At 43.7% G+C, this 213,042-nt stretch carries 205 protein-coding genes, 4 tRNA genes, 1 other RNA gene and 2 pseudogenes; 123 read left to right on the top strand and 89 right to left on the bottom strand.

Features of this window, described 5'->3' with window-relative positions; translation table 11 throughout:
- Together BUA79_RS12635 and BUA79_RS01060 are read right to left on the bottom strand one after the other, a co-directional pair.
- Positions 1 to 180, bottom strand: a pseudogene (locus BUA79_RS12635) (IS4 family transposase); the annotation flags it as partial.
- A gap of 178 nt (positions 181 to 358) precedes the next feature.
- Positions 359 to 442: transfer RNA gene (locus BUA79_RS01060), tRNA-Leu, on the bottom strand.
- Between the two features lie 133 nt (positions 443 to 575).
- Here BUA79_RS01060 and BUA79_RS01055 point away from each other — a divergent pair.
- From BUA79_RS01055 to rnpB, 13 genes are all read left to right on the top strand, one after another.
- Positions 576 to 659: transfer RNA gene (locus tag BUA79_RS01055), tRNA-Leu, on the top strand.
- A 140-nt stretch (positions 660 to 799) separates the two neighbouring features.
- Positions 800 to 2,113 carry a methyl-accepting chemotaxis protein gene (locus BUA79_RS01050; protein ID WP_073992500.1) on the top strand — a complete coding sequence of 438 codons (1,314 nt, stop codon included), beginning with the start codon at positions 800 to 802 and terminating at the stop codon, positions 2,111 to 2,113.
- 113 nt (positions 2,114 to 2,226) lie between these two features.
- Complete coding sequence (locus tag BUA79_RS01045; protein ID WP_073992499.1) at positions 2,227 to 3,096, top strand: Rossmann-like and DUF2520 domain-containing protein; 870 nt, start codon at positions 2,227 to 2,229, stop codon at positions 3,094 to 3,096.
- Positions 3,071 to 3,913 (top strand): 3-methyl-2-oxobutanoate hydroxymethyltransferase, encoded by an 843-nt coding sequence (panB, locus tag BUA79_RS01040; protein WP_073992498.1) that lies wholly within the window; start codon positions 3,071 to 3,073, stop codon positions 3,911 to 3,913. The genes BUA79_RS01045 and panB overlap by 26 nt, the downstream gene beginning before the upstream one ends.
- Positions 3,913 to 4,755, top strand: a complete 843-nt coding sequence (panC, locus tag BUA79_RS01035) for a pantoate--beta-alanine ligase (RefSeq protein WP_073992497.1) — start codon at positions 3,913 to 3,915, stop codon at positions 4,753 to 4,755. Before panB ends, panC begins: the two co-directional genes overlap by 1 nt.
- 15 nt (positions 4,756 to 4,770) lie before the next feature.
- Positions 4,771 to 5,169 (top strand): aspartate 1-decarboxylase, encoded by a 399-nt coding sequence (panD, locus tag BUA79_RS01030; protein WP_073992496.1) that lies wholly within the window; start codon positions 4,771 to 4,773, stop codon positions 5,167 to 5,169.
- Positions 5,163 to 6,371, top strand: coding sequence for a bifunctional phosphopantothenoylcysteine decarboxylase/phosphopantothenate--cysteine ligase CoaBC (gene coaBC / locus BUA79_RS01025; RefSeq protein ID WP_073992495.1), 1,209 nt, complete (start codon positions 5,163 to 5,165; stop codon positions 6,369 to 6,371). Before panD ends, coaBC begins: the two co-directional genes overlap by 7 nt.
- 163 nt (positions 6,372 to 6,534) lie before the next feature.
- Positions 6,535 to 7,536, top strand: a complete 1,002-nt coding sequence (locus BUA79_RS01020) for a deoxyguanosinetriphosphate triphosphohydrolase (RefSeq protein WP_073992494.1) — start codon at positions 6,535 to 6,537, stop codon at positions 7,534 to 7,536.
- A gap of 9 nt (positions 7,537 to 7,545) precedes the next feature.
- Positions 7,546 to 9,303, top strand: a complete 1,758-nt coding sequence (gene dnaG, locus BUA79_RS01015; RefSeq protein WP_073992493.1) for a DNA primase — start codon at positions 7,546 to 7,548, stop codon at positions 9,301 to 9,303.
- A 16-nt stretch (positions 9,304 to 9,319) separates the two neighbouring features.
- The gene (rpoD, locus tag BUA79_RS01010; protein WP_073992492.1) at positions 9,320 to 10,432 is read left to right on the top strand and encodes an RNA polymerase sigma factor RpoD; all 1,113 of its coding nucleotides are present in this window, start codon (positions 9,320 to 9,322) and stop codon (positions 10,430 to 10,432) included.
- Between the two features lie 8 nt (positions 10,433 to 10,440).
- Positions 10,441 to 11,133, top strand: coding sequence for a tRNA (adenine(22)-N(1))-methyltransferase (locus tag BUA79_RS01005; protein WP_073992491.1), 693 nt, complete (start codon positions 10,441 to 10,443; stop codon positions 11,131 to 11,133).
- Between the two features lie 21 nt (positions 11,134 to 11,154).
- Positions 11,155 to 12,804, top strand: coding sequence for a nucleoside kinase (locus BUA79_RS01000; RefSeq protein WP_073992516.1), 1,650 nt, complete (start codon positions 11,155 to 11,157; stop codon positions 12,802 to 12,804).
- A 32-nt stretch (positions 12,805 to 12,836) separates the two neighbouring features.
- Positions 12,837 to 13,190, top strand: an RNA gene (rnpB, locus tag BUA79_RS00995) — RNase P RNA component class A.
- 9 nt (positions 13,191 to 13,199) lie between these two features.
- On the opposite strand, the gene BUA79_RS00990 is transcribed toward rnpB, so the two are convergent.
- Both BUA79_RS00990 and pyrB read right to left on the bottom strand, forming a co-directional pair.
- Positions 13,200 to 13,622, bottom strand: a complete 423-nt coding sequence (locus BUA79_RS00990) for an aspartate carbamoyltransferase regulatory subunit (RefSeq protein ID WP_073992490.1) — start codon at positions 13,620 to 13,622, stop codon at positions 13,200 to 13,202.
- Complete coding sequence (gene pyrB, locus BUA79_RS00985) at positions 13,616 to 14,536, bottom strand: aspartate carbamoyltransferase (protein ID WP_073992489.1); 921 nt, start codon at positions 14,534 to 14,536, stop codon at positions 13,616 to 13,618. The genes BUA79_RS00990 and pyrB overlap by 7 nt, the downstream gene beginning before the upstream one ends.
- A gap of 137 nt (positions 14,537 to 14,673) precedes the next feature.
- Between pyrB and scfA the strand changes: the two genes are divergently transcribed.
- From scfA to recJ, 4 genes are all read left to right on the top strand, one after another.
- Positions 14,674 to 14,820, top strand: coding sequence for a six-cysteine ranthipeptide SCIFF (scfA, locus tag BUA79_RS00980; protein WP_073992488.1), 147 nt, complete (start codon positions 14,674 to 14,676; stop codon positions 14,818 to 14,820).
- Between the two features lie 84 nt (positions 14,821 to 14,904).
- The gene (gene scfB / locus BUA79_RS00975) at positions 14,905 to 16,263 is read left to right on the top strand and encodes a thioether cross-link-forming SCIFF peptide maturase (RefSeq protein WP_073992487.1); all 1,359 of its coding nucleotides are present in this window, start codon (positions 14,905 to 14,907) and stop codon (positions 16,261 to 16,263) included.
- 24 nt (positions 16,264 to 16,287) lie between these two features.
- Entirely contained in the window at positions 16,288 to 18,480 is a 2,193-nt protein-coding gene (gene secD / locus BUA79_RS00970) for a protein translocase subunit SecD (RefSeq protein WP_330389142.1), read from the top strand.
- A 12-nt stretch (positions 18,481 to 18,492) separates the two neighbouring features.
- Positions 18,493 to 20,253, top strand: a complete 1,761-nt coding sequence (gene recJ / locus BUA79_RS00965; protein ID WP_073992486.1) for a single-stranded-DNA-specific exonuclease RecJ — start codon at positions 18,493 to 18,495, stop codon at positions 20,251 to 20,253.
- Here the strand turns inward: recJ and BUA79_RS00960 are convergent, their stop codons facing one another.
- The 3 genes from BUA79_RS00960 to BUA79_RS00950 are packed head-to-tail and all read right to left on the bottom strand — an operon-like array spanning position 20,254 to position 23,638.
- A complete protein-coding gene (locus BUA79_RS00960; RefSeq protein ID WP_073992485.1) occupies positions 20,254 to 21,141 on the bottom strand; it encodes an alpha/beta fold hydrolase in 888 nt (295 codons plus the stop codon).
- Positions 21,142 to 21,150: 9 nt separating this feature from the next.
- Positions 21,151 to 21,984 (bottom strand): PHP domain-containing protein, encoded by an 834-nt coding sequence (locus BUA79_RS00955; RefSeq protein ID WP_178138504.1) that lies wholly within the window; start codon positions 21,982 to 21,984, stop codon positions 21,151 to 21,153.
- Positions 21,985 to 22,003: 19 nt separating this feature from the next.
- Complete coding sequence (locus BUA79_RS00950) at positions 22,004 to 23,638, bottom strand: ABC-F family ATP-binding cassette domain-containing protein (RefSeq protein WP_073992483.1); 1,635 nt, start codon at positions 23,636 to 23,638, stop codon at positions 22,004 to 22,006.
- 99 nt (positions 23,639 to 23,737) lie between these two features.
- Between BUA79_RS00950 and BUA79_RS00945 the strand changes: the two genes are divergently transcribed.
- From BUA79_RS00945 to BUA79_RS00900, 10 genes are all read left to right on the top strand, one after another.
- Positions 23,738 to 24,412: a TraX family protein gene (locus BUA79_RS00945; RefSeq protein ID WP_073992482.1), complete on the top strand. Its 675-nt coding sequence runs from the start codon at positions 23,738 to 23,740 to the stop codon at positions 24,410 to 24,412.
- Between the two features lie 47 nt (positions 24,413 to 24,459).
- Positions 24,460 to 24,999, top strand: coding sequence for an ECF transporter S component (locus tag BUA79_RS00940; RefSeq protein WP_094757237.1), 540 nt, complete (start codon positions 24,460 to 24,462; stop codon positions 24,997 to 24,999).
- 9 nt (positions 25,000 to 25,008) lie between these two features.
- A complete protein-coding gene (locus BUA79_RS00935) occupies positions 25,009 to 25,839 on the top strand; it encodes a pyridoxamine kinase (RefSeq protein WP_073992481.1) in 831 nt (276 codons plus the stop codon).
- 17 nt (positions 25,840 to 25,856) lie between these two features.
- Positions 25,857 to 26,462: a TIGR04100 family radical SAM protein gene (locus tag BUA79_RS00930; RefSeq protein WP_242941618.1), complete on the top strand. Its 606-nt coding sequence runs from the start codon at positions 25,857 to 25,859 to the stop codon at positions 26,460 to 26,462.
- Positions 26,463 to 26,469: 7 nt separating this feature from the next.
- Positions 26,470 to 27,045, top strand: a complete 576-nt coding sequence (locus BUA79_RS00925) for a Maf family protein (protein ID WP_073992480.1) — start codon at positions 26,470 to 26,472, stop codon at positions 27,043 to 27,045.
- A gap of 115 nt (positions 27,046 to 27,160) precedes the next feature.
- The gene (locus BUA79_RS00920) at positions 27,161 to 27,952 is read left to right on the top strand and encodes a transporter substrate-binding domain-containing protein (protein ID WP_073992479.1); all 792 of its coding nucleotides are present in this window, start codon (positions 27,161 to 27,163) and stop codon (positions 27,950 to 27,952) included.
- A 65-nt stretch (positions 27,953 to 28,017) separates the two neighbouring features.
- Positions 28,018 to 28,707: an amino acid ABC transporter permease gene (locus tag BUA79_RS00915; RefSeq protein WP_073992478.1), complete on the top strand. Its 690-nt coding sequence runs from the start codon at positions 28,018 to 28,020 to the stop codon at positions 28,705 to 28,707.
- Positions 28,691 to 29,440 (top strand): amino acid ABC transporter ATP-binding protein, encoded by a 750-nt coding sequence (locus BUA79_RS00910; protein WP_073992477.1) that lies wholly within the window; start codon positions 28,691 to 28,693, stop codon positions 29,438 to 29,440. The genes BUA79_RS00915 and BUA79_RS00910 overlap by 17 nt, the downstream gene beginning before the upstream one ends.
- Positions 29,441 to 29,461: 21 nt before the next feature.
- Positions 29,462 to 30,379, top strand: a complete 918-nt coding sequence (locus BUA79_RS00905; protein ID WP_073992476.1) for a DMT family transporter — start codon at positions 29,462 to 29,464, stop codon at positions 30,377 to 30,379.
- Positions 30,380 to 30,502: 123 nt separating this feature from the next.
- On the top strand, positions 30,503 to 31,522 hold the full coding sequence (locus BUA79_RS00900; RefSeq protein WP_073992475.1) for a peptidylprolyl isomerase: 1,020 nt from the start codon (positions 30,503 to 30,505) through the stop codon (positions 31,520 to 31,522).
- Here BUA79_RS00900 and BUA79_RS00895 read toward each other — a convergent pair.
- Together BUA79_RS00895 and BUA79_RS00890 are read right to left on the bottom strand one after the other, a co-directional pair.
- Entirely contained in the window at positions 31,482 to 33,974 is a 2,493-nt protein-coding gene (locus BUA79_RS00895) for a YfhO family protein (protein ID WP_073992474.1), read from the bottom strand. The two genes, BUA79_RS00900 and BUA79_RS00895, sit on opposite strands and share 41 nt — an antisense overlap.
- Positions 33,967 to 34,920, bottom strand: coding sequence for a glycosyltransferase family 2 protein (locus tag BUA79_RS00890; protein ID WP_073992473.1), 954 nt, complete (start codon positions 34,918 to 34,920; stop codon positions 33,967 to 33,969). The genes BUA79_RS00895 and BUA79_RS00890 overlap by 8 nt, the downstream gene beginning before the upstream one ends.
- Before the next feature lie 221 nt (positions 34,921 to 35,141).
- Between BUA79_RS00890 and rpsB the strand changes: the two genes are divergently transcribed.
- From rpsB to dtd, 3 genes are all read left to right on the top strand, one after another.
- The gene (rpsB, locus tag BUA79_RS00885; RefSeq protein ID WP_073992472.1) at positions 35,142 to 35,897 is read left to right on the top strand and encodes a 30S ribosomal protein S2; all 756 of its coding nucleotides are present in this window, start codon (positions 35,142 to 35,144) and stop codon (positions 35,895 to 35,897) included.
- 12 nt (positions 35,898 to 35,909) lie between these two features.
- On the top strand, positions 35,910 to 36,833 hold the full coding sequence (gene tsf, locus BUA79_RS00880) for a translation elongation factor Ts (protein WP_073992471.1): 924 nt from the start codon (positions 35,910 to 35,912) through the stop codon (positions 36,831 to 36,833).
- 73 nt (positions 36,834 to 36,906) lie between these two features.
- Entirely contained in the window at positions 36,907 to 37,353 is a 447-nt protein-coding gene (gene dtd / locus BUA79_RS00875) for a D-aminoacyl-tRNA deacylase (protein WP_073992470.1), read from the top strand.
- Here the strand turns inward: dtd and nspC are convergent.
- From nspC to speD, 6 genes are read right to left on the bottom strand one after another with little or no spacing between them, the layout of a single operon-like run.
- The gene (gene nspC / locus BUA79_RS00870; RefSeq protein ID WP_073992469.1) at positions 37,348 to 38,481 is read right to left on the bottom strand and encodes a carboxynorspermidine decarboxylase; all 1,134 of its coding nucleotides are present in this window, start codon (positions 38,479 to 38,481) and stop codon (positions 37,348 to 37,350) included. The two genes, dtd and nspC, sit on opposite strands and share 6 nt — an antisense overlap.
- 2 nt (positions 38,482 to 38,483) lie before the next feature.
- Positions 38,484 to 39,683 (bottom strand): saccharopine dehydrogenase family protein, encoded by a 1,200-nt coding sequence (locus BUA79_RS00865; RefSeq protein WP_073992468.1) that lies wholly within the window; start codon positions 39,681 to 39,683, stop codon positions 38,484 to 38,486.
- Between the two features lie 19 nt (positions 39,684 to 39,702).
- Entirely contained in the window at positions 39,703 to 40,569 is an 867-nt protein-coding gene (speB, locus tag BUA79_RS00860; RefSeq protein ID WP_073992467.1) for an agmatinase, read from the bottom strand.
- Positions 40,550 to 41,410 carry a polyamine aminopropyltransferase gene (speE, locus tag BUA79_RS00855; protein WP_073992466.1) on the bottom strand — a complete coding sequence of 287 codons (861 nt, stop codon included), beginning with the start codon at positions 41,408 to 41,410 and terminating at the stop codon, positions 40,550 to 40,552. Before speE ends, speB begins: the two co-directional genes overlap by 20 nt.
- 1 nt (position 41,411) lies before the next feature.
- A complete protein-coding gene (locus BUA79_RS00850; protein WP_073992465.1) occupies positions 41,412 to 42,863 on the bottom strand; it encodes an aminotransferase class I/II-fold pyridoxal phosphate-dependent enzyme in 1,452 nt (483 codons plus the stop codon).
- A 16-nt stretch (positions 42,864 to 42,879) separates the two neighbouring features.
- Entirely contained in the window at positions 42,880 to 43,644 is a 765-nt protein-coding gene (gene speD / locus BUA79_RS00845) for an adenosylmethionine decarboxylase (RefSeq protein WP_073992464.1), read from the bottom strand.
- Positions 43,645 to 44,231: 587 nt separating this feature from the next.
- On the opposite strand from speD, the gene pyrH reads away from it, so the two are divergent.
- The 13 genes from pyrH to ung all read left to right on the top strand — a co-directional run bounded on the left by pyrH (position 44,232) and on the right by ung (position 58,695).
- Positions 44,232 to 44,936 (top strand): UMP kinase, encoded by a 705-nt coding sequence (pyrH, locus tag BUA79_RS00840; protein WP_073992512.1) that lies wholly within the window; start codon positions 44,232 to 44,234, stop codon positions 44,934 to 44,936.
- Between the two features lie 32 nt (positions 44,937 to 44,968).
- The gene (frr, locus tag BUA79_RS00835; RefSeq protein ID WP_073992463.1) at positions 44,969 to 45,523 is read left to right on the top strand and encodes a ribosome recycling factor; all 555 of its coding nucleotides are present in this window, start codon (positions 44,969 to 44,971) and stop codon (positions 45,521 to 45,523) included.
- Positions 45,524 to 45,562: 39 nt separating this feature from the next.
- Positions 45,563 to 46,318, top strand: coding sequence for an isoprenyl transferase (locus tag BUA79_RS00830; RefSeq protein ID WP_334292706.1), 756 nt, complete (start codon positions 45,563 to 45,565; stop codon positions 46,316 to 46,318).
- Positions 46,305 to 47,120 carry a phosphatidate cytidylyltransferase gene (locus tag BUA79_RS00825; RefSeq protein ID WP_073992461.1) on the top strand — a complete coding sequence of 272 codons (816 nt, stop codon included), beginning with the start codon at positions 46,305 to 46,307 and terminating at the stop codon, positions 47,118 to 47,120. The genes BUA79_RS00830 and BUA79_RS00825 overlap by 14 nt, the downstream gene beginning before the upstream one ends.
- Positions 47,121 to 47,145: 25 nt before the next feature.
- Positions 47,146 to 48,285 (top strand): 1-deoxy-D-xylulose-5-phosphate reductoisomerase, encoded by a 1,140-nt coding sequence (locus BUA79_RS00820; RefSeq protein WP_073992460.1) that lies wholly within the window; start codon positions 47,146 to 47,148, stop codon positions 48,283 to 48,285.
- A gap of 4 nt (positions 48,286 to 48,289) precedes the next feature.
- Positions 48,290 to 49,576, top strand: a complete 1,287-nt coding sequence (rseP, locus tag BUA79_RS00815) for an RIP metalloprotease RseP (protein WP_073992459.1) — start codon at positions 48,290 to 48,292, stop codon at positions 49,574 to 49,576.
- An 11-nt stretch (positions 49,577 to 49,587) separates the two neighbouring features.
- Complete coding sequence (gene ispG / locus BUA79_RS00810; RefSeq protein WP_073992458.1) at positions 49,588 to 50,649, top strand: flavodoxin-dependent (E)-4-hydroxy-3-methylbut-2-enyl-diphosphate synthase; 1,062 nt, start codon at positions 49,588 to 49,590, stop codon at positions 50,647 to 50,649.
- A gap of 5 nt (positions 50,650 to 50,654) precedes the next feature.
- Complete coding sequence (locus BUA79_RS00805; RefSeq protein ID WP_073992457.1) at positions 50,655 to 55,040, top strand: PolC-type DNA polymerase III; 4,386 nt, start codon at positions 50,655 to 50,657, stop codon at positions 55,038 to 55,040.
- Positions 55,041 to 55,112: 72 nt separating this feature from the next.
- Positions 55,113 to 55,184, top strand: a tRNA-Glu gene (locus BUA79_RS00800).
- 157 nt (positions 55,185 to 55,341) lie between these two features.
- Positions 55,342 to 56,640: an FAD-dependent oxidoreductase gene (locus BUA79_RS00795; RefSeq protein WP_073992456.1), complete on the top strand. Its 1,299-nt coding sequence runs from the start codon at positions 55,342 to 55,344 to the stop codon at positions 56,638 to 56,640.
- On the top strand, positions 56,637 to 57,260 hold the full coding sequence (hisH, locus tag BUA79_RS00790; RefSeq protein ID WP_073992455.1) for an imidazole glycerol phosphate synthase subunit HisH: 624 nt from the start codon (positions 56,637 to 56,639) through the stop codon (positions 57,258 to 57,260). Before BUA79_RS00795 ends, hisH begins: the two co-directional genes overlap by 4 nt.
- Positions 57,260 to 58,030 (top strand): imidazole glycerol phosphate synthase subunit HisF, encoded by a 771-nt coding sequence (gene hisF, locus BUA79_RS00785; protein ID WP_073992454.1) that lies wholly within the window; start codon positions 57,260 to 57,262, stop codon positions 58,028 to 58,030. Before hisH ends, hisF begins: the two co-directional genes overlap by 1 nt.
- A complete protein-coding gene (gene ung / locus BUA79_RS00780; RefSeq protein WP_073992453.1) occupies positions 58,018 to 58,695 on the top strand; it encodes a uracil-DNA glycosylase in 678 nt (225 codons plus the stop codon). Before hisF ends, ung begins: the two co-directional genes overlap by 13 nt.
- A gap of 37 nt (positions 58,696 to 58,732) precedes the next feature.
- Here ung and BUA79_RS00775 read toward each other — a convergent pair whose 3' ends face one another.
- Complete coding sequence (locus tag BUA79_RS00775; protein ID WP_073992452.1) at positions 58,733 to 63,004, bottom strand: 2-hydroxyacyl-CoA dehydratase; 4,272 nt, start codon at positions 63,002 to 63,004, stop codon at positions 58,733 to 58,735.
- Positions 63,005 to 63,206: 202 nt separating this feature from the next.
- Between BUA79_RS00775 and BUA79_RS00770 the strand changes: the two genes are divergently transcribed.
- The 7 genes from BUA79_RS00770 (at position 63,207) to BUA79_RS00740 (ending at position 69,100) form a co-directional block, all read left to right on the top strand.
- Positions 63,207 to 64,091 (top strand): rhomboid family protein, encoded by an 885-nt coding sequence (locus BUA79_RS00770; protein WP_073992451.1) that lies wholly within the window; start codon positions 63,207 to 63,209, stop codon positions 64,089 to 64,091.
- A 103-nt stretch (positions 64,092 to 64,194) separates the two neighbouring features.
- Positions 64,195 to 64,890, top strand: a complete 696-nt coding sequence (locus BUA79_RS00765; RefSeq protein WP_073992450.1) for a TrmB family transcriptional regulator — start codon at positions 64,195 to 64,197, stop codon at positions 64,888 to 64,890.
- A 1-nt stretch (position 64,891) separates the two neighbouring features.
- Entirely contained in the window at positions 64,892 to 66,148 is a 1,257-nt protein-coding gene (locus BUA79_RS00760; RefSeq protein ID WP_073992449.1) for a diaminopimelate decarboxylase, read from the top strand.
- A gap of 82 nt (positions 66,149 to 66,230) precedes the next feature.
- Positions 66,231 to 66,554 (top strand): hypothetical protein, encoded by a 324-nt coding sequence (locus BUA79_RS00755; protein WP_143147860.1) that lies wholly within the window; start codon positions 66,231 to 66,233, stop codon positions 66,552 to 66,554.
- A gap of 19 nt (positions 66,555 to 66,573) precedes the next feature.
- Positions 66,574 to 67,398: a DUF2953 domain-containing protein gene (locus BUA79_RS00750; RefSeq protein ID WP_073992447.1), complete on the top strand. Its 825-nt coding sequence runs from the start codon at positions 66,574 to 66,576 to the stop codon at positions 67,396 to 67,398.
- An 18-nt stretch (positions 67,399 to 67,416) separates the two neighbouring features.
- On the top strand, positions 67,417 to 67,785 hold the full coding sequence (locus BUA79_RS00745) for a GerW family sporulation protein (protein WP_073992446.1): 369 nt from the start codon (positions 67,417 to 67,419) through the stop codon (positions 67,783 to 67,785).
- Position 67,786: 1 nt separating this feature from the next.
- The gene (locus BUA79_RS00740; RefSeq protein WP_073992445.1) at positions 67,787 to 69,100 is read left to right on the top strand and encodes a homocysteine S-methyltransferase family protein; all 1,314 of its coding nucleotides are present in this window, start codon (positions 67,787 to 67,789) and stop codon (positions 69,098 to 69,100) included.
- A 70-nt stretch (positions 69,101 to 69,170) separates the two neighbouring features.
- On the opposite strand, the gene rpmB is transcribed toward BUA79_RS00740, so the two are convergent.
- Positions 69,171 to 69,356 (bottom strand): 50S ribosomal protein L28, encoded by a 186-nt coding sequence (gene rpmB / locus BUA79_RS00735; protein ID WP_073992444.1) that lies wholly within the window; start codon positions 69,354 to 69,356, stop codon positions 69,171 to 69,173.
- Between the two features lie 204 nt (positions 69,357 to 69,560).
- On the opposite strand from rpmB, the gene BUA79_RS00730 reads away from it, so the two are divergent.
- The 5 genes from BUA79_RS00730 to BUA79_RS00710 all read left to right on the top strand — a co-directional run bounded on the left by BUA79_RS00730 (position 69,561) and on the right by BUA79_RS00710 (position 76,139).
- A complete protein-coding gene (locus tag BUA79_RS00730; protein WP_408633819.1) occupies positions 69,561 to 69,908 on the top strand; it encodes an Asp23/Gls24 family envelope stress response protein in 348 nt (115 codons plus the stop codon).
- A 65-nt stretch (positions 69,909 to 69,973) separates the two neighbouring features.
- On the top strand, positions 69,974 to 71,602 hold the full coding sequence (locus BUA79_RS00725; protein ID WP_073992511.1) for a DAK2 domain-containing protein: 1,629 nt from the start codon (positions 69,974 to 69,976) through the stop codon (positions 71,600 to 71,602).
- Positions 71,603 to 71,664: 62 nt separating this feature from the next.
- Positions 71,665 to 73,701: an ATP-dependent DNA helicase RecG gene (recG, locus tag BUA79_RS00720; RefSeq protein ID WP_408633818.1), complete on the top strand. Its 2,037-nt coding sequence runs from the start codon at positions 71,665 to 71,667 to the stop codon at positions 73,699 to 73,701.
- A gap of 30 nt (positions 73,702 to 73,731) precedes the next feature.
- A complete protein-coding gene (locus BUA79_RS00715; protein ID WP_073992441.1) occupies positions 73,732 to 74,769 on the top strand; it encodes a D-alanine--D-alanine ligase in 1,038 nt (345 codons plus the stop codon).
- The gene (locus tag BUA79_RS00710) at positions 74,769 to 76,139 is read left to right on the top strand and encodes a UDP-N-acetylmuramoyl-tripeptide--D-alanyl-D-alanine ligase (RefSeq protein WP_073992440.1); all 1,371 of its coding nucleotides are present in this window, start codon (positions 74,769 to 74,771) and stop codon (positions 76,137 to 76,139) included. Before BUA79_RS00715 ends, BUA79_RS00710 begins: the two co-directional genes overlap by 1 nt.
- Here BUA79_RS00710 and BUA79_RS00705 read toward each other — a convergent pair whose 3' ends face one another.
- The gene (locus BUA79_RS00705) at positions 76,140 to 77,210 is read right to left on the bottom strand and encodes a ribonuclease H-like domain-containing protein (protein WP_094757235.1); all 1,071 of its coding nucleotides are present in this window, start codon (positions 77,208 to 77,210) and stop codon (positions 76,140 to 76,142) included.
- 193 nt (positions 77,211 to 77,403) lie between these two features.
- On the opposite strand from BUA79_RS00705, the gene rsxC reads away from it, so the two are divergent.
- The 7 genes from rsxC (at position 77,404) to BUA79_RS00670 (ending at position 82,870) form a co-directional block, all read left to right on the top strand.
- A complete protein-coding gene (gene rsxC / locus BUA79_RS00700; protein WP_073992439.1) occupies positions 77,404 to 78,720 on the top strand; it encodes an electron transport complex subunit RsxC in 1,317 nt (438 codons plus the stop codon).
- A 14-nt stretch (positions 78,721 to 78,734) separates the two neighbouring features.
- Positions 78,735 to 79,676, top strand: coding sequence for an RnfABCDGE type electron transport complex subunit D (locus tag BUA79_RS00695; RefSeq protein WP_073992438.1), 942 nt, complete (start codon positions 78,735 to 78,737; stop codon positions 79,674 to 79,676).
- Positions 79,673 to 80,299: an RnfABCDGE type electron transport complex subunit G gene (locus BUA79_RS00690; RefSeq protein WP_073992437.1), complete on the top strand. Its 627-nt coding sequence runs from the start codon at positions 79,673 to 79,675 to the stop codon at positions 80,297 to 80,299. Before BUA79_RS00695 ends, BUA79_RS00690 begins: the two co-directional genes overlap by 4 nt.
- Positions 80,292 to 80,969, top strand: coding sequence for an electron transport complex subunit RsxE (rsxE, locus tag BUA79_RS00685; protein WP_073992436.1), 678 nt, complete (start codon positions 80,292 to 80,294; stop codon positions 80,967 to 80,969). Before BUA79_RS00690 ends, rsxE begins: the two co-directional genes overlap by 8 nt.
- A 1-nt stretch (position 80,970) precedes the next feature.
- Positions 80,971 to 81,549 (top strand): electron transport complex protein RnfA, encoded by a 579-nt coding sequence (locus BUA79_RS00680; protein ID WP_073992435.1) that lies wholly within the window; start codon positions 80,971 to 80,973, stop codon positions 81,547 to 81,549.
- A gap of 11 nt (positions 81,550 to 81,560) precedes the next feature.
- Entirely contained in the window at positions 81,561 to 82,358 is a 798-nt protein-coding gene (locus BUA79_RS00675) for an RnfABCDGE type electron transport complex subunit B (protein WP_073992434.1), read from the top strand.
- A gap of 89 nt (positions 82,359 to 82,447) precedes the next feature.
- Positions 82,448 to 82,870 (top strand): CBS domain-containing protein, encoded by a 423-nt coding sequence (locus BUA79_RS00670; protein WP_073992433.1) that lies wholly within the window; start codon positions 82,448 to 82,450, stop codon positions 82,868 to 82,870.
- On the opposite strand, the gene BUA79_RS00665 is transcribed toward BUA79_RS00670, so the two are convergent.
- Positions 82,867 to 83,874, bottom strand: coding sequence for an FAD:protein FMN transferase (locus tag BUA79_RS00665; protein ID WP_073992432.1), 1,008 nt, complete (start codon positions 83,872 to 83,874; stop codon positions 82,867 to 82,869). The genes BUA79_RS00670 and BUA79_RS00665 overlap by 4 nt on opposite strands.
- Before the next feature lie 113 nt (positions 83,875 to 83,987).
- Between BUA79_RS00665 and BUA79_RS00660 the strand changes: the two genes are divergently transcribed.
- From BUA79_RS00660 to mobB, 15 genes are all read left to right on the top strand, one after another.
- Complete coding sequence (locus BUA79_RS00660; protein WP_073992431.1) at positions 83,988 to 84,356, top strand: NusG domain II-containing protein; 369 nt, start codon at positions 83,988 to 83,990, stop codon at positions 84,354 to 84,356.
- Positions 84,357 to 84,369: 13 nt separating this feature from the next.
- Positions 84,370 to 84,867, top strand: coding sequence for a Gx transporter family protein (locus BUA79_RS00655; protein WP_073992430.1), 498 nt, complete (start codon positions 84,370 to 84,372; stop codon positions 84,865 to 84,867).
- Position 84,868: 1 nt separating this feature from the next.
- Positions 84,869 to 85,465 (top strand): Holliday junction branch migration protein RuvA, encoded by a 597-nt coding sequence (gene ruvA / locus BUA79_RS00650; RefSeq protein WP_073992429.1) that lies wholly within the window; start codon positions 84,869 to 84,871, stop codon positions 85,463 to 85,465.
- Positions 85,466 to 85,483: 18 nt separating this feature from the next.
- Positions 85,484 to 86,482: a Holliday junction branch migration DNA helicase RuvB gene (ruvB, locus tag BUA79_RS00645; protein WP_073992428.1), complete on the top strand. Its 999-nt coding sequence runs from the start codon at positions 85,484 to 85,486 to the stop codon at positions 86,480 to 86,482.
- A 65-nt stretch (positions 86,483 to 86,547) separates the two neighbouring features.
- A complete protein-coding gene (locus BUA79_RS00640; RefSeq protein ID WP_073992427.1) occupies positions 86,548 to 86,961 on the top strand; it encodes a cell division protein ZapA in 414 nt (137 codons plus the stop codon).
- Between the two features lie 69 nt (positions 86,962 to 87,030).
- A complete protein-coding gene (locus BUA79_RS00635) occupies positions 87,031 to 89,190 on the top strand; it encodes a peptidase U32 family protein (protein WP_073992426.1) in 2,160 nt (719 codons plus the stop codon).
- A 9-nt stretch (positions 89,191 to 89,199) separates the two neighbouring features.
- Complete coding sequence (locus BUA79_RS00630; RefSeq protein ID WP_073992425.1) at positions 89,200 to 90,558, top strand: FtsW/RodA/SpoVE family cell cycle protein; 1,359 nt, start codon at positions 89,200 to 89,202, stop codon at positions 90,556 to 90,558.
- The gene (locus tag BUA79_RS00625) at positions 90,527 to 91,942 is read left to right on the top strand and encodes a peptidoglycan D,D-transpeptidase FtsI family protein (RefSeq protein ID WP_073992424.1); all 1,416 of its coding nucleotides are present in this window, start codon (positions 90,527 to 90,529) and stop codon (positions 91,940 to 91,942) included. Before BUA79_RS00630 ends, BUA79_RS00625 begins: the two co-directional genes overlap by 32 nt.
- Before the next feature lie 86 nt (positions 91,943 to 92,028).
- The gene (locus BUA79_RS00620) at positions 92,029 to 92,484 is read left to right on the top strand and encodes an NUDIX hydrolase (RefSeq protein WP_073992423.1); all 456 of its coding nucleotides are present in this window, start codon (positions 92,029 to 92,031) and stop codon (positions 92,482 to 92,484) included.
- A 6-nt stretch (positions 92,485 to 92,490) separates the two neighbouring features.
- Entirely contained in the window at positions 92,491 to 93,102 is a 612-nt protein-coding gene (locus BUA79_RS00615; protein WP_278308894.1) for an epoxyqueuosine reductase QueH, read from the top strand.
- A 263-nt stretch (positions 93,103 to 93,365) separates the two neighbouring features.
- On the top strand, positions 93,366 to 94,202 hold the full coding sequence (locus BUA79_RS00610; RefSeq protein WP_073992421.1) for a 3-hydroxyacyl-CoA dehydrogenase family protein: 837 nt from the start codon (positions 93,366 to 93,368) through the stop codon (positions 94,200 to 94,202).
- Positions 94,203 to 94,221: 19 nt separating this feature from the next.
- The gene (locus tag BUA79_RS00605; RefSeq protein ID WP_073992420.1) at positions 94,222 to 95,358 is read left to right on the top strand and encodes an acyl-CoA dehydrogenase; all 1,137 of its coding nucleotides are present in this window, start codon (positions 94,222 to 94,224) and stop codon (positions 95,356 to 95,358) included.
- 23 nt (positions 95,359 to 95,381) lie between these two features.
- On the top strand, positions 95,382 to 96,164 hold the full coding sequence (locus tag BUA79_RS00600; protein WP_073992419.1) for an electron transfer flavoprotein subunit beta/FixA family protein: 783 nt from the start codon (positions 95,382 to 95,384) through the stop codon (positions 96,162 to 96,164).
- A gap of 27 nt (positions 96,165 to 96,191) precedes the next feature.
- The gene (locus tag BUA79_RS00595) at positions 96,192 to 97,205 is read left to right on the top strand and encodes an electron transfer flavoprotein subunit alpha/FixB family protein (RefSeq protein WP_073992418.1); all 1,014 of its coding nucleotides are present in this window, start codon (positions 96,192 to 96,194) and stop codon (positions 97,203 to 97,205) included.
- A gap of 124 nt (positions 97,206 to 97,329) precedes the next feature.
- A complete protein-coding gene (gene mobB / locus BUA79_RS00585) occupies positions 97,330 to 99,051 on the top strand; it encodes a molybdopterin-guanine dinucleotide biosynthesis protein B (RefSeq protein ID WP_094757234.1) in 1,722 nt (573 codons plus the stop codon).
- 44 nt (positions 99,052 to 99,095) lie between these two features.
- Here mobB and BUA79_RS00580 read toward each other — a convergent pair whose 3' ends face one another.
- Genes BUA79_RS00580 through BUA79_RS00570 form a run of 3 tightly spaced genes read right to left on the bottom strand, consistent with a single transcriptional unit; the run spans position 99,096 to position 102,710 of the window.
- Complete coding sequence (locus tag BUA79_RS00580; protein WP_073992417.1) at positions 99,096 to 99,959, bottom strand: NAD(P)/FAD-dependent oxidoreductase; 864 nt, start codon at positions 99,957 to 99,959, stop codon at positions 99,096 to 99,098.
- Positions 99,960 to 100,003: 44 nt separating this feature from the next.
- Positions 100,004 to 101,323 (bottom strand): AmmeMemoRadiSam system protein A, encoded by a 1,320-nt coding sequence (gene amrA / locus BUA79_RS00575; RefSeq protein WP_073992416.1) that lies wholly within the window; start codon positions 101,321 to 101,323, stop codon positions 100,004 to 100,006.
- 31 nt (positions 101,324 to 101,354) lie between these two features.
- On the bottom strand, positions 101,355 to 102,710 hold the full coding sequence (locus BUA79_RS00570; RefSeq protein WP_242941617.1) for an NCS2 family permease: 1,356 nt from the start codon (positions 102,708 to 102,710) through the stop codon (positions 101,355 to 101,357).
- Positions 102,711 to 102,833: 123 nt separating this feature from the next.
- Here BUA79_RS00570 and BUA79_RS00565 point away from each other — a divergent pair, with 123 nt between their 5' ends.
- Both BUA79_RS00565 and BUA79_RS00560 read left to right on the top strand, forming a co-directional pair.
- On the top strand, positions 102,834 to 103,871 hold the full coding sequence (locus BUA79_RS00565; RefSeq protein ID WP_330389135.1) for a threonine aldolase family protein: 1,038 nt from the start codon (positions 102,834 to 102,836) through the stop codon (positions 103,869 to 103,871).
- A gap of 26 nt (positions 103,872 to 103,897) precedes the next feature.
- Positions 103,898 to 104,809, top strand: coding sequence for a DMT family transporter (locus BUA79_RS00560; protein WP_073992415.1), 912 nt, complete (start codon positions 103,898 to 103,900; stop codon positions 104,807 to 104,809).
- On the opposite strand, the gene BUA79_RS00555 is transcribed toward BUA79_RS00560, so the two are convergent.
- Entirely contained in the window at positions 104,810 to 105,532 is a 723-nt protein-coding gene (locus tag BUA79_RS00555) for an NYN domain-containing protein (protein ID WP_094757233.1), read from the bottom strand.
- Between the two features lie 123 nt (positions 105,533 to 105,655).
- Between BUA79_RS00555 and BUA79_RS00550 the strand changes: the two genes are divergently transcribed.
- Positions 105,656 to 106,753, top strand: a complete 1,098-nt coding sequence (locus BUA79_RS00550) for a DUF2974 domain-containing protein (protein WP_073992413.1) — start codon at positions 105,656 to 105,658, stop codon at positions 106,751 to 106,753.
- 101 nt (positions 106,754 to 106,854) lie between these two features.
- Here BUA79_RS00550 and BUA79_RS00545 read toward each other — a convergent pair whose 3' ends face one another.
- Positions 106,855 to 107,046, bottom strand: a complete 192-nt coding sequence (locus BUA79_RS00545) for a CooT family nickel-binding protein (protein WP_073992412.1) — start codon at positions 107,044 to 107,046, stop codon at positions 106,855 to 106,857.
- Positions 107,047 to 107,055: 9 nt separating this feature from the next.
- Positions 107,056 to 107,436, bottom strand: a complete 381-nt coding sequence (locus BUA79_RS00540; RefSeq protein WP_073992411.1) for a DUF8180 domain-containing protein — start codon at positions 107,434 to 107,436, stop codon at positions 107,056 to 107,058.
- Between the two features lie 380 nt (positions 107,437 to 107,816).
- On the opposite strand from BUA79_RS00540, the gene BUA79_RS00535 reads away from it, so the two are divergent.
- From BUA79_RS00535 to BUA79_RS12945, 8 genes and pseudogenes are all read left to right on the top strand, one after another.
- Positions 107,817 to 108,587: an ATP-binding protein gene (locus tag BUA79_RS00535; RefSeq protein WP_073992410.1), complete on the top strand. Its 771-nt coding sequence runs from the start codon at positions 107,817 to 107,819 to the stop codon at positions 108,585 to 108,587.
- 11 nt (positions 108,588 to 108,598) lie between these two features.
- A complete protein-coding gene (gene acsD, locus BUA79_RS00530) occupies positions 108,599 to 109,540 on the top strand; it encodes an acetyl-CoA decarbonylase/synthase complex subunit delta (protein ID WP_073992409.1) in 942 nt (313 codons plus the stop codon).
- Between the two features lie 18 nt (positions 109,541 to 109,558).
- A complete protein-coding gene (acsC, locus tag BUA79_RS00525; protein WP_073992408.1) occupies positions 109,559 to 110,902 on the top strand; it encodes an acetyl-CoA decarbonylase/synthase complex subunit gamma in 1,344 nt (447 codons plus the stop codon).
- A 14-nt stretch (positions 110,903 to 110,916) separates the two neighbouring features.
- On the top strand, positions 110,917 to 111,702 hold the full coding sequence (acsE, locus tag BUA79_RS00520) for a carbon monoxide dehydrogenase/acetyl-CoA synthase methytransferase subunit (protein WP_073992407.1): 786 nt from the start codon (positions 110,917 to 110,919) through the stop codon (positions 111,700 to 111,702).
- Positions 111,703 to 111,724: 22 nt separating this feature from the next.
- Complete coding sequence (acsB, locus tag BUA79_RS00515) at positions 111,725 to 113,860, top strand: acetyl-CoA decarbonylase/synthase complex subunit alpha/beta (protein WP_073992406.1); 2,136 nt, start codon at positions 111,725 to 111,727, stop codon at positions 113,858 to 113,860.
- Positions 113,861 to 113,873: 13 nt separating this feature from the next.
- Positions 113,874 to 115,799 carry a corrinoid activation/regeneration protein AcsV gene (gene acsV / locus BUA79_RS00510; RefSeq protein ID WP_073992405.1) on the top strand — a complete coding sequence of 642 codons (1,926 nt, stop codon included), beginning with the start codon at positions 113,874 to 113,876 and terminating at the stop codon, positions 115,797 to 115,799.
- Position 115,800: 1 nt separating this feature from the next.
- Positions 115,801 to 116,400: pseudogene (locus tag BUA79_RS12865) on the top strand (DUF3786 domain-containing protein); the annotation flags it as partial.
- Positions 116,392 to 116,811: a metal-sensing transcriptional repressor gene (locus BUA79_RS12945; RefSeq protein WP_094757241.1), complete on the top strand. Its 420-nt coding sequence runs from the start codon at positions 116,392 to 116,394 to the stop codon at positions 116,809 to 116,811. The pseudogene BUA79_RS12865 and the gene BUA79_RS12945, both read left to right, overlap by 9 nt.
- 43 nt (positions 116,812 to 116,854) lie before the next feature.
- Here BUA79_RS12945 and BUA79_RS00500 read toward each other — a convergent pair whose 3' ends face one another.
- Positions 116,855 to 117,256: a hypothetical protein gene (locus BUA79_RS00500; RefSeq protein ID WP_073992403.1), complete on the bottom strand. Its 402-nt coding sequence runs from the start codon at positions 117,254 to 117,256 to the stop codon at positions 116,855 to 116,857.
- A gap of 266 nt (positions 117,257 to 117,522) precedes the next feature.
- Here BUA79_RS00500 and cooS point away from each other — a divergent pair, with 266 nt between their 5' ends.
- The 9 genes from cooS to BUA79_RS00455 all read left to right on the top strand — a co-directional run bounded on the left by cooS (position 117,523) and on the right by BUA79_RS00455 (position 127,337).
- Entirely contained in the window at positions 117,523 to 119,415 is a 1,893-nt protein-coding gene (gene cooS / locus BUA79_RS00495) for an anaerobic carbon-monoxide dehydrogenase catalytic subunit (RefSeq protein ID WP_073992402.1), read from the top strand.
- Between the two features lie 8 nt (positions 119,416 to 119,423).
- On the top strand, positions 119,424 to 120,242 hold the full coding sequence (locus BUA79_RS00490; RefSeq protein WP_073992506.1) for an ATP-binding protein: 819 nt from the start codon (positions 119,424 to 119,426) through the stop codon (positions 120,240 to 120,242).
- On the top strand, positions 120,229 to 122,355 hold the full coding sequence (acsB, locus tag BUA79_RS00485; protein WP_073992401.1) for an acetyl-CoA decarbonylase/synthase complex subunit alpha/beta: 2,127 nt from the start codon (positions 120,229 to 120,231) through the stop codon (positions 122,353 to 122,355). The genes BUA79_RS00490 and acsB (BUA79_RS00485) overlap by 14 nt, the downstream gene beginning before the upstream one ends.
- 173 nt (positions 122,356 to 122,528) lie before the next feature.
- Positions 122,529 to 123,536, top strand: a complete 1,008-nt coding sequence (locus BUA79_RS00480) for an energy-coupling factor ABC transporter permease (RefSeq protein ID WP_073992400.1) — start codon at positions 122,529 to 122,531, stop codon at positions 123,534 to 123,536.
- A gap of 95 nt (positions 123,537 to 123,631) precedes the next feature.
- Positions 123,632 to 124,429, top strand: a complete 798-nt coding sequence (gene cbiQ, locus BUA79_RS00475; protein ID WP_073992399.1) for a cobalt ECF transporter T component CbiQ — start codon at positions 123,632 to 123,634, stop codon at positions 124,427 to 124,429.
- Between the two features lie 35 nt (positions 124,430 to 124,464).
- Positions 124,465 to 125,202 (top strand): energy-coupling factor ABC transporter ATP-binding protein, encoded by a 738-nt coding sequence (locus BUA79_RS00470; protein ID WP_073992398.1) that lies wholly within the window; start codon positions 124,465 to 124,467, stop codon positions 125,200 to 125,202.
- 143 nt (positions 125,203 to 125,345) lie between these two features.
- Positions 125,346 to 125,750: a PaaI family thioesterase gene (locus BUA79_RS00465; protein WP_073992397.1), complete on the top strand. Its 405-nt coding sequence runs from the start codon at positions 125,346 to 125,348 to the stop codon at positions 125,748 to 125,750.
- Between the two features lie 14 nt (positions 125,751 to 125,764).
- The gene (locus BUA79_RS00460; protein ID WP_073992396.1) at positions 125,765 to 125,986 is read left to right on the top strand and encodes a hypothetical protein; all 222 of its coding nucleotides are present in this window, start codon (positions 125,765 to 125,767) and stop codon (positions 125,984 to 125,986) included.
- Between the two features lie 22 nt (positions 125,987 to 126,008).
- Entirely contained in the window at positions 126,009 to 127,337 is a 1,329-nt protein-coding gene (locus tag BUA79_RS00455) for a hemolysin family protein (protein ID WP_073992395.1), read from the top strand.
- A 70-nt stretch (positions 127,338 to 127,407) separates the two neighbouring features.
- On the opposite strand, the gene BUA79_RS00450 is transcribed toward BUA79_RS00455, so the two are convergent.
- The 3 genes from BUA79_RS00450 to BUA79_RS00440 are packed head-to-tail and all read right to left on the bottom strand — an operon-like array spanning position 127,408 to position 130,852.
- Positions 127,408 to 128,436 carry a 3-deoxy-7-phosphoheptulonate synthase gene (locus BUA79_RS00450; RefSeq protein WP_073992394.1) on the bottom strand — a complete coding sequence of 343 codons (1,029 nt, stop codon included), beginning with the start codon at positions 128,434 to 128,436 and terminating at the stop codon, positions 127,408 to 127,410.
- Positions 128,437 to 128,446: 10 nt separating this feature from the next.
- A complete protein-coding gene (locus BUA79_RS00445; RefSeq protein WP_073992393.1) occupies positions 128,447 to 129,475 on the bottom strand; it encodes a U32 family peptidase in 1,029 nt (342 codons plus the stop codon).
- A 27-nt stretch (positions 129,476 to 129,502) separates the two neighbouring features.
- Entirely contained in the window at positions 129,503 to 130,852 is a 1,350-nt protein-coding gene (locus BUA79_RS00440) for a hypothetical protein (protein ID WP_073992392.1), read from the bottom strand.
- Between the two features lie 273 nt (positions 130,853 to 131,125).
- Between BUA79_RS00440 and BUA79_RS00435 the strand changes: the two genes are divergently transcribed.
- Entirely contained in the window at positions 131,126 to 131,350 is a 225-nt protein-coding gene (locus BUA79_RS00435) for a hypothetical protein (protein ID WP_073992391.1), read from the top strand.
- Between the two features lie 135 nt (positions 131,351 to 131,485).
- On the opposite strand, the gene BUA79_RS00430 is transcribed toward BUA79_RS00435, so the two are convergent.
- Positions 131,486 to 131,568 (bottom strand) — tRNA-Leu (locus tag BUA79_RS00430).
- A 131-nt stretch (positions 131,569 to 131,699) separates the two neighbouring features.
- On the opposite strand from BUA79_RS00430, the gene BUA79_RS00425 reads away from it, so the two are divergent.
- The 24 genes from BUA79_RS00425 to BUA79_RS00310 all read left to right on the top strand — a co-directional run bounded on the left by BUA79_RS00425 (position 131,700) and on the right by BUA79_RS00310 (position 152,406).
- The gene (locus tag BUA79_RS00425; protein WP_073992390.1) at positions 131,700 to 132,047 is read left to right on the top strand and encodes an anti-sigma factor family protein; all 348 of its coding nucleotides are present in this window, start codon (positions 131,700 to 131,702) and stop codon (positions 132,045 to 132,047) included.
- A gap of 15 nt (positions 132,048 to 132,062) precedes the next feature.
- Positions 132,063 to 134,699 (top strand): DNA polymerase I, encoded by a 2,637-nt coding sequence (gene polA, locus BUA79_RS00420; RefSeq protein WP_073992389.1) that lies wholly within the window; start codon positions 132,063 to 132,065, stop codon positions 134,697 to 134,699.
- Between the two features lie 16 nt (positions 134,700 to 134,715).
- Positions 134,716 to 135,306 carry a dephospho-CoA kinase gene (gene coaE, locus BUA79_RS00415; RefSeq protein ID WP_073992388.1) on the top strand — a complete coding sequence of 197 codons (591 nt, stop codon included), beginning with the start codon at positions 134,716 to 134,718 and terminating at the stop codon, positions 135,304 to 135,306.
- A 13-nt stretch (positions 135,307 to 135,319) separates the two neighbouring features.
- Positions 135,320 to 136,120 carry a GTP pyrophosphokinase gene (locus BUA79_RS00410; RefSeq protein WP_073992387.1) on the top strand — a complete coding sequence of 267 codons (801 nt, stop codon included), beginning with the start codon at positions 135,320 to 135,322 and terminating at the stop codon, positions 136,118 to 136,120.
- A gap of 16 nt (positions 136,121 to 136,136) precedes the next feature.
- Positions 136,137 to 137,117, top strand: a complete 981-nt coding sequence (locus BUA79_RS00405; RefSeq protein ID WP_073992386.1) for an RluA family pseudouridine synthase — start codon at positions 136,137 to 136,139, stop codon at positions 137,115 to 137,117.
- Positions 137,117 to 137,650 carry a Holliday junction resolvase RecU gene (locus tag BUA79_RS00400; protein WP_073992385.1) on the top strand — a complete coding sequence of 178 codons (534 nt, stop codon included), beginning with the start codon at positions 137,117 to 137,119 and terminating at the stop codon, positions 137,648 to 137,650. The genes BUA79_RS00405 and BUA79_RS00400 overlap by 1 nt, the downstream gene beginning before the upstream one ends.
- Positions 137,651 to 137,739: 89 nt before the next feature.
- A complete protein-coding gene (hisZ, locus tag BUA79_RS00395) occupies positions 137,740 to 139,017 on the top strand; it encodes an ATP phosphoribosyltransferase regulatory subunit (RefSeq protein WP_073992384.1) in 1,278 nt (425 codons plus the stop codon).
- On the top strand, positions 139,014 to 139,652 hold the full coding sequence (gene hisG, locus BUA79_RS00390; protein ID WP_073992383.1) for an ATP phosphoribosyltransferase: 639 nt from the start codon (positions 139,014 to 139,016) through the stop codon (positions 139,650 to 139,652). Before hisZ ends, hisG begins: the two co-directional genes overlap by 4 nt.
- A 19-nt stretch (positions 139,653 to 139,671) precedes the next feature.
- Positions 139,672 to 140,964: a histidinol dehydrogenase gene (hisD, locus tag BUA79_RS00385; protein WP_073992382.1), complete on the top strand. Its 1,293-nt coding sequence runs from the start codon at positions 139,672 to 139,674 to the stop codon at positions 140,962 to 140,964.
- An 11-nt stretch (positions 140,965 to 140,975) separates the two neighbouring features.
- Positions 140,976 to 141,566: an imidazoleglycerol-phosphate dehydratase HisB gene (hisB, locus tag BUA79_RS00380; RefSeq protein WP_073992381.1), complete on the top strand. Its 591-nt coding sequence runs from the start codon at positions 140,976 to 140,978 to the stop codon at positions 141,564 to 141,566.
- A gap of 22 nt (positions 141,567 to 141,588) precedes the next feature.
- Positions 141,589 to 142,812 carry a bifunctional phosphoribosyl-AMP cyclohydrolase/phosphoribosyl-ATP diphosphatase HisIE gene (hisIE, locus tag BUA79_RS00375; protein WP_073992380.1) on the top strand — a complete coding sequence of 408 codons (1,224 nt, stop codon included), beginning with the start codon at positions 141,589 to 141,591 and terminating at the stop codon, positions 142,810 to 142,812.
- Between the two features lie 14 nt (positions 142,813 to 142,826).
- The gene (locus tag BUA79_RS00370) at positions 142,827 to 144,692 is read left to right on the top strand and encodes a TIGR03960 family B12-binding radical SAM protein (RefSeq protein ID WP_073992379.1); all 1,866 of its coding nucleotides are present in this window, start codon (positions 142,827 to 142,829) and stop codon (positions 144,690 to 144,692) included.
- Positions 144,676 to 145,356 carry a TIGR03936 family radical SAM-associated protein gene (locus BUA79_RS00365; RefSeq protein WP_073992378.1) on the top strand — a complete coding sequence of 227 codons (681 nt, stop codon included), beginning with the start codon at positions 144,676 to 144,678 and terminating at the stop codon, positions 145,354 to 145,356. The genes BUA79_RS00370 and BUA79_RS00365 overlap by 17 nt, the downstream gene beginning before the upstream one ends.
- An 11-nt stretch (positions 145,357 to 145,367) precedes the next feature.
- A complete protein-coding gene (locus tag BUA79_RS00360) occupies positions 145,368 to 146,564 on the top strand; it encodes a ribonuclease E/G (RefSeq protein ID WP_073992377.1) in 1,197 nt (398 codons plus the stop codon).
- Positions 146,565 to 146,568: 4 nt separating this feature from the next.
- Entirely contained in the window at positions 146,569 to 147,528 is a 960-nt protein-coding gene (locus BUA79_RS00355; RefSeq protein WP_073992376.1) for a L,D-transpeptidase, read from the top strand.
- A gap of 163 nt (positions 147,529 to 147,691) precedes the next feature.
- Positions 147,692 to 148,000, top strand: coding sequence for a 50S ribosomal protein L21 (gene rplU / locus BUA79_RS00350; RefSeq protein WP_073992375.1), 309 nt, complete (start codon positions 147,692 to 147,694; stop codon positions 147,998 to 148,000).
- Between the two features lie 15 nt (positions 148,001 to 148,015).
- On the top strand, positions 148,016 to 148,342 hold the full coding sequence (locus BUA79_RS00345; protein WP_073992374.1) for a ribosomal-processing cysteine protease Prp: 327 nt from the start codon (positions 148,016 to 148,018) through the stop codon (positions 148,340 to 148,342).
- A 6-nt stretch (positions 148,343 to 148,348) separates the two neighbouring features.
- Positions 148,349 to 148,636, top strand: a complete 288-nt coding sequence (gene rpmA, locus BUA79_RS00340; RefSeq protein WP_073992505.1) for a 50S ribosomal protein L27 — start codon at positions 148,349 to 148,351, stop codon at positions 148,634 to 148,636.
- Between the two features lie 77 nt (positions 148,637 to 148,713).
- On the top strand, positions 148,714 to 150,000 hold the full coding sequence (obgE, locus tag BUA79_RS00335; RefSeq protein ID WP_073992373.1) for a GTPase ObgE: 1,287 nt from the start codon (positions 148,714 to 148,716) through the stop codon (positions 149,998 to 150,000).
- Positions 150,001 to 150,012: 12 nt separating this feature from the next.
- Positions 150,013 to 150,351: a YhbY family RNA-binding protein gene (locus BUA79_RS00330; protein ID WP_073992372.1), complete on the top strand. Its 339-nt coding sequence runs from the start codon at positions 150,013 to 150,015 to the stop codon at positions 150,349 to 150,351.
- Positions 150,344 to 150,949: a nicotinate-nucleotide adenylyltransferase gene (nadD, locus tag BUA79_RS00325; protein WP_073992371.1), complete on the top strand. Its 606-nt coding sequence runs from the start codon at positions 150,344 to 150,346 to the stop codon at positions 150,947 to 150,949. The genes BUA79_RS00330 and nadD overlap by 8 nt, the downstream gene beginning before the upstream one ends.
- 15 nt (positions 150,950 to 150,964) lie before the next feature.
- Positions 150,965 to 151,591, top strand: a complete 627-nt coding sequence (yqeK, locus tag BUA79_RS00320) for a bis(5'-nucleosyl)-tetraphosphatase (symmetrical) YqeK (RefSeq protein WP_073992370.1) — start codon at positions 150,965 to 150,967, stop codon at positions 151,589 to 151,591.
- Positions 151,581 to 151,928, top strand: coding sequence for a ribosome silencing factor (gene rsfS, locus BUA79_RS00315; protein WP_073992369.1), 348 nt, complete (start codon positions 151,581 to 151,583; stop codon positions 151,926 to 151,928). Before yqeK ends, rsfS begins: the two co-directional genes overlap by 11 nt.
- A 4-nt stretch (positions 151,929 to 151,932) precedes the next feature.
- Positions 151,933 to 152,406, top strand: coding sequence for a methylated-DNA--[protein]-cysteine S-methyltransferase (locus tag BUA79_RS00310; protein ID WP_073992368.1), 474 nt, complete (start codon positions 151,933 to 151,935; stop codon positions 152,404 to 152,406).
- Positions 152,407 to 152,432: 26 nt separating this feature from the next.
- On the opposite strand, the gene lexA is transcribed toward BUA79_RS00310, so the two are convergent.
- Positions 152,433 to 153,050, bottom strand: a complete 618-nt coding sequence (lexA, locus tag BUA79_RS00305) for a transcriptional repressor LexA (protein WP_073992367.1) — start codon at positions 153,048 to 153,050, stop codon at positions 152,433 to 152,435.
- Positions 153,051 to 153,213: 163 nt separating this feature from the next.
- On the opposite strand from lexA, the gene BUA79_RS00300 reads away from it, so the two are divergent.
- Entirely contained in the window at positions 153,214 to 153,525 is a 312-nt protein-coding gene (locus BUA79_RS00300; RefSeq protein WP_073992366.1) for a LysM peptidoglycan-binding domain-containing protein, read from the top strand.
- A 29-nt stretch (positions 153,526 to 153,554) separates the two neighbouring features.
- On the opposite strand, the gene BUA79_RS00295 is transcribed toward BUA79_RS00300, so the two are convergent.
- The 58 genes from BUA79_RS00295 to BUA79_RS00010 all read right to left on the bottom strand — a co-directional run.
- Positions 153,555 to 154,649, bottom strand: a complete 1,095-nt coding sequence (locus BUA79_RS00295; RefSeq protein ID WP_073992365.1) for a tyrosine-type recombinase/integrase — start codon at positions 154,647 to 154,649, stop codon at positions 153,555 to 153,557.
- A gap of 89 nt (positions 154,650 to 154,738) precedes the next feature.
- Positions 154,739 to 155,602 (bottom strand): phosphatidylserine decarboxylase, encoded by an 864-nt coding sequence (locus BUA79_RS00290; RefSeq protein ID WP_073992364.1) that lies wholly within the window; start codon positions 155,600 to 155,602, stop codon positions 154,739 to 154,741.
- 35 nt (positions 155,603 to 155,637) lie between these two features.
- Positions 155,638 to 156,270, bottom strand: coding sequence for a cytidylate kinase-like family protein (locus tag BUA79_RS00285; RefSeq protein WP_073992363.1), 633 nt, complete (start codon positions 156,268 to 156,270; stop codon positions 155,638 to 155,640).
- A 101-nt stretch (positions 156,271 to 156,371) separates the two neighbouring features.
- Complete coding sequence (locus BUA79_RS00280; RefSeq protein ID WP_073992362.1) at positions 156,372 to 157,277, bottom strand: RluA family pseudouridine synthase; 906 nt, start codon at positions 157,275 to 157,277, stop codon at positions 156,372 to 156,374.
- Positions 157,274 to 157,834: a signal peptidase II gene (lspA, locus tag BUA79_RS00275; protein ID WP_073992361.1), complete on the bottom strand. Its 561-nt coding sequence runs from the start codon at positions 157,832 to 157,834 to the stop codon at positions 157,274 to 157,276. The genes BUA79_RS00280 and lspA overlap by 4 nt, the downstream gene beginning before the upstream one ends.
- 80 nt (positions 157,835 to 157,914) lie before the next feature.
- The gene (locus BUA79_RS00270; protein ID WP_073992360.1) at positions 157,915 to 158,367 is read right to left on the bottom strand and encodes a DivIVA domain-containing protein; all 453 of its coding nucleotides are present in this window, start codon (positions 158,365 to 158,367) and stop codon (positions 157,915 to 157,917) included.
- 21 nt (positions 158,368 to 158,388) lie between these two features.
- Positions 158,389 to 158,928: a cell division protein SepF gene (locus tag BUA79_RS00265; RefSeq protein ID WP_073992359.1), complete on the bottom strand. Its 540-nt coding sequence runs from the start codon at positions 158,926 to 158,928 to the stop codon at positions 158,389 to 158,391.
- A gap of 14 nt (positions 158,929 to 158,942) precedes the next feature.
- Positions 158,943 to 159,632, bottom strand: coding sequence for a YggS family pyridoxal phosphate-dependent enzyme (locus BUA79_RS00260; RefSeq protein ID WP_073992358.1), 690 nt, complete (start codon positions 159,630 to 159,632; stop codon positions 158,943 to 158,945).
- A gap of 14 nt (positions 159,633 to 159,646) precedes the next feature.
- The gene (locus tag BUA79_RS00255) at positions 159,647 to 161,023 is read right to left on the bottom strand and encodes a biotin/lipoyl attachment domain-containing protein (protein WP_073992357.1); all 1,377 of its coding nucleotides are present in this window, start codon (positions 161,021 to 161,023) and stop codon (positions 159,647 to 159,649) included.
- Positions 161,024 to 161,125: 102 nt separating this feature from the next.
- A complete protein-coding gene (locus BUA79_RS00250) occupies positions 161,126 to 161,548 on the bottom strand; it encodes a twitching motility protein PilT (protein ID WP_073992356.1) in 423 nt (140 codons plus the stop codon).
- A gap of 39 nt (positions 161,549 to 161,587) precedes the next feature.
- Entirely contained in the window at positions 161,588 to 161,983 is a 396-nt protein-coding gene (locus tag BUA79_RS00245; protein ID WP_073992355.1) for a methylglyoxal synthase, read from the bottom strand.
- A 10-nt stretch (positions 161,984 to 161,993) separates the two neighbouring features.
- Complete coding sequence (locus tag BUA79_RS00240) at positions 161,994 to 163,142, bottom strand: FtsW/RodA/SpoVE family cell cycle protein (protein ID WP_242941616.1); 1,149 nt, start codon at positions 163,140 to 163,142, stop codon at positions 161,994 to 161,996.
- A 27-nt stretch (positions 163,143 to 163,169) separates the two neighbouring features.
- On the bottom strand, positions 163,170 to 163,439 hold the full coding sequence (gene minE / locus BUA79_RS00235) for a cell division topological specificity factor MinE (RefSeq protein ID WP_073992354.1): 270 nt from the start codon (positions 163,437 to 163,439) through the stop codon (positions 163,170 to 163,172).
- Positions 163,440 to 163,457: 18 nt separating this feature from the next.
- Positions 163,458 to 164,249, bottom strand: a complete 792-nt coding sequence (minD, locus tag BUA79_RS00230; protein WP_073992353.1) for a septum site-determining protein MinD — start codon at positions 164,247 to 164,249, stop codon at positions 163,458 to 163,460.
- A 39-nt stretch (positions 164,250 to 164,288) separates the two neighbouring features.
- A complete protein-coding gene (locus BUA79_RS00225) occupies positions 164,289 to 164,960 on the bottom strand; it encodes a septum site-determining protein MinC (protein ID WP_073992352.1) in 672 nt (223 codons plus the stop codon).
- A 26-nt stretch (positions 164,961 to 164,986) separates the two neighbouring features.
- Positions 164,987 to 167,815, bottom strand: coding sequence for a penicillin-binding transpeptidase domain-containing protein (locus BUA79_RS00220; RefSeq protein WP_073992351.1), 2,829 nt, complete (start codon positions 167,813 to 167,815; stop codon positions 164,987 to 164,989).
- Positions 167,812 to 168,321 carry a rod shape-determining protein MreD gene (gene mreD / locus BUA79_RS00215; protein ID WP_073992503.1) on the bottom strand — a complete coding sequence of 170 codons (510 nt, stop codon included), beginning with the start codon at positions 168,319 to 168,321 and terminating at the stop codon, positions 167,812 to 167,814. The genes BUA79_RS00220 and mreD overlap by 4 nt, the downstream gene beginning before the upstream one ends.
- An 11-nt stretch (positions 168,322 to 168,332) precedes the next feature.
- Positions 168,333 to 169,214, bottom strand: coding sequence for a rod shape-determining protein MreC (mreC, locus tag BUA79_RS00210; protein WP_073992350.1), 882 nt, complete (start codon positions 169,212 to 169,214; stop codon positions 168,333 to 168,335).
- 29 nt (positions 169,215 to 169,243) lie between these two features.
- Positions 169,244 to 170,263, bottom strand: a complete 1,020-nt coding sequence (mreB, locus tag BUA79_RS00205; protein ID WP_073992349.1) for a rod shape-determining protein — start codon at positions 170,261 to 170,263, stop codon at positions 169,244 to 169,246.
- Positions 170,263 to 170,958, bottom strand: coding sequence for a RadC family protein (radC, locus tag BUA79_RS00200; protein ID WP_073992502.1), 696 nt, complete (start codon positions 170,956 to 170,958; stop codon positions 170,263 to 170,265). Before radC ends, mreB begins: the two co-directional genes overlap by 1 nt.
- Before the next feature lie 87 nt (positions 170,959 to 171,045).
- A complete protein-coding gene (locus BUA79_RS00195) occupies positions 171,046 to 172,311 on the bottom strand; it encodes a methionine gamma-lyase family protein (RefSeq protein ID WP_073992348.1) in 1,266 nt (421 codons plus the stop codon).
- A 3-nt stretch (positions 172,312 to 172,314) separates the two neighbouring features.
- Positions 172,315 to 173,259 carry a tRNA (adenosine(37)-N6)-dimethylallyltransferase MiaA gene (gene miaA / locus BUA79_RS00190; RefSeq protein ID WP_073992347.1) on the bottom strand — a complete coding sequence of 315 codons (945 nt, stop codon included), beginning with the start codon at positions 173,257 to 173,259 and terminating at the stop codon, positions 172,315 to 172,317.
- Between the two features lie 15 nt (positions 173,260 to 173,274).
- A complete protein-coding gene (mutL, locus tag BUA79_RS00185) occupies positions 173,275 to 175,080 on the bottom strand; it encodes a DNA mismatch repair endonuclease MutL (protein ID WP_073992346.1) in 1,806 nt (601 codons plus the stop codon).
- Positions 175,081 to 175,092: 12 nt separating this feature from the next.
- Positions 175,093 to 177,720 (bottom strand): DNA mismatch repair protein MutS, encoded by a 2,628-nt coding sequence (mutS, locus tag BUA79_RS00180; protein WP_073992345.1) that lies wholly within the window; start codon positions 177,718 to 177,720, stop codon positions 175,093 to 175,095.
- Positions 177,721 to 177,737: 17 nt separating this feature from the next.
- Positions 177,738 to 179,180: a tRNA (N6-isopentenyl adenosine(37)-C2)-methylthiotransferase MiaB gene (miaB, locus tag BUA79_RS00175; RefSeq protein ID WP_073992344.1), complete on the bottom strand. Its 1,443-nt coding sequence runs from the start codon at positions 179,178 to 179,180 to the stop codon at positions 177,738 to 177,740.
- A gap of 71 nt (positions 179,181 to 179,251) precedes the next feature.
- Positions 179,252 to 180,514: a glutamate-5-semialdehyde dehydrogenase gene (locus BUA79_RS00170; RefSeq protein ID WP_073992343.1), complete on the bottom strand. Its 1,263-nt coding sequence runs from the start codon at positions 180,512 to 180,514 to the stop codon at positions 179,252 to 179,254.
- Between the two features lie 18 nt (positions 180,515 to 180,532).
- Positions 180,533 to 181,726, bottom strand: a complete 1,194-nt coding sequence (locus BUA79_RS00165; protein WP_073992342.1) for a hypothetical protein — start codon at positions 181,724 to 181,726, stop codon at positions 180,533 to 180,535.
- A gap of 21 nt (positions 181,727 to 181,747) precedes the next feature.
- Positions 181,748 to 182,587 (bottom strand): glutamate 5-kinase, encoded by an 840-nt coding sequence (gene proB, locus BUA79_RS00160; RefSeq protein WP_073992341.1) that lies wholly within the window; start codon positions 182,585 to 182,587, stop codon positions 181,748 to 181,750.
- Between the two features lie 59 nt (positions 182,588 to 182,646).
- Complete coding sequence (locus BUA79_RS00155) at positions 182,647 to 184,245, bottom strand: NAD(P)/FAD-dependent oxidoreductase (protein WP_073992340.1); 1,599 nt, start codon at positions 184,243 to 184,245, stop codon at positions 182,647 to 182,649.
- Complete coding sequence (locus BUA79_RS00150; RefSeq protein ID WP_073992339.1) at positions 184,238 to 185,491, bottom strand: BaiN/RdsA family NAD(P)/FAD-dependent oxidoreductase; 1,254 nt, start codon at positions 185,489 to 185,491, stop codon at positions 184,238 to 184,240. Before BUA79_RS00150 ends, BUA79_RS00155 begins: the two co-directional genes overlap by 8 nt.
- Before the next feature lie 31 nt (positions 185,492 to 185,522).
- Complete coding sequence (locus BUA79_RS00145) at positions 185,523 to 187,205, bottom strand: putative polysaccharide biosynthesis protein (RefSeq protein WP_073992338.1); 1,683 nt, start codon at positions 187,203 to 187,205, stop codon at positions 185,523 to 185,525.
- A gap of 25 nt (positions 187,206 to 187,230) precedes the next feature.
- Positions 187,231 to 188,328 carry a DUF3048 domain-containing protein gene (locus BUA79_RS00140; RefSeq protein ID WP_094757228.1) on the bottom strand — a complete coding sequence of 366 codons (1,098 nt, stop codon included), beginning with the start codon at positions 188,326 to 188,328 and terminating at the stop codon, positions 187,231 to 187,233.
- Between the two features lie 20 nt (positions 188,329 to 188,348).
- Positions 188,349 to 188,843 (bottom strand): rRNA maturation RNase YbeY, encoded by a 495-nt coding sequence (gene ybeY / locus BUA79_RS00135; protein WP_073992336.1) that lies wholly within the window; start codon positions 188,841 to 188,843, stop codon positions 188,349 to 188,351.
- A 150-nt stretch (positions 188,844 to 188,993) separates the two neighbouring features.
- Entirely contained in the window at positions 188,994 to 189,170 is a 177-nt protein-coding gene (gene rpsU / locus BUA79_RS00130; protein ID WP_073992335.1) for a 30S ribosomal protein S21, read from the bottom strand.
- Positions 189,171 to 189,284: 114 nt separating this feature from the next.
- Positions 189,285 to 191,930, bottom strand: a complete 2,646-nt coding sequence (gene alaS / locus BUA79_RS00125; RefSeq protein WP_073992334.1) for an alanine--tRNA ligase — start codon at positions 191,928 to 191,930, stop codon at positions 189,285 to 189,287.
- A gap of 25 nt (positions 191,931 to 191,955) precedes the next feature.
- Positions 191,956 to 193,191: a tyrosine--tRNA ligase gene (tyrS, locus tag BUA79_RS00120; protein ID WP_073992333.1), complete on the bottom strand. Its 1,236-nt coding sequence runs from the start codon at positions 193,189 to 193,191 to the stop codon at positions 191,956 to 191,958.
- Between the two features lie 44 nt (positions 193,192 to 193,235).
- Complete coding sequence (locus BUA79_RS00115) at positions 193,236 to 194,924, bottom strand: MutS-related protein (RefSeq protein ID WP_073992332.1); 1,689 nt, start codon at positions 194,922 to 194,924, stop codon at positions 193,236 to 193,238.
- A 50-nt stretch (positions 194,925 to 194,974) separates the two neighbouring features.
- Complete coding sequence (fdhF, locus tag BUA79_RS00110; protein ID WP_073992331.1) at positions 194,975 to 197,656, bottom strand: formate dehydrogenase subunit alpha; 2,682 nt, start codon at positions 197,654 to 197,656, stop codon at positions 194,975 to 194,977.
- Positions 197,657 to 197,660: 4 nt separating this feature from the next.
- Positions 197,661 to 199,478: an NADH-ubiquinone oxidoreductase-F iron-sulfur binding region domain-containing protein gene (locus tag BUA79_RS00105; RefSeq protein ID WP_073992501.1), complete on the bottom strand. Its 1,818-nt coding sequence runs from the start codon at positions 199,476 to 199,478 to the stop codon at positions 197,661 to 197,663.
- 104 nt (positions 199,479 to 199,582) lie between these two features.
- On the bottom strand, positions 199,583 to 200,077 hold the full coding sequence (locus tag BUA79_RS00100) for an NADH-quinone oxidoreductase subunit NuoE family protein (RefSeq protein WP_073992330.1): 495 nt from the start codon (positions 200,075 to 200,077) through the stop codon (positions 199,583 to 199,585).
- A 271-nt stretch (positions 200,078 to 200,348) separates the two neighbouring features.
- A complete protein-coding gene (locus BUA79_RS00095; protein ID WP_073992329.1) occupies positions 200,349 to 200,588 on the bottom strand; it encodes a prepilin peptidase in 240 nt (79 codons plus the stop codon).
- A 38-nt stretch (positions 200,589 to 200,626) separates the two neighbouring features.
- Positions 200,627 to 201,637 carry an NAD(P)H-dependent glycerol-3-phosphate dehydrogenase gene (locus BUA79_RS00090; RefSeq protein WP_073992328.1) on the bottom strand — a complete coding sequence of 337 codons (1,011 nt, stop codon included), beginning with the start codon at positions 201,635 to 201,637 and terminating at the stop codon, positions 200,627 to 200,629.
- A gap of 1 nt (position 201,638) precedes the next feature.
- Complete coding sequence (gene plsY, locus BUA79_RS00085; protein ID WP_073992327.1) at positions 201,639 to 202,283, bottom strand: glycerol-3-phosphate 1-O-acyltransferase PlsY; 645 nt, start codon at positions 202,281 to 202,283, stop codon at positions 201,639 to 201,641.
- Between the two features lie 4 nt (positions 202,284 to 202,287).
- A complete protein-coding gene (gene der, locus BUA79_RS00080) occupies positions 202,288 to 203,610 on the bottom strand; it encodes a ribosome biogenesis GTPase Der (protein WP_073992326.1) in 1,323 nt (440 codons plus the stop codon).
- Positions 203,603 to 204,997, bottom strand: coding sequence for a DUF512 domain-containing protein (locus BUA79_RS00075; RefSeq protein ID WP_073992325.1), 1,395 nt, complete (start codon positions 204,995 to 204,997; stop codon positions 203,603 to 203,605). Before BUA79_RS00075 ends, der begins: the two co-directional genes overlap by 8 nt.
- A gap of 70 nt (positions 204,998 to 205,067) precedes the next feature.
- Positions 205,068 to 205,925, bottom strand: coding sequence for a peptidoglycan editing factor PgeF (pgeF, locus tag BUA79_RS00070; RefSeq protein WP_073992324.1), 858 nt, complete (start codon positions 205,923 to 205,925; stop codon positions 205,068 to 205,070).
- Entirely contained in the window at positions 205,922 to 206,278 is a 357-nt protein-coding gene (locus BUA79_RS00065) for a YraN family protein (protein WP_073992323.1), read from the bottom strand. The genes pgeF and BUA79_RS00065 overlap by 4 nt, the downstream gene beginning before the upstream one ends.
- A gap of 28 nt (positions 206,279 to 206,306) precedes the next feature.
- The gene (locus tag BUA79_RS00060; protein ID WP_073992322.1) at positions 206,307 to 206,948 is read right to left on the bottom strand and encodes a ribonuclease HII; all 642 of its coding nucleotides are present in this window, start codon (positions 206,946 to 206,948) and stop codon (positions 206,307 to 206,309) included.
- Positions 206,949 to 206,958: 10 nt separating this feature from the next.
- A complete protein-coding gene (ylqF, locus tag BUA79_RS00055; protein WP_073992321.1) occupies positions 206,959 to 207,801 on the bottom strand; it encodes a ribosome biogenesis GTPase YlqF in 843 nt (280 codons plus the stop codon).
- Positions 207,802 to 207,815: 14 nt separating this feature from the next.
- Positions 207,816 to 208,364, bottom strand: coding sequence for a signal peptidase I (gene lepB, locus BUA79_RS00050; protein WP_073992320.1), 549 nt, complete (start codon positions 208,362 to 208,364; stop codon positions 207,816 to 207,818).
- An 83-nt stretch (positions 208,365 to 208,447) separates the two neighbouring features.
- Positions 208,448 to 208,795: a 50S ribosomal protein L19 gene (gene rplS, locus BUA79_RS00045; RefSeq protein WP_073992319.1), complete on the bottom strand. Its 348-nt coding sequence runs from the start codon at positions 208,793 to 208,795 to the stop codon at positions 208,448 to 208,450.
- A gap of 129 nt (positions 208,796 to 208,924) precedes the next feature.
- Positions 208,925 to 209,614 carry a tRNA (guanosine(37)-N1)-methyltransferase TrmD gene (gene trmD, locus BUA79_RS00040; protein ID WP_073992318.1) on the bottom strand — a complete coding sequence of 230 codons (690 nt, stop codon included), beginning with the start codon at positions 209,612 to 209,614 and terminating at the stop codon, positions 208,925 to 208,927.
- The gene (gene rimM, locus BUA79_RS00035) at positions 209,614 to 210,123 is read right to left on the bottom strand and encodes a ribosome maturation factor RimM (RefSeq protein WP_073992317.1); all 510 of its coding nucleotides are present in this window, start codon (positions 210,121 to 210,123) and stop codon (positions 209,614 to 209,616) included. The genes trmD and rimM overlap by 1 nt, the downstream gene beginning before the upstream one ends.
- A gap of 78 nt (positions 210,124 to 210,201) precedes the next feature.
- Positions 210,202 to 210,432, bottom strand: coding sequence for a KH domain-containing protein (locus tag BUA79_RS00030; RefSeq protein ID WP_073992316.1), 231 nt, complete (start codon positions 210,430 to 210,432; stop codon positions 210,202 to 210,204).
- A gap of 20 nt (positions 210,433 to 210,452) precedes the next feature.
- The gene (gene rpsP, locus BUA79_RS00025; protein ID WP_073992315.1) at positions 210,453 to 210,698 is read right to left on the bottom strand and encodes a 30S ribosomal protein S16; all 246 of its coding nucleotides are present in this window, start codon (positions 210,696 to 210,698) and stop codon (positions 210,453 to 210,455) included.
- A gap of 66 nt (positions 210,699 to 210,764) precedes the next feature.
- Complete coding sequence (gene ffh / locus BUA79_RS00020) at positions 210,765 to 212,120, bottom strand: signal recognition particle protein (protein WP_073992314.1); 1,356 nt, start codon at positions 212,118 to 212,120, stop codon at positions 210,765 to 210,767.
- Positions 212,121 to 212,130: 10 nt separating this feature from the next.
- Positions 212,131 to 212,475: a YlxM family DNA-binding protein gene (ylxM, locus tag BUA79_RS00015; protein WP_073992313.1), complete on the bottom strand. Its 345-nt coding sequence runs from the start codon at positions 212,473 to 212,475 to the stop codon at positions 212,131 to 212,133.
- 72 nt (positions 212,476 to 212,547) lie between these two features.
- Positions 212,548 to 213,042: branched-chain amino acid ABC transporter permease (locus BUA79_RS00010; RefSeq protein ID WP_143147858.1), on the bottom strand; the 495-nt coding region annotated here is incomplete at its 5' end.

Here is a 213,042-nt window from a genome sequence, read left to right as displayed (position 1 = left end):
TTCCGTTCCTAGTGAGCGTCCCTCCATAGAAATAAAAAAATGAAAAAATGTATCAAAATCCAATTTCCTTTTCCTTGAGAAATCACTTTCTGGATTCTTTACAAAAAGCCAAGGAACTGTACTCATTTCTTTAATTGATTCAGAAAGTGTTTGTTTTACAAATGAAATATGGTCTCGCATGTGGTTTTCCTCCTTGAAATATATAATCAAAGGGCTTCGCCACATTTTTCTCATTATTTGTCAAGAGTTTTTTGGTTTTTATTACATAAAAAAAGAGCAGGGTATGTATTTCTACATACTCTACTCATGCGTCATTCTTAACTTAATGACATTGGCTGAAAACGGTTCTTTTTTTTAATGCGGGAAAAGGGACTTGAACCCTCACGTCGTTGCCAACACTAGATCCTTAGTCTAGCCTGTCTGCCAATTCCAGCATTCCCGCAAGTCGACTTGTATTCTCGACGAAAAAAAGTATATCATAAATGAATCGGTATGACAACCGTTTTTTTGCGTCTTTATAAATAAAATTTCCGCTTTACAATATCTAAAATATCTGATACAATATCCTTCGTCAAGCGGATGTGGCGGAATTGGCAGACGCGTTAGATTCAGGTTCTAATGGCCACTAGGCTGTGCAGGTTCAAGTCCTGTCATCCGCATTTTTGATGAAGTTGCGAATCCCTTTTATGCAGGGATTCGCTTTTTTTTGTTGTAAAAATCATTATTGCCAAAATTGAATTAATCCGGATGGAGATTTGTGACGATAACCTTATATAGCAATAATAAGGAGGATTTACAAATGAGAAATTTATCCATAACACTGAGATTGATAATCGGATTTGGGTTGACCGCCCTGATGATAGTGGCGGTAGGCCTGGTCTCCATGGTGGCAGCAGGCGGAGGTTCTCCTGTTGACAGAAGTATAATGGCCATGCTGTTGGCGGCAGCCGTCATCATCGACTTGATAATATGCATTGTGATCCTAAGGAGTATTGTTGTCCCATTGAATGCAATGATTGCGAACGGGGAGAAACTTGCATTGGGAGAGGTGGATATGGAGCCTGCCATGATTGCCAGAGACGATTTGGGCAGATTTGAAAAGGTTTTACAGAAAATGATGCTGAGCATGTGTGACCAGGCAAAAGCAGCCGAACAAATTGCAACTGGAGACATGACGGTTAAGATCAACGTCAGATCAGAAAAGGACATTCTTGGAATGGCCCTGGCCAGACTGGTAGAAAATAATAATCTGGCTCTGGTCAACATAGCATCTGCTGCGGACCATGTGGCTTCAGCCTCAAAACAACTCTCTGATACAAGCGTTGTACTTTCGGACGGGGCAACACAGCAGGCAAGCGCAATTGAAGAGCTGACGGCCTCGATGGAAGAAATCTCGGCACAGACAGAATTAAATGCCCGGAATGCGGATGAGGTGAATAAATTAGCTGAAGATACCCAGACCATAGCGGAACAGGGCAATTCCAAAATGAAGGAAATGCTGACCGCAATGGAGGACATCAATGAGTCATCCAAGAATATTTCGAAAGTAATTAAAGTAATCGATGATATCGCTTTTCAGACGAATATTCTTGCCTTGAATGCTGCCGTTGAGGCTGCGAGAGCCGGCCAGTACGGAAAAGGCTTTGCGGTAGTAGCGGAAGAAGTCCGCAATCTGGCAGCCCGTTCCGCAAAAGCGGCAGAAGAAACGACGGATATGATAGAAAGTTCAATCAAAAAAACGCAGGCTGGCACGAAGATTGCAGAACATACATCGGAGGCTCTGGATAATATTACTCAGGGTATAAAAAAGGTGACAACCTTAGTGAGTGATATAGCTATAGCGTCAAATGAACAGGCCTCTGGAATTGAGCAGGTTAATCAGGGCATAATGCAGGTATCGCAGGTTGTTCAGGCAAACTCTGCCACATCCGAAGAAAGCGCTGCTGCAAGCGAGGAGCTTTCGAGCCAGGCTGTACGTCTGAAGGAAACGGTCGACAGATTTAAGCTTAAAAATGATGCCTGCCAATCGTATACACTGGATTCCGAGGTGGAAGAAATGCTGGGTTCCATGACCGAAAGAGGCAGAAGTATATCATATGGCTTTGCCCAATAAAAAGATTGTAAATATATACCTGTTATGCTATTATTTTTTCTGAGCGGTATTCGTACAGAAACTGCATCAGATGAATAATGTTGTCACTTCAAGAGATAAATGGAGGTGATAACATGAATATAGGCATAATTGGAGCGGGCAGAGTCGGATGTTCAATAGGTAAATACCTCACGGAACATGCGGACGACTGCACGGTTGTCGGTTACTTTAGCAGGACTCATGATAAGATAACTGACGCAGCAGATTTTACTTGTTCAAAGGCATTTTCGGATTTGGACGAGTTAATTAAGTCAAGCGATACCCTTTTGATTACGACACCTGATGATTCAATTAAGGACGTATGGGATTGCATTGATAAGCAAACAATTAATGGAAAGATAATATGTCATTTTAGTGGCTCATTATCATCTGATGTTTTCGAGGACATTTTGGAATTTGGGGCTTTCCCTGGTTCCGTCCATCCTATGTACGCGTTCAGCGACAGATTTCAATCCTATAAAAATTTGAATGAAGTTGTTTTTACCCTGGAAGGACATTCTTTTTTTCTAAAAAGAATGGATCTTCTTTTTTCCAGTTGTGGAAATACCGTCTGCCTCATAGAGAAAGACAATAAAGTCAAGTACCACGCGGCAGCGAGTATGGTGAGCAATCATATGCTGGCTTTACTGGATACAGGCATTTCCCTGTTGCAGGAAATTGGATTTTCAAGGGAAGATGGCTACAAAGTATTTTCACCGCTTGTGAAAAACAACATATGCAATGCCGTTGATTCTTCGATAGAGGCTTCTTTGACCGGGCCGATAGAGAGGGGTGATTTTAATACGGTAGTAAAGCATTTGAATGGTTTGCAAGGATACCCAAAAGAAGTATATGGATTGCTTGGGAAAAACGTATTGGAAATCGCAAAGAGAAAGAACGCTGACAAAGATTATCTGAGAATAGAAAGGATATTAAATAATGAAAACCACAGTAACGACATTTAGAGATGCAAAACAAAATAAAGAGAAGATTTCAATGCTGACAGCATACGATTATTCAACGGCTAAACTGATTGATGCGGCAGGCGTCAATTCCATCCTGGTGGGAGATTCCCTCGGCATGGTCTGTCTCGGTTATCCCGATACCCTCAGCGTTACGATGGAGGACATGATTCACCATACAAAGGCTGTTTCACGCGGAGCGGAAAATGCCCTGGTTATTGCCGACATGCCATTCATGTCCTATCAGACAAGCGTTTATGATGCGGTAGTAAATGCTGGAAGACTTGTTAAAGAGGGCGGAGCACAAGCGGTAAAACTGGAAGGCGGACTGGAAGTTTGCGACCAGATCAGGGCGATTGTAAACGCATCTATTCCCGTCTGTGCCCATCTGGGCCTGACTCCCCAATCCGTAAATGCATTCGGTGGATATAAGGTGCAGGGAAAAGAAGAGGGACCCGCTAAAAAATTATTAGAAGAAGCAAAAGGAGTTGAAGCTGCCGGAGCGTTTGCCGTAGTATTTGAATGCGTTCCGGAAGCACTTGCTGCATACATTTCGGAAGAAATCTCCATTCCAGTCATCGGCATTGGGGCCGGAAGAGGGTGCGACGGCCAGGTACTGGTATATCAGGACATGCTGGGACTGTTTTCGGATTTTACTCCTAAATTTGCAAAAGTGTATAAAGAATTAGGGAAAGAAATGAAGGAAGCATTTGCAAGTTATGCTGACGAAGTCAAGAACGCTAAATTCCCGGAAGAAAAACACACATTTAAAATGGACGAGGGAATAATAGAAAAAATCAAAAAACAGGAGCTCAGCTAATGGAGATTATCACTACGATATCCGGAATCAGAGGCATAGTGAAGGAGTGGAAGCGGGAGGGGCTGTCAATCGGGCTTGTTCCCACAATGGGATACCTCCATGAAGGACATGAAAGCCTCATTGAAAGGGCAGCCAGGGAAAACGACAGGGTCATAGTGAGTGACTTTGTCAATCCCATCCAATTTGGAGAAAACGAGGATTTTTCGAGTTATCCGCGGGATATCGAAATGGATTCCATAATTTCCGGGAGAGCGGGGGCAGATATTCTATTCTGCCCTGAGGGTTCGGAGATGTATAAGGGCAGCTTCAGCACGTTCGTAGACCTGACTGGCCCTTCAGACAGGCTCTGTGCGAAAAGCCGGCCTTCACACTTTCGAGGTGTATGCACAGTGGTTTCAAAGCTGTTTTTAATCACAGAACCTGGCAGGGCTTATTTTGGACAAAAGGATGCCCAGCAGCTGGCTGTGATAAAAAAGATGGTGCGCGACCTGAACTTCGATATTGAGATTATCGGATGTCCGATTATCAGGGAAGAAGATGGTCTTGCAAAAAGCTCAAGGAATTCATATCTAAGCGAAAGTGAAAGAAGAGCTGCGGCAATTTTGAATAAAGCTTTGGATGAAGGGAAAAGCCTTGTTGAATCCGGTGAAAGGGATTGCGTCAAAATTATTGAAACTATAAAACAAAAGATTGCACAGGAGCCGCTTATGAGAATCGATTATGTTGAAATAGTAAGCTTTCCCGAAATAGAACCAATGGCAGTCATGGATGGACCGATACTGGCAGCAGCAGCTGTTTACATAGGAAAAACAAGACTTATAGATAATTTCATCATGGAATAGATACAGGTGGGAATAATGCTGATAAACATGTTAAAAGGAAAGATACACAGGGCAACAGTGGTTCAGGCGGATGTAAACTATGTAGGAAGCATAACTATCGACACGGAACTGATGGAGGCAGCTGGAATCCTGGAATATGAAAAAGTGCAGGTTGTAGATGTTGAAAATGGAAGCCGGTTCGAAACATATACAATTGCAGGCGATGCCGGATCCGGAATGATCTGTCTGAATGGTTCCGCTGCCAGGATGGTTGTCCCGGGAGATCATATAATAATCATGGCATATTGTCTGATGGAGGCGGGAGAGTCAAAGAACCATAAACCCTATGTAGTCATTGTGGACGAGGAAAATCGGATTAAAAAAATCGCCAGATATGAAAAACACGGCGCTCTCAGTGAGGAAGAATTATGTTAAAGGGGAAGACTGTGATTTTGGGGGTGACCGGAAGCATCGCGGCATATAAAATAGCAAATCTTGCCAGTATGCTGGTGAAATTAAATTGCAGTGTGCATGTAATTATGTCGAAAAATGCAACGAATTTTATCAATCCAATCACATTTGAAACTTTAACAGGGAATAAATGCCTGGTGGATACTTTTGACCGCGGCTTTGATTTTGAAGTAGAGCATATTTCTCTGGCAAAAAAAGCGGATTTGTTCCTTGTGGCTCCGGCGGGAGCGAATGCTGTCGGCAAAATTGCAAACGGTATCGCAGATGACATGCTTACAACTACGTTTATGGCATGCAGATGCAAAAAACTCATCGCACCTGTAATGAATTCCAGCATGCTCGAAAATCCCATCCTGCAGGAAAATTTGAAAAAACTGCGAGGTTATGAATATGGGATCATCTGCCCGGAAGTAGGGCGGCTTGCCTGTGGGGATACAGGCGCTGGCAAGCTCCCCGCTGAGGGAGTGCTGTTGGATCATATCTTAAGGGAAATCCATTATCAGGAAAAAGACATGTCCGGAATTAAAATGCTTATTTCGGCCGGTGCAACGGTAGAATCAATCGATCCTGTGCGGTTTGTATCAAACCGTTCAACGGGAAAGATGGGTTATGCGCTGGCAAGATGTGCAATGGAAAGAGGCGCGGATGTCACAGTGGTTGCTGGACACACTTCGGTGGAAGCACCATCTTTTGTGACAGTTATTAAAGTAGAAAGCGCTGAAGATATGTTTGAAATCATATCGGAAATGGTTCCGTCCATGGATGTGGTCATTAAGGCAGCGGCGGTAGCTGACTATATGCCTGAGAATTATCAGACGGAAAAGTTGAAGAAAAGCGAGATGGATTTGACAATCCGGTTTGTCAGAACCCGGGATATTCTAGGCTATCTGGGAGAGCAAAAGAAGCCAGGACAATTTTTATGTGGATTTTCAATGGAAACTGAAAATTTGATTGAAAATTCCAAGGCAAAATTAATCAAAAAAAATTTAGATATGATAGTCGCCAATAATCTAAAAGAAAAAGGTGCCGGATTTGGAGTGGATACTAATGTTGTAACGATAATCACAAAAAATGGGCAGAAGCATCTTCCAATCATGTCAAAAGATGAAGTTGCCTGTAACGTACTGGATGAAATACTTCGTATCAGGACAATAACAGACTGTTGAAAACCAGTGGGTAAGCCGGGATATTCCGGGCTTACCCACTGGTTTTCGCTTCAGTGTTTTCAGAAAAATATTGCGCTGGAATGATGACCTTAAAAAAGGAAAACAACGAAAAGCGCAGAATAATTATTGTGTAAGATAAAATGTTCGGACGGGGGTGGGTTTTTTGAGTATCAGGGATAAATTGGAAGAAAACGAAAAAATCTATTTAAGTCCTTTTGCGTCCCGCAGCAGGGAGACCCGGGGAAGGGACCGTCAGGAAGAACCGTGTGATATTCGTACTGAATTTCAAAGAGACAGAGACAGAATTCTCCATTCCAAAGCGTTCAGAAGGCTCAAACACAAAACCCAGGTCTTTCTGGCTCCGGCTGGAGACCATTACCGTACCCGACTTACCCATACTTTGGAGGTGGCCCAGATTGCCAGAACGATTGCAAGGGCGATTTCCCTAAATGAAGACCTCACGGAGGCCATTGCTTTGGGGCATGACCTGGGACATACACCCTTCGGTCACGCAGGCGAAAAAGCCCTCAACAGCGTTTGCGACTTCAAACATAACGAACAGAGCATCCGCGTAGTCGAATTGCTCGAAAGAGACGGGGCAGGTTTGAATCTTACATGGGAAGTCAAAGATGGTATTTTGAACCACAAAACCGGATGCAGTCCATCCACACTGGAAGGAAAGGTTGTCCGTCTGTCTGATAAGGTTGCCTATCTTCACCACGACATAGATGATGCAATACGGGGCAGGATACTGACAGATGGGGACATACCCGGGGAAATTGTCAGAACCCTTGGAGAGACAACCAAAATCCGTCTGAATACTTTGATTCACGACATAGTTTATTCCAGTCTTGGGAAAAACGACATCCATATGTCCCCCGAAATCTACGAATCCATGTTAAGTCTCAGAAAATTCATGTTTGAACATGTATATACAAATCCCCTTGCGAAAGGGGAGGAACCGAAGGTTACTAATATGCTGGTGGAACTGTTTGATCACTATTCCAGGCATTTGGAAGAGCTGCCCGACGAATATATTTATCTGATGGAAGAAAAGGGGCAGGACCAGATGCGGGTTGTCTGTGATTATATTTCGGGTATGAGCGACCAGTATTCAGTAACGAAATTCAAAGAACTGTTTGTACCCAAATTTTGGATATATTAGGAGGGGAAAATGTATTATCCGGAAAACCTGATTGAAGAAATCAGGCAGCGAAGTGATATTGCAGATGTCATTGCGGAATATGTAAAGCTCGAAAAAAGAGGAGGCACCTATTTCGGGTTGTGTCCGTTCCATAATGAAAAGACTCCTTCCTTCAGCGTTACGCCAAGAAAACAGATGTATTACTGTTTTGGCTGCGGAGAAGGAGGAAATGTAATCTCCTTTATCATGAAGTATGAAAATTTTTCCTTCGTGGAAGCAGTAAAGCTTCTGGCCGAAAGGTCAGGGATTGCGCTCCCGGAGGTGGAGTATTCCAGAGAGGCTAAGGAAGCTGCCGACCTAAGAAGCATTCTTCTGGAAATAAACAAAGAAGCAGCCAAATATTATCATTATCAGTTAAAAACTCCTAAAGGGTCAGATGCATACAAGTATTTTCTTGACAGAAGCCTGACCGATGAAATAATTACAAAATTTGGTCTTGGATTTTCTAACAGAACCAGTGATGACTTATATAAATACCTCAAGAGTCGGGAATTTTCGGATTCCCTTTTGAAGGAATCAGGTCTTGTCAGCTTTGATAATAAGGGCGGCTATGACAGATTCCACAACAGGGCCATGTTTCCAATTATGGACGTGAGAAACAGAGTCATTGGTTTCGGAGGCAGGGTAATGGGTGAAGGAATGCCGAAATACCTGAATTCCCCGGAAACAAAAATCTTTGACAAGAGCAGGAATCTATATGGGCTTAATTTCGCCCGGGCATCCAGGAAGCCGGATGTTATAATCTGTGAGGGGTACATGGATGTTATAACTCTTCATCAGGCTGGATTCACAAATGCAGTTGCATCCTTGGGGACATCGCTTACAAGCGGGCATGCCATGCTGCTGAGAAGATATACGAAACAGGTTCTTCTGGCCTATGACAGTGACACAGCCGGAATAAAGGCTGCAGTCCGGGCAATTCCGATTTTGAAAGGGGCTTCCCTGTCTGTAAAGGTAATTGATATGACGCCATATAAAGATCCGGATGAATTTATTAGAAATCTGGGAAAAGAAGAGTTTGCGGAAAGGATCAATAAAGCCTCCAACAGTTTCCTTTTTGAGGTAAGGGTTCTCAAATCGAAATTCGACCTGGCCGATCCAGAAGAAAAAACATCCTTTTATAATGAACTGGCAAAAAAACTTCTGGAATTTGAAGATGAACTGGAAAGGAACAATTACACGGAGGCGGTTGCCCATGAAATCTCCATTTCTTATGAAAGTCTGAAAAAGCTGGTCAATAAGACAGCCCTTACGTATGATCCGGTAAAATTCAAGGAATCTCCGGTTTCGGAAACGGTGTCCTTCAAGAAAGAAAAAGACGACGGAATTAAAAAGTCCCAGAGAATTCTCCTTACGTGGCTGACTGAGGATGAGTTTCTGTTTGAAAAAATTTCGGATATCATTGACGAAGATGATTTTATAGAGCCTGTCTACCATAAGGTGGCGGCAGTTTTATTTGAACAGCTGAGATCTGGAAGCCTGAATCCGGCCAAGATATTAAATAATTTTGAGAACGAGGAGGAGAATAATGAAGCAGCATCTTTATTTAATGAAGTAATACCTGGTTTTGAAAAGACCGAGAAAGAAAAATTAATTAATGATGCCGTTATAAAAATCAAGAGAAACAGTCTGGATTATCATGCAGGAAAGGTTCAAAGCATCGAGGATTTACAGAAAATCACCAGACAGCGGGCTAAACTGCAGAAACTGCATATAACAGTGGAGTAAGGGGAGGAAAATGATAATGGATGAAGCAAATACAAGATTCGAAGACAGACTTAAGGATTTGGTGGATTTGGCCAGGAATAAGAAAAATGTCATTGAATATGAAGACATTCCTGGGTTTTTTACGGAAATTGAGCTGGATGCGGAAAAGTATGACAGGATTTTAGAGACACTTGAATCCAATAATATCGATGTTCTGAGAATTACTGAAGACGATGAAGATGTTCTGCTGATTGCCGATGAAGAAAAGGCGGAAGTTGAACCTGAGCTGGAGATCGTGGATATCACCTCCATAGATGGTGTGAACATAGAAGATCATGTTCGTATGTACTTAAAAGAAATCGGAAAAGTCTCCCTGCTGTCAGGCGAAGAAGAAATAGAATTGGCAAAACGCATGGAACTGGGCGATGACGCTGCAAAAAAACGTCTGGTAGAGGCGAATTTAAGGCTTGTGGTCAGTATTGCAAAAAGATATGTGGGACGAGGCATGCTGTTTCTGGATCTTATCCAGGAGGGGAACCTTGGGCTTATAAAGGCAGTTGAAAAATTTGACTACAGAAAAGGCTATAAATTCAGCACATATGCCACTTGGTGGATCCGACAGGCCATCACCAGGGCAATTGCCGACCAGGCAAGAACAATCCGGATACCCGTCCATATGGTTGAGACAATAAATAAGCTGGTCAGGATATCCAGACAGCTTTTACAGGAGTTGGGAAGAGAGCCTGTACCGGAAGAATTGGCGGAACAAATGGATTTGCCAGTCGAAAGAATCCGTGAAATCATCAAAATATCCCAGGAACCCGTCTCCCTTGAAACCCCGATCGGGGAAGAAGAGGACAGCCACCTGGGTGACTTCATTCAGGATGAAAATGTGCCGGTCCCTTCGGATGCCGCTTCTTTCACCCTTCTGAAGGAGCAGCTTGTTGAAGTGCTGGATACATTGACGGACAGGGAACAAAAGGTCTTGAAGCTGCGTTTTGGTCTGGAGGACGGAAGGGCAAGAACATTGGAAGAGGTAGGTAAGGAATTCAATGTCACCCGGGAGAGAATCCGACAGATTGAAGCAAAAGCTTTAAGAAAGCTTCGTCATCCCAGCAGAAGCAGAAAACTTAAGGATTATTTGGATTAGGAGTATCCATGAATTTATCAAAAAGACTGAATACAGTGGCATCCTTCGTCACACCGGGAAGGATTCTGGCAGATATTGGGACGGACCACGGGTATATCCCGATACTTCTGGTCTCAAAAAACATCATTCCCCAGGCGTTGGCAATGGACGTTAATGAAGGGCCCCTGCAGAGAGCTTCTGCCAATATTATTGAGGCCGGTCTGCAGGACAGGATAATTGTCCGGCTATCAGACGGACTGAAAGAGCTCAAGCCGGGAGAGGCCGAAGCTATTTTAATTGCCGGAATGGGTGGAATGCTTATAAAAAGAATCCTCCAGAACGGTATGGAACTGGTCCGTTCGGCAAAGGAACTCGTTCTTTCTCCTCACCGGGAAGAAGATGAGATCAGAAGATTTCTGCATAAAGAAGGCTTTCTGATTGCTCGTGAGGAAATGATTAAAGAAGATGGAAAATTTTATGTAATCATCAAAGCCTTATCGGGTGAAGAAGAATATGAAAAAGAGATTTTTTATAAATTCGGATATTTGCTTCTGAAGCAGAAGAATCCTGTGCTTCAGGAATATCTTATTGCACAAAAAAAGAAAGCTGAAAAGATCATTTATGATATCCGTGAAAGCGGTTCGAATAAAAATCCGGAGAAAATCAAAGAGCTTGAAGAGGAGATCGTATATCTTGAAGAAGCGCTTAATTACTATTCTTAAGAGGGAAGAATTATGAATAAAATGATAAAAGTGAAAATAGAGAACGAACAGAAAGAATACCCCGCAAATACCCTTCTGAAGGAAGTTGCATCCGAATACCAGAATACGCAGAAGTATGACATCGTTCTGGCTCTTGTGGATGGACAGCTTGTGGAGCTTCATAAAAAAATCAGGGAAGGTTCAGAAATCAAATTTGTAACGGTAGGTCATCCTCATGGCATGTTTACATACAGGATGAGCGTTCCGCTGCTTATGCTGAAAGCTTTTGCTGATGTGGCAGGACGGGAATTCGCCAATAAGATCAGTATGGAATTTTCTGTAAGTTATGGAGAATACTGCAAATACTCCGGAACAGAGAAAGTGGACGAAAAGCTTCTCTCCAGAGTACATAACAGAATGCGTGAACTTGTGCAGGGGAATATCCGGATTGTCAAGCATTCGGTGAGTACCGACGAAGCAATCCGCATGTTTAAGAGCCAGGGAATGAAAGATAAAGAAAAAATGCTGAAATTCCGCAGGGTTTCCAAGGTTAATCTTTATGAACTGGATGGATACTATGATTATTATTTCAGTTATCTTGTTCCAAGCACAGGATATCTGAAATATTTTGACCTTTTCCCATACGAGGATGGATTTATACTGAATATGCCCATGGTAGATAATCCCACAGAGCTGCCGGAATTCAGGCCACGTCCTAAGCTGGTCAGTGTCCTCATGGAAACGGAACGATGGGGGGAAATGATGGAGGTAGATACTGTCGGCGCCCTGAATGAAAGAATTACGAAAGGCGATTTCAATGAGATTGCTCTGGTCCAGGAGGCTCTCCAGGAAAAAAGAATAGGGGATATCGCAACCCGTATTTCGGGAATGAGCAATAAGAGAATCGTGCTGATTGCCGGACCATCTTCTTCCGGCAAGACCACATTTTCTCGCAGGCTCTCTGTACAGCTGAAATCAATAGGGTTAAAGCCCCATCTGATCAGCGTGGACGATTACTTTTTGAACCGGGAAATGACGCCAAAGGATGAATTTGGGGAGTACAACTATGAGGTCCTGGAAGCCTTGGATCTGGAGCAGTTCAATCACGATATGAATGCCCTGCAGGAAGGAGAATGTGTTCAGATACCTTCCTATAATTTCATCCTGGGGAAGCGCGAGTATAAAGGAAAATATCTGCAATTGAAAAAAGATGATATTCTTGTAGTAGAGGGAATCCACTGTCTGAATGACCAGCTGACTCATTCTATTAAAAAAGAAGACAAATTCAAGATATTCATCAATGCCTTGACGCAGCTGAATATTGACGAGCATAACCGGATATCAACTTCGGATGGCCGGCTTATAAGAAGGATGGTAAGAGATTCCCTCACGCGGGGAACGGACGCCCTTGGCACAATTGCCCGCTGGAAATCCGTCAGACATGGGGAGGAAAACTTCATTTTTCCATATCAGGAGGATGCAGATGTGATGTTCAATTCGGCACTGGTCTACGAGCTGTCCATCTTGAAGCAGTATGCAGAGCCTCTGCTGTTCAATGTTCCAAAAGAAAGCGGAGAGTATGTGGAGGCCAAGAGACTCCTGAAATTTCTGGATTTCTTTTTGGGCGTAAGCAGCGAAGCTGTACCCCAAAACTCCCTTCTGAGGGAATTTATCGGAGGCAGTTGCTTTTGAGAGAAAAAGAAGATATAATGTCATATGGTCACCGAGTAGAATAAATGATCGCGGCTGCTATGTCCGAAAGGATGCAGCCGAGGAAAGTCCGGGCTTCGCAGGGCAGAATGCCGGATAACATCCGGTGGAGGCGACTCTAAGGATAGTGCAACAGAAATATACCGCCTGCAGATTGCCTGCAGGTAAGGGTGGAAGGGCAGTTTAAGAGACTACCGCCCTCCCGGTAACGGGAGGGGCATATGTAAACCCCATTCGAAGCAAGGCCGAATAGAAAGCGAAGGGCTGCCCGTCCAGCTTTCGGGTAGGTCGCTCGAGTCTGCTGGCGACAGCAGACCCAGATAGATGATCATTCACGACATAACCCGGCTTATCGTTCTGCTCGGTGACCCTTTCGTTTATGAATATTGTTCTTCGCAGTACATACAGCTGTACGTCTCGTTTTCTTCACTTGTTAATAGAAAAACTTGTGGCAATTCCTGCTCTATCGATGTGATACAGCGGGGATTTTTACATTTAAGGATATTTCGGACTTCTTTTGGCAGTGTCAGCTTTTTCTTTTCAATAATTTCCCCATTTTCAATGATGTTAATGGTAATATTGTGATCGATGTATCCCAGAATATTCAGGTCGAGCAATTCCAGAGGCCCTTCGATTTTAATGATGTCCTTTTTCTGCATGACATTGCTCCTGGCGTTTTTAATGATTGCCACCTGGCAATCAAGCTTGTCCAGTCTCAGGAACTGATATATGGACATGGCCTTTCCGGATTGTATATGGTCTAAAACCAGTCCATGTTCAAGTTTGCCGACGTTTAACATGTTTCCACCTCCAATAATGTCAGAATCAGTGCCATTCTTACGTAAACCCCATACTGCACCTGTTTGAAATAAACGGCTCTGGGATCATCATCCACCTCGACCGAAATTTCATTTACTCTTGGAAGGGGATGAAGCACCATCATGTTTTCCGAAGCCAGGGACATTTTTGCTTTGTCAAGAATGTAAGAGTCTTTTAGGCGAATATACTCCTCCTCGTTAAAAAACCGTTCTTTTTGAACACGGGTCATGTACAGCAGATCCAGATCGCCAATTACGTCTTCCAGCTTTTCCACTTCCAGGAACGGGATATTTTTTTTCTCAAGAACCTCCCTGCGGATATAATCCGGTATGCGAAGTTCCTTTGGGGATATTAAAACAAAAGAAATACCGGAGTACCTAACCAGAGCATTGATAAGGGAGTGGACAGTTCTGCCGAATTTCAAATCCCCGCATAAGCCGATGACCAGGTTGTCCAGCCGGCCTTTCAGGCATCGAATAGTGAGCATGTCTGTCAGTGTCTGGGTAGGGTGCTGATGTCCCCCGTCTCCCGCATTTATGACGGGAATGGAGGATTTTTGGGAAGCGACCAGTGCGGCGCCCTCCTTGGGATGGCGGATAGCACAGATATCCGCATAGCAGGAGATGATTCGCATAGTATCCGATACGCTTTCCCCCTTAGAGGCAGAACTGGAATCGGCCGAAGAAAAACCGAGAACCCCACCACCTAAATTCAACATTGCCGATTCAAACGACAGTCGGGTGCGGGTACTCGGTTCATAAAATAAAGTTGCAAGTTTTTTTCCATTACAAATATCTTTGTATTTAGCAGGATAATTTTCGATATCAACAGCCAGATCTAAAAGCTTGTCCAATTCGTCGACCGAAAAATCCAAAGGACTGATTACGTGTCTCATGCGCACCTCCATTTATTGTACTTGAATTCCTTATCCTTAATTATACATATTTCCCGGACTATATCAACCAAAAAATACTTTAAAAAGCAGATATACTATGTTATAATAGGCGAAGTCGAGAGATAGGAGGTTTTAACATGAAGCATATTAAAACATTAAACGAGAGAACACTTCAGAGCACAACCAAGAAGGGCGGATGCGGCGAATGCCAGACTTCCTGCCAGTCCGCATGCAAGACTTCCTGCACAGTAGGAAACCAGGTCTGCGAGAATAAAAACAGATAAGATTTCAGCAATCCTTTAACAGAGTCAATGCTTTGCGTTGACTCTGTTATCATGCATGCTAAAACTCTCAGTGAGGAGAATAAGGTGATACATCAATATAAGAGCAACGGATATAACATTGTACTGGATGTCAATAGTGGTTCGGTCCATGTGGTGGATGACGTCGTATACGATATGATCCCAGAATTGGAAAACGAAAACAGCATGAATGTGATCGTTGAGAAAATGGAAGACAAATATACCGTGGATGAGATTTTGGAAGCCGCGGAAGAAATAGATTATTTGAAAAAAGAAGGCCGGTTATTCGCGGAAGACAGCTATGAGCAGTATGCGGGGGGGATAAAGCAGCACGAAACAGTGGTAAAAGCGCTTTGCCTTCATATAGCCCACGACTGCAACCTGGCCTGCAAATATTGTTTTGCAGAAGAAGGGGAATATCACGGCAGGAGAGCCCTGATGAATCTGGAAGTTGGGAAAAAGGCTATTGATTTTCTGATAAAGAATTCCGGAAACCGTCACAATCTGGAGGTTGATTTTTTTGGCGGTGAACCGCTCATGAACTTTGACGTAGTGAAGGAAATAGTCAGGTATGGAAGAAGCCTGGAGAAGGAACATAATAAAAAATTCCGATTTACCCTGACGACAAACGGCGTGCTTTTAAATGAAGAAATAGGAGAATTTCTGAATGCAGAAATGTCTAACGTGGTTCTCAGCCTGGATGGACGCAAGGCTGTGCATGATCGGATGAGACCTTTCAGAAACGGGAAAGGCAGCTACGACCTCATAGTCCCGAAATTTAAAAAGTTCGTTGAAGCAAGAAGGGATAAAGACTATTTTATAAGAGGTACCTTTACCCGCAATAATCTTGATTTTGCAGAGGATGTGCTGCATTTCGCCGATGCAGGATTTGACCAGCTGTCCATGGAACCGGTGGTGGCTGAGCCTGGAGAGGATTATGCCATTCGTACGGAAGATATTGAAGCAATCAAGATGGAATATGACAGGCTTGCGCTGGAATATATTAAAAGGCATCAGGAAGGACAAAAATTCAACTTTTTTCATTTTATGATTGACCTTAACCAGGGACCATGTGTATATAAAAGGCTTACAGGCTGCGGAGCAGGAACGGAATATCTTGCTGTTACCCCTTGGGGAGACCTTTATCCCTGTCACCAGTTTGTGGGAAAAGATGATTTTAAAATGGGCGATGTTTTCGAGGGGCATCTGGATCCTGCCGTCCAGGCCAGGTTCATGGGTCTGAATGTATATTCCAAACCATCTTGTAGTGAATGCTTTGCCAGATTTTATTGCAGCGGGGGATGTGCGGCAAATTCATTTAATGAAACCGGTACACTGAATCAGGTGTATGAGACGGGGTGTGAGCTGCAAAGGAAAAGGGTGGAATGTGCAATTATGATAAAAGCCGCCCTGGCGAACGAATAAATCAGGAGAAGAGGTAATGAGATTATGAAAATGACTAAAAAGAAAAGTACCATTCTGTTTATTATCAGCCTGGCCTGTATCATTATTCTGGGATTAATTTCCGGAATCGGCATTGGAAAAACGAAGACTGGGAGCGCAGAAAGGATTAAGCTCGGGCTTGATTTGCAAGGAGGCGTAAGCATTACATATCAGGTTGCTGATAAAGAATTTACGGCAGAAGAACTGGCGGATACTGTATACAAGCTGCAGAAGAGGGTTGCAAACTACAGTACAGAAGCCAATGTATATACAGAAGGAACCAACCGCATTACGGTAGATATTCCTGGGGAAACAGATATATCTTCAGTTTTACAGGATCTTGGAAACCCTGGTACGTTACAGTTCATAACCTATACGGGCGTAGAAGATAATCCGGATACAGCAGAAAACGAAGCAGTTAAAGTTTGGCTGAGTGGTTCGGATATTAAAAATGCACAGGCTGGCACAAGAAAGAATTCTACTTCCGGAGCGGCGGAATACGTTGTACAGCTTACCATGACCGACGAGGGATCTGCAAAGTTTGAGGAAGCCACCACTCAAAATGTTGGTCAGATAATCTACATTTTATATGACAATTCCATCGTCAGTGCACCAAGGGTTAACAGCGCCATTTCGGGTGGTGAGGCTGTTATCGAGGGTATGGCAAATTATGATGAAGCAGATCATCTTGCCTCCACTATCCGTATTGGATCGTTAAAGCTTTCGCTGGAAGAACTGAGCTCTAAAGTGGTCAGTGCCAAGCTGGGGGAAGATGCCGTAAGCACCAGTCTTTTGGGTGGTATAATTGGACTTCTTGTTGTTATGGCATTCATGATTTCTGTTTATAGAATCCCGGGAGTTGCGGCATCCATAGCTTTGGCACTTTATACGATTATGATGCTGCTGGTAATGAATGCTTTTGACCTGACGCTGTCTCTATCGGGCATTGCAGGAATTATTCTGTCAATCGGAATGGCGGTCGATGCAAATGTTATTGTATATGCCCGAATCCGTGAGGAAATTGCCGCAGGAAGAAGCCTTCATGAGGCGATTAAAATCGGATTCAAGAAGGCTTCTTCGGCCATTATTGATGGCAACGTGACGACGTTTGCCATTGCCATCATACTGATTTTGAGAGGCTCCGGAAGCGTACAGGGATTCGGACAGACTCTGGCGATAGGTATTGTATTGTCAATGTTCACCGCAATGGCTGCATCCAGATTCTTAATGTACATGTTCTATCACATGGGATTCAGGAAAGAAAGCTATTATGGTAAGTATAAAGAAAGAAAAGCCTTCGATTTCATAAAAATAAAGAAGATTACATTCCCTATAGCTGCCATTTGTGCCGCCGCTGGATTGGTTATTATGATTGTCTTCAGCGCAACAGGTAAAAGTGAATTGAATTACAGCGTTGAGTTCAAAGGCGGTACTTCTACAACGGTCGAATTTGCACAGGATTATTCAATCAATGAATTCAATAATACGATAAAGCCCGTAATTGCAGAAATTATCAATGACAACGATATTCAGGGCCAAAAGGTAAATCAATCGAACAAATACGAAATTAAGACAAAGGCAGTGTCGCCTGCTTTGAGAGACGAAATAAAGTCTGTGTTGGTTGATAAATTCGGTGCACTTCCGGATAGTTTTGAGACTGTATTTATCAGTTCAAGTATCAGTACTGAAATGACCAGGGACGCAATCGTTGCGGTAGTTTTAGCTCTTATATTTATGCTTTTCTATATCTGGTTCAGATTCAGGGATATCCGATTTGCTGCCAGCGGCATTATTGCCCTTGTGCACGATATACTTGTGGTTGTTACTTTTTATGCATTGTTCAGGGCGTCGGTCGGAAATAATTTCATTGCATGCCTGCTCACGATTCTTGGGTATTCAATCAATGCTTCCATTGTTATATTTGACAGGATACGTGAAAATGTCAAAAAACCGGAATATAAGAACAATCTTTATGAATGTGTGAATGCCAGCATAACACAGACTCTTACAAGGAGTATCTATACAACCTTTACAACCTTCATTGTACTGTTTGTTCTTTATATATTTGGAGTTGTGGCTATTCGTGAATTTGCTTTGCCATTGATAGTTGGAATTCTGGCTGGAGTGTACTCTGATGTATTTATATCCGGTCCATTATACTACCTGTTTGCAAAGAATAAAAAAGAGAATAAGAAATAATTTGGTGATGATATGCAGAAATGGATGATATATGCAAAAAAAGCTGATTTTGCGGAGCAGTCACGCAGGTATCATATCAGCCCGATTCTGGCCAGAATAATAAGAAACAGGGAAATAACCGGCGATATAGAAATCGCCGGTTATTTGAATGGGAAAATCGGAGATCTGGCTTCGCCATGGATAATGAAGGATATGGAAAAAGCTGTAAATATCATAAAGGAAAAGATTGAACGAGGCAACAGAATCCGCGTTATCGGGGATTATGATATCGACGGAATCTGCTCCACTCATATCTTAAGAGACGCTATGATATCCCTGGGTGCCCTGGCAGATTACAAAATTCCGGAACGGATAAGGGACGGGTATGGCATTAATGAAAAGCTTATCCATGACGCATATCAGGACGGTGTGGATACAATCATTACCTGTGATAACGGAATCGCTGCGGTGGAAGCCATAAAATATGCCAGGGAGCTGGGAATGACGGTAATCGTAACAGACCACCACAATGTTCCCTATTCTCTGCATGACGGAGTAAGGACGGAAGTTCTTGTTGAGGCTGATGCCGTCATAAACCCCAAACAGAATGGATGCAAATATCCATTCAAGGAACTTTGTGGAGCCGGTGTAGCCTTCCGTCTTGTCCAGGCCTTATGGGAATCAATGGGAATGGATCCGGAAGAGGCATTAAAATATTTGGAATTTGCCGCGATTGCAACTATAGGGGATGTTGTCTCCCTGACGGGGGAGAACCGGATAATTGCCAAGGAGGGTCTTAAAAGGCTGAACAATACGCAAAATAAAGGCATCATGGAACTGATCCGGGCAAACGAGCTGACAGACAAGGAAATAAAGGCATACCATATCGGATTCATATTGGGCCCCTGTCTGAACGCAGGCGGAAGGCTGTCTGATGCCGGGCTGGCCTGCGACCTTCTGGGGCAGCCGGATGAATATCTGGCCCAGCAAGGGGCCAGGGAACTGCGAAAATTAAATGACACACGGAAAATTATGACAGAAGAAGCCTCTCAGGAAGCGGTGCGTCTCATGGAAGGATATGGACCGTACAGGGACATGGTTCTGGTCGTCCATCTGCCCGAATGCCATGAAAGTATTGCCGGCATTGTCGCGGGCCGTTTGAAAGAGAAGTACAACAGACCTGCCTTTGTCCTGACAGGAAGTGGAGAATACGTAAAGGGTTCCGGTCGTTCCGTTGAGGCATATGACATGCATGTCGGATTAACGGAGTGCAGAGATCTCCTTATGAAATTCGGAGGTCATCCAATGGCTGCCGGGCTGAGCCTGAAAAGGGAAAATGTTCAGCTATTCAGGGAAAGATTGAATCACAGGTGCAATTTAACAGAGATGGATCTAAAAAAGAAACTATGGCTGGATATGGTCTTACCCTTTGAATATGTGGATGAGAGGCTGATTGAAGAGCTGGAGCTGTTGGAACCTTTTGGCATGGGAAATGAAAAACCTGTTTTTGTGGAAAAGGATGTCGGTATAGAAAGGATCCGGGTGATGGGCGAGTCCGGGAATGTGCTGAAATTTGAAATGAAAAACGGCAGCAATCATGGGATTACTGCCGTAGCTTTTGATAGAAACAGGGAATGGTTAAACTTCCTGCTGGAAAAATTCGGAAGCGATGAAATTGAAAAAGCGAAGCGGGGAGTTCCCAACGATATGCAGCTGTCCATCGCCTATTATCCGAAAGTCAATGAATACAGAAACAAAAGAGAAGTTCAGCTGGTCATTATGAATATGATCTGATCATACGGTAAGGTATTCCAGGATGTCCTCGAATACCTTTTCTTTTTCATAATCGTTGAGGATTTCATGGCGGCGGTTTTTATAGATCCTGTAAGTCACATTGATATATCCTGCATCTTTCATAGTCTGAACTGCTTTTAAAAAACCGGCCATGTCCGTCATGCAGGGGTCGTCTTCACCGGAGAGGAAGACGACCGGAAGGGCGGGATTATTTAATTTCCATCCATCCGGGGAATAAACAGCAGCCAGAAGATTCATAAGGACCTCATAGCCGTTGAGGGTGAAAAGGAAGCCGCATTTCTCATCTGAATCATATTTCCTCCACACTTGTGGATCGGCGGTAATCCAGGAATTGCAGCTGCCATCCTCCGGAAATTTCCTGGAAAAAGGCCCCGTAACCAGATTGCCCATAAACGGACTTTTGTAGCGGGCGCCTTTAAACAGACTCAACCCTTTAATGAGTATCCTTGCAGCGCCCTTTACGGGGGAGTCGGAAGGACTGCCAGTGAGGATGAGGCCGGTCAGAAAGGAATCATAAGTTTTGGCATACACCCTTGCAATCAACGAGCCCAGGCTGTGCCCGATCAGGAAGAAGGGAAGATCAGGAAAACTGCCCTTCAGGTACAAAGTAATATCATGGATATCTTTTACCAGGAGATTCAGCCCATCTTCGCCAAAGTATCCAAGATCATCCATACGAGTGATGTTATCGCCATGACCCCTCAAATCCGATATGGCACAGACATATCCATTCAGGGTGAAGAAATTCATGACTTCTATGTACCTCTGTCTGTGTTCAGCCATACCGTGCACGAACTGTATCGTGCCGACAATATCTGTACCTGGGGGCGGGGTCAGGATCGTAACATGATTTGGAAGGTTTTTCATGGCGTCCTCCTATATAAGGTTTTTTAATAAATCGGCGGGTACTTTTAAATTGCCATATCCACTGCCCATGTCGAGCCCTTTCTTGAGTCCGCCGTGGTAGTCAGACCCCCCGGTTATAAACAGGCCGAAATGGGCTGCGAGCCGGCGCATATCGCCTTCGGCCCTGCCTTTATGGGAAGGATAGATCGCTTCAATGCCCTTAAGCCCCATGGATTTAAGACTTCGGGTCATCCGGTACAGTTTGTCCGAATTTTTATCGTAATAAAGAAGAGGGTGGGCAAGTACAGGTATGCCACCGGATTGAAGAATCAGTCGGATGGCAAATTCTGCCGGTATGTTATCTCTGGGCACAAAGAAGGGAGTGGTTTTTCCTAGAAACTTGGAAAAGGCCTCCTGGGTATCTTCGACATAGCCTCGCGAGACCAGGTAATCGGCGATGTGCCCCCTGGTTATTATGGCATCGGGGTAACGTATCTGCATCAGAACCGGCGTAATAACTATGCCTGCTTTGTTCAGCTGGGCATACATTTTTTCGTTGCGTTCTTTTTTTTCCAGGTTTATGGATACAAGTGATTCCAAAAGGTTCCGGTCCGTATGATCGATATTATAACCCAGGATATGGATTTCTTCTCCCTCATAGTCTGCCGTCAGCTCAATTCCGGGAATCAGGTTGAAATTAAATTTTTCTGCTTCTTTAAGGGCACCGGGCAGCCCCTGGACAGTGTCGTGATCGGTAATTGCGATGGCGGAAAGTCCCTTATCCATCGCATACCGAACAGTTTCTTCCGGGGTTTTTGTGCCATCGGAGGCAGCTGTGTGGACATGAAGATCAATATATTGCAAGCAGGTATCCTCTCCGAAATTAATTATCCTGATCCGTCTCATCCATGGAATATATCTGGCGTTTACGTGCATCTACATCGCTTTCGAGGTATTCATCATAGGAAGAGATTTTGTCGATAAGGCTTCCGTTGAAGATCTCCATGATACGATTTGCGGTTGTCTGAACGAACTGGTGGTCATGGGAGGTGAAAAGTATCACTCCGGGGAATTTAACCAGTCCGTTGTTCAGGGAAGTGATGGATTCCATATCCAGGTGGTTGGTCGGTTCGTCGAGAATCAGGACGTTTGAACCGGAAATCATCATTTTGGAAAGCATGCAGCGGACCTTTTCGCCTCCGGAGAGGATTTTGACCTTTTTCATGCCGTCATCTCCTGAGAAGAGCATTCTTCCAAGGAAACCTCGGACATAGGTTACGTCCTTTTCTTCGGAGTACTGGGTGAGCCAGTCGACAATTGTAAGGTTGTTGTCAAATTCAGCAGTATTGTCCTTTGGGAAGAATGATCGTGTTGTGGTTATTCCCCATCTCACGGAACCCCCGTCCGGCTCCATCTCACCTGCGAGGATTTTAAAAAGCGTTGAGGTTGCCAGTTCGTTGGAACCAACAAAGGCAATTTTATCTTCATGGTTGACAATGAAGGAAATATTATCAAGAACTTTTACACCGTCGATGATTTTTGTAAGACCTTCCACTGTAAGGACTTCATTGCCGATTTCACGGCTTGGCCTGAAGTCGATATAAGGATATTTCCTGCTGGATGGCTTGATGTCGTCCAGCTCGATTCTGTCCAGAGCTTTTTTTCTGGATGTGGCCTGCTTGGATTTCGAGGCATTGGCACTGAAACGCTGGATGAATTCTTGCAATTCCTTGATTTTGTCTTCTTTTTTCTTGTTGGCATCTTTCATCTGACGCATGAGAAGCTGGCTTGATTCGTACCAGAAGTCGTAGTTGCCTGCGTAGAGGGTAATCTTTGCGTAGTCTATGTCAGCCGTGTGTGTACATACTTTATTGAGGAAGTAGCGGTCATGGGAAACAACGATAACAGTATTGTCAAAATTGATCAGAAACTCCTCTAACCAGGAAATGGCATCTAAATCCAGATGGTTTGTCGGCTCATCCAGAAGCAGGATATCGGGATTGCCAAACAGCGCCTGGGCAAGAAGCACCTTTACCTTCTGACTTCCGTTCAGATCTTTCATGAGCATGTAGTGGAATTCTGTGTCAATGCCAAGACCATTAAGAAGGATAGCGGCCTCTGATTCAGCTTCCCAGCCGTTCATGGAAGCAAATTCACCCTCCAGTTCACTTGCCTTGATGCCATCTTCCTCTGTAAAATCCTCTTTGGCATAAATGGCATCCTTTTCCTTCATTATTTCATACAGTCTTGCATTCCCCATCATAACGGTATCCATGACCGTATGTTCATCAAATTTGAAGTGTTCCTGCTTCAGGAAGGATAGTCTCTGTCCCGGAGTAATGGAAATGGTGCCTTTGCTGGGGTCGATTTCTCCAGATAAAATCTTCAAAAAAGTGGATTTACCGGCGCCGTTGGCGCCGATAAGACCATAGCAGTTCCCTTCAGTGAATTTGATGTTTACGTCTTCAAAGAGAGCCTTTTTGCCTATTCTGAGTGTTACATTATTTGCACTTATCATATAAAATTTACCTTTCATTTTAATTCGCTATTTCTTATTGTACAATATTTGGTATAATTTGCAAGAGGCTAATCATTGATTTGAGATACAGGAGGAACAATGGAACAGTTTAAGAAGATTCATACAACGACCTTTCTGCTTAAAATAATTGCCGTTGCAAGTATGCTGACAGATCACGTGGGGGCCGTATTGTTTCCCGAGTTCATCCTGCTGCGTATTATCGGACGTCTTGCGTTTCCCATTTATTGTTTTTTGATAGTGGAGGGGTTCTTCCATACGAGAAATATAAAAAAATATGGAGCCAGACTGTTCGTGTTTGCCTTGGCGTCGGAGCTGCCTTTTGACATGGCCTTCCATCATTCGCTTATGGATTTTTCCGGGCAAAATGTATTCTGGACCCTGTTCATCGGGCTTTCCACTATTGTTTTCTGTGCAAGGGCAAAAAATTATATAACAGAAATAATCCCACTGGTTCTAGGGATGGCGGCAGCCATGATTCTGAGGACAGATTATTCCGCAGCTGGTATACTGTTGATATACGTATTTTACCGGTTCCGACATGAAAAGAAAGTGATTGTGGCAGCCATGCTGCTGATCAATGGACTGATGTTCGGAGGAATCCAGATTTTTGCTCTGATATCTCTCGTGCCGATTTTTCTTTATAATGGAAAAAAAGGGTTCGATGGGGGAAAATATGCTTTCTATTTATTCTATCCAGTGCACCTGGTCATACTGGCCTTGTTAAAAATCGCAAATCTGGCATTTTACTTATAACCAGTTTATAGTATTATGAAGAAAATAATTTATGCGAGGTGCAAGTCATGACTATGAACGTTGAAAACAAAGAAGGAATATCTGTTAAAAAATTAGTGTATGCCGCTCTGGCGACAGCCTTGATCTGTATCTCCACCATGTTCATTCAGGTTACCATACCGCTGGGCTATGCCCATTTTGGAAATACGTTTATACTTCTTTCCTCGTATCTGTTTGGTAAGCGGGTGGGCGCAGCGTCAGCAGCAGTTGGTTCTGCGTTGGCCGATTTTCTTACGGGATATGCCATCTGGATTATTCCAACCCTTATCATCAAAAGCATAATGGGGTTTGTTATCGGCAGCCTTTCGAACAAAAACAATCATCCTAAAAAAGTGGCCTCAGCAGGTCTTCTGGCAGGGGCGGTGATATCAAACGCGTGGATGGTTGTCGGCTATACATTCAGCGGGGCCATTTTGTACGGAAGTCTTGCAGCAGGGCTGGCTTCCACTCCAGGGCTTATCCTGGAGGGTGTAGTGAACATAGTGGCATTTTACATACTGGCCTTCATACTGGAAAAATCTTCATTTATTAAAACTATGACAAGGTAGGCGAAAAACATGTCCCATAATAATCAGAAAAAAATTGCAGTAATCAACGATCTTTCCGGGTTTGGGAGATGCTCCCTAATGGCTGCCATACCGGTCATATCCCATTTGAAAGTACAATGCTGCGCAGTTCCGACCGCAATACTCTCCAACCACACTGGATTTGATGAATATTTCTTTGACGACTATACAGAGAAAATGCAGCCGTATGTGGACCACTGGAAAAAACTTAACCTGGAATTTGAAGGGATTACCTCGGGATTTCTAGGCAGCGTGCACCAGGTGCAGATCGTCAAGAAGTTTATCCGTGATTTCAAGACGGAAAGAACACAGGTCATTATTGATCCGGTCATGGGAGATTACGGTCACAGATACCCTACCTGCACCAATGATATCTGCTCCACGATGTCTGAACTGGTTGAATATGCCGATATTATGACGCCAAACCTTACCGAGGCCTGTATTCTGACGGACACTGGATACCACGAGGGAGTATGGAGGATCAAAGAGCTGGAAAAAATTGCTGAAACTCTGTGTGAAAGAGGTCCGGACAGAATTGTTATAACGGGAATTCTGCAGGGACAGTTCATTTCTAATATGATATACTGCAGAGGTGAAGAAGTACGCATGGTCAAGTCCCACAGAGTGGGGACGGAAAGATCCGGTACGGGAGATATCTTTACGGCTGTCATAGCTGCAGATGCGGTTAATGGAGTGGAACTGTATCATTCTGTACGGAAGGCATCCACATTTGTAAAAAAATGCATCCTCCGTTCCATCGAGCTGGACATACCCAAAACGGACGGAGTCTGTTTTGAAGAAATGCTGCAACACTTAAAATAAACCGGAGGTAGATGATTATGATGACAATTCTATATGAGGTGCATGGAAGCCTTTATATCAACCTGACAAACAGGTGCCCGGCAGACTGTGTGTTCTGTCTGCGCAATTCCATGGACAGCGTCTACGGGTCGGACAATCTCTGGCTGGAACATGAACCATCTGTCGATGAGGTGATCCGGGAGCTGCAGTCAGCCGGAATAGAGAAATACAAGGAGATAGTTTTCTGTGGTTTCGGTGAACCTACGGAGAGGCTGGATGATCTTCTGGCTATTGCAAAGTTCATTAAAGAGAAATATAATAAACCCATACGGGTAAACACCAATGGGCTGACAGATCTGATTCATGGAAAAGATACTACCCCGATGTTTGAGGGATTGGTTGATACTGTATCCATCAGTCTGAATACTCCTGATAAGGATAAGTACTTCGAACTGACCCGGAATATTTTTGGAAGAGATTCATTTGACGCAGTGCTGAAATTTGCCGGAAACGTAAGAAAATATGTGAACAGAGTCGTCATGACTACCGTGGATTCCACAATAACAAAGGAAGAGGAAGGACAGTGTCAGGAAATCTGTGACAGGCTCGGAATCGAATACAGGGTAAGGGCCTGGGAAAGTTAGGTATAAAATGTATAAATTCGTTCTCGCTTCACAGTCACCAAGAAGAAAAGAGCTGCTGGCAAGCCTTGATATCGGGTTTATTTGTCAGGTCAGCACGGTGGAGGAGGTGACCCTCCAGACTAATCCAAAGGAGATAGCCAGAGAACTTGCCGTAATGAAAGCGGAGGATGTGGCAGGGGATTATGGTAATGGGACGGTAATCATTGGTGCGGATACCATCGTGGTTTCCGGCATGGATATCCTGGGAAAGCCGAAAGACCGCGAGGACGCCCTGCGCATGCTCAGACAGCTGCAGGGAGATCGTCATGCTGTATTTACAGGAGTGTGCCTAATCATAAAGGAGAATGACAAGGAAAAAGTGATTTCCTTCGTTGAAAAGACGGATGTCTCCATGTACGAGATGACAGATGAGGACATCAACAGGTATATTGACACGGAGGAACCCTATGATAAAGCCGGCGGGTATGCCATCCAGGGAAAAGCTGCAAAATTTATTCAGAAAATCGATGGCGAGTATGCAAACGTGGTAGGGCTTCCAATCGCAAGACTTTACCATACCCTGAAGGCCCACAAAATCATCTGAACAAGGCATTGACAAATAATCGGATAAGTGTTAAATTATACGCATAAATATACATAAAAATGTAAATTTATGCGTAAATTATGAATTAATATACATAAATAGGAGGAGAAACTTAATGAAAAAAGTTCTAGTTTTTGCGGCAGCGGCGGTGTTGGCCATGTCTCTAGCCGGATGCGGAGGCAGTAATATTCCAGAGAACACGGTGTTTTCCGTGGACGATCTCCCGGGCAAGACAATAGGGGTCCAGCTGGGAACCACAGGTGATATTTATGCATCGGACTACGAAGAGGACGGGTCCAAACTTGACAGATATTCCAAGGGAACAGATGCTGTCCAGGCTTTAAAACAGGGAAAGGTAGACTGTGTGATTATCGACCAGGAGCCAGCAAAAGCCTTTGTTGCAAAAAATGATGATCTGACCATACTGGATGAAAAATTTGCTGAAGAGCAATACGCAATTTGTATTTCCAAAGAGAACAGCGAGTTGAAAGATAAGATCAACGGAGCTCTTACGACCTTAAAAGAAAATGGTACACTGGATTCCATCATCAGCAACTACATCGGCGACGATACAAAAGGGAAGACGCCATACACCTCACCGGAAAATGTCGACCGTTCCAACGGAACGCTTACAATGGCAACTAACGCAGCCTTCGAGCCATATGAATATTATGACGGGGAAACCATTGTAGGAATCGATGCAGATATGGCACAGGCAGTATGCGATATCCTGGGTATGGAATTGAAGATAGAAGATATGGAGTTTGATTCCATCATAAATGCCGTTCAGTCAGGCAGGGCTGATATAGGTGTTGCTGGGATGACGGTGACGGAAGACAGGCTTCTCAGCATCGATTTTACAGTGCCTTACACAACCGCAACGCAGGTAATCATCGTTAGAAAATAACCGTAAATAAAACATCACGGGGTTGCAGCATTCGTGCCGCAGCCCTGTCTGTCTGAGGTGATAGAATGGAAAATTTTTCCGAAAAATTTATTAACAACTTCATAACGGACGACCGCTGGGTCTATCTGTTCGAGGGACTGAAAACAACGTTTGTCATTACGTTTTTTGCGTTAATCATTGGCGTTGTTCTTGGTTTTGTGGTGGCAGTAATCCGTACCAGTGCGGATAAAACCGGAAAGCTGAAAATTCCCAATGCCATCTGCAAGCTGTATCTGACGATTGTACGAGGCACACCAGTAATGATACAGCTATTGATTATTTATTATGTTATATTTACCAGCCCCAATGTTTCCAAGGTTTTCGTTGCTGTGATTGCCTTCGGCATCAATTCAGGTGCTTACGTGGCAGAAATTGTCCGCTCTGGTATCAATTCCATCGACAGCGGACAGTTTGAAGCTGGAAGGAGCCTCGGATTAAGCTACCTGGAGACGTTCCGGTTTATTATTATTCCCCAGGCTTTTAAAAATGTATTGCCAGCCTTGGGCAACGAATCCATCTCTCTCCTTAAGGAGACCTCCATTTCCGGGTATATCGGGCTGATGGATTTAACAAAAGGGGGGGATATTATCAGAAGCCGGACCTATGAGGCCTTCATGCCACTGATAGCGGTAGCCCTCATCTACCTGGTTATCGTGATGTTGTTATCAGCGGGGATAAGCCGCCTGGAAAGGAGACTGCATGCCGGTGAACGTTAATTCGGATATAGTATTTAAAGTCGAAAATATCGAGAAGTTTTTCGGAAAGAACAAGGTTCTTGACCGTGTGTCCATGGACATACACAAAGGGGAAGTCATGGTCATCATTGGCCCATCTGGATCCGGAAAATCCACGTTTCTCCGATGCCTGAACCGGCTGGAGGAAACCAGTGCGGGGACCATTCTTTTTGAAGGTGTGGATATAACGGACTCCCGGAATGATATTAATAAACTGAGATGTAAGATTGGAATGGTGTTCCAGCAATTCAATCTGTTTCCCCATATGACGGTTCTTAAGAATATTACTCTGGCGCCCATGCGTCTGCTGAAATTATCCGCGTCGGAAGCGGAGGAAAGAGCCATGAAGCTTCTGCGGAAAATCGGACTGGAAGATAAAGCGGACTCGTATCCCAATAAACTTTCGGGAGGGCAGAAACAGCGTATTGCAATCGTGAGAGCACTCGCTATGGAACCGGAAGTGATGCTCTTTGATGAACCCACTTCTGCTCTGGATCCAGAAATGGTTGGGGAGGTTCTGGAGGTAATGAAGGATCTGGCCCGAGAAGGAATGACCATGGTTGTTGTCACCCATGAAATGGGATTTGCCAGAGAAGTAGCAGACAACGTATCATTCATGGACAACGGATTGATATTGGAGACCGGAAGCCCGGCAGAAATATTCAGCAATCCACAAAATGATAAAACGAGGAAATTTTTAAACAGTGTCCTTTAGTATAGAATGCACGGAGAAATTATGAAAAGCGAAAAAAATATAAAAATAGGAGCAAGACTTTCCCTGTTTGCAGCGGCGCTGATATGGGGGAGCTCCTTTTTTATTATGAAAAACACAACAGAAGTCCTGCCGTCTAATTATCTTCTTTCCATCCGCTTTACGGTAGCCTGCATCTTTTTGTGCATAGTATTCCGTAAGAAGCTGCCTGGAATAAATGCAGAGTATATCCGGGGGACGCTCGTTATAGGCGCATTTCTGTTTGTTGCGTACTTTACGCAGACTATAGGAATTACCGGGACCACACCGGGAAAGAATGCATTCCTCACCTCGATTTACTGTGTTATGGTCCCTTTCCTGTTTTGGTTTGTGCGGAAAAAAAGACCGGAGATGTCGAATTTTATTGCGGCGGTGTTATGCCTTGGGGGAATTGGATTGGTTTCCCTTACTGAAGGACTGAGAATAGGCTTTGGCGATGCTTTTACAATTATCGGCGGATTTTTTTATGCAGCTCATATGGTTGCCGTTGCGGTTTTTGGGAAAAACAGGGATCCGGTATTGATTACAATTCTGCAGTTTGCTTATTGTTCGGTGTTTTCCTGGATCACCACCTTTATATTCGAAGACATTCCGCCTGTTTCCGTATGGTCGGGAGGTCTGGTCCTTGATATGGTCTATCTTGCTTTTTTTGCCACGGCAATAGCACTGCTATTACAGAACATCGGACAAAAATACACAAACCCTTCTGCGGCATCCATTATTCTAAGTCTGGAATCGGTTTTTGGAGTTTTATTCTCCGTAATGCTATATGGAGAAAGTGTCACACCCAAACTGCTCGGAGGATTTCTATTGATATTCATTTCAATTGTGATTTCAGAAACGAAGATTTCCTTCCCTGTTCTGAAATATGTCCGCAGCAAGGCAGAAGAAGCAGATGGCTGACATTGATGCTTTCAGGGGTGATTGACCCTGTTTTGCGTGTCTTATTCAGACTGAGCATTAGGAGTCAAATCAAACGTTAATGTTCTGGCAGTAAAAAACAAATTCAGGGAGCAGAATTATAAAATGAAAAAAATGGTCTTGGCAGCAATGCTATGCATTCTGCTGCTCAGCGGGTGCGGCAGGATTAATTTCACTACAATACTCAGCAGCAAAGAGGTTTATACGATATCGGATGAAACCTGCAGTGTCAGTACTGCCAGGCTTTTTCTCGGAATTAAGAAAAGTGCGTACGAAAAACGATTTGGTGAAGATGTGTGGAACCAGGAATTTGCTGGAGACGGATTTGAGCAATATATTAAGGCGGATGTACTTGATGAAATGTCCGATATAACGCTTCGCTATCTGTTCGCAAAGAAAAATGGAACCGTACTGACGGATGGGGAAAAGGAAAAGGTGAAACAGGTCAGCAATGTATTTTATGGTGCCTTGACTTCGGATCAGGTTGAAAAGACCGGGGTCAACCAGGAATCCATCTATGAAATCGTTGAGAAATATGCGCTGGCTGAAAAGGTCTTCGATGAGATGACCGGGGATATTGCATCGAAAATCAGTGACGTGGATGCCAAGGTAATCCGGGTCCAGAGCATCTTCATCAAGACATTCTCTCTGGATGATGAGGGAAACCGAGTTGCATTTGGAGAGCAAGAAATCCAAAGTGCAAAGTCGAAAGCGGCAGATATCCTGGACAAGGCGACGAACGGAGAAGACTTTGCGGCACTGGCGCAGGAATACTCGGATGATTCGACCGTGGAATATACCTTCTGTAAAAGCGAAATGGAGGAGGTGTTTTCAGAGGCGGCCTTTTCTCTTAAGGATGGAGAAATAAGCGGAGTCATTGAGACGGATAAAGGATTTTACGTTATCAGATGCCTCAACAGTTATCTTCCGGATGAGAGCGCACATAAAAAGACAGAGCTTATCCAAAAGGAGAAAGACGAAGTATTTGAAAAATCCTATCAGCCATTTGTTGAAGGTTTGAACCATACAGTAAATAAAAGGCTATGGAAAAATCTTTCCATAGCCGGTATTGCAAGCATTGATATCAATCTTTATGACGCTTTCGATACAGCTTCCACCCAATAACCAGTAAGAGTGCAACAAGTGAGGCAGCCGAGATGATGAAGCCCAAAGCAAGACCTTTGGGTGAGTATACCAATACAATCGTATGGCTGCCTTTTTCGACCGGAAAACTGATGAAGGCGTTTTTGAAAGCTTTTGTGTCTGTTTTCTTTCCGTCCACATAAACGGAGAAGCCTTCATCATATGGAATGGACGTAAGCAAAAGACCGTCTTCACCGGCATCGACAGTGCCGCGGATATACGTATCGGAATATTTTTCGATTACAAGAGATCCGGCATCCAGTTCCTTGAAAACATCCGTATAAACTTTTTCGTTGAACGCAGCGAAATAGGAGAAGATGGCATTCTCTGAGCTGTCTGGAGATATAGTGACTTTGTTACCAGCAGATACGGTGCCAATATCTATAATTCGGTCATGCTGGGTACTATCATACGTTTTTGTTTCAATGGTTATTCCGGAGGCACTTGTGATTTCAACTGTAACGGATTTTGCATCCGTATTTACATAGGCGAAAATATGACCATCTTCCTCTATGTCTGCATACGCGGAAGAACCGGTGCTGCCGGAGGAAAGTATCGTGAAAATATTTTCCAAGCCAGTGGTGGCGGACACAAAATTATTCTGTACCACAAAAGGATCATTATCCAAGGTGGAAAATATTTCTTCCAGGTTCCCATTCACCATGAAGCCTAGTGGTAAAGTATATTTATTTTCATACAGGGAAATGCTTCCGGACTGGGCGTACAGACTGTATAAATCGCTTTCTTCAAGTACTGTGTTTGACAGCATGTATTTCACATTAAGCAGTGAAGCGGTCAAAGGCGTATATCCATAAAAGGAATAAGCGTTCATAGATTCCTCAAAGCCAAGGGAACCAAGGTAGTCGGTGACGCCGGCATTTGTAGTGGAGGAAAAGATGGAAACTCCTTTGTAATCGTGCCAGGCGGCGTCATTTTTTGTCCGGCGCAAAACCTTTTCAATCCGGTAAAAACCCGTATCCTCTTTCTGGACCTGGGCAAGTACATTTTCCACGTCCGCATTGTCGCTTAAATAGGCAGATCTGGTGGTTGTGCTGAAGGCGGTGGACCCTGTGTTGATTGCGGCTTCTGCTATTGCAACAACAAAAAACAGGTACAACACGGCTGGACGGGAAATGCCGTTTCCCCGGAACAGGCTTATTACGAGCAGGTACAAGGCAACGAATAAAAGACTCAGATAAACTGTATAGTAGGGGAGTTTATCTTCACCTGTCAGGAAATGCTCGATAAACATGAAGAAGACGGCAGTTCCGAAGAAGCTTCCGTAGATCTGGGAGGATGAATACCTTCTTATGTCGATAAAAGCCTGGAAACTCATTACCAGCAGCAGGAAGATAAGAATGAAGGACTGCCGGCAGGGCAGACTGTTTGGAAAATGAAAACCATGCCAGATATAGTTAGGTATATTGAAATTGAAACTCAGGAAAAAAATGGCGACCAGAATCATCTTGCAGGCTTTTTCCCTGCCGCTTATTCTTTTGTTGAACAGAAACAGGGGAATCATCATAAATACGATGACACTGCTGTAAATGTTGGCTTCGTGGGCTGTAAGGACTGCCGGCTCCACATTCATCAGCCCTCTGGCCAGAATTTCAAACATTGTAAAGTATTTGATCCATGTCTGAGGGAAGGTCATATCGGAGGACGCAGTAAGCTGCATTGCGTAAATCACCGGAATGAGTAAGAATGCAGCCAGACCACCGGAAATCATGGAATAAAGGATGAAATTCTGGATTTTCCGTAAGATATTTCCAAGGCTGGAGTCCGGTGTGGAAACCATCATGAAAATGAAATAGAGGACGGAAAAAATGCTTATCATTATGGCAATGTAGTAGTTGGATATGATGCATATGGCAAGGGCAATGCAGTAAAGGAGACATTTATTTCTGAGTACCAGTTCTTCTATTCCCAGTACGACAATAGGCAGCAGTACGATGCAGTCGAGCCACATCAGGTTCCATGTGTAGGCAGCCATGTAGGAGGAAAGGGCATAGAAGATTGAAAATAAGGCGATCAGCATGTTGCGTGTATTGTACTTCCTTCCCAGGTAATAAGCGAAGGTAAACCCGGCGAGACCAGACTTGAGAACAATGAAAACGCTCATGATTTCAATTATGTGGTTCCGGGAAACGAAAACAATAATCCAGTTTAGGGGACTTGCCAGGTAGTAGGCGTAAACAGGAAGGAAATTCACCCCCATACCGATATTCCAGGAATACGCAAGGCTTCCGCCGCTAACAAGTTTGTTGAAAAATTCTTTCATGAAAGGAGCGTATTGGTGATACATATCACTCCGGAGATAACAGTTGTCTCCAAAAGGGTAGATTCCTCTGAATATGTAAATGATGGTTATGATAAGGACAGGAACGAAGAAGGAGATGATATAAGCTGCACAGGGGCGTCTTGTTTTATTCATTGGTGTCGCTTCCTCCCTTTTTCAAACTTGTCCCTTTGATTATGAAAATTGGACGTTTTTTTGCTTCCATATAGATATGTCCTATATATTCTCCGATGATTCCTATCGAAATCTCCACGATTCCACCCAAAAACAGCACGGCTGAAAGAGTCGTGACATATCCGGGTACATCGATGCCGGTGATCAAGGTCTTGATGAGTGTGATGATTATGTAAACAAACGCAATGACGGAAATGAAAAATCCCATTGCCGTCACAAGCCTCAGGGGAAGGACGGAAAAGGACGTTATCCCGTCCATTGCATATTTGAAAAGATTCCTGTAATTCCACTTGGACTTTCCCGTTTCCCGGGTTATGTTATCATAGGGAATCCACTTGGTGTCGAACCCTACCCAGGCAAAAAGACCTTTTGAAAAACGCTGCACCTCTCCCAGGCTTAAGACCGCATCCACTACACTGCGCTTCATGATCCGGTAATCCACCACGCCTTCAGCGAGGCTGACATCTGTCATCTTGTTGCTGATTCTGTAAAAGGCTCTGGACAGGCCGCTCCTGAAAAAGGTTTCTCCGGTACGTGAAATCCTTTTTGCAGCACAACTGTCATAGCCCTCCCGGATTCCTGCAATCATTTCCGGAATAAGGTCAGGCGGGTGCTGCAGATCTGCATCCATAACAATAACGCAGTCGCCGGTGGAAAACTTCAGACCCGCATATATGGCAGCTTCCTTGCCGAAATTCCGCGATAGGGATATATAATCGGAGTCCGAGTTAATCTTAGCAAAACGGGCGAGTATGTCCGGTGTTTTGTCCGAACTGCCGTCATTTATGAAAATGAAATGAAAAATACATCCGTCAATTGTGTCCAGGACTTTTCGGGTCTCGGCATAAAAGGACTCAATTCCGGATGCTTCGTTAAAGCATGGAACAACGATATCAACTGACTGCATGGCAGACCTCCGCTTTCTTGTTCTTATCAGCTATTGTACTATAATGGGGAGAGGGTGTAAATGGATTTATAGGCAATAATCCTTGCCAATTCAGAAAAACCGTGGTACAATTCTATAGCTACAAAAATGCACGTATGCCAATTCTGAAAAGGGTGCCTGAATTCAGGTTTTTTCGGAGCGTGAGACATACGGAGGATATTAACCAAAATGGAGGAAAAAAAATGAGCGTTATTTCAATGAAACAGTTACTTGAAGCCGGTGTACATTTCGGACACCAGACAAGAAGATGGAACCCTAAGATGGCTCCATACATTTACACAGAAAGAAATGGTATCTACATCATCGATTTACAGAAGACCGTAGGTCTGATCGATACCGCATACAAGACTATTTCCGATATCGCAGCTGATGGCGGAAGCATCTTATTCGTAGGAACAAAGAAACAGGCCCAGGAAACCGTTAAGGTTGAAGCAGACCGTTGCGGTATGTTTTACATAAATGAAAGATGGTTAGGCGGTATGCTGACCAACTTCAAGACCATCCAGAGCAGGATTGCAAGACTGAAAGATATCGAAAGAATGTCAGAAGATGGAACTTTTGAAGTTCTTCCTAAAAAAGAAGTTATCGAATTAAGAAAAGAATGGGATAAGCTGGAGAAAAACCTTGGCGGTATCAAGAACATGAAAAAAGTTCCAAGTGCCATCTTTGTTGTAGATCCTAAAAAAGAAAGAATCTGTGTATTAGAAGCTCAGAAACTGGGAATACCTCTTATCGGCATTGCTGATACAAACTGTGATCCAGAAGAACTTGATTTTGTTATTCCTGGAAATGACGATGCCATCAGAGCCGTAAAACTGATTGTTTCCAGAATGGCAGATGCTGTTATCGAAGCAAGACAGGGCGAAGAAATGACTGGCACTGAAGAAGGGTATTCAGAGGAAGCTGTAGCAGAAGAAACAGCACCTGTTGAAGCATAGGAGGTTATTGTAATGGAAATTACCGCAGCAATGGTAAAAGAATTAAGAAATATGACCGGTTCAGGAGTTATGGACTGTAAAAGAGCTCTCGTGGAATCTGAGGGTGATTATGATAAAGCTGTTGAGGTCCTGAGAGAAAAAGGACTGGCTTCAGCAGAGAAAAAAGCCAGCAGAATCGCAGCTGAGGGTATCGTATGGGTTTCTGTTAAAGATGATGTTACCGCAATTATAGTTGAAGTTAACAGCGAAACAGATTTTGTTGCCCAGAATGATACATTCAGGACTTTCGTAGCGGACGTGGCAGAACAGATTCTTACTTCAGATGTTGGAACGGTTGAAGAGCTTGCGGAACAAAAATGGATCAAAGACGCATCCAAAACCGTTCAGGAAGAACTTGTCAGTCAGATTGCTGTTATCGGCGAGAAATTAAGCATCAGAAGATTCGTTAAGATCAATGCAGAAAACGGAGTGGTTGTTCCTTACCTCCATGGCGGCGGAAGAATCGGCGTTCTTGTAGACGCAGAATCCGCTGTTGTAAATGCTGAAGTTAAAGAGGCACTTAAGAATGTAGCGATGCAGGTAGCTGCTTTGTCTCCAAAATATGTTTCCAGGGATGAAATCAGCGATGAGTATATCGAGCATGAAAAAGAAATCCTTAAGGCTCAGGCAAGCAACGAAAATCCAGACAAGCCGGAAAGCATCATTGAGAAAATGATAATCGGACGTCTGAACAAGGAGCTTAAAGAAGTATGTCTTCTTGATCAGATTTATGTAAAGGACGGAGATCTTACTGTAGCCAAATATCTCGAGCAGGTATCAAAGGCAGTTGGAACCGACATCAAAATCAAGTCATTCGTACGATTTGAGACGGGTGAAGGCATCGAGAAAAAAGAAGAAAATTTTGCAGAAGAAGTTGCAAAACAGATGAGCAAATAATCAGGTATATTCATAGCCGCGAACCCTTAAACGGGCTGGCGGCTTTTTTTATCGTTGGGAAGGAGGAAATGGAGTGAAATTTATAGTCCAAAGGGTCAGCCGTGCCTCAGTAATGGTGGAGGGCAGAGTAACAGGCGAAATAGGAAAAGGTTTTCTGGTTCTGATCGGAGTCAGTCGGGAAGATACAAAAAAAGAAGCCGATAAGCTCGTGAGAAAGCTTACCGGCCTGCGGATATTTGAAGATGAAAATGGAAAAACCAATTTATCCTTAAAGGATGTGGATGGCAGCCTGCTGATTGTGTCCCAGTTTACATTATATGCAGATTGCAGAAAAGGCAACCGGCCGTCGTTTACACGTGCAGGCGAACCTGAGCAGGCCGAGTCTCTGTATGAGTACATAATTGAAAAATGCAAAGAGGATATCTCAGGAGTGGAAACGGGCATCTTCGGAGCTGACATGAAAGTCGAACTGATAAATGATGGCCCCTTTACCATAATCCTGGATTCTGAGGAACTATGACAGCCTCTGTTTGAAGTCCTCAAATCCAAATTCCCTGATTATCTTAATCTCTTTATCTGTACTGTAAACAGATATGGAAGGAAGCGCCATGCCATTGAATGTGTTGTTCTTGACCATCGTGTAATGGGCCATATCGCAGAAAACCAGCCTGTCCCCCGGATTTACGGCAGTGTCGAAAGAGTAATCCCCGATGATGTCTCCGGCCAGACATGTCGGCCCGCCAAGACGGTATGAGTAATTTTTTTCTCCCGGCAGACCCGCTCCGATAATCTCGGGGCGGTAAGGCATCTCCAGGACGTCCGGCATGTGGCAGGCAGCGGAGGTGTCCAGGATCAGGATGTCCATGCCGTTATGGATGGTCTCCAGTACCGTAGTGACCAGGAATCCTGTGTTCAGGACTACTGCTTCTCCAGGTTCCAGATAGACTTCAATATCATAGGTTTTCCTGAGCCGCAGAATGGTTTCTATCAGGACCTCCACATCGTAATCATTTCTTGTGATGTGGTGACCTCCGCCCAGATTCAGCCATTTCATATTCTTTAAATACGAGCCGAATTTAGCCTCAAAAACTTCAAGCGTCGCAAGAAGCGGTTCCTGTGTCTGTTCACACAAGGTATGAAGATGGAGACCGTCCAGACCTGCAGCATCATTGCCCTTGAATTCGGTTTCAGTTACTCCGAGGCGGGAATAGGGTGCACATGGGTCGTAGATGGCGTGACCATCCTGGGTAGAGAATTCAGGGTTGATCCGCATGCCGCAGCTTTTGCCCGCGGCCATGGCGGCCGGACTAAATTTCTCCCACTGGGAAAAGCTGTTAAAGATAATATGGTCGCAGATTTTTGTTATGACGGGAAACTCTTTTTCCTGATAGGCCGGACTGAAAATATGGGTCTCGCCATCGAATTCCTCGTGTCCCAGACGTGCTTCAAAGAGACCGCTTGCTGCGGTCCCAATCAAGTACTTTGAAATCAGAGGATACAGATAAAACATGGAAAAGGCCTTCTGGGCCAGGAGTATCTTGCATCCGCTCTTGTCCATTACGTATTGTAGGATTTCCAGGTTTTTTATAAGCAGGTTTTCGTCTATCACATATCCTGGCGTCGGAACCTGACTGAAACACTTTTCCATCATTAATCCACCAGATCCGGATGGAAGCTTTCTTTCCAAGGTAGTCCCCACTTGTTGAGGGCATCCATGAAAGGATCCGGATCAAATTCTTCTATATTGTATACGCCGGGTTTTGCCCAGGTACCATTCATGACGAGCATGGTGCCGATCATGGCCGGGACACCGGTCGTATAACTGATGGCTTGGCTGCCTACTTCCCGGTAACATTCCTGATGGTCGCATACGTTATATAAATAGTATGTCTTTTCTTTTCCGTCTTTTATGCCCCTGAAAATACAGCCGATATTGGTTTTTCCCACGGTCCTTGGGCCCAGGCTGGCAGGATCCGGAAGAACAGCTTTCAGGAACTGCAGGGGAACAATCATCTTTCCGTCAAACTCGATAGGCTCGATGGAAGTCATCCCCACGTTTTCCAGGCATTTCAGGTGTGTCAGATAGCTTTGTCCGAAGGTCATGAAAAAGCGGATTCGCTTGATTCCTTTAATATTAAGAGCCAGGGACTCCAGTTCCTCGTGATGAAGGAGATACATATCCTTTTCACCGATTTCCGGGAAGTTATAGACTCTCTTGATTTCCATAGGCTCTGTCTCCACCCATTTTCCATTTTCCCAATAGCTTCCGTTGGCCGTTACCTCACGGATATTGATTTCCGGATTGAAGTTGGTAGCAAATGGATAACCATGATCGCCCGCATTGGCATCCAGAATGTCGATGTAATGTATTTCATCAAACTCATGCTTCAGCGCATAGGCGGAGAATACACTTGTAACGCCAGGGTCGAATCCGCTTCCCAAAAGGGCGGTGATGCCGGCCTCCCTGAATCTTTCCCTGTAAGCCCACTGCCATTTGTATTCGAATTTTGCTGTGTCCAGCGGCTCATAATTGGCCGTGTCCACATAACTGGTCTTGGTCGCAAGGCAGGCATCCATGATGCTCAGATCCTGATAAGGCAGAGCGAGATTCAGCACTACGTCCGGTTTGAATCCATTGATGAGTTCAATAAGTTCCTCGACATTATCCGCATCTACCTGTGCGGTATGAATGATTGTCTTGCTGTTTTTTAATTTTTCTTTGAGAGCATCACACTTGCTTTTTGTTCTTGAAGCTATCATAATCTCTGTAAAGACTTCGCTGTTCTGGCAGCATTTATGGATGGCAACACTGGCGACTCCGCCACATCCGATTATTAGTGCTTTTCCCATAATTCTACACCTCCGTAATTTATAATTGTTTAGCGCTAAGCGAGAGCAGAATCTCCCTTAACAGTTTACAGGCCGTCATGGTAGATATGCCACTGGAATCATAAGTCGGTGAAAGTTCATTTAAGTCACACGCAACTATGTTCATGGATTCCGTTATTTTCATGATGCCTTCCAGCAGCATATGGAAAGATAGTCCGCCCGGTTCCGGGGTTCCGGTTCCTGGAAACACGGAAGGATCCAGAATGTCCAGATCTATCGTGAGATAGACCGGTTTTCCACGGAGACCTTCCAGGGTGTTTTCCAGCCCTTCCAGATTGAATTTATTCATGTATGTGTGTCTTTTGGCGAATTCAAATTCACTTTTGTCTCCGGAACGGATACCAAACTGGAAGATTCTTCCATCGCCTAAAATTTCATGGCAGCGACGTATGACGCAGGCATGTGACAGCTGCATTCCCAGATAATCATCCCGTAAATCCGCATGAGCATCCAGGTGAAGGATGTGAAGGTCCGGATATCTCGCAGCGGAGGCCCTGACGTTTCCCAGTGTGACCAGATGCTCTCCCCCGAGCAGGAAAGGCAGTTTACCTTCAGCCAATATCTCGGAGGCCATATCTTCTATCTGTTTCAGGGAATAGGAGCAGTCTCCGAAGCAAAGGTCCAGGTCACCTGCGTCATAAATTGTGAAATCGGCAAGATCCAGGTCCTGGTAGGGGCTGTAAGTTTCGATACCAAAGAATTCACTTCGCATGGATTTGGGTCCAAATCTGGTCCCTGGGCGGTAAGAAGTGGTGGAATCGAAGGGAGCTCCAAAGATGACAATGTCCGACTCTTCGAAATTCTGGGGACCTCCCAGGAAGTTGTCATTATTCTTCTGATTCAACATTTCTCAAAATCTCCTCAACGTAGTTTGGCAGAGCAAAGGAACCTGCATGCAGGTTGGTATTATAATAATGCGTTTTCAAATCCAGGGCCTTCCATTTTCTGACCTTCAGGTCTCTGACCGGATGGTATTTTTTTGAGGCAAAGCCAAACAGCCAGTGGCCGGACGGATAAGTCGGAATATGAGCCTGGTAGACCCTGCATATCCCGAAGGATTCCGTAATCCGCTTGTGAGCCCTCTGCATGGCCTCCGCATCTTTTGGATAAAAAGGACTTTCGTGCTGGTTCACCATAATTCCGTCTTCTTTAAGTGCTTTAAAACAATTCCCATAAAATTCTTTTGTGAACAGACCTTCACCCGGACCAAACGGGTCCGTGGAATCCACGATAATGATATCATACTTGTCAATACAGGAACGGACGTATTTGAGGCCGTCCTGATAGAATACGCGAACCCGGCTGTCGTCAAATCCACAGGCAGTCTGGGGCAGCCATTTCTTGCAGACATCAACCACCAGCTTGTCGATTTCAACGATATCCAGAGTTTTCACGCCGGGATATTTTGCCAGTTCCCGCAAGGCGCCACCATCCCCGCCTCCGATTACAAGAATGTTTTCCGGATTGGGATGTACTGCCATAGCGGGATGCACAATCATTTCGTGATAGATAAATTCGTCTTTTTCCGTGAGCATCATATAACCATCCAGTGTCAGAAATGTCCCGAACGCAGGAGATTCAAACACATCAATTCTTTGAAATTCACTGTCAATGGAGGCAAGCTGTTTGTCCACCCGGATTGAAAATTTTACATCATTCGTATGCTTTTCCGTATACCAAAATTCCATATTATTCCTCCTTTAAGACGTTCAGTCTCTCCACTTCCATATCTTCCGGGCCTGTCATGGAACAGCCTTTATCTTTACAGTAGCGGATATATTCGATTATCTGGGAAGTGATCATTTCTCCCGGTGCCAGGATGGGAATCCCCGGGGGATAGCACATGACGAATTCGGTACAGATCCGGCCGCTGCAGTCATCCAGCGGCAATGAAACGCAATCAGAATAAAAGGCATCCCTGGGGGTCATAACGACCTCGGGGTTGATGTATTCTGTCTTGAAGAGAGCTACTTTGTCCTTTTTGAACCGTCTCCTTATTTCTGACAGGGCACCGATCAGGCGTTCAATGTCGCTCCGGCGGTCGCCCACAGAGATGTAGGCAAGCATGTTGGCAACATCTCCAAACTCTGTCTGGATATCATATTCATCCCTCAGAAGGTCATATACCTCGATACCCGCCAGCCCAAGACTCAATGTGTTGATGGAGAGTTTTGTGACATCAAAGTCAAATATTTCCCGGCCGTTAATAAGTTCTCTTGAAAATGCATAATAGTCACCAATCTGGTTTATTTCCTCCCGGGCATATTCGGCATATTCAGATACTTTTGCAAAAATTTCCTGTCCGTGCAATGCAAGATTTTTGCGAGAAATATCCAGACTGGACATGAGCAGGTAAGAAGCACTTGTAGTCTGGGTGAGGTTTATTATCTGCCTTACGTGGTGCGGATTGATATCCGGCCCGCACAACAGGATGGAACTCTGGGTCAGGGATCCGCCGGATTTGTGCATGCTTACGGCTGCCATGTCCGCTCCGGCCGCCATGGCGCTTATGGGCAGGTTTTTTCCGAAATAGAAATGAGTACCGTGTGCCTCGTCCACAAGTACCTTGAGATTGTATTTATGGGCCATTACGGTTATGCTGGTCAGGTCGGAACACACGCCGAAATAGGTAGGATTGTTGACATAAACTGCTTTTGCGTCCGGATTTTTCAGTATGGCATCGTGCACTTCATCTATAGTCATTCCGAGGGATATCCCCAGCTCATCATTGGTTTTCGGGTTTACGTAAATGGGCACCGCTCCGCAGAGAATCAGGGCATTAATGACACTTTTATGCACATTTCTGGGAACAATTATCTTTTCTCCATGCTTACAGACAGACATAATCATTGCCTGCACGCCGGAGGTAGTACCATTTACCATGAAAAAGGCTGATTTTGCTCCAAATGCGTTGGCGGCCATTTCTTCTGCATCTTTTATCACGCTGATTGGGTGACAGAGGTTATCCAGGCTTTTCATAGAGTTGACATCCACGGTCAGGCATTTTTCCCCTAAGAAATCCGTAAGAAGTGGATTTCCTTTTCCTCTTTTGTGACCTGGTACGTCAAAGGGAACCATGCGCATTTTCTTGAATTCCTGCAATGCATCCAGCAGGGGTGTTTTGTTTTGGTCCAGTTTCATTTAGTCTCCTGCTTAGTTAGTATACGTTTGTACCGCTGAATATCTCGATCATTTCCTTTCGGAGATTATCGGATATCAGCAGGCGTTCTTTGGGGGGCAGCTCATAAACATCCGTTTTGAAGAGATAATTCTGCAAATCAAGTTCTTTTATGAGCATCTTTGTATGAAAAATATTGGATTGGTACATATTTATGTCTATTGCATCGTACTTTTGCAGGATCTCATCATCAATATAATCCTGAATGGACGAGATGTGATGGTCGATAAATATTTTCTTTCCTGCGATATCACGGGTGAAACCGCGCACATGATAATCCATTGTTATTATATCAGAATCGAAGCTGTTTATCAAAAAATCCAGGGTGCTGAGGGGCGTGATTTCTCCGCAGGTAGCAACATCGATATCCACCCGGAAAGTAGCTATGGAATTATCCGGGTGATACTCCGGATACGTATGTACGGTGACATGGCTTTTGTCCAGATGGGCAACCACTGTTTCGCCATCCTTAAAAGGAACCATGGATTCCTCTGCAATCAGAAGGGTAACACTGGCTCCCTGCGGGTCATAATCCTGCTTGGAAATATTCAATACATTTGCACCAATCATGTCTGTAACTTTCAAAAGGATGTTCGTAAGGCGTTCTGAGTTATACTGCTCGTCGATATAGGCTATGTAATCCCATTGTTCGCGGTTGCTTTTTGCATAACACACATCATATATATTGAAACTCAGGGATTTGGTCAGGTTGTTGAATCCATATAATTTATACTTATCTTTCATGTTAAAATCCTCCCAGTGATTATTTATTCTTCAGGCCATAAAAATAGCCCGGTCAGAGTGTTAAGCCAACACTGCACCCGGGCGTATCAATCAAACATCACATTAACGGACAAGCGCCAAAACGGTATAAGAAAAAGGCACAAAATTATCCGGATTTGAGGTTTCAGAGTCTATATAGCAAGAATACTTTTACTACTCTTATTGATCGTTTCACAAATGCCATGCACAGGCTGATTTTTTTAGTGAGCTGAAGCTCAATCAATAATGCAACAAAGTTGCCGATTGCGGCTTTTGACCGGGCTGTCCGTATGGCCATAATCCGATGGCAAAAGCAACGGATGGTCAAAATCTTGCTAAAAGGCATTGAGCCTCTTATCAACATTCAAATTATATCTAAGTGAATAATTGATGTCAATACAAAAATTTGTTATATTGACAGTATAGCATATAAATCAGGATATTTTGCTTAAAACATTTAAATGTTGATAGTAAGGATGGGCAGCTGGGAGGAGTAAAATAAATAAATAAGGTATTTTCTATTTATGAAAATATGGTACAATATATATGAATTTGACCTGGAGGATATTATGAGTGAATATAACAGAGTGTTATTGAAGTTAAGCGGAGAAGCGCTGGCAGGCGAAAAATCAGCCGGTTTTGACGAGGATGTGGTGGTTGATATTGCCAGACAGGTAAAACAGCTGGTATCGGAGAATCTTTCAGTAGCAATCGTCATTGGCGGAGGAAATTTCTGGAGAGGAAGGACAAGCAATAAAATTGACCGGACAAAGGCAGATACAATAGGCATGCTGGCAACAGTCATGAATTGCATTTATGTATCCGAGATTTTCAGAACAGAGGGAATGGAGACCTCTGTCTTCACTCCATTTGAATGTGGGAGTTTTACACGTTTGTTTTCGAAGGACAGTGTAAATCAATGTTTTGCCAAGAATGCCGTTGTTTTTTTTGCCGGAGGAACCGGCCACCCGTATTTTTCAACAGATACAGCCATGGCGCTGCGGGCTGTGGAAATCGAAGCAGACTGCATTCTGGCTGCAAAATCCATAGACGGGGTCTATGATTCGGATCCGGATAAAAATCCGGATGCAGTCAAAATTGAAGAAATGAAAATGCAGGATATCATTGACAACAAACTGGGTGTAATTGATACGGCGGCGGCAGTGTTATGTGTGGAAAATAAAATGCCGATGCTGATTTTTGGCCTGAATGGGAAAAACAGTATAATCAATGCGGCAAGCGGGAAATTCAGCGGAACGAAGATATCCGTATAAATTTAACTTAGTGGGAAGGATGAAAGATAATTATGGAAGAGATTTTATTACAGCTTGAATCAAAAATGGAGAAAAGTGTTGAAAACCTTATGGCAGAATTCGGATCTATCCGTGCAGGCAGGGCGAACCCCCATGTACTGGATAAGATTAAGGTGGATTATTATGGAACGCCTACCGCAATCCAGCAGGTGGCCAACGTATCCGTACCAGAACCCAGAATGATTCAGATCCAGCCTTGGGAAGGCAGCATGATAAAAGTCATTGAAAAGGCAATCCTTACTTCCGACTTAGGACTTACTCCGACGAACGACGGAAAAACAATCCGCCTCTCCTTTCCCGAACTGACAGAGGAAAGAAGAAAAGACCTTGTAAAGGACATTAAGAAAAAAGCCGAAGAGGCGAAAGTTGCAATCCGGAATATACGAAGAGATGCAAATGATAAATCCAAGAAGAAAAACAAAGCCGGAGAACTTTCAGATGACAACTTTAAAGAACTGGAAGAAAAGGTTCAGAAAATCACGGATAAATACATCGTATCCGTTGATAAAGCAGCGGAGACGAAATCCAAGGAAATACTTACTGTATAATAATATATATGCAGAGGGCATAAGATTGTTTATGCCCTTATTTTTAATAGTGACCAGAGGAGAATCAAAATGAGTGTTGATATTGAAAATATGAAGATTCCACGACACGTTGCCATCATTCTTGACGGAAATGGACGTTGGGCAAAAAAACGCTTTATGCCAAGAAATTTCGGGCACATAGCCGGGGCCAGAAACGTAGAGACTATTTGCAGGGCAGCATATGATGCTGGGATTGAATATCTGACGGTTTATGCATTCTCTACCGAAAACTGGAATCGTCCGGCTGACGAGGTCGGATCCATCATGGAGCTGATGCGCAGCTATCTGAAAGACAGTATTGAGAAATCCAGAAAAAACAACATGGTTGTACGTGTTATAGGGGACAGAAGCAGACTGGATGAAGATATAAAGAAAATGATTGAAGTGCTGGAAGAGGATTCATCCCGGAATACCGGGTTGAATTTTACCATAGCATTAAACTATGGAGGAAGGGATGAAATAATCCGGGCTATCAACCGGATTCTTTCCGAACCGGAAGGCAGGATAAAGGAAGTGGATGATGAAACCTTTTCCAGGTATCTGGATACGGCTCAAATTCCTGACCCGGATCTGCTTATTCGAACCAGCGGGGAAGAAAGACTGTCCAATTTCCTTATATGGCAGCTGGCTTATGCAGAATTTTATTTTACCGATGTCCTATGGCCGGATTTTGATAAAAAAGAGCTGCTCAAAGCGATTGTCAGCTTCAACAAAAGGGACAGAAGGTTTGGAGGAATAAATGATGTCACTAAATAGCCTGAAAAATAAATCCTTTTATACAAGACTTGTAAGCGGCATTATTTTAGTCTTGATTATTCTGGGAACGATTATAGGCGGGGGTAACCTGCTGCTGGGATTCTGTTTCGTGATTTCCATCATTGGGCTGCACGAGCTGTATAATGTTCTGGGATTTGCCAAGAAGATTCTTGGAATAGCCGGATATGCTGCCGCTGCCGCATATTATCTGCTTGTCAAGTCCGGAAATGAAAACTATATCATCCTTCTCCTTGTAGCCTCCATGGTCGTTATGATGGTGATTTTTGTTTTCCGGTTTTCTGAATACCATGCTGACCAGATTTTCCTGGCCTTTTTCGGAATCCTTTACGTAGCCGTCATGATATCCTTTATCTACAAGCTGAGAATCCAGTCAGAAGGAACGTATCTGGTCTGGCTGATTATTCTGGGTTCCTGGGGATCAGACACTTTTGCTTATCTCGTTGGAATGATATTCGGAAAACACAAGCTTGCACCGGTACTCAGTCCCAAGAAGTCCGTGGAAGGTGCAGTCGGAGGTGTAGTCGCCTCTGGAATTCTGGGAATAGTCTACTGTCTTATCTTTAAGGAGCATATATCGGTTTCGCCTGTTATGACGGGGCTGATTTGTGCCGGTGCAGCCGTCATATCCCAGATCGGGGATCTGGCCGCCTCCGGCATCAAACGTAATTATGAAATCAAGGATTATGGCAGGTTGATCCCCGGGCATGGCGGGATACTGGACCGGTTTGACAGCATAATATTTGCAGCACCCGTCATTTATTACCTGATAATGTACGTCTGAATTATTATCCGGGAGGGAATTCATTATGAAAAGACTATCTGTTTTGGGCTCGACTGGTTCCATTGGCACCCAGACGCTTGAAATTGTTAGGAGAAATCCTGAACTGAAGGTTACCGCCCTGGCAGCAGGTTCCGATATAGCAAGCCTGGAAGCACAGATCCGGGAATTTAGGCCGGCTGTTGTATGCGTGTATAATCGCGAAAAAGCGGATGAACTCAGGATAAAAATCAAAGATACAGATACTGCGGTGTTTTCAGGAATGGATGGACTGATTGAAACGGCCTGCCATAAAGACGCAGATATTGTCCTGACAGCCATGGTGGGCATGATTGGTATCCAGCCTACAATCGAAGCCATAAAAGCGGGGAAGGATATTGCCCTCGCAAACAAGGAAACACTTGTAACGGCCGGCCACCTCATCATGCCTCTTGCAAAGCAATGCGGGGTCAGAATTCTGCCAGTTGACAGTGAGCATAGCGCCATTTTCCAGTCCCTCAACGGAGAAGATTCCGAAAATATAAGCAGGATTATTCTTACTGCTTCAGGGGGACCGTTCAGAGGGCTTACCAGAGAGCAGATGCAGGGCATTCGACCGGAAGATGCCTTGAAACATCCTAACTGGAGCATGGGCAGGAAAATCACTATTGATTCGGCAACCCTTGTCAATAAAGGCCTTGAGGTAATGGAAGCCAAATGGCTTTTTGACGTTCCCCTTGAAAAAGTGGAAGTCATTGTACATCCCCAGAGCATCATTCATTCCATGGTCGAATTCGTGGATGGTGCAATAATTGCCCAATTGGGCTGCCCGGATATGAAGCTGCCCATACAGTACGCTCTCTTTTACCCGGAGCGGAGATACCTGGACGGGGATAGGCTGGATTTTGCTGCGATAAAAAATTTTACCTTTGAGGCACCTGACTTGAAAAATTTCCCCGGTCTTAAACTGGCCTATGACGCATCGGCTGCGGGAGGAACCATGCCGACCGTTTATAATGCCGCAAATGAATATGCAGTAAGGAAATTTCTTGATAACGAGATCCGCTTTTTAGATATAGCTGAAATAATAAGCCTTGCAATGGATGGGCATAAGGTTATCGGAAATCCTTCCGTGGAAGAAATATTACAGACAGAAACAGACACCTATTATAGAATCGAAAGTAGATGATAAAATGAAAATTATTATTGCATTAATCGTATTCAGTATTTTAATCATCATACATGAACTGGGACATTTTCTCCTGGCAAAAAAAAATGACATCCTTGTGGTAGAGTTTTCCCTGGGTATGGGACCGAGGCTTTTCAGTTTCACGAAAGGCGAGACGAAGTACTCTCTGAAACTCCTGCCCTTTGGAGGTTCCTGTGCTATGCTTGGAGAGGATGAGGACCTCGAAAGTGAAAGGTCTTTTAACAAGAAGTCCGTGTGGGCCAGAATATCAGTTATTGTGGCCGGACCGGTTTTTAATTTTCTTCTGGCCTTTGTCCTAGCCCTCATCGTGATTGGTTTGGTAGGGTATGATCCGTCCAGGGTTACGGCGGTCGACCCGGAAGCTCCTGTTTACGAGACGGGCATCAGAGAGGGGGATACAATCACATCCTTCAACGACCGCTCCGTGCACTTTGGCCGTGAAATATTCCTTGAAGAATATATCAATCCTGCTTCGGATAAATCCATAGACATTACATACGAAAGAAACGGGAAAGAAAGCACGGCCTCGTTTCTGCCAAAAGCAGTCAGCAAGTATGCGGTAGGCATCCGGTATTATTCCACGGACGCGCCGGCCCAGATATCCGAGGTTGTTGAGGGCGGTGCAATGAAGGAAGCCGGTGTAAATACCGGGGATATCATTACATCTGTAAATGGAACGGTAATTGAAAATGGAATTCAGTTAGGTGAATATTTGCAGGGACTTGATATGGGTGCCGGAGAAGCTCTGGCGATTACCCTTGAAAGGAACGGAAAATCTTTTCAGGTCAGCGTTATCCCGGAGATGAGCACCTACTATGAACTAGGGTTTGCGTATAACCTTATGCGGGAAAAAACTTCTCCATGGGGCGTTATGAAATACAGCTTTTTTGAACTCACCTACCAGATTGAAACCGTATTCCGAAGCCTGGTGCTTATGGTAAGCGGCCATGTCTCGGCAGATGACATATCAGGACCGGTTGGTATTGTAGGCATCATTGGGGACACTTATTCTGAAAGTTTGCAATATGGTGCCCTGATGACCATAATGAGTATGGCAAATCTAACCATAATGCTTAGTACTAATCTGGGTGTGATAAATCTTATTCCGTTTCCGGCGCTCGATGGTGGAAGGCTGTTTTTCCTTGTTTTAGAGGGAATCAGAAGAAAACCAATACCTAAAGAGAAAGAAGGCCTGGTTCACTTTATCGGAATGATACTGCTGATGGCGTTGATGGTTTTTATTATATTTAATGATCTAAAGAAGCTTTGATGGAGGTTGCGATGCATAGAGAACAGACCAAAAAAGTTCAGATTGGAAATAAAGTAATCGGCGGAGGAAGTCCGGTACTCGTTCAGTCCATGTGCAATACAAAGACGGAAAACGTCCGGGAGACGGTTGAACAGATATTCATCCTGGAAAAGGAAGGATGCGACATCATACGTGTGGCAGTTGCTTCCAAAGAGGCCGCTATTGCTATCCGCGACATTAAAAAAGAAATACACATTCCATTGGTGGCTGACATCCATTTTGATGCCCGTCTTGCTGTTCAAGCTATTGAAAACGGTGTCGATAAAATCAGAATAAATCCGGGAAATATCGGCGGAACGGACAAACTTCTTTCTGTTGTGGCCGCCGCCAGGGAAAGAAATATTCCAATACGAGTGGGCGTCAACAGCGGTTCTCTGGAAAAGGAACTGGTAGAAAAATACAAGGGAGTAACGCCCCAGGGTCTTGTGGAAAGTGCTTTAGCAAAGGCTGGGATTATAGAGGATACGGGATATGATAACATTGTAATAAGTATCAAGTCCTCCAATGTCCTTATGAGTTATGAGGCACATAAGCTTATAGCAAAAAAGACCAAGTATCCATTGCATATTGGCATCACAGAATCGGGCACTGTGCGGACCGGAAGCATTAAATCAGCCGTAGGACTGGGGATAATCCTTAATGAGGGCATAGGAGACACGATCAGGGTATCTTTGACGGGAGATCCGGCGGAGGAAATCCGTGCGGGAAAGATTATCCTGAAAACCCTGGGTCTTCGTAAAGGAGGGATAAATATTATTTCCTGCCCTACCTGTGGAAGGACGCAGATAAATCTTATCGATCTGGCCAACAAGGTAGAAGATCTTGCAGCCAGATACGACCTTGATATCGACCTGGCTGTAATGGGCTGTGTGGTGAATGGACCGGGAGAAGCTAAAGAAGCGGATTTAGGGGTAGCCGGCGGAAAGGGATCCGGAATCCTGATACGTAAAGGGGAAGTCATCCGGACGGTTGCTGAGGACGAATTATTGAATGCCTTAAAGGAAGAATTGGATAACTGGGGTCATCAGGAGTAATCGCTATGAATCGTTTTATGTTTTTTGATGTTTTTCCAACTTTAGAAGTAAATAATGAATTAGGCGGACTCTTCAGGGAGGTTGAGGTTAAGAAGGTGACCACAACCTCGGCGAAGAGTTCCCTTCGTGTGCACATAGAGAATGAAAAACCAATACCTAAGGATAAGGTATTCATAATGGAGGAGACTATCCGTAAGCAGGTATGCGGATATGCAGCTATTAAAGTGGAAATTGTTGAAAAATACAACATGTCCGGCAGATATTCGCTGGGGGATGTCCTGAGCCTGTATAAGGACAGTGTTTTTTTTGAAATCAAAAACACCAATACAATCGGATACAGCATATTAAAGAGTTCGCAAATCATTATTTCTGGTGAAAACAGTATTAAAATTACTGTGGAAGACGGTCTGATTCATAGAGAGAAAACCACAAAGCTTAAGTCTATCCTGGAAGAAATATTGGTCAGCAGGTGCAGTTTGGATATCAGCATAGATGTCGTGTATATTGCGAAGACAAACAAAATTGAAATCATTTCCCAGGAACCTGTGGAGGCTGCATTCGCACCGGAAACTGTTTCAATCCCAGCTGCTGATAAGGATAAGATGGAAAAAACCATCGCAGATCCGGAAAAAAACAAAAAGAAAAAGAAGCAGCCGGACGGACTCCTGTACGGAAGGGATTTTGAGGGGAAGTCCGTTTCGCTTAAGGATGTTGTTTTTGAGATGGAAGAGGTTATTGTTGACGGGAAGATTGTCGAACTGGATAAAAGAGAAACCAAATCCGGGAAGACAATCCTGATTTTCACAATTACAGATTTTACGGACAGCATAAGCGTCAAACTTTTCCTGAAACCTGAGCAGACCGAAGAAATAGGATCAAGTATCCAAAAAGGGATGTTCATCAGACTTAAGGGAACGACCCGCATTGACAAATTCGATAACGAACTGACCATTGGTTCTGTGTACGGCATTCGTAAATCCTATGATTTTACCGAAAAAAGGATGGATACTTCACTGCAAAAACGAGTGGAGCTCCATTGTCATACAAAAATGAGTGATATGGACGGCATGACTGAAATCAGGGAGTTGATTCACACAGCCGTTGAATGGGGACACAAAGCGGTCGCTATAACAGATCACGGTGTAGCACAGGGATTTACGGAGGCTTTTCATGTATACAATGACTTGAAGGCAGATTATAAAAAACAGAAAAAAGAATTTGATTTCAAGCTGATTTATGGAATCGAGGGTTATATTGTCGACGATCTGATTGAAATCGTCCAGAATTCCCGCAATCAGTTTCTGGATGATACTTATGTTGTTTTCGACATAGAGACAACTGGACTGAATGCCCAGAAAAATGAAATCATTGAGATCGGTGCTGTAAAGATGACCAAGGGGGTAGTGACAGATAATTATAGTGCTTTTGTGAACCCGGGAATTCCGATTCCTTACCGGATTGAGGAACTGACGGGCATCACGGATTCTATGGTGGCTGAAGCAAGGAATATCGACATTGTGCTTCCTGAATTTCTCGCATTCTGTGAAGGAGCCGTTCTGGTTGCACACAATTCGGAATTTGATACGGGATTCATCAAAGAAAAGGCGTCCAAAAGAGGGATTGGGTACGACTATACATCCCTGGATACTGTGGCGCTGGCCCGGATGCTCCTTCCTAACCTGAAGCGCTATAAATTGGATAATATTGCCAAGGCACTTGATATACCTCTGGATAATCACCACAGGGCAGTGGATGACGCCCGATGCACAGCCCTGATATTCATTGAATTTATCAACAGGCTTAAAAAGCAGGGGATAGAACGCCTGGATCAGTTGAATACAGCAGGAGAAATTTTTGATTCTACCATCAAAAAGCTGCCTACCCACCACATAATCATCCTTGCGAAGAATGAAGTCGGTCGGGTAAACTTATATACACTCATCAGTAAATCGCATATTAATTATTTCCATATGCGGCCCCGGATCCCAAAAAGCGAGTTGCTGAAACACAGAGAAGGGTTGATTATCGGCAGTGCCTGTGCTTCGGGAGAGCTCTATGATGCCATCCTGATGGGCAAGGATACGGCAACCATAAGCAGGCTTGCACAGTTTTACGATTATTTTGAAATACAGCCGTTAGGAAATAATGGATATCTGGTAAGAGATGAAAAGACTGGCGTACATTCCGTCGAGGATCTGATGGAAATCAACAGAAAGATTGTGAAGCTGGGAGAGGAATTCAACAAACCGGTTGTTGCAACCTGTGACAATCATTTCCTGAACCCGGAGGATGAGATATACAGAAGAATCATCATGTCCGGGAAAAAATTTGCGGATTCGGATGAGCAGCCGCCCCTGTTCTTCAGGACGACGGAGGAAATGTTGGAGGAATTCGCCTATTTAGGGGAAGAAAAAACAAAAGAAGTTGTAATTGATAATACAAATTTAATTGCGGATATGGTTGAATATATTGAACCGGTACGTCCTGACAAATGCCCTCCGGTCATAGCGGATTCGGATAAGACGCTTAAGGAGATATGCTATCGCAAAGCCAACTCAATGTATGGAGAAAATCTTCCAGATATCGTAACGGCCAGGCTGGAGAGGGAACTGGAATCCATTATTTCAAACGGCTTTGCAGTGATGTATATCATTGCCCAAAAGCTGGTATGGAAATCCAATGAGGATGGGTATCTGGTGGGATCCAGAGGATCGGTAGGATCCTCTTTTGTGGCCACAATGGCCGGCATTACGGAAGTTAATCCACTGCCGCCCCATTATTATTGTCCACAATGCCATTTTTCTGACTTCGATTCAGATCTGGTCAGTCAGTACCAGGGAGCGTCCGGCTGTGACATGCCAGATCGTTTGTGCCCTGACTGCGGCCATCCATTGAATAAAGACGGTTTCGATATACCTTTCGAAACTTTCCTGGGCTTCAAGGGAAACAAAGAACCAGATATTGACTTGAACTTTTCCGGTGAATACCAGAGCAAAGCCCATGAGTACACTGAGGTGATTTTTGGGAAGGGACAAACATTCCGTGCAGGTACCATTTCGACCCTTCAGGATAAAACGGCATATGGCTACGTGAAGAACTATTTTGAAGAAAGAGGAATAATCAAGCGAAAATGCGAGATATCCAGGATTCTGAGCGGATGTGTGGGAGTAAGACGTTCTACCGGGCAGCATCCGGGAGGAATTATTGTCATGCCTCATGGTGAGAATATCAATTCATTCACTCCTGTGCAGAGGCCAGCCAATGACATGGAGACGAAGACAATCACAACCCATTTTGATTATCATTCCATTGACCATAATCTTTTGAAACTGGATATCCTTGGACACGACGATCCAACCATGATCCGTAAACTTGAGATTTTTACCGGAATCGATGCGAAAAACATAAGGCTGGACAACAAGGAGGTGCTATCCCTGTTTGAAAACACCTCTGCTTTAGGAATAAGGCCGGAAGATATTGACGGATGCAAGCTGGGAGTTCTGGGAATACCAGAATTCGGTACGGATTTCGTTATCCAGATGCTTCTGGATACGAAACCTAAGAATTTTTCCGACTTAGTCCGTATATCGGGGTTGTCCCATGGGACCAATGTGTGGCTGTCCAATGCCCAGACCGTAATCAAGGAAGGCAAAGCAACCCTTGCAACGGCAATATGTACAAGGGATGATATCATGCTCTATCTGATTACGAAAAATCTGGATCCGGAGCTCGCCTTTACTATCATGGAGGCGGTGAGAAAAGGAAAGGGACTCAAGCCTGAATGGGAAGCGGAGATGCTGGCCCACGATGTTCCGGACTGGTATATATGGTCCTGCAACCGGATTTCCTATATGTTCCCAAAAGCCCACGCGGCGGCGTATGTTATGATGGCTTTCCGCATTGCCTATTTCAAGGTTTTTCACCCGTTGGCATATTATGCGGCTTATTTCAGCATCAGGGCTACTGCATTTAATTACGAAATTATGTGCGGTGGAAGGGAAAAATTCAATCACTATTTTGCGGAATACAAGAAGAAGGCCGAATTGGGAATACTCACCAATAAGGATGAAGATACTTTCAAGGAACTGAGGATCGTTCAGGAAATGTATGCCAGAGGAATAGATTTTGAGCCTTTGGATATTTACAGGGCAAAAGCTAAGGATTTTCAAATTATTGATGGAAAATTAATGCCATCCTTGTCCACAGTAGAAGGTCTGGGAGAAAAAGCGGCGGAGGCAGTGGAAGCCGCGGCAAAACATGCTTCATTCCTCTCCAAAGATGATTTTAAGAATAGGACCAAAGCAAGTAAAACGGTTATAGATTTGATGGATCAGATGGGTATCCTGAACAGTCTTCCAGCAACGAATCAGCTTTCTTTGTTTGATATGTAAAAGTTATAAAAAGCGCTTGCCAAAAAGCAAATTACCGAGTATACTTATACAGTGCTTCAGGAAAGCGCGTATGGCTCGTTGGTCAAGGGGTTAAGACGCCGCCCTCTCACGGCGGAAACAGGGGTTCGATTCCCCTACGAGCTACTGACTATTTAATTGAATAGCCCAACCCAAAAGACGGTCTTTGTTCCTTGTTTAAGGAACGGGGGCTGTTTTTTTTGTTCTCATACAGGTTAAAAACATTGAGATAAGAAATACTTTATGATAGGATATAGTTATAAACTAAAGGGAGGTAATAAGTATGTATAATCAGACCAGAACAAAACTTGTAAAATGTGTGGTGTGCGGAGCTATATTTGATGCGTCTCTTGAAATATGTCCCGTATGTAAAGCGGGGAAAGATAAATTTGTTCCTTATGAAGAAGAAACAGCAGCTTTTCATAAGGATACAGCGGAAACATTCCTCATCCTTGGGAACGGCGTCGCAGGCATCGAGGCTGCAAAAGCGATCCGTGAAAGGAATAAAAGCTGCAAAATAATCATGGTGACCGATGAAGAAAGCCTGAGTTATAACCGTCCGATGCTGACGAAAGCTTTAAGTACCCTTAAAAGTGCAGATGATATCGCCATGTATGATAGGGAGTGGTACGATTCCCACAAGATTCAGAATGTGTTAGGCACGAAAATCGAAAAACTCGTATCTGAAGAGAAGATGGTTTACTTTGCTGATGGCAGAAAACAGGGATATGACAAATGCATCTATGCATTAGGTTCTTACTGCTTCATACCGCCAATAAATGGCAAAGACAAGCCCCAGGTTATTGCCATCCGGAATATTGCGGATGTGGATAAAATAGGAAAACTCATGCCTTCAATTAAAAATACAGTCGTGATTGGAGGGGGCGTCCTCGGCCTGGAGGCGGCCTGGGAAATGAGCAAGAAGACACATGTCACCATCCTGGAAGTAGCGGATAAACTCATGGTACGGCAGCTGGATGACGAAGGCGGGAAATTCCTGGGGGATATAATTACAAAGCAGGGAATCGATTTCAGGCTGAATGCCCAGATTGAAGAGATTACCGGAGAAGACAAGGTGACTGGCGTGAAGCTGAAGTCAGGTGAGTTTTATCCGGCAGATCTGGTTATAGTTTCCAGCGGAGTGAGACCAAACACGGAAGTTGCCCAGGCGGCCGGGATAGCTATTGGGCGTGCGGTCATTGTCAATGAAAAAATGGAGACGAACATAAAGGATGTCTATGCCTGCGGTGACTGCGCGGAATACAAAGGTGTAAACTATGCAATCTGGCCAGAGGCTATGGAAATGGGCCGTATAGCTGGTTCCAACGCAGCCGGAGACAGTCAGGTATATGAAAACGCAATGGCAGCCCTGACCTTCAATGGATTGTCAACTTCCCTCTTTTCAGTAGGAGATAATGGAAAAAATCCGGATCTGGTCTACACAAGTGAAGGAAAAACGGACAGCAGCAACTATGAAAAATTCTACTATGTGGATGGCAGGCTTGTGGGTTCTATTTTGATCGGTGACACATCCAAAATGATAGAGGTAACAAAAAAGCTTGAGGAAGGATCAATGAAATGATAGCAATAATTGACTACGATGCCGGGAATATGTATAACGTGGAAAAGGCCTTTGAGTACATCGGGGGAGAAAAGGTTGTTCCCACCATGGATAGGGACCTGATCCTGTCGGCTGATAAGGTAGTGCTTCCGGGAGTTGGATCTTTTGGAGATGCCATGCAAAAATTAAAGAAGAACGGCCTCGCAGGCACAATACATGAAGTTGTTGAAAAAAAGACTCCTTTTTTGGGGATTTGTCTGGGACTCCAGCTGCTTTTCGAATCCAGTGAAGAATCGGAGGGCGTAATGGGACTGGGAGTATTAAAAGGAAAAATTCTTAAAATACCTCCGGCAGAAGGTTTGAAAATACCGCATATTGGATGGAATTCCCTGGACTTTCGCAAAAATGGAAGACTGTTCGAGGGCATGGAGGCAAATCCGTACGTGTATTTCGTGCATTCATATTACTTGAAAGCGGAGGAGGAAGAAATCATCACTGCAACGACGGATTATGGCGTGTGCATACATTCTTCCGTGGAAAAGGATAATATTTTCGGGTGTCAGTTTCATCCGGAAAAAAGCGGAAATACTGGCATTCAGATTCTGAGGAATTTCGTTAAGCTGGGCAGGGAGGAAAAATAATGTTTACAAAAAGAATTATTCCATGCCTGGATGTAAAGGACAACAGGGTGGTCAAGGGAATAAATTTTGTTGATCTGAGGGATGCGGGAGATCCGGTGGAAGCTGCCATTGCCTACGACAAGGCAGGAGCGGATGAACTGGTTTTCCTTGATATCACTGCATCTAGCGATGCCCGCAAGACTGTCACGGAGATGGTTACGAAGGTGGCTAAAAATGTATTCATTCCCTTTACCGTCGGCGGCGGGATAAGAACTGTTGAGGATTTCCGGGAAATCCTTAGAGCAGGAGCAGATAAGGTTGCCGTGAATTCGGCGGCCATTAACAGACCTTCCCTGATAAGAGAAGCAGCGGATAAATTTGGGAGCCAGTGCGTGGTCGTTGCAATCGATGCCAAACGAAAAGCAGATGGAACAGGCTGGGAAATTTATAAAAATGGCGGAAGGGTGAATACAGGCATTGACGCTGTGGAATGGGCCATCGCTGCAGACCGTCTGGGAGCTGGGGAAATACTTCTGACCAGTATGGATTGTGACGGTACCAAGAATGGATATGACCTGGAGCTTACCCGGGTGATTTCCGAAGGTGTGAGCATACCTGTCATTGCCTCAGGAGGTGCTGGAACAATGGACCATTTCCGGGATGTCCTGACGGACGGAAAGGCGGATGCTGCGCTTGCTGCCTCTCTGTTTCATTATAAAGAAATGGAAATCAAAGACTTGAAAAAGTATCTGAAAGAAAATGGGGTGCCAGTTAGAGAATGTCCGCAATAAATAATGATTGGCTGTGTGCCTTGAGATTGGAATTTTCCAAGCCCTATTATAAGGAATTATATGACCGAGTATTGAAAGAATATTCGGATCATATTGTATACCCGGATGCGGAAGATATTTTCAATGCCTTTAATCTTACTCCTCTGCATAAAGTCAAGGTAGTGATTCTGGGACAGGATCCCTACCATAACGAAGGGCAGGCACACGGACTTTGTTTTTCTGTAAAACCGGATGTGGAAATACCACCTTCCCTGGCAAACATTTATAAAGAACTTCATGATGATCTGGGCTGCTTTATACCTGATAACGGGCACCTGGATAAATGGGCAGAACAGGGGGTATTGCTGCTAAATACGGTTCTAACCGTACGTGCCCACCAGGCCAATTCCCATAAAGAAATAGGGTGGGAACAGTTCACAGATGCGGTCATCCGGATTCTTAATGAGCAGGACAGGCCCATTGCATTCCTGCTGTGGGGAAGACCTGCTCAGAATAAAGGGATGATCCTCAACAATAAGAAGCATATGGTGCTGAAAGCACCTCATCCAAGCCCTTTGTCGGCGTATAGAGGATTTTTTGGGTGCAGGCATTTCAGCAGCACAAACCGGTTTTTAGAGATGAATGGTCTGGAGCCTATTGACTGGCAGATCGAAGATGCCAGATAAAAAATGCTTCAGGGAGTAGAACTCCCTGAAGCATTTTTTATTTGTTTTTTATCTGTTTGTGTGACATCAGGTTTTTGTTTGCTGTTGCCAGCATCAGCTTGATCCTGTTTAACTGGTTGACCTCACTGGCACCTGGATCATAATCTACTGCCACGATATTGGATTCCGGATATACATACCGCAATTCTTTGATGACACCTTTTCCAACGATGTGATTAGGAAGGCAGGCAAACGGTTGGGCACAAACGATATTTGGCACACCGCTGTGAATAAGTTCCAGCATCTCTCCTGTTAAGAACCAACCTTCACCGGTCTGATTTCCAGTGGATACATATTTGCTGGCCATCTGGGCGAGCTTGCTGATGTGAGTAGATGGTGTGAAATGCTTGCTGGCTGAGAAGGCCTTGTTTGCGCTTTTTCGCATATGTTCAATTAGGGCAATTCCCAGATTTGCTTTGATGGCAGAGGATTTTTTCATACCCAGATTCTCCGACTTGAAATTGCTGTTGAATAAAGAATACTGCAGGAAATCTATTAAATCCGGCATCACGGCTTCGGCACCCTCAGCTTCCAGAAGTTCTACAAGGTAGTTATTTGCCAGGGGGAGGAACTTAACCAGGATTTCTCCGACGATACCTACGCGAGGTTTGACCTCATCCGTGATAGGCAGGTTGTCAAAGTCCTGAATGATATCCTTTACGATTCTGCCGAATTCCCGTCCTGTCAGGCGATTCTTCGTGAGGGAATTAATACATACCTTCTTCCATTTTTCGTGGAGTGCATCGGCTGATCCGGGGACTTTTTCGTAAGGTCTCATCCGGTAAAGAACCTTCATGAATACGTCGCCATATAATACCGAGTGGATTGCTTTTATTAAGAGCTTCGGGGTAATCTTGAAACCGGAATTCTTCTCGTAACCACCGGCACTCAGGGAAATGACCGGTATGTGCTCCATTCCAGCCTTTCGTAAAGCTCTTCTTATGAAGCCGATATAGTTGGAAGCCCTGCATCCTCCGCCTGTCTGTGACATGATGACAGCAACTTTGTTAAGGTCGTATTTTCCGGACAGAAGTGCCTCCATAACCTGACCAACAACAATCAGAGAAGGGTAGCATGCGTCGTTGTTTACATACTTCAAGCCCATGTCGGTTGCTTCCCTGTTATCGTTTTCCAGTACCTCAAGCTTCAGCCCGCAGGAATTGAAAGCTGGTTCTAAAAGGTCGAAATGTATAGGTGACATCTGTGGGCAGAGGATTGTATAATCTTTTCTCATCTCTTCGGTAAACTCGGGCTTTTGAATAGAAGAGGGGTGTATTACCCTGTCCATTCCCTTCATGTTACGAACTTTTAATGCAGCAATAAGGGAACGTATACGTATCCTCGCAGCACCCAGATTATTAACCTCATCAATTTTCAAGACCGTATATATTTTTTCGGAGCTGGAAAGTACATCGGACACGCAGTCTGTGGTTACAGCATCCAGACCGCATCCAAAAGAGTTGAGTTGGATCAGATCCAAAAAATCAACGGTCTTAACATAATTTGCGGCTGAATACAGTCTGGAGTGGTACATCCACTGATCCATGACGATCAGTGGGCGTTCGACCTCCTGCAGGTGAGAAACAGCATCCTCCGTAAAGACGGCAAACCCATAGGAAGCAACCAGATCGGGTATACCATGGTTGATTTCGGGATCAACATGATAAGGACGGCCGGCAAGGACAATTCCGCGTCCTCCCGTTTCCTTGAGCTGTGCGATGATCTCTTCGCCTTTCTTCTGGATATCCCTGTGTACAGCATCCATTTCATTCCAGCCGGCAAGGGTCGCCAGTCGAATTTCTTTTTCAGGAATATCGAAGATTTCTTTGATGACTTTTACCAGCTGGTTCTCTAATACTTCTTTGTTGGTCATTGCCATGAAGGGGTTATAAAATTTCACTTTCTGCTTATATATTTCTTCCACATTGTTTTTGATGTTTTCCGGATAAGAGGTTACAATCGGGCAGTTATAGTGATTGTTTGCATCTTGAGTTTCATCCCTTTCATAGGGAATACATGGATAAAATATTCGTTCTATGCCATTGTTTATAAGCCACTGGACATGTCCATGGGCAAGTTTGGCGGGATAACATTCGGATTCGCTGGGGATGGATTCCATGCCGAGCTCATAAAGCTTGTGGGTGGATTCCGGTGATAAAACGACACTGAATCCGAGGCTTTTAAAGAAAACAGCCCAGAATGGGTAGTTTTCAAACATATTCAATACTCTTGGAATGCCGATGACTCCCCTGGGAGCTGACTCTGCTGGAAGCGGATCATAGTCGAAAAGGCGTTGGTTCTTGTATTTAAAAAGATTCGGTACTTCAATATCTGGTTTAGCTTTTCCGACGCCAATCTCACATCTGTTGCCAATGATGAATTTTCGGTTTTCATTAAATTTATTGATTGTGAGCAGACAGCTATTTGTACACCCCTTGCATCTTGCCATAGCACTTTCGTATTTCATGTTATCAATCTCATCGTAGGGAATCATAGTGGAAACGGTACCTTCCACGAATCGTTCCCGAGCAATGAGGGCCGCACCAAAGGCACCCATGATTCCTGCGATGTCTGGCCGGATGACCTGGCGGCCGGATATCTGTTCAAAGCTTCTCAAGACAGCATTATTGTAGAATGTACCGCCCTGAACAACAATTTTGTTGCCCAAATCCTGGGGATCCGTAATCTTGATTACTTTGAAAAGGGCATTTTTAATGACAGAATAGGCAAGCCCTGCAGAAATATCCGCAACGCTGGCTCCTTCCTTTTGGGCCTGTTTTACATTTGAATTCATGAATACCGTACATCTGGAGCCTAAATCTATAGGATTCCTTGATTTCAACGCTTCTTTGGCGAAATCCTTTACGCTGTAGTTCAAAGATTTCGCGAAAGCTTCAATAAATGAACCGCATCCAGAAGAACATGCCTCGTTCAGAAGCACGTTTTCGATGGCGCCATTGCGGATACGTATGTATTTCATATCCTGTCCGCCAATGTCCAGGATACAGTCAACGTCCGGCTCGAAGAAGGAAGCCGCATAATAATGGGCAACAGTCTCGACCTCGCCCTCGTCCAGCATCAAAGCTGATTTTATGAGCGCTTCCCCGTATCCTGTGGAACAGGAATAAGCAATCACTGCTTCCGGAGGAAGTTTTTCGTGGATTTCTCTTAAGGCGGCTATTGTAGTGAGAAGAGGGCTGCCGTTATTGTTGTTGTAAAAGGAGTAAAGCAGATTTCCATCTTCAGAAACCAGGGCAACCTTAGTTGTAGTTGAACCAGCATCGATTCCCAAATAACATTTCCCGATGTACGTTGCAAGCTCCTGCGTAGCCACAGAATGAAGGCTGTGACGTTTTACAAATTCTTCATATTCCTCATCTGAAGCAAAGAGCGGATCCATTCTTTTGACCTCAAACTCCATTTTGAGCTTGGAAGAAAGACGGTCCGTCAAGTCCTGAAAGGAAGTATAAGATTCCTCCTTGTAGCTGAGCGCTGCCCCGATTGCGGCAAACAAATGTGAGTTTTCAGGTGCGATCGTCTGTTCTTCTGTGAGTTTTAATGTACGGACAAAAGCATTTTTGAGTTCGCTTAAAAAATGGAGTGGGCCACCAAGAAAAGCCACATTTCCGCGTATCGGTTTGCCACAGGCAAGACCGCTGATTGTCTGATTTACAACAGCCTGGAAAATAGAGGCGGACAAATCTTCTTTAGTCGCTCCTTCGTTGATTAATGGCTGGATATCCGATTTTGCAAACACGCCGCATCTTGCGGCTATGGGATAAATGGCCTTGTAATTTTTCGCGTAATCATTGAGACCGGCTGCATCTGTCTGAAGAAGGGATGCCATCTGGTCAATAAAGGAACCTGTGCCTCCGGCACAGATTCCGTTCATTCTCTGTTCGACTCCGTTTGTGAAGTAGATGATTTTGGCATCCTCTCCGCCAAGCTCAATGGCAACATCAGTATGTGGAAAATACCTGTCCAGAGAAGTGGAGACGGACACGACTTCCTGGACAAACGGTATTTTCAGGTATTTCGATAACGTGAGTCCGCCCGAACCCGTAATGACCGGATAAATGCGGCCGTCTCCAAGCTGGTCAGCTGCATCCTTGACGAGATTGTGCAGTGTTTCCTGAATATTGGCAAAGTGTCTTTTGTAGTCTGAAAACAAGATGTTATCATCTTTATCAAGTACGGATATTTTAACAGTTGTGGAGCCTATATCGACTCCTAGTTTATAGTAAATTGTATTATTTGTATTTTCTTTCAAAACGCGAACCTCCTTAAACTCATTCAATTATTTATTATAATATAATTTTTTATAAATGACAACATTTAACATTTAACATTTAATATGTAGGAATAAATCATATTTGACAAACAGGGACAGCTTAAACTATAATTAACGAATGTTACCGGGGGTGCCGGATATTTCTGGCATCCCTGTATAAAATCACGAAAGGCCGGTTATCATGAAACTTATCGAGAAGCTTGAAAGAAAGTTTGGAAGATATGCCATTAAGAATCTTACATATTATATTATGGGGGCGTATATCATCGGATGGCTGATTCAGCTGACCGCACCGCAGGTTTACAATGCGTATCTGTCATTGAACGCAGAAGCTGTTTTGCACGGACAGATATGGAGAATCCTGACATTTCTGGTAAATCCTCCCAGCTCAAGTATGATTTTTATGATATTTACTCTTTATCTGTATTATTTTATCGGTACAAGCATCGAAAGGGCATGGGGAGCATTCCGGTTCAATCTGTACTATTTCACAGGGGTGATTTTTCATGTGATTGCCGCAGTGATAATTTTTCTGCTTTTCGGAGTGAATTACGATCTTGGAACATACTATCTCAATATGTCCCTGTTTCTTGCTTTCGCAGCATTGTATCCAGATATGCAGCTTTTGTTGTTCTTTATCATACCTGTTAAAATAAAGTGGCTGGCACTGCTTGACATTATTTTGTTCGCCGCAACGATTGTATCCGGATTTGTCATCAATTTTCTGCCTTCCACAGTCCAGATAAGCCTGTTTTATAATCTCGCCAGGTTTGGAATTATGGCCTCGCTTCCGGCAGCCATTGCTGCGTTGGTTTCCCTCTTGAACTTCATAATATTCTTCTTGTCGTCGAGAAATCTTCAAAGGGTTTCGCCTAAGGAATTTAAACGTAGGAATGATTTCAGGAAGAAGACCAGAATGGATGCAGCTCGTACACGACACAAATGTGCGGTTTGCGGACGGACCGAAAATGACGGGGATGACCTGGTTTTCAGATATTGTTCAAAATGCGGAGGAAACCGCGAGTATTGCCAGGATCATCTGTTTACCCATAAGCATGTGAATTAGGACTGAAAGGAGCTTCCAAGGAAGCTTCTTTTTTCTTGACATTTTTGAAAGGAAATAATATAGTATTCCTAAATAGTAACACTATTTGAAAAGGCGGGATAATATGGATAATATTGAGCTGTTGATGGCATTTGGCCTTACCAGGCAGGAAGCAACCCTCTACCTGACCCTGTATAAACATGGGAGCATGTCCGGGTATGAGGCGGCTAAACAGACCGGAATTTCAAGATCCAATGCATACAGTGCGCTGGCCGGGATGGTGGAAAAGGGAGCAGCCTTCATTATTGAAGGAACCGTTACGAAATATATTCAGGTTCCGGTTAACGAATTTTGCAGCAACAAACTGAAGAACCTGGAAACCTGCAAAGACACTCTGAGTAAAAATATGCCTGCCCAGAGGGACGAAAGCGATGCTTACATCACTATAACCGGAACGAAGCATATTCTTGAGAAGGTCCAGACCCTCCTGACGATGGCGGAGCAGCGTATATATCTTTCCCTGCCGTCTGATATGATTGAACTGCTGCAGAACGAGATAGACATCCTGGTGAAGAAAAGGATTAAGGTGGTTATTATAACGGAGAGAAATCTCAGGCTCCCTGGAGCTAAGGTTTATAAGACTGGCAAGATAGACAATCAGGTCAGGATGATCGTTGACTCGAGACATGTACTGACTGGAGATTTCGACAAGGAGAATTCAAGCTGCCTCTATTCAGGCAATAAAAACCTTGTGGATGTATTTAAAGATGCCCTTAGAAATGAAATGAAATTAATTGAACTGACTAAAGGAGATATGTAGTATGAAAAAAACACCATTTTTAACATTAGAACAGGTCCGTGAAATCGAAAAAACCTACCCAACTCCGTATCACATCTATGATGAGAAGGGAATCAGGGACAATATCAAGCGTTTGCAGGATGCATTCTCCTGGAATAAAGGTTTCAAGGAATATTTTGCTGTCAAGGCGACTCCAAATCCTTTTCTTCTTGAGATTTTCAGGGATATGGGATGCGGCCTCGACTGCTCATCCTATACGGAGCTTATGATGTCAGAGAAGCTCGGCGTAACGGGGAGCGATATTATGTTTTCTTCCAATACTACCCCGGTGGATGAGTTTGTATACGCATCGAAGCTGAATGCTACCATCAACCTGGATGATTTTACCCATATTGATTTTCTGGAAAAATGCGCCGGAATACCAGAAACTATTTCCTGTCGTTTCAATCCCGGAGGAATTTTCACTATAAGCAATACGATTATGGACAATCCGGGTGATGCCAAATACGGATTCACCAGAGAACAGCTCTTTGAAGGATTCCGCGTTCTTAAACAAAAGGGAGCAAAGCATTTTGGAATCCATTCTTTTCTGGCGAGCAATACAACGACCAACGAGTATTATCCGATGCTGGCGAAAATTCTTTTTGAACTTGCCGTGGAGCTCCACGATGAAACAGGGGCGGATATTAAATTTATAAATCTTTCCGGCGGAATAGGAATACCATACAGACCGGAACAGGATCCGGCAGATATTTATGAAATTGCCGAAGGAGTCAGGAAGGCTTACGAAGAGATTCTCATTCCGGCAGGAATGGATGATGTAGCTATATTTACAGAACTGGGAAGGTTCATGACAGGGCCTTACGGACATCTTGTTACAAAGGCTATTCACCAAAAACACATCCATAAAGAATATATCGGAGTAGATGCATGTGCCGTCAATCTCATGAGGCCGGCTATGTATGGCTCCTATCATCATATTACCGTGCTTGGAAAGGAAGACAGACCTTTGGACCATAAATATGATGTAGTGGGATCCCTGTGTGAAAACAATGATAAATTCGCAGTAGACCGTATGCTTCCGGAGATAGAAAACGGTGATTATCTCGTAATACATGATACAGGCGCGCATGGTTTTGCCATGGGGTACAATTACAATGGAAAATTAAAATCCGCTGAGCTTCTTCTGAAAGAGGATGGCAGTGTAAAAATGATCCGCAGGGCGGAAAATCCGAAGGATTATTTTGCCACATTTGATTTTTGTGATATCCTTGCCTAGAAATCCTCTGATTTAAAAGGCATATCAATTGACGCATGTATCCAGTTTTGTTATAATTAGACATCGAAAGGCTGTGGAAATCGTGAATTGGTACAAAGATCTGTATGTTGGCGAAGGTGCCGCGGAAATCAAGAACCTGATAGTGAGAAATATTAAGAAACATAAACCCCAGACCGGGGTTTATGTTTTGACGCTTCCGGAAAACACATCGGAAACACTTGACATTTATCACGCAATCACACTCCTGGGGAAGGAGGACATGAATCCGGATGTATGGATTATCGGGATTGCTTTGGGGAAAAAAGAATCATATGAAGTTATGGAAAAAATTGTCATGGACTGCTACAGCCAGACGGGAAGTTTCAATGTCCATAACTACATCAGATACGGCTTGCGAAAAATTTGATTCTGAATGAGAGGCTATTATGCTGCACGTCTTATGGATAATTTTGATATGTCTGCTGAGCATACTTGGGTTTTTGTTTCTGCTGCTACTGCTGGTTTTGTTCCTGCCCGTTTTCTATAAGCTGGATATCCGTTATAATTCAGAAAGCTATAGTATAGCCATCCGGGGGACATGGATGGCCGGAGTGCTGGGATATCGGGGCATTTTCAGTAAAAAAGGCTTTGAGAATATCCTTTCTGTTTTTTGCAAACCCGTAAAGCAGGGACGCAAAAACAGAAAACAAAAGAAGAAGCAGCCAAAAAAGGGTGCTTCGGAAAAAACAACAGAAAAACTGCACGCAGAGCCCGCTTCCAGTCAGGAGGAAAAAATAACATCCAATGCGGAGCTGCACAAACAAGAGGCGGAGACAAAAACAAGAGAAAAAACGCAGAAAAAGAAAAAAGAAAAAAAGAAGAAAGAGAGAAAACAAAAATCAGGTGCAGGTGAGCGGATCAGGCATACAATCGAGTATGTCCGGAATGAAGAAAATCGAAAATCTTTTCTTTTTGCGAAGGCCCGCCTTTTTGAACTTCTCAATCACATAAAGCCCAGACGGGTTAAAGGATTCGCTGTCATTGGATTTGAAAATCCGGCCACCACCGGACAGGTTTTGGGAGCCATTGGTGTTCTGTTCGGGTTCCTTGGCAAGGGAATACGGATTCAACCTGAATTCGACAGAAGTATATTGGAAGCAGATGTGTATATGAGTGGAAGAATAAGAGTTTTTAATCTTTTGATAATATTTTTACGAAGCCATTTTAACAAACAATTCAGAAAATCAGTAGATGACCTTTCAGGTCTATGAGATTAAGGAGGAGCAGCCATGTCAGTAAACAATTTCGAATCCACGGTAGAAGCCCTGTTAAAGGGGATGGGGAATTATGTTTCAACGAAAACCGTTGTAGGTGAGGCTATCCATATTGATGATGCCATTATACTTCCGCTGGCGGAGGTGTCCTTTGGGGTTGCCGCCGGAGCGTTTTCAGGAGATCATAAAGATAACGGAGGCGGCGGAATGGGCGGCAAAATAACTCCTAGCGCCGTGCTGGTCATTCAGAACGGAACCTCAAAATTAATCAATATTAAAAATCAGGATATGATCACAAAATTGATGGACATGGTCCCCGATTTAATTGACAGATTCAGTGCGGGCAGAGAAAAGAAAGACGACATCAATTTGAAAGAGGTATAGAGTGGACTTTAAAGACTTAATAGCAGGAAATGAATTCGTAATTCTTGATGGGGCTATGGGCACTATGCTGCAACAGAACGGAATGAAGGCAGGAGAACTGCCGGAACTTATTGGGATTTCCAGACCGGAGATCGTAACGGGTATCCACAGGGAGTACATTGAGGCTGGCGCACAGATAATCTATGCAAATACTTTTGGAGCCAACCGGTACAACATGAACAGAACTGAGTATAGCGTGGAAGATGCTGTTAAGGCCGCTATTCAGAACGCAAAGAAAGCAGCGCAGGGAACGGATGTGCTTGTGGCTTTGGATATCGGACCAATCGGACATATGCTTGAACCTTTAGGCAGCCTCCGATTTGAGGATGCTTACGAGTTATACAAAGAAGAGGTTCTTGCGGGTAACGATGCAGACGTAATCGTGATTGAAACAATGACAGATTTATATGATATGAAAGCGGCCCTGCTTGCTGCCAAGGAAAATAGTGATCTTCCGGTCATCTGCTCGATGACCTTTGAACGGAGCCTGCGAACGTTTACAGGATGTCCGATCAGCGCAATGGCGTTGACGGCCCAGGGACTGGGTGCGGATGCCATTGGACTGAACTGTTCCCTTGGACCTAAAGAAATAGTTGCCCTTGCTGAAGAAATCGCGAAATGGACAAGTCTGCCGATTGTGGTTAAACCGAATGCCGGACTTCCGGATCCCGAAACAGGCGCATATGATGTCAGTCCGGAGGAATTTGCCGGATACATGAAGGAAATGGTTGGTCTGGGTGTTAAGATATTTGGTGGATGCTGTGGTACCACCCCTGCCTTTATAAAATCTTTAAGAGAAATGCTCTCTAAGGAGCATTTTCAGAAAAATGTGAACACTGTCCCATCCGGTATATGTTCCGCTTCAAAAACGGTCATTATGGAAGGAATGCTTCGGGAGGAAAAGGGTATAAATCCTGCTGGTGACAAAGACCTTGAAAATGCCCTGATTGAGGGGGATATGGATTATGTTGCCGACCTGGCAATGGAGATGGCAGAAGAAGAGGCTGAAATCATCAGCGTAAACGCTGCGATTGCCGGAGTGGATGAGAAGGAATGTCTTCCAGGAATGATCAGGACCATTCAGTCCATCACGAATATACCTCTTGTTATAGATTCGGTGGTGCCTGAAGCCGTTGAAGCGGCGGCCAGAGTATATAATGGAGTTCCGGGCATCTACCTTGGAACCGGGGATGATAAATCCCTTCAGGCTATACTGCCCATAGCCAAAAAATACGGGGCGCTTGTAATTCCGCGTTCCCTCTCCAATGAGCAGTAAGAAGAAGCAACAAAAAATCCTTCATTTTACCAATTGGTAATAATGAAGGATTTTTTATGGTATAAAAATATTACGCACGTACAACAAGTCCGGATCTTAAACAAGAAGTACAAACATTCATTTTCTTGGAGAGTCCGTTTACATTAACTTTTACTGACTTAATGTTTGACTTCCACATTCTGTTTGATCTTCTATGAGAATGGCTGACGTTATTTCCGAAATGGACACCTTTACTACATATTTCACATTTTGCCATGATAACACCTCCCTGATATTCTAAGTACAAATCACTTAACACGAATTGCATTTTATCAGATATAAGGATATTTTGCAAGTCTTTTTAAAAATCAGAAAGGAATTTTATGCTTTCCATTTTAAATGAAAGAATGTATAATACTATATGCATCACACTAACGAGATTCATTATGTAAATAATGGAGGTATAAAAGTGAATGGAAAAATGAAAACCAAAATGGGTGAAATAATAATTGACGGCCATGTCATTGCAAAATATGCCGGATTGACCGCAGTGGAGTGCTTCGGTATAGTTGGAATGGCTGCGGTAAGCGTAAGGGATGGAATAATCAAGCTCCTGAAAAGGGAAAGCCTGGAAAAAGGTATTAACGTGGTAGTCAGTGATGATAATCAGATAACAATCGATTTTCATGTAATTATTTCGTATGGGGTCAGGATCTCTGTTGTGTCTGACAATCTTATTTCCAACGTGAAATATAAGGTTGAAGAATTCACAGGAATGACCGTGAAAAAAATCAACATTTTCGTAGAGGGTGTCAGGGTAATTGACTGATTGCCGTCAAGCGACTGTTTAATATTGAGGAGGATATTGTCTTGAACAATAGGATAGATGCCAAGATGTTCCGAAAAATGTTTTTAGCCGGGGCAGCTAACTTGGAATCCAGCAAGGAATGGATCAACGAACTGAACGTGTTCCCGGTTCCTGATGGAGATACGGGAACAAATATGACATTAACTATTAAATCAGCCGTTAAGGAGATGGTACAGTTAAGCAATCCGAATTTAGGCGAACTTGCGAAAGCAATCTCCTCAGGATCTTTAAGGGGTGCCCGTGGAAACTCCGGCGTTATCCTTTCCCAGTTGTTCAGAGGGTTTTCCAAGGAAATCGAAGACTTGGAAACCATCGATGCATATAGCATGGCCAATGCCAGCCACAGAGCAGTAGAAACAGCCTATAAGGCAGTTATGAAGCCAAAAGAAGGAACTATCTTGACCGTAGCCAGATGCATGGCTGAAAAAGTCGGAGAGATGGTCAATGAAACACAGGATCTGGAAGTGATTTTGAAAGAAATGGTCCGTCATGGGGAGTATATACTGAGTCAGACGCCCGAAATGCTTCCAGTGCTGAAGCAGGCAGGTGTCGTAGATTCCGGTGGGCAGGGTCTGATTCAGATCGCCAAGGGGGCATTGGATGCCTTTCTGGGCATAGAAGTCGACTATTCGCTGCAGGAAGAGCCCATGACGGAGAGACCGGTACCGGCATCTGCAGCGATGGAGGACATCCAGTTTGGCTATTGCACGGAATTTATCGTCAATAGTGAAAAGAAATTTGAAGAAAAGGATGAAATGGAATTTAAAGTGTTTCTGGAATCTATTGGAGATTCTATAGTGGTTGTCTCCGATGATGAAATCATAAAGGTTCATGTCCATACTAACGATCCTGGTCTTGTAATTCAAAAAGGTCTGTCCTTCGGTTCTCTTTCGCACATGAAGATTGACAATATGAGAGAAGAGCATCGCGAAACGCTGCTCAGGAAAGCAGATGCTGTAGTGGCAGAACCGGCTGAGACAGAGAAAGTACCGCGGAAAGAGCATGGTTTCATAGCCGTTTCTGCCGGTGGTGGTCTGGATGATATTTTTACCAGTTTTGGCGTGGACTACTTAATCAAAGGCGGCCAGACGATGAATCCCAGCACACAGGATATACTCGAGGCAATAGAAAAAGTTAATGCAGACAATATATTTATTCTTCCGAACAATGGAAATATTATACTTGCAGCCCAACAGGCAAAAGACATGACAGAGGATAAAAACGTCATCGTTATACCGACCAAGACGATTCCTCAGGGAATTTCGGCAATGATCAGCTACAGCCCCGGGAAAAATGCCGATGAAGTGATTGCGAAAATAATGGAAGACCTTAAGCATATCAAGAGCGCCGAAATTACATATGCGGTACGTGACACGGTTATCGATGGTATAGAGATTAAAGAAAATGATATAATGGGTATCGGCGAAGAGGGAATCCTGGCAGTAGGTCAGAATATCCAGGGAACTGCCATCAAAACCCTTCAGGCGCTTGTGGATGAAAATTCTGAAATAATCAGCATTTATTACGGGGAAGACGTCACGGAGAAAGAAGCCGGCGAACTTGCGGCAAGATTGGAAGACTTATTCCCGGATGCAGAAGTGGAAGTCAACAAAGGCGGCCAGCCAATATATTATTATATTATTTCCGTAGAATAAAACACCAGGCTAGGATATTCCGTGGAGGACTGTCTTAGCCTTTTTTGAATAGAAATGGAGGCATTCTTTTGAAATTGACACAGCTGCGAGGCATTGGTGAAAAAACGGAAAAACTCTTGAATAAACTGGGCATTTATGACGTGAACAGTTTGGTTTCTTGTTATCCCCGTAATTACGAAACCTTTGAACCTCCTATTCCCGTAGACCAGATCAGGGGAGAGGGGACGGCGGCAGTCAGGGGAACCCTTAAAAATCCTCCTACACAGAAGAGAATGCAGAAGTTCAATATTACGGCAGGAATTGTAACGGATGAGCACGGCTCCGGATTAAAGGTAATTTGGTTCAACATGCCATTTCTAAAGAATACACTAAAAACCGGACATACCTATGTGTTTCGAGGCAGAATCGGATATAAGTCCGGGATAGAGATGGAACAGCCAGCCGTATTTACACCCCAGGAATATGCGGAAATGCAGAATACCATATTTCCCCGATACGGCCTGACAGAAGGACTGAACAATAAAACCATGCAGAAAGCCGTAAAACAGGCTCTTGGAACAATGACACCGGAAGAGTCGCTTCCTGGCGCGTTACGTTCCAGATATGAACTGATTTCTTACGAAGCGGCATTACAGAATATTCATTTTCCTGAAGACTTTACAAGACTTTCCATGGCGCGGAAAAGACTGGCCTTTGAGGAGTTTTTTTTGTTCATATGTACTCTAAGGCATTTCAGGGAACAAAAGGAAATGGTGGAAAATGAGTTCGGGATTCAGACAGGAACATATGCGGACAGGTTAATGCAAAGCCTTCCCTATGACCTGACGAAGGCCCAGAAGAGGGCTCTCCAGGAAATAAGGGATGATCTGAGAAAGAAACAGGTGATGTCCCGACTCGTACAGGGAGACGTTGGTTCGGGGAAAACAATAGTTGCTCTGCTGGCGCTGCTGGATGTGGCAGAGAATGGTTTTCAGGGCGCTCTGATGGCGCCTACGGAGGTTCTGGCGGTGCAGCATTATAAAAGTATCACGGAAATTTTCGAAAATCATAATATCCCATTCAGCGTTGTCCTGCTTACCGGGTCAACAAAGCAGAAGGAGAGAACCGAGGTCTGCAGACAGATTGAAGAAGGGGAGGCAGATATAGTGATTGGGACCCATGCACTCTTTCAAAAAAAAGTCATTTATAATAATCTGGCGCTGGTCATTACTGACGAACAGCATCGTTTCGGAGTGAAGCAGCGGGAAATCTTCTCTAAAAAAGGAAAGGAACCAAATGTGCTGGTTATGAGCGCAACTCCGATTCCAAGAACACTGGCTCTGATCCTGTATGGAGATCTGGATATATCTGTCATTGACGAGCTTCCACAGGGAAGACAGCGGATAAGAAACTGCGTAATTCTGCAGAATGACCGGCCTAAATCATACAAGTTTATTTTTGATCAGGTCAAAGCCGGGAGGCAGGCATACGTCATCTGTCCAATGGTTGAAGAAAACGATGAAATAGAAGCGGAAAATGTGATCGGTTATTCCGAAAGATTGCAGAAAGTTCTTGGAAAAGAAATCCATGTGGAGTATCTGCACGGGCAGATGAAACCCGGGCAAAAAAACAAGATAATGGAGGAATTTGCCGACGGAATGATTGATGTCCTCGTCAGCACGACAGTAATCGAGGTAGGTGTAAACGTGCCAAACGCAACAGTCATGATGATTGAAAATGCAGAGAGGTTCGGCCTTGCCACACTGCACCAGCTGCGCGGAAGGGTCGGAAGAGGAGAGCATCTGTCCTATTGCATTTTCGTGAGCGGAACAAGTGATCCGGAAACACTGGGCAAGCTGGATATATTGAATAAAACCAACGATGGTTTCGTCATCGCAGAAGAAGATCTGAAATCCAGGGGGCCGGGGGATATCTTTGGTAACCGCCAGAGCGGGGAACTTCGCTTTAAAGCGGGAGATATCTATCAGGATGCGGACCTTATCAGGAAGGCATCGGAAGCGGCCGGCTGGTTTTATGGAAACCTGACTCAGTTTACAAGGGAAGAAATAGAATTGGTTGAAAAAAGGTGCCGATTGACAAAAGAATTATTAATGCTATAGTTAGAAAATAAAAAATATCTGGAGGGTATTATGAACATAGTGGTTTTAGCTGGAGGGAGAAGTACAGAGAGGGAAGTATCTATCAATACGGGCTATAAGGTATCGGCTGCTCTTATGGACAAGGGACATAATGTGTTTATGGCAGACCCGTATTTTGATATTGAAAAACCAGAGGACAGCGATTTTTTCAATTATAAGTTTGATCTTGAAAAAGGTCTCGAATATATTAAATTAAATAATAGAAATGTTAGTCGTGCGATGGTGTCAAACAAGCCTTTTTTTGGAAAGAATATCATGGAATTGTGCAGCAGGGCAGACATCGTATTCATGGCACTGCATGGAGAAGACGGTGAAAATGGAAAGGTGCAGGCAGCCTTTGACCTGGCTGGCATCAGGTACACAGGAAGCGGATATCTGGGAAGCGCTTTGGCAATGGACAAGGGGCTTTCAAAGCAGCTTTTTATCCAGAATGCGGTTCCGACTCCTGATGGAACCGTGGTCAGGGCTGGAGTGGATCCGGCAATACCTGAGGGAATGGGGCTTCCAATGGTTGTCAAACCTTGCTGTGGAGGGTCCAGTGTGGGGGTCTCTATCGTCAAGACTGTAGATGAGTATGAAAATGCATTAAAAGCGGCTCTGTGTTATGAAACGGATGTTATTGTGGAAAGCTATATCCAGGGCCGGGAGTTTTCCTGCGGCGTTCTGGGAAATAAGGCTCTCCCAGTGATTGAAATTGCGCCTATCGGTGGGTTCTATGATTATGAGCACAAATATATTGCAGGGATGGCTGAGGAGATATGTCCTGCAGAAATCAAAAATGAAATAGCAGAAAAAATACAGGAAATCACTTTAAATGCCGGAAAAGCATTGAGACTGGAAACCTATTACAGAGCGGACTTTATACTGGATGAGGAAGAAAATCTCTATTGTCTCGAAGTGAATACACTTCCGGGAATGACCGCCACGAGTCTTCTGCCCCAGGAAGCCAACGCAGTGGGAATCGGGTTTGGTGATTTGTGTGAAAAAATCATCGAATTATCCATCCGGAAATATGACGGAGGTCAATAATGGACGGAATGACTTTATCAGATGTGGTACTTGCCACAAACGGGACGTTCTATGGGGATAAGAAAGATCTGCAGAAGGAAATAACGGGAATCACTATTGACAGCAGACAGGTTGAAGAGGGAAATCTGTTTATTGCAATAAAGGGAGAGCGCGTGGACGGACATGACTTCATTCCGGCCATAAGGAATGCGGGAGCTGTGGCCTCTGTATGTGAAAGACAGCCAGACAGCGGGATGGAACCCTATGTGCTTGTGGATTCGACCCTGCAGGCAATCAAGGATATAGCCCGGTATTACCGGTCCAATATGCCAGTCAAGGTGATAGGTGTCAGCGGAAGCGTTGGAAAGACATCAGCAAAAGAAATGATCGCATCTGTTTTGTCTGAAAAACATTACGTATTAAAAACCATAGGTAATTTTAATAATGAAATCGGGATGCCGCTCACATTGTTCAGGCTGACCCGGGAGCATGAGGCGGCTGTTGTTGAGATGGGCATCAGCGATTTCGGAGAAATGCACAGACTCAGCCAGATTGCCCGTCCCGATATCTGCGTCATTACAAATATCGGACAATGCCATTTGGACAAACTGGGTGACCGGGATGGAGTGTATAGGGCAAAATCTGAAATGTTCGAATTTTTGCCCCGGGATGGCATCATCATACTTAACGGCGATGATGATATCCTTTCCCGGGCTGCAATGATAAATGGCATCCGGCCGCTATTTTTTGGACTGGGCCATCAAAATGATATCTATGCAGAAAACATAGTCCCGCAGGGACTGGAAAAGATTTATTTTGAGATAGTAATACCCTCAAAAAATGAGAGGTTTCGTGTAGAATTAAACCAGCCCGGCAGGCATATGATTTATAATGCCCTGGCAGCAGCGGCGGTGGGAATGTCACTTGGACTGAAATCGGAGCAGATCAAAAGAGGCATCGAAAAGAATGAGAAGGTGAAGGGGAGAGTCAATATCATCCAAACGGATAAATGGACGATCATTGATGACTGTTATAATGCAAACCCGGTTTCCATGAAAGCCTCGCTGGATCTGCTGGCAGAGGCTTCCGGAAGAAAGGTGGCTATACTTGGGGATATGCTGGAACTGGGAAAGGATGAAGAAATCCTCCACAAGGAAGTGGGCAGTTATCTGGCAGAAAAAGGAATAGATCTGCTCCTGTGCAGCGGCAGGCTTTCCAGACAGACGTATGAAGGAGCAGGAGATGGTTTGTCAAAATATTATTTTGAGACCAGGGAAGAAATGATGAGAAAAATACCGGTTTTGCTGAAACCCACAGACACCATTCTGATTAAGGCTTCCCACGGAATGCATTTTGAAAAAATCGTACTTATGCTCGAAACGGATTGCTGATTACACAGCCATGTCATTGAGAATCTGCAGAATATAATTTTTCATCTGCGACGGGTTGCTAAAGAAAGCATTCGTCATTTCAAAATAGGAAACTTTGTCCCTGTAATCCGATTTAAAGGACGGGACAATACTCTGGAAAGGCTGGGGAAGAAATACCCCGGCTTTTTTAGTGTAACAGTCGGAAGCTCTGGCCCGTCTGCGGTAATCTGCATCTACGTAGCAGGCGACGGATTTATGGACTGCCATATCTTCTACGGGCAGATAGTAGTAGTCACGATAATCCGTGTGAAAGTATTTGAGTTCTCCTTCAAATGCATGGATTTCCAGACTTGCATTCGTCCCATCGGCCAAGAAGGTATATGGAAAGCGGTTGGAATGAATTGGTTTAGGTATTCCATATTGAAACTTCAGGCGCAGAAGCAATATATTTTCTCGAAAATCCGGAATTTCTTCCAGCGAAAAGTTTCCGATGAAAAATTCATTATAGGCAAGAATGTCAAGAATGGAAGCCATGCCGAAGATATCATCCCGGTTATGGAGAAAAAGCAAATCTTCCAGATTTTTTTCTCTGGTAAGGGTGTACGCACGGTAAATATCAATCAGATCACCGCCGCCCAATGTATCTTCTCTGTGTATGTCCAAAAAGGATTCCAAAGAGCTCTGCTTCAGGCTGTCCAATCCAAGCAGCTTTTTGAACCTGCGGATATTTTTGTATATGTCCGTGGCAAAAAAAGAGTGGAGCTCGCAGGAGAGCCCAAACTGTGCAGCTTTTGCTTCGATGAACGGAATATCAAACCTTGTACCATTGAAATGGATCAGGTGGTCAAAGGCTCTGATATATTGAAAGAAATTGCCCAATAATTGTTTTTCTTCACCCGGGCTTTCCGCCATCCATTGAATGGAGCACAGCTTCCCGTCTTTTTCGTGAACACATCCAATCATATAAATAGCTGCATTATTCGGAGAGAAGCCTGTTGTTTCGATATCCAGGAACAGGCTTTTTTTATCCGGGAAAAATCGGCTTGGGAGCAGGTCAGTCCCTGTGGTGGATTCGGTTTGGCGGATTTTCATAATAACTCCTTCTATAATAATGCAATTATTATAACATATTATAGGAATGTAGTGAATCGGCAAAAAGGTGTGAAACAAAATACAAGCATGTTAAAAGATTGACGGCTTTTTTGCAGAAAATTACATTGAACAATTCATTTTGTTGAGCTATAATACCTACTTATAAAATGAAATATCAGAAAGAAGGTAAAGCATGGCTGTTTTTACATTTAAAGGTGGTGTACACCCTGACGATGGAAAAAGATTTTCAAAAGATAAGCATACTGAAAAGTTTTATCCGACAGGTGAAATGGTTTATCCTGTTTCGCAGCATATTGGTGCACCTGCTGTTCCTGTCGTGAGCGTGGGAGACAGAGTTCTGGCCGGCCAGCTGATTGCCGAGGCAGCCGGATTTGTATCCGCAAACATTTTTGCATCCGTATCTGGGACCGTTAAAGCTATTGAATCCAGGCTGGTCATCAGCGGGGATATGATTAATTCAATCGTGATTGAAAATGACGGTCAATACGAAGAAGCACCCGCATTAGTGGTAAAGCCGCTTGAAGAACTTTCCAAGGAAGAAATCAGGGGGATAATAAAATCTGCCGGCATAGTTGGGCTTGGAGGAGCCGGATTCCCAACTCATGTGAAACTCACCCCGAAAGATGATAATGCCATCGACTACATAATTATCAATGCAGCGGAATGTGAGCCCTACATTACTGCAGATTACAGACGGATGATGGAACAGCCGGAGAAGATTATAGACGGAATTAAAGTCTGCCTCGCTGTTTTCCCAAAGGCCAGATGTATCATAGCCATTGAGGATAACAAACCGGATGCCATTGCACTCTTTAAGAAGCTTTTAAAGGATGAGCAGAAGATCGAAGTGAAGGCGGTCTATACGAAATATCCGCAAGGTTCGGAAAGACATCTTATCAATGCCGTTACAGGCAGATATATCAACTCTAAAATGCTTCCGGCTGATGCGGGCTGTATCGTGGATAACGTGGATACAGTAAATGCAGTAGGCAGAGCTGTTCTGGAAGGAAAGCCTCTGACGAGCAGAATCATGACTGTGTCCGGGGATGCAGTAAAAGAACCGAAAAACTATGAAATCTTTCTGGGCACAAACATCAGTGAGCTCTTAGAGGACGCTGGGTTGAAAGAAGAGCCTGAAAAAATCCTTTCCGGCGGACCAATGATGGGTATTGCAATGTTTAATACAAATGTACCCGCAGTCAAAACCTCTTCGGCAACATTATGCTTCTTAAAAGACATAGTAGCAGCCGTAAAGCCAAGTAACTGCATCAGCTGTGGAAGATGCCTCGAAGTATGTCCCTCTCGGATAATGCCCACAAAACTGGAAGTGTATTCGAAAAACGGGGACAAAGAAATGTTTTTGAAATTTGACGGTATGGAATGCTGCGAATGCGGATGCTGTTCTTTTGCATGTCCGGCAAAACGCAATCTTGCTCAGGCCATCAAGTCCATGCGCAAGCAAATTCTGAATGACAGAAAGAAATGTTAAGGTGAGGTGAAAAAATGAATGCATTGTTAAAAGTATCTTCGAACCCTCATATACGTGATAAAAGCAGTACAACAGGGATTATGCTTGATGTAATCATCGCGCTCATGCCGGCTACCATTTTCGGAATTTATAATTTCGGCTTTAGAGCCCTTATATTGACATTGGTGTGTGTCGTAGTTTGTGCTGCAGTTGAATACGTATATCAGACACTGATGAAGCAGGAAGTGACAACAAAGGATTTAAGTGCTGTCCTTACCGGTCTGCTGATTGCAATGAATCTTCCGCCGGAACTCCCTTTCTGGATGGCGGTATTAGGCTGTATTTTTGCAATCGTGGTTGTTAAGCAGCTGTTTGGAGGAATCGGACAGAACTTTATGAATCCGGCTCTTGCTGCAAGAAACTTCATGGTTATTTCTTTTGCCGGAAGCATGACGAGATTTACCCTGGATGGTATGACTACCGCAACGCCTCTGGCTATATTGAAGACGGGCGGCACAGTGAATGTCATGGACATGTTTATTGGAAATATCGCCGGCACAATTGGTGAAACATCCGCCCTGGCTCTGTTGATCGGAGGTATCTACCTGCTCGCAAAAAGAATAATCGATATCCGTATCCCATTCTTCTATTTGCTTACGGTAGCTGTATTCGTTTCAATTTATTCAATAACTGCCAAAGGCGGATTTGACCCGGCTTTCCTGGCAGCTCATCTTTGCGGTGGCGGACTTATGCTTGGCGCGTTCTTTATGGCCACGGACTATGTCACCTCCCCAATCACCCCGAATGGACGGATAATATACGCTGTGATTATCGGTCTGCTTACCTGTATATTCCGTTTATTCGGCGGAACAGCGGAGGGTGTTTCTTTTGCAATAATTATCAGTAACCTCCTCGTTCCACTCATCGAAAGATGGACGGTGCCAAAATCTTTTGGAAAGGGGGCGGAAAAAGCATGAGTGAAAAGAAGAAAATGATAAAAAATGCATTAATTCTGTTTGCGATTACCCTTGTGGCCGGCCTGTTCCTTGGTTTGGTATATGAGGTTACAAAAATACCGCGTGCGAACCAGATAGCCAAGAAACAGCAGGAGGCATATAAGACAGTATTCCAGGATGCACAGAAATTTTCAGTCGTAGATTTTAACGCAGCGGATGTTGCCGGGTACCTTGCTGAAAAAGGTCTCTCGCAATCAATGGAAGTAATTGACGGGGTCATATTGGCAAATGACGATAGTGGAAATCCGCTGGGGTATGTTATCAATGTAACCACGAAGGAAGGGTATGCAGGCAATATCGTATTCTCCGTAGGAATCAAAAATGACGGAACTGTGAATGCCATTTCCATGCTGTCGATTGCAGAAACGGCAGGCCTTGGAATGAAGGCCAAAGAACCTGCGTTTAAGGATCAGTTTGCAAATAAAAATGTAGATAGCTTTGCTTATACGAAAAGTGGAGCTGTACAGGAAAATGAAATTGATGCAATCAGCGGCTCAACCATTACGACCAATGCCGTTACCAACGGCGTAAATGCAGCCATTTACTGTTTTGACTACCTGACGGGAGGTGGAAGTGTTGAATAAGTGTATTGAGAGATTGTATAACGGTATTATTAAAGAGAATCCTACGTTTGTACTGATTTTAGGTATGTGTCCGACCCTGGCTGTCACCACTTCAGCTATTAACGGAATTGGAATGGGTCTGGCAACAACGGTAGTATTGATTTGTTCAAACCTTATCATATCAATTTTGAGAAATATAATACCTGATTCCGTACGTATGCCGGCATTTATCGTCATCGTTGCAAGTTTTGTTACAATTGTGCAGTTTTTACTTGAAGCATATGTACCTGCATTGAATGACTCCTTGGGGATATACATTCCTCTGATTGTAGTAAACTGCATTATACTGGGCAGGGCGGAAGCGTATGCATCCAAGAATCCTCCTCTGGTTTCAACTTTTGACGGGATAGGTATGGGCCTTGGCTTTACCATTGCCCTAACTCTGCTGGGAGCATTCAGGGAGATACTTGGTTCAGGATCCGTATTTGGATTCAAATTTATTCCTTCTGAATTTAATGTAACAATATTTGTGCTTGCTCCGGGTGCTTTCTTTGTACTGGCATGTCTTGTTGCTTTCAAAAACTGGACGGGCATGAAAAAAGGCAAACCGGCCATCGAAGAATCCTGTTCTGGATGTCCGTCATGCGGTACCTGCCCTTCTAGCCAAATAGACGAAAAGAAGGAGGCATAATATGAAAGAATTAGTACTGATAATTATTGGAGCCGCCTTGGTGAACAATGTAGTTCTGAGCCAGTTCCTTGGGCTTTGTCCTTTTCTTGGAGTATCCAAAAAGCTGAAAACTTCCCTTGGCATGGGAGCTGCTGTAATATTCGTTATAACGGTTTCCTCTTTTCTGGCTGGAATTATTTTTATCGGAATCCTTGTACCGCTTCACATCAGCTATCTGCAGACGATTGTATTCATACTGGTGATTGCAGCGCTGGTCCAGCTGGTGGAAATGATTCTGAAAAAGTACAGCCGGCCCCTTTACTCAGCCTTGGGCGTATACCTTCCGTTGATTACCACAAACTGTGCCGTTCTTGGCGTTACATTGATGAATGTACAGAAAGAATACAATCTCTTGTTTAGCGTGGTTAATGGTTTGGGAGTTTCAGTCGGATTTACAATAGCTTTGCTGATTATGGCCGGTATCCGGGAGAAATCTGAATATAACGAGAACATACCGGTACCCTTCAGGGGAATGCCGATCACAATGGTTTCAGCGGGACTTATGGCAATTGCATTTTTTGGATTTTCAGGATTAATATAGGGGGGATAACGATGAGTGTTACAGGAGTAATTATCGCAGCAGCCGTTGTCGCCGGTGTGGGTATTCTGATAGGTTTTCTTTTAGGAGCGGCGGATCTGGCTTTTAAAGTAGAAGTGAATGAAATTGAGCTGAAAGTCCGTGAGGCGCTGCCAGGAAATAACTGTGGGGGATGCGGATACCCCGGATGTGATGGACTGGCTGCAGCCATTGCAAATGGAGAAGCCCCGGCAGGAGCCTGTCCAGTTGGCGGTAGCGTCACTGCACAAATAATTGCCGAAATCACGGGACAGACAGCTGATATGGTCAAAAATGTTGCTTTCGTTAAATGTCACGGAAGCAACAGTGTATCTAGTCTTAAATATGAGTACCATGGCAATATGAACTGCAAGGAAGCCGCGCTGGTATCCGGAGGCGGACCAAAAGGATGTTCTTTTGGATGTATGGGATATGGATCCTGCGTCTCGGCATGTGAGTTTGACGCTATACATGTTCAGGACGGTCTCGCATTGGTTGATAGAGAAAAATGCGTTGCCTGTGGGAAATGTATTGCAGAGTGTCCAAAAAACCTTATTGAAATGGTTCCTTACCAAGCTGAACATCTGGTACGCTGCAACAGCACAAGCAAGGGAAAAGACGTGAAAGCGGTATGCTCGGTAGGATGTATCGCATGCAAGATGTGTGAAAAAGCATGTGCGTTTGATGCTGTCAAGGTTGTTAACAATCTGGCACATATTGATTATGATAAATGCACCAATTGCGGTGCCTGCGCGCAGAAATGTCCAACAAAAATTATTGTAATTAAAAAATAAGTACCCTTGTTATTGCAGTAAAATTAAAGTATAATTCCTATATGGGAATTATACTTTAATGGCATCTGCAAGGAGGAAAATTACATATTATGAATGTTTTATTTTTTCTAAAACCCAAAAGTGAAGTAGATTACATCTTTAATACCGATACAGTCAAAGAGGCATTAATGGTAATGGCAAAGCGTAATTATACGGCGGTTCCAATCATCAACAGGATGGGCAAACTGGCCGGGACCATAACAGACCGGGATATTGTGCAGTACATGCAGGAGAACAGCAGCCTTTGTCTTAATGACATCCAGGATATGCCGATCAGAATGATTAAAAGAAACAGGGACAACATCCCGGTCAATGCAAATGCCAACATAGAAGACATGATGTCAAAAGCACTTAACCAAAACTTTGTGCCAGTCGTGGATGACGACAATAAATTTATTGGTATCGTTACCAGAAAAGACATAATGGAACAGTGGAACAATAAGTACATACAAAACAGATTCGCAATGGGTTAGCTCTGCGGACTGATGGTAATGATATTACCATCAGTCTTTTTTAATCCGGAAGACAGATACATATTGTCGTCCTTATCAACAAAAACGGCCTCGATACCATCCAGGCTTTCTATCAGCTCCATTCCTTTTTCAAGCCCCAGGGCAAAGCAGGATGTGCTGAGGCAGTCGCCATCCAGAGAGGAAGATGAAAGGATCGTTACGGAAGAAAGATTGTTTTCTACAGGATAGCCGGTTGTTGTGTCCAGTATATGATGGTAAAGTTTACCGTTTTCATAGAAATATCTTTCGTAATTTCCGGATGACACAATGGAGATATCTGATCCCTGGACTATGGCAAGGGATTCATTCCTTTTGGCAAACGGCTTCTGTATCCCTATCCTGTAAGCACTCCCGTCAGGTTTGCTTCCAACCAGCAGAACATTGCCTCCTAAGTCAATCACCGCACTTTTAACGTTTTGGCTCAAAAGATATTCCTTCAGCTTGTCTGCAATATAACCTTTTGCAAGAGCGCCCAGGTCAATGGAGGTGGCCGGGTTTGTGAGGCGCACTGAACCGTCGTTGATAGAAATGTACTTGCTTCCGACGCCCTTTAAGGCTTCCTTTATAGCTTCATTGCCCGGAACAGCAGGGTTATCTGAAGTGAAAGCCCATAATTGGCTTAAACCTGCAACAGTTATATCAAATTTTCCATCAGTCAGTGCTGAGTATTGCAAAGCGGTATTTATTATATCCAAAGTATCGGGGCTTGGACTCGCAAGAATCTTATCCCGGTTGAGGATAGAAATTTCACTCGTTTCAATCGTTCGGCTGAAAAGCTGCTCGTAGCCGGCGCATATGGAGAAGCATTCGTCGATTATGGAAGCATCCGTTTCGCCATAAAGCGTAATGGTTACTACAGTATCAAAGTAAAAATCAGTCTTCGTCACAGTATCTGCGGATGAATCATTGGAGCATCCGGTAAGTGTCAGAAGCAATAAAGCCAAAACAATTATTGTTTTTTTCATATATCCGTACCATTCCTTTTAGTGTGTGCAATATATGATATCATAATGCATTTTACTTTAAAACACTTTTATGCTATCATGATAAAAAACATTAGTTCTGTTAGGAAAACTATATGAAGAAAAACGATATCATTTTACTGGCAACGATACTGGCTGTGTCTTTCGTTGCTTTTATACTGTTTAATATCCTGCTGCCGCAACAGGGGGCCTATGTGGAGATTGTCGTAAAGGGGGAAGTTGTGAAGTCCCTCCCGTTGGATGAGAACACCCAATATATGATTGTGTCGGAAAAAGGCTACAATGTTTTGGATATTAATAATAGAGAGGCGAAAATTACGGATGCATCCTGTCCGGATAAGTTGTGTATGCACCAGAAAAGTATAAAATCTTCCGATGAATCATTGATATGTCTACCAAACGAGGTTGTGGTCAGGGTGGTTGGAGAGACTGATGCATCTGAGCTGGATGGCATAGCTGATTAGAAAGGGGAAGAGAATGGCAAAAAGAATATCCTATCTGTCCATGTTTACAGCATTTGCCATAATACTTAGTTATATTGAAGTGATTCTTCCTTTTAACTTTGGAATACCCGGTGTCAAACTGGGGCTTGCAAATCTTGTTGTGGTCATAGTCCTCTTTAATATTGGACCCAGAGAAGCCATGCTGATCAACATTGTACGGATTTTCATAATTGCGCTTTTATTCGGGAATCCCTTCAGCCTTCTCTTCAGCTTTGCCGGTGCGTTCATTAGTTTCGTTTTCATGTTCCTGGCAATGAAATCCAAGCTGTTCTCCATAATAGCCGTGAGCGTGGTCGGCGGGGTGACCCATAATATTGCCCAGATAGTAATAGCATCCCTGGTTGTAGAAACCTATGGCATTCTCTACTATCTTCCGGTCCTTATAATAGCAGGGTTTGTTACGGGCCTGGTCTTAGGGATTATCGCAAATCTGTTTCAAAATAAAGTTAAAACATTACTTAGGCAGGTATAATATGATTTCATACATTAAAGGTGAATTAAGGGAGATTTCTGAAAAGAAAATCGTGATTGAAAACCAGAACATGGGGTATAATATTATTGTTCCCACATCCCTGATACCGGCGCTTCCGGCAGTGGGGAATGAAGTCAGGGTGTATACTTATCTATACGTACGGGAAGATGCCATCAATTTATATGGATTTCTTTCAAAGGATGACTTGGGAATTTTCAAGATGCTGATTCAGGTCAGCGGCATCGGTCCAAAGGGGGCACTGGGAATATTGTCGACCATTACGCCTGATGAACTGAGGATGTCCGTCCTGGCAAATGATGCCAAAACCATAAGCCGGGCTCCGGGAATCGGAGCGAAGACAGCCCAGAGGCTGATTATCGAACTCCGGGATAAGGTGAATCCGGAAGATATCCTTGGAGATACGGGCGAGGAAGGATTTGCGGCAAACACGGATGATATAAGAAGCGAAGCGGTACAGGCGCTGGCAACACTTGGGTATTCGATTACCGAATCCCACAAAGCTGTTAATTCGGCATACTCTACGAATATTACAGATGTGGAGGCATTGCTGAGGGAAGCATTAAAAAAGCTGATATGATAAACAGGTGGAGAAAAAATGAACAAGCGGATAATTAGCACAGACCTGGAAGTGGAAGAGGAAAGCATAGAAAACCACTTGAGACCCAGGTGTTTAAAAGATTATATCGGTCAGACCAAAGCAAAGGAAAACCTTAAAATATTTATTGAAGCAGCCAAATCACGTGGTGAATCTCTGGATCATACGCTTTTTTACGGACCTCCTGGTCTTGGAAAGACCACACTGGCTGGAATTATCGCAAACGAAATGGGTGTGAATATCAAAATCACCAGCGGACCGGCCATTGAAAAGCAGGGAGAAATGGCTGCGGTTCTGAACAGTCTGTCAGAAGGGGATATTCTATTCATTGATGAAATCCACAGACTGAACCGGCAGGTGGAAGAATTGCTTTATCCGGCCATGGAGGACTTTGCCATTGATATTATGATTGGAAAAGGACCTTCCGCAAGATCCATCCGTCTGAATATACCCAAATTTACCCTGATTGGAGCCACCACAAGGGCTGGACTGCTGACAGCGCCGCTAAGAGACCGATTTGGGCTCATAAGCCGCCTTGAATTCTATACGGAGGAAGATCTCCAGATAATAGTGGAAAGGTCGGCCAGGGTTCTTGGAGTAAGGATTGATTCCAGGGGAGCCATGGAGATAGCCAGGAGATCGAGAGGTACTCCCCGGCTTGCCAATCGGCTTTTAAAGCGGGTAAGGGACTTTGCACAGGTAAAATACGATGGGGATATCACCAGGGAAGTGGCTGATGATGCACTGAACCTTCTGGAAGTGGATAAGGAAGGGCTTGATCTTAACGACAGGACCATTCTTCTTACACTGATTGAAAAATTTGGTGGAGGGCCGGCCGGTCTGGACACTCTGGCAGCCGCAATCGGAGAAGATACAGGAACTCTTGAAGAGGTGTATGAACCCTATCTGATCAAAAAAGGTCTTATTATGAGAACCCCCCGTGGCAGAGTCGTCACGGAAAGTGCATATCTTCACCTGGGTCTGTCTAAAATCAAATAACGGTTGTTTTTATATCTTGATACGTTATAATTATAATATCCAATAAAATCCGGGGGAATAATGGCATGACGGCAAAGAATAATACTGAGGTAATTATAGACGGAAACAAGTATACGCTCAGCGGTTATGAAAGCGAAGAATATCTTCAGAAGGTAAGCTCGTATATTAACGGTAAAATTGCAGAATACAGAAAAGATCCTGCCTACAAAAAAATGAATTTTGATGCCCAGAAAGCGATGCTGGAGCTTAATATTGCAGACGAATATTTTAAAACAAAAAAAAGAGCAGATGAACTGGAAGCGGAAGTGGGAGACAAGGACAGACAGCTGTATGACATAAAACATGAGCTTGTCACGGAGAGGCTTAATAACCAGGAGAATGAAAAGGAAATAATCCGACTGAAGAATGAGGCAAACGAATACCAAAAAGAAATTATCCGCTTGGAAACAAGAATGACGGATATGGATAATTCATATTAAAAATAAACGGGCCGGAAGCAAATGATTTTTACTTTTGTTTCGGCTTGCTTATTTTGGTGAGGAAAAATTATGAAAGTTGAATTACTATCCCCGGCAGGTTCGTATGAATCACTGAGAGCGGCTGTCAATGCGGGGGCTGATGCGGTCTATCTGGGAGGTTCTATGTTCGGGGCCAGGGCTTTTGCCCAGAATCTGTCCGGAGAGGATCTTTTGAAGGCAATAGATTACGTACACGTTCATGGCAAGAAGATATACATGACGCTGAACACCCTCCTTAAGGAGGAAGAAATAGAAGAAAAACTGTATGATTACTTGCTTCCTTATTACAGGCAGGGACTGGATGCACTGATTGTGCAGGACTGGGGAGCAGTACGTTTTGTGAGGAGGCATTTCCCGGATATTGCCATTCATGCAAGCACCCAAATGGCTGTAATGGGAAAATATGGAGCCAGAATCCTGAAAGATAATGGAATCAGCCGGATTGTAACACCGAGAGAGCTGTCATTAGGGGAAATAAGGGAAATCAGGGACGATTCTGACATCGAAATTGAAAGCTTTGTTCACGGGGCTCTTTGCTATTCGTATTCTGGTCAGTGCCTGATGAGCAGCATGTTGGGAGGCAGAAGCGGCAACCGGGGAAGATGTGCACAGCCCTGCAGGCTCCCATACACAGCCATGAAAGATGAGAAAACGATTTCCCAAAAGGAGGAAGCTTATCCGATCAGCCCCAAGGACATATGCACCCTGCGGCTATTGCCGGAAATACTGGAAGCAGGGGTGGGCTCCTTGAAAATCGAAGGAAGAATGAAGAGTCCAGCCTATTCTGGTGGGGTTACGGCAATATACCGGAAATACCTTGATCTGTACGAAAAGAATGGAACAGAGGGCTATCATGTGGAAAAAAACGATCTGGAGTATCTGGAAGCCCTTTATTCCCGAAATGGTTTTAGTGAGGGATATTACCGGCAGCATAACAGCAGAAACATGATTACCCTGAATAAATCCACGTATTCCTCCGACAAAGACATAAAAAATGAAAAAGATGAGATGCCGGATATCCACAAAAAGATTCATTGCAGGATGGCAATTCAGCAGGATAAAGAAGTCCGGGTGGAAATTTTTGATGACACCCATCACATCATTTATATGGGTGGCAGACCATATCCTGCACAGAATAAACCGCTGACCATTGAAAACGTAGTCCGTCAGATGATGAAGACGGGAGGCAGCAGCTATTGTTTTCAGGAGGTGGAAGTTGAGCTGGATGACGGACTCTTTATCCCGGTCGGGGATTTGAATGGACTGCGCAGGAATGCACTGGAAATGTTTACCCAGGAACTTTTAAAAAAATACAGACGGATCCTGCACAATAGTCCGGAAATTAAGGCTGAATCAGAAACAGAAAAACGCATCAAGCCGGGAATGAAATTGAACTGTATGGTCACAACCCTGGAACAATTTGAAAAAGTCATGTCTATCCCGGAAATTGACAGGATATATCTGGATTATGAATCAACCGATTTAAGTCATATTAACGCCATTGCCGACAGATGCCATGCCAAAAGAAAACAATTGTTTTTGTCCCTGCCTCCGGTCTTTAGGAGTGCTGCGGCCAATCTCTTTGAGAAGCACTTTGAGAATATGGAACAAAGCTGTCTCGACGGTTACCTGGTCAAGAGCCTGGATGAATATGGATATCTCGATAAGAGAACCAGTAAAACTCTTGTCTTCGACGCGTCCATGTATTCTCTGAATTCGGAGGCTGAAAGGATGTATAAAGAGTGGGGGGCAGAAAGTATCGCACTTCCTTATGAGCTGAACCACAGGGAACTGAAAAGGCGTATCACAGGGGACGAAGAGCTGGTCGTTTACGGATACATCCCTCTCATGATTTCTGCCGGTTGTGTGAAAAAAACTCTTGGAAAATGCGATAAAAAGCAGGAATATGTTTTTCTGAAGGACCGGTATAATAAATATTTTACAGTGAAAAGCAGCTGTGGTCTGTGCTATAATACGATTTATAACAGCCAGCCGCTTTCTCTTCTTGGGGTGTCGGATAAGGTGGAAGGCCTTGGAGTGGCTGCTTTAAGATTGGATTTTACTAAAGAAACGGCGGAAGAAACCGCTCGTATCGCAAAGGACTTTGTGAAGGTCTTTTGCGGAGGGGATACAGAAGTACTCGAAATCACGGGCTTTACAAGAGGGCATTTTAATCGCGGAATTGAGTAGGTGGCAGATTTGTTAAATATATATATAACTTCAACAAAATACATTCTAATCATATTGTTTGCATTCTTTACCTATTTTGCATTCAATACACTCCGGAATACCCCGGAAGAATACAAAAACAAGCTGTTGAAAAGACAAAGGGCTATTCTGTATATCCTTCATTTTATGGCTTTTATTTTGATTCTTATAAACAACTCGGACAAGGTTTACCAGGTGATAATATTTTACGGCTGCCAGCTGCTGTATTTTATTTTCTTTTTGGGTCTGACCGGAGTTTTTTTTGATGGCAGGATAAGCAGACCGCTCGTAAACAGCATGAGTATGATGCTCTGTATGAGTCTGATTATTCTGACCAGACTTTCCTTGGACAAGGCATTCAGACAGTTTGCTATTTTGCTGGCAGCTACCGTGATATTCTTCCTTGTGCTTTTTCTTTTTAACAAAATAAAATCCTGGCCTCGCGCTACCTGGCTGTATTGTGTCCTGGGATTGGGGCTTCTTCTGGTTGTGTTGGTAATGGGAGATACGAGCAATGGAGCAAAGCTGTCCGTCGACCTGAAGTTTTTTTCTGTTCAGCCATTGGAATTCGTGAAAATCTTTTTTGTGTTTTTTCTTGCGGCACTTTTTGAAAAGTCCACTTCCTTCAAAAATGTCATTATTTCGGCAGTATTTGCAGGAGCTCATGTAATTCTTCTCGTTCTCTCCAGAGATCTGGGCAGTGCCCTGATCTTGTTTGTGGTTTATCTTTTTGTACTGTATTCTGTAACCCAAAAGCGCTTATACCTTCTTTCTGGAACCCTGGGGGGGGCGGTGGCGGCCGTTATCGGTTATAAGCTGTTTTCCCATGTCAGAATTCGGGTACTGGCGTGGCTGAATCCGTGGTCCGTTCTTGACAATGAAGGATATCAGATAACGCAGTCCCTGTTTGCGATTGGAACCGGAGGATGGCTGGGTATGGGGCTTTTCCAGGGAAGACCTTCGGATATACCTGTGGTGGAGCAGGATTTTGTCTTTTCGGCCATCTCCGAGGAGCTGGGGGGCTTTTTTGCCCTCTGCCTGATTTTCCTGTGTCTTTGCTGCTTCCTCAGTTTCATAAGGATTTCCATGGAACAGGGAGAGCGGTTTTATAAGACGGTCGTATTGGGGCTGTCTCTGGTCTATGTGGTTCAGGTCTTTCTTACGATAGGGGGAGCCATAAAACTAATTCCTTCCACTGGTGTTACACTCCCGCTTGTAAGCTATGGAGGGAGTTCCCTGGTAGCCACTATAATCATTTTTGGCATAATCCTGGCGATTGGAATGAAGAATAATACAGGAAAATTAACGGAGAAAGATAATGGGAAAAAAGCGAAAGAAAAATCCAAATAATGAAATAATGAAAATCACTTACGTCTTTATTGCCCTGTTTGTGGCCATGATTGGATACTTTGTATATTTCATGGTTTTTCAGAGCAGAGATGTGATCAATAATAGTTATAATAAGAGACAGGATTCTTTTACAGAGAAAATTGTACGGGGAACAATATATGCAAGTGGAGGAGAAGAACTAGCCGTGACAGAAACGGATGCAGAGGGCAACGAAACCAGGGTATACCCATTTGGAAATCTTTTTGCCCACGTAATCGGAATCAATTCACATGGTCGGGCCGGTCTTGAGCTTGCTTATAATTTTGACCTTCTGACATCAAATGCAGATACGGTAGAAAAGATATTCAATGAATTTAAGGGAGTGAAAAACATTGGCGACAACATAAGCACTACCCTGGAAGTGGGTCTCCAGCAGGCAGCCAGTGATGCCCTGGGTACAAACAGGGGCGTTATTGTTGCAATGGAACCGGACACCGGAAAGGTACTTGCTATGGTTTCCAAACCAGATTACGACCCGAACCTGGCGGATACGGACTGGGCTTCTCTGAGCAGCGATACGGAGAAGGCTGTTTTGATAAACCGCTCTACCCAGGGGCTGTATACACCCGGGTCCATATTCAAAATATTCACACTCCTTGAATATATCCGGGAAAATCCGGGTTATTCCGATTATGCCTACGATTGTAACGGATCATATACAAATGGAGAGTATTCGGTCAGTTGTTTTAACGGGAAAAGTCATGGGCACCAGAATCTCATGGAAAGCTTTGCAAATTCCTGCAATAGTTCTTTTGTAAATATTGGACTGGGACTTAACCTGAAATCTTTCAGAGAGAGTTGTGGAAGCCTGCTGTTTAATGCAGATCTGCCAATTATCATCCCATATAAACGCAGCAGCTTCACGCTTAATGAAGATTCCGGGATTTTTGATGTCATGCAGACATCCATGGGACAGGGAGAAACCTTGGTTACCCCCATGCATATGCTTATGACTGTTTCTGCCATAGCGAATGAAGGTGTATTGGTAACACCCAGGTTTGTCGACCGAATAGAGTCATATACCGGCAATACTGTGAAGACGATACGGTCACAGGAATATGGAAATCTTATAACCTCAGATGAAGCATCTGTTTTAAAGGAATACATGAGAGCCGTGGTAACGGAGGGGACCGCATCCGAACTGAAATCAGACAGCTACACAGCGTATGGAAAAACAGGAACGGCCCAGGTGGATTCCGGAGACAAGGCTCATTCCTGGTTCGTAGGTTTTGCAGAAAATGGCGATAAAAAAATAGCTATATGTGTACTGTTCGAGGAAATGCCCTCTGGCACAAAATGGTCTGTAAACGCCGCAAAAAGCGTCCTTGACTATTATTTCAGGTAGATGTCTTCAATTTGCTTGATTTTACGATTCTTCTGCGCTATACTGAATTCAATTTAGGTGCACACTGAAAGACAGGAGGGATTGCGGTGATTGAGGCAACGAGCTGTGGTGGTGTGGTGATTTTTCGTGGCAAGGTTCTTGTGCTTTATAAAAATTTCAAAAACAGATATGAAGGATGGGTATTGCCAAAGGGAACGGTAGAAGCAGGGGAAGATTTCAAGCAGACAGCCTTAAGGGAAGTTAGGGAAGAGACCGGTGTAGAAGCTTCCATTATCAAATATGTTGGTACGAGCAGCTATACTTTTTCAGTACCTCAGGATGTGGTCGAAAAGGATGTACACTGGTACCTTATGATGGCGGACAGCTACTACAGTAAACCTCAGCGTGAGGAATTTTTCACTGATTCGGGATACTATAAGATACATGAAGCATATCATCTGTTGAAATTTGAAAACGAAAAAAATATCCTGGAGAAATGCTATAATGAATATCTGGAACTAAAAAAAAGCAATCTCTGGGGAGCCAGGAAATATTATTATTAAGCCATGATGGAGAATAGGAATTACCAGAAAATTCTGGATAATAAAATCAAAGAGCTAAACCGTGACGGAGAGGTACCATCTTTGCTGCTGCACAGCTGCTGTGCACCCTGTAGCAGCTATGTGCTGGAATACCTGTCTGATTACTTTGAAATTCATCTTTTTTATTACAATCCGAACATATATCCGCCAGAGGAATATGCATACCGGGAAGCCGAACAGCAAAGACTTATTGATTCCATGTCTAATAAGCATCCCGTAACGTTCATTCAGGGGGAATTTAATACATCTGAGTTTTACGGAGCCATAAAAGGACTGGAAAATGAACCCGAAGGCGGAGCCAGATGCCTGAAATGCTACGAATTAAGACTCCGGGAAACGGCAAAGATGGCAAAAAAAATCGGGGCGGAGTATTTTACAACGACTCTGACCATAAGCCCTCTAAAAAAAGCTGCCATGATCAATGATTTGGGGCTGAAAATTGGTGCCGAGGAAGGTGTTTCCTATCTTCAATCAGATTTCAAGAAGAAAAATGGTTACAAGCGTTCTGTTGAGCTATCCGAAGCTTATGATTTATACCGCCAGGATTATTGTGGCTGCGTATATTCAAAAATGAAATAAAGTGTACGGATTCATCGGCTCAGTTATTACTGGTGATTTTTTATAAAAAATCATAAAAAACATAAGAAAATACTACAAAAAGACTTGAAAATGTGCTAAAATTAACTATATCGTTAATAATTTAACCAAGTAGTTAAATCGTACCTATTCAAGTCAGAGAATCCTGAATGTCTGAGAATGAAAAATTCAGACTGAAATGGATTTAATTTTTCCTGGCAATGTTAAAATATTAACATTAATATTTTATAAGGAGGATATTCAATATGAAGGTCGGTATTATCGGAGCAGGCACAATGGGAACAGGCATCGCACAGGTATTTGCCTCATCAGAAGGATACAATGTTGCATTATGTGATATCAGTAATGAATTCGCAGCCGGGGGAAAGAAAAGAATTGAAAAAGGGTTCGCTAAAAGAATTGAAAAAGGGAAAATGGACCAGGCCGAAGCGGATGTAATACTCGCAAAGATTGAAACAGGAACAATCGAAATCTGTTCAGAATGTGATTTGATCATCGAGGCTGCCATCGAGAACATGGAGATTAAAAAACACACATTCATGGAGTTGCAGACAATCTGTAAACCAGAATGCATATTTGCATCAAATACATCTGCTCTCTCGATAACGGAGATGGGCACGGGATTGAACAGGCCGCTCATTGGGATGCATTTCTTTAATCCGGCACCAGTCATGAAGCTGGTTGAGATAATAGCAGGATTAAATACGCCTCAGGAAACAGTAGATAAGATTAAAACCATATCAGAAGACCTGGGCAAGGTGCCGGTGCAGGTGAACGAGGCAGCAGGATTCGTAGTCAACAGGATTCTTGTGCCGATGATAAATGAAGCAGTCGGCATCCTCGCATCGGGGACTGCGACAGCGGAAGGAATTGACCAGGCGATGAAGCTGGGGGCCAACCATCCAATGGGACCGTTAGAATTAGGAGATCTGATTGGTCTTGATGTCGTACTTGCCATCATGGAAGTTTTGCAGGCGGAAACAGGAGATATGAAATACCGACCGGAACCATTGCTAAAGAAAATGGTTCGTGGGGGAAAACTCGGCAGGAAAACAGGAATCGGATTTTACGATTACAGATAATAATCAGGAGGAATAAACAATGGATTTTATGTTAAGCAAGGAACATGAAATGGTGAGACACCTTTTCCGTGATTTTGCAGTGAAGGAAGTTAAACCGCTTGCCCAGGAGGTGGATGAAACAGAACGCTTTCCGGTTGAAACAGTGAAAAAAATGAACAAATTAGGATTTATGGGGATTCCAGTACCCAAAGAATATGGCGGACAAGGTTGTGACACCCTGAGTTACGTTATGTGCGTGGAGGAATTGTCCAAAGTATGCGGTACTACAGGTGTAATCGTTTCAGCACATACTTCACTTTGCTGTGAACCAATCAGAAAATATGGAACAGAAGATCAGAAACAGAAATACCTGGTTCCCCTTGCAAAAGGTGAAAAGCTTGGTGCTTTCGGACTCACGGAACCGGGAGCCGGCACGGATGCATCTGGACAGCAGACAAAAGCTGTATTGGATGGAGATCATTATGTATTAAATGGTACTAAAATATTCATTACAAACGGCGGGCAGGCAGACATTTACATTGTATTTGCCATGACGGATAAAGCTCAGGGGAATCGCGGCATATCCGCTTTCATTGTTGAAAAGGATTACCCTGGATTTTCAATTGGAACGAAAGAAAAGAAAATGGGTATACGTGGATCTGCTACCACAGAGCTTATATTCCAGGACTGTATCGTACCCAAAGAAAATCTTCTTGGAAAAGAGGGAAAAGGTTTTGGTATTGCAATGGGAACCCTGGACGGCGGCCGTATAGGCATTGCCGCACAGGCACTTGGACTGGCAGAAGGTGCTCTTGAGACTACGATTGCTTACGTTAAGGAAAGAAAACAGTTTGGTAGATCCATATCCAAATTCCAGAATACTCAGTTTGAACTTGCCGATATGTACACAAAGGTGCAGGCAGCGCAGGCTCTGGTTTACAAAGCAGCTTTGGCAAAAGATACACAGTCGAGTTTTTCACTTGAAGCAGCAGTTGCGAAACTATATGCATCAGAAGTGGCAATGGAAATCACAACCAAGGCAGTGCAGCTCCATGGCGGTTATGGATATATCAGGGATTATGATGTAGAGCGCATGATGCGGGATGCAAAAATAACAGAGATATACGAGGGAACATCCGAAGTACAGAAAATGGTTATTTCCGCAAATATCTTATAATGGATAAAAGGAGTGAAAAAATAGTGAAAATTATAGTTTGCATAAAACAGGTGCCGGATACCAATGAAGTGAAGTTAGATCCTGTTACAGGTACACTCATCCGGGAAGGGGTTCCGAGCATTATGAACCCTGATGACAAAGCAGGACTTGAGGCAGCATTAAGAATAAAAGACCAGACTGGTGCTGAAGTAACCGTTATTTCCATGGGTCCTCCCCAGGCAGATGCCGTACTTAGGGAAGGGCTGGCTATGGGTGCAGATAAAGCCATTCTTCTGACGGACAGGGCCTTTGGGGGTGCCGACACATGGGCCACATCCTCAACCTTAGCAGCCGCAATTCGAAATGTGGAGTACGACCTTATTTTTACAGGCCGTCAAGCGATTGACGGAGATACTGCTCAGGTAGGACCGCAGATTGCGGAGCATCTTGGCATTCCAAACGTCAGTTATGCAGAAGAAGTAAAAATGGAAGGAACGGCTGTTATAGTAAAGAGACAGTTCGAGGACAGATATCATGTCATAAAAGTGCAGACACCTTGCCTCATTACAGCATTATCCGAGCTGAATAACCCAAGATATATGACTCCTGGCGGAATATTTGATGCGTATCGGGAAAAAGAAATTACCGTTTGGGGACTGTCAGATATCACCATCGATATGGGGGATATCGGTTTGAAGGGTTCTCCTACAAGGGTAGCAAAATCTTTTCCTAAGAGCCTGAAGCCATCCGGCACAAAAGTGAAGCTGGATCCGGAAGAATCTGCTCAATACATTGTAGACAAATTAAAAGAAAAATTTGTATTCTAACATATAGGAGAAAGTGGTGAAAAATAGATGAACATACAGGAATATAAAGGAGTATTTGTGTTTATCCAGCAGATAGATGCAAAGGTCACAGGAGTTTCTTATGAATTGCTTGGAAAGGGTAGGGAATTAGCCGAGAAACTGAATTCAGACGTAACAGCCGTCCTGCTGGGACATAATGTAGGCGGATTATGCGACAAACTGGCTTCTTTCGGCGCAGATAAAGTTGTACTTGTGGATGATGCTGCACTTGAAACCTATACCACGGAACCATATACCCATGCTGTGCATTCCGTTATTGAAAAATATAAGCCGGAAATCTTTCTTTTTGGCGCTACAGCAATTGGAAGAGATCTTGCACCGCGCGTTTCTGCGAGGGTTCATACAGGTCTGACGGCAGATTGTACCAAGCTTGAAATAGATGAAGAGTCGAAGCTTCTCAGGATGACGAGACCCGCCTTTGGCGGTAATATCATGGCAACAATTCTTTGCCCGGATTTCCGTCCTCAGATGGCAACAGTCCGTCCGGGAGTAATGAAGAAAATCCTTCCAATTGAGGGGGCAAAAGCAGTCGTAGATGAATTCAATCCTGGATTCGAATTAAACAATAAATATGTTGAAGTTGTAGAAATCATCAAAAAAGTCAGCAACAAAGTGGATATTATGGATGCCAAAATTCTCGTATCCGGGGGCCGCGGTGTTGGCTCACCTGAAAACTTTAAATTACTGAAAGATCTGGCAGATGCAATCGGCGGAGAAGTGGCTTCTTCCAGAGCCAGCGTAGATGCAGGATGGACAGAAAAGGATATTCAGGTTGGGCAGACGGGCAAAACTGTACGTCCTTCTGTATACTTTGCCTGCGGCATTTCCGGTGCCATTCAGCATCTGGCAGGGATGGAGGAATCAGATCTGATAATTGCCATCAACAAAGATGAATCTGCGCCGATATTTGACGTAGCAGACGTGGGCATTGTAGGTGATTTGAATAAAATCCTCCCAATACTTACGGAAAAAATCAAAACAGAATTTGCAGCAAATAAATAATTCAAGAATAAAAAAACACAGCAGTTCAGCGCTGTGTTTTTTTTATTCTTGTAAATGTTGTAAACCATCATCTTATAGGATAAAATACTAGTATGAACATACTAAATGATCAGGAGATGATGATATGGCCCGTAAAATACCGGTGATATCCTTTGTGGGATATTCAGGATCAGGAAAGACTACTTTTATTGAGAAGTTAATACCGGAATTGAAATCCAGAAAATTAAGGGTTGCAGTAGTAGAACATGATTCTGCCGAAGATATGGAAAATCTGCAGGAAGGAAACACACAGCGCTTTTCCCAGGCTGGTGCTGACCTTGTTTCTGTAACCTCAAAAAATAAAATTGCATGGATTGAAAAACGGGAAGTGGAGCCATCCTTAGAAGAACTCCTTGGCTACATTCGGGATGTGGATCTAATCATTATGGAGGGATATAAGGGGGGGGACTTCCCTAAAATCGGCGTATACCGAAAAACAGAAGGGATGGAGCTGGTGCTTCCAATTGAGGAACTGACGGCAGCTGTGGCTGATGTGCCGATTGATGAGGAATTGCCTTGCTTCAGTCTGGATGATGTGGGAGGTGTTGCGCAGTATGTGATAAGTCATTTTCTTCAGAAGGCCGGGTATCCAGAGGGTATTGCCCTGGAAGAGGGTATTGCACAGCTGCTTGCTGTTCCCAGTTGGCCTGTTTTTGAATACATTTCCATTGATGAGTCGGATGGCAGAATTTGCGGAGAAGATATCAACGCAGACGAAAACATACCCCATTTTGCAAAATCACCACTGGATGGGTATGCCCTGCGCTCCGAGGATATTATTCACGCATCCCAGGACACTCCCGTCATATTGAAAATTACCGAAGAAATACCCGCCGGCCGGCAGCCCATATACAAACTGGAGTCAGGCATGGCAGCCAAGATACTTACTGGAGGTCCGATTCCGGAGGGGGCAGACGTGGTTATCCGGTTCGAAGATACAGTGTTCGATGCTGAAACAGTAGCCCTGTCTTTTCCGGCTGCACCGAATACCAATATTGTACCGCCGGGAGAAGATATTCACATAGGGGAAGAAATAATTCAAAAAGGAAGCTTAATCAATCCATCTGTAATCGGACTGCTGGCCTCTCTTGGAAGAACCAGAGTCCTGGTGGCTAAAAAACCGGTTATAGCAATCGTGAACACAGGGGATGAACTGATTGAAGCATATGAGCCGCTTGCACCTGCAAAAATACGAAACAGCAGCAGATATACGCTGAGTGCTTTTTTGCGGGAGGCCGGAGCAGAGGTTGTCCAGGGGGGGATTGCAAAGGATTCCGTGGTGGAGATTGCGGAATTATACCGTAAGGCTCTTGGGGAGTCTGATATGGTTATTTCGACTGGCGGAGTGTCTGTAGGAGATTATGATCTGGTTATTCCGGCGCTGGAAAGCCTTGGAGCACAGATACTATTTTGGAAAATCAATATAAAGCCGGGTGCTGCTCTTGTAGCAGCACAGTTGAACGGCAAGGTTATACTGGCGCTTTCGGGAAATCCCACTTCAGCGGCCATTGCATTGCAGCTGCTTGGGATGCCTTATATCCATAAGCTTATGGGCAAAAAACAGATCGGCTTAAAGAAAATCAAAGTATTTATGAAAAACAGTTATGACAAGCCTTGTCCCAATGGACGGTATCTGGAGGGGAGGATGGTATTTGAAGATGGCAAGACATGCTTTGAAACCATTTCAAAACAGAAAAACGGGGCGATATCTTCCCTGATGGGTTGCGACCTGATTGGGGAAGTGGTGCCGGGCACAGTTGGACTATACCCAGGGGATGCCATTGAGGCATATCTTATAAACAGCTAAAAAACAAGAGAGAGACAGGCGCGAACCTGTCTCTCTCTTGTTTTTTATTTGGCTAAAGAACGAATGAACTTTACGGCAGCGTTTCCTGCCACAGCTCCGTCTCCTACAGCTTTGGATATCTGGAGGAGTCCACCTGTGCAATCGCCGGCTGCAAAAACCCCCGGAACATTTGTTGCATTATTTTCGTCGGTAGATATGGAATTGTTTTCAGTGATGGCACCAATCTTATTCGCGAGAGCTGTACTGCCCGCAACCCCCACAGCAATGAATAGCCCCGCAATAGGGAGACTGTTGCCGTCTTTAAAGATAACCCGTTCCATGCTGTCAACTCCTTCAAAAGATTCAATGGGGTCGGTTCTGACGAAGATTCCCTCTGGTACTTCAAAGGAGGGCTCTTTCCCGTTTGTAAGGATGGTCACTTTTCCAGAGGTCTGCTTCAGGGACAGGGCCTCATGAAGGGCGTATTCCCCATCTCCAAGCACGGCAATATCTAGTCCTCTGTAAAAGAAAGCGTCACACACGGCGCAATAGCTTACACCGTGTCCATCCAATTCTTTAATGCCTTTGATATTCGGAGTGGAACGGGATGTGCCTGTAGCTATGATTATGCAATCGGTTGGATAACTGCCGTCCTTAGTGATGACTGTCAGCTTGTCCTGGAATTCTATGCTTAAAACCTCTCCATCTATAATGTCTACTCCAAGCCTTTTAGCCCCGGCTGTGGCAGATTCCAGAAGTTCTTTCCCGATTACAGGTTCTTCGAAACCAAAATAGTTTTCGATTTTGGGTGCTTTACTTAAGGCGCCCCCATCCTTGCCGATGATGGTTGTTTTGATGCCGGCCCGCACAGTATACAAGGATGCGGAAATCCCGGCAGGCCCTTTTCCGATAATAATAACATTTGACATAATATGGTTCCTTTCGAATGTGTATTGTGTGTTAGTCTATTATACTATTGATGACGCACAACTTCAAATCTTTCGATTCTGTAATTCTCGTGAGGCTGGATTCCACCTTTGCGAAGCGCAATCTCCAGCTGTTCATCGACTGTATTTACCCCATCCAGATGGGGAAGAAGAAGACCGCGTCTCTCCTTATATGTCACCATGACTCCGTAACGTAAAGGATCCAGATCATCCGTGGAAGATACTTTCTCGAAAGGAGAAAGTACATCGACGCTGTAGGACAGCTGATCCAGTTCTTCTTTGCTCACCGGGTAAAACCGAGGGTCCTCTGTCCCAGCACTGACGGCATTTTGAATGATTTCATCGGCAATGCAATCCGTAGTTGGCGCAACGGTTCCGATGCATCCCCTCAGTGCACCATCAATCTTAAGGGAAACAAAGACCCCTGCTTTTTTTTGTGTGAGTTCCGGACTCAAAGACTTTGGCCGGGACATTTTTTTGTGGGATAGTATGAAATGTTCCAATGACATCCTGGCCAGACGGGCATATTCATCTTCAACCACATCCTGTTCAGGCTTGAAGGAGCCTACGGCATATCCGACGCCGAAAGGTCCCTCATAAGAAAGGAGCTTTGAGACCAGATTTCTGCCATCAAGACTTCCTGCCATCATGATGAAACTTCTGAGGCCGCATTCCGCTGCCCTGCTGCTGAAATCTTCCGGGAAATCCAAGAATTCATGTATTTTTCCGGACCGGATGATGTCTGTAACCTGTTTATCAAATGCAGGACCCTCTTTTTGGTAGCCATAGGGTCCGTCCTTTTTCAAAACATGTGACAGATCTCCGCTGGCAATAAAGACAGTTTTTTTGTCCGATTGTTCTGCAATTTCAGCAATGCAGATACCGAGTTCATAATGTGTTTCATAGGAAAGGCCTGATATGCCGATCCGGACCAGCCTGTAATCCTTATAATACTTGTTGACGAAAAATAACGGAACCAGAACGCCGTGATCCAGGGAAGGATCCCTTTCTTCCTGTGTTCCGGCAGGGATTCCTTTTGATTCAGCCAGTAAAGACAGCTTCCATGCGAAATCCGAGTCATACTGGACGCTCATGCGTACTTTTGGGCAACCGAACTGACTAAAGTCTCCGCTTGCGGATTCCCCCGGGGAGATATGGATATAGTCCGGGAGAAAGGCAGAGTGGGGAGAAGTGAGGATGATTGTGTCCGGTTTGATCCGGGCAATTTCCCTGGCAATTTCATGATAAGCATCAATCGTTGCCTGAATTTCTGTTTCCCGGCCTTCCCCGATTGCAGGAATAATTAGGGGCGGATGAGGTACTATAAATGTCTGCACAATGGACATGGTATCACTCCTTTCCGTATAAATCACTGTTTTAAGCCAAAGATATGATCCTTATTACAAATAGCAGGGATATCACCCAGAGGAGAGGATGGATTTCCTTGGCTTTTTTTGTCAGCACCTTTATGGTAACCCAGAAAAGAATGCCGAACATAATTCCGTTAGCAATTGAATAAGTCAGAGGCATCATTATAAAGGAAAAGAAGCCGCCTATTGCATCGGCAATGTCATCTTTAAAGTTTATTTTCACTATAGATGCAGACATGTTGAAGGCTACAAATATCAAGGCCGGTGCCGTCGCAAAGGCAGGTATGGCCAGAAAAAGGGGAGACAGGAACAGGGCAAGTACAAAACACAAGCCTGTGGTTACAGAGGTCAGTCCCGTTTTCCCCCCTGCTGATACGCCCGCGCTTGACTCCATATAGCTGGTTACAGTGGAAGTGCCGAGTACAGATCCGACCACAGTTCCTACTGCATCGGAGGTGAGGACACGTCCTGCTCTTGGGAGATTCCCCTTTTTGTCCAGAAACCCGGCGTAATCTGCCAGGCCTATAACAAATCCTATTGTATCAAACAGATCGACGAAGAGTAATGCAAACGCAATCGATATAAATGCAATAAGATTATCCGCGATCCAAGTGAAATTGAAAGCGAAGAAGGTCGTTGAAATGGAAGGCGGAATAATATTGCTCATGGAAAAGGCTGGAATGAGTGAAGCTGTCGGAGTGTAAAGTCCGGTCAATTCAGCAATAATGCCAAGTATCCAGGTTGAGAATATTCCAAGTATAATGGCACCCCGTACCCTGAAGTGGGTTAGAACCGTTATTACAACTACTCCTATGAAACACAGAATAACCGGAAAATGCCCGAAGCTGCCCAGTGTAACCAGGGTGGCCGGTTCCGATACAATAATACCAGCCTGCTGAAAAGCTACGAAACCGATAAACAAACCAATTCCTGCCGTGATACCATACTTTAGGTTAAGAGGTATCATGGTAATAAGTGTTTCCCGTACTTTGAAGAAAGAGAGAATAAGAAAAACAATTCCTTCCGCCAGTACAGCTGTTAAAGCAATCTTCCAGGGATCTTCAATTCCTTTGAGTTCCCCTAGACAGACCGTGAAAGTGAAGTACGCATTCAGTCCCATGCCTGCCGAAAGGGCAATTGGATAATTCGCCCATAATCCCATCAATAAGGTGGCGATCGCAGATGCCAGTGCCGTTGCCGTGAAAACGGCGCCTGCGTTCATACCGGTCAAAGACAGCATTCCCGGGTTTACAGCCAGTATATATGCCATAGTCACAAAGGTTGTTATTCCGGCAAGGATTTCCGTACGTATACTGGTTTTGTTTTCCTTAAGCTTGAAAAAAGAGTCTATAATTTTTGTCATTTGAATGTCCCCTTTATGCGTTTCTTTCCTAATTATATCAGAGATAAAATAATAGTGATATAAAATTATTTTGAAGATTTATTGATACTTTTATAAGTTTGAGTTAGAATGAATTCAAGTTTTATGAGGAGGAAAGAAGATATGATGCGCAGCTTCAATAATGATTACAGCGAGGGATGCCACCCGATGATTCTGGAGGCACTTCAAAAAGACAACTTAATGCAGAATAATCCATATGGACTGGACAGGCATTCGGAAAATGCATCCAGGATCATAAAGGAACACATAAAATGCAGTGAGGCGGACATCCATTATCTTACTGGAGGAACCCAGACGAATCTGACAGTGATTTCTTCTTTTCTTAAACCCCATGAGGCGGTGATTGCTGCAGACAGCGCCCACATTAATGTTCATGAAACAGGCGCCATTGAATATACAGGACACAAAGTCCTTTCCGTCAGATCTGAGGACGGAAAAGTGAATCCGGAAATGATCGAGAGCATCCTGCAGGAACATAAGGACGAGCACATGGTTAAACCCCGTTTAGTATATATTTCAAATGCGACGGAACTGGGTACCATTTACCAGAAGGAAGAACTGAAGGCGTTGCGTGCCTGCTGCCTGACCCATGACCTTCTCCTCTATGCGGACGGGGCGCGGTTGGGACATGCCCTGTGTTCAAAACGAAATGATCTTACAATGGCCGATATGGCCGCATACACAGATGCTTTCTATATAGGCGGAACGAAGAATGGGGCGTTGCTGGGAGAAGCCCTTGTCATTACAAATAGAAAACTGCAGGAAGATTTTCGGTATCTGATCAAACAGAAGGGTGCCATGCTGGCAAAAGGCTGGATCGTGGGCATACAGTTTGAAATGCTGTTTGAAGGTGGACTCTACTATGAGATGGCATGTCATGCAGATGAAATGGCTGAAAAAATTATTGATACCCTGCGCACTGCCGGATATAAACTGGTCAGCGATTCCAGTACAAATCAGATTTTCGTTGAGCTCCCGGATAGTCTCATTGAAAAACTGAAAGAAGAATATGTTTTTTCAGTAGATAAAAGAACGGCGGAGGGTTTTTCCAGTGTCCGATTTGTTACTTCCTGGGCAACAAAGGAAGAGGACGTGGAGCGGCTTATCAACGACCTGAGGTAATTTAATGAAAAGAAAGAAGAATTGAAATGACTGTAACTACAGATAAAATAACCGGCCATATTCTGGCCGCTTTTACGATAATCATATGGGGAACCACGTTTATTGCCAGCAAAATAATGCTGCGGGATTTTTCGCCGGTACAGGTCATGATTCTACGGTTTTTTATTGCCTACCTGGTTCTTTGGATATTGAACCATAAAATCCAAAAAACCAGCCTGAGGGAGGAAATGGGTTTTCTGCTTCTAGCTATAACCGGAACCACTATTTACTTCCTGTTTGAGAACAAAGCCCTGACCATAACCAATACATCCAATGTCAGCATTCTACTGTCGGTCGCCCCGGTTTTTACAGTGATTTTGGCTCATATCTTTACCCGGGACGAAAAAATCAACCGCTATGTTATCCTGGGAGCCATTATAGCATTTTTGGGCGTGGCAATGGTCGTATTCAATGGAACAATAATGCTGAAGCTGAGTCCGGCCGGCGATGTCCTTTCAATCGGAGCAGCTCTCAGCTGGGCAGTTTATTCCATCATCCTGAAGAAGTATGTTGGCCGGTATGATTCCATATATCTGACCAGAAAGGTTGTTTTTTATTCGATTATAACAACACTGCCAATCCTTTTTGCAGAGAATGCATCGTTTCCACTGCAGGATCTTAAAAATTCAACAATGATAGGCTGTCTGTTGTTTCTGGGTGTCTTGGGAAGCGGAATCTGTTATGTTACATGGAACATGGCAGTCGGCAGGCTGGGTATTGTTGCCACCAATAACTATATATATCTTAGTCCTTTTATAACTATGGTTGCGGGTAAACTGATACTGGATGAGCATATCAGTATAATGGGCATTGCGGGTGCCGTTCTTATCATTGCAGGTGTCGCGGCAGCCGGGCTGAGAAACAATGTAAAAAACCAGCAAATCAATTCAACAGGCTGATTATTTTTCTTTTTTGAGGGAAACCCACATGGCTGTTCCATCTTTGCCTTTTGTTTTGATATCCACAAAATTGAATTCCTTCTTTAAGAACAGGGAAAGTTTGTTGTACCCATAATTTCGGACGTCAAAATCCGGAAATCTTTTCACCAGGCGGTTACCCAGTTCTCCCATGCTCATGCTCTGATCTTCAGCATCAATCTCCCCAAGCATTTTTACGATGGTATTTTTGATGGCATTCAGATCGGCAGTCTCGGAGCTGTCCGTTGTTTCTTTTTTCTCTTTTTCCTGTTGGGCAAGAACATCTAGATATTTAAACTGGTTGCAGGCGGCTATAAATGGTTTGGGAGTTTTCTTTTCCCCCATTCCGACAACAAACATGCCTGACTCCCTGAGTCGGGAAGAAAGCTTCGTGAAGTCGCTGTCGCTGGAAACCAGACAGTAACCTTCCACATTCCCGGAATACAGAATGTCCATGGCATCGATGATCATGGCTGAATCAGTGGCATTTTTGCCTACGGTATAGCCATATTGCTGGATGGGTGTAACTGAGTTGTCCAGCAATACATCTTTCCAGGATGACGCGGATGGCTTAGTCCAGTCCGCATAAATACGTTTATAGGTGGCGACCCCATAATTTGTCATTTCCTCAAGGATATATTTTATATATTTTGCCGAAACATTATCAGCATCAATCAATACGGCAAATCTTCTGTCTTCTATCATGTTAACCTCCATGTATTCTTTTCTTCATTATACAAAATCAAACGGAATTTTACAATCTGTGACTGGATTTTACTTCTTTGAATAATAATGGTAAAATTATAAAAAAGAAACGGAGATAGGGCTATGTCAAATGTTTTTGATTACCTGGACTGGCGCGGGGACCTGACTTTTAAGCAATCTGCCTTTAATGCTGTGGACAACCTGATTTTTTCGGAAATGGCCTATGTCGATTTTGAGGATATCATTCCGGGAATATACAAAGATGGCAGCATTGCGCTTTGGGAGGCATCCAGAAAATTTTTCAAGAAGAATCCGATGAAGGAACTAAAAAAGGATATTTATTTAGTCCGGGACTCTGCGCTTCTTTTGAAAAAAATGTCGGGATGCAACCGTTATAAAAATCTGCGTCTTTCGAATTATATCAACAAAATCGAATACGAACAGGAATTTCAGTTCTCGGCTTTAGTCATTTCCTTGGAGGAAGATACTTCCTTTATCGCATATCGGGGGACGGACACCTCTATCATCGGCTGGAAAGAAGATTTCAATATGAGTTTTATGACACCTGTCCCTTCCCAGGTGAAGGCAGTAAAATATTTGGAAATCATCGCTGAAAAAGAAAAGGGAGATATTCTGGCAGGAGGACATTCCAAAGGAGGGAATCTGGCTGCTTATGCGGCCATCAAATCAAAACCGGAAATCAAAAAACAAATCATAAAAATATACAACAATGACGGGCCCGGATTCCCCCCGGAGGTGACCGAGACAGATGAATATAAGGAAACGATAGAGAAAATTATTACATATATTCCTCAGAACTCTGTAGTGGGAATGCTGATGGAACACAAAGAGGACTATATCGTTGTCAAAAGCAAAAAGCCCGGCATCGTACAGCACGATATGCTAAACTGGGAGGTCATGGGGGATAAGCTTCTGGAGGTGGATGATCTGGCGAAATCCAGCAAGATTCTGGATGCAACCTTGAAGTCCTGGACTGGAAAACTGGACCTGAAACAGAGGGAGGAGTTCATCAATTCTTTGTTCTCCATCATTGACGAGACGGGTGCAAAAACTATTGAGGATTTAAATCGGTCCCGGTTAAAGAGCGCCATGTCTGTCTTCAGGACGATAGCCGCTTTGGAGCCGGATACAAGGGATATGATTGCTACAACTCTGAAGCTGCTTTTCCAGTCTTACAATGGGAAGGATAAGCAGGAATAAAGAAAACACGGAGGGATTGGAATTCCAAATTCAGAATAAAATAATCAAAAAAACTGCTGAGATGCCAATTTTAGGCCCCTTCAGCAGTTTTTTGCAGTGAGTTATTCATCGGAATCAATTATAAGTTCGTTTTTCTCTAAATTGAAGGATGACAGTTTTCCTTTTACGGAATAGTCCTGGTTCATGATATCAGTAAGAATGACTTCATTTCCTTCAACTCTTGCTTTATTGATGTATTCCGCAATAACGTTTTCAGGTGACCTGAATTTTTTATACGCGATTATTAAGCACATATCTGCCTCCTACTTCGTTTTTGCCAACGCTTCTGACAATTTTGCATTCGCCTGGTTGTACAGAGGGATGCTTTCTCTGATGAGCTGTGCACTTTCAGCCATTCCAGAGCTTTCAAGATTGTCTGCAATTCTTGATAGTTCTTCGGCATGATGAATATTATGCGAAACAGTATAGTCCAGGATTGAAATGATTTTTTGGGATTCTGTATTATTGGTCACTTTTTCGTGGGTGTGTGAATGTGCTGAAGCATCAGAACCCTCGTGCATATGCGTATGTTCATGAGTGAACTGCATACCGTCCGGATATTCATGTGTATGGGTATGTGTGTGTGCATGCTCATGATTGTGCTCGTGATTGTTGCCGCCATTCTCTTTGATATCCTCGTGCATGTTGTTACCTCCTCGATATGTTGTTTGTTATTATATTATATATGAAATACTTCAAACGTTCAATACTGCCATGGAATAAAAAAGTGAAAAGATATGTAAATGTGCGTTAATTATCAAACTTAGATGTTTATATTTTAACTATTGTTTACATTTCTTCGATGTGTCCTTATAATAAAACTCAGGCAAGGTTATTTTAAAGACAATGTATAATATGCACAAAAATATCCCTATAATGTAGTTTGTATTGATTAAAGTACAACAGATATATTGACAAAAAGGTGCAAAGTGATATTGTTATTATTGTAACAATCACGACAAAATGTAGTCAAAGTCAATTTCGATTTGTGCAGAATATTATAGGAATATGAAAGGAGAGTTACATGGCAAAAATAATTGCTGTAGCCGGCAAAGGAGGAACAGGAAAAACCACATTTTGCGGATTACTGGTCCAATACCTTGCAAAAGCCGGAAAGACCCCGATATTGGCCGTAGATGCTGATCCAAACTCTAACCTGAATGAAGTCTTGGGTGTTCAACTCGAAACAACTCTGGGAGATGTACGAGAAGAGATAGCAACGGCAGAGAATGCCAGCATAAATCCGATTCCTCTGGGAATGAGCAAACAGGAATATGCAGATTTCAAGATGGCGGGTGCGCTTGCGGAGGGAACAGATTTCGACCTTCTTGCAATGGGAAAACCGCAGGGCAAAGGATGCTATTGTTTCGTGAATGATATTTTGAAGACACAGATTGATAAGTTTTCGAAATCATATGCGTACATGGTTGTGGACAATGAAGCGGGAATGGAACATATAAGCAGAGGCGTACTCCCTTCCGCAGATACCATTATACTTGTCAGTGACTGTTCAGCCAGAGGAATACAGGCAGTCGGAAGAATAGCGGAAATGATTAAAGATCTGAAAATGAAAGTAAATTCGGTACAGCTTGTCGTCAACAGGGCACCGAATGGGATTTTGAACGAAGGCACGAAAGCTGAAATAGAAAAATACAACCTTACGTTAGCTGGAGTCCTTCCCCAGGATGACAGCGTTTATGAATATGACAGCAATGGCCAGCCGTTAGTGGATTTGCCGGATGATTCACCGGTAAAGAAGGCGTTTAGAGAAATTGTTGATAAACTTGATTTATAGGAGGAAAGAAGATGGCTTACAAGCAAACATCACAAAAATTCAATGCTGCCATAAACAGCGTTGAAATCGGAACCGGTAATAAGACATTGGCATTAGGAGGAGAAAATGTACTTCCATTTTATTCCTTTGACGGACCTATATTGAATCCGCCAAGAGTAGGAGTTGAAATTTCCGATTTAGGAATGAATGACAAACTTGCAGGAATGCTGAATTTTTACGGGGATACACAGGATGTAGTGGAACTGGTTAAAAAAGCTTCCGGCATGCCGGGTGCTGAGTTCATCTGTCTCGTTCTTGACAGTGCAGATCCTGATGGTGAAAACAGATCCGTAGAAGATTGTGTTGCAATGGTGAAATCAGTTGAAGAAGCTGCAACCCTGCCCCTGATGGTTATGGGATGCGGGAACACGGAGAAGGATACAGTGCTTTTTGAAAAAATCTCCGAGGCATTGGAAGGAAAGAATATTGTGATTCTTTCAGCAAAAGAAGAGAACTACAAAAACGTTGGCGCGTCGGCAGGCCTTGCATATGGACAGAAGGTCGGGGCGGAATCATCCGTAGACATCAATCTTGCCAAACAGCTGAATGTACTGTTGACACAGCTCGGTGTAAACAATAAAAACATAATCATGAATCTAGGTTCTGCTACAGCTGGTTATGGTTTTGAATATGTCGTTTCCACAATGGACAGAGTAAAAATGGCTGCACTTGGGCAGAATGATACTGCACTGCAGATGCCGATTGTAACTCCTGTCTCATCCGAAACGTGGTCCGTTAAGGAATCCCTGCTTGAACAGGAAGATATGCCTGAGTGGGGTTCACGGGAAAACAGAATCATCGATATGGAGGTGGCTACAGCAGCCGCATGTCTTGCTGCAGGATCCAATGCAGTAATACTCAGGCATCCTTCTACAGTAGAGGCCATTTCACAAATGATAAAAGAATTAATCTAAAATTCGGGAGGTTTAATCATGGCATTAAAAGGGTTAGATATATTCAAGTTAACACCAAAGACAAACTGTAAAGAATGTGGGAATCCGACTTGTATGGCCTTCTCCATGAAGGTGGCGCAGGGAGCAATTCCAATTGAAAAATGTCCTTATCTTACGGAAGATGTGCTTGCCCAGGTTTCGGATGCAACCGCTCCGCCGATGAAAACCATAAAGGTCGGTACGGGTGAGAATGAACATAATCTCGGTGGGGAAACTGTACTGCAAAGACACGAGAAGACATTTGTAAACAAGAACATTTACGCAGTAACTGTCTCCAATGCGGAAGGTGCGAAAAACGAGGAAGTGTTTGCTTCGGTAGAAGCAATCGATTACAGCAGAATTAGTGAAAGAATGTACATAGAAGCTGTTTTTGCCAAATATGACGAAAAAGGCTCAAAAGAACTTTATCTTGAACTGGTCAAAAAGGCCGCAGATACGAAACGTCTGGTAATAATCGACTGCAAAGATACCGGAGTTGCAAAGGCAGCCCTGGAACTGATCAAAGATACGAAACCGGTTCTTAACGGAGCAAATGCAGAAAACTATGCGGAAATGAGTGCACTTGCCAAAGAATACGATGTCGTGCTGGGTGTAGCAGGTAACGGAATTGAAGAACTTCATGATACCATCGAAAAAATTGAGGCGGACGGCAACAAAAACCTGCTGATTGACCTTGGAACCAAATCCATCAAAGATGCATTCGCAAACGCAGTCCTCATAAGAAGAGGAGCAATCCTCGGCCAGGACAGAAGCTTTGGCTACCCATCTATAGCAGATGTAGGCGGGCTGGCAAAAGGAAACCGGGTTCTTGAGACTGCACTGGCATCCTTGTTCACTATGAAATACGGTTCTATTGTTGTGATGGAGAACATGTCATATTCCCAGGCACTCCCACTTTATGGATTAAGGCAGAACATATTTACGGATCCACAGAAGCCGATGAAGGTTGAACCGGGAATCTACCGCCTGAATGGTGCTGATGAGAATTCCGTATGTATGACCACCGTCGACTTTGCCCTTACGTATTTCATAGTTTCGGGTGAAATAGAACGTTCAGGAGTTCCGTGTAATCTTCTGATAAGCGATGCTGGCGGATACTCTGTTTTGACTGCCTGGGCTGCTGGAAAACTCAGCGCATCCTCCCTGGCAAAATTCTTTGAAGAAAATGATATTGAAGGCCAGATCAAAAACAGAACACTGGTAATTCCTGGTAAAGTGGCCGTGCTTAAGGGCGAAATCCAGGAAAAACTTCCAGGCTGGGATATTGTAGTTGGTTCAAATGAAGCTGTTCAGATCGTAAAATTCTTACAGGACTACAAATAAAGGAGGATTCAATAATGGGAAAGTTTATCACAATCGGAGAAAGGATTCACTGTATATCTCCTGTAATCCGGGAGGCCATGAACACACAGAATCCAGAACCAATTTTATTGAGGGCGAAGGAACAGCTTGACGCAGGCGCAGTGTATCTGGATGTAAACATCGGACCAGCTGAAAGCACCGGTGTAGAGTTAATGAAATGGGCTGTCCGTCTCCTGCAGGAAAATTTCGACAATGTACCGCTCTGTCTGGACACTGCAAATAAAAAGGCCATCGAAGCCGGTATATCTGTTTATAACCGCTCAAAGGGAAAACCAATCGTAAACTCGGCTGATGCAGGCGACAGAATCGAGTACATCGACCTGGCTGGAGCCAACGATGCGATGTGCATCGCCCTTTGCTCCAAGGCTGGTGTTCCAGCTGACAATGATGAACGAATGATGTACTGCCAGGAACTTCTGGAAAGAGGTATGGAGCATGGAATGGAGCCGGAAGATCTGTGGTTTGACCCGCTGTTTCTCGTAATCAAGGGAATGCAGGACAAACAGATGGACGTTCTGGATGCAATCAGAATGATCAGCGAAATGGGCTTGAATTCAACTGGCGGCCTATCCAATGTATCCAATGGAATGCCGAAAGAAGTCAGACCGATTATGGACGCAGCCATGATGGCTATGGCCATGGCCAACGGGCTTACTTCTGCAATCATTAATCCTTGTGACAAGAGGCTTATGGAAACCATAAAATCATGTGATGTGATTAAGAATAACAGCCTTTATGCTGATTCTTATCTTCAGATATAATAAATAACAAGGAGGAAGAAAAATGAGTGTTTTAACTGATTTAATTTATGGAGGCTCCAATGCAGTAGCAGGCCTCACCGAAGGTGCCGTAAATGATGCAATCGCCAAGTACGGTGCAGACAAAAAGCTTGCTTTCCCGGATACCGCCTATTTCTTTCCGACGATATATGCAGCTACTGGAGTGAAGGTTAAGACACTTGGGGATCTCCCTGCCTGCGTCGGCGTATTGAAAAGCCTCATAACCAATAAGGAAGATCTGGGCGATGCTTTGAATGCCGGCCTTGCAACAGCTGTCGGTGCAGAAATCATCGAAGGACTTAAGTATGTAGAAGGCGGAGATCCATATGCTCAGGACTCAGGAATCGGTTTTGTGCCGGATCCGATTATCCGTTCTCTTGGCGTTCCTCTCGTAACGGGGGATATCCCTGGAGTAGCAGTCGTTCTGGGTAAAGCAGAGAATCCTGCGGATGTTGTGGCGGTCGTCAAGGATTACCAGAACAAGGGAATTATGACCTTTCTTGTTGGCGATTTAATTGAACAGGCTATTGACGGAGGAGTTAAGGTGGGATTGGATTTCCGTGTTGTTCCTTTGGGACATGACGTTACTTCCGTAATCCACGCTGTGACTGTTGCAATAAGAGCAGCACTGATTTTTGGAAATGCAACTCCTGGCGACTTGGCAGGGCTCCTTGCCTATACAAAAGAAAGAGTACCGGCGTTTGTAAATACATTCGGACCGTTGGATGCCGTGACCGTTTCAGCGGGAGCTGGAGCAATTGCACTGGGATTCCCGGTAGTCGTGGATGTTGATTTGGGAGAAAACCAGGTACCAGGAGCACTGGAATCTGTAACAGATCACGGACAGACCGTAGCAAAATCTCTTGAACTGAGAAAAATCAAGATCAAGATGAAAGAGATACCAGTTCCTGTCGCTTTCGCTTCTGCTTTTGAAGGGGAAATCATCCGCAAAAACGACATGCACGCAGAATTCAGTTCACACAAGAATCCGACCTGTGAGCTGGTTCTTTCAAGAGGCAAAGATGAAATAACGGATCATAAAGTTGAAGTCAACGGTCCGGATATTGACGGCAGCACAGCACCAGTGGAGATGCCAATTGCCATTCTTGTTGAAGTTTTTGGTGAAAAAATGCAGCCGGATTTTGAACCGGTAATCGAAAGAAAAATCCATCACTGGTTCAATTACATGGAAGGCGTCATGCATACAGGCCAGAGAAACCTTCTCAGGATTCGTATCGATAAGGCAGCTTTTGAAAAAGGGCTGCGTTTGAAAGATCTTGGCGAAGTAATCTACTATATGGTAATGGATGAATTCGACAACGTTGTTGACAAATGCCAGGTGACTATCTATACCGAAAAAGATAAAGTCGAAGAAATTTTAAGTACAATTGCTATGCCGACATACGGTAAGCGTGATGAGAGACTTGAGTCCCTGAATGATGAGACGGTGGATACCTTCTACACCTGTATCCTCTGCCAGTCCTTTGCTCCAGCACATTGCTGCGTAGTAACACCTGAGAGAACAGGTCTGTGCGGTGCTGTTTCATGGCTGGATGCCAAAGCGACCAAGGAACTGACTCCGACAGGTCCATGTCAGCCTATTCCAAAAGAAGGCTGTTTGGACGAACTGAAGGGAATCTACACAGAAGTCAACAAGATTGTGGAAGAGTCGACACATGGCAGCGTCAGCAATGTAACATTATATTCTATTCTGGAAGATCCGATGACGAGCTGTGGATGTTTTGAATGCATCTGCGGTATCATGCCTGAAGCAAATGGTGTGGTTATCGTAAACAGAGAACATAAGGGAATGACACCTACCGGCATGACATTTGGTGAACTTGCATCGATGACTGGTGGAGGTGTTCAGACTCCTGGATTTATGGGACATGGAAGAAGTTTCATATCCTCCAAAAAATTCATCAGGGCGGAAGGCGGAATCTCAAGAATCGTCTGGATGCCAAAAGAACTTAAGGATGCTGTTGCCGATAAGCTGAACAAGACAGCTAAAGAATTATACGGTATTGATAATTTCTCGGATATGATCTGTGATGAAACCATCTCTGAGGATTCGGAAGGAGTATTGGAATTCCTGACGGAAAAAGGCCATCCTGCGCTATCTTCAGATCCAATTATGTAGTTTGGAGGAGAGAATGCCCAAAATAACTTTTATTCAGGAGGACGGCAAAGAATTAATTTTCTTTGCCTCTTCCGGTGATACGGTGCTTGAAGCTTCAAGAAAAGCCAATGTACCTATTGATGCGCCCTGTTCAGGAAATGCTTCCTGCGGAAAATGCAAGGTCAGGCTCATTAAGGGTGAACTGGAGTCGGCTGTAACCCGTCATATTTCGGAACTGGAATATGCCGATGGGTACAGGTTGGCATGCGTCAGTAAAATCCATGAGGATGTGGAAGTTCTGGTACCAGACATTTCCTCTGCATATAAGAGTCGGATGAAGATTACGGACCTGAGTTCAGAAAATGAATTGGCCATCTTTGAGGAGACCAGGCAGAATATCAAGGCTGCCGGGCTGGATTTGAAAAATGACTGGCATGTAATCACCTGTTTTATGGATATTCCGACACTGGATGATACTATGCCGGATAATGAAAGGCTGATACGGGCTGTCAAAAAGGTGACTGGATTTCCGGATATCCATATTATGATTCCATTTTCGGTAATCAGGATTCTGCCTGACATTCTCCGTAATAATGAATTCACTGTGAAATGTGTTCTTCAAAAGAAGAAGGACTGCGTCATATTATATGGGATATATCCTGAACATATTAACCCTGTTATTGCCGGTATAGCGGTTGATATCGGAACCACATCTGTATCGGCTCTGCTGGTAAATTTGGAAAACGGAGAAATACTGGCAAAATCCTCTGCAGGAAATGCACAGATCAGATATGGAGCAGATGTAATCAACCGGATAGTGGAATCCTGTAAGCCGGGCGGTATTCAAAATCTTCAGAAGGCCATTGTGGATGAAACCATCAATCAGATGATTGATGAAATGGCCAGTTTCGCTCAAATTTCAAGGAATGATATCGTCAAGATGTGTATAGCCTCCAATACGACGATGAACCATCTTTTTCTTGGCATTAATGCGGATCATATCAGGCGGGAACCATATATTCCGTGCTTTTTTGAACTGAGAAATATTAAAGCATCCGATGTAAATGTCCATATCCATCCGAATGCGGATATCATCTTTGCTCCAAACGTGGGAAGCTACGTCGGTGGGGACATAACCGCCGGAGCACTTTCCAGTATGATCTGGAACAAAGAAGAATTATCCCTGTTCATTGACCTGGGAACCAATGGAGAAATCGTATTCGGCAACAAAGATTTCCTCATGACCTGCGCCTGCTCGGCAGGACCGGCATTTGAAGGCGGAGATATAAGCTGCGGAATGCGGGCCACTGATGGAGCGATTGAGGCTGTAAAAATCAATGAAGTGACAGGAGAATCCGTGCTGTCTGTTATCGGCGAAATGAAGACAAAACCAGTCGGAATCTGTGGTTCTGGAATCATAGATCTGGTTAGTGAACTGTATCGATGCAAGATTATCGATTCAAAGGGTATTTTTATTGATGGAAACAACAGGGTTACCAGGGATGCTTTTGGAATGGGAACCTATATGCTGGTTAAGCCGGAAGACTCAGGCACAATCAAGGGAGTATTCATAAACGAAGTGGATATTGATAATTTTATCAGGGCTAAAGGAGCCATATTTTCGGCTATAAAGACACTGACAGAATCTCTGGACATGAAAATGTCGATGATTGAAAGTGTATATGTTGCCGGCGGAATTGGAAGCGGAATTAATATTAAAAATTCCATGAATATAGGTCTTTTTCCGAAACTGCCTGCGGATTGCTACCATTATATCGGAAATTCGTCCCTAAGCGGAGCCTATGCTTCCGTTCTTTCGGATAAAGTGTTTAAAAAGGTTGTTGAGATCGGAAGGAATATGACATATATAGAACTGAGTTCAAATCCAGGGTACATGGATGAATTCATGGCAGCATGCTTTATTCCGCATACCGACATAAATCTTTTTGAGGAGAAGTAAAATGGATAATAAAATTTTCAAAGACAATAAAACAGAGGCGCCTTTTTCTCACTACCTGATGCTTTACAAACAGCTTGAACCGCGTGAAACGGCAAACAGATGCGGTGTGGAATTTGACGAACAGTCAAGAAGCTTCAGGATCCGCATTATGGGAGCGGCATATCTTGTTTCTTTCCCTGATTTTTCTGTTCAGCGGGACAATGATGATGTAAATCATGACAATTACAATGTTCAGAATCCCTCCCTCAAAATTCTTTTGATTCGGTATCTGCTGGAAGGAAATAATCTTCCCTCCACGGGGAAATTCCTCTCCTATCATGAAATGCCCTGGGGGGAAGTCTACTACTCCAATTTTTATGGCAGATGCATTCAGCGTCTGGTCAGGATGTTTGGGAAGACACCGGAAAAGTTCAGAGATGTAATGACAAATATGGGTGCGGAGGAAAGCGCGGCAGGGGATTTTAGCTACATTTTCGAGTTCATCAACAATCTGCAGATTAAACTGGTTCTATGGCAGGGAGATGAAGAATTTTCCGCTTCAGCCCAGATTTTGTTCAGTGACAATTTCTCGTTGGCTTTTACGGCCGAGGATATGGCGGTCGTCGGCGATGTTTCCCTGGATTTTTTGAAAGTTGTCGCCAACAGACTCGAGCGCAAAGAGCCGGAAGAGCACGAGCACCCTGAAGGGCACGAGCACCACGAAGAGCACAAGCACCACGAAGAGCACAAGCACCACGAAGAGCATAAACACCATCACAAAAACACGAAGGCTGTACTGAACCGGCTGTCGCGTGCTATTGGACATATGGAAGCCATAAAGAAAATGGTGGAAGATGGCCGTGATTGCAGCGAAGTCCTCATCCAGCTGTCGGCCGTGAAATCAGCCCTGAATAATACCGGAAAGGTGATTTTACAGGACCATATCGAAAACTGTATCGTGGATGCGGTTGAATCTGGGGATAAATCAGCCATTGAGGAACTGAATTTTGCAATAGACAGATTCATAAAATAACGAAAAAATCCTGACTACCATGTGGACAGTCAGGATTTTTTCGTTATTTTAATTTCAGCAGCGGAACAGCCCTGTAGGAAATCGGGATAACCAGATTTTCGATGACATCATCAAAGAATCTCAGATTGCTATAGTTTCCGTAAAATGCAAGCTTGTTATTCTTGATACGTGCATTGAATGAATCCAGTCTGACAAGCGAGACTTCGTCCTTGATGGAAGGGATGATTTTGTAAGCATTAAAATCCGGGCTTAAATTCAGCGCGGATTCCCTTGAGATATCAGAGGCGAATTCTGTCTCCTTTCCGCATAAATCACATGTAAATCCGGTTTTCAGGGTGACACCATGACTGGTTTCTTCAATCTGAAAACTGTCGATACGGTTTTGCTTTGTGCATTCGCACTTTCCCAGTATTACGTATGGATAATCAAAAAATACTTTTCCCATATTTCCACCTCCATTATAGTTAAATATTAACAAAAGCAAAAATGTATGTCAAGCCTGGTTCGTGAATAATTACGAGCTTTACAACTTGAAGATTTAAACACATTGCACAAAAATATCCAAAATATACTGCATGCATCAATAAAAATACAACAATATTATTGACAAAAAAAAATGAAAATGATATTGTTAATAATATAACAATACAATAGATAAAACAAGCAAATTGGATAAAATATCGGTCGTAAAAAATGATAGGAGGATCAGTAATGAGTGAAGAGATTCAGGTAATGGACTCTAACACGGAAGTGTTGTTGGAAAAAGGCAAGAAAGACGGTGCTGATACGATATGGGACAGAAAAGCCGCCATGAAGACCCCGTGCGGTTTTGGTGAAAAAGGGATCTGCTGCAGGATATGCGCCATGGGACCATGCAGAATCAGTCCGACAAAAGACAAGGGTGCCCAGAAGGGGTTATGCGGGGCAACTGCGGATACCATTGTAGCCAGGAATTTTGCCAGAATGGTGGCAGCGGGAACTGCAGCGCATTCCGATCATGCCAGAGATATTGCCCATGTACTTTATATGGCCAGCGAAGATGGGAATTACAAGGTTAAAGATGCCGGTAAATTGATGAATCTTGCGAAGGAATGGGATATCAAGACAGAAAACAGAGATCTTTATGACATCGCCCATGAAGTCGCGGAAACCGCACTGAATGAATTTGGAAAACCATTCGGAACATTGAAGTTTTTAAAAAGAGCACCATATCAGAGGCAGCAGGTCTGGTCCGAGCAGAAGATTGAACCGAGGGCTATTGACCGGGAAGTTACATCCCTCATGCATTCAACCCATATTGGATGTGCATCCGATCCCGACAGTATATTTGAGCTATCCATGAGGACGGCGCTTTCAGACGGATGGGGAGGCTCGATGATAGGAACCGAGCTCAGTGACATATTATTTGGTACGCCGACGGCATGCGCTACACAGGCAAATCTGGGCGTAATCGAGAAAAATATGGTAAATATCCTTCTGCATGGGCATGACCCCAGCTTTTCCGAAATGATGGTATACGCCTCCGAAGATCCAGAACTTGTAAAGCTGGCAAAAGAAAACGGAGCTGATGGAATCAATCTTGTAGGAATGTGCTGTACGGGCAATGAGATCACTATGCGTCATGGTGTCCGTATTGCAGGAAATTTTTATCAGCAGGAGCTGGCCATCATTACTGGAGCCATTGAAGCGGCCATTGTAGACGTGCAGTGTATTTTCCCTGCTCTGGCTGACCTGTCTGATCTGTACCATACGAAATTCATAGCTACCTCACCGAAAGCGAAGATTACCGGAGCCGAATATATTGAATTCGTGGAAGAAAAAGCTTTGGAAACCTGCAAGGGAATAATCAAGGAAGCCGTATTGAATTTCAAGAACAGGGATATGGAAAACGTACTGATACCTGATAACAAGAGCCATGCCAATGTGGGATACAGCGTTGAGACAATCATCCAGTGTCTGGATAGAGTCGTGAACAGCTACACGGATGAGTTTAATACGGTCAAGCCACTTGCTGACGTCATATGGGCAGGAGTGCTTCGGGGCGCAGCAGGCATTGTCGGCTGCAATAATCCGAAAGTCCGTTATGATGAAAGTCATATCACTATCATGAAGGAACTGATCAAAAATGATGTCATCGTTGTGGCGTCAGGCTGTGCAGCCCAGGCTGCTGCGAAGGCAGGTCTTATGACGATGGAAGCAAAAGAACTGTGCGGCAGAGGACTGAAAGAAGTGTGCGAGAGGGTGGGAATCCCACCAGTGCTCCATATGGGCTCGTGCGTAGATATAAGCAGGATTCTGGATATTGTCAGCCGGGTTGCGAAAGAAAAAGATCTGGACAACAGAGACCTTCCTGTTGTTGGCGCAGCCCCCGAGTGGATGAGTGAAAAGGCAGTGGCAATCGGCACGTATGTGGTTGCGTCCGGTATAGATACATTCCTTGGAATTACTCCACAGGTTACCGGATCAGAATATTTTGTTGATCTGCTGACTAACCGTGTTGAAGAAAATGTAGGAGCAAAATTCTACTTTGAAGAAAATCCTACGGAATGTGCAAGGAAAATCTTAGAGAGAATTGAAGAAAAACGAGAAAAATTAGGAATATAGGTGAGATGATGAAAATAGCCATTTCAGGTAAAGGCGGAGTCGGTAAATCCACAATATCAGCCGCATTATGCAAAAGTTTCGCAGCAAAAAAATACAACGTGCTGGCAGTCGATGCAGATCCGGATGCGAACCTGGCACTGGCGCTTGGAATGAGCGCGCAAGATGCGGCCAAAATCATTCCAATCTCAGAAATGAGAGATCTGGTTGAAGAAAGAACTGGTGCTCAAAAAGGAATGTACGGTTCAACCTTTAAGTTGAACCCCAAAGTTGCTGACATACCGGAAAAGTATGCTCAGGAGTTTGAAGGCGTGAAGGTATTGACCATGGGAAGCGTAGATATCGGCGGTTCCGGGTGTGTATGCCCTGAACATGTTCTGCTGAAAATGCTCATGTCCCATCTGATATTGTACAGCCGCGACATTGTGGTAATGGATATGGAGGCCGGGATTGAACATTTGGGACGTGGAACGGCCGGGTCAGTCGATGCGTTTATCGTTATTGTCGAACCTGGGGAGAGAAGCGTCCAGACCTATGACAGAGTAAAAAAACTTGCAGCAGATCTGGGTGTTTCAAATGTTATGGTAATCGGCAATAAAATTACGGATGAAGCCGATATCGACTTTATCAAAAAACATGTCAGCGAAGAAAATTGTCTGGGATTCATAAAATACGACAAAGCCATAAGCGTCTCCGACCGGGAGAACACATCTGCATACAAGATAAGCAGCGATTTTCGTGAAACGATCGATGGGATTGCAGATAAATTATTGGTCAATATAAAAGTGGAGCAGGAATGCGAAGGAGGAAAACGGGATGAATCTATTTAAGATAATCTATTCCGGAATGGATAAGTATAAAGATGAAGCCGAAAAGGCAGTTCAAAAGGCAATAATGCAGAAAGGCAGAGATGCCGGAGTCAAACTGCCGCAGACAGCTTATGCATTACCGGTGATATATGCAATAACAGGCAAGAAGATTATAACGGTAGGCGGTCTGGAGGAAGCACTGGCTTTGGCCGGAGGATTTGTCCATCAGGGAAAAACCCTCCAGCAGGCATTGGATGCAGGTACGGCATCAGCCATGTACTGTGAAATCATTGAGGCAGTCAAATATACTCTGGAAGAAAATCCATATCCAGAACCTTTGCAGGGGCATCTTACTGACGCACAGATAAGGGCATTTGGTGTAGCCCTGGTAACCCAGGATATTCCTGGAGTTCCGGTTATCATCGGTGAATGCAAAGACAGCCATACTGCAGCTTCCATTGTTAAGGATTATCAGGAAAAGGGTATGCTGACATTTCTGGTTGGAAAAGTAATCGATCAATGTATTGCGGAAGGCGTTAAAATGGGCATCGATCTTCGGGTGATCCCACTGGGCTATGAGATAGAATCCGTAATCCATGTTGTGTCGGTGGCAATCCGGGCAAGCCTGATTTTTGGAAACGTCCAGCCAGGTGATTACCAGGCACATAAACAGTATACAAAAGACAGGGTGAAAGCATTTGTCAATGTATTTTCTGACTGGGACGACAAGATTATTGCAGCTGGAGCTGCAGCCATTGAACTGGGATTCCCGGCGGTAACAGAAACATATATCAATGAAGTTCCGACGCTCCTTCTTCACCAGCCGGACAATGAAAAAACAGTGGATACATCCCTGGAAGCCAGAAAAATCAAGATAAAAGTAACTAAAATAGACGCCCCAGTAGGAATTTCTTCCGCATTTGAAGGAGAGCGAATCCGAAAAGCAGATATGTACGCTGAATTTGGAGGAAACAAGACAAAGGCTTTCGAATTGGTCAGAATGGTCGATCTGTCCGAGGTGGAGGATCACAAGATTGAAATTATTGGTCCGGATATCGACACGGCAGATTCTATTCCTTACAGGCTTCCTCTGGCTCTGGTTATTGATGTGGCCGGCAAGCTGATGCAGGAGGATTTCGAACCGGTTTTAGAAAGAAGGCTTCATTATTTTCTGAATTATATCGAGGGAGTGATGCATGTAGGGCAGAGAAACATTTCCTGGATTCGGATTGGAAAAGAAGCTTACGAGAAAGGATTCCGTCTGAAACATCTCGGGGAAGTCATATATGCAAAAATGCGGGATGAGTTCGATACCGTTGTGGATAAATGTCAGGTCACGATATATACAGATGCCCAAAAAGTTGCTGAACTCGAGGAAAAAATCGCATTTCCCAAGTACGTGTCCCGCGACCGGAGACTGGCGTCCCTCACGGATGAAAGCGTGGATACTTTCTACTCATGTAAACTTTGTCAATCCTTTGCTCCGGCCCATGTGTGCATCGTCACACCGGAACGTCTCGGCTTGTGCGGTGCAGTAAGCTGGCTGGATGCCAAGGCAACAAAGGAACTGGATCCTCATGGTTCCGCCCAGCCTGTCCCTAAAGAGGGATGTCTTGACGAGAAAAAAGGAATCTGGACGGAAGTCAGCAAGACTGTGGCTGAAATATCTCAGGGAGCCGTTACAAACGTATCGCTGTATTCAATATTGGAAGATCCGATGACAAGCTGCGGCTGCTTTGAATGTATATGCGGCATCATGCCGGAAGCGAATGGTGTTGTAATCGTCAACAGGGAATTTGGGGAGATAACTCCAACCGGAATGACCTTTGGGGAACTGGCATCCATGACAGGCGGGGGTGTACAGACTCCTGGATTTATGGGTCACGGAAGACATTTTATCGGTTCGAAGAAATTCCTATACTCTGAGGGCGGAATAGCCAGGATCGTATGGATGCCTAAAGAATTGAAAAATGATGTTGCCGAGAGACTGAACAAAACGGCAAAAGAGCTCTATGATATTGATAATTTCACGGATATGATATGTGATGAAACAATAGCCACCGATTCAGAAGGTGTACTGGAGTATTTGTCGGAAAAAGGGCATCCGGCTCTGGAGATGGAATCAATAATTTAAATAGTGACGGAAAGCGGCGGTGAAGAGATTCATTGCCGCTTTTCCTTATTCTACCTTGCTTTTGTTAAAAAATAAATTTAAATATTATGGGTTTTTTATCCCCCCCTACGGCTTGTGGCGAAAATAAATTTATTTTATACTTAAAAAAAGCAATGAAGTAGGAGGAATGGCATATGCATATGGCAGACGCACTTATCGTACCGGCAGTTGCGGCAACTATGTATGCTGCTTCGGCGGTAACGGCAGGATATTCGATAAAAAAAGTGAAACTGGAGAATGACATAAAGAAGATTCCAGTTATGGGGATTATGGCGGCATTTGTATTTGCGGCTCAGATGATAAACTTTACAATTCCAGGAACCGGAGCCAGCGGACATTTTTCCGGAGGTTTGCTGCTTGCGATCATGTTAGGACCTTATGCCGGCTTTCTGTCCATGATTTCCATTCTGACGGTACAATGCCTTCTTTTTGCGGACGGTGGAATTCTCGCATTGGGATGCAATATATGGAACATGGCTTTTTATGCCTGCTTCATAGGGTATTTTCTTATTTACCGGAATATGGTGAAGAAAAACACAAAGCCGCAATGGATTATTTTCGCAACAGTGCTTGCAAGCGTAATCAGCCTGCAGCTGGGTGCGTTCAGTGTTACATTGCAGACACTGGCCTCAGGCGTCACAGAACTTTCATTCGTTCAGTTTCTTGCAATGATGCAGCCGATTCATCTTGCAATTGGAGTAATCGAAGGTTTGATTACATCAGCAGTTGTGATTTTCATTAAGAATGCAAGACCAGAGCTCCTGAATATGGGGGAAGCCAATAATAAAATGGAATTCAAAAAATTCCTGGTGATTCTTTCGATTGTGGTTGTTTTAATTGGAGGAGGACTGTCCCTGACAGCATCCAGCAACCCGGACGGACTGGAATGGTCGATCCTTAAAGTGACTGGCAGCACAGAAATCGAATCGGACACAGTAAATTCAGGAGCGATTGATCAGGCGGCTGAAATTCAGAATAAAACAGCACTTTTCCCGAATTATTCTTTTAAGGACAGTGATTCAAAGACCGGAACAACTTTTTCGGGAGTACTGGGATCGGTTTTTGTGGCAATCATATGTATAGGCTGTGCGGTTCTGTTCAAACTTTTCAAGAAGACAGGCAAAACCCCGAAAGAAGCCTGACCGGGCTTTCGAGCGGATTGACAGGCAGGTTTTTCGAATGTGTGGTTCGGGAAATCTGCCTGATTTTAAATTGATTAGCATGGGAGTGTGAGATTTTGAGTAAAATCAATAAAGCTATTTATGAAATCCATGAGATGGATGAGATGGCAGACAAAAATACAAACATAAACCGGATCCATCCGCTGGTTAAACTGATACTTACAGTTGTTTATATCACCTGTGTCGTTTCCTTTGATAAATACGATATTTTTGGACTTCTTCCTATGCTTCTGTACCCGCTGATAATTTTTAACCTTGCGGAAATTTCAATAAAATCATGCTTTAAAAAACTCCGCGTTGTACTTCCGCTTGTATGCTTTGTGGGGCTGTTCAACCCATTGTTTGATCACACTCCGCTTCTTCATATTGGTGGAGTCGTGATAACGGGCGGAGTGATTTCCATGCTGACGTTAGTGATTAAGGGTATATATACGCTAGTGGCTACCTATCTTCTGGTAGCGACAACCGGAATCGAGAAGATATGTTATGCGCTGAGGCTGCTGCATATCCCCGGAATCATCGTTACGCAGATTCTTCTGGTCTATCGCTATATAACGCTTCTGATGGGAGAAGCAAATGCCGTCATTGAAGCCTATTCGATGCGTGCGCCGAATCAAAAAGGGGTGAAATATAAAATTTGGGGATCGCTCATCGGGCAGCTTCTGTTAAGGAGTATCGACAGAGCTGAGAATATTTTTGACAGTATGCTTCTTAGGGGATTCAACGGCGAATTTTATTATTCCGACCGCCGCAGGTGCACACAGACGGATTATATTTACCTGTTTCTTTGGCTGGGAATTATCGTGGGACTTCGGATCGTCAACATCGCAGGAATTATTGCCGTTTTACTTTGAATACATTTAGAAACCGGTTTTGGAAGGGTAAGGGTATGGAGAAAAATTATATTGAATGTAACAATCTTTCGTTTTCGTATGAAGATGCAACGCAGGTTCTCAAGGACATCTCCTTCCGGGTAGGAGACGATGAATCTGTGGGAATTATAGGAGCCAACGGAGCAGGTAAATCCACCTTGTTGCGTATTCTGGTTGGACTGGAACTGGATTTCAAGGGAGAAGTACTTATGAATCAGATGCCGGTAACCAAAAAGAATCTTCCGGATATACGGGAAAAGGCAGGGTATTTATTTCAGAATTCAGATAACCAGCTGTTTACACAGAATGTTTATAATGATGTTGCATTTGCACTGCGGAATTACGGAATGGATGAGGCAAAAGTACATGAAATGACGATGGATGCTTTATCTACGGCCGGTATCTTACATCTGAAGGATAAAAAAATCTATAAAATGTCCGGAGGAGAAAAAAAGATGGCGGCCATAGCGACCATTCTGGCTATGAAGCCAAATGTTCTCTTAATGGATGAGCCTTCCATTGCTCTTGATCCGAAGAACCGAAGAACAATCATTAATATACTGAATCGCCTGAAATATGTAAAAATCATTGCATCTCATGACTTGGACATGATACTGGAAACCTGCAGCAGGGTAATACTGATGTCAAGTGGTCGGATTGTCTGTGAAGGACCGGCCAGGGAGATACTCACTGACAAGGAACTGCTTGAAGCAAACAGCTTAGAACTTCCATTCTGCCTTGCCGGCATGAAATAATACATGTGATGCTGTTTCGACGGGTCAAGTCTGGCTGTTTTGTGGGAATTCACTAAAGTAGCAAAGAATTCAACTTCTGTGTCGCATTTATAATGCCATTATGGTAAAATGTGCTTAGTTAAAGATAAAGGAGATGGATTTTTATGACATCAATTAATAAACATTTTTTTTATGATGGATTTATTGGCATGACCGGTATCAAGGTACTGGAGACGGGACAGGGTTCTGCAAAAGGTGAAATAGAAATACAGCTTAATCATCTGAATCCTGCCGGTACGGTGCACGGTGGAGTACTCTTTACACTGGCAGACAGTATTGGAGGCCTTGCAGCGTCATCAGACGGACGAGGCTGTGCGACAATAAGCAGCGAAATCCACTATCTGAATCCGACAATGAATTCAAAGAGAATAGTTGCTCACAGCGTTGAGATAAAGCACGGTAAAAGAATGAGTACAGTTGAGACTTCAATTACGGATAACAACGGAATTTTGATTGCAAAAATGATTGCCGTTTATCATTATCTGCGGAAAGACGGGAAAGCCGTATAACAGGAGGTAGGAAAATGGATGACATTTTCAGATTGATTTCATGGAAAAACAAAAATTCAGATTCAACGATATCCACAATCAGTGTTTCTGGAGACGTTTACGATATCGAGACAAAGGTCAGATCGATTATCAAGATGGCCCTTGAAAACAAACACAGGGAAAAATTTCCTTTTGACTGGTCTGAATTTGGCAAAGAAGGAGATTACATTACCGTTGAAGACATTAAACAGATATAACCGGGAAACAGGGAGGACATAGATGGGCGCAACGACATCGGCCTCGGAAATAGCGTGGCAAATTGTTTTAATAATTATTCTGACACTCATGAATGCATTTTTTGCGGCAACCGAAATGGCCATGGTTTCACTGGATAAGCACAGGCTGGATGAAAGCAAGGAAAAAGGGGATCGGAAAGCGATTAAGATTTTAAAGCTCCTGGAAGATCCATCACGCTTTCTGTCTACTATACAGCTTTGTATTACACTGGCCGGTTTTTTGAATTCGGCGTCTGCAGCAACAGGAATATCTCGGGTTATCGGGGCTTCCCTTGCTGAAAAAGGTATTCCAAGTGCGTATACAGTTTCAACAATTCTGATCACGATTCTCTTGTCGTTTTTTACCATCGTTTTTGGAGAACTTGTACCCAAGCGCTTTGCCCTTACGGCGGCAGAGAAATATTCCAGGGGTGCCATAGGAATTCTTACAGTATTTGCAGTCGTTTTCTTCCCTTTTGTAAAGCTTCTTTCAGCCAGTACCAACGGAGTTCTGAAACTGCTGAGAATCAACACAGAGGGAATGGAAGAAGAAGTATCCCTTAATGATATCAAAGCCCTGATACAGGTCGGCCGTACCCAGGGTATAATCAACCCTGTGGAAAGCGAGATGATTCGTTCCGTTATCACATTTAATGACAAGCATTGCGATGAGATTATGACTCCCCGCAGGGAAGTCTTTATGATTGACATTGATGAGGATTCGAAAGAGTATATCAGTGATATGCTGCATTTCAAGTATTCCCGAATACCTGTGTACGAAGACGGAGTTGACAATATAATCGGTATTCTGTACCTGAAGGATTATCTTCTGGAAAGTTATAAAAAAGGCTTTTCGAACGTGGATATCCGCAAGATTCTGAGACCTGCCTACTTCATCCCGGAAAAGAAAAAGATCGGCACACTGTTCAACGAACTTCAATCGGAAAACAAGCATATTGCTATCCTTATAGATGAATATGGAGGGTTTTCCGGAATTGTTACAATGGAAGACCTTATTGAGGAAATCATCGGGGATATTGACGATGAATTCGATCATGATGAACCAGAGCTCAAAAAAATAGATGACTGGGAGTATTGGGCAATGGGAACCCTTTCCATCAAGGAACTGAACTTTAATCTGGGAACGCAAATCGATGAAACCAATAATGACTATGATACCCTGGGCGGATTCATCATCCATCTTATCGGGGTGATTCCCCAGGATGGAAAGCTTTTTACTGTGGAATATGAAAATATGCTGTTCCATGTGAAGGAAGTCAGCAATAATAAGATCAAGTCAGTGATGATTCAACTGAAAAACCCGGAGGAATAACGGGTATTATCTGATTAAAAAGCTTCAGAATCCGGTTATGGATTCTGAAGCTTTTTAAGTTCTGTTATGATTAAACCAGATCTGCCAGTTCGTATATCAATTTTTCGGTTTTTTCCCAACCAAGACATGGATCGGTAATGGATTTTCCGTAGACATTCTCTTCTGGTTTCTGACAGCCGTCTTCGATATAGCTTTCAATCATCAGGCCTTTAACCAGCTGCTCGACATCACGATTTTGCCTGCGGCTATGCATCACATCCTTGCTTATCCGGATCTGTTCCATGAACTTCTTGTTGGAATTTGCATGGTTCGTATCTATTATTACTGCCGGATTCACAAGTGGAAGCTTCATATATTCTTCATGAACATGTACCAGAGTTTCATAATGGTAATTGGATTCCGCTTTTCCTTTGCTGTTCGTGCTCCCTCTCAAAATTGCATGGGCAAAAGGATTGCCTTTGCTGTCTACCTCCCAGCCTCGATAAATGAATGTGTGGGGGTTCTGTGCCGCGGTAATGGAATTGTACATTATCGATAAATCGCCGCTGGTTGGATTCTTCATTCCGACAGGAATATCCAATGCACTTGCTGTCAGCCGGTGCTGCTGATTTTCTACAGAACGGGCGCCAACTGCCACATAAGACAACAGGTCAGATAAATATCTGTAATTCTCGGGATACAGCATTTCGTCGGCACAGGTCAGTCCGGTTTCCTGGATGGCTCTCATGTGAATTTTCCTGATTTGTGTCACCCCTTTGAGCATATCTGATTCGCTCATAGGATCCGGATGATGCAGCATTCCTTTATAACCATCGCAGGTTGTTCGCGGCTTGTTGGTATAAATTCTCGGGATGATACAAATCTTATCATTGATCTTGTCCTGAACCGTCCGCAGCCTGGACACGTAATCCAGAATGGAATCCTCGTTGTCTGCGGAGCATGGTCCGATGATCAGCAGCAGTTTGTTTAATTCTCCGCTTAATATTTTCTTTATTTCAATGTTGCGTTTTTCTCTTACCTTTCCCATCTCATGCGTTAATGGATACATATCCTTAATTTCCATTGGAACAGGTAACTTTCTTTTGAAATCACAATTCATAATTAACTCCCTACTTACCTTGTTTAGACAAGATACTTTTCTGACTCTTGTGCAAGAGCTGCGCCTTTTCGTTCGGGTAATAACATAGTCTGCCAGAACAATCCCCATTATAGTATTTATCAAGGACGTTTTCAACGAATTTCTCATTGTCTTTTGTTTGCTTCGATAAAGTGACAATTTCTTTTACCGTCTTTACGTCCCGGATCAGCCCGTCGAGGTTTTCACCACGTCCTACAATCTTGAGATTTGTTATTCCGATATTGCCCAGTTTTCTTATGGCACACAATCCACATCCCTCTCGCCCCGGTCCAGTGATTCCTGCGTCTACAAGCTGCATGGGCTGGGGGTGCTTTGGTAAAGAATTATACTCCTGGAGGAATGCTTTGGGACTATCGCCAAATGACCGGCATTGTGCTTTGACCCAGCACAATTTTGGTATCTCTTCGCAATGGATTCCGTTACAAAGTCCGCCGTCCATAGGGCAGAAGCTGTTCATGATAAACGCCTCATATTCCTTGTTGATCAGACCGCTCCCGTCTATCGTGTTCTTCATGTCTTCCATTGTTGCGAGGCGGGGAAATATGATCCGAGTGAAGTCAAATTGGTCTAAAAACTTTGCTGTGTGTTCATTCAGAATCTGCATTTCGCCGCTGAGGTGGATTATACAGTTAATGTTTTTTTCCCGCAGATAAATGAGCAGAGCCAAATCAGAAATGATAAAGGTATCGTATCCGATATCCATAAGCATTTTGATGGTTTCAGCCACCAGTTCGAGCTGTTCAGGCAGATAATAATGCCCATTGAGCGTTATTTTAATGTTGGAGCCGTATTTATCAACTTTTTTTCTTAATTCTTTCATTGCGTTTAAAGAGACCAGATGAAAATCGCCAAACATGTATTCTCTTCTGTTTATAGGGAACACGGCATGGTATTTCTTCACCCATTCATATGATATGAAGCCTGCGAAAAACTCATCTGCTCCGGCCTCTGCCAAGGGCTCATAGTTTTCTATACGTGATAATGGAGCTAATACTTTCATACGTTCAAATCCTTTCATAGTTGATATTTATAGCGGAGTAAATGCCAGTCGGTCGATTCCTGCTTCAGCATAGTAGTCGATTATTTCCTGTTTGGATAGAAATTCTTTGTCTACACCGAAGATGGAATTGTTTTTCCCAATCATGTTCAGGTGTTTCGGATAACTGAAGTAAAATTCACTGCAATAATGTGGGCAGTTTTCCGGTAGCTCCTGTTTGGCGACCGTATGATTTTTGCAGTTTGCATACAAAAGGCAGTTCGTTGCAGTGCTTATCTGATAAAAAGGGAAATGCAGTGTATGTGCGCCTTCTGGTATCTCGTTCAGGAAATCGCAGGTTTCAAATTCAAAGCGAGTTACGTTGTATTTTGCTAAAAAGTTCAAATAATGTTCGACGTTCAGATTGTTGATTCCTAATTTTTCTTTGTAGGTGTCGTATGCCATACGGTATTTTAAACGTGGATCCTTTTTCCTTTTATTCAGAAGTCGTCCTAATACCGGTTTAATGCCTGAAAATTTTCCTTCCTGAAGCATCTGCAGCATGCCATAATCATTGATTGTAAGTTCAATTTCAATATCCTTCTCCAAACAAAACGCATTTATTATATTAATTGATTGTTTAAGGGGAGCTAAATTCCTTTGGATTAAAACAGGGTAGGATACCGTTATATTCAAATTTTCCTCATATGCCTGGGTGAGCAGTTTTTGCAGGAGAATATCATTAGGGAACAGCTGGTTGCAGAAATCGCTGCCGATATATACTCTTGATAGCGTTCTGGAAAACAACCTGCTGTTTGCCAGACCTGAATCGGCAATATAATGATTGAATGCCTCCTTAAATCCGGATTGCAGTACTTTGTTGTAATACTTGAATTCATTCACGACCAAAGCCAGCTCTATGTTTTCCGGCACGTCGAGACTGCAGTTGACGGAATCGAAAATATCCTTCTTTTGCTGTTCAAAGCTCTCATAATATTCATTATCTTTTGAATAGGGATAGGGGAGCACATCAGGTCTTTTGGCTTTCAGGATTGAATTTTGCGAATTTCTGGTTTCATTGAATATTTTTTCGACGTCAGTCAGTTTGCCTAGAAGTCCGTTCAAAACAGGCAGCTGCTTTTCGCCTTCATCTGTGGAAATAATGTAATGATTCGTTAATTCCTCCGCACATTTTTCAATAAGATGGCAGTTGTTGAATATGAATTCCTTGAATTCGAAATTGTCCAGATCCATCACAGCAATCATCATTTTGCAGGGAAACAGAATCTCGTCTCCACATTCAAATTCAAGGGTAGTACCTTCTACTGTCAACAGGCGTACATCAGCTTCATTTACTTGTGAAAAAACAGTGGATGGATTTTTGAATATTTTGTATTTCATTTCCGGGAGCCCCTTTCATGGTTTGGTTATATTTCTTGAACAAAGTAACTTGATTTTTGTGGACCTGTATAGGTTACATAAATATTATCATATGTAAACTGAAATATTAATCCAAAACAACAAAAATCTATGCCAAACTGACATAGAAGTAATATGATGTTTGAAGGGGCATTTAAACGGGATGTTTAACCTTTAGTTTGGAGTAACCAGAGAGTGACCTTGTATTATTATATCTAAAGGCGTATACTTGTGAGAAATAAGGGGGTAATTCAAATGAATGAATGTCCATTTTGTAAAAGCAATAATACAGAAAAACTTACCATAATTTTTGATAAAGTCAGAAGAGAAATGAAAAAGATTGAAGAAAATTCAACTTCAACGAGTAGGCACGGGTATTCGGTTTCTGAATTTTTGTGCTGTGACTGCGGCATGCTTCATCAAAAGATGGAGAAGAATAAATTAGAAGAATTTAATAACGACAAACCTAATTTTGATTAATTGTTCTGACAGCACCTACATTTGTAGGTGCTGTTTTACTCGGGACATAAAAAAAGACCCGCCAGATTAAGTGGAATTCCAATTAATCTGGCGGGTGCCCCTTGTGGTGCGATTGGCAAAAATAATTAATTTTAATGCGGATGGTGGGACTTGAACCCACACGCCCTCGCGAGCGTCAGATTTTGAGTCTGATGCGTCTGCCATTCCGCCACATCCGCAGACTCTATAGCACGAATAAGATAATATCATTTTGGCTTCGAATTGTCAACGGAAAAATATACTGTTAAATTGGCTGAAAATATAGTACAATCAATGGTGTGGCAGACTTGCCCGATGCATGGGAGGACAAATGAACTGCAATGAATTTGAAACAGAAATCAGACATTTTATCGATGGTTCGATAGACCCTTCCCAGTTGAGAGGGTTTGTTGAGCATCTGCACGGATGCCCCGAATGTTATGATGAATTGGGAATCTATTTTATCGTTAATACGGCCCTGGCGAAGGTGGACAGGGACGAAGCACAGTCCTATGACTTCCAGGGACAGATGGATATTCTGATCAATGATTACGAAAAACAGATACATCATTTGGATATGAAGCATAAAACAGTGTGTGCAATAACCAATACAGCCAACATAGTCGTGTTAGCTGCATTAGCTATTGCATTTTTAAGATGGTTTAATATATTACAATGAGAAAGAGATGAACATATGAAGAAAAAGCTGGTATTAATCGACGGAAACAGTATTTTGAACAGGACATTTTATGCACTCCCGGAGTTGACCAATTCCAGGGGTATTCATACAAATGCGGTTTATGGCTTCGTGAACATCCTTTTTAAAATTCTGGATGAAGAATCACCGGAGTATCTGGCCGTTGCATTTGATGTGAAAATGCCGACCTTCCGCCATGATATGTATGAGGGGTACAAAGGAACGAGAAAACCCATGCCGCCGGAACTCCAGGAACAGCTTCCAATTGTGAAGGAACTGCTTGCTGCCATGGGAATACAAATCATGGAAAAACCGGGTTATGAAGCCGACGATGTCCTCGGTACTCTGGCGAAGATTGGAAAAACAAAGGGATTTGCTGTATCTCTGGTATCCGGTGACCGGGATATGCTGCAGCTGGCTACGGACGATACCTTGATCCGGATACCCAAGACGAAATTCGGCAGCACTGAGATAGAAGACTATTATGCAGATGACGTTGTTTCAAAATATGGGGTGACACCGGAGGAACTAATAGAGGTGAAAGCCCTGATGGGTGATGCGTCTGACAATATTCCAGGGGTTCCCGGCATAGGTGAAAAAACAGCCTTGAAAATTATCACAGAGTTTAAAGACATCGAAAATGCTTACGCACATCGTGAGGAAATCAAGCCAGCCCGGACATCCAATCTTCTGGGGGACAACATGGAGACGGCCCGCATGTCCAGGAAGCTTGCCGCCATTGATACGAAAGTGCCGTTAAATTATGATTTTGAGGACTTCAAACTCAAGAATCTGTTAACAAAGGAAGCCTATCAGATATTCAAGGATCTTGAGTTTAAAAGACTGCTGTCCCGGTTTGATTTTAAACACGCCGACACAAACGACATTGAAGAATCATTTAAGACTATTCTCAGCATGGATGAAATCCGTGCGGTATTTGAACAGGCAGAAAAACAGCCCTCAGCGGGAGTCAGGGCATTCGCCACGGGGTCCGGTCTGTATGGGGCGGCCATAGCTGCCACGGAAGAAAATATTTACTATATCCCGGTAACGGATGAAAACAGATCCTTTCTATCGGAAATGCTGCAAAGCCTGTTTGCGAGCGGTATAAAAATTGCCACCACGAATCTTAAGGAACAGCTGAAATATCTGGATTTGGAGTATTCGGATAATGTTTATGATTTGGGAATTGGCGCCTACCTTATGAATCCCCTGAAGGACACCTACCATCATGACGATCTGGCCAGAGATTACCTGGAGATGACGGTGCCGGCCAGTGAAGGACTGATTGGAAAGCTTTCACCGGAAGCAGCAGCCGTTCAAAAACCAGAGGAATTTGCCAAATATGCATGCTACTGCGCTTATGTAAGCCTGGCAGCCTGCAAACCATTGCTGGAGCGTCTGGAGGAATCCGGTATGCTTGACCTGTATCTGAATATGGAGATGCCGCTGCTTTATGCACTCCATGAAATGGAGAAGGTAGGAATCCGCGTGGAAAAGAAAGCCTTGGAAGAATATGGACATGAACTCGGTGTAAGAATTGAGGGACTGACAAAAGAAATCCATACAGAAATAGGCCGCGATTTCAATATTAATTCTCCAAAGCAGCTGGGAGAAATCCTTTTCAACGAGCTGAAGCTTCCATTTGCGAAGAAAACCAAAACGGGCTACTCCACCTCGGCGGATATTTTGGAAAAACTGGCGACAGAATTCCCCATTGTCAGCAAAATTCTTGAATACAGGCAGCTTACAAAATTGAAGTCGACCTACGCAGATGGATTGGCCGGCTATATTGGACCTGACAACCGAATCCATGGAACCTTCAACCAGACCATTGCCGCAACAGGGAGGATCAGCAGCACAGAACCGAATCTGCAGAATATTCCTATAAGGGTTGAAATGGGCAGAATCATCCGAAAAGTATTCGTCCCGGAGCCTGGATATATCTTCGTGGATGCGGATTATTCTCAGATAGAACTCCGAATTCTGGCCAGCCTATCCGGTGATGAAAACCTGATCAGGGCCTATAAAGAGGCAAGTGATATCCACAGGATAACGGCGGCGAAGGTGTTCAATACTCCGCTGGAGGAAGTGACAAACACCCAGAGAAACAATGCCAAGGCCGTGAATTTTGGGATTGTATACGGTATCAGCTCTTTTGGCTTAAGTCAGGGACTTAGTATCACCAGAAAGGAAGCGGCCAAATATATCGAACAGTATTTCAAGACCTATCCGAAAGTTAAGGAATTTCTGGATAAATCGGTGGAGGATGCCAAGAAGAATGGATATGCAGTAACGATGTTCGGGAGAAGAAGACCTGTACCTGAGCTGAAATCCAGCAATTTCATGCAGAGATCCTTTGGAGAAAGGGTAGCCATGAACTCTCCGATACAGGGAACGGCGGCAGACATCATTAAGATTGCCATGCTCAACGTAAACCGTGAGTTGAAGAAGCAAGGCCTTAAATCAAAAATCGTACTGCAGGTCCACGATGAGCTTCTTGTAGAGGCGGCCATTGAAGAAAAAGAAAATGTGTACGAAATATTGAACAGAGAAATGACCAACGCAGCCCGTATGAGCGTGCCGTTGGAAATTGGTATTGATGAAGGCTATTCCTGGTATGATGCCCATTAATTCAAGGAGGTAGACAATGGTAATCGGATTGACAGGTGGTGTAGGAACAGGAAAATCCATGATTCTCGGTATCTTGAACCGGGAATATGATGCCCATGTGATCGAGGCAGATAAAGTGGGACACGAGGTAATGTCCAAAAACACAGATGCCTACAGACAGATTATTTCCATTTTTGGCAAGGGAATCCTGAATCCGGATGAAAGCATAAACCGGAAATTACTGGGAAACATCGTTTTCAATGATCCCAAAAAACTGGAAGAATTAAATGGAATCATACATCCGGCTGTCCGCAGGGAGATCGAAGACAGAATTGCCAGGATTAAAGCCGCCAGCCCGGAAGCCCTGATAGTAGTGGAAGCAGCATTGCTGATTGAAGCAGGATACCGGGATATATGTGATCAATTCTGGTATGTGTACAGCGACTTTGACGTAAGAAAAAGGCGTCTTATGGAATCCAGGAATTACACAGAGGACAAGATAGAGGAAATTGCGGAAAATCAATTGAGCGACGATGAATTCCGGGCAGCCAGCGATTTTGTGATTGACAACAGCCACGATATCGACGAGACCCGGAAGCAGGTACAGGAAATTTTGAAAACGTTTTAAGGGGAGGAACAGCATGGAGATACAATTTTGGAGGGAGATATTAGAACCCTATCAGCTGGGGGTAAATGAGCTGCTTGTCAAATTCAATCATATCATTGATGAGTGCAAGAACAGCGGGAGGTATTCTCCGATTGAGTCCGTTGAGGGGCGGGTTAAGAAAATCTCCAGTATATTAGATAAAGTTCAGAGAAAGAAGCTGGATTCCAGCGAAATTGATGAAAAAATCGAGGATATTGCGGGAATCCGGATTATCTGTCAGTTTGTGGAAGATATTTATGATATTGTAAAAATGATCCACAACCGTAATGACATGATTGTTAAGCTCGAGAAGGATTACGTGAATGATATTAAAGAGAGCGGATACCGGAGCTTTCATATGATTGTGTATTACAATGTTGAGACTCTGAATGGACCCAAAGTCATCCAGGTTGAAATTCAGATTCGTACCATGGGCATGGATTTTTGGGCAACCATAGAGCATTCCCTCCAATACAAATATAAATACAACATACCGCCGCAAATCAGGGAGCGGCTCTCGGCAGCATCGGCGGCCATAATCAAACTGGATAATGAGATGTCCTCCGTTCACCAGGAAATAAGGGAGTCCCAGAGCTCCTTCAGGAAACAGGCAAATATCGTCAGGGACATTCTGAATAATATCCAGAATCTCTTTAAGATAGCAAATAAGCGGGAAATCATCAAGATTCAGGAAGAGTTTTATGAAATTTACAGAAAAGACGATCAGGAGGCTTTGATGAAATTCGGAAGAGAACTGGATCTTTTGGCCGAAAGTTATAAAGCCCAGGATTTATAGAGGAATGGACAAGTAAATGAAGGAAATAACCGTATCGGAAAATGAAGCCGGCCAGAGACTGGATAAGCTGCTGACAAAGTATTTAAACCTGGCCCCCAAGAGCTTTCTATATAAAATGCTTCGAAAGAAAAACATCACACTGAACGGCTCCAAGGCGGATGGTTCGGAAAAACTTGTTGAGAATGACTCTATCAAGCTTTTTTTATCGGAAGAGACGATTGAAAAATTTACGGAAAACAGACCAGTCAAAATTTTGGAGAACGACAAAAGAAGTCTGGATATCATATATGAAGATAAGCATATACTCCTGGTCAACAAACCGGCCGGAATGCTTTCACAAAAAGCTTCAGAAAGCGATGTGTCCATTGTTGAACACATTCTTTCCTATATGCTGGAAGGCAAGCAGATTACCCAGGATGAAATGAAAAGCTTCCGACCCTCCGTCTGTAACCGGCTGGACAGAAACACTTCCGGGTTGATGGCTGCGGGAAAGACATTGCTTGGCCTTCAGACGCTATCAGCCATGTTCCGTGACAGAACCGCAGATAAGTATTATCTCTGCCTGGTTATGGGAAGGGTCGAAAATCCATCTGCACTAGAAGGATTTCTGGTCAAGGATCCTGAGACAAACATGGTTTCTTTTTCGGACAGAGAGGACGGAGAAGCTTCTTTCGTAAGGACAGAATACAAACCGTTGAAAATCAGCCGGACAGAGCCATTTACTACACTGCTGCAGGTTAAGCTTATAACCGGAAAAACCCATCAGATCAGGGCGCATCTTGCATCCATCGGTCATCCGGTGGTGGGTGACACAAAATATGGCAGCAGGGAGATCAACGAGTATTTCAGAAAAAAGTACCGTTTATCCCATCAGCTTCTGCATTCGCATGTCCTGGTATTTCCCAAAATGGATGACGAATTTTCCGGAATATCTGAAAAAAGGTTTACGGCCGGTCTTCCGAAAGAGTTTGACCGGATAGTGAAAGGGGAATTTTAATGCCAACCTGGGGTACAAGAGGTCTCCGCGGTTCAGGTCTGGAAGACCTTATTAATCTGGTTAATGAAAAATACAGGGAAAAAGGGGTTGCTCTGGTGCAGAAGGTCCCGACACCTATAAAGCCTATACGCATTGATTCGGCATCCAGGCATATCACGCTGGCTTATTTTGAGAAAAAAAGCACTGTTGACTACATAGGAGTCGTCCAAGGGGTTCCCGTGTGTTTTGATGTCAAGGAATGCAATACGTCCAGATTTCCTCTTAGCAACATTCATGCCCATCAGATTCAATTCATGGAGGATTTTGAGCGGCAGGACGGGATTGCTTTTCTTATCATTTATTACAGCGAAATGAATATGTATTATTACCTCACATTCCGGAAACTGATGGAATTCTGGAACCGGTCCAAGGATGGCGGTTTAAAGAGTTTCAGCGTGGAGGAACTGGATATGATTATGGAGCTCAGGAACTGTATGGGTGTTCCGGTTCATTATCTGGAAGGAATTCAGAAGGATTTGGGTCAGAGAGATTGACAAAATTCGCTTAATTACTTATAATACATTTTAATTTATTACTTTGATAGCACGTTATCACGTTAAAGTGCTTCTTGAAAGAGGTTATTATGGAAAGAAAGCTGTTTCATACACCGGAAGGAGTCCGGGATATTTATGGTAAGGAATGCGCAGGGAAGTTAGCTGTTCAACAGAATATACATGAGATTTTATCACGGTATGGATACCATGACATTCAGACGCCAACGTTTGAGTTTTTTGACATCTTCAATAAAGAAATGGGAAGCGTGCCTTCCAAAGACCAGTATAAATTTTTTGACAGAGAAGGAAATACACTTGTACTCCGGCCGGACATCACGCCGTCTATAGCAAGATGTGCGGCCAAGTATTATTCTGAAGAGGAACTGCCCCTGCGCCTTTGCTATATGGGCAATACCTTTATAAATAATTCAGGTTTTCAGGGGAAATTAAAAGAGTTTACCCAAATCGGGTGTGAGCTGATTAATGACAACTCCTCCGATGCCGATGCTGAAATCATCGCCATGGTTATAGAAGCCCTTCTGAAAGCAGGGCTTACGGAATTCCAGGTGGAGGTGGGCCAGGTGGATTTCTTCCGAGGACTCGTGGAAGAGGCCGGTCTGGAAGAAGAGGTGGAAGAATATCTCCGGGAACTGATTGAAAGAAAGAATTATTTCGGAGTCGAACAACTCCTTTCTACACAAAACATTGACGAGGACTTGAAAAACGTGTTTCTGAAACTTCCAGAACTTTTTGGAGGAACGGAAATTATTGAAATTGCAGGTTCGCTTGCGAAGAACCCCAAGACACAGAAAGCTGTAAAAAGTCTGGAGAGACTATATGAAATCCTTGGGATATATGGTTTACAGAAGTATGTTTCCTTTGATTTGGGTATGCTGAGCAAATATAAGTATTATACGGGAATCATATTTATGGCGTATACGTATGGAACAGGAGATACCATTGTTACCGGCGGACGCTATGACAATCTGCTGAAACGTTTTGGCAAGACGGCGCCTTCCGTTGGATTTGCCATCAATGTAGATCAGCTGATGATTGCCCTTGGAAGACAGAAAATCGAAATACCTTTCCAATACTCCAACACCATGATTTTGTACAGGAGCGGACAAAGGGAAACTGCAATCCAGCTGGCCGGGCGGCTTCGCCTGACTGGACAACGGATTGAACTGATTAAGAAGAGCAGGGTCCGGGAGATTGAGGATTATATACGCCTGGCTGACAGCCTCAATACGGCTCACATATTATATCTGGATGATCCCCATCTGGTGAAATCCATACAGGTTCAATCCAGGGAAGAAACACTGGTGCCTATGACCGAACTATTGACAGGCAAGGAGGCTGCAAAATGAACTACTTGACATTTGCGCTGGCAAAAGGACGGCTGGCAAAGAAATCCATGGAGATATTCAACCAGATTGGAATCACCTGTGAGGAGATGCACGACGAAAAAACCAGAAAACTGGTGTTTGTCAACGAGGAGCTGAAACTTAAATTCTTCCTTGCGAAAGCCAGTGATGTGCCGACTTATGTGGAATACGGATCGGCGGACATCGGAATCGTTGGAAGGGATACCATCCTGGAAGAAGGCAGAAAATTATATGAGGTGGTTGATCTGGGAATCGGGAAATGCAGCATGTGCATCTGCGGTCCGGAATCGGCAGGCGCCCTCCTGCAGCATCATGAATTAATACGTGTTGCGACCAAGTATCCGAATATTGCAAAAGATTATTTTTATAATATAAAACACCAGACCGTTGAAATCATTAAGCTGAACGGGTCCGTAGAACTGGCGCCTATTGTAGGTCTTGCCGAAGTAATCGTAGATATCGTAGAAACCGGGTCTACGCTTAAAGAAAACGGACTGATTGTACTGGAGGAAATCTGCAAACTTTCCGCCAGGATGGTTGTCAATCAGGTCAGCATGAAGATGGAAAACGAAAGAATCACAAAAATCATACATGATTTAAATGATGTACTAAAATAATCAGAAAGGAAGTGCCTTAATGAAAATTATCAAACTGGATGAGACCACCAAGAAGGATATCCTGAACAGCCTTTTGAAAAGAAGCCCCAATAATTACGGGGAATACGAAAATACAGTCAGGGAAATCATAGAGAATGTACGGAACAATGGCGATAAGGCTGTTTTTGAATATTCCGAAAAATTCGACAAGGTTCGGTTGACTGCGGATACAATCCGTGTTACCGATGAAGAAATTAAAGAAGCATATGAGAACCTGGATAATAAGGAAATGATAGAAATTATACGCAGGGCCAAAAAAAACATCACGGATTTCCATGCGAGACAGAAAGTGAACAGCTGGATCGAAACGAGAGAAGATGGAAGCATTCTCGGACAGAAGGTTACTGCAATAGAGAAAGCCGGCGTATATGTACCAGGGGGGAAAGCGGCATACCCTTCATCGGTCCTGATGAATATCCTGCCTGCAAAGGTAGCAGGAGTGGACAGGATCATAATGGCAACACCGCCGGACAGTAATGGCAGGATCTATCCGGCAACTCTGGTGGCAGCCCACGAGGCAGGCGCAGATGAGATATATAAGGTCGGAGGCGCACAGGCTATAGCAGCTCTCGCATTCGGCACAGAATCCATACCCAAGGTCGATAAGATCGTGGGACCTGGAAATATTTTCGTAGCCTTGGCAAAAAAAGCCGTTTATGGTAATGTAAGCATTGATTCCATTGCAGGTCCCAGCGAGGTTCTGGTCCTGGCAGATGAGACAGCCAACCCCCGCTTTGTTGCGGCAGACCTCCTGTCCCAGTCGGAGCATGATGAAATGGCTTCTTCCATTCTGGTGACTACTTCACGGGATCTGGCTGAGAAGGTAAAAGAGGAAATCCAGGGATTCCTGAAAGTTTTGTCCAGAAGTGACATCATTGAAAAGTCACTGGAAAATTATGGCTATATCCTTTTGGTGGATACAATGGAGGAAGGAATTGCAGCAGCCAATGAAATTGCCAGCGAACATCTTGAAATCATGACCAGGGATCCGTATAATATCATGACAAAGATAAGAAATGCCGGTGCCATATTCATAGGTGAATACAGCAGTGAGCCGCTGGGCGACTATTTTGCCGGTCCCAATCATGTCCTGCCTACCAATGGAACTGCAAAATTCTTTTCACCCCTGGGTGTAGATGACTTTATAAAGAAGACCAGTTTGATTTCGTATTCTAAAGAAGCGCTCGCACCAATAAAAGATGATATAATAAAATTTGCAACGCAGGAAAAGCTGACGGCACACGCCAACTCAATTAAAGTCCGCTTTGAATAAAGGAGGGTATTATGTCAAGGACATCTCAGGTAAATAGAAAAACAAGTGAAACGGATATCAGTATTACCCTGGATATTGACGGAACCGGAATTTCAGAGGTGGATACCGGGATTGGCTTTTTTGACCATATGCTCAACAGTTTTGCAAAACATGGCTTGTTTAATCTGCGAGTCAAGGTGACAGGCGATCTGCACATAGACAGCCACCATACGATTGAGGACACCGGGATTGCGCTCGGTACTGCAGTCCGTGAAGCTCTTGGAGACAAAGAATCGATCCGCAGATATGGCAGCTGCATCCTTCCCATGGATGAGACGCTCATGCTCTGCTCCCTGGACCTTTCGGGAAGGCCTTATCTTGGGTATGAAGCTTCCCTTTTGGCGCCGGCTGTGGGGGATTTTGATACAGAAATGCTCAAGGAGTTTTTCTACGCAGTTACCTATAGCGCCGGTATGAACCTGCACATCAGGCAGCTCAGCGGGGAAAATTGCCACCATATCATAGAGGCCGCCTTTAAAAGCTTTGCACGGGCTTTGGACGATGCCACCCGGAAAGATGACAGGATAACAGGAATCCCATCGACCAAAGGAATACTATTATAGAATAGAAATCAGAGGACAGATTATGAATACCATTAAAATGATACCTGCCATCATCCTGGAGGGAGAAGAATCACTGCTGCGTTGCGAGGAGTATGCGAACAAGGGGGCTGACGGCCTCTTGCTGTTTGATAATTCCGGAAATGATGCTGATCATGATGCGAACATATCCCTGCTCAAAAACATCAATGCCAAGGTGGACGTTCCTTTCATTGCGGGCGGTCATACGCTGAGACTGGAAGACGTGAAAAAATATCTGTATGCCGGCGCACAAAAAGTATTTATTGAAATAAAGGATGAAAAATCCCTCGCCCTCGTTACAGAAGCTTCCGAAAGATTTGGAAAAGAAAAAATTGCCGTTTATATTTCTGGGGCTACCCAGGAGGAAGAATACAGCCAATTGAATCCAGGCTGTTTTTCACTGGTACTGGAAGGTGAAAGGTCAAAATATGCAGGCAGGCAGCTGTCCGGGACCGAGTATTTGCTGTCCGCTGGAACGGATATAGAAGCCCGCATAAAGACAGCCGGCAATATTTATGGGATTATCCCTTTGCTGAACAGTCCGGATGACATCATATCCTACAAAAAAAGACTCAAGGATGCCGGACTGGAAGTGTTTGTGCTTGAATCGAATATGAAGTTTTCGGATTTCAAGTCGGACGAAGCCGGTCTGGTTCCTGTTGTAGTGCAGGATTATAAAACCAGCGAGGTTCTTATGATGGCATACATGAACCAGGAAGCCTTTGATAAGACAATTGAAACCGGGCGCATGACCTATTACAGCAGAAGCCGTGAAGAAATTTGGATAAAGGGGCTCACTTCCGGACATTTTCAGTATGTCCGGGAATTAAGCATTGATTGTGACAAAGACACCCTGCTTGCCAGGGTATTTCAGGTTGGGGCTGCCTGTCATACAGGAAACCGCTCTTGTTTTTATACACCGGTTGCAAAAAAAGAATATAAAGTTTCGAATCCTTTCGAGGTATTCCAGGATGTTTTCCGCGTAATTCAGGATAGAAAAGAAAATCCAAAGGATGGCTCGTACACGAATTATCTTTTTGATAAAGGAATCGATAAAATCCTGAAAAAGCTGGGAGAAGAGGCTGTGGAAATCGTTATTGCAGCAAAAAACCCGGATCCCGAGGAAATCAAATATGAAATCAGCGATTTTCTGTATCATATGATGGTACTGATGGCTGAAAAAGGTGTCACCTGGGAAGAAATCACCGATGAATTAAACAGAAGATAAAAGATGGGAAAAATATGAAAAAATTAGCTTTACCAGAAGATATTCTGCTGCGGGTAGAAAAACCAGGCAGGTATATTGGAAATGAATTCAATACTGTACTTAAGAATCCGGAGGAAGTGGAAATAAGATTTGCCATGTGTTTTCCGGATATCTACGAAATCGGAATGTCCCATCTGGGTATACAGATTCTTTATGACATGTTCAACCAGCGGGAAGATGTCTATTGTGAAAGAGTATACTCACCATGGACAGACCTGGATAGACTCATGCGGCAGAATAATATTCCGCTGTTTGCTCTGGAGTCGCAGGATCCGATAAAGGATTTTGATTTTCTTGGAATCACCATCCAGTATGAGATGTGTTACACGAATATCCTTCAGGTATTGGAATTGAGCGGGATACCTTTGCTGTCCTCGGAACGGAATGAGGACGATCCGATCGTGATTGGAGGAGGTCCCTGCACATATAATCCAGAACCTCTGGCGGATTTTTTTGATCTGTTCTATATAGGCGAAGGCGAGACTTCATACTTTGAACTCCTGGATGCCTACAAAGAAAATAAAGCTGTTAATGGAACAAGAAAAGATTTTCTGGAAAAGGCGGCCAATATACCAGGTATCTACGCGCCGCTCTTTTATGATGTGGAATATAATCCGGACGGTACTATTCGCTCCCGGTCAAAAAACAATCCCGCTGTGCCGGAAACCATAATCAAACAGGTTGTGCTTGAAATGGATGACACGTATTATCCGGAGAAACCCATTGTTCCGCACATTAAGGTGACGCAGGACAGGGCGGTTCTGGAAGTGCAGAGAGGGTGCATAAGAGGCTGCCGGTTCTGTCAGGCGGGCATGGTGTATCGTCCCGTGAGAGAGAGGAGTCTTGAGTTCCTGCGTGAAAGAGCAAAAACGCTGATAGAAAACACTGGACACGACGAAATTTCCCTGATTTCATTGAGCACGAGCGATTACCCGTATCTTGGTGAGCTGGTGAATTTTCTTATCGAGGAATTAGGCAGCAATGGAGTCAATATTTCCCTTCCATCCCTCCGAATTGATTCCTTTTCTCTGGATGTAATGAGCAAGGTTCAGGATGTAAAAAAGACCAGCCTGACTTTTGCCCCGGAGGCCGGCACCCAGAGACTCAGAGATGTAATCAATAAAGGCTTGACGGAAGAAGACATACTGAATGGCTCGGCCCTTGCCTTTGAAGGCGGCTGGGACAGAGTTAAGCTGTATTTTATGCTTGGACTTCCCACGGAAACGGAAGAAGATATTAAAGGCATCGCCGATATCTGCAATGCAATAGCAAATAAATTTTATGGAATCCCAAAAGAACAGAGAAGCAACCGGCTGCAGATTACGGCAAGCACTTCCTTTTTTGTCCCGAAACCATTCACACCTTTTCAGTGGTCCAAGATGCTGCCATTAAAGGAATACATGGACAGGGCCAGAACGGTCAACCATGCCATCAAGGGATCCCATAACAAGAAAAGCATCAAATACAATTGGCATGACGCGGATGTGACCATATTGGAAGGTCTGTTCGCAAGAGGAGACCGGAGGGTCGGTAAAGCGATTCTTGCAGCCTATAAGAAGGGCTGTATATTCGATGCCTGGACAGAAAATTTCAGTTTCAGAAAATGGATGGAGGCCTGTGAGGAAACAGGCGTCGATATTGATTTTTACACGGTCAGGGGTATGGAAACAACAGAAATATTGCCCTGGGATTTCATAAATACCGGAGTTACCAAAAACTTCCTCCTGAGGGAATATAATAATGCCATGAATGCCATGGTCACGCCTAACTGCAGAGAAAAATGCGAAGGCTGCGGGGCTGCTGCGTTTGGAGGAGGTGTCTGCCATGAAAATAAGAGTTAAATTTTCTAAAACTGGAAGAATGGTATATCTGGGTCATTTGGATATCATGAGATATTTTCAAAAGGCCATTCGCAGAGCAGGGGTGGATATCGCCTATTCCCAGGGGTATAATCCTCATCAGAAAATGTCGTTTTCCGCGCCCCTTTCACTGGGAATAGAAAGTCTGGCTGAGTACATGGACATTACATTGAACAGTCTTCCTTCCGCCGCCTGGCTGAAGGATATCTTACAAAAACAGATGGTTCCGGGTATGGATATATTAAGCATCACCCTTCTCCCGGACGACGCAGAATCGGCCATGACAGTATTGGCCGCTGCAGACTATGAGGTGATTGTACGAAACGATGTCATCGAGAATATGGACCTTTCCCGGATGGATGCGTTTTATTCCCAGGAAGAAATCCATATTGTCCGCAAAACAAAAAAATCAGAAACGGAAATAGATATCAAGCCCCTGATATATTCGCTTCATGAAGATGACGGAGTGATTTTTATGAGACTTGCATCGGGAAGCGTGCAGAACCTAAAACCGGATCTTGTCATGAAAGCCTATTTTTCTTATATAGGGTTAGATATTCCGGAGCACTGCATCCGGATCAAACGGGTGGAACAATTTGGCGAAAACTTTGTATCTCTTGAAGATATGGGATTACAAATGGATTGAGGTGTGGGACAGTGAATGACAGATTACTGGTAACAAAATTCAATGATTGCATTATCAGTGCCGTATTGAACGACAAGGGGAGATACCTTGAATTGGGCTGCACGAGGGAAAATTCCCAGTCTGTCATAGGAAATATTTATATTGGAAAAGTCAAGAATATCGTCAAGAATATTAACGCGGCATTCATCGAGTATGAGAATGACAAAATCGGATACCTGCCACTGGAAAAAAATCTGAATCCCATGGTTACACTTTCAGGAAACAGTAGCAGGCTCTGCATCGGCGATGAACTGGTAGTACAGATCGAAAAGGAAGCTTTGAAATCAAAGGAACCGGTTATCACGTCCAACATCGAACTTGTGGGGAAATATGCCATCGTTACTAGGGGAGCCACGGGCGTTGCTTTCTCCAAAAAATTTACTGACAAAACAAAACGGGAAGACCTGCAAAAACGGACAGATGCGATGGAATTAGGAAATTTTGGTGTCATCATCCGGACAAATGCCCTTTATGCAGATGCCCAGGATGTGATTTCAGATATCCGGAGTCTTGTATCCACGTTTGATGAAATAATGCGGACTGCTCCCTATAGACCTGCCTTCAGCCGGCTGTACAGCGGACCGGAGGAATATATTTCCCACATCAGAGATCTGAATGACACCAACATCAAAAAAATCATTACAGATGACACGGAAATTTATGATAAAATTAAAATATACCTGGAGATGTTCCAGCCAAGTGATGCGGGCAAGCTTGAATATTATAAGGATGAGCTGCTTCCCCTGTATAAGCTTTACAGTCTGGAAAAATGCCTGCGGGAAGTCCAGTCAGAGAAGGTGTGGCTTAAATCTGGGGCCTATATCATAATTCAGCCAACGGAAGCTTTTGTTTCCATCGATATCAATTCGGGAAAAAATATTGCTTCAAAGAAAACAAGAGACTTATTTCTGAAAATCAACATTGAAGCGGCCAGGGAAATTGCATATCAGATCCGTCTGAGGAATCTTTCGGGGATTATTATAGTGGACTTTATCAATATGGGGAATCCGGAACAGGAAAAGACACTCCTTTCTGAGTTTGGAGCTTATCTGGAGGAAGACAGGATTAAAACCACAATCGTGGATATTACAAAACTTGGTCTGGTTGAAATGACCAGGAAGAAAATCAGAAGATCGATAAATGAACAATTAAGAAACGAATGGGAATGAAAATATGAAAATCAAATTTATTGTAACATCTATAATTCTTGTCATGTTTATCGCATCCGTAGTTGTAGGAACAACTATATTTGGCGAATCAAAAAGCAATCCAGGAACAGAAACCCTGGGGACTGAAGGTGAAAAATCGGATTCAGCGACGTCAGAAGAAACAGTTTTGTCTGAAGAGACGACTGATGGAACGAGTGTGGAGATGGGAGAAACAGACAGGACCACCGCTACAACAGAAGGCACTGCCTCCGCATCATCCGTGAAAAAAATCCAAAATCCTTATCTGATTAAAGTAAATAGGGTGATGAACTGTGTCACAGTATACGCACTGGATGAAAATCGCCAATATACCGTACCGGTTAAAGCTATGGTGTGCTCCACGGGCGGGTCGAAAACACCTTTGGGAATATATAAAACCAGTGATAAATATAGCTGGAGAAACCTCGTTGGCGGCGTGTGGGGCCAATATGCCTACCGCATCAGCGGGCAGATTATGTTTCACTCAGTGCCTTATTATTCGAAAAACAATTCTGATCTTGAAACGGAGGAGTATAATAAACTTGGAAATGTTGCATCACTCGGCTGCATACGGCTTACAGTTGCGGATTCAAAATGGCTTATGGAAAACACTCCAAAAGGAACAACTGTAATCATCTACGATGACGCTTCCTCGCCAGGCCCGCTTGGCAAGCCGTCGGCAGCCATCATCCCGTACGGTATCACCTGGGATCCTACGGATCCGAACCCTTCAAATCCCTGGATAACAGGCACAGGTTTTGGCGGCACGGCAGCTTCTGAGACAGCAGCATCAGAAACCACAGCACCAGAAACAACAGTAGTACCAGAAACAACAGTAGTACCAGAAACAACTACGGTACCAGAAACAACAGCAGCACCGGAAACAACAGCTGCAACATCAGTGACAGATACAACAGCAAATACAGAAGTTCCTGTACAGGAATGAAATAACCATGGATAATAGTTTGATTTGTTCAATTAATACTGGACAAATGCTTCCAAAAATGCTAATATAATTCAGTGTGCCGCACGATGAGGTTGTAAGATTTATCCTGAATGTATAGGATAAGCACCAAAGTCGGCGAGTAATGAGAAATAGGAGGTGCCATATGTACGCAATTATAGCAACAGGTGGTAAACAGTACAAAGTATCTGAAGGCGAAATTTTAAGAGTTGAAAAACTTTCCAAAGAAGCCGGAGAAAAAGTTAGTTTTGACCAGGTTCTTTTTGTAGGCGGAGACAACGCTAAAGTCGGAAGCCCTACAGTTGACGGTGCAAGCGTTGAAGCTACTGTAGTCAAAGAAGGCAAAGCGAAAAAGATAATCGTTTATAAGTATAAAAGAAAAAGCGGATATCATAAGAAAAACGGCCACAGACAGCAGTTTACTGAAATTAAGATTGACAAAATCAACGCTTAATCAAGAGGTAGCGCTGTGATAAAAGCTGTATTTTTCAAATCAAAAGAAGATTATAAGGGATTTACCGTTACCGGCCACGCAGGATTTGCAGAATACGGAAAAGACGTCATCTGCGCATCTGTTTCCGTGCTGGTTATTAATACAATCAACGCACTGGATAAATTTACGAGTGACAGGTTTTTGGTAGATTCAGATGAAGATAAGGGAATCATTAAGCTGGATTTCCTGTCGAAAAATACAAATGAAGCAAAATTACTAATGGATGCGCTTGTCCTTGGCTTAGAAGGGATAAGAAGCAATGAAAACAAAAAATATATTTCCATATATTTTCAGGAGGTGTGACAAATGATGATGAAGATGAACCTTCAGTTCTTTGCTCATAAGAAGGGAGTCGGTTCCACCAGAAATGGCAGGGACTCAGAATCCAAGAGATTAGGAGCTAAAAGAGCAGACGGACAGTTTGTTAAAGCAGGCAATATACTTTACAGACAGCGTGGAACAAAAATTCATCCAGGTCTTAATGTAGGACGTGGCGGAGATGATACACTTTTTGCTTTGACAGACGGAGTCGTAAGATTCCAGAGAAAAGGCAGAGACAAGAAACAGGTCAGCATCGTGCCTGTTGTTTCAGAATAACACAACCAGTAATACTACTAAGGCTTCAAATCCTATGGATTGAAGCCTATTTTTTCCATAATTAGGAGCGTGTAACAATGTTTGCAGACAGTGCAAAAATATTTATTAAATCTGGAAAAGGCGGCGATGGCCATGTCAGTTTCAGACGAGAGATTTACGTTCCCAACGGAGGGCCTGATGGAGGCGACGGTGGGAAGGGCGGCAATGTTATTTTTGTCGTGGATGAAGGGATGAATACCCTGACGAATTTTCGTCATAAACGCAAATATATTGCCGATAATGGCGACGACGGCGGCAAGAAGAAATGCCATGGCAAGGACGGACAGGACCTTATAGTGAAAGTTCCTCCTGGAACTATCATTTTTGATGATGAATCGGGCAAAGTCATTGCCGATATGTCCGGTAAGAATACAAAAGAAGTCATATTAAAAGGAGGCCGCGGCGGCAAAGGAAACCAACATTACGCTACGGCTACCATGCAGGTACCCATGTTTGCCCAGCCCGGACAGAAAAGCAAGGAGCTGTGGGTGAGATTGGAACTGAAAGTAATCGCAGATGTTGGCCTTGTTGGATTTCCAAATGTAGGAAAATCGACATTTCTGTCCAGGGTAACTAATGCAACACCAAAGATTGCGAATTATCATTTCACAACACTTAACCCGAACCTCGGGGTGGTTGACCTTGACGGGGACAGGGGTTTTGTAATAGCTGACATTCCAGGACTAATCGAAGGCGCATCCGAAGGGGTGGGTCTTGGACATGACTTTTTAAAACATATAGAGAGAACAAAGATAATACTGCATATCGTAGATGCGGCTGCTGTTGAAGGACGGGATCCGGTTGAGGACATTCGAATCATTAATAGTGAACTTGAGGCCTATAATCCGGAACTGATGAAAAGACCCCAGGTTATCGCAGCCAACAAGATTGATGCATTATATGATGGAGACGAATCAGTTATCGAAAAAATCAAAGCGGAATATGAACCTTCGGGAATAAAGGTTTTCCCGATATCGGCCGTTACCGGACAAGGGGTGAAAGAACTGCTCTATTATCTGGGCGATCTTCTGGACGGTATGGAAAAAGAAATTCATATTTTCGAAAAAGAGATGGATCCAAATGTGAATTATGATGATCCAACCGAACCGTACACAGTAGCTAAAACCGAAGAGGGATTATTCGATATATCAGGTCCCAGAATTGAACGTATGCTTGGATATACTAATCTGGATACAGAAAAGGGATTCCAATTTTTCCAGAAGTTCCTTAAAGAGAATGGAATTCTGGAGGAACTTGAAAATCTCGGCATAATGGACGGGGACACCGTCAAAATTTACGGACACGAGTTTGATTATTATAAATAATGGAGGAAAAAAGTGACAAGCAAAGAAAGAGCGCTTTTAAAAGCCAGAGCAAGTGCAATTGATCCGATATTATCCTTAGGGAAAAGCTGTCTGACGCCGGAATTTACCGAAGCAGTCCGGGAAGCACTGGATGCAAGGGAAATGGTTAAGATAAATGTTTTGAGCAACTGCACGGAAGATCCCAGGGAACTTGCCCAGACGCTGTCTGAACGTACATTATCGCAGGTTGTACAGGTAATCGGCAGAAAAATTGTGTTATATAAAGAAATAAAGAAAACCGAGAAGAAGACCGAAAAGAAGCCGGAAAGAAAGCCATTTAAGAAACAAGGGAGCATGAGGCGAAATGTCTAAAAGGAAAAGAGTCGGCATTTTGGGCGGAACTTTTGACCCGATTCATATCGGGCATCTCATTCTGGCAGAAAATGCCTACAATTCTTTTGAACTGGATACAGTCTGGATTATGCCTGATAATCAGCCGCCCCACAAAAACAACGTGACGTCATCCGTCCACAGGGGAGCAATGGTGAATCTGGCCATCCAAAATAATCCACATTTTGAATATTGCGGATTTGAATTGGAAAGGGAAGGGCCCAGTTTTACCTGTGAGACATTAGTTATGTTTTCTGAGCTGCATCCGGAGAACGATTATTTCTTTATAATTGGCGCAGACTCCCTGTTTTCCATTGAACAGTGGAAATCACCGGAAGTTATCTTTTCACATGCGACAATACTGGCGGCCAGACGCGAGGATCTGATTCTTGCCGATCTGGAAGGGCAAATCAACTATCTCAAGTCTAAATTCAATGCCCACGTATTTGAACTGGAAATACCGAACATAGGAATTTCTTCCACGATGATCATCCGTAAAATCAAGGCATCTGAGACAATACGTTATTATGTTCCGATGGAAGTGGAACGATATATCCAGGATAATCACCTATACAAATAAGAAAAGGGGTGCATTATGAACGTTAACATTTTTACTTTTAACCGCAGATTAATGTACATCAGGAAGAATCTCAGGACAATTCTGGATAATTCCCGTTATGAACATACCGTTGCGGTTGCATATATGGCAATAGCTCTTGCCATGAAATATGATTGTGATATCCACAAAGCTGAGCTTGCCGGATTGCTGCACGATTGTGCAAAATGTCTTACAAATGACAAAAAACTCAGCGAAAGCATTAAGTACAATATTCCTGTTTCTGAAGTTGAAAAAAAACATCCTCACCTGCTTCATGCAAAGCTGGGGGCATTTTACGCCATGAAAAAATATCATGTAGATGATACCGATGTAATCAATGCAATCCGGAAACACACAACGGGAGCAGCGGCTATGTCTATGCTGGAAAAAATCATTTATGTGGCTGATTTTATTGAACCGAATCGCAGCAATATACCTAATCTAAGAGAAATTCGCAGAGTTTCCTTTGAAGATATAGATATGGCCGTGTATATGATTTTGAAGAATTCGCTTGACTACCTGAACAGCACCAGTCTGGAGCTGGATGAAACCACGGTAGAGGCATTTAAATATTATAAGAATCTATATGAAGTAAGAAAGGAGAATTTCAAGAATGACAACTAATGAAGTCGTAAAGACCGCCTATAAGGCATTGGATGATAAAAAGGCTGTAGATATCAAAGTGCTCAGTATCGCGGAAGTTTCGGTTATTGCAGATTATTTCATCATTGCCGGAGGTGAAAATAAAAATCAGGTCCAGGCTCTTTTTGAAAATGTAGAGGGGGAGCTTAGAAAGAACGGTGTTTCGCCAAAACATGTTGAAGGCAATAATAATTCCAATTGGATTCTTATGGATTATGGCGACGTCATTATCCATATTTTCAATCAGGAAGACAGACTTTTCTATGACCTGGAAAGAATCTGGAAAGATGGAAAGAGTATTTCTATAGAGGAAATGTAGCAATATGGGTAAGGCTTATTACTGCTATTCTACAATGATCGGAGAAGTCACAATCGCTTCATCTGAAGATGTAATCACCAATATATACTTTGGAAATGTACATCTGCCTTTTCCTGAAAAAGAAACGGAAATATTAAGAAGAACCGCTCTGGAGCTGAAGGAATATTTAAATGGGGACAGGAAAAATTTTGATGTTCCCATTGAACTGAAGGGAACGGAATTCGAAGTTTCCGTTTGGAATGAATTACAGAACATTCCTTATGGAGAAACCGCTTGCTACAGCCAGATAGCGGAAAGAATTGGGAACCCGAAGGCCTGCAGGGCAGTAGGGGGAGCCAATGGGAGAAATCCTATTCCAATAATTATTCCATGCCACCGTGTCATTTCCAAGGATAAAACCCTGGGTGGTTTCAGCGGTGGACTTGATATTAAAGAAAAATTGCTTGCAGTCGAAAAAAACAACCTCCCCAGAACCTAAGATTGGTTCCGGAGAGGTTGTTTTTATTACATCATTCTGAAAAGACCGATTACTTTTCCTAAAATCATGACATCTTTTGCAATAATAGGTTCCATTGAATCATTCTCCGGCTGCAGACGTATGTAGCCCTTTTCTTTGTAAAAGGTCTTCACGGTAGCACTGTCATCAATCAATGCTATCACGATATCCCCATTTTTTGCAGTCTGCGCCGACTCCACGATAACCTGGTCTCCGTCCAGAATTCCGGCATTAATCATGCTTTCTCCCTTGACTTTCAGCATAAAGGTCTGCTTATCCGGCATATATTCAACGGGAATAGGGAAATAGCCCTCAATGTTGTCCTGGGCAAGGACAGGTTGCCCGGCGGCAACGCGGCCAACTATGGGAACGTTCACCATTTCACGTCTGGAAAGATTAAACAGATCGTCCATGATTTCAATGGCACGGGGCTTTTGCAAATCTCTCCGTATATATCCGTTTAACTCAAGTGACTCCAGATGAGAATGGACGGAAGAAGTGGATTTAAGATGTACCGCCTCACAGATTTCCCTGACTGAAGGGGGATATCCTTTGGATAAAATCTCTGTCTTGATATAGTCCAATATTTCACGCTGTTTTGCTGTAATTTTACCTTGGGATGACATAAAAACCTCCTTAATTCCTGCGTTTTCTTGATTATAACATATGAGATTCATCATTGCAAACTAATGTTCGAAAAATCTCCAAAAACCTATTGACAAACATATGTTCTTGTTTTATGATGAGGATACAAACATATGTTTGCTTTTGAGAACAGGAGGGTTTACCATGGTTTATACAATCAGAAGAAATCGGTTTTTTGCTGCAGCTGCAGCGGCTGTGATTATCGGAATATTCATGATATTAAGTGGTTTTATGTCAAATCAGGACAATGCTGCTTCCAGATACAAATATTTTACCAGTATCAGGATAGAAGAAGGTGACTCTCTCTGGTCCATAGCATCCGAATATGTTAGTGAAGAGTACGACGGAGTAGAAGAGTATATCAGTGAGCTGAAGAGTATGAACAATCTGACAGGAGATACGATTCATTACGGTCAGAATCTGATTGTCGCCTATTATTCTGATGAGATTAAATAACTCGGAATACAGCAAGCGACAGCGGAGGATTATGACCCGCTGTCGCTTGCTGTATCTGCATCTGGATGTTGCTTTGTATTTCTTAATATGACTTTATCCCGGGCATATTTTCGTCTTTCTTCATCGATGGCAGCATAATGTTTCTTTGTTGTATTGACATCTTTGTGTCCAAGCACATCTGCCACAAGATATATATCACCGGTTTCCTTATAAAGCGTGGTGCCGTAAGTGCTTCGCAATTTATGTGGAGTGATGTTTTTCAGCTGGGTTACCAGCTTTGCATATTTTTTGACCAATAATTCCACGCTTCGTACACCAATTCGTTTTTTTTGGAGAGAGAGAAAGAAGGCATCTTCATTTCCTGCCGAAGCAATAATCAGCATTCTTTCTTCATGATATTCTTTAAGTGCGGATTCCACCTCGTCTCCAAAATAGATGACAACTTCATTGCCGCCTTTCCGTCGAATCCTGATGCCATGGTTTTTGAAATCCACATCCATCAAATCGATTCCGACACATTCCGACACACGAATTCCGGTACCCAACAGCAGTGTCAGGATTGCAAGATCCCGAACCTTTGTCTTGGAATGAAAGGATTTCTGAGCCTTGGTAAGATGGTCTCCGGATTCCACCTCGTCGAGAAGTTCAGTGACTTCCTCGGAATCAAGCCTTACAATCTCTTTGCTTCTGAGTTTTGGCATCATTACAATGGCGGCAGGGTTGTTTGTAATGATTTCCATTCTATAAAAATAATTATACATGGATTTCACCGCAGAGAGCTTGCGCATTATGCCTCGTTCGCCGTTGACACGTTCCTTGTCGGAAGCAGAGCTGTAATACTTACAAAATTCAATAAATAACTGGATATCACTGGGGGTGATTTTGTCCAGAAGAGAAACGGTCTGTTCGGATATCGGAATATCCAAAAATTCCTTGTGATTTTCGTTCAAATAATGAAAAAAAACCCTCAGATCATATACATAGGCAAGCCTGGTCCTGGAAGACGTGTTTTGCTCAATTCCCATAATATAACGGACACAGAAGGGAGGGAGTTCGCTGAGGATATTTCGGATTTTCACATCGTTATCAATTTTTAGCTGGTCGTAATAAGTTCTATGGGGCATTGTGAACTCCTTGGTTTTATTTGACTTATAACTATTCGCTAAAGACAACTTTAACGAATAGTTATAAGTAATTTTCAGGTAACCACTCTTTAAATTGTTATTCCAATCTGTTCACCCATTTTCACAAGGGTTTCGAAATTGTGTTCTGTATTTTCCAGTAAGTCCTCATCAATCTTCACTTTTCCATTCTCAAAAAGTAAAATAATTGTTGAACCACCAAACTCAAAGCGTCCTTTTTCATCTCCTTTGCGAAAATATCCACGTTGGTGGTAATTATTGATTTTTCCTACAAATAAAGTTCCGACTTCCATCTGAAGGACTTTGCCGAAGTTTTCTGTATCCATTAATGTGTATTCTCTTGCGTTTTCTCTGTAAACCTTCTTATAATCGTTTACAATGGCATTTACATTATACAAACGTCCATTTATATGCCTGTTGGACGTTTTGTAGCCACTATCGATATAACAGTACCTGTGGTTGTCTTCCAGAGCCAGGCGTATTATCACACAAACTCCGTCTTCATATCGTTTCGACATTTTTTCATCTTTTAATAATGTTTTAAGGGAATAATTCGATTTTTTCACAGAAAAACGCGACTGAGAAGATATTTTATACACCCGCAGCTTTCCGTCACAGGGACTGATCAGGACATTCCTGTCTTGAGTTACCGGTCTGCAGGAATACTTGACCTTCCTGGTAAAATAATCATTAAAAGACTTGTATTTTTGTTTCTTGTATTCGTCGTTGTCAATTTTGAAGAACCGATTATATATTTCAATAAATCGGCATGAGAATTTCGTATCAAGTAATCTTCTTACTATATTTGATACATTTGGTATGGATACCAGTTTAAGAACGATTCTTCCTGGTATTGAAGAGTAGATACTCGATAACATCTCATCTGTGTCCCAGACGCTCAGGATAGTGTTTCCTTGCCGGTCTCTATAATTCATGCAGGATCCCTCCTCGGTCAGTTTTAACGAATAGTTTACTGAACAGTATTCTTTTTGATTTTTATATAGCTTTTGAGCAGTTCGACCGTTCCATCTATGTCCAGTTCTGAACTATCCGCAGAAAGATGGTAGCTCTCTACGTTGGCCCACTTCTTGTCGGAATAATAATTGTAATAGTTTGCCCTGTTTTTGTCAGTCTTATGAATCAGTGTACTGGCCTTGCTTTCACTAATACTTTCTGTGGCTGCAACGAACGATATTCTTTTTTGTAAAGGAGCGTAGATAAATATGCTGATTAAATCAGGATCATCCTTCAGAACATAATCGGCGCATCTGCCTACGATAATACAGGACCCCTCTTTTGCTATTTTTTTTATCACTTCGAATTCTGCCAGATATACCTTGTGGTTCAGGGGCATGTTCAGGATATTGGGGGAACTATACCCCATTGATGCCGAATCCATAACCATTGAATATAAGAAGCTGCTTGTGGGTTTTTCATCATGATATTCCATTATTTCTGAATTAATTCCACTTTCCTGGGCAGCCAGAGTGATTAATTCCTTGTCATAGCATTTTATACCTAGATCTTCAGCGAGCTTGAAGGCAATCTTCCTGCCATTGCTGCCAAATTGACGGCCGATTGTTACGATGATTTTTTCTGACATTATAGTACTCCCCCTTTGTGCTGCTTATGACTTAATTATAGTAAAATTTCAAAAAAAATGCAAATTTTCCCTAGATAGTTGACATAACATATTTATGTCAACTATCTAGGGAGAGAGTCCAGGAGGTGTCTGAAGTATTCGGGCAAGGGCGCCTCAAATTCCATATAAATCCTGGAGGTCGGGTGTATAAAACCAAGAACTTCTGCATGGAGGGTTTGTCCTTGAAGGTTAGAATTTTTGGATCCATAGACATCATCCCCCAGTAATGGATGATGAATACTGGCCATGTGAACCCGTATTTGGTGTGTCCTTCCCGTCTGCAAGGTGCATTCCACATATGTGTACTTTCTGAAACGCTCCAGCACTTTGTATTCTGTTATGGCCACTCTGCCGTTCTTGTGGTTGATACACATTTTTTTTCTGTCATTGGGATTTCTGCCTATTGGCGCATTGATGGTTCCGGAATCCTCTTTAATAATATTGTGAACAATGGCCCGATATCGCCTTGTGATAGAATGTTCTTTTAATTGTTCGGATATATCACGATGTGCCATGTCATTTTTGCAGGCTACAATAACTCCAGTCGTGTTCATATCGATTCGGTGCACTATACCTGGTCTCAGGACCCCGTTAATGCCCGACAATTCATCTCTGCAATGATATAGAAGGGCATTAACGAGCGTTCCGGAATAATGTCCAGCGGCAGGATGTACGACCATACCCTTGGGCTTATTTACCACGATAATATCGTGATCTTCATAAAGAATATCCAATTTAATATTTTCAGCAAGAATATCGGGAACTTGCAAAGCAGGAATGTCCAAGGTTATCACATCATTCGTTTTTACTTTATAGTTCGATCTGCATTCTTTTCCATTTACTAGTATATTATTTTCATCCAATAGTTTCTGGATGTAAGAACGTGATAAATCCTCGGTTTGAGTGACGATATATCTGTCGATTCGGACATCTTCATCTTCCTCATTTACAGTAAGGAAAGTTTTCATTTATCCAACCTCCCTGCCTTTTTGGAAGGAAAAAGATGCTTGAAATCATTGTCTTTTATGACAAAAAGGAAGATGATAATCAGCGTGATTGCAGAAAGCGTGACGCAACAGTCCGCAATATTAAATATAGGAAAATCAATCAGTTTAAAGTATATGAAATCTACCACGTAGTTGAATCTGATTCTGTCAACCAGATTTCCCAGGGCTCCGGCTGCAAGAACCAGCAGCACGATATCCAATACAATGAATTTCTTGAGAATCGCAGATTCTGTTTTTTTACAATAAATTTCAGAATATATTTTTCTGCTTACATAAAAGATGATGATCATAATGATGAGTGTTATAATGACAAAAAAAACTTTTTTGTTTTGAAGGATTCCGAAAGCCGCACCGAAATTCTCCAGGTATCTCAGTTCAAGCACTCCGCTGATGATAGGAATGGAGCCTTTTGGCATGAGATAAACCCTGACAAAATATTTTGTGAGTTGGTCTGCGAAAACCAAAAATACAAATATTGCAATGTTGAGTACTGATCTATATTGTGGTTTCATATTCATTTGTTTCTCCTTACGTCTTGTTCATTAAAACAGCTGTCCGTAATCACAAAAAAGTGAAACGGGCAGCCACTCAATTTCAATTATCTGTTCATCCTGTCAATTTCAGAATCAATCCCAGCAAGTTGCTCAGATACAAATTCCCTGCACTTCGTGAGATAATCATTGTGTTGAATTCTGATCTGTTCCATCTGCTGATTCAGCACTTCAATCTGCGCCTTTGCATCCTCCAAGATATGGTCTGCCTTTGCGATGGCATCGTCCTCAATAATCTTAGCATCTCTCTTGGCAGCATCCTTGATTTCCAGGGCAGCCTTATTTGCAAGCTCCAGGGTACTTTGCATTTCTCTTTCCATGTCTCTGTAATGAGTCAGGGTGTTGGCAAGAACCTTGAGCTTTTCTTTGTTTTCTTTGTTTTCTTTAAAAAGCACTTCAAAATCCGCACTAATTTCATTGATAAATTCTTCGACATCTTTTTTTTGATAACCAAGTCCTGTCTTAAGCATCCTGGACTGGATTTCAATTGGTGTTATCATATAACAACCCCCATCTTGCTGCTATTGTAGGGATGATTGAAAGGAGGCAACATCAAAGCCTCCGGACAAAATGTCCTGAAGATCCCCTGAAATGTCAACTGTCTCTGGTGTGACAATAAAAATATAGTTTGATATCTTCTGCAGGTTTCCATTGATCGCATAACATGAACCAGAGGTAAAGTCGATAATTCTCTGGGCAGTGTCAACATGAATACCTTCCAGGTTAAGGACAACAGCTCGGCCACTCAGCAGCGTGTCGGTGATCTCCCGTGCATCTTCAACCGTGGAAGGCTTGATCACACATACCTCAAATCCTGAGCGAGAGTTATTGCGTACCGGAACAATTTTACCAGCAAATTTATTAGCAGGTTTGGTTTTTGCGGGAGTAGCAGCAGAAACCTTAGGTGCGGCTTCATCTGTGTCAGTCTGATCTTTTCTTCGCTTTTTCATTCTGACCGACCTGCCGTCAAGATCATCTTCAAAGAAAGCATCATCTTCATCGTACTCGTCATCATCATTTAGTTTGAGCATATTTAAAAATTTATCCGAAAAATTCCCCATCTTATTTTACCCCTTTATTCATAATTTCGTTGACCGAATAATCCCGTTCCAACTCGAACAATGGTCGCCCCTTCTTCGATGGCTATCTCGTAATCACCGGTCATTCCCATAGAAAGGACATCCATACAAACATTATCGATGTTTTTACTCTTCATGTCAACCGATAATTGCTTTAAATTACGGAAATACAGCCTGTTATTTTCAGGGTTTTCCGTATAGGGTGCTATAGTCATAAGTCCTTTAATTCTGATACCATCCAATACGGAAATTTCCCGGATGAGCTTTTCTGTTTCCTTTGGAATAACACCGAATTTGGAATCCTCGCCGGAAATATTTACTTCAATCAATACATTGGTACGAATTCTGTTTTTCTTAGACTGAATATTGATTTCTTCGGCAAGTCTGTATGAATCAACTGAGTGAATCAGGGCTACTTTGGAAATAACCTGTTTGACTTTATTTCTTTGAAGATGGCCAATCAGATGCCACTGTATGTCTGCCGGCAGCTGGTCACGTTTCGAAACCAGTTCCTGAACCTTATTTTCTCCGAATTGACGGATGCCCGCATCATACAGTTCTTTAATCATTTCAACCGGTTTCGTTTTACTGACGGCCACAAGGGTGACATCGCCCCTTTTCCGGTCTGCCTTGTTGCAGGCCGCTTGAATATTTTCCTCAATGATTCTTAAATTATCTACTAACATATTGTCCTCCTGTACTACTGGTAAATAACTTGATTTTCCTTAGTTCCGGAAACATCAAGAATTATATTATCGTATATCCTTAAGCCAAAGCTTGTATTTTGGGCTACAATATAATAATCGCTTGTTTCTCCCAGTATTACAATCTGTCTGAAATTTGTATAGCCGTTATTGACATTATATACACCTTTTAAAGGTTCTGTTTCTCCAACCTGGAATTGGGAATTGGAATCATTTTTGACTACAATATCCCCCTCTTTAAAAGCTGAGGTTTGGACATAACAGTATTTATCTGACTGATAATAAATATCCGGGGCAACGAATACGACACTGGCCTCCATTTTGTCCGTAAATACCTGTTTATAGAACCCTTTCTCGCTATTGTTTCCACCGGTGGCAAGGAACTCTACAGGTATTACATAAAAATCCTTTTCAACCACTGACGTTTTGGGAACTTTGAAGCCGCTTGTCTCAGAATCCAGAATCTTGATATCCAAAAATCTGTCATTAAAAAAATGGATTCCAAATTTATCAAAACGCAGGACACCAAAGTGGACACCATCTTTATCCATCACACTGAAATCCCCGAATGAAGTCAGATCATTATCCACGAATTTGACTTTCAATGATGTTTTGTCCTTGTATTTTTCATATTGTGAGTCATTTAACTGAATTATCAGCGTCCAGACATCGCTTGTCACAATCTTTCCAACAGAGGAACCGGACTCGGTCAAATCACCGCTTGTAATGGCTTTTTTCGAATAAACCGTTTCATCAAAGTTTGAGGCTGTAATCGTATCGGAGGTCAGCCCTTCGTATCCATCCGTATAGTTTAGAAAAGTACCGACCTGTGGGGAAGTCACGATCTGGAACTGTGACATATCAACAGATGTCAAAAGACTGGTATTGTAATTTTCAAAAATCAAAGATTCCATTCCGTACTTCAAATCATAAACGGTTGAAAAATCAGAGGCAGAAAATCCCAGAGTGAATTCATTGATGCTGTCTCTGATCTCCCCAATACTCTCCTCGGTCAGAATGTTACCCTCTTCAGCCTTTTCGGCGATTGTGGCAGCAAGCTGTCCGCTTTCATCGACAGTATAGAGGCCGGTCCCTATTGAAACATGGGATGCGTTTCTCTGAAAATAATTGATATATCCTGAAACGGAAGCATATAAAGGAACCTCATCCCGCAGTATAACTCCGGTAAAATAATTATCGGTGCTGCTTCCTGTCTTGCCCTCCACTACTTCGTATATAGTCACCTGATCCCTTGAAAAATAGAGAAATACATTAATCACAATATAAATGAAGGTAATTCCGAAGATAATAATGCCGATGTTGATATTTCTTCTTTTCCTGTATTTAGTTACCCGTCTGTTGTTGCCAGCCATTCTGTCCTCCAGCCGTTTTACCGGTTAAAATAATAATAGAGAACATTTCCCTGCATCTATATGAGAAGAAGTGTTCTCTATTGTAACCGCCTGTTATGAAAATTACAGGGAAACTATAATATTATCCCTGAATTCTGCAGGAATTTCTTCCGCATTTCTTGATATGCACAAAACAAATTTAATATTGAATTTATTGGAAACTGATGCAATCCGCCCTAGCAAAGGTGCAATATTCTCTTCCTGTGGGATGTTCGCTAAAGTAAGCAGACTGTCAACAAATATTGTATCTATATCATGATTCCCTGATATTAATCCACTTATGAATCCTAACAGATCATCTTTATTTTCGATAGGATATTCCAATACATTGATCAACCTTATTGCTGGGTTTAATTCGTACATGTGTTTTGCATTCTTATCCAGGTATATGACCTGCCCCATAGCGCTTTTGACGACCTCATTTGCTTTTTCAATCAGGACCTTTGTCTTGCCCTTACCCTTGCTGCCTGCAATGATTTGAACCATAGCAATCTCCTCCTTAAATTCAATATTAAATTTAAATTTCTATTTGCAAAAGTTACGCCAGTCCAAATCTCCCCGTTCAAGTGATTTGACAAGAAGTTCAGCTGTCGCTAAATTTGTCGCTAAAGGAATATTATGCATGTCACATAACCGGAACACTCTGTTAACATCCGGTTCATGGGAATTCGGTCTTAATGGATCCCTAAGGAAAATCACAAGATCAATCTGATTGCACTCTATCTGTGCTCCCAGCTGCCGTTCCCCACCCAGATGGCCGGCTAGAAACTTATGTATCTCCAGATTGGTAACCTCCTCAACTAGCCGTCCCGTAGTACCTGTTGCATAGAGGGTATGTTTACTAAGTATTCCCCTGTATGCAATGCAGAAGTTCTGCATCAATTTCTTTTTGGAATCATGTGCAATCAACCCAATATTCATATAAATCCTCCTAATAAGTTAGTCTTCGCTGTAAATCAATATTCAAAACAAGACCGACACCGGCAAACGCGCTGGTCAATGAGCTCAGACCGTAACTTACAAAAGGAAGCGTAAGTCCGGTATTAGGAATAAGCATTGTGGCAACGGCTAAATTAATGATCGCCTGAAAACCAATCTGCGCGCCAAAACCACAGCATATAAGCCGCCCCGCCAGGTTGGGGGCTCTGCTTCCTGCCCTGAAACATTCAAAAGTAATCAGGGCCAGCAGTATTATTACGGCAGCTGCTCCTACAAATCCAAGCTCTTCCCCTATGATTGTATAGATAAAGTCGGTCTGGGGTTCTGAAATAAAATTCGCATTTTTAACACTGGTTATTGTATTATTATTCAGTCCTTTTCCAAAAAGGCCACCGGAACCAATTGCCATCACAGAATTTTCCTGCTGGTATCTGATCCGTGCAGCAATCTCATTGTCTTTTTCAAAAAAGCCAACAAGTCTGTCGTACTGATGTGGTGCAAGAATTGACTGGTTCGGCTGCATCACTAGTATTCCAAGTATGATAGCAATGGGTATGGTAACGGCGAATATAACACCAATAATTTTGTAACTCAGACCAGCTATGAACATTATAACACAAAACAATATGAAAAAAACTATAGAAGTTGATAAATTGGGTTGTTTGAAAATCAAGGCAAGTGGTATCAGGTACAAAATTAAAAGAGTCGCTAAAAATTTTATGTCATTGATTTTATCCTTGTGTTTAACAATGAATTGTGCCACGAAAAGAACAATCAGAATCTTGGAAAACTCAGAAGGCTGGATTTGGAAGAAGCCAAAATCAATCCAGCGTTGAGCCCCTTTAGCGCTTTCGCCAAATATTAGCACTGAAAGCAGCATTGCGAGATTCAGTCCATATATAATCCAATAGTATCTAAGCAAGAAATTATAACTGATAAGGGTCAGGGCCACCATAATTACAAGTCCGATAATGAAACCGAGCACCTGTTTCGCTTCATATACGGAGGAATCCGTTGCACTTGATATGACATTGATTCCCAGAATTGTAAGTACAAGGACATAAATAATAAGCCTGATATTAAGATTCCGGAAATTATAACGCTTTAACATATTGATCATGTATTCAAATCTTGATTTCATTATTACCTCTTTAAACTCAAACCTGAGTTAGTGTTTAACTTCTTTAATTGGGATATTGGCATACAAAGCCGGAACCTTTCCGTTTGGTCCGTCAGAATCCGTCTGCGTTATCTGAATATCCAATCCCTCAAGGTCAATTTCCATATATTTTGATATAACCGCAATGATATCATTTTTAATTTGTTCCATTATTTCTGGATTACAGTTCGACCTGTCTGAAACCAGCAAAAGTTTCAGCCTGTCCTTTGCTACATTACTAGAAGCTTTTTTTTTGTTGAAAATATCAAATAAACCCATCATTATTCTCCTTTTCAGTTAGTTTTTCTTGAACAGTCCGGACAGTTTGGTCCAGAATCCTATATTAACATCAAGGTTTTCAAGTGGAATGTCTTCACCCATAATGCGTCTGACAATGTTCATATAGGCTTTTCCTGCTCTTGAGTCTGTTCCTGCCACCGGCTCTCCCCGGTTGGTGGAAATAACGATGTTTTCATCATCTGGGACAGCTCCAATAAGGTTAATGGCTAGTATATCCACTACATCATCAATGGACATCATGTCTCCCCTTTTGACCATATCCATTCTTATCTTGTTTACGATAAGGTCGATTTTGTTTATGCCGTTGGCCTCAAGCAGGCCGACAATCCTGTCAGCATCCCGAATTGCGGATACTTCAGGATTTGTAACGACAATGGCTCTGTCTGCACTGGCTATGGCATTTTTAAAGCCCTGTTCGATTCCCGCCGGGCAGTCAAGGATAATATAATCGAACTCATCCTTAAGCTCCTCCACCAATATCTTCATCTGTTCAGGGGAAACACTTGATTTATCTCTCGTCTGGGCTGATGGAAGAAGATATAATTCGGGATATTTTTTATCCTTGATCAGTGCCTGTTTTATACGGCAGTTTCCTTCTACTACGTCAACCAGATTATAAACGATTCTGTTTTCGAGGCCTAACACGACATCCAGATTTCTTAGGCCTATGTCGGTATCAATCAGAACCACTTTTTTATTCAATTGAGCCAGGCCGGTTCCCAGATTTGCGGTTGTCGTGGTTTTTCCAACCCCCCCTTTTCCGGATGTGATGACTATTACTTCACTCATATAATTCCTCCTCGAATCTTTATTTATACTTTTGTTTTATTAAAAACGGATTTCGCTTAGCACTTCCTTGCTAAGTGGCTCTATATAAATATCGCCGCCTTCCAGAAATGCAATTTTAACCTGGGCATTTCCATCGCTCTTGTCCCCTGAATTATCCGGACGCCTTGCGATTACGTCACCGATTTTAATCTGGAGTGGATTCATTTCGAGAGCTACTACGAAGGAGTTCATATTGCCTGATACTCCCGCATATACGGTCCCTTTGAGAGCGCCAAGTACCACAACGCTTCCTCCTGACGCAACACGAGCACCCGGATTCACATCACCGAGTATGACCAGACTGTTATCACTCTCCAAGGCTTGTCCGGAGCGGAGCGTCCCTTTATAAAACTCGCCAAGATTGGATGAAATCTGCCCCAGCTTTTCGTCGACTGATTTCTTGAACATTGTTTCCCGGGATTTATTGCTGTCAGCAATACAGATGATGGAAATATCAGAATTTTCACTGATGATATCTACAACCTCCTGCTCTTCTGTATCAGAAAGCTGCCGTCCTTCAAACGATAATGCAAGGGAGCATTTTCCAAAAAACTTGGAGGCTTCACCGAATTTTTCGGCAATTTGGAGCTTTAAGTCATCAAAAGGCTGAATGGCATCCAACACTAGAACTATACCATATTTATTACCTTTTATCATCACTGAATTTTTCATTGAATAACTCCTTTTTCATGATTGTTTTAGTCACCGACAATACCAGACGATGGTACGCTCGCAGTGCCATCTTCGATGCTGGTTTCTCCCGGGCCATTGAAATAAAAATTTATGATATCCCTGACGACTTCCGCACAGTAACCAGAAGAGTCACCGTATGGTATCACTACGCTCATTGCCATTTCGGGCGCTGAATAAGGTGCGTAAGCAACATAAACGGCATGATTGGATCGAAGGGCATTTTCCTGTGCCGTACCTGATTTTGCTGCTACTTCAATTGGGAAATCCTTAAAGGTTTTGGCTCCCGTTCCTGTGGTTGCCACAGATCGCATGCCCTGATGAACAGCATCCCATGTACTCTGAGAAACGGCGGCGGTGCTTTCCAGATTAGGCTTGAATTCTTTCTCGACAGTACCACTGGGTGTTACAACCTTATTAAGAAGCGTAAGGCTGTAATTTTTTCCAGAGTTTGCAACAGTATTCACATATCTTGCCAGCTGGACGCCAGTATAGGCGTTGGATCCCTGTCCAATAGCCGTTCTTACGGCATCCGTCTTAGAAAAAAGAGGATCATTTTCCAGTATTTCCACTCCGGAAAGGGATGTCAGACCAAGCATTTCTGCATATTTTTTAATAACGGAAAGTCCCTGGTTGCTGTCGTATACACCTGTCTGACCAAGACTGAGACGATAGCCTACTTCGTAAAAGAAGTAGTTGCAGGAAACGCTGAGAGCGCCCACTACATTCACATCCCCATGGCTTGACGGATATTTCCAACATTTTGCGTTCGGAGAGATTTTTGTGAAAAGTCCCTCGTCATGAATCAGGGTACCCGGCGTTATGACTCCGGACTCCATTCCGGCGACTGCGGAAACCATCTTAAAGGTTGAACCAGGCGCCATCCGGGACTGAGTGGCCCGATTATAAAGAGGAAGTGACAAATCATTATTCAGGCTGTTCCAGTACTTTGCATCGACTTTACCGGAAAGCAGGTTGTTGTCATAACCGGGATATGTCACAAGAGCCAGCACATTTCCGTTATCAGGATCAGTTACAGTTACGGAACCGGAACAAGGGTCCAGGGCAATCTGGGCTGGTGTAATATGTATAAGCCGGATCTGCTCCATCATGAAATTGTACGCAGTGCCTCCATTTCCAGAAGCCAGGGATGTGTAGGAAGCCTCATCGGCGGCAAGTACACCCTGATCAAAAAGCAGCATGCATATTTCATTTCCGCTTATCGTTCCATTTTCAATCAGGTAGTAATAAATCTTCTTACTGAAACCGGAATCTGAAGAAAGATTTGATAAGATATATTCTGCCAGGGCAGCATATATCTGGTCCGAGTCTGCATAACGGCTGTCGGGGGAGATATTGGATGCATCAATCCAGTTTTCTGCAATAGCATGCGACAGAAACTCACTCAAACCAATACTTCCATTATTCCAGGCAACATAAGTTTCATCCTTTGTATCAATGTTGTCTTCGACCAGAATATTGTCATTTTTCAAAAGATCAAAAATATAATGCACATACGTCTGGTATTCTTCAGGCATTGCAGACAGCGTGGTCTGACCCTGATCATATAATTGAGAGCTTAAGTAGGACTGTACAGAATCGAATTTTCCTTTAAATTTGCTGTACACCCGTTTTTCGTTGTCTGTTGCTCCATCATCTGAAAATGAATTCAGATCAAGAACATTGTTATTTATCATTTGGAAATACACTTCTTTGATTCCGATATTCATAGTGCTGTTTGCAGTATTCTGAACATCACCATTTTTTATTTTACTGTACAGTATTCCAGCAAGTTTTTGCTCAAGGATATTGTAGGATGCGATTTGAAGATTCTTGTCGATGGTCAGGTAGACATCATTTCCTGCCTCGGGATTTGTTTTGCTCACAGATTCAATTATAGAACCCAGGCTGTTTACAAATACCGTTTCTTCCCCTCTTTTACCCTGGAGATAAGTGTCCATCACTTCCTCGATTCCGGATTTACCAACCATATCCCCGGAAACATAATCACCACCCGCCGCGTTCAGCTCTTGCAGCTGTTCATCTGAGATTAGTCCTGTGTATCCCAGGATATGTGAAAAACATGAAGATTCATCATACACCCTTATGGATCCTTCACTTATAGTCACACCGGTAAGTTTCGTTGAGTTCTCATATATAGCAGCCACAGTCTTGTCGCTCACATCGGAAGCGATGGTCGTGGTTATATATTTCTGATAAGAATTCAGTGACAGGTTATATCGGACCGTCAGAATCTTTAATTTCATGTCTGTGGAGTATTCGTCTCCTAATTCGTATTTGTCTTTTCCGCACATATACGTAAATACTTCCAGGGCACTGGCATCAGAAAGGCCTTTAGTGGCTATATCCTCTTTGGAAGATAATCCGTATACATTGATAAGGAATGTATTTCTGGCAGAATCGGACGCAAAAGAAAATTCGGGTTTCCCGGCGGAATCGAGGATAATCGGGAAGCTGCCGTCCAAAGTGTCACCGTTTGTTTCTATCAGCGATATGGCTGTATAAATAATGGAATTGAGCTCATTGTTTTTTGTGTTTCCGCTTTCCACAAGATCTTCCATTGTTACGGAATAGGCCAGTTTGTTATAGGCCAGAATATTCCCATTTCTGTCGTATATATTTCCTCTTGTTCCGGACGAATAGATGGTCTTTTGAGCTTTTTGGATATAGTTATTCAGATAATAGTCCTTTTTAACAATTTGAAGGTCAAAAATTCTGATAACAAGAAAGAAAAATAAAATAAAACAAATGCCGCAAATAATAAATTCGCGGGATTTGATCAGCTTTTGAATTCGTTCGCGTATATTTTCAATCATTGTTCCCTCTCCTTCTCTGCTTCTGTGAATTTTTCATGCAGCATAAGTATGGGCTTATACACTATGAATGCTATAATGGCAGTAAATATCGCCTCTGGCAGTATGATATGGATCAGATAATAAAAAAAATCAAGCCTTCCCCTGAAAAGGAACATGAAAATATATAAGGCCACGTTATATGCGATGTCGCTCCCGAACACCAGAAGGACAGGGAGGCGGATTTCTTCGCCGAAAAATATTTTATTAAAAACTCCATTCATAAATCCAACGCTCATATAAAGTAGGGCATTAAGTCCGATAAAATCAGAAAAAAAGACATCTGCCAACAGACCGCATACCAGTCCAGTTATAAGGCCGGTCCGTGTTCCGCGGATGAATCCAAATGAAACCGTAATGATCAGCAGCAGATTTGGGACAGGAAGCTTGGAGATATCACCTGTAAAGAATGCAGTTTGCAGGAAAAACGCCACCAGAATCATCAGGGTGGCGGCAATTATTCGTTTCATCATAACGCGCCCTATTCCCCCGTCTCTTTAAGCTGTTTTATTACAAGAACCTCTTCCAGGCTTGAAAAATTGACTACCGGTGTAATATAGCCGGATTTTGTCAGGTTATTTGCATCATCTTTGATACCACCGGAATAACCGATCAAAATATCCGGAAGATATTTATCGCTCACATTCGAGGTCAGTATCATGTCTCCGTCCGTCACAGCCGCATTTTTATTGATATTGATAAGTTCAATAATTCCGGACTGCATCATCTGCAGACTGCCTTTTACTATACATAAATCTGAGGTTGTTCCAAATTTGGCGCTGACATTTGAAAAATCATCTATTATAGATCGTACGGTGGCACTGTTGGGGGTGACGTCGATCACAATCCCCACCAGTCCTTTTCCGGCTATAACATTCATATCAACCGCAATTCCGTCGGATGATCCTTTGTCGATAATAAACGTGGAAAACCAATTTCCGGAATCTTTGGCAATAACTTTGGCGGCAATCTTATCATAACTGGAATAACCGGAATCCAGGCTGTACAGTTCCCGAAGCCTTGCCAGCTCTCCCTGTTCCTGGATGAGCCTGCTGTTTTCCAATGTCAGTTCATCGACCTGGGCTTGAAGGTTTTCGTTTTCCTTTACCACCTGACTCAGCTTTTTCAATGAATCGGACTTTTCGGAAAACCATTGTCCGATTTCATTCATACCATTCTGGACAGGAACAACGATGGCTGTAGCGATGTATTTGAATGGTTTTGCAGTAGACGGGTACAGGGAGGACAGCACAATTAATAAGCAGCAGGCCGCTGCTATGATCATATAAAGATATTGACTTTTTAACTGGTTTTTCTTCCTGTTTTTGTTAAATATTGGTTTTAAATGCAGTTTAAATTTCATTTGCGGCTATAACCTCTGTCCGGTTTCTCCTAATCGTATTCTTTTGCCTTCGGTACATACTGAACTGAAGAATACCCGGGTTGTGTCAGTATCGTCCTGATTCCGCGTATGATGGATTCCGCGGGATTATCCACAAGGTTCACTTTCAGACCGGTTTCTTTAGTGAAAAGCTTGTCTATATTACGTATGTTGGCGGATCCGCCCGTAATATAAATGCCTGTATCTATAATGTCCGCTGACAATTCAGGCGGAGTTCTTTCCAATATAGCTTTAACAGAGTCGATGATGGAACGCAGATATTCCTGGATGGCATCATTGACAAGAGATGACTCAATCAGCGCTTTTACGGGCAGTCCGGAAACAACGTGTCGTCCATATACGGACATTGTTTCACCACTTTCTCCGTAGGCATTTCCCAGTTTTATCTTAATTTGTTCGGCCGTCTTGCTTCCGATAATGAGTCCATGCTTCTTGCGGACCTCAGCTACGATATTTTCATCGAATTTCTTGCCTGCAATCTGGATGATTTTACTTAGAACGATTCCACCCAGTGATACAACCGAAATTTCAGTGGTATCCGACGCAATATTTACAATCAGATTACCCTGTGGGCAGTTGATGTCAATGCCCACTCCCACCGCATCGGCAATTGGCTTCTCAACCATGGTGATATTTTTTGCCTTTATACTGGAAGAAACGATCAGGTTATAAAAAGCCCACTTCTCAACGCTGGTGATATCGGTAGGTGCCGCTATGCAGAATGACGATCCGCTTACATGCCGGTTGTCATTGATTTTCCGATAAAAACTTTCAAATAAGGCCTTCATATTGTTTATATCTGCAATTACTCCGTTCTGAATGGGGCTGATAACCCGGATGTAAGGCGGATTTTTTTCGTACATTTCATAGGCCTCGTCACCAAAACTGATAATTGTGTTTTTGTCTTTTATGGCTATGACGTTTTTTTCGTTAATGATTCTGTCGTTTGCGGATGAAAAGATTTTGATGTTGCTTGTTCCTAAATCCAGTCCGTAATTGTTTTGTATCATTAGATTATTCCTCTTTCCTTAAAACTAACATATATGTTGTCACCAATAATTATATGGTCGATTAGTGAAATTCCGATCAGACTGCCTGCCTCCTGTACCCTCCGGGTAATCAGGATGTCTTCTCTGCTGGGTTCGGGATGACCGCTTGGATGATTGTGAAGCAGTATGACATTCACGGCATTATATTTCAGGGCCTGGATGAAAATCTCCCGTGGAGATACCAGGGAGGCATTCACGGTCCCTTGGGAAATGACAATGTCCTTAATGAGGTTGCTTTTTGTGTTTAAAAGCAAAAGCACAAGATGTTCCCTGTCTTTGTGGCGCATCTCTTCCATATAGTAGTCCGAAATGGACTTGGGATCTGTAAAGCTCAGGTTATTATGGATCCGGGCTCTGGAAATCCTCTTCGATAATTCGGCCACACATTGAATCTGAATGGCTTTCACCTGTCCGATGCCTCTTATTCTTAAAAGCTGCGCTGTATCAAGATGCAGGATGTTAAGAATACCGCTTGTATTTCCTTCATAATTCAGAATGTTTTCGGCCAGATCAATAGAGGGCTCCCCTTTTGATCCGGTCCGGATTATACACGCAAGCAGCTCGGAATCTGTAAGAGATGAAATACCGTATCGGCTGCATTTTTCGTAAGGTCTTCTTTCAGGTGGTAAATCCTTAATTGCATTCGTTTGTTTAATCAAAATCAGCCTCCGCTCGTACTCTCTCCAAGCGCTTTAGGCTACGTATATACTACCATATTTAAAAACCAAAGTATATAGCTTTTGTCAGAGCCTTACAATGTTTTTGTCAACCAGTTTCTGGAGGGATTTCAGTACTCCAAGCTTTGCATGGAACCATGTCAGACCGCCTTGGAAATAGACTGCATAGGGGGGACGGATCGGTGCATCGGCGCTGAGCTCAATGGAAGAACCCTGGACAAAGGCTCCTGCTGCCATAATGACCGGGCAGTCGTAACCAGGCATATCCCAAGGTTCCGGAGATACAAAGCTGTCCACGGGAGCAGCTTCCTGAATCCCTTTACAAAAAGCAATAACAGCTTCCGGAGAGCCAAGTTCTACAGCCTGTATGATGTCATAGCGGTCTTCCCTGGAACCTGGTATCACCGGATACCCAAGACTTTCATATATTGCTGCTGCAAATACGGCTCCCTTTACTGCTGAAGCCGTTACCACGGGTGCAAGAAACAGCCCCTGGTAGAACGACTGCAGAACACCTAGTGTAGCACCGATTTCCTTGCCAAGACCGGGTGCCGTCAGGCGGTATGCGCAGTTTGTGATGCATTCTTCTGTGCCGGCAATGTAGCCGCCAGTTGGAGCCAGTCCACCTCCGGGATTTTTGATCAGGGATCCTGCAACCATATCTGCCCCGTAATCGGAGGGCTCCATTCGTTCTACAAACTCTCCATAGCAGTTATCCACCATGACATTTATTTTGGGATTGATGTTTTTTACAAAAGAGACGGCTTCCCCGATTTGTGAGGAAGACAGGGTTCTCCTTGTCTGGTAGCCCTTTGAACGTTGGATGGATACCAGGCGGGTTTTATCGTTGATGGCGCGTCCTATGCCATCAAAATCAAAGGAACCGTCCACAAGCAAATCAACCTGCCGGTATGAAACGCCATATTCCTTTAGAGATCCCGGACAGTCCAGGATACCAATGACCTTATCCAGCGTATCATACGGCTTCCCGGAGATGGAAAGCAATTCATCTTTGGGACGGAGGTTGGCGGCAAGGGCAATGGTTATGGCATGTGTCCCGGATGCGATCTGAGGACGCACCAGGGCTGTCTGCGTATGAAATATATCCGCATATACAGACTCCAGGGTATCCCTTCCCAGGTCATTGTACCCATATCCTGAAGACGCAGCAAAATGAATTTCACTGACGCGGTTGTCCTGCATGGCCTTGATCACTTTATATTGATTAAACTCCGCAGTCCGGTCAAGTTCCTCGAACCGCGGAATCAAAGACTTTTCTATTTCAGCGGCAAAGGCAGTCACCTCTGCCGAAATCCCAAGTTGTTCCAGCATTTTTTAAATTATCTCCTTGTCCTGCAGCACTTTTAACATAAAATCCAGAATTCGGTCCTGCTCATTGTCAAAATCTTCGAAGTTTGTCCATATGACCTTTTTTTCACGTTTAAACCAGGTAATCTGCCGTTTTGCAAAATGCCGGGTATTCTTTTTTATCAAGTCGACCGTTTCATCCAGGCTCGATTCCCCATCCATATAAGCAGCCATTTCCTTATATCCTACCCCTTGCATGGAAATGAGATCTCTGCTGTATCCCATCTCCAGCAGATGGCGGACTTCCTCCATCAGACCGTCTTTCAACATCTTTTCTACGCGGAAATCTATATTATCATACAGCTGACGTCTGTCCCGGTTCAGAACAAAATAAGCGAAATTATAAGGGGAAGCATTTCCCTGCTGTATGCTGTTATGCTCGGATATCTTATTTCCGGTCAAGCGGTAAAACTCCAATGCTCTTATGACCCTGCGTGTATTGTTGTAGTGGATTTTCCGGGCTGATTCTATGTCAGCGTCTGCAAGAAGCTGATGAAGGAAAAACTTACCTTTCCTGTCAAGTATCTCCTCCAGCTCCCGGCGGATAGATATGTCCTCCACGGCATCTGTAAAATCGATGTCATACAGGACAGACTGAATATAAAAGCCGGTTCCTCCAACAATAATAGGGATTTTATTTTTGGAATAAATATCATCCAAATATTTTTGTGTCAGTTCTTTAAACCGTACCACGTTGAATTCCTCATCAGGGTCGATTTCGTCAATTAAGTGGTGTGTGATGCCCTGCATCTCTTCCGGACTGATTTTAGCAGAACCAATATCCATATATCTGTATACCTGTATTGAGTCCGCACTTATAATTTCTCCGTTGATTTGGCGGGCCAGCCTGATTGACAAATCAGTCTTCCCTACAGACGTAGGTCCTGTTAGAACTACTAATGGCTTCTTCATGATAACATACCTCTTCTACAGGATTCGTTTGAATTTTTTCGAAAGCTCCTGTCGGCTCATGGAAATGATGGTTGGTCTGCCATGCGGACAATTGTAAGGGTTTTCCAGTGTCAGCAGTTCCTTGATCAAAGCATCCATTTCCGCATGGGAAAGTTTCTGATTACCCTTCACGGCGGCCTTGCAGGATACGGACGCGATTTTTTCCAGTATAAGCGAAGTTGCTTCAGGAGACGCCGAAAGAGACGGATTGATTTTTGCAGCCAATTCATCCAGCATAGAAAGAAACAGTTCCTTTGTATTCAGGGAGAAAAGGTTATCCGGAACTGCCCGGATAGCGAATTCGTTGCCCCCGAATTCTTCGATGTCATACCCAATCTGCCTGAATTGTTCCATAAACCGCCCAAGCAAATCCTCTTCGGCCATGGAGAGGCTCACAATCATTGGAACAGCGAGAATCTGGGAACTGTGGGAACGACTCTTCAGTGAAGTCATCACCCGCTCATACAGAACTTTTTCATGGGCAGCATGCTGGTCAATAATAAAAAGCTTGTCCTCGAATTCTATCAGCCAATAGGTATCAAAAAGCTGTCCGATAATCCTGTGCTTAGCCAGAGATTCGGGACTCAGGAATTTTTCGCTGAAAAGTTCCATCTGGAGGGGCGGAGAGTCATAGCATACAGGAGCTTCTTTCACCAGCTCAATCCTTTTTGCCTCAAATGGTTCCATCCTGTCTTCCGCAGGTCTGGGCGGAACTGTTTTTGAAGATGCACTTCCCGGACGTACGGTATTTTGAATGGAAGGTTTCGGAGTGTGTACAATTTCAGGAATGCTTTCCCTTTCCTGCAGGGCTTCTTTCAGGGTATGGTGAATGAATTCGAATATTTCTTCCTGGTTTTTTATCCGAATCTCCATCTTGGAAGGATGCACGTTTACATCAATCAGATCGCCCTGGATCTCTATATGGAGAACTGCGAAGGGATACTTGTGCTGCATGGAATAGGGACGGTAGGCTTCTTCCACTGCCTTGGAGATCAGGGAACTTTTTATATATCTGCCATTTACGAAAAAAGTTTCATAATCCCGGTTTCCTCTCGAAAATTCGGGTTTCCCCACATATCCTGTGATGGCAGCAAATTCACTGCTGGTCTGAATCTCGATAACCTTTTGGGCGGCTTCTTTTCCGAAAATGTTATATATGATATTTTTCAAGTCTCTGTTTCCTGCTGTAAAGAGTTTGCTCGCGTTATTGTTGATAAAACGGATCGATACGTCCGGATGGGAGAGTGCTATTTTTTCAACGATGGTGTATATATAGCCGGCTTCTGTCTGGTTTGCTTTCAGAAATTTTTTCCGCGCTGGTACGTTATAAAAAAGGTTGCGGATGATGAAAGTAGTTCCGGAAGGAGCCCCGATCTCATCGTAGGATTTTTCCGTTCCGCCTTCAATAACATATCTAACACCTGTAATGTCAGCAGGCTGTCTGGAAATCAGCTCCACCTGGGCAACCGCCGCAATAGAAGAAAGTGCCTCCCCCCTGAACCCCAGGGAGGATATGGTCATCAGGTCCCGGGCATCCGTGATTTTGCTGGTAGAATGCCGCAAAAAAGCAGGACGTATATCTTCTTTGGCGATGCCCTGCCCATTGTCTGTGATGCGCAAAAAGGATATCCCACCGTCCTTGATTTCTACTGTGACGGAGGTAGCCTGTGCATCAATTGCATTTTCCAGGAGCTCTTTGACCACGGAAGCTGGTCTGTCTATTACTTCTCCGGCAGCTATTTTATTGATTGTATTCTGGTCTAGTACTCTTATTTTTCCCATAATTACCAATCCTTATGATTTCCATCTGTTTTTCACTTTGTTCTGAAGCTTGTATAAAGTATTCAATGCTTCAACCGGAGTCAGGTTTCCTATATCGATTCCTTTTAACTCATCGATAATGTCATCGTCCTTAACCACGTCGAACAGGGTCATCTGCTCATTTTCCATAGTATGCAGGTCAAAGTCTTTGGAGTGGCCGGATGCTTTTATGGCAATATCTGCATTCCCAAGTTCCACTGCGATCTCCTTGGCCCGGTGGATGACAGCCTCAGGTACACCAGCAAGCTTGGCAACCTGAATGCCGTAGCTTCGGTCGGCTCCTCCTTTGACGATTTTGCGGAGAAAAATGATGTCATCCCCTTTTTCCTTAACGGCGATACAGTAATTATTCACGCTTTCGAGCATTCCCTCCAGTTCCGTCAATTCATGATAATGGGTGGCAAAGAGTGTCTTAGCGCCCAGTATTTTCGGGTTTGCGATATATTCGATTACTGCCCATGCTATGCTGAGACCGTCAAAGGTGCTGGTTCCCCTTCCAATTTCATCCAGGATCAGCAGGCTTTTTGGAGTGGCGTTTCTTAAAATATTGGCTACTTCGGTCATTTCCACCATAAAGGTACTCTGGCCGGAAGCCAAATCGTCCGATGCCCCGACCCTCGTGAAAATCCGGTCGCATATGCCGATATTTGCGGAGGCAGCCGGCACGAAGCTGCCGATCTGGGCCATAAGGACAATCAGAGCAGCCTGTCTCATATAGGTCGATTTTCCTGCCATATTTGGGCCGGTTATAATGGATATGCGATTCTTTCCGTTGTCCAGGAATGTATCATTGGATACGAAAAGCTCGTTGGATATCATTTTCTCTACAACGGGGTGCCTTCCCTCTTTGATGTCTATAAGTCCCTTTTCATTGATTTGGGGTCTGACGTAGCCGTTTCTTTCCGCCACATAGGCCAGGGATGAATATACATCGATCTCGGCAATCGCTTTTGCTGTAGAAAGTATCCGCAGCACCTGGGAGGATATCTTATCCCGAATATCGTTATACAGATCGTATTCGATGGAAAACAATTTATCCTGAGCCCCCAGAATAGTCTCTTCCAGTTCCTTCAGCTCCGGTGTTATGTAGCGTTCCGCATTCACCAGTGTCTGTTTTCTGGTATAGTCTTGAGGTACGTTATCTTTATATGTGTTGGTTATCTCAATACAATAGCCAAAGACCTTGTTGTATTTCACCTTCAGGCTTTTGATTCCTGAACGCTCCCTTTCCCTGGCCTCCAGCTGAGCCAGCCACTTTTTCCCTTCTGTTTTTGCCAATCGGAGCCGGTCGATTTCTTCGTTGTATCCCTCCCGTATAAATCCTCCTTCTTTGATGGAAACAGGTGGATCGTCAATGATGGCGTCTGCAATCAGTGACGTAATATCCTCCAGTGTATCCATCTTGTCAACCACTCCGGAGATTAGGCTGTTTTTGAAATTCAGCAGAATAGATTTAATAAAGGGAATCATTTCCATGGAATTTTTAAATGCTGCCAAATCCCTCGGGTTTGCTGATCGGTATGAAATCTTTGCCACAAGCCTTTCCAGGTCGTAAATCGGGTTCAGGTATTCACGCACTTCATCCCGGTCCATTAGAAAATTGTTGAATTCTTCGATGGCACCCTGTCTGGCAAGAATTTCATTTTTATCGATCAGGGGCTGGGTAATGAAATTTCGCAGCATGCGGGCACCCATGGCTGTTCTGGTCCGATCCAGAACTCCCAGCAGAGAACCCTTTTTCTGCTTTTCACGAAGGGTTTCTGTAAGCTCAAGATTCCGCCGAGTGGATGTGTCAATCACCATATATTTTTCTGTTGAGTAAGGAGTGATGACCGTAAGATTGCCCAGGGAGGTCTTTTGAGTTTCTTTCAGGTATTGGAGCAGGGATCCGGCCGCGATGACTCCCAGTGGATAGTCCCCAAGGCCAAGACCGCTCAGATCCATGACTTTAAACTGCTCCATAAGGGTACGGCGGCAAAGGATATCATCGAAGTACCATGCATCCAGAGGAGATATGGATATATTCAGTCTGCTGTTCAGAGTCTCGATATCATAACCGCTCACGTAAAAGGCGTTGTTGCAGATGATCTCACTGGGCATGAATTTACTGATTTCATCCGTAAGTTTCCGAATGGAATCCACCTCGGTAACATAATAATCGCCGGTAGTTATATCGGCAGTGGAGATGCCAAAAAGGCCATCGAGGTAGATGATGGACATCAGATAGTTGTTTTTGGTTTCATCCAAGGCCTCTGTATTGAAATTTGTTCCGGCCGTGACTACCCGGGTAACTTCCCTTCTGACGATGCCCTTTGCATTTTTAGGATCCTCCATCTGTTCCCCGATGGCAACTTTATAGCCTTTGGATACAAGTTTATTCAGATATACTTCCAAAGCATGATAAGGAACGCCGCACATAGGTGCCCGTTCCTCCATTCCGCAGTCCTTCCCAGTCAAAGTAATCTCGAGTTCTCTGGCAGCGGTAACCGCGTCCTCAAAGAACATTTCGTAAAAATCACCCAGTCGGTACATCAGAATGCAATCGCTGTATTGTTTCTTTGAATTTAAATACTGCTCCATCATCGGAGATAATTTTGCCATTATATTCCCCTTTGCAGTTATTCAGAAACCAGGCTGCCCAAATAATAAAATCCTTTTGAACAGTCCAGGCGGACTGGCAGAATCTTTCCAATCAGGTCTGCCCCTCCCTTTATATGGACTACGGAGTTATTGGACATCCTTCCGGTTACCAGTTCCGGATTCTGTTCATTTATCTCTTCAATCAGAACATCCACGACATGTCCCGTGAATCTTGAATTCAGGCGCGCAGACCCACCCTGGACCAGCTTAAGAAGGCGGTCGAATCGCTCTTTTACCTCATTTTCAGGCACCTGCTCTTCCATGGCAGCAGCAGGAGTGCCGGTTCTTTTGGAATAGATAAAGGTAAATGCGGCGTCGTAGCCTATTTTTCCGACTACATCCAGCGTCTCGGCAAAGTCCTGCTCTGTTTCACCTGGAAAACCCACGATGATATCAGTGGTCAGGGAAATTTCAGGCATGGCATCCTTTATCTTTCCGGCCAGATTAAGATAATCCTCTTTTGTATAGCGCCGGTTCATCCGGCTGAGGATGTTTGTGCTTCCTGACTGTAAGGGAAGATGAAGATGGCGGCAGATTTTCCTGGAGTTTTTCATAACTTCAATAAGCTCATCCGATAAATCCTTGGGATGGGATGTCATAAAACGGATTCTTTGTATCCCTTCTATTTCTTCAATCATCTGTAAGAGCCGGGAGAAGCTTACCGGAGTTTCCAGGTTTGTGCCATAGGAATTCACGTTCTGCCCTAAAAGCATGATTTCCACAACCCCGTCCGAAGCCAGTTGTCTGATTTCGGCAAGGATATCCTGAGGATTCCTGCTTTTTTCCCGTCCTCTTACGTACGGGACGATACAGTAGCTGCAGAAATTATTACAGCCGTACATGATATTGACTCCGGATTTAAAAGGATATTTCCTCGTAGAAGGGATATCTTCCACAATATCGGCGGTTCCCTCCTGAATTTCAACATACATTTTTCCACTTGTCAGGCGGCCATATACAATCTCCGCGAGCTTAAATATATTATGGGTTCCAAAAACGACATCCACGAAGCGGTAGCTTTTTTTGATTTTTTTGACTTCATCCGGTTCCTGCATCATGCATCCGCAGATTCCAATCAGCATATGAGGGTTGTCTTTTTTTATGCCCTGCAGATATCCCAATCGTCCATAGACCTTAAAGTTGGCGTTTTCCCGGACCGTACATGTATTATAAAGTACGAAATCCGCTTCTTCCTTCTCCGTGATTTCATAACCGATTTCCTTCAGGATACCTGTCAGTTTCTCGGAATCACGGGAATTCATCTGGCACCCGAAGGTTTTTATGCATGCGGATAGCTTGCGCCCCAGTTTGAGCTCCTTTTCATGGACCAGATCGGCACATTTTTCTATAAAGAAATATTGTCTGTCCGGCTCAGTTGCCGGTATATTGATTTCAATCATATTTTCGTTAAATTCATTCATCTTTTCACCTAATAAAAGGTACAAATATCTTTAGAATATTTGCACCCTCAGTATTTTTGCATTTGAAGCAATTATCTTGTCTGGCCATTTCCATAAATTATAAATTTCGTGGTGGTCAGAGCCTTAAGACCCATGGGTCCTCTTGCATGCAGCTTCTGGGTGCTGATTCCGATTTCTGCTCCGAAACCGAATTCGAATCCATCGGTAAAACGCGTGGAAGCATTGACATAAACGGCAGCTGCATCCACTTCTTCCAGGAAGCGGTTGGCATTGGCATAGTCTTTTGTGATTATGGCCTCACTGTGTTTGGTGTTGTAGCAGTTGATGTGGTCGATAGCTTCGTCAATGGAGTCGACAGTTTTTACGGAAATAATGTAATCCAGGTACTCTGTTCCCCAGTCTTCAATCGTGGCGGAATTCAGGCCGGTTACAACCATTCTGGCTCTTTCGTCAGCCCGTATTTCAACATTCTTCTGACTGAGTCTTTCCGCTATGACCGGAAGAGCATCCTTGAGAATTCCGCTGTGTATCACAAGGGACTCGCAGGCATTGCACACACCCGTTCGCTGGGTTTTGGCATTATATATGATATCTGCGGCCATTTGGATATCCGCAGTTTCATCTACATACACATGGCAGTTGCCGGTACCGGTCTCGATTACAGGAATTGTGCTGTTTGCGATGGTTGACTGGATCAGACCGGCGCTTCCCCTCGGAATGAGAACATCGATATATTTATCCATGCCCATGAACTGTCTGGTCACTTCCCTGTCCGTATCCTTGATGAGCTGTACGGCCTCACCCGGGATTCCAGTCCTGATGAGTGCCTGTTGGATTACTTCTACAATTTTTATGTTGGAATAGAGGGCATCGCTTCCGCCTTTCAATATTACCGCATTTCCGGTCTTAAAGCAGAGGCCGAAGGCATCCGCGGTTACATTGGGTCTTGCTTCGTAGATGATTCCGATGACTCCTAATGGAACCCGCTTTTCTCCAATCATGAGTCCGTTAGGACGCTTTTTCATGCCGATGACTTCTCCAACCGGATCTTCCAGGGAGGCAATCTGGCGCAATCCCTCCGCCATAGAGACTATACGGTCAGAAGTCAGACAAAGCCGGTCCACCAGAGATTCTTTCATGTTGTTGCTCAGGGCTTTTTCTATATCTTTCCGGTTTTCCCATAGAATCTCTTCTTCGCGGGCAATCAATGCATCTGCCACTGCTTCCAGACCCTGATTTTTCAATCCTACGTTCATTTTGGTAAGGACACGGGAAACCTTGACTGCCTGCTCACCCATCTGAATTAATTTGGCGTTTATTGTAGTATCGTTCATGGCATTATCCTCCGAAATTTATTTGACGAATATATCCAGACTTTCTCCATCCGGCGATACGCAGCCGAGGTAGAAGGCATTTTCCTGAAGAAGGAGATTCATCTGCGGATATTTGTATACGGTAAAATACGGTGAATAACTTCGAAAGAATTTCCTTTTGGCCATTCCTGAGGTTATCACGAAATTGTTTATTATATCTTCCACTACAATCTCATTGCTGAAACTGAAATGCACTTTTTCTTTGTTCAGGTTGACAAGTTCCGTCCCTTTCTGGTTTTTGACCCACAGGAGCGGTGTGTCATCCATGACGCATGGCCTGGCGATATCGCCATACTCTAAAATGTTGTTATTGATGCACGTCTTCATTTCTTTTGAAGCAAAATTATAGAAAAAGATTTCTTCATTCTGTTCATCGAAATTTATGGCTGAATAGATCAGAAAATTCCCCTGCACATCCATGTAGGCAAAGGTTTTGGAAAAATATGCCTGACCGATTGGATCAAAAGCCACATTGGTAGTTCTTAACAGCAGGTCGGAAATCAGCTGCTGGATATTTATTATACTGATTCCTTCCACGCTGGCTTCTTCTTTGGTCAGCAGGGTATGTCTGTTGCTTTCCAACAGGGAAAAGCCTGTTTTCATGGCACTGCGCGACGCGGAAATAGGAATGATATCGTCAATTCCATTATGTACAAGATTTTCATCCACAATTCTCATGGAAGTTTTATCCTTGATGCCAAAAAGTGTCAGATCAAACTTTAAATAGTCCTCAGATCGACTTTCTGTCTGAACCGGGTAAGCAGTCTGGATAATCATATGTGAGCTGTTAAGGATAAAAATCTTCATTTTCTTATTATGGTCAAATTCACTGAGGCTGTCCACAAAGGAGTAAATGATATCGTAACTGCGGTCAAGGATATTATATCTGTAAACCTCCACAAATGTCTTGTGCTGGTAGCCTGCAGATGAGCATGCAGTAAAATAAACGCAGCCGGAATCCCACACCGCATCTATACAGTCTATAAAATCGATTTTTTTTATTTTTGGAAGAATTTCTTCTTTTCTGTATCTCTTTTTCGTATCGTATATAAAATACTTTACTGATTTGATGGAACTAAATTTAACGGACGGAAACTTTTTCTCGACAACCATGTCCTTTTGTAAGGTTACACTTTCAAAGTCCTGAACGTTTTTTAATATCCTGATGTTCATGAAACTCCAATCTGTGAAAGGTTATTTCTTTAAAAAATCCACTACATTAAAATCACCCTCTTTATGAGATATAAAAAGAGTACCAATATTTTCGCCATTCATGATTCTGCCGATCACGCCGACATTTTCACCGTTGGCAATAATCATATCCGTTCCGGATGCCGTTGCGATTCTGGCAGCGGCAAGCTTTGTGCTCATTCCGCCGGTTCCTACGCAGGTGCCGGGAGTAGACTTGCCCATATCCAGGAGTTCCGGGGTTATTTCCGGTACAAGGTCAATAAACCGTGCTTCTGGATTTTGGTGGGGATCATCTGAGAATAATCCGTCTATATCGGAAAGCAATATGAGAAGATCCGCCTGTATGATAGAGGCAACAATGGCTGACAGGGTGTCGTTGTCTCCAAATTCAATTTCTTCCGTGGAGACCGTATCATTTTCGTTTACGACTGGTATTGCACCCATAAGAAAAAGCTCATTGAATGTATTGGTTGCGTTGTGAAGACTCTTCTCGCCGAGCATCGTGAATTTGGTTATCAGAACCTGAGCGGATATTTTGTTATATTCCGCAAAAAGCTTCTGGTACATGGTCATAAGCTGGGCCTGGCCAATTGCCGCACAAGCCTGCTTTTGGGGAAGCGTAAGCGTCCTTTCATGTATACCTGCGGTGTTTTTGCCAACGGCGATGGCACCCGAAGAAACAAGGATGACATCCTTTCCCTGGTTGCTCAAATCGGCCAGAGCCCTGACCAGTCTTTCCAGTTTGGAAATATTAATCAGTCCGGTTTCACGATAAGTCAGGGAGGAAGATCCGATTTTTATAACAATTCTTTTTTTGTTTTTTAACTGTTCCCGATAATTCATGCGTTCATCCCCCAGGTTAATTCTGCACTTTTATATAATACACCATAAATACAAAAACGTCATTCATTTTTTGCATACGGGCGGTACCTGCTGGCAATCGCTTCGAAAACCCTGATGCCGTCCATAGCCGCGGAAGTTATGCCTCCGGCATAGCCGGCTCCCTCACCGCATGGATAGATACCCTGGATGCTCCCTTGCAGATTTTCGCTCCTGGTGATGCGTACCGGCGAGGATGTCCTGGATTCCACTGCAGAAAGAATCGCATCTCCCCTGTCGAAACCTTTTATTGAGGAAGCAAAAGAACGGATTCCTTCTTTTAAAGCGTCCGTAATGTAATCCGGAAAGATCTCATTGATGTCTGCCATATTCGTCATTCCCTTTATACAGGGCTTCACATCTTGAAAATCCTCACTTACCTTACCTTGGTAAAAGTCCTCCAAAAGCTGGACGGGTATTTTGCCCAGGCCGGTCCGATATGCGTTCGCCTCCAATTCCTCAACGAATTGGATACCTGCAAGGGGCGAAGCATCCGGAAAGTCTTTCTGGTCCACAGAAACGATAATGGCGCTGTTTGCATTGGCAGAATTCCGTGTACTGTTGCTCATGCCGTTGACTACCAGCCGATTTTGTTCGGAGGAGGAATTTACCACATAACCTCCCGGACACATGCAGAAGGAATAAACAGCACGTCCCCCGGAGGTCCTGGCGGTCACTTTATATTCGGCAGGAGGAAGCTTATGAAAAGAATCCCCGTACTGTGTCCGGGATATCATTTCCTGTGGATGTTCAATTCGTACCCCTACTGCAAAGGCCTTGCTGTGCATCTCCAAACCGCGTCTGTGAAGCATCCGGAATGTTTCACGGGCACTGTGGCCAATGGCAAGGATCAGATTTTCGCAGGGCAGCTCTTCGAGCCGATTTAACACAATTTCCTGCAAATGCCCACCTTCTACTACGAGATCCGTCAGCTTTGTGTTAAACCGTACCTCTCCGCCATTCTTTTTAATCTGCTCTCTCATGTTTCGTACAATCCGGCACAGGATGTCGGTGCCGATATGCGGCTTATTCAGGTACAGGATATCTTCTTTAGCTCCGTTGTCCACAAAGGTTTGGAGAACCAGCCGGTTCCGGCCGAATTTGTCCTTCACGAGGGTATTCAGCTTACCATCAGAGAAGGTTCCTGCTCCTCCTTCTCCAAATTGGACATTGGAATCAGGGTTCAATACATTGGTCTGCCAAAAATCAGCCACGGTCCGGACTCTGTCTTCCACCGACTCCCCCTGTTCTATGAGAATTGGCCGGTAGCCTCCAATGGCCAGAAAATAGGCCGCAAATAGTCCTGCGGGACCGCTGCCGCATATGACAGGACGGGCAGTCATCTTGCCAGTTCCGGACACTGGAAATTGATACTCTTCGTCTTTTGCCAACATAATATTTTTATTGTCAACCGCCTGCGCGACTTTAGCTTCATTATCCACCTTTGCATCCAGAGTATAGACATACATGATGGCTTTTTTATCTCTGGCATCGATGGATTTGCGCACTATCTGAATGTCCAGCAGTTTTTCGGGTGTAATCTTCAGCAATCTTACGATTTTTTTTCTAAGAGCATCCGGTGTGTGCGAGATATCCATTTTTACCTGATTTATCCTAATCATACAAAATCCTTTCCCCAGCCGCTGCCTTTCCGGCCAGGCAGCCAGTTGACCAGGCCCATTGAAGGTTGTAACCCCCGCAGGCCCCGTCGATATCCAGAAGTTCCCCCGTTATATATAGTCCCGGCACAAGTCTGGATTCCAGTGTCTGGGGGTGAATCTGGCGTGTATCTACTCCCCCGGCGCTTACCTGGGCAAATTCAAAGGTGTTCGGGTGATCGATGTCTACCCGGATATTTTTTATCAGATGGACAACTTTTCCAATGTCCGCATCTGAAACCCGGACAGATGGCGTGGATGGGTTGACTCCTGCCAGTTTCAGGACCAGCATGGCCAGTTTCTTGTTCAGTATCCCGTACAGATGCTCTTCCACAGTTTTGTTTGGATTTGAAACAATCTGCCTGAGAAGGAAGTCTTTTAGAGCATTTGCAGTATATTCCGGAATCAAATCTATTTCAACGGAAACAGACTTCTTGCAGTCCAGGGCTCTGGAAACAAAACGGCTGATTTGGAAAACAGGGATTCCTGAAATTCCGTAATTGGTGAGCTGGAGTTCGCCTTCTTCCATCATCTGCCACTCCTCGTTGATGTACAGGTTTAGCCGAGCGGCAGTTCTTACCCCAGCCACTCCTTTGAAGAACGTTTCCTTGCAGTATAATCCCGTCAGAGCAGGGACCGGTTTAATAATGGAATGCCCCAATCCGTGTGCGAGGCAATAGCCGCTTCCATCGGAACCATTTTGTGGGGCCGCCATTCCGCCTGTAGAAAGGATTACTCTGTCTGCCTGTAAGGTATCGCCTCTTCCTTCTCCATTCCTTGTGCGGACCTGGAACTTACCCTTGGATAAAGCTATGTTTTCGGCCTTTGTCTGTGTCAGTATATGAACACCCTGACCGGCACATTTAAAACGCAGTGCATCCGATACCGCCGCAGCCTGATCTGAAAAAGGGTACACATAACCGTCCCTGTCTTTCAACAGGAGTCCCAGTGAATCGAAAAATCCAAGGGTTTCATCCAGTCCGAAATTTCGAAGCACCTGTAAGGCAAAACCAGGCTGCTCTCCCCTGTAGTTTACACCGTCCTGATTCAGATTCGTCAGATTACACCGGCCGTTTCCGGTCACAAGAATCTTGCGTCCAATTTTATCCTTGTGTTCGATTATAGTGACTGAGGCACCCTGTCCGGACGCGGTAATAGCTGCTGCCAGACCAGATGCACCTCCGCCAAGTATGATAATATCTGATTTCATTTTCGTCTCCCTTCTAAGGTGTCCTGGTCCGTCAATCTCTCAATAAGTGTATTCTGCGCAAGAAGTATGCGAGTTTTTTTCCTTTTGGAAGCTTCTCAATATCATGGACATCCACCACTTTAAAAAGAAGCAGGCAAAGAGAATATATGATTACAGCCAAAATAATGGATAAAATGGCAGGTATGGCGTTTGACAACCAGGCCGAATCCACAGATGCTTTGAAGGCCGGATACATGAGATGGTAGGCAAAATATGCGGCAGCCCCCATAATCACTGATGAAAGCGCCGGCAGGACAAAAGTCATAACCTTTTCCTGCCGGTATTCCAAATAATGATACAGGGATCTGGCATTCAGTATGGTGATGACCACAGCAAAGAGCACGTCTGAGATGACCACGGCAAAAATATTCAGGTCGGTAAAATACAGCAACAGAGAAATCAGCACAACATGGACAATCAGGGAGATAAAAGAATGCCTTACAGGTATGCGCATGTGGTTAATACCTTGTAAAATCCCGTTCGTCAGGGTGGATATGGAATAAAAAATTATGGATATGGCTCCTGTCTGCATCATGAGCACGGTGGTGTCCACACCCTCCGCTCCCGGAAAAAGCAGATTAATAATAGGCTTTGCGAGCACTGCCATACCCACGGCGGAAGGAATGGTTATCATCATGCAGAAACGGAGCACCAGATTGATTTTATTTACCACCTGTCCCCTGTTTCCTGTGGCGATGGAGGCGGAAATACTGGGAATCATGGAGGAAGCCAGAGCAGAGGCCAGGGCAACCGGAACATTTACAAGAAGCCGGTATTTGCCGGTATACATGCCCAGAAGTTCCTGGCGAATGTTCTTATCCATCCCCTTTATGGCCATGATGTTATTATAGAAGCCACTGTCCAAAAATGTACTGATATTGTAAATGGTCGTACTCAGGATTACAGGCATAATGGTAAGGATAAGAATCTTCAATATGAAACCATAGGATTCGTTCTCTTCGGTCATATCTTTTCGAAGTTTTCTGCGAATCACTTTTTTGTATGAAAAATAGACGATAATCAGAAGAATAAGTGCTGTAAGAGCTCCAAGTGCTGTACCAAGTGTTCCACCAGCAGAACCATATGCCTCCGGATAATTAAAATCTTTCTTCATTCTGGCCGCAGTTCTGCCAAAATCGAAGAGATACTTAGCTGCAGCTACGCTTACGACTGCGTTTACAATCTGCTCGAAAATATTAGATAATGCGGTAGGAATCATGGTTCCCAGTCCCTGGAAATAACCACGGAAAACACCCAATACCGACATGATTACCAATGTGGGGGCAAGAATCCGGAAGGCTATGGCGCTCTCTGGGCTCAGCCAGAGCCTGGCAAGCAGATCTGCACAAAAATAAGCGAAGGCTCCTACAACCAAACCTACCGAAAGGGAAAAGCGGATGGCCCCCAGAAAAATCCGATGGCTGTTCCTGATCTGTCCTTTGGCAACCCGCGCAGATACTAGCTTGGATACGGCAAGGGGCAGCGAATACGATGAAATAAGAAGCAGGATGGAATACATATCAAAAGCAATCCCATATATACCCATCCCCTTGTTTCCAAGGATGTTGGTAAGGGGGATGCGATACATCAGGCCGATAATCCTTACCATCACCGAGGATACGGCCAAAATGGAGCCCTGTATGATAAAGCTTGAATGGTTCTTGTTGTTTGACATTTATGCACCTTTTATTCAGGAATTTTTAATCTGTTGTTTCGGATATGGAAACCGAATCCTTCGCGTCGTTCAAAACGATGCAGACCCAGGTTTTTCCCTGATTCAGGATAATTTCATTTCCGGATGAATCGAAGTACCTCGCCCGGTTTGAAGTGGATTCTTTGTTCCAGGTTATATCCACAGCCTTTCCGTTCGAGATGAACACACCGGAACCGCCTCCATTCACATCAATATTCAGATAGCCATTTCCATCGTAATAACTATAGTTGCAGTACTGGATCAGTACATTTTTATAGGCTAGCTGGCTCCCATCCATCTGATCAGTATGTGGGGCACCATATTGGAAACGGTAATACAGTCCGTCCGCTGGATTGAACTCGAACCAAGGGTTATTTATCCGGTAACCGACGGATATCTTACCGGCCGGGATTCCCCCCTCCAGGGAATTGGATTCTCCATCCCCGGTAAACACAAAATGGCTTTCATAGGCAGAGTCTGTCTGTGTGCGATAACCAAGGGCAGAAATTCCGTTTGTTATACCGGTGGCGCTTGTATATGCATTGTGGGGAGCCGGTCTGTCACTGGTTCGGTAATAAACCGTAGATCCGATGCCTGAAAGTCCGCTCAGGTTACTGACCGCGTCACTGTTTAACAGGCTGTCCGCATAATGGGCTGAACCATAATGGAGGTAAATAGCATCAAATTCCATGGCCAAATAGACATAGTAGGTTCTGGCACTACGGACAGAACCAATCTTATCCAATCCATCGTAGTTTTCAAATACGCCCAGAAGCCTTGTGATTCCGCCTTCCACAGGGGCTTCATAAACAATGGAAGCTTTCGAAATGCCCGATTGAGGTACGGCCACTTTAATATTGTTCAACATGACTGCTGCCGGCCTTCTCATGCCTATGGAATTGTCCACCCATTCGCCGGTCAGATTGCTGTGCATCATACCTTCCCGTGAGACCGTTGTTTCTGTTTCTTCCTGTGTAGTCGTAGCTTCCGTAGTGTCCGCGGTTGTTTCCTCCGTTTTTTCATTGCCTGAGACGGCGATGGCAATGAAGGTTACGATAACAGCTAATACTATAATGGACCCGATGATTATTGATTTTCTTTTCATGACTGATCTCCCCATTTTGTCTACCGGTGTATATTCATTTTTTGCAGGATTTCTTCCTGAAGTTTTTCCATCAGGATTCTATCCTGTTCTTCTATGTGGTCATATCCGAACAGATGAAGCATGCTGTGTGCAGTCAGAAAAGCAAGTTCTCTTTTCTCGGAATGGCCATAGGTGGCCGCCTGTTCCCGTACCTTTTCAACGGAAAGAATGATGTCTCCCAGCATCAGCTCCCCTGTTTCCGGATTAAAGCAGCTCTGCTCTTCTTCCAGAAAAGAAAAATCTCCCGGTTTCCCGAAAGATACCATGGGAAAAGAAAGAACATCGGTGGGCCTGTCCATTTCACGAAATTCTTTGTTTATGGATTGAATGTTTTCATTATCAGTCAAAATTACGTTTATTTCCGCCTCGTAGGGACAATCCATGTAGTCCAATGCTTCCTCTATGACTTCTTCCAGCAGGCTTTTGTAGTCGAAATCAAACTCTGGAACCACTTCCTCTTCAATAAATACGCTCATTTGATCCTGCCTTTCTTTATTAGGACTTCTTGTGAAATCCACCATCAGATGTTTTATATTTTAGCATTTTTTTTCAAGATTGAATACTATTAATTGGTAAGAAAAAAAGTTCCTTAAATCATAGGATTTAAGGAACTTAACCAGCATAACTTAATTAAATTTACGTTTTCTTGCTGCTTCTGACTTCTTCTTACGCTTAACACTAGGTTTCTCGTAATGTTCTCTTTTACGGATCTCTTGTTGGATACCAGCCTTCGCACAGTTTCTTTTAAATCTGCGTAAAGCGCTATCTAGAGTTTCGTTCTCTTTTACGATTACATTTGACATAGCCTCACACCTAACCTCCCTCCAGTTGCGTATTGTGCATAATACAACTGTCTGGGTATTTGATTATTGCACTAGAGTAATTATAGCATATTTTTCTATTACGTCAACTAGTATTTAACTTTTTATCTGGTTTTCAATGATTTCAAGTGCTCTGGTAAGTGAATCCGCTATTCCGGAAGGTTTTTTTCCACCTGCCTGTGCCATGTTGGGCCGGCCGCCTCCGCCTCCGCCAACTAAGGGAGCAATTTCCTTAATGAGATTTCCTGCGTGAAGACCTCTATTCATGGCTTCTTCCGTTACCATAACAATCAGATTCACCTTGTCTGGCCCTTGGGAGGAAGCGAGAACAACAACGCCATCCTTCAGCTTATCCTTAAGCTGGTCACCCAGATTCCGGAGACCGTTCATATCCATATCGTCAATTTTTTCGGCAATCACACTTACGCCTTTGATTTTGGAAACTTTATCGTTTACGTTGCCCATGGAACTTTTGGCAATCTGATTTTTGAGTTTTTCATTTTCTGAATGGAGGGATTTGATTTCCGAAAGCATATCCTCCACTCTTCTGGTCAGCTGAGCCGGTTCTGTTTTGGCAGCACGGGAGGATGCGAACAGCTCATTCTCCAGATTTTCATAATATGCAAAAACGCCTTTTCCGGTCTGAGCCTCAATTCTGCGGACTCCAGCAGCCACACCGGCTTCCGACAGAATCTTGAATACCATAATTTTACCAGTATTATCCACATGGGTACCGCCGCAAAGTTCTGTGGAGAAATCCCCCATGGAGACAACTCGCACTGTGTCGGAATATTTTTCCCCAAAGAGTGCAGTTGCACCTGATTTCTTGGCATCATCCAGCGTCATTTCTTTTGTAACGACTGGCAGGAATCGTCCGATTTCAAAGTTTACAATGTTTTCTGTCTGACGTATTTCATCCGGAGACATGGCAGAGAAATGGGTAAAATCAAATCGGAGCCTGTCGGGGGATACCAGGGAACCTGCCTGCTCCACATGCTCACCCAAAACTGATTTTAACGCTTTGTGAAGCAGATGTGTGGCACTGTGGTTTTTCCTGGTATCATTTCTTCTCTCGGTATCAATGAAAAGGCGGACGTGGTCGCTGCTCATAAGCATACCCCTGGTCACCTTGCCCACATGGGCAATCTTTCCACCTGGCAGTTTGATGGTATCGGAAACTGTGAATTCCGCATCATCCTTACGGATAGCGCCGAGGTCACCGGTCTGTCCACCCATTTCCGGATAAAAGGGAGTTTCTTTTGTGATGATGCTTCCGCTATCTCCTTCGGACAAGGCCTGAACGATCTCATCGCCGGAGGTGAGGACGGTTATTTCAGAATCAAATTCTTCGTTATCGTAGCCGATAAACACACTGGTTACCGACGGGTCGATTTTTTCGTAAACAGAAGAGTCGGCACCCATGTAATTGGTTACTCCCCTGGCGGCACGGGCTTTCTGTTTCTGCTCCTGCATTGCCTTGGTGAAGCCTTCCTCATCGATTCCAAGCCCCTGCTCTTCCAAAATCTCTCTCGTAAGATCCAGAGGAAAACCGTACGTATCATATAACTTGAATGCTTCCTCTCCGGAAAGTATACGGCTTCCAGATTTAGTCATATCATCCTTTAAGCCGGTGAGAATCTTCAGACCGCCGTCTATTGTCTGATAAAATTTATTTTCCTCTTCTGTAAGCACTGCAAATACCATGGATTTCTTTTCTTCCAGTTCAGGATAAGCACCCTTGGATTCCGCAATGACGGTATCACAGAGTTTTGCCAGGAATTTGCCTTCAATGTTCAGAAGCTTTCCATGTCTGGCAGCCCTTCGAATCAGGCGGCGAAGGACATATCCCCTGCCTTCGTTGGAAGGCATGATTCCATCAGAGATCATAAAGGTTGCGGAACGGATGTGATCAGTAATCAAACGAATTGAAATATCCTTGGATGGATCAGTCAGATAGGCTGCACCTGAAAATTCACATACGCGGTTGCGGATGGCCTGTATGGTATCCACATCAAAGATGGATTCTACGTCCTGCACCACCACGGCCAGTCTTTCCAGACCCATTCCCGTATCTATATTTTTCTTCGCAAGGTCTGTGTAATTTCCTTTTCCATCGCTTTCAAATTGCGTAAATACATTGTTCCATACCTCTATGTAGCGGTCGCAGTCACACCCTACTGTACAGTTTTCGCTGCCGCATCCATATTTTTCACCCCGGTCATAATAAATCTCTGAGCAGGGTCCGCAGGGTCCGGCACCATGTTCCCAGAAATTATCTTCTTTACCGAATCTGAAGATCCGGCTTTTGTCGATGCCCATCTCCAGGTGCCAGATATCAAAAGCATCATCATCCTCCAGATATACGGAAGGATACAGGCGGGCTGGGTCCAATCCTACTACTTCCGTAAGGAATTCCCAGGACCATCGGATCGATTCTTTTTTGAAATAGTCTCCAAAAGAAAAATTGCCGAGCATTTCAAAGAAGGTGCCATGGCGGGCAGTCTTTCCGACATTTTCTATATCTCCTGTCCGGATACATTTCTGGCAGGTGGTTATCCTCGCCTTTGGCGGTATCTCCTGTCCAGTGAAATATGGCTTAAGAGGTGCCATGCCTGAATTAATCAGAAGCAGGCTGTTATCGTTATGTGGAACCAGGGAAAAACTGCTAAGCCTGAGATGGTCTTTGCCTTCAAAGAAGCGCAGGAACATTTCCCTCAGTTCATTTAATCCGTACTTCGTCACTTGCTTATCCTCCAAATAATAATTCCTATTCTTTTTCTTTAATCAGATGATAGCTCTTCTTGCCCTTGCGGATCAGGAGTGCGCCATCCTCATCAAAATTAGCTTTGCTGAAAATCCGGTCAACCTGAGCAACCTTCTCTTCGTTTACGAAAACCCCGCCCTGCTGAATCAGCCTTCTGGCTTCCGATCTGGTGGGAGCCAGTTTTGTATCGACAAGAAGGGATAAGATATCTATACCTTCGGAAAGCTTTTCTGAATCGTAGCATGTAGAAGGTATATCCGAACTCTTTCCTCCGTTTGCAAATAAAGCATGAGATGCTTCCATTGCTTTTGCAGCTTCTTCTTCTCCATGGACGATTTTGGTGATTTCATATGCAAGAACTTCTTTCGCCTCATTGATCTTTTCGTCTTGCAGTGAACCCAATCTTCTAACCTCATCCATCGGCAGGAAGGTAAGGAGACCCAGGCACTCCTCTACTTTCACGTCTTCAATATTTCTCCAATACTGATAGAATTCATAAGGAGAAGTCTTTTCCGGATTCAGCCAGATGGCGCCCTTCATGGTCTTGCCCATCTTCAGGCCTTCACTGGTAGTAAGGAGTTTCAATGTAAGTCCAAAAGCTGATTTGCCCTCTTTCCTGCGGATCAATTCCACACCGCCGATAATGTTGGACCATTGGTCATTTCCACCCATCTGCAGGGTACAGTCGTACAGCTTGAACAGCTTCCAGAAATCATAGGACTGCATAATCATGTAATTGAATTCAAAGAAGGTAAGCCCCTTTTCCATCCTCTGCTTATAACAGTCCGCTGCCAGCATCCGGTTCACCGAAAAATGTACGCCAATCTCCCTTAAAAATTCGACGTAATTTAAATCCAGAAGCCAGTTGGCGTTGTTGTCGATGATGGCCTTCCCTTCTCTGAAATCAATAAATTTGGCGAATTGCTCCGCAAAACACTGGGCATTATGGTTGATTTTTTCCATGGTCATCATGGATCGCATATCGGACTTTCCGGAAGGGTCTCCAATCATAGTGGTTCCTCCACCTAAAAGTGCGATTGGCTTGTGGCCAGCATTCTGCATATGCTTCATAGCCATGATAGTAAGAAAATGTCCAGCCGTAAGACTGTCTGCTGTTGCATCAAAGCCTATATAAAAGGTAACCTTTTCCTTACCCAGTAATTCTCTGATTTCGTCCGGATGTGTAGCTTGTTCAATAAATCCCCTATCCGCGAGGATGTCGTATACATTTTCAGACATCATTGTGCCCTCCTTACATAAAATTAACTTATATGGTATCATAATCAGCCTTTATTTTCAAGAGTCCACAAACCGGTATTCAGAAAGCGGTTTGCAGCAGCCTCGGCCTTTTCGGTAACGGTTTTGTCATATCCGATGATTTCCAGCAGCTTAATGGCATTCCTGGTGGATGCGGCGCCCTTGTAGAGCCGGTAATTAAAAAAAATATCGTTGTCGGTTATTTCCTCCTGAAAATGATAATTGGCATAATAGTCTTTCAGAAGACCGGTAAGTTCCACATCGTGTGTGGCTGCAAAGCAGAGAACACCCTGTTCGTCCATGCTTTTCAAAAGCTGGGCGGAAGCAGCTATCCTTTCCACTGTATTTGTGCCCCGGAGGACTTCATCGATACAGCAAAATACTGACGGCCCAATTCCGCAGCTGTCCAGAATCCTTTTCAGGGAGCGTATTTCTGCCATGTAATAGCTTTCCCCAGATTCCAGGCTGTCTCTCAGGGACATGGATGTGAAAAGTCTGTAAAATCCTGTGATAAAGCGGTCTGCCGTGCAGGTGTGAATGGTCTGGGAGAGGAGGACATTGAGTGCAGCCGTTTTTAAGAAAGTGGATTTTCCGGAAGCATTGGAGCCAGTCAGCAAAATGCCCCCGTCTTCTTCCAGGCTGTTTTTGACAGGATGATCAATAAGGGGGTGATATATATTCTGGAAAGACAATCCTTTGTACCCGGTCACAAATTCAGGCTGGCAACAGGGGTTCTTCTGCTCCCGATAGGATGCGGCCGCGGTCATGCTCTCTAGCAGGCCCATGGTACCAAAGATTATATCAATCTCATCCAGCCGATCCAGAGTCTTTGCAAGCATGGAATTGAATTTCAAAATATCCAGATGGAAAAGCATCCGCAGGTAGTCCATGAATACATCTCCCGGAGAGCCGGACATATTGTTGGAAGTCAGGAGAAATACGCCTTTTTGCAGTGTGGAAAGTTTCCCCGTATTTTCATTCAATACCTGATTATATCCGTCCAGTACCGGCAGATTCAGTCCCGAAGCAGCTTTTGCTCCTTCCAACATGTATATGAGATAACGGAAACCAGACAGATAATCCTGGATAACTTTTTTGTGATTAGAATGTCGGACTACATTGATACCAACCATTGCAATGATACATACGATACCCAGGGGTGGAGAGATGAACAACAGAGCTACGGAGGCCAAAAGGAGGCAGGCCAAAAGTATATGCTCTGTATTTGAACGCTTCTTCAATCCGGATAATCGGTGGATAGTCTCATAAAAAGATATGGACTTTGTACGGCCAATGGCCGCAAATATTTCCTGCAGGCGGAAAGTATCCTCTCTGTTATTTGAAAAATAAGAAATGAGCCTTTCTCTTTCCTCCAGTTCTTTTGCCGTGAAGGAAGGGGTCCGCAGCAGGTGGTATAGATAATCTTCACCGATGGAAGAGCGTGTGTTATTTATCTGCTTGAACACGGCATCCATATCCAGGTCATTCCAGGTTATTTCATCGATATAGAATTTGGCCGGTTCTATTTTCTTTCGAGTGTCATGGAACCGGCCAATTTTTGTCAAATCGCCTGGTTCGTAGCTGCGTTTGGGGGTCTGACCCCACTCCCGGCGTATACCGGATGCAAGTTCCTCGTGCGCTCGTCTCCGGTATAGTCGGGCCTGCACGAAAAAGAAAATGATAATAACCAGAAAAACGATAATATATGGTGTCATGGCTTTTACTCCTTAAAACCCCCTTACATACACTGCAAGGGGGTTTGATATCATGCTTTTTCTATTTTGATTGCACATACCTTGTATTCAGGTATACGTGCGAATTCGTCAAGGGCAGCATTTGTGAGCTTATTAGCATTTCCGTCCGGGAAGTGGAAAGTCATAAAGGATTCGCCTTCGTTGACTTTTCTTCCGACCAAGGCTTCTGTCTCTAGTTCACCTCTTCTGGAATACACCTTGACCCTGTCATGGTTTCCGATTCCCAGTTTCTGGGCATCCTTATAGTTGATCTCAATGTAGGATGAATTTGAGATTATATTGATTCCAGGGGACCTCCCAGTCATGGCTCTGGTATTATAGTGGTACAGCATCCTGCCCGTGTTGAGAAGGATTGGATATTCCTCATCCGGCAGTTCTGCCGCTGGTTTGTATACAGCTGGGTAGAAATAGCCGAGACCTCTCGAAAACACTTCGCAGTGCATGATCGGTGTGCCGGGATGGTCACTGTAGGTACATGGCCACTGAAGGCTTTCACCTCTGTCCAGACGTTCAAAGCTTATTCCGCCGAAACTTGGCGTCAGCCTGGCAACCTCATCCATAATATCGGATGCGCTGTCATAATGAGCAGGGTAGCCCATTCTAGTCATCAGGTCGCAGAAAATATCCGTATCGAGTCGCTGCTCGCCTTCCAGTTCCACTGCCTTTCTGACTCTCTGCACCCGCCTCTCTGTGTTGGAGAAGGTACCTTCTTTCTGGGCATAGCTTGCACCAGGAAGGATGACATCTGCATAAGCTGCCGTCTCGGTCATGAACAGTTCCTGTACTACAAGAAACTCAATATTGTTAAGCGCATTGTTCACATGGCCGGTATCCGGATCTGTTACAATCGGGTCTTCACCGAATATATACAGGCCCTTTATTTTGCCTTCATTTGCAGCAACAAAAACTTCTGTGGACGTGAGTCCCTTGGAGCTGGAAAGACTGACGCCCCAGGCTTTTTCAAACTTGCTAATAACCTCAGGTTTATTTGCCTTCTGATATCCAGGGAAGTCTGTCGGCAGACAGCCCATGTCACAGGCACCCTGAACATTGTTCTGTCCTCTTAACGGATTGACACCGCATCCTGCTTTTCCGATTTTACCAACAAGCATTGCGATATTTGACATCGACATAACGCCCTCAGTACCGGTGGAATGCTCCGTGACACCAAGGCAATATATTATCGGAGCCTTCTCCGCTTTTGCGTACATAATGGCTGCTTCCCTTAATGCGTCTGCATCTATCCTGCAGATTGCGGCAACTTTTTCCGGCGTATACTCAGCTACGATTTTCTTTATTTCATCATATCCTTCTGTTCTGGCTGCGATATATTCTTTGTCCTCAAGACCTTCGCTGATAATGATGTTCATGATCCCGTTGGCAAAAGCAACATTGGTACCTGGCCTTATCTTCAGGTGGATATCCGCTTCCTCTGCCAGTGTGGTCTCACGTGGGTCTACTACGATGAGCTTACAGCCGTTTTGTTTCGCACGTCTGATCCTGGAACCGATAACCGGATGGGCTTCGGTGGTATTGGAACCTACAATCAGCATAACCTCTGGTTCCTCTGTGATATCTTTGATGGTGTTGGTCATGGCACCAGATCCAAGTGTTATGGCGAGACCTGCTACAGTTGCAGAATGGCACACTCTGGCGCAATTGTCGACGTTATTGGTTTCAAAGACAGTCCTTACCATCTTCTGCATAACGTAGTTGTCTTCATTCGGAGCTCTTGAACAGGAGAAGCCTGCCAGGGAATTCGGACCGTATTTTTTCTTAAGTTCAGTCATTTTGGAAGCAATCAGGTCAAGGGCTTCATCCCAGGTAGCCTGCTCAAACTTGCCGTTTTTCTTGATTAAAGGATGTTTCAGTCGATCCGGTGAATGAACGAAATCATGGGAGCCGAAACGTCCTTTTACGCAGAGCTGTCCTTCGTTTGCTGGTCCTGGCGCTCCTTCGACTGCGACAATTTTGCCTTTTTTTACAATCAGATTCATCTGGCATCCGGTTGCACAGTGTGGGCAGGTGGTTGTAACTTTTTTTGTTTCCCAGACACGGTACTTCTTGGAATCTTTCAGCGTGAGGGCACCAACGGGGCAGGCCTGGACGCAGTTGCCGCAGCTGACACAGCCGCTCTCCAGATAAGGTACTCCCATGAAAGTGGAAATGCTTGTCCCAAATCCTCTGTCTGCTGCAGAAAGGACGCTGTCGCACTGGATGTGCTCACAGGTTCTAACACATTTCCGGCAAAGGATACATTTAGTATGATCAAAATCAAAGAACGGGCTGGATGTATCAACCGGTTCCGTACATTTCAAGCCTTTAAAACTGGTCCTTTCCACACCGTACTGTACACAGTAGTCCTGCAGCTTGCACTGTCCGTTGGCCGCACAGTTAAAACAGTCCAGATTATGGTTGGAAAGAAGCATATCGAGCACAAAACGGTGTGAGTCGATAACTTTTTCTGTGTCCGTGCGGACTACCATTCCTTCAGAACATATTGTATTGCAGGATGTCTGCAGTCCCCGTGCGTTCTCAACTTCTACCAGACACATCCGGCAGGAGCCTTCCGGTGAAAGCTCTTTCATGTGACATAATGTGGGAATATCAATCCCTAATTGTGTGCTTGCTTCTAAAATAGTGGTTCCTTCTGGAACTTCTATTTGTATATTATCTATTGTAAGTTTAGGCATCTTCCTATCCCCTCCTGACTGCGTTTACAGGGCATACATCATAGCATGTTCCACATTTAATGCATTTATCTGTATTTATTACATGTGCTTTTTTGAGCTCACCATCGATTGCATTCGTCGGACAGTTTTTTGCACACTTTGTACATCCGATACAGGTTTCGGCATCGATGGAATAAGTAATAAGGTTTTTACATACCCCCGCTGGACATTTTTTGTCTACAACATGGGCTATATATTCATCCCTGAAATAGCGTAGAGTCGAAATAACCGGGTTTGGAGCTGTCTGTCCAAGTCCGCACAGGGAGTTGGATTTGATATCCATGCAAAGCTTCTCCATCTTTTCCAAGTCTTCGAGGGTGGCTTCTCCCTTAGTGATGGAATCAAGCATTTCATAAAGCCGTCTTGTTCCTACGCGGCAAGGGGTGCATTTTCCACAGCTCTCATCCACCATGAACTGCAGGAAGAATTTGGAAATGTCAACCATACAGGTATCCTCATCCATTACAATGAAACCTCCGGATCCCATCATGGATCCTATGGCAACCAGGTTATCGTAATCTATTGGAGTATCCGCATGCTCAGCCGGAATGCAGCCTCCAGAAGGTCCGCCGGTCTGAGCCGCTTTGAATTTTTTGCCGTTTGGAACACCGCCGCCGATTTCTTCCACAATATCTCTGAGGGTGGTGCCCATCGGGACTTCTATAAGACCAGTGTTTGTGATTTTTCCACCCAGTGCAAAGACCTTGGTTCCCTTAGATTTCTCTGTGCCGATGGATGAAAACCACTCCGGGCCATTGAGGATGATCTGAGGTATATTGGACATGGTTTCCACGTTGTTCAGGATTGTGGGTTTATCAAAGAGTCCTTTTACTGCAGGGAATGGAGGTCTTGGACGTGGTTCGCCTCTTTCTCCTTCGATAGAACGCATCAATGCTGTTTCCTCGCCGCATACAAATGCGCCGGAACCGAGCCGCAGTTCTATATCAAAATCAAAACCTGTTCCCATGATGTTTTTTCCAAGAAGTCCCATTTCCCTGGCTTCATCAATGGCAAGATTCAGCTTTTTGACAGCAGTCGGATATTCCGTACGCACATAAATATACCCCTGGCTGGAACCGATTGTATAGCCAGCAATAGCCATGGCCTCAAGCACCACATGCGGATCGCCTTCCAGCACCGCCCTGTCCATAAAAGCACCGGGATCGCCTTCGTCTGCGTTGCAGCACACGAATTTCTGGTCAGCCGCATTGGCTTTGGCAAATTTCCATTTGTTGCCTGTAGGGAATCCTGCTCCGCCTCTTCCACGCAGCCCGCTGTCTAAAAGTGTCTGGATTACATCGTCCGGTGACATCTCGGTCAGTACCTTGCCAAGAGCCAGGTATCCGCCGGTACCGATATATTCTTTAATATCTTCAGGATTAATGACACCGCAGTTTCTTAAAGCGATGGCATATTGTTTCTTGAAGAATCCGGTGTTTTTTAGGGGCAGTATTCCATCATCCATCTGCATTTCATGATACAACAGACGTTTGACAACATTTCCTTTCAGGATATGTTCTTCTACGATTTCAGGAACATCTTTAACTTTAATCTGTGTATAAAATGCGCCGCCGGGACATACTGTCATGACAGGCCCCATGGAACAGAGTCCCTGACATCCGGTACGGATTATTGTAACTTCTTTTTCAAGCTTTTTTTCTTCAATCTGCTGTCTTAAGGCATCCAGTACTTTATCGCTTCCGGAAGATTCACAGCCTGTGTCGCCGCAGATCAATATCTGGATGCTGCTTTCATCTCCGTTGGCCTTTGCTTCGCCAATCATTTCTTCGCCAATCCTTCTGACGGCCATGATACCCTGCATTGTATGATTGATTTCTTTTAACTGATCAAGAGATATCATTAAAATATCCTCCTATTTTTCTTTTGCTATTCGTATTTACCAAGAATTCCGTCAATATCATCAGACTTCAGCCGTCCGTAAACCTCGCCGTTTACTATAACGACTGGTGCGAGTCCGCAGGCTCCAAAACAGCGGCATTCATCAAGAGAAAATTTTCCATCGGGTGTGATTCCACCTGGTGCTATCCCTAATTTGTCACTGAGTCTGTCCAACAGGTTTCCGGCACCCTTAACATAGCAGGCTGTTCCAAGACATATCTGAATCTGGTTTCTTCCTTTTGGATTTAAAGTAAATTGAGCGTAGAAACTGACTACGCCGTAAACCTGTGATTTTGGAACCTTAAGTCCATCTGCTATCATATTCTGTACTTCGATAGGCAGATAACCATATAATTCCTGGGCTTTCTGTAGTACTGGCATCAGGGCTCCTGCCTGATGTCTGTGCTGTTCGATAATACCGTGCAGCAGCTTTTCCTGTTCTTCCGTCCCTGAGAATGGAATAACCGATTTCTTAACTGACATTATAAACCTCCTGTTAGATGTTCTTGTATATGATTCGAGACATGAATCAATTATTGTCCAAATCGAATCTTTTATCTATAAAAATTCTATAATCTTTGTGACAATAATTTGGTAAAAATTGATAAAAATATGACGAAATCTGACCTCGTATATAGTAATATGCAATCCTTAATAATTCATTATACGTCGAGTTGCCCTCTTTTACAAGTTACAATACGGAATCAGATATAAGAAAAATACAACTGTATAACCTGGTGTCCATAAAGCAAAGCTAAGCCAATTCCAACTGCCAGAAAAGGTCCGAAGGCAAAGTGGGATTTCCTTGCGGCGCTCTTCCAAAACTGCCTTCAATCAGAAGCGTAAGAAGCAGCATGGGGACACTTATGCATAATGCCCCAATCAGCCGGGTGTCACAAAATGGACAGACGGATCCGCCTGTCCTGAACGATATTTTATTTGGCAGTCGGTATGTCACCACATTTATGAAGCTGGCAATTGATGCACTTATCATGAAAATAAATTCGACACGTCTTATACAAGGCGGAAGAATTACTCCCAGGGCATTTCCTCATGTTCGCTGATTTTGTCACGCAGCATAAGGTCATATACGGCATTTTTGGCATCCGCATTATTGAAAAGAACCTCGCTCACCTTTTCGGTAATAGGCATTTCCACATTATACTTATGGGCCAGGTCAGTAGCCGCTCTTGCGGAGACGATGCCCTCCACTACCATGTTTACTTCTTTGACGGCCTCTTCCATGGTTCGTCCCTGTCCAATCAGTATCCCTGCACGGCGGTTTCGGCTGTGCATACTGGCGCAGGTAACAATCAGATCTCCGATGCCGGATAATCCGTAGATAGTCGCGGGCTTCGCACCCATGGCTTCTCCCAGTCTGGCAATTTCCTTGATTCCCCTGGTAATCAGGGCGGCCTTTGTATTGTCTCCATACCCAAGGCCATCGGCGATGCCGGCTGCCAGTGCTATAACGTTTTTAAAGGCTGCACCCAGTTCCATGCCAAGCACATCGGAACTGGTGTAAACACGAAACACATCATTGGCAAAAATGTTCTGAAGATATTCTGCGGTTTCCTGTGTCTTTGCCCCGACCACAATGGCAGTAGGCATTCCGTTACCTACTTCTTCTGCATGGCTGGGGCCAGAAAGTATCGCCACATCTGCCTCGGGCAATTCTTCGCCAATGACCTCGGAGAGGCGCATAAGTGTTTTATCCTCTATACCCTTGGCAACGTTGACGATAATCTGCCCTTTGGAAATTTTTCCCTGAAGACGGTGGGCCGTAGCTCGGACAAACTTCGAGGCAACAGCCATTACAATTACGTCCTTACCGCTGACTGCTTCGTCCAAATCACTGGTGATAGCAATCTCCTGAGGGATTTTTATGCCGGGAAGCCCAATTTTGTGTTCTCTTTCCGTGAGAAGCATGTTTACTTCGCTTTCCAATGCGGACCACATAGTTACTCTATGTCCATTTTTATGAAGCAGCAGTCCAAGGGCTATTCCCCAGCTTCCCGCTCCCAGTACGCTTATTTCTGCCATGTTATAAACCTTCTTTCTTTTGTCCAAATTTATTTTCCGATTTATTTATCAGTCTGACGATGTTTCCCCTGTGTTGGAAATATGCGAGGGCCGCTATTACCAAGACCAGTAGGTAAGCCTCGATTTTGAATGCGTTCCCCAAAGAATACCATTTCATTTGCACAAAAAGGATGAATTCAATAACGAATCCCGTCACCAGTGACAAAGACCCCAGAGAAACATATTTGGTTACGGCAATGACGACTATGAACGTCACCAGACCGATCAGGATCAATCTCCAATCCAAAAGCGAGATGACGATACCGCCTGTGGCGGCAATGCCTTTACCACCCTTGAAATTAAGATAAAAAGGAAAGTTGTGTCCGAGCACGACTCCGATACCGGTGTATAAGAGCAGCACCGTTATATCAATGTCGGACCCATGAAAAACAAGCCTCGTCAACAGCCCGGCAACGACGGCTTTTATGACGTCTCCAATAAAGGTAATGATGCCGGCTTTTTTGCCGAGAACCCGGAGTGCATTCGTGGTTCCGGCATTGCCGCTGCCTGAGGTGCGGATATCAACATGCTTAATCCGCCCATAAATATATCCAGTCTGAAATAAACCAAAAACATAACCAATTACCAAGCAAATAATACGTTCCATGATCCTATTCTCTGTCCTTTCGTTCTCTGACGATGAATTTCAGTGATGTTCCCTTGAAACCAAAGGCCTCCCTGATTTTGTTCTCTATATATCTCGTATAGGAAAAATGCATAAGTTCCTTGTCGTTTACAAAGATAACGAAGGTTGGCGGTTTTACGGTAACCTGTGTCATATAAAAGATTTTCAGACGTTTTCCCTTATCTGATGGAGGCTGCTGCAGCGCGGTCGCTTCCGTAAGAATCTCATTCAGGACTCCAGTGGAAATCCTCATGCTTTGGTTTTGTTCGATGGTATCGATTAATTCATAAAGCTTAGGAAGCCTCTGGCCGGTTACTGCCGATATGAATATTATTTCTGCATATGGCATGTAGGACAGAACTTCTCTGACTTTCCGCGTATGTTCGTAAATGGTCTTGTCATTCTTTTCAATCAAATCCCATTTATTTACGGCGATTATCACGCCTTTTCCGCGTTCGTGGGCAATGCCGGCTATTTTGGCATCCTGTTCCGTCACCCCGTCCGCGGCATCTATGACATGTATGACGATATCGCTTCGTTCAATAGCAGAAACAGTTCTGATAATACTGTATTTTTCAAGGTCCTCGTTTACTTTTGATCTTCTGCGCAGACCGGCAGTATCAATGAACACATATTTCCGTCCGTTTTTCTCTATTTCCGTATCTATGGCATCCCGGGTAGTTCCGGCTATGTCGGATACGATGACCCTGTTTTCCCCGATGAGTTTATTGATAATAGAGGATTTTCCTGCGTTCGGTTTTCCGACGATGGCAATCTTGATTTTCTCTTCTTCCTCTTCGTCATCCGTATCAGGAAAATTCTTCACCACTTCATCCAGAAGATCTCCAAGGCCCAGTTTGGAAGCGCCGGAAACTGGAATCGGTTCACCGATTCCCAGATTATAGAATTCGTATACATCCGGCATGAATTTTTCGAAGCTGTCCACTTTGTTGACGACCAGCAATACAGGCTTGTGACTCCTCCGCAGCATGTCCGCTACCTTTAAATCGGCATCGGTGACACCCTGGCGGACATCAGTTATAAATACGATGACATCTGCTGTGTCGATTGCAATCTGGGCCTGTTCCCGCATCTGGGACAGGAGTATGTCCGCAGAATCTGGTTCAATACCGCCGGTATCGATCATGGTAAAGTTTTTGTTGACCCATTCCGCATCCGCATATATTCTGTCCCGGGTAACACCGGGGGTGTCTTTTACGATGGAAATACGGCTGCCGGCAATTGCATTAAACAATGTCGACTTCCCTACGTTGGGCCTTCCTACGATTGCCACTATTGGTTTACTCATATGTGTCTCCTCTTTTTCTATCGTCATAAAGACGTCTGTATACACCTGTGTTTTTGTTGTTCCCGGAGTATTTGCGATTACTGAGTACTGCCTGCAGCAGATTCTCGCCACTTGTATCCACAACAGTTATCTCCGTGTTGAGTGCTTCTTCCACGCCCCGGATGCTTACGTCATCCAGGAATACATCTTCTCCGCTTCGCAGCATATTGACCGGAAGCAGCAGATTATCAGCCGATTCCAGTCCCTTCAGCTGGCTGATAAGATCCTGACCCGTGACAAGGCCGGATACCGTAATGCTTTCACCAAAGAAATCATTGCGGATGGCATACACCTTAACGGAGGTATAAGGGAATTTAGTCTGCAGGCTTTCCATGAGCCTGCACATATAGGGTGCCGCACTCATGCCTGTGGCGATGGATAGCTTTCGTACACAGTTATCTGGGCTTGCTTCATTTAGGGCGGCTGTGAATTCCTCTATAAGAAGGCGCATCATACCTACTCCATTCTCTAACTGTGGGTAGCCGTCATAGTTTTCCTCTGAAGGAAAATCCCTTCCGGCAAGTATATACCATTCATCACTGGCATGAACAAAATGCGTGCCTTGTTCATTATACAGTTTGTTTTTCCACTTTTCTATCGTCGCAATTACATTTCTGGCATCTTCGGATTCAAAGGCATCCAGTTTTTCCAGGCCATCTCTGAATTTTGTCAGTCCCGCTGGAACGACAGAAAGACTTTCTGCCAGAGGTATGAATCCGGATAGATTCTTGATAGTCTGTTCCAGTTCATCTCCGTCATTCACTCCTTTACAGAGCACAATCTGAAGATTCATATGGATCCCGGCATCAAAAAGGGTTTTCAAATGTTTCAGGGAATCTCCGGCAAAACGGTTGTGCAGCATCCGGCATCGGAGCTCAGGATTGGTGGTATGGACAGAAATGTTGATTGGTTCCAGGTGATATTTAATAATGCGTTCAATATCTTCATCCTTCATATTGGTAAGGGTGATATAATTTCCCTGTAAGAAAGAAAGCCTGGAATCATCATCTTTGAAATACAAGGTGTCCCGCATTCCCGCAGGAAGCTGATCTATGAAACAGAACATGCATTTGTTGCGGCATGACCGGTAATCGTCCATTAGACCACTATCAAAATCCAGCCCCAGGTCTTCTCCTGGTTCCTTTTCCACCTCAAAAATCCATTCATCGCCATCGGGTTTTGCAACCAGAATCTCAATGTATTCATCATCTATTAAAAAACGGTAGTCAAAGACATCTTCGACCTCTTTATCGTTAACGGATATCAGTCTGTCTCCGGGTTCGATACCCAGCTCTTCCGCAATGGAACCTGGGACTACGGTGCAGATGAAATGTCCTTTTTTACTCATTCATTTTATCCTTCTGTGATTTTTGTTATATAATAACAATATTCCCGAGTTTTGTAAAGCAATCCGCACACTATGATTTCAGCATCAGTATGGCAGCCAGATTCCCTCTCTTCCCTTCCAAGCCTCTGTGGGAAAACATCGTTTGCTTGTTGCAGCAGGTACAGATATCCGGTTTCGTGATGTTTTCTGCCTGGATTCCTGCTTCTCGAAGAACAAATTCATTGGCTTTCCATAAGTCGAGGTTGTATTTTCCATTCGCTTTTTTCTTCAGCATGGAGGACATCTGCTCTGGCGTAAACGCTCCATAAAACATTCCAGTCACATCCTCACTGACTTCATAGCAGTCCTGACAGATAGACGGTCCTATGCAGACGATAAGATCCGAAGGGTTTGTTCCAAAAGAGCTGTGCATGGCATCTGCAGTGGCCTTTCCGATTTTATTCACTGTTCCTTTCCACCCTGCGTGGGACAGACCGATGGATTTTGTGACCGGATCCAGAAAATACAACGGAACGCAGTCAGCATAAAGGGTTGTCAGGGCGACGCCGGGTTCATTAGTAATCATCCCGTCTACATCGTGAAAGTCCCGTTCCTTAGAGATGCCCTTTCCTCTGTCTGCTTTTGTCATTATTCGGACATTGGCAGTATGCGTCTGGTCACTGATTGTAACGCTGGCCGGGTCAATAGATAAAGCCTGGGCAAAGCGGCGGAAATTCTCCAGAACATTTTCTTTTTCATCCCCGCGGGTAAAGCTTAAGTTCATTGTGGAAAAGATTCCTTTGCTTATCCCGCCAAGACGTGTTGAAAATCCATGTCTGACCAGACCGGTATTTTCCAGCGCAGGATAGCTTATATAGGTGATTTCCCCAACAGAAATTATTTTTGTTGAATTGCTCCCAGAAACTTTTTTTATATTCAAATCGTTCATCCCTGGAATCCTCCATAGGCATTTCTTATCAATTCCAGTTCTTTTCCTAATATCAGAACCGCATCAAAACGTGCCGGTGTTTCATCCTGGTATCCATGCGTAAGCAGGAAATGTCTGGCTGTATTAAAAATTGTCAGTCTTTTGCGTCCGCCAATTGCTTCCGCAGGAAACCCATAATCCGTGCCGTTTCGGTATTTCACTTCCACAAAGCAGATATATCCGTCTTCTTTAGCCACGATGTCAATTTCTCCGGTCCGGCACCGGTAGTTCATTTCAAGGATGGTATATCCCTGTTCCATGAGGAATTCGGCTGTGATCTTCTCAAATTGTGCACCCGTTTGTCTTTTGTTCAATTCTTCATCTCCTGATGATTGCCAGCAGCTATACAAAGTTCCGGATAAACGTTCTCCTGTGGATGGGAGACGGTCCAATTTCCCTTAAGTTGGCAATATGTTCTTTTGTACCATAGCCTTTATGGCCTGCAAAACCGTATTCTGGATAGAGATAGTCATATTCCTTCATTATCCGGTCACGGGTAACCTTGGCGATAATGCTGGCTGCGGCAATGGATATGCTTTTTGCATCACCCTTTATGATAGGTACCTGCGTACAGGCAAGTCCCGGAATGGTGACGGCGTCGTTTAACAGCACGTCAGGCTGTATTTTCAGCTTTCCAACTGCTTCCCGCATGGCTTTATAGGTGGCCTGAAGAATATTTATTTCGTCTATTTCCTCTGGTCCGACTATCCCGATTTCCACCGCGATGGCCTTTTCCAGAATTTCATCATACAGGGATTCGCGTTTTGTTTCTGAAAGCTTTTTTGAATCATTTAAATACAGGATTTCTTTGTTCTTATCCAGTATGACGGCACCTGCCACCACTGGTCCGGCCAGAGGCCCTCTTCCGGCCTCATCAATTCCGCACAAGAATCCATAAAGGGCATATTCCTTTTCAAATGAGGACATTTCCTCAAGGCGCAGTCTTTCTTTTATGAGCTTTTCCTGTTTCTTTTCTTCTGTCATGGGATTGCTCCTATTCTGGGTATTCCAGGGTGATGCGTCCTAATTTTCCGCTTCGGAAATCATCCAACAAGATATTGGCTGCTTTTGATATATCAAATTCTCCGCCCTTTAACAGGCAGTGTCTGCTTCTGGCAATTCCCTGCAGATTCTGGACCATGTCATCTTGTTCTTCCATATCATATCTGGAGGCTAAAAGTCCGGTGTAATTGGCGTGCAGGAATTTAAGAAGCGCCACGGCGAGCTCATCGATATTTAATATATCATCCTTAATCGAGCCAATCAGTGCAAGCCTGAGCCCCACAGCCTGATCGTCGAATTTTGGCCAGAGTATTCCGGGCGTGTCTAGAAGTTCCAGGTTCTTGGCGATTTTTATCCATTGTTTTCCCTTGGTTACGCCTGGTTTATTGCCGGTCTTCGTACAGGCTCTTCCTGCGTAGGAGTTTATGAATGTAGATTTTCCAACGTTGGGAATTCCCACCACCATAGCCCGCACAGGACGGCTCAGAATGCCTTTCCTGCGATCCCTCTCGATTTTCTCCTTACAGGCTTCCAGAACGGTACGGTTTATATCCTTGATCCCTTTTCCGGATTTGGAATTTATTTCCAGGACATGATGCCCCTGGTTCCGAAAATATTCCATCCATCTTTTATTTGCATGTTCGTCTGCCAAATCACATTTGTTCAGAAGTATAAGTCGTGCCTTATTACGTCCCAGATTATCTATATCGGGGTTTCGGCTGCTCAGGGGGATTCTTGCATCTACCAGCTCTATCACCAGGTCGATCAGCTTTATATCTTCCTGCATCATTCTTTTAGCCTTGGTCATATGACCGGGGTACCATTGGAAAATCATATTTATCCTCGTTTCTATTCTATAAATCCAATCTGCGCTGTCGGACCTGAACGGAACCAGGCCCTTCCCAGAATATCATTCCTGTTAACGTTTCCAAATCTTTCAGACCGGCTGTCTTCGCTGTTGTTCCAGTTATCACCCATGACGAAGAATTCATCTTTGCCCAGAAGAATTTCCTTTCCGGCTCTGCCGGGTGTCACGATATCATTCTGCTTATTATTATAATCAAGCTTTACCCCGTCAATATAAATCCGTCCTTTTATAATCTGCACGGTTTCTCCGGGAAGACCTATGATTCTCTTTATGTGATATTGCACCACTCCATTTTCTTCCACGCCGACAATAACAAGGTCATACCGGTCTGGACGGAAGATTTCGTGGGTAATCCGGTCGACCAGGAGCGTATCCCCGTCGTTTACTGCCGGTACCATAGAACTGCCGCTGACCGTATACTGGTAGCCGTAGAAGTTCAACAGAAACAGAGCGACGGCAATTACGATTACGGTATCCGTCCCCCACATTAAAATTTTTTGATACAGCGATCTTTCATCTGGCTCATTCATATAATCATTCTCCGTAACAGCCCTCATTCTCTATACAAAAAAAGGACAAAATACATTATGTAATTTGTCCAATCTTATTTAAGCTATTTGATCAGTTCTTTAACTTTAGCTTTCTTTCCGATTCTGTCTCTTAAGTAGTTGAGTCTGGCTCTTCTTACTTTACCATGTCTCACTACCTGGATATCAGCAACAGTAGGGGAATGTAATGGCCAGGTTCTTTCGACACCGACACCATTGGATGTTTTTCTTACAGTAAATGTTTCTCTTGAGCTTCCGCCCTGTCTTTTCAAAACTGTACCTTCAAAAATCTGAATTCTCTCGCGGCTTCCCTCTTTGATTCGGGCATGTACCCTAACAGTATCACCTACATTAAATGCAGGAACGCTTTCTCTTAACTGGGCAGTTTCAATATTTTTGATAATATCATTCATTATGTGTGACCTCCTATATATTATTCGATGTTCTTAATACGTTTCGTAACAGAGGACCATCTGTTTCACAGCTTAATTACTTTATCATATCTCATTTATGAATGCAAGCTTTTTAAATGCAAGACTGATTTAATCCTTGTTTTTTTTGAGCAAATCAGGTCTTCTTTCCAATGTCCTGGCATGGGACTGCTCTTTGCGCCATTTTTCAATATTCGCATGATGCCCTGACAGGAGAACCTCCGGCACCTTCATGCCCATGAACTCATCTGGTCTTGTATACTGCGGATACTCCAGAAGATTATCCGAAAAAGACTCGGTAGCCGCCGAATCCTCGTTGCTGAGAACACCGGGTACCATCCTGGAGATGGCGTCTACCATTACCATGGCGGGCAGTTCTCCGCCGGTAAGTACATAATCACCAATGGACACATAATCCGTGACAATCAATTCCAAAACCCTTTCATCAATTCCCTCATAATGGCCGCATAAAAGGACCAGGTCCTCTTCCGTGGCGAAATCTTTGGCCATGTCCTGGTTAAATACCTTCCCCTGGGGGGTCAGATAAACAACTCTTGGTTTTTTATCCGTGGATGCAAGGATATGCTGATATGCATCATAAATAGGTGCTGCCTGCATGACCATTCCGGCTCCGCCGCCATAAGGATAATCATCGACTTTTCCGTGTTTATTTCCCGAAAAATCCCTGATATTTATTGCCTTAACCGAAATATGCCCATTGGCTATGGCCCGGCCGGTTATACTGGTATTCAGCCCATTTTCGACCATTTCAGGAAACAGAGTAAGTATGTAAAAATTCATTAATCCATCAGCCCTTCCGGAATTTTGACTGTCATTATTTTTTTCTCCAGATCTGTATTTAAGATGCATTCACGAATTGCTGGGAGTAGAATTTCTTTTTTATCGGAGCCTTCAACAACATATACATCATTTGCCCCGGTTTGAATTACATCTGTGAGGGTCCCAAGAAGTATTCCGTCATCCGTCACAACCTGCAGTCCTATCAGATCAACAATAAAATATTCCCCTTCTTCCAGTGGAACAGCGTTCTCGCGGCTGATGAAAAGTTCCTTTTTTTTGAGCTTTTCTGCCTCTTCAATCGTTTCAAATCCTTTGAATTTCAAAACAACAAGGTTTTTTGTGAATTTCACCCCTGTAATTTTCAAAGGAAGGATATCCTTGTCCGTGTAGAGGAGAACTTCCTTCAGATCCTTGAAACGTTTCGGATCATCCGTTGTTGGAAAAACCTTGACTTCTCCCTTTAATCCGTGTGTTCCGGTAATGACACCTACTCTTAATACATCCTGCATAATATTCCAGCCTCCATTAACCTACAAAGGGCCGCCCAGCAGACTGGTGCGGTCCCGTGTAATATGAACTTATTGCAGTCACTGTAATATTTCAACAATAACTTTTTTATCTTCTTTAGTGGCAAAAGCCTTTACCACAGATCGGATGGCGTTGGCAATTTTACCCTGTTTTCCGATTACTTTCCCCATATCTGAGGAAGCAACCTTTAGCTCGATTATCAGAGAATTGTTTTTCTCTTTTTCGGTTACACTTACTTCTTCCGGAGAATCCACAAGCGCTTTAGCAATAACCTCAACCAATTCCTTCATATTCGTTCACCTCGAAAAACCTATTTCGTGATGTTAGCCTGTTTGAATAATTTTGCAACTATCCCAGTTGGCTGTGCGCCGTTTGCTAACCATTTTTTAGCAAGTTCCTCATTGATCTTTACTGCGCTTGGTTCTCTTGTAGGATCGTATGTTCCAATTTCTTCGATGAATTTTCCATCTCTTGGAGAGCGGGAATCTGCAACGATTACTCTATAGAAAGGAGCTTTTTTCTGTCCAAGTCTTTTAAGTCTGATTTTTACTGCCATGTGTTTCACCTCCTTAGGATTAATGTATATATAAATTTTCAGAATATGATATTCTGGAAAATTTTATCAAAATGGCATTTTGAATTTCGAACCCATGCCGAACATGCCTTTTTTGCCGCCCTTCATCATGCCGGGCATCTGCTTCATAAGTTTTCTTGCTTGTTCAAACTGCTTGATTAGCCTGTTGACTTCACTTATATCAACGCCGGCTCCCTTTGCAATTCTTATTTTCCTGGAAGGGTTGATGATGTTGGGGTTTGCTCTTTCTTCCAATGTCATGGAGTAAATAATGCCTTCTATCCTGCCAAGGGATTTTTCGTCCGGCATAGGCGCGTCTTTCATCTTAGACCCCATTCCTGGAATCATGCTCATTATATCCGCCAGACCACCCATATTTTTTATCTGCTGCATATATACAAGGTAATCATCAAAACCGAAGTCAGCCTTTTTGAAACGTTTCTCCAAATCCTTCGCCTGATCCATATCCACACTGGCTTCCGCCTTTTCAATCAGGGATAAGATGTCCCCCATCCCAAGGATACGGGAGGCCATGCGATCAGGATAGAATTCTTCCAGATCTGAAAGCTTTTCACCCATTCCTCCGAATAGAATCGGTTTGCTGGTCACCGCCCGGATGGAAAGGGCTGCTCCGCCACGGGTATCGCCGTCAAGCTTGGTAAGTATTACGCCATCGATGCCGATTCTTTCATCAAAGGTGGTAGCAACATTTACGGCATCCTGTCCAGTCATGGCATCCACCACGAGGACTGTTTTGTATACATCAACATTTTTCTTGACTTCAACCAGCTCTTCCATCATGCTTTCGTCGATGTGAAGGCGACCAGCTGTATCTATGATAAGTACATTGTTTCCGTTTTTCTTTGCGTGTTCGACAGCTGCTTTGGCGATATCTACCGGCTTCTGGCTGCTTCCCATGGAAAATACGGGTATGCCGAGCTTTTCCCCGTTCACCTTGAGCTGTTCTATGGCAGCTGGTCTGTAAACATCACAGGCGGCCAAAAGTGGTTTTCTTCCTTTAGCAGCGAACTTTCCTGCCAGTTTTGCAGCAGTGGTAGTCTTTCCGGCGCCCTGAAGGCCAGCCATCATAATAATGGTCAGCTCATTGGAAGGCCTTAACTTCAGCTCTTCCTTTTCGGATCCCATCAGACTGACCATTTCTTCATTAACAATCTTAATGACCATCTGTCCTGGAGTGAGGCTGTTCAGAACATCCGTGCCCACTGCCCTTTCCGTCACGGTGTTTACGAAATTTTTAACCACCTTGAAGTTGACGTCCGCTTCTAATAGGGCCATCTTCACTTCCTTAAGGGCGTTTTTTACATCCGTTTCGGTCAGGCGGCCTTTACTTTTTAAATTTTTAAATATATTCTGCAGTTTGTCAGATAAGCTCTCAAATGCCATCTACATTCACCTATAATTCTTCTAAAATTTTATCAGCCATGGAACTTATTTTCTTAATGAGCTGAAAGTCCTTCGTGGCTTCAAAAGATGCCGACATGCTCTTTATTTCGCTGGTCAGCTCTTTAATCTTCAGGAATTTTTCAATCAGGTGCAGCTTTTCCTCATAGCCGCTTAAAGCCGCCTCTGACCGTTTGACAGAGTCATGTACCGCCTGTCTGGAAATACCTTTTTCTTCGGCAATCTCGCTCAAAGTAAGATTGTTTAATGCAAAGTCCTCGTAAATATTTTTCTGATGAGGATTAAGCAGTTCCCCGTAAAAATCATATAATAAAGACTGTTCCAAAATCTTTTCCATTTCATCACCTAAGTCATTCTAATATATAAAAGCCCGGGTGTCAAGCGTTTTATCTTGACACCCGGGCTTTTGTTATTCTTTTTTCTTTACCGCCAAATTCTTAGGCATGCTCCTTCTTAAGGACAGAATCTCAAATCCGGTCTTCTCATACAGGGTACCCATGATTCCCTTTGGTGCGATCATGATGACCACCACCGCGATGATGCCCAGGATGATCATGGACATGCCAGGGAAGTTGAACAGGAACTGGGTGAGCAGCACGTACAGGATGGCACCCAGGATAGGCCCTTCCATGGTCCCCATCCCTCCGATGATGACCATGAAGGTCATGGCGACGGTCCAGTTGATGGAGAAGCCTGAATCCGGAAGGATGTAGCCCTGCACCATGTACATGACGCCTCCGGCCAGACCCGTAAAGAAGCAGGCAATGATATAGCAGGTGATCTTGGCCCGGTAGATGTTGATGCCCATGGTCTCTGCCGCACCGACGTTGTCACGCATCGCCATCAGGGCCAGGCCCGTTCTGGAGCGCATCAGCAGAAAGACGACCGCCACCGCTACGACGCC

Origin of the sequence: Parasporobacterium paucivorans DSM 15970, assembly GCF_900141895.1 — a bacterium.
Classification (GTDB): Bacteria; Bacillota; Clostridia; order Lachnospirales; family Lachnospiraceae; genus Parasporobacterium; species Parasporobacterium paucivorans.
The sequence above is the reverse complement of the archived record's forward strand: the minus strand, read 5'-3'. Positions and strand labels throughout refer to the sequence as shown.

Bases quoted from the DNA above. Each gene is read 5' to 3' on its own strand.
- BUA79_RS00500 (WP_073992403.1), bottom strand. From the start codon at position 117,256: ATGGGAAAAGTATTTTTTGATTATCCATACGTAATACTGGGAAAGTGC.
- proB (WP_073992341.1), bottom strand. From the start codon at position 182,587: ATGAATTATCGGGAACAGTTAAAAAACAAAAAAAGAATTGTTATAAAA.
- rsxC (WP_073992439.1), top strand. From the start codon at position 77,404: ATGGCTGTTTTTACATTTAAAGGTGGTGTACACCCTGACGATGGAAAA.
- BUA79_RS00950 (WP_073992483.1), bottom strand. From the start codon at position 23,638: ATGATAAGTGCAAATAATGTAACACTCAGAATAGGCAAAAAGGCTCTC.
- BUA79_RS00250 (WP_073992356.1), bottom strand. From the start codon at position 161,548: ATGGTTCAAATCATTGCAGGCAGCAAGGGTAAGGGCAAGACAAAGGTC.
- BUA79_RS00795 (WP_073992456.1), top strand. From the start codon at position 55,342: ATGTATAATCAGACCAGAACAAAACTTGTAAAATGTGTGGTGTGCGGA.
- hisG (WP_073992383.1), top strand. From the start codon at position 139,014: ATGAACTACTTGACATTTGCGCTGGCAAAAGGACGGCTGGCAAAGAAA.
- BUA79_RS00640 (WP_073992427.1), top strand. From the start codon at position 86,548: ATGACGGCAAAGAATAATACTGAGGTAATTATAGACGGAAACAAGTAT.
- miaB (WP_073992344.1), bottom strand. From the start codon at position 179,180: ATGAATGAATTTAACGAAAATATGATTGAAATCAATATACCGGCAACT.
- hisH (WP_073992455.1), top strand. From the start codon at position 56,637: ATGATAGCAATAATTGACTACGATGCCGGGAATATGTATAACGTGGAA.
- BUA79_RS00555 (WP_094757233.1), bottom strand. From the start codon at position 105,532: ATGATAGAAGACAGAAGATTTGCCGTATTGATTGATGCTGATAATGTT.
- BUA79_RS00090 (WP_073992328.1), bottom strand. From the start codon at position 201,637: ATGGCAGAAATAAGCGTACTGGGAGCGGGAAGCTGGGGAATAGCCCTT.
- BUA79_RS00935 (WP_073992481.1), top strand. From the start codon at position 25,009: ATGTCCCATAATAATCAGAAAAAAATTGCAGTAATCAACGATCTTTCC.
- BUA79_RS00195 (WP_073992348.1), bottom strand. From the start codon at position 172,311: ATGCTGGAACAACTTGGGATTTCGGCAGAGGTGACTGCCTTTGCCGCT.
- BUA79_RS00890 (WP_073992473.1), bottom strand. From the start codon at position 34,920: ATGCAGTCAGTTGATATCGTTGTTCCATGCTTTAACGAAGCATCCGGA.
- ruvB (WP_073992428.1), top strand. From the start codon at position 85,484: ATGAACAAGCGGATAATTAGCACAGACCTGGAAGTGGAAGAGGAAAGC.
- dnaG (WP_073992493.1), top strand. From the start codon at position 7,546: ATGTATTATCCGGAAAACCTGATTGAAGAAATCAGGCAGCGAAGTGAT.
- BUA79_RS00910 (WP_073992477.1), top strand. From the start codon at position 28,691: ATGCCGGTGAACGTTAATTCGGATATAGTATTTAAAGTCGAAAATATC.
- BUA79_RS00060 (WP_073992322.1), bottom strand. From the start codon at position 206,948: ATGACAGAAGAAAAGAAACAGGAAAAGCTCATAAAAGAAAGACTGCGC.
- BUA79_RS00435 (WP_073992391.1), top strand. From the start codon at position 131,126: ATGAATGAATGTCCATTTTGTAAAAGCAATAATACAGAAAAACTTACC.
- pyrB (WP_073992489.1), bottom strand. From the start codon at position 14,536: ATGAGACACGTAATCAGTCCTTTGGATTTTTCGGTCGACGAATTGGAC.
- BUA79_RS00680 (WP_073992435.1), top strand. From the start codon at position 80,971: ATGAAAGAATTAGTACTGATAATTATTGGAGCCGCCTTGGTGAACAAT.
- minE (WP_073992354.1), bottom strand. From the start codon at position 163,439: ATGGGTTTATTTGATATTTTCAACAAAAAAAAAGCTTCTAGTAATGTA.
- hisF (WP_073992454.1), top strand. From the start codon at position 57,260: ATGTTTACAAAAAGAATTATTCCATGCCTGGATGTAAAGGACAACAGG.
- mreD (WP_073992503.1), bottom strand. From the start codon at position 168,321: ATGAAACGAATAATTGCCGCCACCCTGATGATTCTGGTGGCGTTTTTC.
- BUA79_RS00290 (WP_073992364.1), bottom strand. From the start codon at position 155,602: ATGAATTATAGAGACCGGCAAGGAAACACTATCCTGAGCGTCTGGGAC.
- BUA79_RS00105 (WP_073992501.1), bottom strand. From the start codon at position 199,478: ATGATTGGCGAAGCAAAGGCCAACGGAGATGAAAGCAGCATCCAGATA.
- BUA79_RS01045 (WP_073992499.1), top strand. From the start codon at position 2,227: ATGAATATAGGCATAATTGGAGCGGGCAGAGTCGGATGTTCAATAGGT.
- BUA79_RS00895 (WP_073992474.1), bottom strand. From the start codon at position 33,974: ATGAATAAAACAAGACGCCCCTGTGCAGCTTATATCATCTCCTTCTTC.
- pyrH (WP_073992512.1), top strand. From the start codon at position 44,232: ATGAGTGAATATAACAGAGTGTTATTGAAGTTAAGCGGAGAAGCGCTG.
- obgE (WP_073992373.1), top strand. From the start codon at position 148,714: ATGTTTGCAGACAGTGCAAAAATATTTATTAAATCTGGAAAAGGCGGC.
- rsfS (WP_073992369.1), top strand. From the start codon at position 151,581: ATGACAACTAATGAAGTCGTAAAGACCGCCTATAAGGCATTGGATGAT.
- BUA79_RS00905 (WP_073992476.1), top strand. From the start codon at position 29,462: ATGAAAAGCGAAAAAAATATAAAAATAGGAGCAAGACTTTCCCTGTTT.
- mutL (WP_073992346.1), bottom strand. From the start codon at position 175,080: ATGGGAAAAATAAGAGTACTAGACCAGAATACAATCAATAAAATAGCT.
- BUA79_RS00750 (WP_073992447.1), top strand. From the start codon at position 66,574: ATGCTGCACGTCTTATGGATAATTTTGATATGTCTGCTGAGCATACTT.
- hisZ (WP_073992384.1), top strand. From the start codon at position 137,740: ATGGAAAGAAAGCTGTTTCATACACCGGAAGGAGTCCGGGATATTTAT.
- BUA79_RS00655 (WP_073992430.1), top strand. From the start codon at position 84,370: ATGGCAAAAAGAATATCCTATCTGTCCATGTTTACAGCATTTGCCATA.
- ispG (WP_073992458.1), top strand. From the start codon at position 49,588: ATGCATAGAGAACAGACCAAAAAAGTTCAGATTGGAAATAAAGTAATC.
- BUA79_RS00075 (WP_073992325.1), bottom strand. From the start codon at position 204,997: ATGAGTAAAAAAGGACATTTCATCTGCACCGTAGTCCCAGGTTCCATT.
- BUA79_RS00445 (WP_073992393.1), bottom strand. From the start codon at position 129,475: ATGAAAGTATTAGCTCCATTATCACGTATAGAAAACTATGAGCCCTTG.
- mobB (WP_094757234.1), top strand. From the start codon at position 97,330: ATGGCCCGTAAAATACCGGTGATATCCTTTGTGGGATATTCAGGATCA.
- BUA79_RS00635 (WP_073992426.1), top strand. From the start codon at position 87,031: ATGAAAGTTGAATTACTATCCCCGGCAGGTTCGTATGAATCACTGAGA.
- ffh (WP_073992314.1), bottom strand. From the start codon at position 212,120: ATGGCATTTGAGAGCTTATCTGACAAACTGCAGAATATATTTAAAAAT.
- BUA79_RS00670 (WP_073992433.1), top strand. From the start codon at position 82,448: ATGAATGTTTTATTTTTTCTAAAACCCAAAAGTGAAGTAGATTACATC.
- hisD (WP_073992382.1), top strand. From the start codon at position 139,672: ATGAAAATTATCAAACTGGATGAGACCACCAAGAAGGATATCCTGAAC.
- BUA79_RS00405 (WP_073992386.1), top strand. From the start codon at position 136,137: ATGAAGGAAATAACCGTATCGGAAAATGAAGCCGGCCAGAGACTGGAT.
- rpoD (WP_073992492.1), top strand. From the start codon at position 9,320: ATGGATGAAGCAAATACAAGATTCGAAGACAGACTTAAGGATTTGGTG.
- BUA79_RS00490 (WP_073992506.1), top strand. From the start codon at position 119,424: ATGAAAATAGCCATTTCAGGTAAAGGCGGAGTCGGTAAATCCACAATA.
- yqeK (WP_073992370.1), top strand. From the start codon at position 150,965: ATGAACGTTAACATTTTTACTTTTAACCGCAGATTAATGTACATCAGG.
- BUA79_RS00805 (WP_073992457.1), top strand. From the start codon at position 50,655: ATGAATCGTTTTATGTTTTTTGATGTTTTTCCAACTTTAGAAGTAAAT.
- BUA79_RS00765 (WP_073992450.1), top strand. From the start codon at position 64,195: ATGGATAATATTGAGCTGTTGATGGCATTTGGCCTTACCAGGCAGGAA.
- BUA79_RS00695 (WP_073992438.1), top strand. From the start codon at position 78,735: ATGAATGCATTGTTAAAAGTATCTTCGAACCCTCATATACGTGATAAA.
- panB (WP_073992498.1), top strand. From the start codon at position 3,071: ATGAAAACCACAGTAACGACATTTAGAGATGCAAAACAAAATAAAGAG.
- acsC (WP_073992408.1), top strand. From the start codon at position 109,559: ATGGCATTAAAAGGGTTAGATATATTCAAGTTAACACCAAAGACAAAC.
- BUA79_RS00770 (WP_073992451.1), top strand. From the start codon at position 63,207: ATGAAACTTATCGAGAAGCTTGAAAGAAAGTTTGGAAGATATGCCATT.
- rpsB (WP_073992472.1), top strand. From the start codon at position 35,142: ATGAGCGTTATTTCAATGAAACAGTTACTTGAAGCCGGTGTACATTTC.
- BUA79_RS00410 (WP_073992387.1), top strand. From the start codon at position 135,320: ATGGAGATACAATTTTGGAGGGAGATATTAGAACCCTATCAGCTGGGG.
- BUA79_RS00915 (WP_073992478.1), top strand. From the start codon at position 28,018: ATGGAAAATTTTTCCGAAAAATTTATTAACAACTTCATAACGGACGAC.
- mreC (WP_073992350.1), bottom strand. From the start codon at position 169,214: ATGAAATTTAAACTGCATTTAAAACCAATATTTAACAAAAACAGGAAG.
- BUA79_RS00715 (WP_073992441.1), top strand. From the start codon at position 73,732: ATGAACATAGTGGTTTTAGCTGGAGGGAGAAGTACAGAGAGGGAAGTA.
- speB (WP_073992467.1), bottom strand. From the start codon at position 40,569: ATGTTGAATCAGAAGAATAATGACAACTTCCTGGGAGGTCCCCAGAAT.
- acsV (WP_073992405.1), top strand. From the start codon at position 113,874: ATGCCCAAAATAACTTTTATTCAGGAGGACGGCAAAGAATTAATTTTC.
- BUA79_RS00665 (WP_073992432.1), bottom strand. From the start codon at position 83,874: ATGAAAAAAACAATAATTGTTTTGGCTTTATTGCTTCTGACACTTACC.
- BUA79_RS00265 (WP_073992359.1), bottom strand. From the start codon at position 158,928: ATGGGGAATTTTTCGGATAAATTTTTAAATATGCTCAAACTAAATGAT.
- BUA79_RS00440 (WP_073992392.1), bottom strand. From the start codon at position 130,852: ATGAAATACAAAATATTCAAAAATCCATCCACTGTTTTTTCACAAGTA.
- acsB (WP_073992401.1), top strand. From the start codon at position 120,229: ATGAATCTATTTAAGATAATCTATTCCGGAATGGATAAGTATAAAGAT.
- plsY (WP_073992327.1), bottom strand. From the start codon at position 202,283: ATGGAACGTATTATTTGCTTGGTAATTGGTTATGTTTTTGGTTTATTT.
- BUA79_RS00675 (WP_073992434.1), top strand. From the start codon at position 81,561: ATGAGTGTTACAGGAGTAATTATCGCAGCAGCCGTTGTCGCCGGTGTG.
- BUA79_RS00925 (WP_073992480.1), top strand. From the start codon at position 26,470: ATGTATAAATTCGTTCTCGCTTCACAGTCACCAAGAAGAAAAGAGCTG.
- BUA79_RS00030 (WP_073992316.1), bottom strand. From the start codon at position 210,432: ATGAAGGAATTGGTTGAGGTTATTGCTAAAGCGCTTGTGGATTCTCCG.
- BUA79_RS00155 (WP_073992340.1), bottom strand. From the start codon at position 184,245: ATGATTAGGATAAATCAGGTAAAAATGGATATCTCGCACACACCGGAT.
- BUA79_RS00745 (WP_073992446.1), top strand. From the start codon at position 67,417: ATGTCAGTAAACAATTTCGAATCCACGGTAGAAGCCCTGTTAAAGGGG.
- rplS (WP_073992319.1), bottom strand. From the start codon at position 208,795: ATGAATGATATTATCAAAAATATTGAAACTGCCCAGTTAAGAGAAAGC.
- rplU (WP_073992375.1), top strand. From the start codon at position 147,692: ATGTACGCAATTATAGCAACAGGTGGTAAACAGTACAAAGTATCTGAA.
- secD (WP_330389142.1), top strand. From the start codon at position 16,288: ATGAAAATGACTAAAAAGAAAAGTACCATTCTGTTTATTATCAGCCTG.
- panD (WP_073992496.1), top strand. From the start codon at position 4,771: ATGCTGATAAACATGTTAAAAGGAAAGATACACAGGGCAACAGTGGTT.
- BUA79_RS00260 (WP_073992358.1), bottom strand. From the start codon at position 159,632: ATGTTAGTAGATAATTTAAGAATCATTGAGGAAAATATTCAAGCGGCC.
- acsE (WP_073992407.1), top strand. From the start codon at position 110,917: ATGGGAAAGTTTATCACAATCGGAGAAAGGATTCACTGTATATCTCCT.
- ung (WP_073992453.1), top strand. From the start codon at position 58,018: ATGTCCGCAATAAATAATGATTGGCTGTGTGCCTTGAGATTGGAATTT.
- BUA79_RS00535 (WP_073992410.1), top strand. From the start codon at position 107,817: ATGGCAAAAATAATTGCTGTAGCCGGCAAAGGAGGAACAGGAAAAACC.
- BUA79_RS01050 (WP_073992500.1), top strand. From the start codon at position 800: ATGAGAAATTTATCCATAACACTGAGATTGATAATCGGATTTGGGTTG.
- coaE (WP_073992388.1), top strand. From the start codon at position 134,716: ATGGTAATCGGATTGACAGGTGGTGTAGGAACAGGAAAATCCATGATT.
- BUA79_RS00820 (WP_073992460.1), top strand. From the start codon at position 47,146: ATGAAAAGACTATCTGTTTTGGGCTCGACTGGTTCCATTGGCACCCAG.
- fdhF (WP_073992331.1), bottom strand. From the start codon at position 197,656: ATGCCTAAACTTACAATAGATAATATACAAATAGAAGTTCCAGAAGGA.
- ylqF (WP_073992321.1), bottom strand. From the start codon at position 207,801: ATGATTTTCCAATGGTACCCCGGTCATATGACCAAGGCTAAAAGAATG.
- coaBC (WP_073992495.1), top strand. From the start codon at position 5,163: ATGTTAAAGGGGAAGACTGTGATTTTGGGGGTGACCGGAAGCATCGCG.
- BUA79_RS00900 (WP_073992475.1), top strand. From the start codon at position 30,503: ATGAAAAAAATGGTCTTGGCAGCAATGCTATGCATTCTGCTGCTCAGC.
- BUA79_RS00295 (WP_073992365.1), bottom strand. From the start codon at position 154,649: ATGCCCCATAGAACTTATTACGACCAGCTAAAAATTGATAACGATGTG.
- BUA79_RS00565 (WP_330389135.1), top strand. From the start codon at position 102,834: ATGAGGAGGAAAGAAGATATGATGCGCAGCTTCAATAATGATTACAGC.
- lspA (WP_073992361.1), bottom strand. From the start codon at position 157,834: ATGAATATGAAACCACAATATAGATCAGTACTCAACATTGCAATATTT.
- nadD (WP_073992371.1), top strand. From the start codon at position 150,344: ATGTCTAAAAGGAAAAGAGTCGGCATTTTGGGCGGAACTTTTGACCCG.
- BUA79_RS00940 (WP_094757237.1), top strand. From the start codon at position 24,460: ATGACTATGAACGTTGAAAACAAAGAAGGAATATCTGTTAAAAAATTA.
- BUA79_RS00920 (WP_073992479.1), top strand. From the start codon at position 27,161: ATGAAAAAAGTTCTAGTTTTTGCGGCAGCGGCGGTGTTGGCCATGTCT.
- BUA79_RS00580 (WP_073992417.1), bottom strand. From the start codon at position 99,959: ATGTCAAATGTTATTATTATCGGAAAAGGGCCTGCCGGGATTTCCGCA.
- tsf (WP_073992471.1), top strand. From the start codon at position 35,910: ATGGAAATTACCGCAGCAATGGTAAAAGAATTAAGAAATATGACCGGT.
- BUA79_RS00615 (WP_278308894.1), top strand. From the start codon at position 92,491: ATGGAGAATAGGAATTACCAGAAAATTCTGGATAATAAAATCAAAGAG.
- BUA79_RS00560 (WP_073992415.1), top strand. From the start codon at position 103,898: ATGACTGTAACTACAGATAAAATAACCGGCCATATTCTGGCCGCTTTT.
- BUA79_RS12945 (WP_094757241.1), top strand. From the start codon at position 116,392: ATGGCGGTCGTCGGCGATGTTTCCCTGGATTTTTTGAAAGTTGTCGCC.
- BUA79_RS00455 (WP_073992395.1), top strand. From the start codon at position 126,009: ATGGGCGCAACGACATCGGCCTCGGAAATAGCGTGGCAAATTGTTTTA.
- BUA79_RS00170 (WP_073992343.1), bottom strand. From the start codon at position 180,514: ATGAACGATACTACAATAAACGCCAAATTAATTCAGATGGGTGAGCAG.
- BUA79_RS00480 (WP_073992400.1), top strand. From the start codon at position 122,529: ATGCATATGGCAGACGCACTTATCGTACCGGCAGTTGCGGCAACTATG.
- amrA (WP_073992416.1), bottom strand. From the start codon at position 101,323: ATGTCCATTGTGCAGACATTTATAGTACCTCATCCGCCCCTAATTATT.
- BUA79_RS00270 (WP_073992360.1), bottom strand. From the start codon at position 158,367: ATGATAACACCAATTGAAATCCAGTCCAGGATGCTTAAGACAGGACTT.
- BUA79_RS00095 (WP_073992329.1), bottom strand. From the start codon at position 200,588: ATGATAAGTGCATCAATTGCCAGCTTCATAAATGTGGTGACATACCGA.
- lepB (WP_073992320.1), bottom strand. From the start codon at position 208,364: ATGAATGAGCCAGATGAAAGATCGCTGTATCAAAAAATTTTAATGTGG.
- acsD (WP_073992409.1), top strand. From the start codon at position 108,599: ATGGCTTACAAGCAAACATCACAAAAATTCAATGCTGCCATAAACAGC.
- BUA79_RS00400 (WP_073992385.1), top strand. From the start codon at position 137,117: ATGCCAACCTGGGGTACAAGAGGTCTCCGCGGTTCAGGTCTGGAAGAC.
- polA (WP_073992389.1), top strand. From the start codon at position 132,063: ATGAAGAAAAAGCTGGTATTAATCGACGGAAACAGTATTTTGAACAGG.
- mutS (WP_073992345.1), bottom strand. From the start codon at position 177,720: ATGGCAAAATTATCTCCGATGATGGAGCAGTATTTAAATTCAAAGAAA.
- BUA79_RS01000 (WP_073992516.1), top strand. From the start codon at position 11,155: ATGATAAAAGTGAAAATAGAGAACGAACAGAAAGAATACCCCGCAAAT.
- nspC (WP_073992469.1), bottom strand. From the start codon at position 38,481: ATGGAAAAGTGTTTCAGTCAGGTTCCGACGCCAGGATATGTGATAGAC.
- BUA79_RS00450 (WP_073992394.1), bottom strand. From the start codon at position 128,436: ATGAATTGTGATTTCAAAAGAAAGTTACCTGTTCCAATGGAAATTAAG.
- speE (WP_073992466.1), bottom strand. From the start codon at position 41,410: ATGGAATTTTGGTATACGGAAAAGCATACGAATGATGTAAAATTTTCA.
- BUA79_RS00300 (WP_073992366.1), top strand. From the start codon at position 153,214: ATGGTTTATACAATCAGAAGAAATCGGTTTTTTGCTGCAGCTGCAGCG.
- BUA79_RS00760 (WP_073992449.1), top strand. From the start codon at position 64,892: ATGAAAAAAACACCATTTTTAACATTAGAACAGGTCCGTGAAATCGAA.
- ybeY (WP_073992336.1), bottom strand. From the start codon at position 188,843: ATGAGCGTATTTATTGAAGAGGAAGTGGTTCCAGAGTTTGATTTCGAC.
- acsB (WP_073992406.1), top strand. From the start codon at position 111,725: ATGAGTGTTTTAACTGATTTAATTTATGGAGGCTCCAATGCAGTAGCA.
- BUA79_RS00990 (WP_073992490.1), bottom strand. From the start codon at position 13,622: ATGTTAAACGTCGGCAAACTTGAACATGGACTGGTTTTAGACCATATA.
- pgeF (WP_073992324.1), bottom strand. From the start codon at position 205,925: ATGAACGATTTGAATATAAAAAAAGTTTCTGGGAGCAATTCAACAAAA.
- cooS (WP_073992402.1), top strand. From the start codon at position 117,523: ATGAGTGAAGAGATTCAGGTAATGGACTCTAACACGGAAGTGTTGTTG.
- BUA79_RS00825 (WP_073992461.1), top strand. From the start codon at position 46,305: ATGTCACTAAATAGCCTGAAAAATAAATCCTTTTATACAAGACTTGTA.
- BUA79_RS00625 (WP_073992424.1), top strand. From the start codon at position 90,527: ATGGGAAAAAAGCGAAAGAAAAATCCAAATAATGAAATAATGAAAATC.
- rseP (WP_073992459.1), top strand. From the start codon at position 48,290: ATGAAAATTATTATTGCATTAATCGTATTCAGTATTTTAATCATCATA.
- BUA79_RS00220 (WP_073992351.1), bottom strand. From the start codon at position 167,815: ATGATTGAAAATATACGCGAACGAATTCAAAAGCTGATCAAATCCCGC.
- miaA (WP_073992347.1), bottom strand. From the start codon at position 173,259: ATGAAGAAGCCATTAGTAGTTCTAACAGGACCTACGTCTGTAGGGAAG.
- BUA79_RS00280 (WP_073992362.1), bottom strand. From the start codon at position 157,277: ATGAAAACTTTCCTTACTGTAAATGAGGAAGATGAAGATGTCCGAATC.
- BUA79_RS00690 (WP_073992437.1), top strand. From the start codon at position 79,673: ATGAGTGAAAAGAAGAAAATGATAAAAAATGCATTAATTCTGTTTGCG.
- mreB (WP_073992349.1), bottom strand. From the start codon at position 170,263: ATGATACAAAACAATTACGGACTGGATTTAGGAACAAGCAACATCAAA.
- recJ (WP_073992486.1), top strand. From the start codon at position 18,493: ATGCAGAAATGGATGATATATGCAAAAAAAGCTGATTTTGCGGAGCAG.
- rpsP (WP_073992315.1), bottom strand. From the start codon at position 210,698: ATGGCAGTAAAAATCAGACTTAAAAGACTTGGACAGAAAAAAGCTCCT.
- BUA79_RS00225 (WP_073992352.1), bottom strand. From the start codon at position 164,960: ATGAAAAATTCAGTGATGATAAAAGGTAATAAATATGGTATAGTTCTA.
- speD (WP_073992464.1), bottom strand. From the start codon at position 43,644: ATGAAAGATAAGTATAAATTATATGGATTCAACAACCTGACCAAATCC.
- BUA79_RS00545 (WP_073992412.1), bottom strand. From the start codon at position 107,046: ATGTGCTTAATAATCGCGTATAAAAAATTCAGGTCACCTGAAAACGTT.
- hisB (WP_073992381.1), top strand. From the start codon at position 140,976: ATGTCAAGGACATCTCAGGTAAATAGAAAAACAAGTGAAACGGATATC.
- BUA79_RS00310 (WP_073992368.1), top strand. From the start codon at position 151,933: ATGGGTAAGGCTTATTACTGCTATTCTACAATGATCGGAGAAGTCACA.
- BUA79_RS00945 (WP_073992482.1), top strand. From the start codon at position 23,738: ATGGAACAGTTTAAGAAGATTCATACAACGACCTTTCTGCTTAAAATA.
- BUA79_RS00730 (WP_408633819.1), top strand. From the start codon at position 69,561: ATGAAAACCAAAATGGGTGAAATAATAATTGACGGCCATGTCATTGCA.
- BUA79_RS00550 (WP_073992413.1), top strand. From the start codon at position 105,656: ATGTCAAATGTTTTTGATTACCTGGACTGGCGCGGGGACCTGACTTTT.
- scfA (WP_073992488.1), top strand. From the start codon at position 14,674: ATGAAGCATATTAAAACATTAAACGAGAGAACACTTCAGAGCACAACC.
- BUA79_RS00660 (WP_073992431.1), top strand. From the start codon at position 83,988: ATGAAGAAAAACGATATCATTTTACTGGCAACGATACTGGCTGTGTCT.
- rpsU (WP_073992335.1), bottom strand. From the start codon at position 189,170: ATGTCAAATGTAATCGTAAAAGAGAACGAAACTCTAGATAGCGCTTTA.
- BUA79_RS00850 (WP_073992465.1), bottom strand. From the start codon at position 42,863: ATGAAACTGGACCAAAACAAAACACCCCTGCTGGATGCATTGCAGGAA.
- minD (WP_073992353.1), bottom strand. From the start codon at position 164,249: ATGAGTGAAGTAATAGTCATCACATCCGGAAAAGGGGGGGTTGGAAAA.
- BUA79_RS00370 (WP_073992379.1), top strand. From the start codon at position 142,827: ATGAAAAAATTAGCTTTACCAGAAGATATTCTGCTGCGGGTAGAAAAA.
- BUA79_RS00165 (WP_073992342.1), bottom strand. From the start codon at position 181,726: ATGAACATCAGGATATTAAAAAACGTTCAGGACTTTGAAAGTGTAACC.
- BUA79_RS00255 (WP_073992357.1), bottom strand. From the start codon at position 161,023: ATGGCTGGCAACAACAGACGGGTAACTAAATACAGGAAAAGAAGAAAT.
- rpmB (WP_073992444.1), bottom strand. From the start codon at position 69,356: ATGGCAAAATGTGAAATATGTAGTAAAGGTGTCCATTTCGGAAATAAC.
- der (WP_073992326.1), bottom strand. From the start codon at position 203,610: ATGAGTAAACCAATAGTGGCAATCGTAGGAAGGCCCAACGTAGGGAAG.
- ruvA (WP_073992429.1), top strand. From the start codon at position 84,869: ATGATTTCATACATTAAAGGTGAATTAAGGGAGATTTCTGAAAAGAAA.
- BUA79_RS00605 (WP_073992420.1), top strand. From the start codon at position 94,222: ATGGATTTTATGTTAAGCAAGGAACATGAAATGGTGAGACACCTTTTC.
- BUA79_RS00610 (WP_073992421.1), top strand. From the start codon at position 93,366: ATGAAGGTCGGTATTATCGGAGCAGGCACAATGGGAACAGGCATCGCA.
- rpmA (WP_073992505.1), top strand. From the start codon at position 148,349: ATGATGAAGATGAACCTTCAGTTCTTTGCTCATAAGAAGGGAGTCGGT.
- BUA79_RS00285 (WP_073992363.1), bottom strand. From the start codon at position 156,270: ATGTCAGAAAAAATCATCGTAACAATCGGCCGTCAATTTGGCAGCAAT.
- BUA79_RS00240 (WP_242941616.1), bottom strand. From the start codon at position 163,142: ATGAAATCAAGATTTGAATACATGATCAATATGTTAAAGCGTTATAAT.
- tyrS (WP_073992333.1), bottom strand. From the start codon at position 193,191: ATGTCTGAAAATGTATACGACATCCTCGCGGATAGGGGATTTATTGAA.
- BUA79_RS00470 (WP_073992398.1), top strand. From the start codon at position 124,465: ATGGAGAAAAATTATATTGAATGTAACAATCTTTCGTTTTCGTATGAA.
- BUA79_RS00710 (WP_073992440.1), top strand. From the start codon at position 74,769: ATGGACGGAATGACTTTATCAGATGTGGTACTTGCCACAAACGGGACG.
- ylxM (WP_073992313.1), bottom strand. From the start codon at position 212,475: ATGGAAAAGATTTTGGAACAGTCTTTATTATATGATTTTTACGGGGAA.
- hisIE (WP_073992380.1), top strand. From the start codon at position 141,589: ATGAATACCATTAAAATGATACCTGCCATCATCCTGGAGGGAGAAGAA.
- BUA79_RS00115 (WP_073992332.1), bottom strand. From the start codon at position 194,924: ATGACACCATATATTATCGTTTTTCTGGTTATTATCATTTTCTTTTTC.
- BUA79_RS00425 (WP_073992390.1), top strand. From the start codon at position 131,700: ATGAACTGCAATGAATTTGAAACAGAAATCAGACATTTTATCGATGGT.
- BUA79_RS00865 (WP_073992468.1), bottom strand. From the start codon at position 39,683: ATGGGAAAAGCACTAATAATCGGATGTGGCGGAGTCGCCAGTGTTGCC.
- BUA79_RS01005 (WP_073992491.1), top strand. From the start codon at position 10,441: ATGAATTTATCAAAAAGACTGAATACAGTGGCATCCTTCGTCACACCG.
- BUA79_RS00540 (WP_073992411.1), bottom strand. From the start codon at position 107,436: ATGCACGAGGATATCAAAGAGAATGGCGGCAACAATCACGAGCACAAT.
- BUA79_RS00100 (WP_073992330.1), bottom strand. From the start codon at position 200,077: ATGTCAGTTAAGAAATCGGTTATTCCATTCTCAGGGACGGAAGAACAG.
- BUA79_RS00150 (WP_073992339.1), bottom strand. From the start codon at position 185,491: ATGAAATCAGATATTATCATACTTGGCGGAGGTGCATCTGGTCTGGCA.
- BUA79_RS00595 (WP_073992418.1), top strand. From the start codon at position 96,192: ATGAACATACAGGAATATAAAGGAGTATTTGTGTTTATCCAGCAGATA.
- BUA79_RS00355 (WP_073992376.1), top strand. From the start codon at position 146,569: ATGAAAATCAAATTTATTGTAACATCTATAATTCTTGTCATGTTTATC.
- BUA79_RS00705 (WP_094757235.1), bottom strand. From the start codon at position 77,210: ATGAAAATCCGCCAAACCGAATCCACCACAGGGACTGACCTGCTCCCA.
- BUA79_RS00140 (WP_094757228.1), bottom strand. From the start codon at position 188,328: ATGAAAAGAAAATCAATAATCATCGGGTCCATTATAGTATTAGCTGTT.
- BUA79_RS00460 (WP_073992396.1), top strand. From the start codon at position 125,765: ATGGATGACATTTTCAGATTGATTTCATGGAAAAACAAAAATTCAGAT.
- BUA79_RS00245 (WP_073992355.1), bottom strand. From the start codon at position 161,983: ATGAATATTGGGTTGATTGCACATGATTCCAAAAAGAAATTGATGCAG.
- rimM (WP_073992317.1), bottom strand. From the start codon at position 210,123: ATGCAGGATGTATTAAGAGTAGGTGTCATTACCGGAACACACGGATTA.
- BUA79_RS00725 (WP_073992511.1), top strand. From the start codon at position 69,974: ATGTTCCGAAAAATGTTTTTAGCCGGGGCAGCTAACTTGGAATCCAGC.
- panC (WP_073992497.1), top strand. From the start codon at position 3,913: ATGGAGATTATCACTACGATATCCGGAATCAGAGGCATAGTGAAGGAG.
- BUA79_RS00465 (WP_073992397.1), top strand. From the start codon at position 125,346: ATGACATCAATTAATAAACATTTTTTTTATGATGGATTTATTGGCATG.
- lexA (WP_073992367.1), bottom strand. From the start codon at position 153,050: ATGTCATCCCAAGGTAAAATTACAGCAAAACAGCGTGAAATATTGGAC.
- BUA79_RS00145 (WP_073992338.1), bottom strand. From the start codon at position 187,205: ATGTCAAACAACAAGAACCATTCAAGCTTTATCATACAGGGCTCCATT.
- BUA79_RS00930 (WP_242941618.1), top strand. From the start codon at position 25,857: ATGATGACAATTCTATATGAGGTGCATGGAAGCCTTTATATCAACCTG.
- BUA79_RS00365 (WP_073992378.1), top strand. From the start codon at position 144,676: ATGAAAATAAGAGTTAAATTTTCTAAAACTGGAAGAATGGTATATCTG.
- trmD (WP_073992318.1), bottom strand. From the start codon at position 209,614: ATGAATTTTTACATACTTACTCTGTTTCCTGAAATGGTCGAAAATGGG.
- frr (WP_073992463.1), top strand. From the start codon at position 44,969: ATGGAAGAGATTTTATTACAGCTTGAATCAAAAATGGAGAAAAGTGTT.
- BUA79_RS00960 (WP_073992485.1), bottom strand. From the start codon at position 21,141: ATGAAAAACCTTCCAAATCATGTTACGATCCTGACCCCGCCCCCAGGT.
- BUA79_RS00570 (WP_242941617.1), bottom strand. From the start codon at position 102,710: ATGACAAAAATTATAGACTCTTTTTTCAAGCTTAAGGAAAACAAAACC.